This window comes from Streptomyces albofaciens JCM 4342 (genome assembly GCF_008634025.1).
In the GTDB taxonomy this organism is placed as follows: Bacteria; Actinomycetota; Actinomycetes; order Streptomycetales; family Streptomycetaceae; genus Streptomyces; species Streptomyces albofaciens.
Window position 1 is genome coordinate 1,210,376 of sequence record NZ_PDCM01000002.1, and the last position, 228,438, is coordinate 1,438,813.

Here is a 228,438-nt window from a genome sequence, read left to right on the forward strand (position 1 = left end):
GTGGCGATCAGGCGCGGGACGAAGCCCCGGTCGCCCTCGTCGTGCACGGACGGCGCGAGCCGTACGACCGAGGTGCGCACGCCGCGCCGCGCCAGCGACCTGGCGGCGTTCTCCGACGCCATCCGCGGTCCGTCCGCGCCGGGTCCGGGCACGTCCTCCTCGGTTGCGGTACGGCCCGGTGCGAGCGACGCGAGCATCAGCGTTCCCGAGGTGACCACGAGGGGCCGGCCGGTGCCTTCGAGCGCGGCTCCGAGCGCTTCGACGGCCCTGAGATCCAGTTCGGCGGCGCTGTGGAAGGCCGCCTGGTCCGAGAAGTCGTGGTGGTAGGCGAGGTGGATGACGCCGTCCGCCGCGGCCGCCCCGTCCCGCAGGCTGCCGGGGTCGTCGAGGGCGCCGCGGTGCGCCGCGGCGCCGGCGGCCGTCAGCGCCGCGGCGGCCCGGTCCGAGCGGGCCAGGCCGAGGACCGTGTGCCCGGCCCCGAGGAGTTCCCGTACCACCGCGGTTCCGATGAATCCGGTCGCTCCGGTGACGAATACGCGCATGCTGCGCTCCTTGCGTGAAATGGCGTGCGGATCCGGCCCGCGAGAGCCCGGCGTGGGGCTCCGGGCCGGTGGTCACATCGTCCGCGGGCGGCCCGGTCCCGGTCCAAGGCCTGTTGCGCATGGCGGCATGCGGATTGGGCATCGCGCCTGGTCAGGGGATACGCAGAGGAAAATCGCGGCGGGTGCGGGGTTACGCTTCGGGCATGTCCGGTCCCCCGCCCCCACCCGACCTCGACCTGCGTCTGGTGCGCTACTTCACGGCCGTCGCCGAGCACCGGCACTTCGGCCGCGCCGCCGAGGCCCTGCGCATCACCCAGCCGTCCCTGAGCCGCCAGATACGCAACCTCGAACGGCAGCTGGGCGCCCGGCTGCTGGACCGCACCCCGCAGGGCAACCGGCTGACCGAGGCCGGGGAGATCTTCCTGCCCCGCGCCGAGGCGCTGCTGCGCTCGGCCGCGCAGGCCGCGGCCGTCACACGCGCCGCCGCCGAGCCCACCCGTGTCACCGTCGGATACACGACCGGCGTCGTCGTCACCCCGGCGGTGCGCGAGCTGCGCCGCCGGCACCCGGACGCCGAGGTGCGCACCCTCCACGTGGGCCTCCAGGACGTACGCGCCGCGCTGCTGGAACACCGGGTGGACGCGCTGGTGAGCCGGCTGCCGTTCGCGACCGGCCGGCTGGATGTGACGGTCCTGTACGACGAGCCCCGGATGCTGCTGGTACCGCTCGACCACCGGCTCGCCGGCCGGGAATCCGTCACGTTCGACGACATCGCCGACGAGCCCGTGCCCCGCCTGCGCAGGGCCGATCCGCACTGGGAGGCCTTCTGGCGCATCGATCCCCGGCCCGACGGGCGCCCGGCGCCCGTCGGCCCGCTGATCGACGGCCTGGAGGACAAGTTCGAAGTCGTCGCCGCGGGCCAGGCGGTGGCCATTTCGGCCGGGCCGCTCGCCCACGGGCTGCGCCCCGACCTCGCCGCGATCCCCCTGCGCGACGCCGAGCCGAGCCATGTCGTCCTGGCCACCCGCGCCGGTGACCGCGGCCGCCTGGTGGCCGCCTTCCGTACGGCGGCCCGCCGCCGGCTGACCGGCCCGGCCGACAGCAGCCCCCGTACGGGTAGGTGAAGCACGTCCGCGAGCACCGCCCGCCGAAGGAGGCCGCACCATGTCCGGTCACGATCCGCTCTCCCCCGAAGAACGTGCCGTCGTCGACGTCGTCCGGGACTTCGTGGACCGCGATGTGCGGCCTGCGGCGCGGGAGTTGGAGCACGCCGACCGCTACCCGGAACAGCTCGTCGAGCGGATGAAGCAGCTCGGTGTCTTCGGGCTCGCGGTGCCCGCCCCGTACGGTCCCGCCGCCGTCTCCGCGCCGTGCTTCGCCCTGGTCACCGAGGAGCTGGCGCGCGGCTGGATGAGCCTGGCCGGCGCCATGGGCGGCCATACGGTGGTGTGCTCGCTGCTCGTCCGGTACGGCACGCCGGAGCAGCGCGAGCGCTGGCTGCCGCGGCTGGCCACCGGTGAGGTGCGGGCCGCGATGGCGCTCACCGAGCCGGGCGGCGGCTCGGACCTCCAGGCGCTGCGCACCACCGCGCGCCGCGCGGCCGACGGCACGTACGTCGTCCACGGCGCCAAGACCTGGATCACCAACGCCCGCCGCGCCGGACTGATCGCGCTGCTGGTGAAGACCGACCCGGCGGCCGATCCCGCGCACCGCGGCATGTCCGTCCTGCTGGCCGAGCACGGTCCGGGGATGACCGTCTCGCGCGATCTGCCGAAGCTGGGCTACAAGGGCGTGGAGAGCTGTGAGCTGGCGTTCGACGGCTTCCGGGTGCCCGGGGACGCGCTGCTCGGCGGGCAGGAGGGGCGGGGGTTCGGGCAGATGATGCGCGGGCTGGAGATCGGCCGTATCCAGGTCGCCGCGCGGGCGGTGGGTGTCGGGCGGGCCGCGTTCGAGGATTCCGTACGGTACGCGCGGGAGCGGGAGAGTTTCGGCAGGCCGATCTGGCGGCACCAGGCGGTCGGCAGCCTGCTGGCGGAGATGGCCACATCGCTGTCGGCGGCGCGCCAGCTGGTCCTGCACGCGGCGCGGACGTACGACTGCGGGCGGCGGGCCGACCTGGAGGCGGGCATGGCGAAGCTGTTCGCGTCCGAGACGGCGATGCGCATCGCGCTGGACGCGGTGCGGGTGCACGGCGGGTACGGCTATTCCACCGAGTTCGACGTGGAGCGGTACTTCCGCGACGCGCCGCTGATGATCGTCGGCGAGGGGACCAACGAGATCCAGAAGGAGGTGATCGTGCGGCAGCTGATGCGGCGCGGCGGGCTGTGAGCGGGCGCGCGGCCGGGCCGGTCAGATCGCGCGGTCGCGCCCGGCCCAGTACGGCTCGCGCAGCCGCCGTTTGAACAGCTTGCCGGACTCGTCGCGCGGCAGGCTCTCCTCGAAGACCACCACCTTGGGCACCTTGTACGAGGCGAGCCGGTCGGCGACCTGGGCCCGTACGTCCTCGGCGGTGAGCCCGGCGCCCGGCTCCGGCTGGACGTGCGCGGCGAGCGCTTCGCCGTACTCCTCGTCGGGGATGCCGAAGACGGCCACGTCCCGCACCCCGTCGAGGCCGAGCAGGCAGCCCTCGATCTCGGCCGGGTAGATGTTGACGCCGCCGGATATGACCAGGTCGCTGCGGCGGTCGCTGAGGTAGAGGTAGCCGTCCGCGTCGAGGTGGCCGATGTCGCCGATCGTGACGAAGCCGGGCATCCGCTCGGCCTCCATCGCCGCGCGCCCGGCGGGGTCGCCGAGATAGGTGAACTGCGGCCAGGTGTCGGCCGGCTTGAGGTAGACCTCGCCGGTGCGGCCGGTGGGCAGCGGCGCCCCGTCGGGGCCCAGGACCGCCACCGCCGAGGTCTCCACGGCCCGGCCGACCGTACCGGGGTGCGCCAGCCACTCCCGGCTGTCGCACCAGGTCACGGCGCCGGTCTCGCTGCCGCCGTAGTACTCGCGCAGGATCGGCCCCAGCCAGTCGATCATGGCGTGCTTGACGTGCGGCGGACACGGCGCGGCGGCGTGCACCACGGAGGTGAGCGAGGACAGGTCGTAGCGCTCGCGGACCTCCTTGGGCAGCCGCAGCAGCCGTACGAACATGGTCGGCACCAGCTGCGTCTGCTCGATGCGGTGGCGCTCGACCAGCCGCAGGAACTCCTCGGCGTCGAAGCGCGGCATCAGGGTGATGTCCAGGCCGCCGGCCAGGGCGAGGACGGCGTGCTGGCTGGGTGAGGCGTGGTAGAGCGGCGCGGGGATCAGGGTGCGGCCGCCGGGGCGCACCGCGAAGTATTCGAGGAACTTTGCCACCGATTCGGCGAGTTGTTCCTCGCCGACCGGATCGCGCAGCACGCCCTTCGGGCGGCCGGTGGTCCCGGAGCTGTAGATGACGGTGGAGGGGCGGCGGGCGGCGGCCCCGGCGAGCGGCGGGTGCCCGGCGAGCCAGGTGTCCAGGAGCGGGTGGCCGCCGGTCACCGGCGGGCGCGGGAAGCCGCAGGCCGCGGCGACGCCGTCGGGCACCGGCACCTCGACGAGGCGGGCCCGGCCGGGCAGCGCGGCGGCGACGCCGGGCAGCAGGTCGGTGTGCGCGAAGACGACCTTGCTGCCGCTGTCGCCGAGCACATGGCGCAGCTCGTCGTGCCGGAAGTGCCAGTTGACGGGGACGGCCGAGGCGCCGAGCCGGGCCGCCCCGGCGGCGATCTCCAGGTGCGCGGGTTCGTTGCGCAGCACGATCGCGATGCGCTCCCCGGGTTCGACGCCCAGGGCGCGCAGGCCGGACGCGATGCGCGCGGCACGTTCCTGGAACGCGGGGTACGAGCGCTCCACCCCGGCGCAGCGGATGGCGGGGGGCGTGGCGGCGACGTCCATGTAGCCTCCAGACAGTTGCGGCTCGCGCCCATTGAACAGGTGCTTCCGCCTGCCCGCCAGGGTGCTGACAAGCCGTCAGCAGCGGAGGGGGCGGGGCGCCGGCGAGGCTCCTGGCCCTCGGGGAGCATCCGAACGGAAATCGGCGGTATGCGTCGCCCCCGATCACGGTCCCCGGCTGGGCGGCCCGCCGTCTTCGCCGGAACCAACCTCAACGAGGAATACGCGACACCTCACCATGCGAGCCCACCGGTCGAGGCCGGAGGAGGCGCGTGGCCCTCACCCACCCGCCCGGACCGCACGTGTGCTCACGTGTCGCCGGTGATCACCCGCCTGCGATCACGTGCGCATTCGCGAACGGTACTCGCCCGGGGACATGCCGCGGGCACGTCGGAAGGCCCGGCTGAAAGCGTGCGGAGAGGCGTAGCCGACCGCGCCGGAGACCGACTCGACCGGCTCGTCGGTGTCGCGGAGCCGGACGGACGCCAGGTCCATGCGCCACTGCGTCACGTAGGCGCCCGGCGTCTGTCCGAGCGCGGAGCGGAAGCGCCTGGACAGTGTCGTCCGGGAGACCGCCGTCGCGGCCGCCAGTGCCTCGGTGGTCCAGGGGTGTTCCGGTCGGGCGTGGACCCGTGCCAGGGCGTCGCGCACGACCGGATCGCGCATCGCGCCCAGCCATGAGCCGGGCCGCTCCTCCGGGTGGCGGGCCAGCCAGACGCGTATGAACTGGACGAGCAGCAGGTCGACGATGCTGTTGACGGCGGCGGTGGTACCGATCTGCGGCTGGGCGAGCTCCGCCGTGAGCAGCTCGACGGTGTTCTTGAGCTGTGCGTTCTCCCGGCTTGTGACGTGCATCGGCCGGACGAGGGAGGTGAGCACCGGCGTGCTCACCTCCGGGTCCTGCTCATAGCGCAGGACGAGCACTTCCGTCTGCGCCGGCGTGGAGCCCAGGTGCAGGGCGCTGCCGTCGGTGAGGGCCTGGTCCGCCGCCTTCCGGTCACAGGGACTCAGCGTCGTGCCCGCCCCGCCGGCTATCCCGTGGGCGGTGCCCGGCGCCAACAGGACGGCGTCCCCTGCCCGCACCTCCAGGGGGCTCCCGCCCGGGACGTGGAGCCACATGGCGCCACGGGAGACCACGTGCAGTGCCGCTGCCGGGGAGGACTCCAGCCTCAGGCCCCAGGTTCCTCCGGCCTTCAGTACGACCCCGAGCGCCCCTCGCGCACCCGATACGCGCAAGGCCTCCGCGAGTACGTCCATCGTTCCCTTCTCGTCGACGGGTGTCAGACCACGTCGAGAACTATCTTTCCGTGCACCTTCCGCGCGAACAGTGCCCGGACGGCGTCGTCCACGTCCTGCCAGTCGCCCCGCAGTCCGACCGGCGCCGAGAGCCTCCCGGCGGCCATGAGGCCCAGCAGGTCCGTCAGCTCCCCGCTGGTCGGCGTCATGTCGCCGTAGGTGGCGATGGTGCGGGGTTCGCCGAAGCCGAACAAGGTCCCGGACGGGAACGTGGTGTCCTGTCCCGAGGAGTAACCGACCAGGTGGATGGTGCCGCCCTCGGCGAGGGAACTCCACGCCTGGGCCACCAGCGGCCCGCCGACCGTGTCCAGGACGAGGTCGAACCGGCACTCGGTCCCGGCCAGGTCGGTCAGGACCTGTTCGGCCCCGAGTTCGCGGAGACCGGCGGCCCGGTCCGGCGAACCCACGAGTGCCGTCACCCGGGCGCCCGCCAGCGCCGCCAGCTGGACGGCGAAGTGCCCCACGCCCCCGCTGGCGCCGGTGACCAGGACGTCGCGCGCCAGCACGGAACGCTTGCGCAGCACCCGCAGTGCGGTGACTCCGGCGATCCCCAGCGCGGCGGCGTCGGCCAGCTCCACACTCTCGGGGACGGTGCCGAGCGAGGCGGTGCTGACCGCCGCCCGCTCCGCCCACGCGTGGGGGGACATCCCCAGCGCGACGCGCGTACCTTCGGGTGGCCCCGAGCCGTCGGATGCGGCGCGCACCACGACGCCGGCCGCGTCGTGACCGTGCACAGCGCCGGCCGGCCACTGGTCCACGTAATTCAGCTCTCCGAAGTTGAGACCGATGTGCCGTATGTCGACCAACGCCTCGTCGCCGGACGGCACGGGCTCATCGACATCGGCGAACCGGACGGGTCCGGCCTCGCCGTGATCGACCACCAGGGCGCGCATGGGGATGTTTCCTTCTCTCGTGGATGCGCCTGAACACTCGGCGCGGCAGTGGACGGAGTGCGCGAATGCCGCACGCCGCCGCCTTGAAAACCCTACGCAGGACCAGCTCAGCGACCAGTCCCAGGAGAGTCGATCAGTTGACGATCTGTGTCGGTGTTCCCGGCGCCGGAGCGGCGGCCGCGCCTGCTGTGTCCGTCGTGAACACGACCGTGCGTCGCGCCGCGGTCGCTGCCGTACCCGCTTCTATCCTCGGTGGACATGAGCCAACACGAAAAGGACACGAACGGTTCCGGAAAGGGCGGAACGGGTGACCACGCTGTGCTGCTGCGCCGGCACGGTGAGGCCATCGCCCTGTTCGGGAGCCGGGTCCACCGGGTGCGCGCCGGTCAGTGGGACGACCCGACGCCGTGCGCCGAGTGGACGGTGCGCGATCTGGTCGGCCACCTGACGGTGGAACAGCTGTGGGTGCCGCGCCTGGTACGGGACGGCGCCACGATCGAGGAGGTGGGGGACGACTACGACGGCGACCGGCTCGGCGACGACCCGGCCGGGGCGTGGGACCGCGCGGCGGTGGCCGCGGTGGCGGCGTTCTCCGAGCCGGGCGCGCTGGACCGGACGGTGCACCTGTCCTCGGGGGATAGCCCGGCCGCGGCCTACTGCTCGCAGATGACGATGGACGCGGTGGTCCACTCCTGGGACCTGTCGCGGGCCATCGGCACGGACGAGCGGCTGCCGCCGGAGCTGGCGAGCGCCGCGCTGCGCGAGGTCGAGCCGTACGCGGACGAACTCGCGGCCACGTCCATGTTCGCCGACCCCGTCACGCCGCCGCCCGGGGCGGACGACCTGACCCGGCTGCTGTGCCTGCTGGGCCGCCGACCGTGAACCTCCGGCGGCGCCGGGAGGACGGCGGCCGGCCGGTGTCCGCGGGCGCCCGGGCCCGCGGAGGCCGGTCGGCCGGTGCGCCGGGGCGGTCAGTCGATGCCGCGGAAGATGTGGGGCTCGGCCGGGTCGTCGTCGCAGCCGGCGACTCTGACCGGGACACAGCGGCCCCAGACCTCCAGATTGCGGACTTCCCTGATCCGGCCCGGTCGCTCGCTCCGCTTGGGCCGCGGCTCTTTGCGTTGCGCGTTTTCCAATGCCACCACGCACTCCTTCATCAAGGGGACACTTCCGACGCGGTGGCGCCTTCGTACGAACCGGGACATCTGCCAGGGTTCGTGGCGCTTCCCGCGACGGGCCAAGGGTGTTGGCATCTCCCAGACAGGTCGTCCGTCGTCCACCAGATTAACGACCGCGACGGATGCGCGCTCGACATTTACCGGTAATAGAGGCAAGTCGGGGGTAATGCCTAGATTCTGCCTGGGACCGCCCCGGGCAGAAGCCGGTGCCGCGTGCCTGCCCGGCGTCACCCGTTTGCCGTACGGGACGTGGCGCGGGGCCCGGGAACCGGCGGACGGCGGGTTCGCCTCCGGCCGCGGGCGCTATTTCAGCAGCCGGGACATCCGCCGGTCGGCCAGCGGCTTCCCGCCGGTCTGGCACGTGGGGCAGTACTGGAGCGAGGAATCGCTGAAGGAGACCTCGCGGATGGTGTCGCCGCAGACCGGGCACGGCTCGCCGGTCCGGCCGTGCACCCGCAGCCCGCTCTTCTTCTCCTTCTTGAGCTGCCCGGCGGCCACGCCCCGGGCCCGCTCCACCGCTGCCGTGAGCGTGTCCCGTACGGCGGTGTGGAGCCGGTCCGTGTCCTCGGCGTCGAGACGGGCCGCGGGCTTGAACGGCGACATGCGGGCCGCGTGCAGGATCTCGTCCGAATAGGCGTTGCCGATTCCGGCCAGCACGCTCTGGTCGCGCAGGAAACCCTTGATCTGGCGCCGTTCCCCTTCGAGCAGGCCCGCCAGGGCCTCCCGCGTGAAGTCCGGGGCGAGCGGGTCGGGGCCCAGACGGGCGATGCCGGGGACCTCGGCGGGATCGGTCACGCAGTAGACGGCCAGGCGTTTTTGCGTACCGGCCTCGGTGAGGTCGAAGCCGGGCGCCGGGCCGTCCCCGTCGGCACTCAGCCGTACGCGCAGCGCCAGCGGGCCTTTGCCGGGGCGCGGCGGGACCTGCGGCAGCGCGTCCTGCCAGCGCAGCCAGCCCGCGCGCGCCAGGTGGACGACGAGATGCAGGCCGCCGACGGTGAGGTCCAGGAACTTCCCGTGCCGCGCCACCGCCGTGACCGTGCCGCCTTCGAGGGCGGTCAGCGGCGGATCGTAGGTCTTGAGCACGTTGACGGCGGTCGGCTGGGCGCGTTCCAGGACGCGGCCGACGGCGTGGCCGTCGAGGAATTCCCGCAGGGCTTCGACTTCCGGCAGTTCGGGCATGCCTCCAGCCTGCACGGTGCGGCGGTCCGGTACATCTCGCGCGCGCCGCGTGCCGGACCGGCGGCAGGGCGCCCCGGCGGTGCTAGGGATAGGTCCTGTGGACTGGCTGACGGAGAGCGACGTGTGGCTGGGCCGGCTGGTGTTCCAGCGGCTGCTGGCCGTGCTGTACCTGGTGGCGTTCGTGGCGGCGGCGCGGCAGTTCCGCGCGCTGATGGGCGAGCGGGGCATGACGCCGGTGCCGGACTTCGTGCGCCGGGTGCCGTTCCGCAAGGCGCCGTCGGTGTTCCAGTGGCGTTACTCGGACCGGTTCTTCGCCCTGTGGTGCTGGGCCGGTGCCCTGCTGGCCCTGGCGGTGGCGGCCGGTGCGGCGGACGCCGTCCCGCTGGGGGCCGCGATGGCGATGTGGGCGGTGCTGTGGGCGATGTACCTGTCCGTCGTCAACGTCGGGCAGACGTGGTACGGCTTCGGCTGGGAGTCCCTGCTGCTGGAGACCGGCTTCCTGGCCGTCTTCCTCGGCAACGACGACATCGCGCCGCCCGTGCTCGTCATGTGGCTGCTGCGGTGGCTGCTGTTCCGCGTGGAGTTCGGGGCCGGGCTGATCAAGATGCGCGGCGACCACTGCTGGCGCGATCTGACCTGCCTGTACTACCACCACGAGACCCAGCCCATGCCGGGCCCGCTGAGCTGGTTCTTCCACCGGCTGCCCAAGCCGCTGCACCGGGTCGAGACGGCCGCCAACCACGTCGCGCAACTGGGCCTGCCGGTGCTGCTGTTCACCCCGCAGCCGGTGGCCGGCTGGGCGGCGCTGGGGATCGTCGTGACGCAGCTGTGGCTCGTGCTGTCCGGCAACTTCGCCTGGCTGAACTGGCTGACCATCGTCCTGGCCCTGTCCGCGGTGGACGGGTCCTGGATCGCCGAGCCGCCCGCGTTCGCCGCCACCCCGGCCTGGTTCGGCGTGCTGAGCGTGCTCCTCACCGCCTTCGTCGCCTACCGGAGCTACCGGCCCGTACGCAACCTGCTGTCCCGGCAGCAGGTGATGAACACCTCCTTCGACCCGCTGCACCTGGTCAACTCCTACGGGGCGTTCGGCAGCGTCACCCGGGTGCGCCGGGAGATCGTGGTGGAGGGCACGGACTCGCCGGTGGCCTCGCCGGACGCGGTGTGGCGGGAGTACGGGTTCCGGGGCAAGCCGGGCGACGTACGGCGCATGCCGCGCCAGTACGCGCCGTACCATCTCCGGCTCGACTGGCTGATGTGGTTCGCGGCGCTCTCCCCCGCCTACGCGCGCAGTTGGTTCGGGCCGTTCGTGGAGCGCCTGCTGGCGAACGACCCCGACACGCTGCGGCTGCTGCGCCACAACCCGTTCCCGGACGCGCCGCCCGCGCTGGTGCGCGCCCGGCTGTTCCAGTACCGCTTCACGACGTGGCGGGAACGGCGGCAGACCGGTGCGTGGTGGCACCGTACGGAGCTGCGGGACTTCCTGAAGCCGACGGGAGCAGTTCGGCGCGGAAGGCGATGACCATGTCGCGGGCGTGCCGCAGTCCGATCCGGCCGAACTCGCGCTCCAGCGCGTCCAGTTCGGCGAGCGTCTCGTCCTTCGAACCGCCCAGCCGGGAACGGGACTTGACCAGGCCGAGGCGGGACAGGGCGGTGCCGCGCGGCTCGCGCATCTCCTCGAACTCGCGCAGTGCCCCGGCGTAGACCTCGCACGCCTCGGCGTACCGCCCGGCCCGGAAGAGGACGTTGCCGCGCATCTTGTGGTTGTAGGCGAGGGCGCTCGCGAGGTCCATGGTGCGGCAGATCGTCTCGGCCTCGGTGAGCAGGGCCAGGGCCCGTTCCGTCGCGCCCTGTACGGACAGGACGTCGGCCACGCCGCGCAGCGACCAGGCGCGGCCCCGGGCGTCATCGCCGTCGTCGGCTGTCCGCGCGGCCTCCTCGAACAGCTCCAGGGCCTTGGCGTAGTCGCCGGTGTTGCGGTGGATCTGGGCGATGCCGGACATCGCCCACACCATGTGGCGGGTTTCGCCGTGCGCCCGTGCCTGGGCGAGCAACTGCTCGTGCAGGTCGGCGACGGCTTCGTAGTCGCCCTGTATGCGGCCGGTCTCGGCGAGCCCGGCGAGCGAGTAGCCGTGGGCCAGGCGGTCCCCGCCTTCGTCGGCGAGGGTGACGGCGTGGGCCAGCAGCCTGCGGGCCAGCGCGAGGGAGCCGCACTGCCGGGCGAGCGTGCCGCCGCTCCACAGGGCCCAGGACATCGCGCCCCGGTCGCCGGCGGCACGGGCGCTGCGGTAGCTCTCGTGCCAGGCCGTGCGCGCGTCGTCCACCCGTCCCAGGCGCCGGTTGGCCTCGGCGACGGCGAGCGAGGCCCGGGCGCGCTCCAGGTCGGTGCGGGCGTCTCGCCGCGCGCGGGCGGCCGTGGCGAGCACGTCCTCGTAGGACGAGTTCACGTTCAGGGCCGCACCCAGCTCGCCTTGGTACTCCGGGGCGAATGCCTTGCCGTACATGTGTTCCGTGGCCTCCTGATCAGCATGTGCTTGATCACGAAGCTACGAGGCGACGGGGGCCCGGCGAATCCCTCCGCGGATTGGTCATGCCGTATGCCTCGGGTCCTACGCGAGAGGGACCCGGTCATCATCGGGACGTACGGGGTACCCTTCCTTCCGGCCGACCGGCGCAGGCCGTCCGCGGCGCCACGGACGGCCTGCCGGAACCCACCGCTTCCCACGGCGGCCCGCCCGCCCCCAGCCGGGCCGCCGCTCCGGGGAATTCGTCACGGAGAATTCCCGGAAGGGTGGGAAGGAAATGCCTGCGGCCGGACTATCGGATTCAGCCGGCGCCGGGCCGCGGAACGGCCAGTCGCATTCCCGGGTAGATGATGTTCGGGTCCGCCCCGATCACCCGGCGGTTCAGGCGGTAGAATTCCTGCCATCCCCAGCCGTGGGCATACGCGATTCCGCTGACCGTGTCCCCCGGATTCACCACGACCTGGCCACCGGCTTTCCGCTGCGGCCGGGCCTTGTACTGCTTGTACCGCCCGTCCTGGCTGCCGTACCGGTGCTTGCGGTGCCGCAGCCGCTCGTGGGCCCGGCCGTTGCTCCCCGTACGGGCCGGGGATCCGGCGCGCGGCGCGGACCGCGGGACGCTCGCCTCCGGCGCGCTGTGCCGCGTCCCGGAGCGCAGTCCCAGGCGGGCCGAGCAGGCCGGCCAGGCCCCCCAGCCCTGGCGCGCCAGCACCCGTTCCGCCACCCTGATCTGCTGGGCCCGGGAGGCCCGCGACGCCCGGGAGGCGTACTTGCCGCCTCCGAAGGAGCGCCAGGTGGAGTGGGCGAACTGCAGCCCGCCCGAGAAGCCGTTGCCGGTGTCGGCCCGCCAGTTGCCCCCGCTCTCACACCCGGCCAGGCGGTCCCACGTGCCACCGCCGCGGGCTTCGGCCGGCCCTTCGGCCGCCACGTTCAACGCGCCGGCGGCGAGCAGGACCACTGCCGCCGTCGCCCCTCGGGCCCCGCGCCCCCGGACCTCACCGCGTCCGCTCGTTTCCGATCCCTGAGGATATTCCATCGATGTGCTCCCGTCCTTCACCGCGCGGTTTCCCGGCGGCCATGGGGATGCATGACATTCCGTCGGCACACGCCCTTTCCGGCTTTTCCGCGGAATGTTCTCCCGCGGTTTCACCGGTCCTCGCGCTGCGCTTTCCGGGCCGTCATGAATTCGACGAGTACGAGACAACCACGGGCACGGTCGGCATGGTCAGAGCGCGCGGGAGCGTCCGCACCGAGCGGGCTGCCACCACGCCGCCGGAGTGGAGGCCGACGGCTCCGCATGGCGCCCCCGTGTGCCGGGTAGGGGCGCACCTCCGAAGGCGGCGCGCATGGCCTGCCCGGGCGTATCGAGCGCTTGTCCGAGCCGGGGGTCTCCGTGGAGCGCACCGGGGAGCCCGGGCCGCGCGCGGCGGGGGTCCGCACACACCGCGCACGGACCCCGGCGCGGTGCACCCCCGCCATCCCGGGGGAGGGTTTCGGTTCACGGAGGGCGTGGCGCCGGGTCACACCGGTACGAGCGTGACCTCGGTCGCCTTCACACTCACCCAGACCTCGGTGTCCTCGGCCAGCCCCAGTTCCGCCGCGGCCTGCGGGGTGATCTCGCCGACCAGATCGGGCACCTGCGGCGAGGCGATCAGGACGCGCAGCCGGCTGCCGAGCGCGGTGATCTCCCGTACCCGGCCCGGCCAGACGTTGCGGGGGCTCCCGGAGGGGCGCTGCCGGTGTACGGAGACCGCTTCCGGGCCGATGATCGCCAGTGCGGCGGTGCCTTCCGGCAGCGGGTCGGCGGCCACCAGGCGACCGGCGCCGGCGAGCCGGAGGCCGTCGCCGGTGGCCGTGCCGGACCAGGCGTTGCGGCCCAGCATCCGCGCCACCCACGGCGAGCGCGGGTGCCGGGCGACCTCGGCGGGAGCCGCGTCCTGGAGGGCGCGCCCGTCCTCCAGGACCAGGACGCGGTCGGCGAGCGAGACCGCCTCGACCGGGTCGTGGGTCACCATCAGGCAGACGCCGCCGAATCCGGCCAGGTGCCGTCGCAGGGTGTGCCGTACGTGCGCGCGGGTGCTCTGGTCGAGGGCGGCCAGCGGCTCGTCGAGCAGCAGCAGCCGGGGGCGGGCGGCCAGCGCGCGGGCCAGCGCGACGCGTCCGGCCTGGCCGCCGGAGAGCTGGGCGGGGCGGCGGTGCGCGAGGTGGCCGACGCCGAGCCGGTCCAGCCAGCGCTGGGCCTCGCGGCGGGCCTCGGCCCGGGCGGTGCCGTGGGCGCGCAGCCCGTACGCCGTGTTGCCGAGGGCCGTCAGGTGCGGGAAGAGCGCCCCGTCCTGCGGGACCCAGGCGACGTCGCGGCGGTGCGGCGGCAGCGTGGTCACCTCGCGCCCGCCGAGTCTGAGCGCGGCGTGCGCCCGGGGCGTGAGGCCGAGCAGGGCGCGCAACAGCGTGGTCTTGCCCGCGCCGTTGGGGCCCACGACGGCGATGGTGGTTCCCGGGGCGGCGTCGAGGGTGAGCCGGTTGAAGCCCGTGACGTCCGCGTGCAGCGGCCACCGCCCGGTGCTGGCGCCGTCGCCGGGGCCGCCGGGAGCGGTGGGGCCCGCGTCGGCGGCCCCGGTGTGCGCGGTGGCGGCTGCGGACGGGGCCGGGGTGGCGGACGCGCCGGGCGCTGCGGATGCGCCGGTCATGTGGTCGGGCCACGTGCCGTCGGCATCCGGCACTCCGCCGCCCTCCGCGTCCGTACGCGTCACCGCGCCGCTCGTGCGCCCCCGCACCGGGCCGCCCCCGCCCGCCCACCGGCCGCGCAGGGCGACCAGAACGGCCATCGCGACGACGAGCAGCAGCAGGGAGACGGAGGTGGCGGCCTCGGGGCTGTCCTGGAGGAGCAGGTAGACCTGGAGGGGCAGGGTCTGGGTGACGCCCGGCAGGTTGCCCGCGAAGGTGATCGTCGCGCCGAACTCGCCGAGCGCCCGCGCCCAGGTCAGGGCGGCTCCGGCGGCGAGCCCGGGGGCGACCATGGGCAGCGTGACGGTGGCGAAGACGCGCAGCGGCCCGGCGCCGAGCGAGGCGGCGGTCTCCTCGTACCGCGCGTGCAGCCCGGCCAGCGCGCCTTCGAGGCTGATGACCAGGAACGGCATCGAGACGAAGGTGGCGGCGACCACCGCGCCCGCGGTGTGGAACGGCAGCTGCACCCCGAACCAGCTCTCCAGCCAGCCGCCCAGCAGGCCCCGCCGCCCGAAGCCGAGGAGCAGCGCCACACCGCCGACGGTCGGCGGCAGCACCATCGGCAGCAGTACCAGGGAGCGCACCAGCGCCTTGCCGGGGAAGTCGACGCGCGCCAGCAGCCAGGCGAGCGGCACGCCGAGCAGCAGGGACAGGCCGAGCGCCCAGCAGGAGACGACCAGTGAGATCCGCAGGGCTTCGACGACCCCGTCGGAGGTGAGGTGGGTGCCGATGTCGCCCCAGGAGGTGCGGGCCAGGATGCCGGCCATGGGCACCAGCAGGAACGCCACCGCCAGCACGGCGGGCACGGCCAGGGCCAGCGGGGCGCGCCGGCCGGGGGCGGCGCGGCGGGCGCGCCCGGGGAGGAGGGCACGCCCGGCGCCGGGTCCCCGGCCGGGCTCCGTGCCGGGGGTGCGGCCCCGGCCGTCGGCGGGCGCCCGGTCGTGTTCGGCGCCGGGCCTGCGGTCGCGTCTCATGGCATCGCGGAGCATGGCGTGGTCGCGGCTCGTGCTCCGTTACGGCCGCTGGAAGCCCGCGTCGCGCAGGATCTTCTGCGCCTGGGCGCCGCCGAGCCACTTCACGAACGCGTCCGCCTCCTCGGCGTGCCGGGAGACCTTGAGCGTGGCGGCCGGGTACTCGGCGATCGCGTTCTGCTCGTCCGGGATCTGCACGGCGTCCACCTTGTCGGGTGCGGTCATCGCGTCGGTGGCGTAGACGATGCCCGCGTCCGCCTCGCCCAGCTCGACCTTGCTCAGCACGCCGCGCACGTCCTGCTCCTGCGAGAGCGGCTGGACCTTGACGTGCTGCCGGTCCAGGACCTTCTTGCTGTAGCGGCCGACGGGCACGGCCGGCGCCGCGAGCACGACCTTGAGCTTCTTGGTGGCGGCCAGGTCGGCCAGCCCCTTGACGTGCTTGGGGTTGCCCTCCGGGGTGGCGATCACCAGCCGGTTCCTGGCGATGATCCGCGGCTCGGCGGTCTTGCCCTTGAGTCCGTCCATGGTCCGGGTGTCCGCGGTGACCAGGGCGTCGGCCGGGAAGTCCTGGTTGACCTGGGCGGCGAGCTGCTGCGAGCCGGCGAAGGAGAACTTCACCGTGATGTCCGGGTGTTCCTTGTGGTACGCGTCGGCGGCCTTGGCGAACACGTCGGTCAGGGACGCGGCGGCGAGCACCTTGATCGTGGTCTTGCCGCGGTCCGCGGCGGACGAGTCGTCACCGCCCCCGCAGGCGGCGGCGAGCGGGGCGAGCACGGCGACGGTCAGGGCGGCGGCGAGGGCACGGCGCCGGGTGACGCCGAGGGTGCGGGACATCGGGATCGGCTCCTTGGGGACGCGGGGCGGTGACGCGGGACGGCGGCGGGCGTCAGGCGCGGTCGATATGGACATTGGTCGACTTCACGCGGGCGGTGGCCCGCATACCGACCTCCAGTCCGAGTTCCTCCACCGCTTCCCGTGTCAGGAGGGAGACCAGCCGGTGCGGTCCGGCCTGGATCTCCACCTGTGCCGCGACGTCGCCCAGCTTGATCGCCGTGACGATGCCAGGGAAGGCGTTGCGGACCGAGGTGTGGGAGGTGTCGTCCTCCGTGGCGCCGTTCTTGGCGAGTTCGGTGGAGAACGCGGCCAGGTCGCGGCCGTCGATCAGCCGGCGGCCGGTTTCGTCCCGGTGGGTGGGAACGCGGCCGGCGTCGGCCCAGCGGCGGGCCGTGTCGGGGCTGACGCCGAGCAGGCGTGCGGCCTGGCCGATCGTGTAGGACTGCATATGCGGCACCGTATGGCAGAAGCTCTCTCATCTGCAATTACTCCGTGGGAATGTACCTGGCAGATGCGAGCCGGATTGGAGGATGCGCCAAGTACCGGCGTGGGGCGCCGCAGCGGCCGTGCGGTGGGCCGGAGCCCGTGGCGCGGGGGCGCGGACCGGACAGACCAGGGGGCGGAGCGTCGGACGTGCGGGCGAAGCCGTACTCTTTTGGGAGGGATCCGGGAGGGCGTGGCGTAACACGGAGGGAGCGCGATCCGATGGGTACTCCTACTTCAACTTCTTCAACCCGTTCCGCGGTCCGCGGCCGGTCGCTCATGAGGAGGCTGCGGCCGGAGGCCGCGCGCGACGCCGTACCGTCGGTGCACGAGCGCCCCGTCCTGCACACGGTCCCGCACCCCTCCCCGGACCGTCCCCTTCCGCTGCGGCTCGCCGATCTCGCAGTCGCCGCCTGCACCGCGCAGACGGTGCTCGCCCCCAAGCCGGACCCGCTCGCGCTGCACGCCGCCGAGCTGCTGCACGCCCCCTTCGCCTCCATGGCCGAGGCCGCCATGGGCAGGCCGCTGGACCGCCGGCTGCGCGAACAGCTCGGGCGGATCGGCCGGGCGGGCGAGCAGCGCGCGCTCCAGGCGGGCCCGGGCGCTCCCGGCAAGCGCGGCGCGCTGTGGTCCGTGGGCCTGCTGGTGGCCGGTGCCGCCGCCACCAACTGCCGCTCGGACGTGGAGACCTGCGAGGCGGCGGCCACACTGGCGCGCCTGCCGGACGGCGGCGCCCCCGCGGCCAGCCGGTCACCGGGCGGCCGGGCCCGGCAGTACTACGGCGTTCCCGGCGCCGTCGGCCAGGCCCGCTCCGGCTTCCCGAACGTCCTGGGCGTGGCGCTGCCCGCGCTGCGCCAGTCCCGCGCGGCCGGCGCCTCCGAGGTGACGGCCCGCATGGACGCGCTGCTGGCGCTGCTGTCCACCCTCGACGACACCACCCTGCTCCAGCGGGGCGGTTCGCAGGGCCTGCTGTCGGTGCAGATGGACGCGCGTGACGTGCTGTCGTCGGGCGGCTTCGGCACCCCGCGCGGGCGCAAGGCGTTCGTCCGGCTGGACTCGCGGATGACCCGCAACGGGCTCACCGCCGGGGGCAGCGCGGCGCTGCTGTCGGCGACGCTCTTCCTGGATTTCCTGTTCGAGGGCCACTGAGGCCTGCGTACGTCACGCCCGGCAGCGCTCAGGCGGCGCTGCCGGGCGTGACGTACTGCCGCAGCAGATCGCGCAGCTCCGCCTCGAAGGCGTCGTAACGGCTGCGCAGCTCGGTGCCCGGCCAGTCGGCGGGCAGCAGGGCGTCCGGCAGCAGCGGGTCGGTCAGGAGGTGGCGCAGTACGGCGGCGGAGACGGTGAAGCGTCCGGCCGGTGACGTGGCGTCGGACAGCGCCGCCAGCAGGGCGCGGGCCCGCTCTGCCCAGCCGTCCAGGTCCCACAGGCCACGTGCCAGCTCCGCCGGGTCGCCGTCCGGAGCGCCGGTGAGCCAGGTGCACTGCCGGGCGGCCACGTCCGGACGGCCGCGCTCCAGGTTGCCGGGGCGCAGCCAGGTTCCTTCGCGCAGTTCGGCGAGCCGCAGTACGGCCATGGCCTGGCGCAGCGCGGTCCGCTCCGCGGCCGGGCGCGCTTCGGCGGCGACCACGGCGATCTCCCAGGCCCCGGCCCAGCGCCGGGTGCGCGGCGTACGGCTCTCGTCCTGCCGCGTCTGGCGCTCCAGCAGCCGTTCGGTGAGTCCGTACGTCCCCTCCTTCTGCTGAAGGTCCCCCGCGGCCACCATCCGGGACAGCGCGACGCGGACGGTGCCCTCGGCGATGCCGAAGAGCTCACCGACCCGCACCAGGGCGCGCGCCGGCAGGCGGGGCGGATGGTGGCCGAGGAGGGTGCTGAGCACGATGGAGCGGGCGGTGAGCGGCCGCAGGCCGAGGCGCGCCGCGGCGTCGCGTACGGAGGTGTCGTGGTCCATCGGGCGGCATCCTAGGAGGTGCGCGGCGGGCCGGTGCGGGCCGCCCGCCCCGGCGGGGAGCCGCTCACCGGGCCGCGTCGCCGGGGACCGCCCCGTCCGGGGCCGCGGCACGTTCCTCCTTCGCCGCCTTTGCCCGGTTGTCCAGTTCCCACCCCAGGAAGGAGAACAGCACGATCAGGATGCCGCCGCAGACGATCGCGCAGTCGGCGAGGTTCATGATGCTGAAACCGCGTACGTGGATGAAGTCGACCACCGCGCCCCGGAAGTCGCCGGGGGTGCGGAAGAGACGGTCGGTGAGGTTGCCGAGTCCGCCGCCCAGCAGCAGGCCCAGCGCGATCGCCCAGGGGACGCTGTAGAGCTTGCGCGCCAGGCGGACGATCACCACCACCACGGCCACGGCGATGCCCGTGAACAGGATGGTGGTCGCCTCCCCGATGCCGAACGCCGCGCCGGGGTTGCGCTCCACCAGCAGTTCCAGCCAGTCGCCGAGCACCTTGACGGGGGCGCCGTTCTCCAACTCCTCGACCACGGCCACCTTGCTGCACAGATCGAGCAGATAGGCGGCGGCCGCCACTGCCAGGAGCAGCGGCACCCGCCGTCCGCTCCCGGCCCTCGCCTCGCGGCCCGCACCCCGCGCCGCTGTGCCCCGGTCCCGTCCCCGCACGTTCCAGCCCCCTCGAAGTCCGGCGGCCGGTCGGGCCGCCACGAATCCTGAACTCTATGCCAGCCCACCCCATTACAGTCTTCCCACGCCTGTCCTGCTTCTGTAACGTCCGCGGTATGACCCTCACCCATGAAGTCGTGAATCAGGCGCCGCCGCTGACCGGGTTCAGCGCGGCGGACGACCCGGCCCTGCTGGCGGCGCTGCGCCGCGCGGGCGCCGGGTGGGGCGAGCCGGAAGTGCGGGAGCTGGGCGCGCTCGCCGGGTCGCAAGCGGTGCAGGAGCAGGCCCGGATGGCCGAGGAGCAGCCGCCCCGGCTGCGCACCCACGACCGCTTCGGGCACCGGATCGACGAGGTGGAGTTCCACCCCGCCTGGCACCAGCTGATGACCGTGGCGGTGGAGCGGGGGCTGCACGCCGCGCCGTGGGCGGACCCCCGGCCCGGCGCCCATCTCGTGCGGGCGGCGAAGTTCTACGTCTGGTCCCAGGCCGAGCCGGGGCACGGCTGCCCCGTCTCCATGACGTACGCCGCCGTCCCGGCCCTGCGCGCCGAGCCGGACCTGGCGGCGCGGTACGAACCGCTGCTGGCGTCCCGCACGTACGACTACGGACTGCGGCCCCCGCTGGGCAAGTCGGGCCTGATCGCGGGCATGTCGATGACGGAGAAGCAGGGCGGCTCGGACGTCCGGGCCAACACGACGCGGGCGGTGCCGGCGGGCGACGGCACGTACCGCATCACCGGCCACAAGTGGTTCACGTCCGCGCCGATGAGCGATGTGTTCCTGGTGCTCGCGCAGACGGCGGAGGGGCTGAGCTGCTTCCTGCTGCCGCGCGTCCTGCCCGACGGCACCCGCAACGGGATGCGGCTGATGCGCCTGAAGGACAAGCTCGGCAACCGCTCCAACGCCTCCGCCGAGATCGAGTACGAGGACGCGGTGGCCTGGCCGGTCGGTGCGCCGGGGCGCGGTGTGCGCACCATCGTCGAGATGGTGAACATGACGCGGCTGGACTGTGTGATCGGCTCGGCGGCCGGGATGCGCGCCGGGCTGCGGCAGGCGCTGCACCACACCGCGCACCGGCACGCGTTCGGCCGCGCGCTGGCCGGACAGCCGCTGATGCGGGCGGTGCTGGCGGACCTGGCGATCGAGTCCGAGGCGGCGACGACGCTGGCGATGCGGCTGGCGACCGCCGTGGACAAGGCGCAGGCCGGGGACGCGGGCGAGGCCGCGCTGCGCCGGCTGGCGCTGGCCGTCGGCAAGTACTGGGTGTGCAAGCGGGGCAGCGCGCACGCGGCGGAGGCACTGGAGTGCCTGGGCGGCAACGGCTACGTGGAGGAGTCGGGCATGCCGCGCATCTACCGCGAGGCGCCGCTGCTGTCGATCTGGGAGGGCTCGGGCAACGTCGCCGCCCTGGACGTGCTGCGCGCGCTCGCCAAGGAACCGGCCTCGCTGGACGCGTACTTCGCGGAGGTGGACGCGGCGGCGGGCGCCGACCGGCGGCTGGACGCGGCCGTCGCGGGCGTCCGCAAGACGCTCGGCACACTCGGCGACCCGGACCGGGCGCAGCGCGCGGCCCGCTCACTGGCGGAGCGGATGGCGCTCGCGCTCCAGGGCGCGCTGCTCGTACAGCACAGCGACCCGGCGGTCGCGGACGCGTTCTGCGCCTCCCGGCTCGACGGGGAGTGGGGGCACGCCTTCGGGACGCTGCCCGCCACGGCCGATCTGACGGCCATTCTGGAGCGGGCGCGTACGGAGGCGGCCGGATGAGCGGCGACGGCCCGGCGGCGCGGCCCGTACGCGTCGAGCGCTCCGGCCCGGTGACCACCGTCATCCTGTCCCGGCCGCAGGCGCGCAACGCGGTGGACGGCGCGACGGCCGCCGCGCTGGCCGGCGCCTTCCGCGCCTTCGCGGCGGACGACACGGCGCACGTCGCCGTCCTGTGGGGCGAGGGCGGCACGTTCTGCGCGGGTGCCGACCTGAAGGCGATCGGCACCGGGCGCGGCAACCGGGTCGCGGCGGGCGGCGACGGGCCGATGGGCCCCACCCGGATGCGCCTGGACAAGCCGGTGATCGCGGCGGTCGCGGGGCACGCGGTGGCGGGCGGCCTGGAGCTGGCCCTGTGGTGTGATCTGCGGGTGGCGGAGGAGGACGCGGTCTTCGGGGTGTTCTGCCGCCGCTGGGGCGTGCCGCTGATCGACGGCGGTACGGTGCGCCTGCCCCGTATCGTCGGCACCGGCCGCGCCCTGGACATGGTGCTGACCGGGCGGCCGGTGGGCGCGGCCGAGGCGCTGGAGATGGGCCTGGCCAACCGGGTGGTCCCGCCCGGCCGGGCCCGCGCCGAGGCCGAGGAGCTGGCGGCCGCCATCGCCCGCTTCCCCCAGGCGTGCGTGCGCAGCGACCGCGCCTCCCTCCTGGCGCAGGAGGGCCTGTCCGAGGAGGCCGCCATGGCGCGGGAACTCCGTTACGGGCAGGGCGTCCTGGCCGAGGCGATGGCCGGCGCGGCGCGCTTCGCCGCGGGGGCGGGGCGGCACGGGGCCATGGAGACGTGAGGGGCGCCGGCCCCTGCCCGCGGCTCCCGCGCCTCACCCCGCGAGCGGCATGTCCGGTGCCGTACGGGGAAACGCCCGCCGGTAGTCGGACGGCGAGACCCCGACGCGCTTGAGGAAGTGGTGGCGCAGGTTGTTCGCCGTGCCCAGTCCGCTGAGTTCCCCGATCTTCTCGACCGGCAGGTCCGTCGATTCCAGCAGGCTCTGGGCGCGCGCCAGGCGCTGGTCGAGGAGCCATTGCAGCGGGGTCGTGCCGGTGGCGGCCTGGAGCCGCCGGTAGAACGTCCGGGGGCTGAGCGCGGCGCGCTCCGCCAGGTCCTCGACGGTCAGCGGCCGGTCCAGGTGGGCGCGGGCCCAGGCCAGGACCGGGGCCAGGCCCTGGTCGTCGGCGGCGGGTACGGACAGGTCGATGAACTGGGCCTGTCCGCCGGGCCGGTGGGCGGGTACGACCATGCGGCGGGCCAGCTGGTTGGCGACGTGCGCGCCCAGGTCGCGCCGCACCAGGTGGAGGCAGAGGTCGAGCCCCGCGGTGAGCCCGGCGCTGGTGAGCACGTCGCCGTCGTCCACGTACAGCACCGAGTCGTCGACCCGCACCTTCGGGTAGCGCTCGGCGAGCTGGGCGGTGTGCATCCAGTGGGCGGTGGCGCGGCGCCCGTCGAGGAGCCCGGCCTCGGCGAGCGCGAAGGCGCCGGTGCACAGGGACACCATGCGCGCACCGGCGTCGTGCGCGCGGCGCAGCGCCGCGACCAGCCCCGGCGGCAGCGGGGCGCCCTCCTCCACACAGGGGTCGGGCACCGACGGGACGATGACCGTGTCCGCGCCCGCCAGATCGTCGAGCCCGTACGGCGTGCGCAGCGCCAGCCCGGCCGCGCCCCCGGGCCCGTCCGTGCCTCCCCGCTCCCCCGTGCCGCACAGCCGCAGGTCGTACCAGGGGTCGGCCAGGTCGGGCTGCGGCTTGCCGAAGACGGTGCAGGGGATGCTCAGTTCGTACAGGTCCCACGAGGGGACCCCGATCTCCTCGGTCACGACGACCGCGACGGAACCAGCGCTCATCCCCGCAGGATAGGCACCTCGCGGAGGTGGCAGGAATTTGGTGCCGGCCGTCACCGCTGTCACTGGTCCGGGGCTTCCCGCGCTGCGAGCGTGGTCCGTACGTGATCAGCCGCCGGGTCCCGGACACCGGCGGACGTACGAGGAGACGCACATGGGAAGCGAACGGGCGGCCGTGACGGTGCTGGGGCTGGGCTCGATGGGGACGGCGCTGGCCGGCGCGCTGCTGAAGGGCGGCCACGCGACGACGGTGTGGAACCGTTCGGCGCACAAGGCCGGTCCGCTGGCGGAGCGCGGGGCCGCGGTGGCGGCGACGCCCGAGGAGGCGGTCGCGGCGAGCCCCCTCGTCATCGCCTGCGTGCTGGACCACGCGGCCCTGCACACCGTCCTCGACCCGGTGGCGGACTCGCTGGCGGGCAGGACCCTGGTCAACCTCACCTCCGGCTCCCCGGAACAGGCCGCGGAAGCCGCCGCGTGGGCGCGGTCGCACGGGGCGCACTACCTGGACGGGGCGATCATGACCACTCCTCCGGGCGTCGGCAGCCCGGACATGATGGTCCTCTACAGCGGTGAGCGCGCGGTCCTCGACACCCACCGTCCGGTCCTCGCGGCCCTGGGCGACCCGCTGTACCTGGGCACCGGCCCGGGGCTGGCGTCCCTGTACGACGCGGCCCTGCTCGGTCTGATGTGGGCCGCCATGACCGGCTGGCTGCACGGCACCGCGCTGGTCGGCGCGGAGGGCACCCCGGCCACCGCCTTCACCCCGGTGGCGATCCGCTGGCTGGGCGCGGTGACCGGCTTCCTCACCACGTACGCGCCCCAGGTGGACGCCGGCCACTACCCGGGCGACGACGCGACCGTGGACGTCCAGATCGCCGCGATCGACCACCTGATCCACGCCGCGGCGGCGCGCGGCGTCGACAACGCGCTGCCCGAACTGCTCAGGTCCACCATGGAGCGGACCCGCGCCGCGGGCCACGGCTCCAGCAGCTACGCGAGCGTCGTCGAGACCCTCAGGAAGGCGGCGGACGCCCGATGACGACCGCGCCCCACGCCGCACCCTCCGCCCCCGCACCACCCGCCGCCTCCTGGCCCGGCCTCCTGGCCGCCGCCACCGACGCCTGTCTGGACGCCCTCCTCGAAAGGGCGGGCCAGGACTGGTCGCGCCCCGCGCACGGCCTGGAATGGACCCGCCGGGAAACCCTCGACCACCTCGCCCTCGGGCTGACCGGGTACGCGGGACTGCTCATCGCCCGCCCCACCGACCGCTACATCACCCTCTTCGCCTCCCTCGACCCGCAGGCGCCGCTCCCCGCCTGCCTGGAGGGGCTGCGCATCGCGGCCTCCCTCCTCGGGTCCACGGTCCGCGACACGCCCTCCGACGTCCGGGCCTGGCACCCGTGGGGACATGCCGACGCCGCCGGTTTCGCGGCCATGGGCATCACGGAACTGCTCCTCCACACCTACGACATCACCCACGCGCCTGCCCAGGGCCCGGCCTGGGCACCGGACGACGACCTGAGTACCGCCGTCCTCACCCGGCTCTTCCCGGACGCCCCGGACGCGCCTGCCGGGCACGGTCCGTTCGACGTACTGCTGTGGTGCACGGGGCGGACCGCGCTTCCCGGCCTGCCCCGGCGTACGGCGTGGCAGTGGGACGGCCGGGTGCGCTGAGCACCCGCTGTCGTCCCCGGCCTCCCTGACACCCCGGACCCGGCATTGAACACGTTCAACCCGTCACGTACTGTCTGACGTGACGGGTTGAACGCGTTCAAACCCGCTTCCCGTGACGCATCTGGGGGCATCGTGACCGCACTGGTCGATCTCATCGTCATGCTGGGCATGTTCGTCGTGGTCCCGACGGGCCTAGCGCTGCTCGGCGAACCCGGTACGCGGTGGCTGCGGCGCCGCTGGCCCCTTGCCGCCGCGGCGGGGGCGGTCTCGCTCTGGCTGCCCCGCGGCGCCGCCGCCACCGTGCTCGCCGCCGGCTACGCGCTCGCCACCGTCGTCCTCGCCCTGTACGCGCCGCGCCGGCTGGCCCGCACCCGCAGCCTCGCCCCGGGCGAGATCGCCGTACTGACGGCGCTCGTCACCCCGGCCGTCGCAGGCACCGCCCTGGTCGCCGAGCGCTCCGGCCACCAGCTGTTCGGCTTCGACCTGGAGATCCTTTCGCTGACCGTGCCGCACTTCCACTTCGCCGGGTTCGCCGCCGCGCTGGTGGCCGGGCTGGTCTGCCGCGCCGCCCGCCCCGGCCGCGCCGGGCCGCTCGCCGCGCTCAGCGTGCCGGTGGGGACCCTGCTCGTCCTGGCGGGCTACTTCGTCGACGACTGGGCCGAGCTGGCCGGCGCGGTGGTCCTGACCGCCGGCATGTGGCTGGTCGCCCTGGTCACCTGGCGGGACGTCCGTACGACCGCGCCGGACCGGACCACCCGCGCGCTGCTCGGCGGCTCGGCCGCCGTGCTCGTCGCGACCATGCTGCTCGCCCTGAGCTGGGCGCTCGGCGAGGCAACCGGCGTCCCGCACCCCACACTGGCATGGATGGCGGCCACCCACGGACTCGGCAACGCGCTGGGCTTCGCCCTGTGCGCGCTGCTCGCCTGGCACCGCCTCCGGAACGAGCCCGCCGCGTCCCGCCCGGCCGCTCCCGCGCCCGTATGACCGCCTCGTACCCGTACGACCGCCCCCCGAAGGCCACCACACCCACCCGTACCAGAGGAAGCAGGCCCGGCATGACCACCCCCGCCCCCGCCCCCTTCAACTACCCCGAGGAAGGCGCCACCCGCCGTCACCCGCTGCCCGGCGGATACCGCCATCTGCACGAGGCGACCTACCTCGGCCACGGCCGCGCCGTCCTCGAAGCGGCGGGGCACGCGGTCACCAGCTTCCGGATGCACCGCGCCGCGGGCGTACGGGTGCGGGCCTCGGCCCCGGAGGCCGCGCCCGGCGTCCGGGTGGAATGCGCGCTGGGACTCGGCCCGCTGCGGCTGTGGGCGCCGTGCCGGGTGGTATGGAGCGAGTACGAGAGCGAGCGCATCGGCTTCGCGTACGGCACGCTGGCCGGACATCCGCAGCGGGGTGAGGAGTCGTTCGTGGTGGAGATGCGGGCCGACGGCGCGGTGTGGTTCACGATGACGGCCTTCAGCGTGCCGGGCCGCTGGTACACACGGCTGGCGGGACCGGTGGTCCCGCTGTTCCAGCGCCTGTACGCGCGGCACTGCGGCCGGACGCTGCGCCGGCTGGCCCGGCGGGGCCGCTGACCGGGATGCCGCACCCACACCCTGCCGACCGGCCGCGGAACCACGCCCCGCCCCCTCCCCCACCCCGTCCTCCCCATACGTCCACACGGCGTTCATCGCTCCGTCACCAGTTGCCCCGTCACCCGTGAGAGAAAGCCAGCCATGTGCGAGCTGATCCCGCCGCGGGCGGACCTGACCGAGGACCAGTGGCTGCGGACGGCGGGCCCCGGCCCGGCCGACGCCGCCGTACCGGACGCGACGCCGGACACGGCGGCCCCGGCACCCGGTGTGCACCGGCGGACGCTGCTGGGCGGCGCGATGGCCGGCGCCGCGCTGGCCGCGCTGCCGTTCGGGAGGGCGCAACCCGCCGTCGCGGCCGCGCGGACCGGCGCTCCGGACCGCTTCCCGCTGCCGTCCGCGCCGGGCCCGTCCGGCGCGTACGCCGTCCTGGTCACCGGCGACGCCGGAACCGGCAAGGCGGAGCAGTACGCGGTCGCCGCGGCGGCCAGGGAGATCTGCCGCGCCGAAGGCGTCGGCCTGGCGGTCGGCCTCGGCGACAACCTCTACGAGAACGGCCCGGAGTCCGACCACGACTCGGAGTTCGAGGAGAAGTTCGAGCGGCCCAACACCGGCATCGACGTGCCGTGGCTGATGGTGCTCGGCAACCACGACTGTTCCGGGCTGGTGCCCGGCAGCGGCGGCGACCCGTCGCGCGGCGACCGGGAAGTCGCCTACGCCGCCACGTCCCGCCGCTGGTACATGCCCGGCCGCTACTACAACGTCGCCCTTCCGGCGGGCGGCGCCCAGGACGGCCCGCTCGTCGAGTTCTTCGCCCTCGACACCAACCCGGTCGCCTCCTCCGTCGTACAGCTCGACCCGCACTACCGGTGGAACGGCCCCTACATGCGCGAGCAGCGGCGCTGGCTGGACGCCGCCCTGCGCGCCTCGCGCGCCCGCTGGAAGATCGTGCTCGGCCACCACCCGTACCTGAACAACGGCAAGCACGGCAGCGCCGGTTCCTACGACGGCTTCGTCGTCGGGCACTACACCAGCGGCGTCCACCTCAAGGAGCTGTACGAGGAGGTGGTGTGCGGACGCGCCGACGTGATCATGTCCGGCCACGACCACACCCTGCAGATCCTGGAACCCACCGACCGGACCCGCGGCACCCGTCAGCTCGTCTGCGGCGCCGCCTCCAAGACGAGCGACGGCAGGGCGCACTTCACCCACCCGGCCGCCTGGCAGGACTTCGCCCGGCACGGGTTCATGGTGCTGAAGGTGTCGGCCGGCGCGATGACGATCGACGCGTACACGGTCGACACCGCGACGAAGAAGGCACGACTCGCCCACCGGACACGGACCACACGGCCGGTGGCGGGGGTGCGCGCGGGGATGTCTGCGGGGGTGAGTTAGCCGGAGGGCGGGGGCGGCAGTGCGGGGGCGGCCGCCTGGGGGAGACCCGTTCAGCTGTCGAGGGATTCGACACGCAGGATCCGGACGTGCCGGGCGGGTGCAGGGAACGAGGTAACGGCACCCGCCCGCCCCTCGAAATGCGCAACCCCGCCCCCCGTCCTACTGTGAGCCCATGGCCGCTTCCCGGTTGCGATGGTCCCCCTCGGGCGGACCGCGAACGGAAGCGGCGGGCGTGGTGGCCCCGGCGTCGCCGGTCCCGGCCGTCCGGTGGGCGGCCGGGGCCGGCGCGCCTTCGGTGGCCGGTGGCCGGCCGACGACGGCACGGGGGCGGGGCGGACCATGACGGGACACAACGGCGCGCCGTATCCGCCGGGCCGGTACGAGCTGAGCCGGTACGACCCGCGCCGCGACGGCGGACCGTACCGGGCCGGCGGCCCGGGCGCCGGTGCCGACGGCACCGGTCCGCCGCCGCCCCTGGACCCCATCGCCCTCGCCGACCGCCTCGCCCTCAACCGGGCCGGCACCTTCGACTGGGACCTGGACCGCGGGACGCTGGAGCTGGACGCGTGCGGGCTGGAGGTCTTCGACCTGCGGGCGGACGAGTACGACGGGCGGCCCGGTTCGCTGGCCGCCCGCATTCCGCCCGAGGAGGGCTACCGGCTCGACGCGGCGGTCTCCCAGGCGATCCAGGACGGGGCGCCCTCGTACGGCGTGTACTTCCGCGTCCACTGCCGCGACGGCACACCCCGGTGGACGCACACCCAGGGGCACCTGCTGCGCGACGGGGACGGCCGGCCGTACCGGATCGTCGGGCTCGTCCGGGAGGCCGGGACGGAACTGGCCGACTCGGTGCTGCTGCGGTCCCTCCAGGAGAACCGGCAGCGGCAGACCGCCATGGTGCAGCAGACCACCGCCGCGCTCTCCCGAGCCCTGTCGGTCGCGGACGTGACCCGGGTGCTGACCGGGACCGGCGGGGCCCGGCGCTTCGGCGCGGACGCGCTGATCCTCGGCCTGGTCGACAACGACCGCTTCGAGGTCATCGCCATCACCGGCCTGCCCGGCACCACGCCCGAGGACATGATGGCCTCGCGGCTGGACGACACGCTGCCGCTGTCGGACGCCGCCCTCTCGCGCCGGGCCGCGTTCCTGTCGTCCCGGGGCGAACTGATCGCCCGCTATCCGCGGCTGCGCCCGTACCTGGACCGCATACCGACCGGCAGCGCCGTCTTCCTGCCCCTGGTGGCGCAGGACCGGGTCGTCGGGGCGCTCGGCCTGTTCAACGCCGAACCGAAGCAGCACACGGCGGAGGACCGGAACCTGGCGCTGGCGCTGGCCGGTGTCGTGGCCCAGTCGCTCCAGCGGGCCATGCTCTTCGACCAGGAGCGGGAGTTCGCGACCGGGTTGCAGGCCACGATGCTGCCGCGGCTGGTCCCGGACATCGCCGGGGGCGAGGTCGCCGTCCGCTACCACGCGGCGAGCACCGGCCGGGACATCGGCGGCGACTGGTACGACGTGATACCGCTGCCCCAGGGGCGGACCGGGCTGGTGGTCGGTGACGTCCAGGGGCACGACACGCACGCGGCGGCGGTGATGGGCCAGCTCCGGATCGCCCTGCGCGCCTACGCCACCGAGGGCCACACGCCGGAGACGGTGCTCGTACGGGCCTCCCGCTTCCTCGCCGAGCTGGAGACCGAGCGGTTCGCGACCTGCACGTACGTCCAGGCGGACCTGGAGTCCGGGGCGCTGCACGTGGCCCGGGCCGGCCACCTCGGCCCGCTGATCTGGGACGCGGCCGGGCACACCGACTGGCATCCGGTGCGCGGCGGGCTGCCGCTCGGGCTGGCGACCGCGTTCGGCCAGGACCACTTCCCCGAGACCCAGCTGTTCCTGGAGCCCGGCTCCCGGCTCCTGCTGTGCACGGACGGCCTGGTGGAGACGCCCGGCGAGGACATCACCGCCGGGATCGACGCGCTGGCCGCGGCCGTGCGGGACGGGCCGGCCGAACTGGAGGCGCTGGCCGACCGGCTCTCGGACCAGCTGTGGGCACGGTCCGGTTCCGCCGACGACATGGCCCTCGTCCTCCTGCACCGCCACCCCTGCGCCGGCGCCGCCCCCACCACCCCGCGCTTGCGGCTGCACGTCCACCAGGCGGACCCCTCGGGCGCCTCGGAGGTGCGGGCGATGCTGCGGCGCACGATGGACCAGTGGCGGGCGGGTTCCCTGGCGTACGACGTCGAGGTGGCGGCCACCGAACTCATCACCAACGCGCTGACGCACACGGACAGCGGAGCGCTGGTCACGGTGGAGCTCCTGCCCGCGCGCCCGGGTGTGCCGGGCGGCGCCCGCCGCCGTGTCCGCCTGGAGGTCGAGGACCGCTCCAGCCGCTGGCCCCGCCGCCGCACCCCCGGCGAAACCGCCACCTCCGGACGCGGCCTGATGATGGTCGAAGCGCTCGCGGACTCCTGGGGCGCGGAGCCGAGGGGCAGCGGCAAGGCGCTGTGGTGCGAGTTCGCGCTGCCGAAGGAGGAATGAGGGCGGGGCCGGGCGGCGACCGCGGCCCTCGGCGGCTCATTCGCGCTCGCGCAGGTACGCGTCCAGCTCGGCGGCTCCGGTCAGCATCGCCCGGCCGCGGGCGGACAGGCGGCCGCGCCAGTCGTGCAGGGCGGCCTCCAGGGGTTCGAGGCCGCCGGCCGCCCGGACCCGGTCCAGCAGGGGCGCGATCTGTTCCAGCAGGTAGCCGCCTCGTCGGAGCTGGTGGGCCAGGCGGGCGTCCCGTACGTCGGCCGCGTCGTAGACGCGGTAGCCGGTGAGGGGGTCGCGGCGCGGGCGTACGAGGCCGGCGCGCTCCCAGGTGCGCAGCGTCGCGGGGCGGAGGCCGAGCTGCTTCGCCAGCGGTCCGATGAACGTGCCGCTCGTCCTCGGACCCGCGGCCGGCTCGGGTGCCGGGGTGGCGGCCAGGTCGCGCAGGGCGGCTTCCACGGCCTGGAGGGTGCGGCGGTCTTCGAGGAGCTGGGCGTGGCTCTCGTCGACGAGGCGGAACGCCTCCTCGGCCGCGTCCTCGTTCACCGCCCGCATGACCGCCGTCGCCGTCCGGTGGCCGTGGCCCGGTACGAGGGCGAGGAAGGCGCGCAGGGCCCGCGCGTGCAGCGGGGTGTAGGTGCGGTAGCCGCTGGGCGTGCGTCCGGCGGCCGGGAGGATGCCGGCCTCCTCGTAATTCCGGACGGCCTGCGTGGACAGGCCGTGAGCGCGCGCCAGGTCAACCGGCCTGAGCCGATCGCCCGTTTGAAGGTTGCGTCCCATGCAACCGACCATATCGCGGGCGGGAGTTCGGGAAAGTTTACACAGAGCGTTCAACGATAGCGTTGAGGGCATGGACACCGACACCAAGGGCACCCCCCTCAAGGACACCGCCCGCCCGCTCGACGCCGCCGCCGTTCTGGCGCTGCTCCCGTCCCGGCCGCGGGTGCTCGCCCTGGGCGAGCCCACCCACGGCGAGGACACACTGCTAGAAGTGCGCAACGCGCTCTTCCGGCAGCTCGTCGAGCGGGAGGGCTACCGGACGATCGCCATCGAGAGCGACTGCCTGCTGGGCCTGGCCGTCGACGACCACGTCGTCTCCGGCACGGGCACCCTCGACGAGGTCATGGAGCGCGGGTTCAGCCACGGCTTCGGCGCGTCCGCCGCCAACCGCGAACTCGTGCGCTGGATGCGGGACTTCAACGACGGCCGCCCCCGGTCCGAACGGCTGCGCTTCGCCGGGTTCGACGGCCCGCTGGAGATCACCAACGCCGAGAGCCCCCGGCGGGCCCTCATCGCGCTGTACGGCTACCTCGCGGCCCATGTGGACGCGGACCTGCTCCCCTGCACCGCGCGTACGCTCGACCGTCTGCTCGGCCCCGACGAGCGGTGGACCGAGCCCGCCGCGATGACGGACCCGGCCCGGTCCGCGGGGCGGTCGGCCGAGGCCAGGGAGCTGCGGCTGCTGGCCGACGACCTGGTGGCGGTGCTGGACCAGCAGACACCGCACCTGATCCCGGCGACCTCACGCGACGGCTGGGACCGGGCGCGGCTGTACGGCCGCACCGCCACCGGCCTGCTGCGCTACCACTACTGGATGGCCGACACCAGCCCGGACCGTATGACACGGCTGCTGGGCATACGGGATGCGATGATGGCCGAGAACCTCCTCGCCCTCGCCGAGCGGGGCCCGGTCCTGGCCTTCGCCCACAACAGCCATTTGCAGCGGCCCAAGAGCACGATGCGCATGTGGGACCACCCGCTGCTGGAGTGGTGGAGCGCCGGCGCACTCGTGAACGCCCGCCTGGGCGAGGACTACGCGTTCGTGGCCACCGCCCTCGGCACGATCCGCCACCGGGGAGTGGGCACCCCGCCGCCGGACACCGTCGAGGGGCTGCTGTACGCGCTGCCGGAGGACCGGTACCTCGTCGACCCCGCCCGGCTGGCCGCCGCCCTCGGCGACACGCCGCCCGTCTCCCGTGAGTCGCCCTGGTTCGGTTACGCGTCGCTGAGTCCGGCGCATCTGACGGACATCGACGGCCTCGTGTTCGTCAAGGACGTGCCGGAGCGCTAGAGACGCGCGCCGTGGGCCCGGGGCCACGCCCCGGGCCCCTGTGTCCCGAAGGCCCTACGCCCCGTGCCACACCGTGGTCGCGTTGCAGAACTCGCGGATGCCGTGCCCGGCGAGTTCGCGGCCGTAGCCGGAGCGCTTGACGCCGCCGAAGGGGAGGGCGGGGTGGGAGGCGGTCATGCCGTTGAAGAAGAGGCCGCCGGCCTCGATGTCGCGGATGAGACGGTCCTGTTCGGCCTCGTCGCGGGTCCACGCGTTGGAGCTGAGGCCGAAGGACGTGTCGTTGGCGGTGGCGATCGCCTCGTCCAGGTCGTTGACGCGGTAGAGCGTGGCGACCGGGCCGAACGCCTCCTCCTGGTGGATGCGCATCTGCGGCGTGATGCCGGCCAGGACGGTCGGCTCGTAGAACCAGCCCGCGGTCGGCTTCTCCGGACGCCTGCCGCCGCACAGCACGGCCGCGCCCCGCCGTACCGCGTCGTCCACCAGTTCCTCCAGGTCGGAACGGCCCTGTTCGCTGGCGAGCGGGCCGATGTCGGTCGTCTCCTCCATCGGGTCGCCGACGGTCAGCCCGGCCATCCGCTCGGTGAAGCGCACCGCGAACTCGTCGTAGACGTCGGTGTGCACGATGAAGCGCTTGGCGGCGATGCAGGACTGGCCGTTGTTCTGCACGCGCGCGGTGACCGCCGTCCGCACGGCCGCGTCCAGGTCGGCGGACGGCAGCACGATGTACGGGTCGCTGCCGCCCAGTTCCAGCACCGTCTTCTTGATCTCGTCGCCGGCGATCGACGCCACGGAGCGGCCGGCCGGTTCGCTGCCGGTGAGCGTCGCGGCGGCGACCCGGGGGTCGCGCAGGATGTCCTCGATCGCGCCGGAGCCGACCAGCAGGGTCTGGAAGCAGCCCTCGGGGAAGCCCGCCCGGCGCAGCAGGTCCTCCGCGTACAGCGCGGTCTGCGGCACGTTCGAGGCGTGCTTGAGGAGACAGGTGTTGCCGGCCATCAGCGCGGGCGCGGCGAAGCGGACGACCTGCCAGAGGGGGAAGTTCCACGGCATCACGGCGAGGACGGTGCCCAGCGGCCGGTAGCGCACATAGGCGCGGGTGGCGCCCGCGTCCTTCACATCGCCGGGGTCGGGCACCTCGTCGGCGAGGAGTTCCTCGGCGTGCCCGGCGTACCAGCGCATCGCCTTCGCGCACTTGGCGGCCTCCGCGCGGGCCGCCGCCAGCGGCTTGCCCATCTCGGTGGTCATGGTGCGGGCGATGCCGTCCTGGCCCGCCTCCAGCAGGCCGGCGGCGTTGCGCAGCAGTTCACCGCGCTCGGCGTAGCTCGTCGTCCGGTAGCCGCGGAACGTCTCCGCGGCCCGGGCGAGCCGTTCCTCGATCCCGCCCGCGTCGAGCGCGTCGAAGGTCCGGAGCGTCTCGCCGGTGGCCGGGTTGACCGTGGCGATGGCCATGTGGAAGCACCTCCCATGGGGTGGCGGGTGGGCGTTGCGGGGGCGCGGGCTGCCGCGTCCTACGTGAGCGGGCCGGGCGCCGGGGACGGCTCCGGGACCGGGTCGGGTCCCGGCGGGCGCGGTACCGGGTCCGGGCTGGGTGTCGGCGGCTGCGGCGCGGGCGGCGGCGGTACGGGGTCGGGCGGCCCCGGCACCGGCGGCCCCGGCGTCGGTCCCGGTGCGGGGCCCGGGCCGGGACCCGGCTCGGGTCCGCCCGGCCCCGGGGTCGGTGTGGGCGTCGGCGGTACGGGCTCCCGCTCCTGTCCGGGCTCGTGCGTACGGTGCGGTATCGGTTGCCGCTCCACAGCAGACCTCCCAAGTCGGTCGACATGTGATTCTCCGGCCCCGGTACCCGGGTTTCGCCGGTCTATCTCCCCGGGGCCCGGTGGATTGCGCGGCGCTCGCCCGCACGGTCGCCTCCGGGCGGCCTGGCCGGTTCGTTCGGCTCCGCGCGCACCGCGGAGCCCTACATTGCGTTCATGACCTCCGCGAGGACCCTGGCGTCCGCGGCCTGCGCCGCCGCGCTCGCCCTGACCGTGCCCGCCTCCGCCCCGGCCGTGCCCCGCTCCCCCGCCTCCGCGCCGGCCGCCGTCGCCCCGGCAGGGCGTCCGCTGCCCGCCCGGATGGCCGACACCGGCGGCGGCAGCCAGCTGATCACGGCCCGCGCCCCGGGCCCGCGCTCCACGGCCGGCACGGTCAGCTGGTGGCAGCGGCACGGCAAGCGCTGGCACCGGGTCGGTACGGCACCCGCGCGGTTCGGGGCGAACGGGCTGGCCGAGGGCCGTACCCGCGAACAGGGGACCTCGACCACCCCCACCGGCCTGTACGACCTGCCGTTCGCCTTCGGCCTCGCGAAGGCCCCGGCCGGTACGACGGTCCCGTACCGTCCCGTGCGCGCCTCCTCGTGGTGGTGCCAGGACAACGCCTCGGCCGCGTACAACCGGTGGGTGGATCCCCGGCCGCCGGACTGCGCGGCGGACGAGGCCGAGCGGCTGGCCGGCTATCCGAGGCAGTACAGCCGGGCCCTGGTCGTCGGCTTCAACTACCACCGCCCGGTGCGCGGCCGCGGCGCGGGCATCTTCCTGCACGTCGACGGCCGTGGGGCGACGGCGGGCTGTGTGTCCGTACCGGCCCGTGCGATGGCCCGCATCGTGTCCTGGGTGCGGCCCGCCGCCCGGCCGCACATCGCGATCGGCACGGACTCCGGCCCCACGGCGATCACCCGCTACTGACCGGGCCGGGGCTCGCCACGAGGGGGAAGTGGCAGGCGACGCGGTGCCCCGGCCCGGCCGGCTCGGTGGGTGCCGGCTCGCTGTGCGCGCAGCGGGCGCGGGCCGCCGGACAGCGGGTACGGAAGCGGCAGCCGGAGGGCGGCGCGGCGGCCGAGGGTGTCTCGCCGGTCAGCGGCGCGCCCGCGGCGGGGGCCGACGGACCAGGCGCGTCGACCGTGTCGAGGAGCCCTCGGGTGTACGGGTGCAGGGGCCGCTCGAAGACCTCGCGGGCCGGGCCGGTCTCGACCAGTTTCCCCAGGTACATCACGCCGACGGTGTCCGCGAGGTGCCGGACCACCGCCAGGTCGTGGGAGATGAACAGATACGTCAGCCCGCGGTCGCGCTGGAGGTCGCGCATGAGGTTGAGGATCTGCGCCTGTACGGACACGTCGAGCGCGGAGACCGGTTCGTCGGCGACGACGAGGGACGGGGAGAGGGCGAGCGCGCGGGCCAGGCCGAGGCGCTGGCGCTGGCCGCCGGAGAATTCGTGCGGGTAGCGGTCCACGGCGCCGCGCGGCAGGCCCACGTCGTCGAGGAGGGCGGCGACCCGCCGCTGCTGCGCGGCACGGTCGCCGATGCCCTGGATGACCAGCGGCTCGCGCAGGATGGTGCCGACGCGCATCCTGGGGTCCATGGACGCGTAGGAGTCCTGGAACATCAGCTGGACTTCGCGGCGGTGGGCGCGCAGTTCGCGGCGGGACAGGGCGCCGATGTCGCGGCCCGCGAAGCGGACCGTGCCGTCCGTCGGCGGCTCCAGGCCGACGACCAGCCGCCCGAGGGTGGACTTGCCGCAGCCGGACTCGCCCACGATGCCGAAGGTCTCGCCGCGCGTGACGGTGAGGCTGACCCCGGCGACGGCACCGACTTCCCGGGCGCCCTTGCGGCGGGCGAAGGGCCCGGCGTGCAGGGCGTAGCGCTTGGTGACGTTGTCGAGGTCGAGGAGGATGCCGGGGTCGGCGGGGCGGCGGTCCGGCGAGGGTTCCACGACGGCTGCGGGCTCCGTTGCGGCCACGGGCTCGGCGGCGGCCGGGTGGAAACACGCGTACGCATGCCCCGGGTCCCCCGCCAGGGCGGGTTCCTCCGTACGGCACTCGGCTGTCGCATGGGCGCAGCGCGGTGCGAAGCGGCAGCCGACGGGGCGGGTGAGGAGGGCGGGCGGCAGGCCGGGGATGGTGGCGAGGGGGGTGTGTCCGGCCGTGGCGCGCTCGGGGAGGGCGGCGAACAGGGCCTCGGTGTACCGGTGGCGTGGCGCCGCGAACAGGCTCCGTACGCCCGCGCGCTCGGCGACCCTGCCGCCGTACAGCACCGCGACCCGGTCCACCCGCTTGGCGATGACGCCGAGGTCGTGGGTGACCAGGATCATCGCCATGCCGAGGCGGGCGCGCAGGTCGTCGACGAGTTCCAGGATCTGGTGCTGGGTGGTGACGTCGAGGGCGGTGGTCGGCTCGTCGGCGATCAGCAGCCGCGGCTCGCACACCAGGGCCATGGCGATCGCGACGCGCTGGCGCATACCGCCGCTGAGCTGGTGCGGGTAGTTCCGCATCCGCTCGGCGGGCCGGGGCATGCCGACCAGCCGCAGCGTCTCCTCGGCCTTCGCCCAGGCGTCCCGCCGGGTCGTCTCCCGGTGCAGCAGCAGCGGTTCGGCGACCTGGGCGCCGATGGTCGTGGTCGGGTTGAGGGAGGTGAGCGGGTCCTGGAAGACCATGCCGATGGTGTTGCCGCGCACGTCCCGCAGGACGGGTTCGGGGGCGGCGGCGAGGTCCGTCGGGCCGCCGGTGCCGTCCTGGAAGAGGATGCGGCCCCCGGTGATCCGGCCGCCGTTCGGCAGCAGGCCGAGGACGGACAGCGCCGTCATGGTCTTGCCGCAGCCGGACTCGCCCACGATGCCGAGGGCTTCGCCGGGGGCGAGGTCGAGGCTGACGCCGTCCAGGGCGTGCACGGTGCGGTCGCGGCCGGTGATCTCGACGTGCAGGTCCTCGACGGCCAGCAGCGGCGCGGCGGTGCCGGGCGCGGGGCGGGCGGTCGCGGGCAGGGGGTCGGCGGTCATGGGCCCTTCCTCAGCTCTTCCGGAGGCGCACGTCGAAGGCGTCCCGCAGGCCGTCCCCGATGAAGTTGAACGCGGCGACGACGAGGACGACGGCCAGGCCCGGCGGGAAGATCAGCCACCAGTGGCCGACCTGGGTGTAGGTGATGCCGGCGGAGAGCATGGAGCCCCAGTCGGCGGCGGGCGGCGGGACGGACAGGCCCAGGAAGGAGAGGTAGGCGACGTAGAGGATGGCGTCGGCGACCTGGAAGGTGGCGTTGACGGCGACGGTTCCCACGGCGCCGGGCAGGATGTGCCGGAAGACGGCCCGGGTCCCGCCGCCGCCCATCAGGCGCATGGCGTGGACGTAGTCGCGGCTGCGCAGGGCGAGCGCCTCGCCGCGGATGAGGCGGGCCGGGGACAGCCAGGCCACCGAGGCGATGATCAGGATGAGTACGGGCTTGCCGGGAGTGACGATGGCGGCGACCACGACCAGCAGGAACAGCGCGGGGATGGCGAGCGCCGCGTCGGTGACGCGCATCATGACCGCGTCCGCCCAGCCGCCGAAGTAGCCCGCGACCGCGCCGTAGACGGTCCCGAAGAGGGTGGCCAGCAGCCCGGCGGCGAGGCCGACTTCGAGGGAGGTCTGCCCGCCGTACATCAGCCGGCCGAGCATGTCGTAGCCGAGGTCGGTGGTGCCCAGGAGGTGGCCGGGGCTGCCGGGCGGCAGGCTGGCCTGCGAGAGGTCGGTGTGGGTCTGGTCGGTGGGGTGGAGGAGCGGGCCGAGGTAGCACAGGGCCAGCAGGCCGAGCAGGACGACGGCGCCGGTGAGGGCGAGTTTGTTGCGGGTGAAGACGGCGAGGGTGCGGCGCGGCGGTCCGGGGGCGGCGGGTGCCGCGCCGGGGTCGGCGGGGCCGGCTGCTGGTGCGGTCCCGTCGCTGCTGGGCGCGTCCATGAAGGGTGCGGTCACGACACGCTCCTGATGCGGGGGTCCAGTACGGCGTAGGCGATGTCGGTGATCAGTGAGCCGAGCACGGTGGCCACGCCGACGACCAGGGTGACGCCGAGCAGGACGGGGAAGTCCGAGCCCTGGGCGGCGTTCCAGAACAGCAGCCCCATGCCCGGGTAGTTGAACATCGACTCGACGACGAGGAGGCCGCTGAAGAGGGTGGGGAGGTAGAGCCCGAGGAGGGTGGCGAGCGGGATCAGCGCGTTGCGCAGCACGTGCCGGGCCATGACGCGGGCGTTCGACTGGCCCTTGGCGCGCGCGGTGCGCACGTAGTCCTCTTCGAGGTTGTCCAGGACGGCCGAGCGCATGTAGCGGCTGAACGCGGCGATGATGCCGAGCGCGGTGGTCACCACGGGCAGGACCAGCGCGGGAGCGTCGGCGAGCAGACCGCCGACGGTGTCGGCCTGCGGTGCCTCGGCCGGGAAGATCTGGAGCTGCTGGCTGAAGACGAGGATGAGGACGAGGCCGAGGAAGAAGACCGGGGTGGCGTAGGCGAGGAAGGCGGCGCCGGTGAGCAGGTGGTCGGCGGCCCCGCCGCGGCGTACGGCCTGGAGGACGCCGAGCGGTACGGCCAGCGCGGCGGCGAGCGCGATCGACAGTCCGGCCAGCAGCGCGGACTTGGGGAGGCGTTCGCCGAGCAGCGAGGTGACGGACTGGTTGAGCTTGTAGGATGCGCCCAGGTCGCCGGTGAGCAGCCGCCCGAGGTACATCACGTACTGCTGCGGCAGGGAACGGTCGTAGCCCTGCTGGTGGTTGAAGTGGGCGACGGCCTCCGGGGTGGCCTTGACGCCGAGGATGGCGCGGGCCGGGCCGCCGGGCAGCAGGTGCAGCAGCACGAAGACGATGACGGAGACCAGCAGCAGCACGACGGCGGCCTGGGCCAGGCGCTTGGCCAGGAAGCGGATCACCGGCCCGTACCGCCCTTCTTGACGAAGTACCAGTCCTGCGGCGCGAGGCTCAGGGTGGGGTTCTGGTCGATGCCGCGCAGGTCGTTGCGGATGACGGAGACCTGGTAGGCCGGGTTGGGTGTCCAGAGGACGGGCACCTGATCGGCGGTGTAGCGGGCGTAGTCGCGCATCGCGGACGGGTCGTCGGAGTACTCGGTCTTCCTGATCAGTTCGTCGGCCTTCGGATCGGACCAGTTGCCCATGTTGGAGGGCGCGCCGGTGGCGAAGAGGGATTCGCCGCTGGCCACGGTCGGGAAGTACCAGCTGCCCTGCGTCCCGAAGAAGCCCAGCTGCCAGGCCGAGCAGACCGGTTCGGTCGTCTTGCAGGGGACGGTGGTGCCCAGGACGGTGTTCAGCGGCTGCTGCCGGATGTCCAGGGTGATGCCGGCCTTTTCCAGGGCGGACTTGATCTCCTGCACGGTGTTGGACGTCTCGGTGGAGCCGGACTGGGAGAGGAGTTCCAGGCGCAGCGGCTGCCCGGCGGTGATGTCCTTGCCGCACCGGTCCGGTCCGGTGCCGGGGCGCGCGCAGCGCAGCCGTCCGTCGGTGCGCTGCCAGCCGTGCGCGGTGAGCAGCGCTTCCGCCTTCTTCGGGTCGTACGGGAAGGGGTCGCGGTCGAGCTGCCCGGCGGGTACCGGGCCGCGGGTGGGCTCGGCGCTGCCGTGCCAGACCACGTCCGAGATCGCCCGCTGGTCGATGAGGTGCTGGAGGGCGCGGCGCAGGTAGGTCTGGCGGAGCAGCGGGCCCGCGGTGGGGTGGTTGAAGTTCAGGACGATGTAGGTGATCGCCCAGCCTTCCCACGGGTCGACGCGGTAGCCCAGCTTCTCGAAGCTCGCGGAGCGGGCCGTCACGGACGGCGGGATGTAGCCGTAGTCCACACCGCCCGCGCGCAGCACGTTGAATTCGGAATCCGCGGTGGTGAACGGTTTGAGGACGACGCGGTCGAGATGGGGTGTGTCCGGGCCGCCGTACTGCTTGTTGGGAATCAGCGACACCTGTCCGGAGGTGGTCCACTTCTCGATGCGCCAGGGTCCGCTGACGGTTTTCCAGAGCGGGTCGGTGGCGAACTCGGAGAGCTTCCCGGCGTGTTCCAGCAGGCGCGCGAAAACCTTTTTCGGGTTCTCGTCGTGCGGGTTCCATGCGTGCTTGGGCAGCGGGGTGAAATCCTGGAGCTGGTTGCCGGTGAACCAGGCGGGGTTGTACGGGCGGTCCAGGCGCAGCCGGAAGGTGTGGTCGTCCAGCACCTCGAACTTCTTGACGTTGTCGGGCAGCAGACCCGGCGAGTAGCCCGCCCACTCCTCCTTGTCGTGCTTGATCAGGTCGTACCAGAACTCCACGTCGCGGCTGGTGACGGGCGTCCCGTCGGACCAGCGGTAGCCCTTCTTGAGCGCGATGGTGACGGTGGTGTTGCGGTCGCTGTAGCGGGGCTGTTCGGCGAGGTTGCGCGGGCTGTCCATGGTCAGGCCCGCGCCCTCCTTCTCGGCCGTGTAGAGGGGCGGGTAGAGCAGGTCCTGTACGGCGTTGTTGTACGAGGCCAGGTAGCCGGCCGTACCGATCGGGAAGATCCAGTTGGGGGTGGCGGCGGGCGGCAGCGCCATGGTGGCCGTACCGCCCTCGACGCGGGTGCCGCCGGTGGTTCCGAGGCTGGTGACGGCGCCGTCCTCGGGGCCGCATCCGGTGAGCGTGGCGGCGCCCAGCAGCAGTGCGGCCAGGGCGCCGAGCAGGGCGTGGACGGGGCCGCGTCGGCGGGTGCTGCGCGGGCCCATGCTGCCTCCGGAAGGTCGGCCGGTGGAAGAGTGCGAGAAAAGTACGGACGGCCGGGAAAAGAAGTCAAGGGTCTGGCAGAACATCGCCAATTGGTGTGGACTGAAAGCCACTTGCTCCCTGGTCTTTGTTCGGCTGCCGAAGAAAGACCAGGACCGTATTCCGACGTTCTCCGCGAAGGGCGCCGTAGATGACCGCCGCTGAGATCCCGCCATGACCACCACCGAACCCGGCTCCGCCGCGCACGTCCTCGAACTCGTCGCGACCGGCACCGCCCGCTCGCGCGCCGACCTCGTACGGGAACTGGGGCTCGCCGCCTCCACCGTCTCCGCCCGCGTCCAGGAACTGGTCGACGCCGGGCTGCTGACCGAGTCCGGGGAAGGCGCCTCGCGCGGCGGGCGCCGCCCGCGGCTGCTGCGCGTCCCGGACGGCGGCACCGTCGCGCTCGCCGCCGACCTGGGCAGCCACCACATCCGTACCGGCGCGGTCGGCCTGACCGGAACCGGCTACGACATCGACGAGTGCGCCTTCGACCTGACGGCCGGACCGGAACCGGCCGTCGGCCTGCTCGCCGAGCGGCTGACCGCGCTGGCCGCCCGGCAGCGCGCGGCGGGCCGCGCCGTGTGCGGGGTGGGCGTCGGCTTCCCCGGGCCCGTCGATCCCGCGTCCGGCCGGGTCATCGCCCCGTCCCGGATGCCGGGCTGGCATCTGTACGCGCTGCGCGACCGGCTCGCCGAGCGGACCGGCCTGCCGGTCCTGGTCGACAACGACGCCAACGTCCTGGCCCTGGGCGAGCACCGGGCCGCCCACCCGGACCTGCGGCACCTGGTCGTGGTCAAGGCGGGCCGCGGCATCGGCTCCGGGGTGATCAGCCACGGCCGGCTCTACCGGGGCGCCCGCGGCTGCGCCGGCGACATCAGCCACGTACGGGTGGACGCCGCCGCCGAACGCCCCTGCTCCTGCGGGAACATCGGCTGCCTGGAGACCGTGGCCAGCGGCGCGGCCATCGCCGCCGCCCTGCGCGAGCGGGGCACCGGCGCGGACTCCACCACCGACATCCTGCGGCTCGTCGAGAACGGCGAACCGCACGCCACCACCCTGGTGCGGCAGGCCGGGCGGCACATCGGCGCGGTGCTGGGCGTGGTGGTGAACTTCTTCAACCCGCAGGCCGTGGTGCTGGGCGGCGCGCTGTCCGCCGCGGAACCGCTGGTCGCGGCCGTGCGCGGGGTGCTGTACGAGCGCTGTCTGCCGATGGCCACGAGCGAGCTGTCCATCGTGGCCGCGAGCCGCGGCCCGGACGCGGGCCTGCTCGGTGCCGGACACGCCGCACTGCGCGAACTGGCCGCCGGCGGCGGGCTGCCGCTCGTACGGACCTGACGCCTCTCCGAGAAGACACCCCCACGAAGACTCTCCCCACGAAAGGTGCACCACCGACATGCGCATCGCGATCGGCGGCATGGCCATCGAGTCCAGCCAGTTCTGCCCGCACCGCTCGGCGTACGACGACTTCCGCGTCACCCGTGGCGCCGGCCTGCTGGCGCGCTACGCGTGGACCCGGCCGGACGGCGGCTTCGGGACGGAGGTGGAGTGGGTGCCGCTGGTGCACGCGGTGGCGCTGCCCGGCGGGCCCGTCGAGCGGGAGACGTACGACCGGATCAAGTCCGAACTGGTCACCCGCGTCCGGGAAGCCGGGCCGCTGGACGGCCTGGTGTACGACATCCACGGCGCCATGAGCGTCACCGGCCTGGACGACGCCGAGGCGGACCTCACCGAGGCCGTACGGGACGCGCTCGGCCCCGACGCGCTCATCTCGGCCGCCATGGACCTGCACGGCAACGTCTCGCGCCGCTTCGCCGGCCACCTCGACCTGCTCACCGCGCACCGGCTGGCCCCGCACGAGGACGCCTGGGAGACCCGCGAGCGGGCCGCCCGCAAGCTGGTCGAACGGCTGGCGTCCGGCAAGGGCCGCCCGTACCGCGCCTGGGTGCAGGTCCCGGTGCTGCTGCCCGGCGAGAAGACCAGCACCCGCCTGGAGCCGGCCAAGTCCCTCTACGGCAGGCTCGCCGCGGTCGAGGCGCTGGACGGCATCGTCGACGCGGCCGTGTGGGTGGGGTACGCCTGGGCCGACGAGGAGCGCTGCCGGGCCGCGGTGGTGGTGACCGGCGACGACCCGGACCTGGCGCTCGCCCAGGCCCGGAGCATCGCCCAGGAGTACTGGGACGTGCGCCGCGGCTTCGTCTTCGCCGGCCCGACCGGCGACGCCGACACCTGCATAGCGCGCGCCGTGGCGTCCTCCGCCCGCCCGTTCCTGATCAGCGACTCCGGCGACAACCCGACCGCGGGCGGCGCGGGCGACCTCGCGTACATGCTGGGCCGTCTGCTGGCGCACGAGGACCTGGCGAGCGGGCGGGTCACCGCGCTGCACCCCGGCATCACCGACCCGGCGGCCGTGGCCGCGTGCTTCGAGGCCGGGGCCGGCGCGCGGGTGACGCTGAAGGTCGGCGGCCACGTCAGCGCGGGCACCGGCCCGCACGCCGAGCCGTACGAGCTGACCGGCACCGTCACCGCCCTGCGGGAGCCCGCCGCGCCCGCGCCCGGGGCCCCGCGCGGCAACCCCGCGTACGACGGGGGCGGCCGCGGTGCCGTGGTGACCTGCGGCGGGGTGACCGCCGTCCTCACCGAGCGGCGCACGCCGTTCCACACCCGTGCCGACTTCGCCCCGCTGGACCCGGCCGCGTACGACATCGTCGTGGTGAAGATCGGCTATCTGGAGCCGGAGCTGCACGAGCTGGCCGCCGACTGGCTGCTCGCCCTCACCCCCGGCGGCGTGGACCAGGACCTGCTGCGGCTGGGGCACCACCGGGTGGCCCGCCCCCTCTACCCGTTCGACGACGCGGGCTTCGAGGACCCGGACCTGACGCCGGTGCTGCTCTGACCGGCACCGACGACCTCCGGACCGGCACCGGAACCCGGCGGACCGGCGCCAGAGCCCCCAGGCCCGGCGCCGGGGTCCTCCGGCGTACGAAAACGGCCGAACGGGCCAGTACGGCCGATATGTGCGGCGCCCGTGCATGACGGCCCGTACGGTGGAGAGGCGCTCCCTGATCACCTTTCCCCCGACGGAGGGCCCCGATGGAGTCGCCGACCCCGCTCACCGAAAGCGATCTGCTCGATCTCGACGCCCACTGGCGGGCGCTGAACTACCTCGCCGCCGGCCAGATCTACCTGACCGGCAACCCGCTGCTCACCGAGGACCTGCGGCCCGAGCACATCAAGCCGCGGCTGCTCGGGCACTGGGGCACCTGCCCCGGCCTGAACCTCGTCTACACCCACGTCAACCGGGTCATCAGCACCCACGGGCAGGACGCGGTGTGCGTGTGGGGCCCGGGGCACGGCGGGCCCTCGGTGTTCGCCGGGGCGTGGCTGGAGGGCACGTACGGGGAGCTGAACCCGGACGTCTCGCGGGACGCGGCCGGGATGGCGCGGCTGTTCCGGCAGTTCTCGTTCCCCGGCGGGGTGCCCAGCCACGCCGCGCCGAACGTGCCGGGCTCGTTCCACGAGGGCGGCGAGCTGGGCTACTCGCTCTCGCACGCGTACGGTGCCGCGCTGGACAACCCGGATCTGCTGGTGGCCTGTGTGATCGGCGACGGCGAGGCGGAGACCGGGCCGCTGGCCGCCTCCTGGCACGCGAACAAGTTCCTGGACCCGCGGCACGACGGCGCCGTGCTGCCGATCCTGCACCTGAACGGCTACAAGATCGCCAATCCCACGGTCCTCGCCCGGCTGGACGAGGACGAGCTGGACGCGCTGCTGCGCGGCTACGGCCACGAACCGCTGTTCGTCACCGGCTCCGATCCCGCGCAGGTGCACCGCGACATGGCCGCGGCCATGGACACCGCGCTGCACCGCATCCGCGCGGCGCAGCGCGCCGCCCGGGACGGCGACGAGCGGGAACGGCCCCGCTGGCCGGCGATCGTGCTGCGCACCCCCAAGGGCTGGACCGGCCCCGGCGAGGTGGACGGCACCCCCGTCGAGGGCACCTGGCGCGCCCATCAGGTGCCGCTGTCCGGGGTGCGCGACAACCCGGACCACCTGCGCCAGCTGGAGGGCTGGCTGCGCTCGTACGCGCCGGACGAACTCTTCGACGGCGACGGCCGCCCGGTGGACCGGGTGCTGGCCTGCGTACCGAGCGGTGACCGGCGGCTCGGCGCCTCCCCGCACGCCAACGGCGGCCGCCTCGTCCGTACGCTGCCGCTGCCCGACCCCGAGAAGTACGCCGTGCCCGTCGACAAGCCCGGCACCCAGATGCACGAGCCGACCCGCGTCCTCGGCGGCCTGCTGCGCGACCTGATGGAGCGGACCGCGGACCGGCGCGACTTCCGCCTGTTCGGCCCGGACGAGACGGCCTCCAACCGCCTCCAGGACGTGTACACCGCCACCGACAAGACGTGGCAGGCGCGGACCGAGCCCACCGACGAGCACCTGGGGCGGCACGGGCGCGTGATGGAGGTGCTCTCGGAGCACCTGTGCCAGGGCTGGCTGGAGGGCTATGTGCTCTCCGGGCGGCACGGGCTGTTCTCCTCGTACGAGGCGTTCGCGCACATCGTGTCGAGCATGGCCTCCCAGCACGTCAAGTGGCTCCAGGCGGCCCGCTCCATCCCCTGGCGGCGCCCGGTCGCGGGCCTGAACTACCTGCTGACCTCGCACGTCTGGCGCCAGGACCACAACGGCTTCTCGCACCAGGACCCCGGCTTCGTCGACCACATCCTCAACAAGGACCCGCACACCGTACGGGTCTACCTGCCGCCGGACGCCAACAGCCTGCTGTGCGTGGCCGACCATGTGCTGCGCACCCGGGACGTGCTCAACGTGGTGGTCGCGGGCAAGCAGCCGTGCTTCGACTGGCTGGACATCGAGCAGGCGCGGGCGCACTGCGCGCGCGGCGCGGGCATCTGGGAGTGGGCGGGCACCGAGCGGCCCGGCACCCGCCCCGACGTGGTGCTCGCCTGCGCCGGTGACGTGCCGACGCAGGAGACGCTGGCCGCCGCCTCGCTGCTGCGCGCCCACCTGCCGGAGCTGTCCGTACGGGTCGTCAACGTCGTCGACATGACCCGGCTGCAACCGAACGAGGAGCATCCGCACGGGCTGACGGAGCGGGAGTTCGAGGCGCTGCTGCCGCACGACGTGCCGGTGGTGTTCGCGTACCACGGCTACCCCTGGCTGGTGCACCGGCTCACCTACCGCCGGGCCGTCCACCCCCATCTGCACGTGCGCGGCTACAAGGAGATGGGCACCACGACCACGCCGTTCGACATGGTGGTCACCAACGACCTGGACCGCTACCGGCTGGTGATGGACGTCATCGACCGGGTGCCGGGGCTGGCCGTGCGGGCCGCCGGGGTGCGGCAGGCGATGGCCGACGTACGGCAGCGCCACCACGACTGGATCCGCGAGCACGGCACGGACCTGCCGGAGGTCGAGGAGTGGAGCTGGCCGGGCGGCGGGCGGTGACGGGGCGGTGACGGGGCGCGGCCCGCACGGGACGGGCCGCCGGCCGCTCCACGCTCCGGAGGCACGGCCCGGTCGCCGCGCCTACCAGGGCACGACCTGCCCCTGGTGGTCCACGAAGTGGAGGCCGGGCTTCCCCCGGTGGCTCTCCATCGTCTCCACCACCCCGGGGACGCTCTCCTCCACGCTGAGCTCCGCCTCGGCACCGCCCAGTTCGGTACGCACCCAGCCCGGGTCCATCAACAGCAGCGTCCGCGGGTCACCGGCGTAACGGGCGGCGTAGCAGCGCATCAGCTGGTTCAGCGCGGACTTGCCAGCCCGGTACAGGTCCTGCCCGCCGTCCGTGTTCAGGCTGACGCTCCCCTGGTCGGAGGACACGACGCCGATGGTCCCGGCCGGCGCCGCCAGCGGGCGCAGCCACTCCACGACGCGCATCGGGCCGAGCGCGTTGGTGAGCATGACCTCGGTGAACATCTCCGCCGGGACCTCGCCGATCGGGATGTCGCCCCGCGTGATGGCGGCGTTGACGAAGAGCAGGTCGAGGGAGCGCGGCGCCGGCCGGTCGCGCAGGGCCGAGATCTGTTCGGGAGCGGTCATCTCCAGCGACTCGACGGTCAGCCGCCCGCCGGCGGTGTCGGCGAGGTCGTGCAGTCCGGTGCGCCCGCCGCCGCGGACCGTGCCGATGACGTCCCAGCCACGGCGGAGGTACTCGGCGGCGAGCCCGAGGCCCAGGGTCCGGGAGGCCCCGACGATGAGGGCGGTCTTGCGGGTGCCGGTCATGGGGTTCCTGTTCGTGGGTCATCGGCGTCGTACGGCATGACGAGCGGGAACCCCAGTCTTCGGACGGCCCGTCCGGGCGTCCCATACCCTTGCGACCGCATTGATACCGTCACGGCATGGATCTGGACCTGCGCAAGCTCCGCTACTTCCGCGCGGTGGCCGAGCACCGGCACTTCGGCCGGGCGGCACAGGAGCTGTTCGTCGCCCAGCCGGTGCTCAGCCGGCAGATCCGCGCGTTCGAACAGGAGCTGGGCTGCGCGCTGTTCACGCGGAGCACGCGCAGCGTCGAACTGACCCCGGCGGGGCGGCGGTTGTACGACGAGGCGCCGCGGATCACCGCGGTGGTGGACACGGCGCTGCGGCGCGTCCACGAGGCCGGGCGGGGCGCACAGCGGCTCGTGGTCGCCTTCTCGCCCGGCCTCCACGTGGCGGACGCGATCCGGGCGTTCACGGCGCGCCACCCGGCGGTCGCGATCGATGTCTTCCCGCTGCGCTGGTGGGAGCGGGACGCGCCGCTGCGCGACGGCCGCGCGGACGTCGGGTACCTCCGGCACCCCTTCGACGACACGGGGCTGCGCACCGTCCCCATCGGCCACGAGACCAAGGTCGCGTGCCTGCCCGTGACGCATCCGCTCGCCGGCCGCCCCGCCCTCACCTCGGCCGATCTCGACGGCGAGCCGGTCCTCGACGTCCGGACGCGGCGGACGTCCTCCCTGGAGGAGAAGTTCGAGCTGATCGCCTCCGGCCAGGGCATCGCGCTCGTCCCCCTCAGCGTCGCGGGCTCGTACTCCCGGCCCGGCCTGGTCTACCTGCCCGTCACCGACGCCCCGCCCGTCGGCACCTGCCTGGCGGCACCCGAGGGCAACTGCACCGGCCTCGTACGGGACTTCCTGGACCTCGCCACCGCGATACTGCGCCGCCCGGCCAACGCACCGCAGCCCTCGTCAGGGCTTCGGGTCGCGGGCGTCGTAGCGGGCGAAGTCGCGCCGCCACAGGCCGAGGAGCAGCACCGCCACGACGCAGGCCAGGCCGCCGCCGACGACCGCCGCGGCAGGTGAGGCGAGGTCGGCCGCCGAGCCGGCCAGGAAGTCACCGAGCCGGGGCCCGCCGGCGACCACGACGATGAAGACGCCCTGGAGGCGGCCGCGCATCCGGTCCGGCGCGGCGGCCTGGAGCATGGTGCCGCGGAAGACCATCGAGATGGTGTCGGCGCACCCGGCGACGGCCAGGAAGAACAGGCCGAGCCACAGGTGACGGGTGAGGCCGAAGCAGGCGACGGCCGCTCCCCAGGCGACGACCGCGACCAGGATGGCCAGGCCGTGCCGGCGGACCGTACCGAGCCAGCCGGAGAACAGCGCGCCGAGCACCGCGCCGACCGCGGGCGCCGCGACGAGCAGCCCCACCGTCTTCGCGTCACCGCCGAACCAGAGCACGGCGACGGCGGGGAACAGCGCGCGGGGCTGTGCCAGCACCATGGCCGCGAGGTCGGCGAAGAAGGTCATGCGCAGATTCGGCCGGGTGGCCAGGAAGCGCAGCCCCTCCAGGACGGAGGGCCGGCGCGGCGTGCCCTCGTCACCGTGGTCGGGGCGCATGGCGGGCAGCCGCCACATCGCGTACAGGGCGGCGGTGAAGGTCACCACGTCGATCAGGTACGCGGCCTGGTAGCCCCACAGGCCGACGAAGACACCGCCCAGCATCGGCCCGCCCATCATCCCGAGGTTGCTGGTGAGCGAGTTGAGGGCGTTGGCGGCGGGCAGCTGCTCGGGCGGCAGCAGGCGCGGGATCATCGACGAGCGGGCGGGCGAGTTCATCGCGAAGCAGACGGCCTGGAGGGCGACGACCGTGTAGAGCACCCAGACCTGCCGCACGTCCAGCAGCGCGGCGGCGGCCAGCGCCACGGACAGCACGGTGGCGCCCACCGCGGTGTACATGCCCAGTTTGCGGCGGTCGACGGTGTCGGCGATGGCACCGCCGTACAGCCCGAAGACGATCAGCGGCACCAGCGAGCACAGGCCCACCGCGCCGACGGCGAAGGTGGAGCCGGTCAGGTCGTACACCTGGAGGGAGACCGCCAGCGCGGTCATCTGCTGGCCGACCCAGGAGACGGTGTTCCCGAACCACAGGCGGCGGTAGTGGACCGAGGTGCGCAGCGGCGTGATGTCGGCGAAGACGCGGGCGCGCAGCGGTGGACGGGACTTCGGTGTGGAGGGGGATATGGCAGGAGTCACGGGGCAGTAAAGCATGGTCGGTGGGTTTGCCACTTACCTGCGTGAGGTGTTCCACACCGCCCCGGACGGCCGCCGGGCCCCGCCTCACCCTCCCGAAAGCCCGTAGACCCGCCGCGCGTTGCCCGCCCCCACCAGCCCCGCGACCCGTGTCGCGTCCGCCGCCGACCAGGCGCCGGAGCGCACCCAGCCGCCGAGCACCTCCTCCAGTGCCGTGCGGAAGGCGGCGCTGCCGACCGTGTACAGCTCCGGGAGGCCGTAGGCGTCGGTGGAGAAGAGGAGTTTGCCGAAGGGGGTCAGTTCGAGGAAGGCGGCCAGGACGGCGGTCGCACCCGGGCCGGTGTGGCCGAGGGACAGGCCGACGTCGGCGTACACGTGCGGGAAGGCGTGGGCCAGGTAGCCGGCCTGGCGGTGGTACGGGTAGCAGTGCAGCAGGACCAGGTCCGTGCCGGTGCCCGCGGTGGCGTGGGCGAAGTCGGTGAGCAGGGCCGGGTCGCTGTGGTGCAGGCGCAGGTCGGGGTCGCCGAAGCCGGTGTGCAGCTGGAGGGGGCGGCCGGTGGCGATGGCGAGCCACAGCAGGTGGCGCAGGAGGACCGGGTCGGTGAGGCGGTGGGTGCCCGTCGCGAGCCAGGTGCGGGCGGCGGTCGCCACGTCGGCGGCGGTGGGCGGTTCGGGGGCCAGGGCCAGCCCGTGGCGGTAGGCGGCGACGGACTTGAAGCCGACGGCGGTGCGCGCCGCGTCCCGTACGGCGTCGGCGAGCCCGGCCGTGAACACCTCCGCGGACGCGTCCGCGGCCTCCTCCCCCGCCGCCCGTACGCCCGCCGCGACCCGTTCCGCGAGCGTCTCCAGGCGGACGATCTCGTGCCCGGTGCCGCCGCCCGCCTCGGCCGTCTCGTGGGCTCCGGTGAGGTCGCCGGGCAGGCCAGTGTCGACCAGGTACGTGCCGATGCCGGTGCCGCCCAGCAGCAGGCGCCGTGTCTCGGCCGCGCCCAGTTCGCGCCGCCGGGCGAGGTACTCGCCGGGTGTGCAGTGCGGTGCGAGGCCGAGCAGCGGCGGGCACCAGCGGCGTACGGCGAAGCCCGTCTGGGTGTCGAAGAAGGTGGTGCCCGCGGCCGCGGGCCGGTCGGACTCGGTGAGGTACGACTCGAAGTCGGCGGCCGACAGGGCGCCGCGCAGCACGCCGTGGCAGTGCTGGTCGACGAGCGGCGGCAGGTCGAAAGCGCCGGTGCCGCCCGGTCCGGCCGTGGTCATCGGTGCCTCCAGGTGGTCATCAGTACCTCCAGCGGGTCGCGGCGGCGATCTCCTCGGGCCCGATGTCGGCGAAGTGCGCCGCCTCGGCGCGGCGGACCGCGATCACCGCGCCGTGCAGCACCTCGCCCATGGCCTCGGCCAGCGTGCCGGAGCGGGCCAGCAGGTCGGTGGACTCGGTGAGCGAGGCGGGCAGGCGGACGATGCCGCGCCGGGCGCGTTCGCGGACGCCCAGGGCGCCCGGGTCGCCGCTGACCGGCGGCGGCAGTTCGGCGCCCGCGGACAGGCCGTGCAGCCCGGCGGCGATCACCGTGCCGACGGCGAGGTACGGGTTGGCGGCGGCGTCGAACGGCTTGACCTCGGCGTGCCCGCCGTCCGGGTCGCCGGGCGCGCCGATGACCAGCCGCAGCGCGGCCTCCCGGTTCTCCACGCCCCAGCACTGGTAGGCGCCCACCCACATGGAGGGAGCCAGCCGCAGGTAACTGGCGGGCGAGGGGCAGCCGACGGCGAGCAGGGCGGGCAGTGCCTCCAGGATGCCGCCGAGGAAGCGTACGGCGTCCGGGTCCAGGCTCCACCGGGCGTCCGGGTCCCGGTGCAGGCTGCGTTCACCGCGGCGCAGGCTGAGGTGGAGGTGGCAGCCGTTGCCGACCTGACCGGCGACGACCGAGGGCGCGAAACTGGCGCGCAGGCCGTGCCGCAGCGAGACGGCCCGTACGGTCTCGCGGACGAGCACCAGGTCGTCGGCGGCGCGCAGCGGGTCGGCCGGTGCGGTGGACACCTCGAACTGGCCCGGCGCGTACTCGGGGTGGAGCTGGAACACCTCCACGCCCTGGAGGGCCAGCGCCTCGGCCACATCGCGGAGGTAGTCGGAGAGTTCGACGACGCGCGTCATGCCGTAGGCGGGGCCGGCGCACGGGTACTCCAGGGGTTCGCCGGTGCCCACGGCCCCGTCGAGGCGCCCGCCGTCCGCCGCCCCGGCCGGCCACCGGTCGTGCACCGGCGCCCGGCTGACGACCCATTCGGTCTCGAACCCCATCCGCAGGGTCAGGCCCGCGTCGGCGGCGCGTTCCACCATGCGGCGGGCGAACTGCCGCTGGCAGCCGGGGTGGGGCGTGCCGAGCTGGTCGTAGCGGTCGACCGGTGCCCAGGCCCAGCCGGGCTGTGCGGCGAGGACGGTGAGCCGCTCCAGGTCGGGGAAGAGCCGCAGATCGCCGTCGGGGCCGCCGAGGTGGGCGGAGGTGGTGATGGCGTCGTCGGAGGTGAAGACGTCGAAGACCGGTGACATGCCGACACCGCGCTGGACGGCGGGTGCCAGCCGGGCGGTCGGCACGGTTTTCGTACGGGTGATGCCCGCGTTGTCCACCCAGGTCAGGGCGATGGCACGGACGTGTTCCGCGTCCAGGCGCGCCGCCGTCTGGCGGGCGTCGCCCCACTGTTGCGCCGGCACCGGTCCCATGGCGCGTGTCCCCTCGCTCGGCGGCCGGTCGGGCCGGACGGCTCCCCGTTTCCCGTACGGTCCGATCGGCCGGTCACGGACAGTCGAACTCGCACCATACGCACTTTCCGGTGCCGCGCGGCTCCACACCCCATACATCCGCCAGCCGGTCCACCAGGAGCAGCCCGCGGCCGGACATCGCGGCCTCGTCGGCGTCGCGGCGCCGGGGCAGCGCGCTGGAGCGGTCGGCCACCTCCAGCCGCAGTCGCCGGTCGGTGCCGTGCGGCATCCGTACGGTCACCAGCGCCGCGCCGTCGGTGTGCAGGAGCGCGTTGGTGATCAGTTCGTCGGCGGCCAGCTCGACCTCCTCGGCGCGCTCCCGGGCGCCCCAGGCCCGTACCGCGGAGCGGATCATGTGGCGGGCGGCGGACAGCCCCTGGGGGTCGTCGGGTGCGACGTGCTGCTGGAGCCGGCCGGCCGCCGGTGCGACGGGCTCGCCGCCGCGCCGCAGGATCAGCATCGCCATGTCGTCGTCGCCGGGCCGCTCGGCCGCCAGGTCGCACAGCCGGTCGGCCAGCCGCTGTACGTCCTGCGGGCCGTCGCGGACCACTCTGGCCAGGTGCCGCACGCCCTCCTCGATGTCGGCACCGGGCTGTTCCACCAGCCCGTCGGTGTACAGGACGAGGGTCTCGCCGACGGCCAGGTGGACGGTGGTGACGGGGTAGTCCAGGTCCCGGAAGCCGGTCGCGATGCCGAGCGGGAGGCCGCCGGTCACCTCCAGGCGGCGGCAGTGGCCCTCGGCGTGCCGCAGCAGCGGGTCCACGTGTCCGGCGCGCACCAGCCGCACCGTGCCGGCGGTCAGGTCGGCCTCCGCGTAGGTGCAGGTGGCGAAGCGGTCGGTGTCCAGTTCGCCGAGGAAGGCGGAGGCGCGGGCCATGACGGTGGCGGGGGCGTGGCCCTCGGCGGCGTAGGCGCGCAGCACGATGCGCAGCTGGCCCATGACGGTCGCGGCGTGGGTGTCGTGCCCCTGGACGTCCCCGATCACGGCGGCGACCCGGCCCTCGGGCAGCGGGATCACGTCGTACCAGTCGCCGCCGATGTCCCGGCCGATGCGGGCGGCGCGGTAGCGGACGGCGATCTGGGCGCCGGGGATGCCGGGGATGCGGCGCGGCAGCATGGCCTGCTGGAGGCCCTCGGCGAGGTCGTGCTCCTGGTCGTAGAGCATGGCGCGGGCCAGGCTCTGCGCGACGCTGGAGCCGAGCGCGAGCAGGAGATTGCGCTCCTGTACGCCGAACGGGTTCTCCGAGCGGTAGAACAGCCCCACCACGCCGATCGGCCGGGCCTGCGCGATGAGCGGCAGATACGCGGCGGAGCCGAAGTCCATCCGTTCGAGGTGCGGCCAGAGCGCGGGGTAGCGCTCGGCGAACTCGGCGCGGGAGCGGATGAAGCAGGGCGTGAGGGTGCGCACCACCTCGCTCATCGGGTACTCGTCCTCGACCCGCAGCACCTCCTGCTGCGGTACGAAGCTGCCCGCCTGCCCCTCGTGGACCACCCGGATGCGGCCCGCCTCGACCAGGCCGACGATGACGTTCCGCGCGCCCAGCCGGGTCAGCGCCTGGTCGTCGCCGAGCACGTCGATGACGTCCCGGACGGTGCGGGCGTGGGCCAGCGCGGCCGTGGTGCGCTCCACCAGGCCGGTGTTGCGCAGTCTGCGCGCGTGCGCCTGGGCGCGTTCCGCGGCCTGGGCGTACTCCTGGCTGGCGTCCCGGACGACGCCGATGACGCGGCGCGCCCGGCCGTCCTCGTCCCGGCGGATGCTGGCCTGGGTGTGGGTCCAGCGCACCGCGCCGTCCCGCAGCCGGACGCGGAAGTAGGCGCCGTAGGAGTCGCTGCCGTCCTTCAGGGACCGGGTGACGACGGCGTCCAGGCGGGCCGCCTCGTCCGGCGGCAGACGGCAGGCCAGGGTGGCCGGATCGGAGTCGTACTCCTCCGGCCGCAGGTCGAAGACCTCAAGAGCGGAGCCGTCCATGTGCATACGGCCGCTGTCGAGGTCCCAGTCGAAGCCGCCCATGCCGTTCAGGGCCAGGGTCAGGTCCGGGTGGGCCGGCCAGTCGTCCGGCACCGACACGGCCGACGGCTTCGCACCCCGGTCAGCCATGTCCGCCACTTTGCCACATTCCTCCGCTTTACGGGCGGTGGGGCAGCCGCGGCCCGGCCGGTCGGGCTCGCCCTGACTTGCGCATCAGTCAGTACGCAACATGACGCATAAACCGTTGAAAATCGCGGTCTCGCGCCGCCCCTCCTCCACCTCGTTGAGATTTCCTCAACGCACTGTTACGGTCCCGGACCATGACCGAAGACCCCGGCACCCGGATCGCCGACGACGGCGACGTGGCCGACCGCGTGAAGCAGGTGGTCGAGCGCCTCGGGTGCAGCCGCCGCGAGTTCGCCCGGCGGATCGTGATGGACCCCTCCAAGCTGTCCCGGTCGCTGGGCGGCACCCGGCGCTTCACCCTCGCCGAGATCGTGCGCGTCGCGGACATCGGCGGCGTGGACGTGGCGTGGCTGCTCGGCTCGCCCGCCGGGTCCCCGGCACCGGCGCGCGGCCGGGAGCCGGCCGCGGTGCCCGAGGGCGGCCGCCCGCTGCAGATCGTCCGGGAGACCGTCCGGCTGATCGCCGAGCACGGCTTCCACGCCGTACGGGTCGCCGACATCGCCGCCGCCTGCGGCACCAGCACGGCCGCCGTGCACTACCACTTCCCCGGCCGCGACGAACTGCTGGAAGCGGCCGTGCGCTGGTGCATGGACGAGGACACCGCGCGGCGTGCGGCGGGTCTGGCCGAAGCGCCCGACGCGCGCGCCGAACTGCTGCACCTGATCGCGCTCCAGACGCCGCGCACCGCACAGCAGCGGCGCCAGTGGCTGGTCTGGCTCGACCTGTGGGCGCAGGCCGCCCGCTCCACCGCCGTCGGACGACTGCACGAGCACTACTACCGGCAGTGGCGGACCACCGTCGCCGATGTGCTGCGCCGGGGCGTCGAGCAGGGCGTCTTCCGTCCCGTGGACCCCGAGTCCACCGCGCTGCGGCTGACCGCGCTCATCGACGGCCTGGCCACCCAGGTGCTCGCCACCGCGCCGGACAGCACCACCCCCGACAGCATGCACGCGGCACTGCTCGCCTTCGTCGAGGGCGAACTGACGCCCGTGGACCCGTAGTCGCCCCTCACTCACCCCAAGGAATCCGCCGTGAACAACGAGGTCATCATCACCTGCGCGCTGACCGGCGCCGGCGACACCGTGCGCCGCTCCCCGCACGTGCCCGTCACCCCCGAGCAGATAGCGCGATCCGCCGTCGAGGCGGCCTCGGCCGGGGCCGCCGTCGTGCACATCCACGTACGCGACCCGGAGACCGGCGCCCCGTCCCGCGACCCCCGTCTGTACGCCGAGGTGGTCGGGCGGATCAAGGAGACCGGCACCGACGTCGTCGTCAACCTGACCGCCGGGATGGGCGGCGACCTCGTCGTCGACCCGGACGAGCCGCTGCGGCACCTGCCCGGCACGGACCTGGTCGGCGGCCTGGAGCGGCTGCCGCACGTCGAGGAACTGCTGCCCGACATCTGCACCCTGGACTGCGGCTCCCTGAACTTCGGCGACGGCTCCAGCCTGTACGTGTCCACCCCGGACATGCTGCGCGCGGGCGCCCGGCGCATCCAGGAGCTGGGCGTCCGGCCGGAGCTGGAGATCTTCGACACCGGGCAGCTGTGGTTCGCCAAGCAGCTGCTCGCCGAGGGGCTGCTCGACGACCCGGCCGTCTTCCAGCTGTGCATGGGCATCCCGTGGGGCGCGCCGGCCGACCCGGGCGTGCTCCAGTCGATGGTCGCGATGCTCCCGGAGGGCGCGCAGTGGGCCAGCTTCGCGCTCGGCCGGATGCAGATGCCGTGGGTCGCGCAGTCCATCCTGCTCGGCGGCAACGTACGGGTGGGCCTGGAGGACAACCTGTATCTGAGCAAGGGCGTCCAGGCCACCAACGGGCAGCTGGTCGAACGCGCCGTGCAAATCACGGAGTTGCTGGGCGCGAGCGTCGCCACCCCGGACCAGGCCCGCGCGCGCCTCGGCCTGAGGCCGCGCGGCTGACGCCGGACCGTACCGCCGTACCCGCTTCCCCACCCCCAGGAGTTCCCGTGTCCCCCACCCCTCCCTCCTCCGTACGCCGCGTGGCGTGCATCGGCGCCGGCGTCATAGGCGGCGGCTGGGTCGCCCACTTCCTCGCGCGCGGTTACGACGTGACCGCCTGGGACCCGGCGCCGGACGCCGAGGACAAGCTGCGCCGCCTGGTCACGGCCGCCTGGCCCGCCCTGGAGCAGCTCGGCCCGGCCGAGGGCGCCTCCGCCGACCGTCTGACCATGGCGCCGACCCTCGCCGAGGCCGTCGCCGGCGCCGAGTTCGTCCAGGAGAGCGCCCCCGAGCAGCTGGAGCTCAAGCGCGACCTGCTCGCCCAACTGGACGCGGCCACCCCGCCCGGCGTGGTCATCGCCTCGTCCACCTCCGGCTATCCGATGACCGAGATGCAGACCACGGCCGCCACGCCGGGCCGCCTGGTGGTCGGGCACCCGTTCAACCCGCCGTATCTGATCCCGCTGGTCGAGGTCGTCGGCGGCGAGCGGACCGACCGCGCGGCGGTCGAGTGGGCGGCCGAGTTCTACGGCGCGGCGGGCAAGTCCGTGATCACCATGGACCGCGAGCTGCCCGGCTTCATCGCCAACCGGCTCCAGGAGGCCCTGTGGCGCGAGGCGCTGCACATGGTCGCCAACGGCGAGGCCACGGTCGAGGACATCGACGCCTCGATCACCGAGGGGCCGGGGCTGCGCTGGGCGTTCATGGGCCCGATGCTGACGTTCGCGCTGGCCGGCGGCGAGGGCGGGATGGCCCACATGCTCGACCACTTCGGCCCGTCGCTGAAGTCCCCCTGGACCCGGCTGGAAGCGCCGGAGCTGGACCGGGCACTGCGGGACGCGGTGGTCGACGGCTGCGAGCGGGCCGCGGGCGGCCGTACGTACGCGCAGCTGGTCGCCGAGCGCGACCAGGGCGTCATCGACGTGCTGCGCGCGACCGGCCGTCTGGACGGGCCCGCCCGGTGACGGCGCACCCGACGGCGGGCCGCCCGCCGCTGTTCCGGCAGACGGTCCGGGACGACTGGATCGACTACAACGGCCACCTCTCCGAGGCGTACTACGTCCTGGTCTTCGGCTTCGCCACGGACGCCCTCATGGACGCGGCCGGACTCGACGCGGCCTACCGGGACCGCACCGGCCACTCCCTCTACACGGTCGAGGCGCATGTGCGCTATCTGGCGGAGGTGCCGCGCGGCGCCGAAGTCGCCGTGCGGACGACGGTGCTGGGCGTGGGCACGAAGAAGGTGCGGTTCGCGCACGAGATGTACGTGGGCGACGCGTCCGGCGACCCGGTGGCCACCGAGGAGATCTTCGCCCTGCACGTCCACCGGGGCGAGGGCCGGGCCGCGCCGCTGCCCGGCGCCGCGCGGGAGCGGCTGGCGGCGCTGGCCGGGCCGGCGCCCGAGTGGGCGGGACGGGGAATCCGGGAGGTGTAGGCGGCGTTGCACGGCGTGTCCCCGGGTCGCCGGGGGCGCGCCGTCGCCGGGGTCGGCCGTCCGGCCGTCCCGTGGTGCGACCCTGAGGTACCGCACTCCCGTCCGGAGAGGAACCCGTCATGCCGTCCGTACCAGGCCACCGCATCACCGTCGAACAGGGCACCGACCACGTCCGCGTCGTCCACGACGGCCAGGTCGTCGCCGACAGCCGCCGCCCGCTGCTGCTCCACGAGACCGGCTATCCGGTGCGCTACTACCTGCCGCCGGAGGACGTCCGGACGGAGCTGCTGACGCCGTCCGGGACCCGTACGCACTGCCCGTTCAAGGGAGACGCCTCCTACTGGTCACTTTCCGGTGGCCCGGAGGACATCGCGTGGGCCTACCCTGCGCCGAAGTCCGCGGTCGCGCGGATCAAGGATCATTTCTGCTTCTACGAGGCGGAGTTGGCGGGCGGGGGCACGGACGGAAGTGAGTAGGAAAGTTTCCTAACTATTCTCTGCCGGATGCATTGACGCGTACATGCGCCGTCGTCAAGATTCCTCCGAACGGCACCCCCCCGCCGACCGAGGAGACGGACATGACGCCCACCCCCCGCGCCGCGAAGTCCCGCAGCACCCGCCCGGCCCGGCCCTTCCTGACCAACCCCCGCACCGGCATACCCACCGCCGCGGGCGCGGTCCTCGCGCTCGTCGGCGGCGCGCTGCTGTGGTCGCCGGCCGGCCGCGCGGACGCCGCGCCGGACCGGCCGGCGGCGCGGGCCGGCGGCTTCACGGTGGTGGCCGCCGGGGACATCGCCGAGCGGTGCACCGCGAGCAGCAGCAGCTGTGTGCACCCGAAGACGGCGGCCCAGGTCAAGAAGATCGACCCGGCCTTCGTGCTGACCATGGGCGACAACCAGTACGACGACGCCCGGCTGAAGGACTTCCAGAAGTACTACGACACGTCCTGGGGCGCCTTCAAGGCCAAGACCCACCCGGTGGCCGGCAACCACGAGACGTACGACCCGGCCGGCAAGCTGTCCGGCTACAAGTCCTACTTCGGCTCCGTCGCCTACCCGAAGGGCAAGAGCTACTACAGCTTCGACCACGGCAACTGGCACTTCGTCGCGCTGGACTCCAACAGCCTGGACTCCGCGCAGACCAAGTGGCTCAAGGACGACCTCGCCGGCAACTCCAAGAAGTGCGTGGCCGCCTACTGGCACCACCCGCTGTTCTCCTCCGGCGAGCACGGCAACCAGCCGGTCAGCCGCTCGGTGTGGAAGCTGCTGTACGACGCCAAGGCGGAGCTGGTCCTCAACGGGCACGACCACCACTACGAGCGCTTCGCGCCGCAGGACCCGGACGGCAAGGCCGACCCGGACGGGCTGGTCGAGCTGCTCGCCGGGATGGGCGGCGCCAACCCGTACAAGATCGAGGAGGTCCAGCCGAACAGCGAGAAGCGGCTGACGAAGACCTTCGGCGTGGTCAAGCTGAACTTCACCGACGACGGCTTCTCCTGGGACCTGGTCGGCACCGACGGGAAGACCAAGGACAGCAGCCCGTCCTACCGGTGCCACTGACCGGGCCGGAACCCACCCGCCATGTATCTCGCCACCACCGGCGCGGCCGCCGCCACCTCGCAGCTGACGCGCGGCCGCGTCGCCGGACCGGTGCTCGCGCTCGGCACGGTCAGCCTGGTCACCGACATCTCCTCCGAGATGGTCACCGCGGTGCTGCCGCTCTACTTCGTCCTCCAACTGGGCCTGTCCCCGCTCCAGTTCGGGTTCCTTGACGGGCTCTACAACGGTGTCACCGCGCTCGTACGGCTGCTGGGCGGGCACGCCGCCGACCGCGGCGGGCGGCACAAGCTCGTGGCCGGCACCGGGTACGCGCTGTCCGCGCTGTCCCGGCTCGGCCTGCTGCTCGCGGGCGGCGGCACGGCCGGGATCGGCGCGGCGCTGGCCGCCGACCGCATCGGCAAGGGCGTACGGACCGCCCCGCGCGACGCGCTGATCTCACTCAGCAGCCCGCCCGACGAGCTGGGCCGGGCGTTCGGCGTGCACCGCGCGATGGACACCGCGGGGGCGCTGCTCGGGCCGCTGGCCGCGTTCGCGCTGCTGTGGGCGACCGCGGACGCCTATGACGCGGTGTTCGTCGTCAGCTTCTGCGTCGGGCTGCTGGGCGTGCTGCTGCTGGTCGCGTTCGTACCGGGGCGCGGCGCCCTGGGCCCGGCGGCCGTACCCGCCGGGCCGCGGGTCCCGCTGCGCGCCAGGATCACCGAGCCGCTGCGGGACGCCGCCTTCCGGCGGATCATGCTGGCCGCCGCCCTGCTGGGCGCGGCCACCATCGGCGACTCGTTCGTCTACCTGCTGCTCCAGCGCCAGCTGGACTTCGCGGTGCGCTGGTTCCCGCTGCTGCCGCTCGGCACGGCAGCGGTCTACCTGCTGCTCGCCGTGCCCGCCGGACGGCTCGGCGACCGCATCGGGCGCCGGGTCCCCTTCCTCCTCGGCCACGCGGCCCTGCTCGCCGCCTACGTCCTGCTGCTGACCGTCGGCGACGGCATCGTCCTGCTGGCCGGCGTGCTGGGGCTGGTCGGTGTCTTCTACGCGGCCACCGACGGCGTGCTGATGGCCCTGGCCGGTCCCGCCCTCCCGGCGGCGCGCCGGGCGAGCGGCATGGCGCTGCTCCAGACGGGCCAGGCGCTGAGCCGGCTGCTCGCCGCCGCGGGGTTCGGCGCCGCCTGGACACTGTGGGGCAGCGGGCCCGCGCTGGTCGCCGCCGTCATCGTCCTCGCGGCGGCCCTGGCGGGCGCCGCCGCGCTGCTTCCTCGTACTACGGAAAGGCGGTCGTCGTGGTCGTGACGGACAGGGCGGGCGCCCCGGCGGAGGGCACGGCCCGCGGGAGAGGACCGGGCGGGCCGTCCCTGCGCGCCCGCGTCCTCGCCATCGCGGTGGCCACCGCCGTACTCGCCACGGTCGCCGTGGTCTACACGGTCTCGGCGGCCCGGCGCGCCGAACCCGCCGATCCGCCGTCGGCGTTCGGCCTGGACCGGGGGCAGCTGTACTTCCGCAGTACGCGGGAGGGGGACGGGGCGGGGCGGGTGGCGCGCGTGGCCGCCGCCCCGTCCGCCGACGGCGCCGCCGCGATGAACGCGGAAGCGGACCCGGCGCCGGACCGCCGCACCACCGGCGGCCCCGCCTGCGAGCGCTTCTACGCGGCCGGCGGCACCGCCCTGTGCCTCCGGCGCCGCCCCGGCATCCCGCCGGCCGCGTACGCCGTCGTCCTGGACGGGCGGCTGCGCGAGAAGCGCCGGATCGCCCTCACCGGCATCCCCAACCGGGCACGGGTCTCCGCCTCCGGCCGGATGCTGTCCTGGACGATGTTCGCCACCGGCGACTCCTACGCCACCACGTCCTTCTCCACCCGCACGTCCATCCTCGACACCCGCACCGGCTACCTGATCAAGAACATGGAGGACATCCCGCTCACCCTCGACGGCCGCCGCTACCACTCCCCCGACGTCAACTACTGGGGCGTCACCTTCGCCCGCGACGACAACCGCTTCTACGCCACGGTCTCCACCAAGGGCCGCACCTACCTGGTCGAGGGCGACCTGCGCCGCTGGGCGGCCCGCACCCTGCGCGAGAACCTGGAGTGCCCGTCCCTCTCCCCCGACAACACCCGCCTCGCCTTCAAGAAGCGGGTGCGGGAGGGGGCACGCGACCCCTGGCGGCTGTACGTGCTCGACCTGCGCACGATGCGGGAACACCCGGTCGCGGAGCAGCGCAGCGTGGACGACCAGGCGGCCTGGCTGGACGACCGCACGCTGGCCTACGCGCTGCCGGGGAACGGCGGCAAGGGCAGCGACATCTGGACCGTACCGGCGGACGGCAGCGGCGCTCCGGCGCTGCGGGTGGCCGGCGGCTCGTCCCCGGCGGTGGTGCGCTGACCGGGTGAGGCCGCCGGCTATTCCGCGGCCCGGACCTCCCCCGTACACAGGCGCGGCGCGTTCCCGGCCGCCGCGACCGGCTCGTCGCGCTCGCCGAGCCGGTCCGCCAGGCCCTGGGCCCAGGCCGTCAGGCCGGGGACGTCGATGTCGTACGGAACGGTGTCCGCGTACGGGGCGATGGCGCCCGCGCCCCGGAGCAGCAGCGCCGCGCCGCCCTTCGCGTTGCCGCGGGCGGCGTGGGTGAGGCCGACGGCGAGCTGGGCGAGGCCGCGCCACAGCTGCCGCTCCTGCTCGGCGGCCGCCTTCCAGGCGTCCTCCAGCACTTCGTGGGCGTGGAAGGGCAGACCGCGGTCCAGCAGGTCCTGGGCTTCGGCGAGCGCCTGACGGGGACTTCGCTCGACGCCCTCGGGCTGGCGGTCCACACCCGGGGCGCCGTACGGCAGCGGGCGGCCCAGACCGTCCCGCGGCCGGGCGTTGCGGGCCCGGCCCTCGGCATCCCTGTCGCGGCCGGCCCCGGCCCCGGGCCCGGTGGCCGTCGCGGCCTCGGCCTCCGTCCCCGTACCGCGGTGTTCGCAGCCGGGCTCCTCCGGGCGGTCCGAGATCCGGCCGCACTCCGGGCACACCTGGTCCAGCCAGCAGGCCGGGTCCCCGCCCTCATCGCGTCGCGTCACATTCACGCTTCGATTGTGCAGCGCGCGACGGTGCGGTGTCCGGGCGGGGCGGCGGCCGTACGGCCGGGAGCCGGGGCGGTGGCCGTACGGTCCCGCCCGGGCGGCGGCCGTGAGGCCGGACGCCGTCGCCGGTCAGGCGTCGTCACCGGGTGACCGCCGTCCGCGTACGTACATCCGCCAGCCGAAGACGGCGCCGACGGCGAGCGCGAAGGCGAAGCCGCAGGCGACCGCCCACAGCGTGGTGTCCGTCCGCCGTCCGGCCTCCCGGGAGACCTGGGCGGCGACCGGCCGCGCCGTGGCGGCGTGGCGTTCCGCCTCGCTCCGCGTGCCCTCGGTGACCCGGCTGCCGCCCGGCGCGGCCGCGGCGGCCTGGAGGGAGCCGACCGGGCGGACCTTGCCGACGGCCTTGAAGCCCCAGTCCAGCAGCGAACCCGCTTCGTTGTACACGGCGTTGGAGGCCCCGGACTGCGGGTTCATCACGGTGACCAGCAGGGTGCGGCCGCCCCGCCGCGCCGCGGCGACGAGGGTGTTGCCGGCGTTGCTGGTGTAGCCGTTCTTGACGCCGACGATGCCGGGGTAGCGCCGCATCCCGTTCGAGCCGGACAGCATCCGGTTGGTGTTCTGGATCTCGAACGAGGGACTGCCCTTGCTGGGGAACCGGGCCGTCGTGGTGGCGCAGTACCGGGCGAAGTCGGCGTTGGCCAGCCCCGCGCGGCCGAACACGCTCAGGTCGTACGCCGAGGACACCTGCCCCGGACTGTCGTACCCGTCCGGGGAGCGCACCGTGGTGTCGCGGGCGCCCAGCTGCCGCGCCTTGGCCTGCATCTCCTTCGCCGTGGCCGTCCAGCCGCCGTTCATCGAGGCGAGCACCCGCACCGCGTCGTTGCCGGAGCGCAGGAAGACACCGCGCCACAGGTCGGCGACCTGGTAACCGCGGCCCTCCTGGATGCCGACGAGGCTGCTGCCGGGCCCGATGCCCGCCAGTTCCTTCGCGGTGACCTTGTGGACGGCGCCCGCGCGGAACTTCGGCAGGACGGTGACCGCGAACAGGGTCTTGAGGGTGCTGGCGGGCGCGAGCCGCTGGTGCGCGTTCCGGGCGGCCAGCACATCGCCCGTACGGACGTCGGTCACCGCCCAGGAGCGGGCGGACAGCCCGACGGGCAGCGCGGGCGCCCCGGCCCCCACCGCTTCCTCGGCGTGGGCGGTCGCCGGTATGGAGGTGAGGGTCAGACCGGTGGCGGCGATGACGGCCAGCGCACCGGCATTCCGGGACAAAAGCGTGTCAAGTGCCATGTCTTCACGCTAGGAAGCCCGCACTTCGGCCGCAGACGGGCCTACGCCAGTCGGCCGAAGCGCGAAGAAGACCGGAGAGGGCCGGGGTGGGGCAGCGGCCGATCCGGAGGCGGAACCGAAGCGGGGCCGGGGTGGGGCCGGGAGCCAGGATTCAAGGCCAAAGACTCACGGGCGGCTACCGCATGCGCCCCGTACGCACGAGGACCCGCCCGGTGCGACGGGGGATGCACACCGGGCGGGCCTCACGACCTTTTCTACCGCATGCAGGAACGGTTATGCCTCAAAAACTTGTTCGTCCTGCAACTACCAGGCGACGGGGAGCGAGATCAGGCCACGTGCGCGCAAGGTGCGGCGATGCCGCAGTTCCGCCCGCGGCACGTCCAGCCGCAGACCGGGAAAACGGCTGATGAGAGCGGTCAGCGCGGTCTCGGTCTGCATGCGCGCCAGGGCCGCGCCGAGGCAGTGGTGGATGCCGTGCCCGAACATGAGCTGACCCGCCGCGTCGCGGCCCGGATCGAACGTCCCGGGGTCGGGGAAACGGTGCGGGTCGCGGTTGGCCGAGGCAAGGGAGAGCAGCACACTCTCGCCCGCGGGCACCCGTATGCCGCCGATTTCCACGTCCTCCAGGGGGAACCGGCGGATGGCCAGCGAGGCCGGTCCGTCGTAGCGCGCGAACTCTTCCACGGCCCCGGATAGTTCGGCTGGATTCGTACGCAACGCTATGAGGTGTTCGGGGTGATCGAGCAGGGCGAGGACAGAGTTACCAATGAGGTGAACGGTGTTCTCGTAACCGGCGAAAAGCAGCAGGAACGCCAACGAGGTGAGCTCGTCCTCACCGAGCCGGTCGCCCGGACCGCCCTCCGCCGCCGCGCCGTCCCGCACCAGGATCAGGTCGGAGAGCAGATCGTCCCCCGGCGCGGCCCGCTTGGCCGCGATCAGCCCCGTGTAGTAGCGCATCATCGCCCCCACGGCCTCCTTCGCCCGCTCCGGCCGGGCCGGGTCGGGCGTGATCAGCGCGTCCGTCCAGGCCCGGAAGTCCGGGCGGTCCCGTTCCGGTACGCCCAGGAGGTCGCAGATGACGATGATGGGCAGCGGACCGGCGTAACTCGCGATCAGGTCGGCCCGGCCGGCGTCCGCGACCGCGTCCAGCAGCCCGTCCGCGATCCGCCGCACGGGCTCCCGCAGCTTCTCGACCCGCGCGGGGCTGAACGCCCTGGCCACCAGGCGGCGCACCCGGGTGTGGTCCGGCGGATCCATGTTCAGCAGGTTCGCGTCCAGGGCGGGCGGCAGCGCGAACCCGCGATAGCCGCCCCGCGCGTTCCGCTTGTCCAGCGAAAGCCGCGGATCGGACAGACACCGGCGCACATCCTCGTACCGCGTCACCAGCCACGCGGGCTGTCCATCGGGCCCGGCGATGCGGTGAACGGGCCCGGCCTCCCGCAGGACCGCGTAACCGGCGTGCGGATCGTCCAGGAGTTGCGTCACGTCGATGAGGTCGTCGGGGCCGGTCTCGGCGGTGTTCTGCATGGTCCATGACTCTAGACAGGGGCCTTGAGTCCGGTGGACAGGGGCCTTGAGGCCGACCGCGGAAGGTGCCGCCCGCACCGGCTCAGTGCCGCTGCATGGCGCTCCGCTGGCGCAGTTCGGTGAGAACGGTGTCGGTCAGCGGCGAGTAGTAGACGTCCGCGACGCGCGCCAAGTGCTCGTATTCCGCGGCCAGTTCGGCTTCCGCAACCAGTTCTGCGGCCGTGCCGGGCGGCGGGCCGCTGGGCAGGGCGGTCGGGCGCCGCTCAGGGGAGGTACCGGACCGCTCCCCCGGCCGCTCGCCCTCCGCCGTTACCACCACGCTCTCCGCGCCGGGTACGGGAACGAGGCCGATCGCCCGGTTCTCCAGACCGCGGCGCAGCGCGGCGGCCTCCGCGACGGCCGCCAGCTGCCGTTCGTCCGCCACCACGGCACGCCCGCGTTCGCGGGCGATGTCGACGGTGTCCGCTTCCACGTACCGCCGGATGCCGCGCTGGACGTCCCGGATCTGCGCCATCTGCCGGTCGGCGCGCCGCTGGAGGCCAGCGAACGGCCACCGCCCGCCCCAGTACGGGCCGCCCGCGGCCATCTCGGGGGCCTGGGCGGTGACGTCCTTCCACAGAGGGTGCAGACGGCGCATGCGGCGCCAGGCGTACGCCCGCGAGCCCGCGGCCGGGAGCGCGAGCCCGGCCAGCACCAGGAGCGCGGCGACCGAAGCGCTCAGCGGCGCCACGCCGTTGGAGAGCCACGGCGCCGCGTACCCGGCCCAGGACAGGACGAGGCCGGCCAGCTTGCAGGCGCAGTACGCCAGACCGAGCCAGCAGCCGGCGGCCAGCACCCGCAGCCCCCGCGCGAGCCAGGAGGCGCCGAGCCGGCCGGCGTAGCGCGGGCAGAGGGCGCCGAGGCCCGCGAGGCTGGTGCCGAAGATGGCCAGATACAGCACCAGGAAGGTCATCACCCCCGGCGAGCCGGCGTAGGCCGTACCGAGGTCGCGGGGGTGTTCCACGTCGTCCGGCCGCCCGACGACGAAGGAGGTGACCGCCACCGCCCAGGCCACGGCCACGGCCGTCACGGCCGTACGGGACCGCGACCGGACCCGCGCGCGGCCCTCCGCGCCCGTACCGCCGCTCCAGCGCAGCAGCAGGACGAACGCGCCGGCCGCGAAGACCACGACCGAGGAGTAGAGGAAGACCATGGCCAGGTTCGACACACCGGTCAGCCGGTCGAACCACCGGTAGACGCCGGGGGCGGAGAAGACGAACACCGTCGCCGCGCCGGCGCCCATCACGCACGTCAGTCCCAGGTCGGCGTTGCCTCGGCCGCGGAGCCAGGCGCGCGTCTTCAAGACGACGACGGTCCAGGCCACTCCGCCGAAACACAGATACAGCACGTCAAACACTCGATCCCCCGTCCGAGTCACCAGGTACCGGCGCCACACGCGGCGCCGCCCTGCCCGCCGTTGCCGTCTGCCCCACGGTCCGCGGGGCCGTGCCGCCCGTCGCGCCGGTGCCGCAGCGCGGGCGCCGACGCGGCGGCGAGTCCGGCGGCCCGTCCCGTCGGCTCCGGCCCTCGGTACACCGGCGAGGGCGCCACCCGCGCCATGGGCAGCCCGCCCGGCACCTCCGCCGCCCGGGGCGCGGAGCCGTCACGGCCGGTCACGCCGGGCGCCGCGGGGTCGAGCAGCAGACGGCCGATTTCATGCAGCACGATGTGCGCCCGCTGCCAGGCGCTGGTCCGGAGTTCGCAGGAAATCCAGTACCCGTCGTCGGTACGGGCCGTCAGCCCGGACGCCGGGCCGTTCAGCCGTATCGGCACGATCCGCACCGGACACCCGGGATACGCCGCCACGGCGTCGCACACACCCGCCAGGTCGGTCCGGTCCGGCAGCACCGGTTCCCTGACCACCCGCTCACAGCGGTGCCGGACCCGCCGGGCCCGCGCGCCCGCGCACAGACGCCCCCGGCGCCGCCCACGCACGCTCCGCGCCCCGCTCCCGGCCCGCACGCCCCCCATAGCATCCGCCCCCCGGCTTCGCTCCCCCGGATCCCGGCCGCCCGCGCCCCGCACGCAGTTGGCACCGCCGAAACCGCAGCCCGCATCCTGTCACGCGAGGAATAACGCGCACCAGTCCACTTACGGACAGTGAAAACAGCGGAAACAGGGGGCTGTTTCCGAGGAATCGAAGATGGGGTGACCGGGGCCGGGGCGGGCGTCCGGCGGGCAGCCGTCGCCGGCACCGGAGCCGAACGCCGCGAAGGCCGCCCTCACATCTCTGCGAGAACGGCCTACGACCTGCGAAAACGCTGGTCGGGACGACAGGATTTGAACCTGCGACCCCTTGACCCCCAGTCAAGTGCGCTACCAAGCTGCGCCACGTCCCGATGCCCGTCCGGTCCGGGGTTTCGTCCCGGGCGGCCGTGCACGAGAACAATACCGCATGTCAGGGGGTGTCCACTGCCGGGTTCCGGCCGAGCCGCCGGCCGGGCGGACCGGGGCGGGCCGGTGGGCGGGGACGGAGCGGGCGCGGGCCCGGGCAGAGCCGGTGGCGGGCCCGGGCAGAGCCGGTGGCGGGCCGGGCGGACGGGGATGAGTACGCGTACTCATGTGTCCCCGCGCGGGCGGCGGCACGCTACGCGCATGACCACTCCTTCGATACAGCGGCCGACGACCACCGCCTTCTTCGTGCAGTCCGCGATCTCGTTCGGGCTCTCCCTGGTGGCTCTGATGGTGGGCATCGTCAAGCTGCCCGTGGGCGCCTGGGAGCGGGGCTTCCTCGGGCTGGGGCTGATCTTCGTGGTCTCGTCGGCGTTCACGCTGGCCAAGTGCGTACGGGACCGGCAGGAGGCCGAGGAGGTCACCAACCGGGTGGACAAGGCGCGGATCGACAAGCTGCTCGTGGAGCAGGACGTCTTCAAGCCCGGTCAGGTGTGACGCCGGGCGCGTCGACGCCGACCGTGTCCGGGCGCTCGCCCAGCAGATAGCGGGCGCCCGCCCCGCTCCCGGCCGCCGCGTCGCCGGGGTTGTAGAGAGCACACTTGCGCAGGCTCAGGCAGCCGCAGCCGATGCAGCCGGTCAACTTGCGGCGCAGTTCCTCCAGTTCGGCGATCTGCTGGTCGATGCGGCGGGTCCAGGTGCGGGCGACGCTGTTCCACTGGGCCGCGTTCGGGGCGCGGTCCTGCGGAAGCTTGGCCAGGGCGGCACTGGTCTCCTCCAAGGAGAGGCCGACCACCTGGGCCGCCCGGATGAAGGCGACGCGCCGCAGCGTGGCGCGGGTGAAGCGGCGCTGGCCGCCGCTGGTGCGTTCGGAGTGGATCAGTCCCCGTTCCTCGTAGTACCGCAGCGCGGAGGCGGCCAGTCCGCTGCGGCCGGCAAGCTCCCCGATCGGGAGGCGGTCGTGGGGTGAAGTCATGCCCGAAGATTACCGCTTGACTTCAAGCGCGCTTGAAGTTGCAAGCTTCCTGCCATGACGAACACGACCACGGACACGACCAGGGACGCGGCCGAGGACACCACCGCCGCGCCGCTCGACGACTTCGCCGCGCTCCCGCGGCTGATGAGCCACATGACCGGGGACGAGAAGCACGGCCCGGCCGCCACCTCCACCCTCGACGCCCTCTGGGTGCTCTACGACCGGGTGCTGCGGGTCTCCCCCGCCACCGCCGACGACCCGGACCGGGACCGCTTCCTGCTCTCCAAGGGGCACGGCCCGATGGCCTACTACGCGGTGCTCGCCGCCAAGGGCTTCTTCCCCACCGCGTGGCTGCCGGGCTTCGGCTCGTACGACTCGCCGCTCGGCCACCACCCGGACCGGCTGCTGGTGCCGGGCGCGGAGATCGGCAGCGGTTCGCTGGGACACGGGCTGCCGCTGGCCGTGGGCACGGCGCTGGGCCTGCGCGCCCAGGGGCGCACCGACCCGGCGGTCTGGGTGCTGATCGGCGACGCCGAGCTGGACGAGGGCAGCAACCACGAGGCCATCGCGTACGCGGGTGCCGTCGGCCTGTCCCGGCTGCACACGCTCGTCATCGACAACTCCTCGGCGACGCACGGCTGGAGCGGCGGCATCGCCTCGCGCTTCGAGGCCGCGGGCTGGTCCGCGACGACCGTGGACGGCCGCGACCACGAAGCGCTGTACGCGGCCTTCACCCTGCCCCACCCGGACCGGCCGCACGCGGTGGTCGCCCGGGTGGAGGCCAAGGAGTACGCGGGCGAGCCGAAGCCGAAGGCGAAAGCGGCCTGAGCCACGCCCGGCCCTGAGCCACGCCCGGCCCTGAACCCGCGCCCGGGATCTGATCCCGCCGCCCGGCACCCGTACCCACGCCCGGCCCCGCACCCTCCGCCCGGCACCCGAACCCGCGCCCCACATACTCTTACCTGCTTCTGAAAAGGACCCACCTCATGGACACCATGCGTGAACGTTTCGCCTCGGTCACCACCCAGCTGCTGGACGAGGACCCGCGGCTGGCGGTCGTGCTCGCCGACATCGGCGTGGACGGCTTCCGCACGGCCGCCGAGCGCCACCCCCGGCGGGTGGTCAACGTCGGCATCAGGGAGCAGCTGCTCGTCGGCGTGGGCGGCGGGCTGGCCCTGGCCGGGCTGCGGCCCGTCGTGCACACCTTCGCCAGCTTCCTGGTCGAGCGGCCCTTCGAGCAGGTGAAGCTGGACTTCGGGCACCAGGGCGTGGGCGGGGTGCTGGTGAGCGCCGCCGGGTCCTACGACTGGCCGGCCGGCGGCTTCACCCACATGGCGCCGGGCGACATCGCCCTGCTGGACAGCCTGGACGGCTGGACCGTGCACGTCCCCGGGCACCCGGACGAGGCGGAGACGCTGCTGCGGCACGCCGCCGCGGCCGGTGACGACAAGGTCTACGTACGGCTGTCCGCGCAGAGCAACGAGGCGGCGCGGCCGGTCGACGGGGCGCGGTTCCTGCCGGTGCGCGAAGGACGGAACGGTGTCGTTCTGGCGGTCGGTCCGATGCTGGACAACGTCCTCGCCGCCACCGAGGGCCTGGACGTGACCGTGCTCTACGCGACGACCGTGCGGCCCTTCGACGACGCGGCGCTGCGTACGGCGGTGGCCGGGGCCACGGCCGCGGACGTGGTGATCGTGGAGCCGTACCACGAGGGCACCTCGACCCGGCACGCGAACGACGCGCTGGAGCACGTGCCGCACCGCGTCCTCGGCCTGGGTGTCGGGCGCCGGGAGCTGCGCCGTTACGGGCAGATCGACGAGCACCTGGCGGGTCAGGGCCTGGACGCGCGGTCGCTGCGCGAGCGGATCACCGGTTTCCTCGGCCGGTGAGGCCGGGTCCTCCGTGACCGGTACGCCGCCCGGCGCCTACACGCGCTCGTCCAGCCACGCCAGCAGGTCCCGCTGCACCTCGTCGCGGTTGGTCTCGTTGAGGATCTCGTGGCGGGCCCCGGGGTAGGCCCGCCAGGACAGGTCGCGCAGGCCCGCGTAGCGGAAGTCCTCCAGGAGTTCGGCGACGTGCGTCAGCCGCTGGTTGCAGGGGTCCCGGTCGCCGACCGCGATGTGGACGGGCAGCCCGAGCGGCATCCGCGCCAGGTCGCGCGGGTCGTTGACCTTGCGGACCGCCCATACCCAGTCCAGCGCCAGCCCGGCGCCGAAGGGGAAGCCGCAGTGCTCGTCGGCCACGTAGCGGTCCACCTCGGCGGTGTCGCGGGAGAGCCATTCGAAGCCGGTGCGGGGCTCGTACGGGTCGTTGAAGGAACTGAAGAGGCGCGGGACGAAATCGGAGGGGGCGGCGCGGCCGCGTTCGGCGATCTCCGCCTCCAGGGCGGCGGCGCTGGTCTCGATCTCGGCTCCGGGCAGGCTGCGGAAGGCGCCGGTGAGGATCAGTCCGGCCAGGTCGGCGCCGTATTCCTGGGCGTAGTCGCGGGCCAGCATCGAGCCCATGCTGTGGCCCAGGAGGACCAGCGGCAGGCCGGGATGGGCGGCGGCGGCCCGGTCGCCGATGTGCTTGAGGTCGGTGACGATGGCGCGCCACCCGTCGTCCCCGGCGACGCCGAGGCCGCCGGTGGAGGCGGCGGTGGCGCCATGGCCCCGGTGATCGGAGGCGATCACCACATAGCCGTGTCCGGCGAGGAAGCGCGCGAACCGGCCATACCTCCGGGCGTGTTCGGCCGCTCCGTGGGCGATCTGCACCAGGGCGCGGGGCCGGCCCGACTCCGGCTGCCAGGTGTACGTGGCGACGCGGACCGCGTCCGCGGCCTGGTGGAAGTCCTGCTGTACGGGCTGCATGACGCGTTCTCCTGACTGCCGGGACGGCGTACGGAAGGCAGGCTGCGGTGGCGGACGCGGCGAGCACCCGGCGAAGACCGCCGCCGGGAGGCCGCCGTCAGTAGACCGCCACCAGTAGACCACCGCCGGACACCACCGCCGAGGGCTCCCCGCGACATTCTCTCCCCGGCCTTTCCTCCGGCTTCTTCCCGGGCTTCTTCCCCGGCCTCCCCTCCGGCCGCTCCCCCGCCCCGGCACCCGGCCACCTCTGGGACGCACCTCAGACACTCCCCGGTAAGTGTTGACCTCCGGCCGACCGCGCGTGACACGATCAGTCGTTCCATCGTCGGCGACCCACCCGCGCAACCCCCCACTGCTGGAGGACCGTTGGACACCACGGACAGATCCGAGGAAGTTTCCCCGGCCGCGCGCCCGCCGCGGCCCTTCTCGCGGCGCAGATTCCTGCAGGGGACGGCCTCGGCGGCGGCGGTCACCGGCCTGGCCGGACTGCCGGGCCCGCTCGCCCACGCGGCCCACGCGGCCGGCGCCACCGGCCTGCCCACCCTCTCCTTCACCGCCGCCACGAACGGCGCCGCCACCCTCTCCCCCGCCGGCGACCGGCTGATCGCCGAGATCCAGAACGTCCTGTGGTCCGTGCCGCGCGGGGGCGGCGAGGCCCGCGCGCTGACGCCGCCGGATCTGGAGCCCACCCGCCCGGTCTTCTCCCCGGACGGCGGCCGGGTCGCCGTCTGCGCGTACCGCGGCGGCGGCTTCCACATCTGGACACTGCGCCCCGACGGCACGGATCTGCGGCAGCTGACCGACGGGCCGTGGGACGACCGCGGCCCGGCCTGGTCGCCGGACGGCACCCGGCTCGCCTTCGCCTCCGAGCGGGGCGGTGATCCGGTGGCGGGCAGCCCGTACCGGATCTGGGTCCTGGACGTGCGCACGCACCAGCTGACCCAGGTCACGGGGCGGCCCGGACAGCGGGGCCCCCTTCAGGACGGCGCCTGGGAGGACTTCGACCCCACCTGGTCGCCGGACGGCGCACGGCTGTGGTTCGTGCGCGGCACGGCCTCGGAGACCGCCCTCGACAGCCGTACGGTCGCGTCCGTGCGGGCCGACGGCGGCGGCGAGGTCACGGCCGAGCACACCGACACCTCCGGCGGCCAGGTCATGGTCCCGGCGGTGGCGCCCGCCGCGAAGGGCGGCGCGGCCCGGCTCGCCTATCTGCGCACCACCGAGCGCCCCGGCGCCACCTGCGCGCTCGTCGTGGACGGCGCGGAGGTCGCGGTGGACGGGGACGTGGAGCCCGTACCGCCGCGCTGGATCTCGCGCGAGGAACTGCTGCTGACCGTCGGCGGCCGATTCACCGTCCTGCGGCCCGGGGCGCCGGACGCCGCGGAGACCATCGACTTCAAGGCCGAACTGCCGGTGCCCCGCCCCCGCTACGAGGTCAAGGACTACGGCTTCGAGCGCACGGGCGTCCGGCCGGTGCGCGCGGTGCACCTGCCCGCGCTCTCCCCCGACGGACGGCAGGTGGCCTTCGCCGCACTCAACTCGCTGTGGGTGGCGTCCACTTCGGGCGGCCGGCCGCGGCGTCTCGTACGGGCCGACCCCACCCGGTACGTCCTCGGGCCGAGCTGGGCCCGGGACGGCCGCTCCCTGCTGTACGCCGACGACCGCGACGGGCTGTTCGCGGTGCGCCGGCACGATCTGGCCACCGGCGCGGAGACGGTGCTGGCCGAAGGCGGCCGGGTACAGCCCGCGCTGTCCCCGGACGGCGGGCGGCTGGCCGCGATCGACATGTCCGGCAACATCGTCGTACGGGACCTGGCGGCCGGTACGGAGCGGGTGGCCGCCGAGCCGCTGGGCGGCGGCGGGGTGCCGGGCCGGCCCAGCTGGTCCCCGGACGGCCGCTACCTGGCGTTCTGCGACCGCAACCGCCTCAACCGCCGCTTCCGCGAGGGCTACAACCTCATCCGGATCGTCGACACCCGCACCGGGCGGGACCGGCTGCACACCCCGGGCCCCGGCACCACCCTGCTGTCCATCGCCGACCGCTACGACTCCGGTCCCGTGTGGTCCCCGGACGGCCGGTGGCTGGCGCTGATCGCCGAATCCGCGCTGTGGGTGCTGCCCGTACAGCCGGACGGCACGCCCGACGGCGCCCCGCGGCGGCTGACCGACGAGAGCGCCGACCACCCGTCCTGGTCCGGCGACTCCCGCACCCTCCTCTACCTCTCGGCCGGCCGGCTGCGGCTGACCGGGGTGGACGGCGGGCCCGCCCGTACCGTCAAGGTGGATCTGGACCACCGCGCCCCGCGCGCCCGGGACACGGTCGTGCACGCGGGCCGCTTCTGGGACGGCACCGGCGAGGAGGTGCGCGAGGACGTCGACGTGGTCGTCCGGGACGGCCGGATCACCGCCGTCGAACCGCACGCCCGGGCGGCGGGACGGCGCGCCGCGCGCCGCGTCGACGCCTCCGCGCGGACGGTGGTCCCCGGGCTGTGGGACTCGCACACCCACCCGTGGCAGACGACGTACGGCGGCCGGCAGACCGCGCTCCAGCTCGCCTACGGCATCACCACGGCCGTCTCGTTCGGCGGCTTCTCCTATGAACAGGCCCGCGTCCGCGAGGCGGCCGGCGCCGGTACGCTCGCCGGGCCGCGGCTGCTGGCCTGCGGCGAACTGCTGGACGGCAGCCGCGTCGCCTACAGTATGGGCCGCGCGCACACCACGCGCGAGGGCCTGCGCCGGTCGCTGGAGCGGGGCGCCGCGCTCGACTGGGACTTCGTCAAGACGTACGTACGGGCCCCCGGCTGGATCATGGCGGAGGCCGCGCGCTTCGCGCACCAGCGGCTGGGGGTGCGCTCCGGCAGCCACCTGCTGTCGCCCGGCGTACAGCTCGGCCAGGACCTGACCACCCACCTCCAGGCCACCCAGCGCCTGGAGTTCGGGCACGCGGTCTCCGTCACCGGGCACGCGTACGAGGACGTGGAGGAGATCTACACCGCCACGGACTTCCACCTCATCGCCACCCCGTTCTCCGCCTCCGTGCTGCTGGGCGCCGACCCCGGGCTCGCCGACGACGCCCGGGTCGGGACGCTCATGCCGCCGTGGGACGCCGCGCTGGTGCGGGAGAACGCGGGCCACCGGCCGACCCCGAAGCAGCTGGGCGACATCGAGACCGAAGTCGGCGTCTACCGGCGGGTACTGCGCGGCGGCGGGCTCGTCGCGCTGGGCACCGACCAGCCGCTGACGCCGGTCGGCCTGCACCTGCACCTGGCGCTGCGCGCCCTGCACCGCTACGGGTTCACCCCCGCGCAGGCCCTGCGCACCGCCACCGCGCTGCCGGCCCGCGTCTTCGGCGCGGACCGGGACCTGGGCACCCTGGAGGAGGGCAAGCTGGCCGACCTGACGATCGTGGACGGCGACCCGTTCACCGACTTCGACTCGCTGGTCCGCACGGCCGCGGTGCTGCGCGGCGGGCGGCTGTACGAACAGCGGGACCTGGTGGCGGCCTTCCCCGCGCCCACCGCCCGCGCGGCCCGGGCCGCGGCGCGGGAGGCGGACTGGCTGGCGGTGGGGCGGCGGCACCGGCGCGATTCCTGCTGCGGGGGCTGAGGCGCCCGGGGGCGGGCGTCCTCACTCCTCCTTGGTCTGGCCCCGCTCGAAGTAGTCCACCAGCACCGGGTCCAGCGGCGGCACCTCGCGCGGGGTGCCGCCGTCCCGGAGCGAGGCGGTGGCCAGGGCGCCCGCCGCCACCGCCATCCGGGCCGCGACCGGCGAGGTGTCGGTGCGCCCGCCGTGCCGGACGAACCGCAGGAACTCGTCCACCAGCAGCGGGTCGGCGCCGCCGTGCCCCGCCTCGTCGTCCGCCTCGCCGGCCGGCAGCTGGTACACCGCGTCGGCGTCGGCGCGGTAGCCGGACTGGCGGGAGTTCCACACCCGTACCGAACCGCCCGGCCCGTCCCCGAAGTTCTCCAGGCGGCCCGCGTCGCCGATGACGGTGTAGTTTCTCCAGTAGTCGGGACTGAAGTGGCACTGCTGGTAGGCGGCCAGCACCCCGTTGTCCAGGCGCATGTTGACCAGGGAGACGTCCTCGACGTCGATCCGCGGGCTCAGGCCGCGCTGGCTCCCGGGCGGCCAGTGCGCGTCGTGCTCCAGCCAGTCCTCCGGGCGGGGCTCGCCCGGTGCCCGCCGCATGTCCGGGTCGTCGTACACCATCAGGTCGCCCAGCGCCTGGACCTGGCGCGCGTAGCCGCCCGCGAGCCAGTGCAGCGCGTCCAGGTCGTGCGCGCCCTTCTGGAGGAGCAGTCCGTTGGTGTGGCGCCGCTCGGCGTGCCAGTCCTTGAAGTAGTAGTCGCCGCCGTGCCCGACGAAGTGGCGTACCCATACGGTCCGCACCCGGCCGATGTCGCCGCGGGTGATCAGTTCCCGCATCAGCCGGATGACCGGCATATGGCGCATGTTGTGGCCCACGTACAGGCGCGTGCCGGTGTCGTGGGCGGTCCGCAGGATCGTGTCGCAGTCCTCGACGGAGATGGCGAGGGGTTTCTCCACGAAGACGGGGCGGCCCGCGCGTAAGGCCTGGCACGCCAGGTCCGCGTGGGTGTGGTCGGGGGTCAGGACCAGCAGCGCGTCGAGGCCCGGATGGTCCAGGAGCGCGCGGTGATCGGCGAACGCCTCGGCACCGGGCAGGCGCCGGGTGGCGTACGCCAGCGCGTCCGGGTCGGTGTCGGCCACCGCGGCGACCCGGGCGCCGTACCCCGGCCGGTGGGCGGTGAGCGCGAGATCGCCGCGCAGGCCGAAGCCGATGACGCCCAGACACAGGTCGTCGGTCATGAGGTGCCTCCTCGGTCGGACGGACTCCATGGTCGGCGGGGTACGGGACCAAGGAACGGCGGGGTGGGAGGGGCCGCGGGCCCCGCCTTCGCGCCGACCTTCGCCACCCTCCGGGGAACACCGCCGGACGTGCTCCACGCACCGTAAACCACAGGGGTGGTGAATGTGGTCATCGCACTCCTATTGCTCGCATAAATGCACGGAGTTGATGTTTTATGCGCTGTGCAGCAGGTATGCCAACGGGTATTGCACGAGGTAAGCCACCGATGACGGCCCGGCAGGGCCAGGGAGACCGGCGGCGTACGCCCGGAGTGCGCCGTCCGGCGAAGCGAGCAGCAGCACAGCGCGGGGGCGTTCAGCCAAGGAGGCTCGTCTTGCATCGCTACTTCACCGACCAGCGGCACGAAGCGCTCCGGCGCCGGGTGCGGGACTTCGCCGAGAGCGAGGTCCGGCCCCGGATAGCCGGGATGGAGGCGGCCCGTACGGTATGCCGGGAGCTGCCGCGCCTGATCGCCCGCCAGGGGTGGATCGGCGCGACCATCCCCCGCGCCTACGGCGGAATGGGCGCCGGACACCTGGCCAAGACCCTCGTCATCGAGGAATTCTCGCGGGTCAGCGGTGCCATGGGCGCCATGGTGCAGGCGTCCCAGCTCGGCGCCGCGAAGATCATCCACTTCGGCAGCGAGGAGCAGAAGAAGACCTGGCTGCCGGCCATCGCCGCGGGTGAGTGCCTGCCGACCATCGCCGTCACCGAGCCGCAGTCGGGCGGCCATGTGCTCGGCATGACCGGCACGGCGGTCCGCGACGGCGACGACTACGTCCTCAACGGCCGCAAGATCTACGTCGGCAACAGCCACATCGGCGACCTGCACGGCGTCGTCCTGCGCACCGGCGAAGGCCCCTCGGGCCTGTCGGCGTTCCTGGTGGAGGCGGACCGGCCGGGCGTCCGGGCCGGCGCGCAGCGGCAGGCGATGGGGCTGCACGGCTTCGGCTTCGGCGAGCTGTTCTTCGACGACTGCCGGGTGCCGGCGGCCGGCCTCCTCGGCCGCGAGGGCGACGGGCTGGCCGTCGCGTACTCCTCCAGCGTGCTGTACGGCCGGCCGAACCTGACCGCGGTGTCGCTCGGCATCCACCAGGCCGTACTGGACGAGACCTCGCGGTTCTGCACCGAGCGGGAACGATACGGCAACCCGCTGGCGGACCTCGGCACCATCAAGATCAAGCTCGGCCGGATCCAGTCCCGGCTGCTGCTCGCCCGGCTGGCCGCCTACCACGCCGTCCACCTCCTCGACCAAGGACTGCCGTGCGACGCGGAGCTGATGAACGCCAAGCTGGTCAACGTCGAGACCGCGCTGGAGTCGGCACGCGACGCGATGGACATCCACGCCGCCTGCGGGCTGTTCACGGACCGGCCGGTGGAGCGCTACCTGCGCGACGCGCACCACATCTTCGCCCCGGCCGGGACCTCCGACATCCAGCTGCTGCGCCTGGGCGAGCTGGCGCTCGGCACCGCCAAGGGCGAATGGTCCAGCCGCCTGTCGGACGTGGTGCGCAGGGAGGCGGCGGAGGACACGGACGAGGGGGCGGCGGCGCCCGTCACCCGCCTGCGCGACCGGACGGCGTTGCAGCCGGCCGGTTAGCCCGCCGTGGCGCCGTACCGCACGCCGAAGCCCGTGCCGCTCCTCCCGGCGGCCGCGTCCGGGAGAAGCGGTACGGGCTTCGGTTCCGTGGTGCGTGGTGTCAGCCTTCCTCGGCCTGCTGCCGCTCCATGCGGTGGATCTGCTCGACCAGTTCGGCGGCCATCGACTTGATGGTCTCCAGGCCCTCGCGCCCCCACGGGCGGCGTTCGAGGTCCACCACGCAGACCGTGCCGAGCGCCATGTCCGTACGGTCGATGAGCGGGGCGCCCAGGTAGGAGCGGATGCCTATCTCGTCGACGACCGGGTTGCCCGCGAAGCGCGGGTAGTCGCAGACGTCCTCCAGCACCAGCGCCTTGCGGCGGACGATGACGTGCGGGCAGTAGCCGTGGTCGCGGGCCATCACGCGGCCGGGCTGGGCGCTCGGCGGGGCGGGGCCCAGTTCGACGGGCGCCCGGTCGCTGTCGGGCGTGTAGAGCCCGGCGAAGTACTGCCGGTGCTCGTCGATGAAGTTGACCATGGCGTACGGCGCCTGGGTCGTCCGGGCCAGCTTGCGCGCGAACTCGTCGAAGGCGGGCAGCGGCGCGTCGCCGATGCCCAGTTCGCGCAGCCGGGCGACGCGGGCCGGCGCCTCGTGGTCCTCCGGGGTGAGCAGCAGATGGCGCGTGGGGTCGTAGGAGGCGTACGACGCGCGCGGGACGGGTCGGGTCACGGGAGCTCCGGGGTGGCGGCGAGGACGGGGGACAGCAGGTGCCGGACGAGCGAGACCAGGACATGGGTGGACGAACTGCACTGGCGCGCGTCGCAGAGCACGACCGGGGTGCCGGGGTCGAGGTCCATGGCGGTGCGCACCTCGTCCGGTTCGTAGTGGTATCCGCCGTCGAACTCGTTGACGGCGACGACGAAGGCGATGCCGCGCCGCTCGAAGAAGTCGACGGCGGCGAAGCACTGGTCCAGGCGGCGGGTGTCGGCGAGGATGACGGCGCCGAGCGCCCCGTTGGACAGTTCGTCCCACATGAACCAGAAGCGGTGCTGCCCCGGGGTGCCGAAGAGGTAGAGGACGTGTTCCCGGTCGAGGGTGATCCGGCCGAAGTCCATGGCGACCGTGGTGGTGTTCTTGTCCTCGACGCCCGCCAGGTCGTCCGTGCCCACGCTGACCTGGGTGAGCAGCTCCTCCGTACTGAGCGGTTCGATCTCGCTGACCGCTCCGACGAAGGTCGTCTTGCCCACCCCGAAGCCCCCGGCGACGAGGATCTTCAGCGCCAGCGGGAAGGGGTCGTCGGCGGGGCCCGGGGCCGGGTCCGCGGACGACGGGTGGCCGGCGGACGGGAGCCGGGCATCGGCGGACAGGGCGTCAAAGCCGTTTGCGTAGTCCATGCAACACCGCCTCCAGCAGCGCTCGGTCGGTACGGTTCGGGGAGTCCGGCCCGCAGACGCCCACCGGGACGGGCGCGCGGGCGGCGAGCGCCCCGCAGTCGACGAGGTCGGCGAGCAGGACCTTGGTGACCACGGCGGGCAGGCGTATGTGCGCGGCGATCTCGGCGACCGACATCGGGCCGCCGCACAGCCCGAGCACCTGCGCGTAGTCGGGGCCCTGGCAGGTGACGGGCCGTTTGCCGGTGGCTATGACCATGGTCAGCAGGTCGAAGTGCGCGGTCGGCCGGGTCCGGCCGTTGCTGACCGTGTACGGGCGGACCAGGCGGCCGGCCTCGTCGTCCAGCCACGGGATCTCGCGGCCCGCTCTGCGGCGGCGCCGTACGCCCATCCTCAGCGACCGCCCGCGCGGGCCTGCTGCCGCACCGGCGTCGCGAGGTACGGCCGCACGCTCTTGACCAGCATCCCCATCTCGTAGCCGAGGACGGCGACATCGGCGTCCCGGCCGGCCAGCACGGCCAGGCACGCGCCGGACCCGGCCGTGGAGACGAACAGGAACGTGGTCTCCAGCTCGACGACGACCTGGAGCACGTCGTCCCCGTTGCCGAAGCGCACCCCGGCGCTGCGGGCGAGGGAGTACAGCCCGGAGGAGAGGGCGGCCAGGTGGTCGGCGCTGTCCGGGTCGAAGCCGTGCGCCGCCTTGACCAGGCCGTCGGAGGACAGCAGAAGCGCGCTGGTCGCATGCGGTACGCGGTTGACGAGTCCGGTCAGCAGCCAGGACAGGTCGGTGTGCTGGCCTCCCTGCAGGGCATGTGCCTGCGTGTGCACGTCACTCACCATGGTCGCGGTCGTCTCCTCGGCGGGGGTCGGTCCTGTCGTGGCCGGCTTCGGTACCGGCCCGGTAACGGTCGTAACCGTCGTGGTCGGCGGGACTGCCGTAGCTTTCGTCGGCGAGGCTGATGCCGCGGCGGAACGCGGCCATCAGACCGGGGTCGTGCTCGGGTTCGGGCTTGCCGTCGCGGCGTCCAGCGGACGGCAGGATCGGGTCGCCGCGCAGCTGGGGCACCAGGTGCTCCTGCTTGCGGCGGCGCGGCAGGCTGGGGCGGGCGCCGTCGTCCGCGGCGGGCGGGGCGGGCGGCATGAGGACCGGGCCCGGGTCGGCCGCGGTGTGCGGGGCGGGGTGGTGCGGGGCGGGGTGGTGCGGGTCCGGGTGCGGCTCGACGCCGGTGAGGGGGTGCGCGCCGGTGAGGGGGTCGGGGGCACGGTGCGCGCCGGTCGGGTGCGGCCCGTCGGCCGGTGCCGCGCCGGCGTGCACGGCGCGGGTGCCGGTGTGCGGGGTGTCGGTGGCGCTGGGCCACACTCCGTCGCCGTACACGATGTCCGGGTACGCGCCTTCGGCGGACGGGCCCACCGGCGCACCGTGCGCGGCACGGACGAGCCGCCGGCGCGGTCCGTGCGGGTCGTCGTCGGCGCCGTCGCCGTCGAACCCGCTCCGGTACCGGGACGCCGCGTCGGCGCCGGGGAGGGAGCGCGGCTCCGGGACCGTCAGGTCGATGTCCCCGGCGTCCGCGAACGGCTCGTCGCCCTGCCCCTGCGCGGTCTCCGGGCCGAGCAGGCCCTTCGGCACGACGAGAACGGCCTGCACGCCGCCGTAGATGTTGCCCTGCAAACGGACCACGATGCCGTGCCGCCGCGCGAGCGAGGAGACGACGAAGAGCCCGATGCGCCCGTCGCTCAGCAGCTCGGCCACGTCGACGTGGTCGGGGTCGGCGAGCAGTCCGTTCATCCGGGTCTGCTCGTCCAGGGACATGCCCAGGCCACGGTCCTCGACCTCGACGGCGAGGCCGGCGGTGACCAGCTGGGCGCGCAGCAGGACGCTCGTCTGGGGCGAGGAGTAGACGGTGGCGTTCTCGACGAGTTCGGCGAGCAGGTGGATGACGTCGGCGACGGCGTGGCCGCGCAGCGTGCCCTCGATGGGCGGCACCAGCTTGATCCGCGGGTACTGCTCGACCTCGGCGATCGAGGAGCGCAGCACCTCGGTCATGCTGACCGGGCGGCTCCACTGGCGGCGGGAGATGGCGCCGCCGAGGACGGCGAGGTTCTCGGCGTGCCGGCGGATGCGGGTGGCGAGGTGGTCGACGTGGAAGATGCCCTTGAGCAGGTCGGGGTCCTCGACCTGGTTCTCCAGCTCGTCCAGCAGCTCGATCTCGCGGTGGACCAGGGACTGCAGGCGCCGGGCGAGGTTCACGAAGACCTCGACCTTCTGCTCGTTGCCGCTGGCGTTGCCGCGGGCGATGGCCACCCCCTCCAGGACCGCCGCCTCGGCCGCCCGGCCCGCCTCGGCCACCTCGTGGGCGAGCAGGTCGAGGGCGTCACCGGCGGGCGGCGGCGCGGCGGCCGGTTCGCGCTCGCACCGCGGCAGCCACTCGCCCTGGCGGATCCGGTCCAGCAGGTCGTGGAGGTCGTGCTGTCCGCGGGCGCAGACCTCGCGCAGGCGCGCGTGGCGGGCGACGGCGGCGCGTGCCTCGTTGTTGGCCGCGGTGCCGGCGACCGTGACGACGGCGCACACCACGGCGCCGGCGCCGAGCAGGACGACCCAGTCGCGGCCGGCCAGCTCGGCACCGCCGACCCGTACGACGAAGGCCGTGGCGGCCGAACAGGTGGCGGCGACCAGGAGGCAGGGCACGGCGGCGAGCCGCACCAGGCGGGCCCGTATCGCCGAGTCGGCGGCCGTCTCCGGGAACGCGGCCCGGCCGTGCCGCCCGCCCTCCCGCTCCCGGCGCCGGGGGCCCGCCGGCACGGACTCCGCCCTCTGGGGGGAGCCCGGGGAACCCTGGGTCTCCTGGACGGCAGGAGTCCCCTGGGGGAATGCAGCAGGCATCGGCGCCCTCCGGATCGGCCCTCGGCAGTTCGCGGAGCACGCACGCTAGTTGTTACGGGGGTGGCACTTGGACGCACTTCGGCGTTTCGCTACCCCACGCCACCTCCCCCCGAGGGGCGCCCCCGCACGCCAGTGCGCATTCATCCGAACTGCCGTTCCACTGCCCGGGATTGCCGCCGCCGTCGCGGCGCCCGACCGACGGAGCGCGCACCGGCCGCGCACACTCCGGCCGAGTGTGCCCCGTGGCGACGAGTCACGGGACCGCCGGGCGGTCCGCCGTGACCAGCCACGACGTGCTGAGCAGCCGTACGGTGCCGTCCGCCGCCTCGTGGGCCCGCAGATGGTCCGTCAGGGTGCGGAGGGCCCGGGTGCGCGCGGACGGGCCGACCTGCTCCATCAGATGGCGGCCGGGCCCGGTGCCCAGCACGAAGTCCGCCGCGTCGGCGGCCCCGTGGCCCCACTCCCCGTACGCCTCCGCCTGCCGGACGGTGACGCCGGTGAATCCGGCCGCGGTGAGGACTTCGCGGATACGGTCCGGGGCGGCCAGGGAGAACATGCCGGGCAGCCCCGGCCGCCCGAAGTCACCGACCGGCACGATGTCGCGCAGCGCCGCCATGGCCGCCACCCATTCGTTGAGCGCGGCGTCGGCCGGGCAGACGAACGCCAGGCGGCCGCCGGGCCGCAGCGCCCGGCCGACGTTGCCGAAGGCCGCCACGGGATCGGCGTAGAACATCACCCCGTAGCGGCTGATCGCCGCGTCGAACGCGCCGGGCTCGAAGCCGTACGTCTGCGCGTCACCTTGCAGGAACGAAACGTTGGCGACGCCTTCCCGCCCGGCGCGGGCCCGCGCCTCGGCCAGCATCGGGCCGGACAGGTCGAGACCCGTCGCGTGCCCCCGCGGTGCCCTGAGCGCGGCGAGGCGCGTGGTCTGGCCGGAGCCGCAGCCGAGGTCCAGGACCCGGCTGTCCCCGGCGATCCGCGCGGCGTCGAGGAGCGGACCGTTGAAGCCTGCGTTCACGGCGTTCCAGCGGTCCTGGTTGCGGGCCCAGTGGACCCCTTCGGGACCGTTCCAGGCCTGCGCCTGCTCGGTGTTGACGATGTCCGGCACGGGTGCCTCCGGTACGGGACGACAGAAATGGGAGCGCACTCAAGCGGAATGGGCACGCGCCCAAACAGTATGGGCATACGCCCAAACCCGCAATCTCCCGTACCATCGACGCAGTTGACCGCCCCGGAGGCGGGACGACGGCCGGACGGCGGAAGCGAGGAACGAGGACCATGTCACCGCGCGGAGTGGCGACGCCGGACGTGAGCGAGCGGCTGTTCGCGGCCGCCGAGCGCATCGTGGAACGGGACGGCCCCGGCGCGCTCACCAGCCGGGCCGTCACCACGGAGGCGGGCTGCGCCAAAGGGCTGCTACACGCGCATTTCGCGGGGTTCGACGAGTTCGTGGCCGAACTGTGCCTCAACCGCTTCGCGCGTACGGCGGCGAAGGCGCGGGCCCTGTCGGGACTCGTCGGCGAGGGCACGGTGGCCCGGAACCTCGAAGCCGTCACGCTCGCGCTGTTCGCGTCCGGCGGCCCGTCCCTGTCCGGCCTCGCCATGGCCCGCCCCACCGCCACGCTGCGCATACGCGAGGCCCTGGAAGGCGGAGCCCCCGGATTCGACGCCATCCAGGAGGCCGTCACCGGCTACCTCAAGGCCGAACAGCGTCTCGGCCGCGTGGCGGGAACCGTCGATCCCGAAGCCGTGGCACTCGCCGTCGTCGGCGCTGCCCACCACCTCCTGATGACCGGCCGGCCGGGCGCGCCCGACCCGCGGCCCTCGATGTCACGGCTGGTGAAGGCGTTGGTCGGGGACTGAAACGTTGCCGCCGGACCGTCCCGTACTCCGTACACTGACGGCATGGCATGCCGCATCAGCGAGCTGGTCATCGACTGCGCCGGGCCCGAGCGGCTCGCCGCGTTCTGGAGCGGCGTCCTCGGCTACGTGGAACTGGGCCGGGAGGACGACGGCAGCATCGAGATCGGCCCGCCCGGCACCGGCTTCGGCGGCCCGCGCCCCACTCTCGTCCTCAGCCCCAGCAGCGACCCGAGGCCCGGGAAGCTCCGCCTGCGCATCGCCGTCACCGCCACCGACCGGGACCTGGACGCCGAGCTGAAGCGGCTGCTCGCGCTCGGCGCCAGGCCCGCCGACGACGGCCGGACCGGCACCGGGCGGCGCCCGCGTGTCCTGACCGACCCGGAGGGCAATGAATTCCGCTTTCTGCGTGCCCGGAGTCGGCCGACTCCGTAAGTCCCCGTGCGCAGCGAGGAATTACGTCCGGAATCATGGCGTACCCGTGTCACTGCCGGTCTCGCCGTCGGTGCAGCGGCGCTCTCCATTCCGCTGACGTCCAACACCGCTCCCGCCGGCGACTGGGAGGTCGCCGGCGGCGGGCGGTATTCCTCGGAGCAGTCCTGCGAAAGCGAAGAGCGCCAGGATTACGTCGACACCGGCATGTACCGCGAGGTCGACTGCGTGGAAAAGGGCGGCTCGTTCTACGAGATCCGGGGGCGTCGGTCGCCCGTCGACGCCGGTGAACCGCCCGCCGCGCCCGGTTCAGGCGCTGTCGGTCCGGAGGTCCGCCTTCTTCCGGGGGCGGGCGACGGTGGGCTCGCCCATGACGCGGCCCCCCGCCGCCACGTCGCCGAGCACCAGCGCGTGGGCGCCGATGAGGGCGTCGTCGCCGATGGACAGCGGGCCGAGGACGGTCGCGTTCACGCCGAGCGTGACCCGGTCGCCGACCCGGGGGTGGCGCCGGTCGCCGCTCGGCCGCAGCTTGTCCCGCCACCATCCCACCGCCCCCAGGGTCACCTGCTGGTAGATGGTGACGTCGTCCCCCAGGACCGCGGTTTCGCCGATCACCACGCCGGTGCCGTGGTCGATGAACAGCCGGCGGCCGATCCGCGCGCCCGGGTGGATCTCGATGCCGGTCAGCACCCGCGCGCAGCTGGTCAGTACGCGGGCGGCTATCCGGTGGCGCCGGCGGTACAGGCGGTGCGCGACGCGGTGGATCCACAGCGCGGGCAGCGTGGAGTGGAACACCGCTTCCGCCCGGGAGGTGATCGAGGGGTCGCGGGCCAGCGTCGTCTCGATGTCCTCAAGCATCCGGGACAGCGGACCGCCCCCGGTGCGCCGGCCGCCGAACGGGACGGCGGCCGCTTTCGGTGCACGGCCGGGCTGTTTCCGGTCGGACTGTCTGCGGTCGGACTGTTTGCGGTCCGGCTGTTTGCGGTCCGGCTGTGTCCCTTCGGCAGGTGTCCGGTCGACGGGCCGGTCGGGCTGCGACTGAAGCATGGCTCAGTTCCCCATGCTTTCTGCCCTCTCCCAGTCCTCCTTCGACCCGGCGTCCGCGAAAACCGTGACCACGGTCTCGTCGGGGCCGAGGTTCTTCGCCTTCTCGCGCGCGATCAGCCAGCTCGCACCGGCCGACGAACCGATCCTGGTACCGGTCTCCTTCCAGAAGTCGTACATCGCCGTGAGCGCTTCGCGGTGCGAGACCTGGGCACTCTCGAATTCCGGGATCAGTTTCTCCACGAACGGCTGGCGCATGCCGTACGTCAATCCGCCGGCCCCGGCGAATTTCGGTTCGGCGTTGGGCGGTCCGGGCGTCCCGTAAGGCAGTTCGGCCGGTGTCACGCCGATGACGGAAAGCCCGGGGGCGATACCCCGCAGCGCCCGCGCCACACCGGCGATCATGCCGCCGCTCCCCACCGCGCCGACCACGGCGGCGGGGCGTACACCGTCGAGCTGGCCCACGATCTCCCGGCCGGTGAAGAACTGGTGCGCGGCGACATTCGCCATGTTCCGGTGCTGGGCCAGCAGCGTCCAGCTCGGGTCCTCCGCGGCGATCTCCGAGGCCCGCTGCATGATGGCGAGCGGGAATTCGGACGCCGGCACCAGGTCGATGGCGGTTCCCCGCTCGGTCAGGTGGGTCAGCAGGCTCTGCGGTACGGAATCCGGCATCACGGCCCGTACGGGAATTCCGGTGACCGCGTTGAGCCCGGTCAGCGCGCGGGCCATGTTGCCGCCCGAGCAGTCCACGACCTTCAGCGGGCCGTCCTCGTCCGTGTGCGCGTTGATGGCGCGGCAGAGCATCGAATACGCGGGGCGGTCCTTGGCGGAGCCGGACGGGTTGCGGAATTCGTACTTGGCCATGATCTTCGCCCCGCCGGGCGGCCCGGGCACTTCGACGAGCGGGGTGCCGCCCAGGGTGGCCCGGAATTCCCGCAGTCCCGGATACCGGGCCAGCGCGGTGGTCTCGTCGACTGCCGCCTCCAGCGGCTCGGTTACGGAGAGGTCGATCTGCGGCGGTTGTGTCGCCATCGGGCTCACGATCCCTTCGCCAATTCGCGGCGTGCGCGGCCGGTTCCGCGCTGCCGTAGCACCGTGCGAGCGAACGCCCGGCCGGGTAGATGCTCTGGGAGGCCGGGGTGGGTGTCAACGGAACGCCGGTGTTCAAGCCGGTGAACGCGTAACGGCCTTACGGAGGAAGCGTTTTGGGCCCATCGGGACGTACGCCAGGTCCGGCTCACCCGGCGGGACGGCGGGGCTTTCCCGGTCAGCCTTCCGATGCCCGCCCGGCCATTTCCCGGGCGAACTCCTGCCATATGCGCGCGCACTGGCCTGCTATGTCGGCCACCGCCCTCGCGCGGTGCGGCGGAACACCGTCAACGAGGGCTTGCCAATGGGTCACCGGGATTTCATGGGAGCTGAGCAGACGCAGCAACGCGCGTCCCATATCGGTGGAGCGCAGCGCGGGGTCCTGTTTCAGCGGGCGCAGCCGCTCGGGCAACGACGGGTACGGCAGGTCCGGACCGGTACGGCGGTCACCGATGTCACCACCAGGACCGTCACCACCGGGCCCACATCTTCCGGGACCGTCACCACCGGGACCACAATTTCCGGGACCGTCACCACCGGGGCCACAATTTCCGGGACCGTCAGCACCAGACCCATGGCCACCGGTACAACCGGTGGCACCGACCCCGACCCCGTCCCCACCGGAACCGGCCACCCGCCGTACTCCGCCCCGCGGCGCCGGTACCGGGTCCTGCCCGTTTTCCAGGCGCTTGCGCACGTCCTGGGCGGTGCCCAGGGAGATCCCCGCTCGGCTGGCGATCTCCCGCAGCGGCGTGTGCGGCCGCTCGCCGATCAGCTTGCTGGCGTACAGCCGCCCTTCGGCGACGCTGGTGGGGTACGTACGGCCGTCCCGGCCCAGCCGGCCCCCGCCGTTCAGCCGAGGATCTTCCTCGGCTGAACGGCGCCGGACGGCGCCCACCGTCTTCGGGGACAGCCCCGTCACCCCGCCGACCGACCGGTCCGACCACTGCGGATAGGCGCGCAGGATGCGGGCGGCCGCCGCCTTGCGGTCGGCCAGGGACAGCGGGAGGCCGTGACCGACGTTCGAGCGGACCGCCAGGACGAAGCACTCCTCCTCCGTGCCCTCGATCAGCTCCACGCGGATGTGCGTACCGCCGCGCAGCAGCTCGGCCCGCACCCGGTGCGCCCCGTCGAGGACACGCATCGTCGGGTGGTGCACCAGGATGGGCGGCAGCAGTGCGGCGTCCAGCTCGGCGAGCGTCCTGACGTGTTCCGGATCCTGTCCGCCGCTGCGCAGCGGGCAGGAGAGGTCCAGCTCGCTGATCGGCACGGTGACGGCTCGGCCTTGTCGTACGGCACCGGGTCCGGGGGCGGCCAGTGACGCCCGTAAGGCTGACTCGGCGGTCATCGCACCGCTCACCTTCCCCCCCTGGCCGGCAGTCCGTGCCCCCATGAAAGCCGGACGCGCGGGACACCGACAGGACGGACGGCGGTCAGCTGGGTCAGGTGACGGTCAGAATGGTCAGGGTCGGTGCTGACCGGATCCCCGGCCTCGCCCCGGCGTCAGAGCTTCAATTCGTGATTCTCCAGCCAGCTGTTGAGCTGCACCACGAATTCCAGACCGATACGGTACGGCCAGCCGTCCCCGTCCTGCCGCCGTACGCCGCCGTGGTCGATGAGGGAATGGACCGGCGCGTTGGAGTCGGCGGCCAGCTTCTCGAACTCGGCGCGCAACGCGGCATCGTAGCGAGGGTCGTGACTGATCGGATACGCGCTCTTCTTGCGCTCCACGATGCTTCGCGGAAGGAGGTCGCGGGTGGCCGCCCGCAGCAGGCTCTTCTCCTTTCCGTCGAAGAACTTCATCGGCCACGGCACGTTGAAGGTGTAATCGACGAGCCGGTGGTCGCAGAACGGCACCCGCACTTCCAGGCCGACGGCCATGCTCATCCGGTCCTTCCGGTCGAGCAGCAGGGGCACGAAACGGGTGATGCTGAGATAGCTCACCTCCCGGATCCGCCGCTCCTCCGGGCTTTCGCCGGGCAGCACCGGTACCTCCGCCAGCGCTTCGGAATAGCGCTGGGCACGGTATCCCCCGATGTCCAGATCGGCGATCAGTCCCGGGTCGATCAGTCCGGCCAGCATGGGGACCAGGTCGTATCCGGCGGCCACCCAGGGGAACGTCTTCGCGTCGCGCAATTCGGGAGCGTGGAACCACCCGTAGCCCCCGAACAGTTCGTCGGACGCCTCGCCGGACAGGGCCACCGTCGACCGTTCGCGGATCGCCCGGAACAGCAGGTACAGCGAGGCGTAGCCGTCACCGAGCATCGCGGCGGGCGAATCGTATGCCTTCGGCACCAGGGCGCGGATGTGCGGATCGGTGAGTTCCTCCAGGGAAATCACCAGATTGGTGTGGTCGGCGGCCACGTGGCCGGCCATTTCCGCGGCGAAGGGAGCGTCCGGGGAACTGTGGACCACGTTCGCGGTGAAGTCCCGTTCGTTGTCGGCGAAGTCGACGGCGAACGAGCGGACCGGACCGGCGCCGCGGGCGGCGAGCGAACGGGCGGCGAGCGCGGTCACCACGCTGGAATCCAGCCCGCCGGAGAGCAGGGTGCACAGCGGGACGTCGGCGATGAGCTGGCGCTCGACGATGTCTTCGAGCAGTTCGCGCACCGTCCGTACGGTGGTGTCCAGGTCGTCGGTGTGTTCGCGCGCCTCAAGTGCCCAGTACCGCTGGGTACGCAGTCCCGTGCGGCCGAAGCGGAGCAGATGGCCGGGGCGCAGCTCGTACATGCCGTGGAAGATCGCGTGCTCCGGCGTTTTCACGCAGGCCACCAGTTCGCGCAGCCCGTCCTGGTCCACGACCGGGCGCACCTCGGGGTGGGCGAGTATCGCTTTGGCCTCCGAGCCGAACAGCAGCCCGCGCTCCGTCGGGAAGTAGTACAGCGGCTTGATGCCGATGCGGTCGCGGACGAGCACCAGTTCCTCGCTGCGCGCGTCCCAGAGACCGAAGGCGAACATGCCGTTCAGCTTGTCCACCATGCCCGCACCCCATTGCAGATAGGCGTGCAGGACGACTTCGGTATCGCTTTCGGTGCGGAACCGGTGCCCGAGCGCCCGCAGCTCCGCGCGCAGCTCGCGGTAGTTGTACACCTCTCCGCTGTACGTGACGGCCGCCAGCGTGCGGCCGTCGTGCTCGGCGGTCATCGGCTGGACACCGCCCTCGATGTCGATCACCGCAAGACGCCGGTGGCCCAGGCCCGCATGGGGGCCCGTCCAGTACCCCTGCGCGTCCGGGCCCCGACAGGCCATCGTGTCGGCCATGCCGCGCAGCACGTCCCGCGCGCCGCGCATATCACGCTCGAAATCCACCCAGCCCGTTATGCCGCACATGACATCCTCACTCTCTCTTCGGTTCGAGTCGGGCCCGCCGGCGTGCAGGGTTCAGCGCCGGTCACCAGGTGACCGGGAATTCGTGGATACCGTAGATGTCCGCGTCGTGCTTGAACGGCAGATCGCCGGTCGGTATCGCGGAGCGCAGGGTCGGTATACGCCGCAGCAGCGTCGAATAGACGATTTCCAGCTCCATCCTGGCGAGGTTCTGCCCCAGGCACTGGTGGGCCCCGAAGCCGAACGCCAGTTGGTGGCGGGCTCCGCGTCGCAGGTCCAGTGCGTCGCCGTCGGGGAACACCGAGGGGTCGCGGTTGGCCACGTTGCACAGCGCCACGAGGACATCGCCTGCTTTGATCAGGCTGCCGCCCAGCTCCACGTCCTCGGTCGCCACGCGTGTGGGAATGAACTCGGCGATGGTGAAGTACCGCAGGAGTTCTTCCACCGCGGCCGGAATCCTGCTCGGATCCGCGCGCAGGGCGTCCGCGTCCTCGGGGCGGTCGAGCAGGGCCATGGTGCCGAGCGAAATCATGTTCGCGGTGGTCTCGTGTCCGGCGACCAGCAGCAGGAAGGCCATGCGCGCCAGGTCTTCGTGCCGGTACGTCCCCGCCTCGCGCAGTTTCACGATCTGGCGCCCGAGGAGGTCGTCGGTCGGCTCGGCCTCCTTCTCGCTGATGAGGTCGCCGAGGAATGCGATGAGTTCGTCCAGCGCGCGCAGCCGTTCCGCCGCCGAAGCGCCGCGCAGCAACAGCATGTGGGACCGGGTCTGGAAGAACGCGTGGCCTTCGTAGGGCACGCCGAGCTGCTCGCAGATGACCAGCGAGGGTACGGGGAGCGCGAGCGCGCTGACCAGGTCGGCCGGTTTGGGACCGGCCAGCATCGTGTCGATGCAGTCGTCCACGATCTGCTGGATCCGTGGCTGGAGGGCCTTCATGCGTTTCAGGGTGAACTCACCGGTCACGGCACGGCGGGCTTCGCGGTGTTCCGTCCCGTCCATGGAAATCATCGTCCGGCGGAAGTTGCCCGGCTGCCCGTCGACCTGGAACGGAAAGCCCTGCTTCTGCCGGTCGGCGCTGAAGCGGGGGTCGTTGAGCATGGTGCGGATATCGGCGTGGTTGCTCACCGCCCAGACCGGCGCCCCCGGCGCCAAGGTCGCCAGGCTGACCTTGACGGGGCGGCCGTGCTGCTGGAACGCGATGTGCTGCGCATTCGGGGAGTAGGGGCAGGCGCGGGAAATCTCCAGTTCTTGCAGGGTTTCTTGCAAGGTTCCTTGCGGGGTTTCTTGTCGGGTTTCTCGCGAGGGTTCTCGCACAGTCGCTGTCGAGGCACGTTCCGTACTGGTCACGGGTTTCCCCTTCTCGGTTACGCCGAGGGACACGGTGCTGCGGATACGGTGCTGCGGACGTGGCGGCGCGGACTCAGGCCGTACCGGCCGGCTCGCCATGGCCCTGCCACGGGCGGGCGAGCGCGACCAGGGCCACCGCGGCGATGAGGACACAGCCCAGGACCACGACGGCCGTCGACATGGCGGTGGTGTTGCCCAGCACGCCGGGAAGCGGCGCGGCCGCGGCACCGAGTACGAACTGGGCGCCGCCGAGCAGACCGGAAGCCGCTCCCGGGGCGTCGCCGCCGACCGCGAGGATGATGGTGGTCGAGGCGGGCAGCAGCAGCCCGAACCCGGAGGTCAGCCCGAACAGGCAGGCCCAGGTGGTGGGGAACGTGCTGATGCCGAGGGAGAGCAGCCCCACCAGCACGACCAGGGAGACGACGGTGATGGCCACGCCGACGGCGAGCAGGCTGTTGAGACGTACGCGCCCGGCCAGCCGCCCGAAGACCGTACCGGCCGCCACGGTGCCGACGGCGTTCACGGCGAAGACGAGGCTGTAGCCGGTGGGCGACAGGCCGTAGATGTTCTGGAAGACGAAGGGCGAGCCGCTGATGTACGCGAACAGGGCGCCCAGTCCGCACCCCATGACGAGGAGGTAGCCGACCAGTTCGCGGCGGCGGAGCAAGCCGCCCATCGCGGCGAACACGGCCCGCAGGCCGCCGGTCCGGCGCCGCTCGACGGGCAGCGATTCGGGCACCCAGGACCGGACCGCCAGCAACAGCAGCAGCCCCGTCAGGGCCAGCGCCACGAACACCAGGCGCCACGAGCCGATATCGAGGATCAGGCCACCGACCACCGGCGCGAGCACCGGCGCGGTCGACCCGATCACGCTCAGCGTGGTGAGCTGGCGCGCCGCGTGGGTGCCGGTGAACCGGTCGCTGACCACGGCCCGTCCGATGACGATCCCCGCACCGCCCGCGACGCCTTGCAGCAGCCGGGCCAGGTCGAAGACGGCGATGGTCGGTGCGACCGCGCAGACCAGGGAGAAGACGGTGAACATGCCGGATCCGGCGAGGAGCAGGCGCCGGCGCCCCATCGCGTCGCTGACCGGTCCGAGGACGATCTGGCCGATGGCGAGTCCGATGAGGCAGGCCGTCAGCGACAGTTGGACGGCCGTCTTCGAGGTGCCGTACGAGCCGACGATCTCGGGGAAGCCGGGCGCGTACATGTCGATGGCGAACGGCGAAACCGCCGAGAGCCCGCCGAGGACGATGATGAGTCGCCCCGTTCCGGTCCGGGCGGGCGCGGAATCGATGCTGACAGTCATCGGTCTCCATCCGAAGGTGCCTGAGGGATAACTGAACAGTAAGATAAGCCTAACCTTACTTCCACCCCCGGCTGCCGATCCGGCCACGCGATGGAACCGACTCGGTGCCGCCTGCCGACCCGGCCAACACCACTTCGATAGCGGCGAGTTGGGCAGCACGGAGACGGCGGCCCGTCCGGTACCGCCGCGGCGCCGAGGGCACGGCACGGCGCGGCACCGCCGAGGCCGCCGCCGGTCACCACGTACGGCACGGGCCGCTCCACGCCCTATCTTCCGCACCGGGACATCGCCATGGTGTGGAGCGCGGAGCCCGGGAATGTGGAGCGCGGTCCCCACCCGCCGCGGAAGCCTCGACGCCTACGCCCGGGCCGTCAGGAGCGCATGCGTGCGCCAGTCGTCAGGAACGCACTCGCCCGCCAGGCGCCAGGAATGTGCCCGCCTCGCGCGCGTGCAAGCACGTGCCCGCCCGCGCGCGTCAGGAGTGCGCCCGCCTGAACTGAGCGGGCGTGGTGCCCCGGTCGCGCCGGAAGGCGTAGCCGAAATTGCTCGGTGAGGCGTAGCCGACCTCGTGGCCGATCCGGGCCACCGGCCAGTCGGTCTCCACGAGCAGCGCCGCGGCCCGGTCGAGACAGCGGCGCCGGTGGTAGTCCATCACCGACGTCCCGTACAGCGCGCGGAACCCGGTGGCCAGACGCCGGACCGACATCGACGACGCGCGGGCCAGCTCGGCCAGCGTCGGCGGTGCGTGACGTGCCCGCCACAGCAGGTCGGGGACGCGGCGCAGCGCGGCCACCTCGTGGTCGTCCAGGACGAGGGAGCCCTGGGCGTCCGCGGGCGGCGCGGTGACGGTGAGTCCGTCGACCAGCGCCGCCATCGCCGCCACGAGCCGCGACTCCATGAACAGCAGGCGCCCCGGGGACGAACGCCGGTGCAGGAAGATCTCCTCCAGCGGTCCGGCCGCCGGGCGCAGCGCGGCGGACCGGCCCAGATACCGCTCGCGCGCGATGTGGTCCGGCCCGACGGCCGGCAGGGCGCCCGCGCCGAGACCGCCCAGGTAGGACTCCAGCCCGGTCCAGGTCCCGGTGACCGACACGGCTCGGTACCGCTCGCCGTCGCCGTGCGCGATGATGCCGTCGGTGGCGCACCGGGGGCTCAGCGACACCGAGTTGGCCCGCAGGTCACCGGCGCCGGTGCTGGTCTCCCTGATGTGCATGCGCCCGTCGACGCAGTGCTCCAGCTCGAAGTGGTCGCCCGGGAAGGCGAACCGGACCTGGTGGCCTCCGGCGAACGCGACGTCGTACCGGAGGACGCGGAACCCGCTGCGCAGCGAGGTCACCTCGATCGTGCCGTCGCCCACCTCGGGGCGCAGCCGGTGCCGTACGGTGCCGTCGCGGCACGCGTCGGCCTGGGCGATCGACGCGAAGTACGCCGCGTACGCCGCGTCCAGGGCGGAACCGGCCGCGCCGGCGAGCTGGTGAACCGGAGTCACAAGATCAAGGTTAGCCTTCCCTCAGCGCCTTGCCCATGTTCAGCGAGCCGACGCGGCGCCCGGGCCCCGGAGGGCCCGGGCGTGCGACGGACCGTGCCCGGACCGGCCGGAAGTGCTCAAGGCACAGGTCAGAACAGAAGGTCGTAGGTGTCCCAGCCGCCACCGATCGGAATGGCCCTGTCGGGCACGACCTCGCCCTGGTAGCGCATCCCCAGGTAGACCGACAGTTGGCCGCCGAGGTCGCGGGCGGCCAGGTCGGGCAGCCCGTCCCCGTCCAGGTCCCGGATGCCGACGAAGTCGGCGTAGACGTTCCAGCCGCCGCCCACGCGGACCCGGGGCTCGAAGGGCCGGTGGGGGTCGCTGGAGCCGGTGGCCCGGTAGCGCCACAGCACGCCGTTCGTGTCCCGGGCCAGGAGGCCGTCGCCGAAGGTGGTCAGGTGGTCGTACACCTGCCAGCCGCCGCCCACCCGCACCGGCTTCGCGAACGGGGCGGAGGGGTTGCCCGTACCGGCGTAGAAGTAGAGACCGCCGTCGGCGTCTCGGGCCACCAGGTCGTTCTTGCCGTCGTTGTCGGCGTCCCCCGCGCCGGTGATGCTGATGTACCGGTCCCAGCCGTATCCGATGCCCTGGGGCACCTTGAACGGCGCGTACGGGATGCCGCTGCCCTCGTAGAAGAAGAGCTTCCCGTCCCGGTCGACGGCCGCCACGTCCCCCGTGCCGTCGGCCGACGTCCCCCCGAGCGAGGTGATCTTCACATACCGGTCCCAGCCACGGCCGATTCTCGTCCGCGACTGGAACGGCGGCTTCGCCCAGCCGGTGCCCGAGTACTGCCACAGCACACCGTCGTGGTCCCGGGCGTACATCGCCGTACGCTCCGAGGCGGCCGGCGCGGGCCGCGCGGCCGGCGCCGTGGCGGCCGCGCCGCCCGGGGCGGCGGAGGCCGGCTGGGTGGCGGCGAGCGGCAGGGCGAGCGAGGCCGCGACGGTGGCGGCGATCAGGGCCGGACGGAAACGACGGCGTGCGCGCTTCATACGTAACATCAAACCCCCTGGAGAGACGTGCCGTTACGTCCTTCCATGTCCGGAAGACGAACGGCATCGACCGTTTTCCGGGACCATACCGGCAAGTGACCGTTTTCTGAGCGGGACGTGAAGGTTGGTGACCGAATGGTCATATTGCGGGGCGTAGAGCGGCTTTGCGGGGGCACGCGCACAGGTGTCCGAGGGCGCATCACCAACCGGAAGGAGTCGTCGTGTCGTTCCTGTGGGCCGTCATCGCGGGGCTCGTCATCGGGCTGCTGGCCAAGCTGGTCGTGCCCGGGCGGCAGCCCGTCCCCCTGTGGCTGACGGTCATCCTGGGCATGGTCGGCGCGGTCGCCGGCAACGCGCTCGCCACCGCCTTCGGCGTGCGCGACACCGGCGGTATCGACTGGATCCGCCATATCTTCCAGATCGGTATCGCAGCCGTCCTGCTCGCCGTCATCACCCCCCTGTGGGTCCGGCGGCGCGCCTGACACGCCGTACGGACCGGCTCCGCCGGGCACCGCGCCGGCGGAGCCGGTCCGTGCGGCCAGCGCAGGCCGGGCCTCGCTCTCCTCGGATCCACGCCGTGCATGGGATGTTCATGGCGGACGGCCGGAAGCTGTCGTACCTGGATCTCGGGGGCCCGGGCCGGCCGCTGCTCACCCCGCCACTTCGAACACCTCCTCCGTGGCCGGTGTCCGGGCGGGCCAGGAGGGCCAGCCGTGGACCGGCGGGAGGGCCACCGTCCGCCACCACGGCTCCACCGCGGGCTCGTCGGCGGGCTCGAAGGGACGGCCGGGGTACGGGACGGCGCAGGGGAAGCCGGCGGTGCGGGCGGCGTACATGGTGCGTTCGGCGGGTTCGGCCCAAGGGTGGGGCGCGAGGTTGAAGGTGCCCCAGTGGATCGGCAGCATCAGGCCGGTCGGCCGGCCGCCCTGGAGGTCCAGATGGGCCCGCGCCCCCTCCTCCGGGGTCATGTGCACATCCGGCCAGAACTCGCTGTAGGCGCCGATCTGGATCATCGTCGCGTCGAACGGGCCGTGCTCGGCGCCGATCCCGGCGAAGCCCGGGAAGTAGCCGGTGTCGCCGCTGTGGAAGATCCGGTTCGTGGGGCCGGCCACCACCCAGGAAGCCCATAGGGTGTGCTGCGGGCCGCGCAGCCCGCGTCCGCAGAAGTGCTGCGCGGGCGTCGCGGTGAGGGTCAGGCCGCCGGCCTCGGCCGACTCGTGCCAGTCCAGTTCGGTGATCCGCTCCTCGGGGACGCCCCACAGTTCGAGGTCGGCGCCGATGCCGAGCGGTACGACGAAGCGCGTGCCCGTACGGATCAGGGCTTTGACCGTCGGCATGTCGAGGTGGTCGTAGTGGTCGTGCGAGATCACCACCGCGTCGACCGGGGGCAGCTCACCGAGCGGGAGCGGCACCGGGTGCAGCCGCTTCGGCCCCGCCCAGGTGAACGGTGAGCAGCGCTCGCCCCAGACCGGGTCGAACAGCACCCGGTGCCCGTCGATCTCGGCGAGCACGCTGGAATGCCCCATCCACGTCAGCCGCAGCCCGGAGGCGGGCGGCTCGCTCCAGTCCGCCGCGGTGGGCCGGTGCACCGGGATGCGGCCGACCGGCGCCCGGCGCAGCCGCCCCTCGCGGGCGAACTGGGTACGGGCCATGGGCAGCGCGGAGCCCGGGAGCAGCTGCCGGGTCGGCAGGGGGTTGCGGAACTGGCCGTCCACGAACTGCGGGGACCGGCGTATCCGTGCCAGCCGCTCCCCGGTGGGCCAGGCGCCGAAGACGGCGGGTCGGCGCAGTGGGTACCGCCCGGCGGCGGGCGGGTCGGACGGGGTCTGGCGGCGGGGTCGGTAGCCGGGCACGGCACCTCCATGGTTCGGGCGGTAGCGCTGTCAACGGGTCGCCGCGCAGTGAACGGACCGCCGCGGCGACGGGTTCCGGCACGCCGGCGTCCGGGCGCCGTGGCACCGGCCACGGGTCCCACGGCGCCCGGACACGACACGTGTTCCCCAACCGTCCCGAACCACGCGGCCGCCCGGCGCATTCCAGGACGGGCGGAGTGGTTTCCGACGGGCTCCGGCTCCGCGCCCCGGCTCCCGCCGCGCGGCGCGGCCGTACCGCTCCCCCTGTGCGCCCGGACCGTACGGCCCTGCCTTCATGTCAGGGCCCAGACCTCTCCGCCGGATCACGACGATTCCCCGGGCGGCGGAAAGCCTCCCCCGGCCGGGACACCCGGGAGTTTCTAACCCGCCGTACCGGCCCGGCCGGCCGACCCCGCCGAACTCCCCCGCCCGTCGCCCGCGCCGCCCCGCACCTGTTCCGGCCGGGGGTGCGGCTGGTGGCCTTCCTGCGCCTGGCCCTGTCACTGCCCGAAGTGCCGGCTCCGGCGCTCGGCATCCTGGCGCCGCCTGCCACCGGCACGGTCAGTCTGTTCCTGCCGAGCGGGGGCCATCGACGCGTCCGCGCGTGCAGTCGCCGGTACGGTCAGGCCGCCCGCCGCAGCGGCACCACGTCCGTCGGCGGGGCGCTGAGGCCGGGCCGGAGCGGCAGCAGGACGGTGCGCAGGACGGTGCGGGGTGCCATCAGGCGGGACGGCGGCGCGGTCAGGCACAGGACGTCGCGGTAAGCGGCGCCGAGGAGGGGGTCGGCGACGGCGCGCAGGAGGAGCCGCTGCACGTACCAGGAGGTCAGCCGCTCGACGAGGCCCGCGCGGGCGTCCGGGCCGCTCGCGTACGGCCGGTCGGCGCCGACCGCGGTGCTCCAGGCGGCGTCGGAGGCGCGCGCCACCGCCCGCTGTGCCTCCTTCGCGAGCCCCGGCCGCAGGCCGCCGCCGGAGTCCAGGATGCGGCGCAGCGCCAGGGCGCCGAGCGCGGCGACCGACATGCCCTGCCCGTAGACCGGGTTGAAGGTGCAGTTGGCGTCGCCGAGGACGACGAAGCCCTCGGGGACGCCGCCGGGCCGCTCGAAGTGCCGGCGGCGGTTGGCGGTGTCGCGGAAGCCGTAGACGGGCGAGACCGGCTCGACGTGCGGCAGCAGGCCGTGGATGTACGGGTCGCCGATCGTGGCGGTGAAGTCGGCGAAGCCCTGGTCGTCGGTGGGCGGGTGGTGGCCGCGTACGCCCGCGGCGGTGAGCAGCCAGATGCCGTCCTCGACGGGGACGTACACGGCGCCGCGCGGACACCCCGGCCGGCCGGGGATGTTGACGCCCATGTCCGGGGCGCCGGCCGGCCCGGTGGGGCGGAACATCCGGGTCGCGTAGGCGATCCCGGCGTCCACGGTCTCCTGGCGCGGGGCGGGGCGGCCGAGATCGGCGTACCACTGCGGGGCCTTGGAGGTGCGGCCGGAGGCGTCGACGACGAGCGCCGCGTGCAGGGTCCGTCCGGCCGGGCCGGCTCCGCCGTCGCGGCCGGCGTCTTCCCCGCGTGCCCGTACCCGTACGCCCGTCACCCGCCTCGCGTCGCCGGTCAGGCCGATCGCCTCGGTCGCCTCCAGCACCTCCAGGCGGGTCGCCGATTCGGCGGCCGTCCGCAGGACGCGGTCCCGTACGACGCCGTCGATCACCGGGCGGGTGACCGACAGGCATCCGTGGCGGCGTTCGTCGAAGCGGTGCTGCCAGCCCAGCACCGTACGGGTGACCAGGTCGCGCGGCGGGTAGAGGGTGCGCGCCCCGGCGTCGGTGAAGGCGCGGCCCGTGCCGGGCAGCAGCTCCTCCAGCGCGCGCAGACCGCCGCTGAGGAAGACGTGCAGGTGACGGGCCTGGGGGACGCCTTTGCGGAAGGCGTGGCCGGTCGGGTAGCGGTCGCGTTCGACGACGGTGACGGCGTCCACGTGCCCCAGCAGCGCGATGACGGCGAGCATCCCGGCGAGCCCGCCGCCGATGACGACCGCGTGCCGCTCCGCTCCCCCCGTGACCTCCGGCATCTGTCCCCCCCCGTCCCGCTCCCGGGCGGCCGCGCACGTCGGGCTGTCACCGGTACCGGTCGCGCGGCCACCACGCTTCCACCCGTCCGAGGTCTCTCACCTTCAGCGCACCGGGCGGCAGTGTCAACCACCGTTCGGAAGAGGAGGGTTGGGGTCCACCGCGGGGCCGCCGCGGCCGGCCCCGGGGCCCTTCCCCTCAGCCCCGCTTCCGGCCCACCCCGCCGTAGAAGATGATGTTGTTCAGCTCCTCCGGGCCGGGCGGCGGCCCGTCCGGGCGCCACAGCGGCACCCGCACGACCCCCGGTTCCAGCAGGTCGAACGGGCCGAAGAGCGGCTCGACCTCGGCCTTGGTGCGCAGGTTCAAGGTGGCCGTGGCGTTCTTGTAGACGTCCAGGACGCCGTCCCGCGCCTGCTCGTCCGTACGGCCCTGCTCGTACGCCTCGTACGGCTCGCCCGTGGCGTGCGACATCACCAGGACGCTGCCCGCGGGCAGTGCGCGCGCCAGCGCGGCGACGATCCCCGCCGGGTCCTCGTCGTCCCGGACGAAGTGCAGGACGGCCACCAGCAGCAGCGCCACCGGCTGGTCGAAGTCGATCAGCTCGCGCACGGTCGGGTGGGCGAGCAGCGCCTCCGGGTCGCGCACATCGGCCAGGACGACCCCGGTGCCCTCGGTGTTGGTCAGCCGCGCGCCCGCGTGGGTGGCGACGATGGGGTCGTTGTCCACGTAGACGACCCGGACGCCGGGTGCCGTTTCGCGGGCCACCTCGTGGGTGTTGGGCGAGGTCGGGATGCCGGTACCGATGTCGATGATCTGCCGGATGCCGCCGGCGACCACCTCGCGCACCGCGCGGTGCAGGAAGGCCCGGTTGGCGCGGGCGCTCAGCCGCACCTGCGGGTGCGCCTCGATGACGCGCTGCGCGGCCTGGCGGTCGACCTCGTAGTTGTCCCGGCCGTCCAGGTAGTAGTCGTACATCCGGGCGGGGTGCGGCCGGCTGGTGTCGATCTCCTCGGGCGCGAAGGCCGCCGCGTCCTGGAGCCCCCGCGAGCCGTCCTCGTCCCACGAGCCGACCACGGCCCGGGAGAATTCCGCTTCCTTCACGCCGTCCTCCGATCAGTGCCGCAGCCGCACCCGCAGGGCGCCGCGGTGAGCAGGAAGTCGGCCGCGCCCGCCTTCGCGCCCTCGATGAAGCTCTTGATCTCGCGGTGGGTGTAGATCAGGGCCGGGCCGCCCGGGTCGGTGGACTGGCGCAGCGCCACCCGGCCGTCCCCGAGCCGCAGCGCCTCCACGCACTCGCCGCCGTTGCCGCCGCTCCACGGCTTGTGCCAGCCGTCGCTGCCCAGGTCGGTGGCGGGCATGCCGTTGTAGATGCGTATGCGATCCATGGTTCAGATCTCCTTGCGAAAGCCGCCCAGAAGGGCCTCGGTGGTCTGTGCCGGCGCGGCTTGCGCGCACATCCGGTCCAGTGCCTCCAGGAAGGTCGAGACGTCGTCGCGCTGGTCGAAGTACACGGCGCCCACCAGGTTCTCCGCGTACGCGATGTCCGGCAGCTCCGGGATCGGGAAGCGGAAGATGCTGAACGGCCCGTACATCGAGGGGTGCGGTCCGGCCGCGAACGGGATGATCTGCAACCGGACGTTGGGCAGGGCCGCGGCCTCGGCCAGCCGTGCGATCTGGTCGCGCATCACCCGGGGACCGCCGATCGGGCGCCGGAAGACGGTCTCGTCCATGACCACCCAGAGCATGGGGGCGTCCGGGCGGGTGAGCAGCGACTGCCGCTCCATGCGCAGCGCGACCGAGCGCTCGATCTCCTCGCGCGGCGCGTGCGGCTGGCCCGCGTGCAGCACAGCGCGGGCGTACTCCTCGGTCTGCAGCAGCCCCGGTACGTAGTGGGGCTGGTAGCCGCGGATGAGGTTGGCCTCGCTCTCCAGGCTCACGTACGCGCTGAACCACTCGGGCAGCACGTCCCGGAAGTTGTGCCACCAGCCCGGCCGGTTGGCCTCGCGGGCCAGCTTCAGGAAGCCGTCGATCTCGTCCTGGTCGGTGACGCCGTAGGTCGCGAGCAGCTTCTCCACGTACGGGATCTTCAGGCCGACCTCGGCCTTCTCCATGCGCCGCACGGTGGCGTGCGTCACATCGAGGGCGGCGGCCGCCTGCTCGTAGGACAGCCCCGCCTTCTCGCGCAGGTCCTGCAGCCGCTTGCCGAGCACCACCCGCAGGACGGTCGGAGCGCCACCCGACCGTGCATCCGCCACTTCTGATCCCCTCCAACCAACATGAGTGATCAGCAGTGTGTCATGTCGTCAGCAGACCCGAACAGACTGTGCATGCGATTCTGCAAATTACACATTGATCCTTGCCATCGGTGAGCAACATCGCACATAGTTGCGGAGTGGCTTCCTCCGACAACGCTCCTTCGTTAGGGCGCTGTGGCGGCTTCATCGCCGAGCGTCTCCGGGACGCGTTCCACTTGCCGGCGCGCCGCACCTCCGTACCGGAGGCGCGCAGACGTGTTCTCGCTGTGCTGCACGAGTGGGGCGCGGCGGAACAGGTCCGTGACGACGCCGAGTTGGTGGTCTCGGAGCTGTTCACCAACGCGGTACGGCACACCGACAGCGAAAAGGTCGACTGCGAACTGACGGTGCTCGGCGCGTTCCTGCGCGTGGAGGTCACCGACCAGGGCCGCGGCGGCTCCACGCCCCACGCGCAGCCCGGCAGCGTGGACAAGGAGTGCGGCCGGGGCCTGTTCCTCGTGGGCGCCCTCTCCGAGAGCTGGGGCGTGCGCCCCGGCCCCGCCGGCCGCGGCCGCACCGTATGGGCCGACCTGCCGTACGGCTCCCCCACCGCACACTGAAACCGCCGCCCGCGCTGAGAAGCGGGCGGCGGCGGTGCGGTACGCGGGACAGGCGGGGATGCCCCGGCACCTCCTCCACAGGGGAAGCGGACCTTTACGGCGGCCCCTTACAGGGGAAGCAGGTCGGGCCGCTTCGGCTCGACGTGGTCACCGGAGGACTCGCCGCGCAGCCGGCGGCCGATCCACGGCACCAGATGCTCACGCGCCCACTGGATGTTGTCCCGGCGCGCCTCGGCGGGGGTGCGCTCCGCCTCCGGGGGCCAGGCCTGGTCCGGGTCGGCCGGCACATCGAGACCCAGCACCTGCGCGGCGCGCAGCGCGACCCGGGTGTGCCCGTCGGCCGACAGGTGCAGCCGGTCGTCGCTCCAGGCCCGCCGGTCCTGTACGGACTTCAGCGACCACAGGTCCAGCACCGGGCAGTCGTGCCGGTCGGCGATCGCCCGCACGTGGGCGGTGTACGTCGCGATCTTGCCGCGCAGATGCCGCAGCACCGGTACGCCGCGGGTGTCGAACCCCGTGCAGAGCAGCACGGTGCCGACCGTCTCCCGCAGATCGGCGACGGCCGCCTCGTACCGCTCGGCGACCGCGTCCGGGTCCGAGCCCGGACGCAGAATGTCGTTCCCGCCGGCACAGAACGTCACCAGGTCGGGCGCGAGCTCCTTGGCGCGCGGCACCTGCTCGGCGACGATCTGGTCCAGCAGGCGCCCGCGGACCGCGAGGTTGGCGTACCGGAATTCCCCCTCCGCACGCCGGTCCGACAGGAGAACCGCCAGCCGGTCCGCCCAGCCGATGTACGCCCCGTCACGGCCGGGGTCCCCGACCCCCTCGGTGAAACTGTCCCCGACGGCTGCGTACGACCCGATGGCGCCGTCCGCGCCACTGCTCATCTTCTTCGAATCGTCTGCCACGTCAGGACATACTTCACCCCCGGAAGTGACTTACGCCACCGTAACCAGGGGTTGACGTGGGGTGATTAATGCCACCTGGTCAAATTCTGCTCAAGTCGGAATAAGAAATGACCGGGATAAACGGCGTTTTCCGGTCGATCGGAGGGTGGGAGTGGTGACCGGAGGCGGGCGGAGACGGGGTGCGCTCCGGGTACGGAGAGGACGCCACGGAGTGCGGGCGGGGCAGGCCGGCGCGTGGCCGCCCCGGCACCCCGGACACCCCGCGACCGGCCCGGATGCCGACTGCACCCATGTCGTATCGTCGGAGTGGCCCGCCTCGTCGACGAGCAGCGTCGGCGACCGATCCCGAGGAGCGCCCGTGACGCAGCAGACCCCGGAGGTCCCGTCGACCGACTCCGAGCTCGCGGAGGTACGCAACTTCCGCGACGTGGGCGGCCTGCCGACCGTGGACGGGCGCCGGGTGCGCAAGGGGCGGCTGTTCCGCAGCGGCCACCTGGCGTCGGCGACCGAGGCGGACGCCGCCTTCCTCGCCGGGCTCGGGCTGCACACCGTCTTCGACTTCCGCAACGCCGCCGACATCAAGCTGGAGGGCCCGGACGTCACGCTGCCCGGCGTACGGAACGTGAACATCCCGCTCACCGACCCCGCCGACGGCGCCGAGTTCTGGGCGATGGTGCGCGACGGCGAGCTGGGCCACCTGCGGACGGCGCTGGGCGACGGCAAGGCGGCCGGCCGGATGGCCGAGACGTACCGTCACATCATCACCACCCGCACCGCCGACCACAGCCGTGTGCTGCACGCACTCGCCGAGGACAGCGTCCCCGCCCTCATGCACTGCGCGGCCGGCAAGGACCGCGCGGGCCTGTCCATCGCCGTCACCCTCCTCGCCGTCGGCGTCGAGCGCGCGGCCATCGAGGCCGACTACCTGGAGTCCAACGCCGCCCACCGCCGCTACAAGGTCCGCCGCTCCGACAACTCGCCGGCCGGCATGTCCCCCGAGGTCATGGAGCTCCTGGCCCCCCTCTTCGACGCCCGCGCCGAATACCTCGCCGCGGCCTTCGAGGCCATCGAGACGACGTGGGGCTCGACGGAGAACTACCTGAGCGAGGGCCTCAAGCTCTCCGCGGCGACGCGCGAGCGGCTGCGGTTCCAGTTGCTGGAGGACTGAGCGGCGCCAAAGGCGGGGACGGCGGAAGCGCGCCGTCCCCGCCTGCCCCTGTCGTTCTCCGCGCCTGGCAAAAGGCACAATGAATACCTCTATCGTCTGGACCCTCCTTTCCGCGCGGCGCATGATGAGAGCAGCGGCAAGGAGGCACAGCCATGAGCAATCATCGCCGCTTCATCACGGCACCACTCGTCGCGGCGACGGCAGCAGCCGGACTCGCCCTGACCGCCGCGTGCGGCACCGACAACAGCAGTACACCCGCGCCGACGGGCCCATCCGCTTCCGAAAAGACGCAGCAGGAGAAGAAAGCGGATTCCTCGTCGAACAACGAACGCGCGGATCTCACCCGCTTCCGGCTCGATGACCGCTCACAAGCCGGAATCACCGATATCTGGGTCGTGTGGACGGTCAAGAACACCAGCGGAAAGAAATCCAATTACCAGATCGACTGGGAGGCGGTCGACTCCAGCGGCACCCGCGTGGCCAACAGCACGGAGCTCGTGACCGACGTACAGCCCGGTCAGACGTCGACCGGCGAGGACATCACGACGCTCCACAGCACCCAGGGCATCAAGCTCAACATCACCCGCTTCGACCGCACCGCGGCGTACTGACGGGGAGGGGCCCATGGGCCTGATCAACAAGGCCAAGGCCGAATCGGCCGAGCAGGCGGCACGCAACGCGATCGACAAAGGCCGCCATGTCTTCGTGTTCAAGTTCATCGAAGCGATGACCAACAGCATGGTCACCGCGCCGATGACCGGGCTCAACGATCAGATCGAAGCCATCGAGAGTCTGGGGTGGCACATGGAACATCTGGCGGTCGGCGAGGGCAAGGCACTGTCCGGCGAGCGCTTGGCCGTCATCTGCCTGTTCCGGCGCTGACCGGACCGCCCACCCGTCCGGACGGGTGGGCGGCATCGTCCGCCCGACCGGCGAAAGGCCCGGCTCACCCGCCCTGCAAAGCCTGCTTCACCAGCGTCCTCCCGAAGTCCCACATCAGCCCCCCGCCCCGGTGCGCGTCATCCATCACTTCCGTGAACGCGTCCACGAAGCGGTTCACCTCCTTCTCCCCGATCGTCAGGGGCGGAATCAGCTTGATGACCTCCAGGTGGTCGCCGGAGACCTGGGTGAGGATGCGGTGGCGCTGGAGGAGGGGGACGACGACCATTTGGGCGAAGAGGCCTTTGCGGGCGGCCTGGAGCATGGTCCAGTGGCCGCGGAGTCTCAGGGAGCGGGGGCGGCCGAATTCGATGCCGATCATCAGGCCGCGGCCGCGGACGTCGTGGAGGAGTTCGTAGCGGTCGGTGAGGGCGGCGAGGCGGGTACGGAGCAGGTCGCCGGTGTGGCGGGCGTTGGCGACGATCTCCTCGTCCTCCATGACTGCCAGGACCGCCAGGCCCGCGGCCATCGCCTGGGCGTTGGAGCCGAAGCTGGCGGAGTGCACCAGGACGCGGTCCATGGAGGAGTAGACCTTCTTGAAGATCCAATCCTTGCCCAGCGTGGCGCCGACGGGGACGTAGCCGCCGGAGAGGGCCTTGGCCACACACACCAGGTCCGGTTCGACGCCCTCCTCGTGCTGGTAGGCGAAGAAGTCGCCGGTCCGGCCGAGGCCGGTCTGCACCTCGTCGGCGATGAGCAGCGCCTTGTGGCGGTGCAGCAGTTCCTGGGCGGCGCGCAGATAGCCGGGCGGCGTGGGGTGGACGCCCTTGCCCTGGATGGGCTCGATGATCAGGGCCGCCACGTCACCGCGGCGCAGCTCGTGTTCCAGCGCAGCGAGGTCGCCCAGTTCGACGGCGGTGTCCGGCAGGAGCGGCGCGAAACCGTCGCGGAAGCCGTTCTCGCCGTTGACCGAGAGGGAGCCGGTGGTCAGGCCGTGGAAGGCGTGGGCGCAGTACAGGACGCGGGGTCTGCCGGTGGCGTAGCGGGCGAACTTCAGGGCGGTCTCGACGGCTTCCGTACCGCTGTTGCCGAAGAAGACACGGTCCAGGTGCGGGGTGTGGGTGAGCAGTTTCTCGGCCAGCAGGCCGGGCAGCGGCTGGCAGTCGAAGCGGGTGAGGTCGGCGAGCCGGGCGTCGAGGACGTCGTGCAGGGCCTGCCGTACGACGGGGTGGTGCCGGCCGAGGCCCATGACGCCGAAGCCGGCGAGCATGTCGAGGTAGTCCTGCCCGTCGGCGTCCCAGAAGTAGGCGCCCTCGGCCCGCTCGTAGACCTTGTCGAAGCCGATCGTGTGCAGCATGCGCGGCAGTTGGTGGTTGATGTACTTGGCGTGCAGGTCGTAGCGCTCGGCGCCGCGTTCGGCGAGCAGCTTGGTCAGGTCGAATCCGGTCACGGGCCGTTCTCCGTCACGAGTCGTTCTGCTTACGGGCCAGAAAGGCGCTAGCCGTTCTGCTTGCGGGCCAGGAAGGCGCTGATCCGCCCGGCGATCTCGGCGGGGGTGAGTCCGATGTCGGCCAGCACCTCGCCGCGCTTGGCATGCGCCAGGAACTGTTCGGGGATGCCGAAGGTGCGCAGCGGTACGTCCACGTCCGCGTCGCGCAGCGCCTGCCCGACCGCGGCCCCCACTCCCCCGCTGCGGCAGTTGTCCTCCACGACCGCCACCGACGTGTGGTCCGCCGCCAGCCGGACGAGCGCGGGATCGACGGGCTTGACCCAGCGCGGGTCGACGACCGTGACGCCGATGCCGCGCTCGGCGAGCAGTTCCGCGGCCCCCAGGCAGACCGGTGCCAGCACGCCCACGGAGACCAGCAGGACGTCCGCCCGCTCGCCGCGGGCCAGGACGTCCACGCCGCCGGTCCGCTCCAGCGCCGGGACCGGCTCGCCCACCGACTCCTTCGGGAAGCGCAGGACGGTGGGCGCGTCGTCCACGTCGACGGCCTCGCGCAGCTGGGCACGCAGCTGCCCGGCGTCGCGCGGCGCGGCGATCCGCAGGCCCGGGACGACGCCGAGGACGGACAGGTCCCACATGCCGTTGTGGCTCGGCCCGTCGGTGCCGGTCACGCCCGCCCGGTCGAGGACGAAGGTGACGCCGCACCGGTGCAGCGCCACGTCCATCAGGACCTGGTCGAAGGCCCGGTTGAGGAAGGTGGCGTACACGGCCACGACCGGGTGGAGGCCGCCGGTGGCCAGCCCGGCCGCGGAGACCGCCGCGTGCTGCTCGGCGATGCCCACGTCCCACGTACGGTCGGGGAAGGCCGCGGCGAACTCGGCGAGGCCGACGGGCTGGAGCATCGCGGCGGTGATCGCGACCACGTCCGGGCGCTCCGCGCCGATCTTCACCATCTCGTCGCCGAAGACGGAGGTCCACGACGGCGGGCCGGGCGGCGCGACGGGCGCGCAGGTCAGCGGGTCCATGGCGCCGACCGTGTGGAACCGGTCGGCCTCGTCCTCCAGCGCGGGGCGGTAGCCGCGCCCCTTCTCGGTGAGGCAGTGGACGAGTACGGGCCCGCTGAAGCGGGCGGCGCGGCGCAGCGCGGACTCGACGGCGGCGATGTCGTGGCCGTCGATGGGGCCGACGTACTTCAGTCCCAGGTCCTCGAACATGCCCTGGGGGGCGAAGGCGTCCTTGAACCCCTTCTTGGCGCCGTGCAGCGACTCGTACAGCGGGCGGCCCACGAGGGGGGCCCGCTGCACGATCTCCTTGCCCCACGACAGGAAGCGCTCGTAGCCGTCGGTGGTGCGCAGAGTGGCAAGGTGGTTGGCGAGGCCGCCGATGGTGGGGGCGTAGGAGCGCTCGTTGTCGTTGACGACGATGATGAGGGGGCGGTCCTTGGCGGCGGCGATGTTGTTGAGCGCTTCCCAGGCCATGCCGCCGGTCAGCGCGCCGTCGCCGATGACGGCGACAACGTGGTCGCTGCGCCCGCGCACCTGGTTGGCCTTGGCGAGGCCGTCGGCCCAGCCCAGCACGGTCGAGGCGTGGGAGTTCTCGATGACGTCGTGCTCGGACTCCTCGCGGGACGGGTAGCCGGACAGTCCGCCCTTGCCGCGCAGCTTGGAGAAGTCCTGGCGCCCGGTCAGCAGTTTGTGGACGTACGACTGGTGGCCGGTGTCCCACAGGACGCGGTCGGCCGGCGAGTCGAAGACCCGGTGCAGGGCGATGGTCAGCTCCACCACGCCCAGGTTGGGTCCCAGGTGGCCGCCGGTCCGGGCCACCGCGTGCACCAGAAACTGCCTGATCTCCTCGGCGAGTGCGCCGAGGGCGTCCCCGGGAAGCGCCTTGAGGTCGCGCGGCTCGCGGATGTGTTCCAGCATCGACATGCTTCGTCCCCCTCTACGGGTACAGCCAGTACGGCCCTACGGGTTCAGCCGGTACGGTTCAGCCGACGACGACATCAGGGGTGCCGGGCACCACTCCCTCGGACTCCATGCCCGCCGCGATCTTCATGGCCTCTTCGATGAGGGTCTCCACGATCTTCGACTCCGGGACGGTCTTGATGACCTCGCCCTTCACGAAGATCTGCCCCTTGCCGTTGCCGGACGCCACACCGAGGTCGGCCTCACGCGCCTCGCCCGGGCCGTTGACGACACAGCCCATGACCGCGACACGCAGCGGCACCTCCATGCCCTCCAGACCCGCGGTCACCTCGTCGGCCAGCTTGTACACATCCACCTGGGCCCGGCCGCACGACGGACAGGAGACGATCTCCAGACGGCGCGGACGCAGGTTCAGCGACTCCAGGATCTGCAGCCCCACCTTGACCTCCTCGGCCGGCGGCGCCGACAGGGAGACCCGGATGGTGTCACCGATACCCTCCGACAGCAGCGCACCGAAGGCCACGGCCGACTTGATCGTCCCCTGGAAGGCCGGACCGGCCTCGGTCACGCCCAGGTGCAGCGGATAGTCGCACTGCGCGGCCAGCTGCCGGTACGCGTTGACCATGACGACCGGGTCGTTGTGCTTGACCGAGATCTTGATGTCCCGGAAACCGTGCTCCTCGAACAGCGAGCACTCCCACAAAGCCGACTCCACCAGCGCCTCCGGCGTGGCCTTGCCGTACTTCTGGAGCAGGCGGCGGTCGAGGGAGCCCGCGTTCACACCGATGCGGATGGGGGTGCCCGCGTCGGAGGCCGCCTTGGCGATCTCCTTCACCCGGTCGTCGAACTGCCGGATGTTGCCGGGGTTGACCCGGACGGCCGCACACCCCGCGTCGATCGCGGCGAACACGTACTTCGGCTGGAAGTGGATGTCCGCGATCACCGGGATCTGCGACTTCTTCGCGATGACCGGCAGCGCGTCCGCGTCGTCCTGCGAGGGGCAGGCGACCCGGACGATCTGGCAGCCGGAGGCCGTCAGCTCGGCGATCTGCTGAAGCGTCGCGCCGATGTCGGCCGTGTTGGTGGTGGTCATCGACTGCACCGAGATGGGCGCGCCGCCGCCCACCGGTACCGGCCCGACCTGGATGCGGCGCGAGACGCGCCGCTCGGCCAGCGGCCGGGCCGGTATCTCGGGCATGCCCAGCGCTACACCGGTGGCGGACGCACCGCCTCCGGGAGGTTCACCGGTCCGCATGACGTCACCCGCGGTTCGCCGCGACGGTTTCACGGGCGGCGCGCAGGGACTCCTTCAGGGAGCCCATCGTGGCGAGGACGGCGGTGGGCTCGTAGCCGCAGTGCGCCATGCAGTTGGCGCAGCGCGGGTCCTTGCCGCGTCCGTACTTGTCCCAGTCGGTCTCCTCGATCAGCTGCCGGTACGTGGGGACGTACCCGTCGCTCATCAGGTAGCAGGGGCGCTGCCAGCCGAAGAGCGAGTAGTTGGGGATCGCCCAGGCCGTGCAGGGGAAGTCCGCCTTGCCCTCCAGGAAGTCCAGGAACAGCGGGCTGTGGTTGAGCCGCCAGCGGCGCCGGTTGCCGCCCGCGAACGCCTTCCTGAACAGTTCCCTGGTCTGCTCGACGCCGAGGAAGTGCTCCTGGTCGGGGGCCTTCTCGTAGGCGTAGGCGGGCGAGAGCATCATCTCGTCGACCTTGAGGTCGTCGTTGAGGAAGTTGAGCACCTCGATGATGGTCTGCGGGGTGTCGGTGTTGAAGAAGGTGGAGTTGGTGGTGACCCGGAAGCCGCGCCGCTTGGCCTCCTTGATCGCCTCGACCGCCTCGTCGAAGACGCCTTCCTTGGCCACCGACTCGTCGTGCCGCTCGCGCATGCCGTCGATGTGCACCGCGAACGCGAAGTACCGCGAGGGGGTGAACTTGTCGATCTTCTTGCGGAGCAGCACGGCGTTGGTGCACAGGAAGACGTACTTCCGCTTGGCCACCAACTGCCGCACGATCTCGTCGATCTGCGGGTGCATCAGGGGCTCGCCGCCCGCGATGGAGACCATCGGCGCGCCGGACTCCAGGACCGCGCCGACCGCCTGGGCGACCGGCATGCGCTGTTTGAGCACACCGGCCGGATGCTGGATCTTGCCGCAGCCCTCGCACTTGAGGTTGCACGCGAAGAGCGGCTCCAGTTCCACGATCAGCGGGAACTTCTCCCGCTTGCGCACTTTCTGTTCAAAGAGATACGTACCGACCCGGATGGACTGACGGAGCGGCATGGCCATCTGGCTCACCTCCTGGGGAGCAGCAAAGAACGGTGCCATTCAAAGAAGACAGGAAGGATGGAGCGCAGCACACGGAAGGCTGACATTCCACCGCGCAAAGTGCCGATTCGGACAAGTTCATGTTCTGGAGCGTCCACGATCACCCGTACGGCCGCAACCGGACGCTCACCGTCGTGCGTCGCGGCCGCCAGCGTCGCGGCGGACTCCATGTCCACCGCGACGGCGCCCCCGGCGCGCAGCCCGGCCCGCTCCGCGCCGCGTACGACGTGGTCGGAGCCGCGCAGCAGACCGGTGTGCACGGTCATACCGCGCTCCTCAAGGGCCCGCAGCAGCGGACCGTTGCCGGAGCAGGGCACGTCCGGCCCGCCGGGCAGATGGCCCCTCGCCGCGTCGGCGACGACCACGTCCCCCGGCCGCATGCCGGGGACCAGGCCGGCGCAGAAGCCGGTGGCGACGACCGGGACCCGCGCGGCGGCGGAGCCGTCCCGCAGGACGTGCCGGACGGCGTCCGCCGCCGCGCGCGGCCCCATGCCCGTACGGAGCGTGACCACGGGCGCGGGCGCGCCGCTGTGGTCGCCGCCGCGCAGCGCGAACCGCTCGATGCCGAGCGCGCAGGCCAGCAGCAGCGGCGGCGGCCCGTCCGGCAGGGCCCGCAGCCCCTCCCGGGCGGCCTTCGCGCTGCGCGACACGGGCATCAGGCCTCCCGGGACGCGCCGGCCGGTCCGCCGTTGAGGTAACGGCCGAGGGCGGTCAGCGGGAAGACCTGCCGGTACAGGTGGTAGTTGATCGAGAAGTCCCAGGGGAAGCCCGTACCGGTGAAGTACGGCTCGTCCCAGGACCCGTCGGCGCGCTGCGTATCGGCCAGCCAGCGCACCCCGCGCGCGACCGCCGCGCTCTCCCGCTCGCCCGCCGCGAGCAGCGCCATCAGCGCCCACGCGGTCTGCGAGGCGGTCGACTCGCCGCGGCCCGCCCACGCCTTGTCCTGGTACGAGCGCTGGTCCTCGCCCCAGCCGCCGTCCTCGTTCTGTACGCGCTCCAGCCAGCGCACGGCGCGGCGCACCGCCGGGTGCGAGGCCGGGATGCCCGCGGCGGCCAGGGCCGGGAGGACGGAGCCGGTGCCGTAGATGTAGTTGGTGCCCCAGCGGCCGAACCACGAGCCGTCCGCTTCCTGTTCGGCGAGCAGCCAGCGGATGCCGCGCCGGACCCGCGGGTCGTGCGCCATCCCGAGGTCGGCGGCCATCTCCACCACGTGGGCCGTCACATCGGCCGACGGCGGGTCGATGACCTCGCCGAAGTCGCAGAACGGCAGCCGGTTGGGGAACGGGCTGGTGTTGTCGGCGTCGAAGGCGCCCCAGGCACCGTTCTTGGACTGCATGCCCAGGTTCCAGCGCGCGGCGCGCTGCACGGCGGCGTCGACGCGCTCCGGGTCCGGGTGCTGGATGCGGCGCAGCGCGAGGACGACCTCGGCGGTGTCGTCGATGTCCGGGTAGTTGTCGTTCTCGAACTCGAACGCCCAGCCCCCGGAGGGCAGTTGCGGCCTGCGTACGCTCCAGTCGCCGGGCCGGCGGATCTGCTCGGCGAGCATCCAGTCGGCCGCCTTGACCAGTTGCGGGTGGTCGGCGGGCAGTCCGGCGTCGGCGAGCGCGATGGCGGCCAGGCAGGTGTCCCACACCGGGGACTGGCAGGCCTCGATCATGCGGACGGGGGCCCCGTCCGCGTCCTCGCGCCATACGGCGAAACGGTCCAGCGACTCCAGGCCCTGCCGCAGCACCGGGTGCTTGAGGTCGTACCCCAGCAGGTGCAGCGCCATGATCGAGTAGACGGCCGGCGGCTGGATGCCGCCCCAGCAGCCGTCATTCTCCTGGCGCTCGATGATCCAGCTCGCCGCGGCCCGCAGGGCCGAGCGGCGCAGCTTGCGGACGGCGACCTTCCGGTACAGGTGCAGGCCCTTGTCCAGCCGCTGGAAGACGCCGTCCCAGGTGTGCGGCGGGGCGAGCGGCCGCGGCGGGTTCGGGCGGGCCGGGTCGGCGTGCAGCTCGTCCAGGGCGAACGGCGCGGGCCGCACCGGGCGGAAGGCGGAGACGATCGTCAGTGCCACGATCGTCTGCCGCGCCCAGCAGGCGAAGTCGTAGATGTTGAGCGGGAACCACTTCGGGAAGTAGATCAGCTCGGGCGGCAGTTCGGGCAGGTCCTCCCACTTCCACCAGCCGAACAGGGCCAGCCAGATGCGGGTGAAGACGCGGGCGGCGGCGATGCCGCCGTGCTCGCGGATCCAGGCGGCGGCCCTGGCCATGTGGGCGGCGTCCGGCTCGTCGCCGGCCAGCCGCAGGGCGACGTACGCCTCGATGGTGGCGGACAGTTCGCCGGGCCCGCCGTGGAAGGTGGCCCAGGTGCCGTCGGCGCGCTGCTCGCCGCGGATGTGCCGGGCGGCGGCCTCGGTGGTGCGCGGATCGCCGATTCCCAGGAACTGCCTGAGCAGCAGGTCCTCGGCGTCCATGGTGACGTTCGTTTCCAGGTCGCCCTTCCACCAGCCCGCGGTGTCCTGGACGGACAGCAGGTGATCGGTGGCGCGGGCCGCGGCGCGGCGGGCGGCGGCGGTCGTGCTCGTGGGGGCGGCCGGGTCGTTCTCGGTGGTCTCGGCGGTGGCGTCGCCGGCCGAAGGGGCCCGGGGCGGCAGCGCCCCGGTGCTTCCGTCGGTCGTCGCTGTCATGGCTTCCCCTTCTGCAGTGAACTCTGTGAAGCGTGCTCAGGGATTCCGTCGGCCGGCGCCCGTACCGAAGAGGTCGGCGAGGACACCGGCCGGCGACTGCGATCTAGGTCGGGTCGATAGGGATCATCTCTCTCGTACGACGACGAAGTCCGCGAGCGCGACGAGCTGCGCGCGGACCGGTGCGGGCATGTCCACCTCGTCCAGTGCGGCGATGGCGGTGGCGTGCTGGCGGCGGGCCTCCTGGGAGGTCCACTCGCGGCCGCCGGCCTCCTCGATGAGGGCCGCGCGCGAGGCGAACTCCTCCTCGGTGAAGTCGGCGATCTCGTCCTCGCTCTTCTTCGCGTCCGCCGCGAGGATGCCGGCGAGGCGTTCGGCGGCCGGGTTGTCGGCGGCCAGGGCGGCGACGACGGGCAGCGACTTCTTGCGCTGCCTCAGGTCGCTCCAGGTCTGCTTGCCGGTGGCCTCCGGGTCGCCCCAGATGCCGAGCAGGTCGTCGACGGCCTGGAAGGCGAGGCCGAGGTGGTAGCCGTAGCGCTCCAGGATGTCGGCGGTGCGGTCGTCGGCACCGCCGAGGACGGCGCCGATGGAGACGGCGCAGGCCAGCAGCGCGCCCGTCTTGTTGCCCTCCATCTCCAGGCACTCCTGGACGGTGACCCGCTCGCGGTGCTCGTAGGAGATGTCCTGGGCCTGGCCGTCGATGAGCTTGCGGGTGGCGACGGTCAGGCGGCGGGTGGCGCGGCCGGCCTCGACCGTGCCCAGCTCCAGCAGGATCTCGTTGGCGAGGGCGAACAGCGCGTCGCCGACGAGGATGGCCTGGGCCGGGCCGTGCACCTTCCACACCGTGTCGCGGTGGCGGCGCTGCTCGTCGCCGTCCATCAGGTCGTCGTGCAGCAGCGAGAAGTTGTGGACCAGCTCCACGGCGACCGCGCCGGGCACCCCCACCTCCGGGGGCTGTCCGGCGGCCTGCGCCGACAGCAGCGCGAGCGCGGGGCGCACGGCCTTGCCGCCGTCGCCGTCCGCGGGCCGTCCGGCGGCGTCGATCCAGCCGAAGTGGTACGCGGCGACGGTGTCCATGGGGGGCGCGAGCCGGTCCACGGCGGCACGCAGCACGGGAGTGGCGAGCCGCCGCCCGCGCTCCAGCAGCGCGGTGACGCTCTCGGTGTCGATAGCTGGGGAAGCCGGATGCACGGTTTCTCCTCTGTTTCCGGTGCTCGTGCTCGTGCGAGCGCGCGTACTCGTGCTCGTGGTCATGCCACCTCCTGGGGCGACTGGCCCTGGGGGAAGCCGAGTTCGGTGAGTGCCTCGCGAACGGCGCCGAGGCCGCTGCGAACAGCGCTTTCCATGGTCGCGGGCCACCCGGTGGCGGTCCACGCACCGGCCAGGTACAGGCCGGGGTTCTGTGTGCGGGCGGCGGGACGCAGGCGGCCGACGCCCGGGGCGGGCGCGAACGTCGCGGTGCGTTCGCGGGTGACGAAGAAGTCGCGGACAGCGGCGCCGCGCGCGGCGGGCAACAGCCGGGCCAGCTCCGGCAGATAGCGCTCGCGCAGCTCGGCCACCGGCCGGTCGATGTCGTCCTGCGCGGCGGACTGCGACACGGCCAGGTACTGGCTGCCGGCGCCGCCGGGCAGGGCGGCGAGCCCGGACGCTTCCGTACGGTCGAAGACCCACTGCACGGGCGAGCCGAGCGCCGCGAAAAAAGGCTTCCGCAGCACCGGCCGGTCGTAGACGACGTGCAGGTTCAGGATCGGCGCCGTGCCGATGTCCAGCAGCCGGTCCTGCCCGTCGAGGCTGCCGGCGGGCAGCAGGGCGTGCGTCTCGCGCTGCGGCAGGGCCAGGACGACGGTGCCGGCGGTCAGCCGCTCGCGGCCGTGCGGGCCGTTGTCGGCCGTCACGCGCCAGGACCCGTCCTCGGCGCGGTCCAGGGCGCTCGCGCGGGTGCGCAGTTCGACGCGGACGCCCGCCTTCTCCAGGGCCTCGCGGGCGAGCGCGTCGTGCACCTCGCCGAGCGGCACCCGGGCCCAGCCGATGTCGGCGGCGCCGTTGTCGGACAGCAGGCCGGTCTTGAAGACCTTGGCGGCCAGGCCGAGCGAGGCGTCGCCGGCCCGGGCGTTCAGCGTCGCGACGCCGACCAGGTCCCACAGGGCCTCGACGGCGCGCGGCGACTGGCCGTGGCGGCGCAGCCAGGAGGCGAAGTCCACGCCGTCCAGCCGCGGGTCCTCGGGGTCGAGCTTCTTCAGGGCCAGCGCCGCGCGGCCGACGTTCGCCCGCTCGGCGAGCGACAGGTGCGGGTACGTGGCCAGGCTCTTCGCCAGGTGCAGCGGTACGGGCAGGCCGGTGCGCCGCAGCCGCCCGAGCCGCAGGCCGTCGGCGTCCAGCACCGGGACGTCCATCCGGTCCTGGAGGGGCACCAGGCTCCGCGCGCCGACCCGGTCGAGGAACCAGCCGTACGCCGTGCAGCAGCGCAGATACACGTGCTGGCCGTTGTCGACGGTCAGCTCCCCCACCGCGGACTCGCGGCGGAAGGAGAAGACCAGGCCGCCGAGCCGGGGCCGGCCCTCGACGAGGGTGACGCGCAGCCCCGCGTCGGCCAGCGCCAGCGCTGCCGTGATACCGGCGAGACCGCCCCCAATGACCACCGCAGCCGCCCCATCGGGACGGCCTGCCTCATGTGCATCGTGCCGGTCGGGCCGCATCCGTTGCGATGTCATCCGCCCTCCCTGATTACTGTCGTCAGGGACGCAGCGGCCCGGCGGAGGGTTGCCCGCCGCTTGGCCCGTCGCAGTGGCCCTGAGCTGGGCTCGTCGGCCCCGTCCGGTTCCCGCCCCGTCATCCGCGCCTCCTCGCGGGCGGCCGGCCCGCCGCCCGCGCCGCCTGCCGGCGGCCGATCGCCCGCGCGTCGAAGCCCGAGAGCCCGCGCACGGCGACGAACGCCTTCTCCCGGCCGGGCAGCGAGACCCGGCCGCGCAGCACCGCTTCCGGGTCGGCCGCGATCCTCGTGAGCAGGCGGTGGTAGATCCCCGCCATGGCGGCCACGCAGGCGCCGCTGCGCCGGTCGAGCATGGGCAGCAGCCTGAACCCCTGGTCGAACAGGGCACGGGCGCGCCGCACTTCGAAGTGGACCAGTCCGGTGAAGTCGGCGCCGGGCGGCGGGACCGGACTGTGGAAGCCCGCCGAGCAGCCGAACTTGGCGAGGTCGTCGGAGGGGAGGTACGTACGGCCGTTTCCCGCGTCCTCGCGAACGTCTCTCAGGATATTGGTGAGTTGCAGGGCCAGCCCGAGCGTATCGGCGTACTCGGCGGCGCGTGCGGTGTCCGGCGCGCCGGGAACCGTGCCGAACACCCCCAGCGACAGGCGGCCGATCGCGCCCGCGACGCAGCGGCAGTAGACCTTCAGGTCCTCCCACGTCTCGTACGTCTCGCCGCGCACGTCCATCAGGACGCCGTCGATCAGCTCGTCGAGCCCGCCGAGCGGGATCGGGAACCGCCGGGACGCGTCGGCCAGCGCCACCGCCACCGGGTCGGTGTCGTCCTCGTCGACCGCGCCCTCCTGGATACGGCCGAGCAGGGCGCGGGTCTCCTCCAGCCGCCGCTCCTTGGCCTCGTCCGCCAGCGGGCCGTCGCCGATGTCGTCGACCCGGCGCGAGAAGGCGTAGAGCGCCGACATGGCCTGCCGCTTGTCGGTCGGCAACAGCCGGATGCCGTAGGCGAAGTTGCGTGCCTGCTGCCCGGTCACGGCCTCGCAGTAACGGTACGCAGCGAGCACCGGCGCGGACGCGTGTGCGATGTCCTCCACGGTCCGACTCACCCCTTTCTTCGCAATGTCGCCCGCACCTCGCGCAGCAGGCTGAGCTTGGTCGGCTTGGGCGGTCCAGGGAGCACGTCGTGGTCGGCGGCCGCGACCGCCCGGAGTGCGGCGCGTCCGCCGCCGACGAAACCGGCGAGCAGCAGTTTGAGCCTGCCGTGGACGCTACCCACCAGCGGGGTGCCCTCACTCAGCAGCGCGCGGGCGCGTTCCGCCTCGTACGCGATGAGCGCGCGCACCGGTGCGCCCCCGGTCGGCGCGGCGAGATCCCGCTCGGTGACGCCGAAGCGTTTCATGTCCTCGCCCGGCAGGTAGACGCGGTCCCGGCGCAGGTCCTCGGAGACGTCCTGGAGGTGCTCGACGATCTGCAGGCCCGTACAGACGGCGTCCGAGGCCCGGACGCGTTCGGGGCTGGCGGTGCCGGTGATGCCCAGGACGAGCCGGCCGACGGGGTTGGCGGACAGCTCGCAGTAGGCGAGCAGGTCGCCGTACGTCGGATAGCGGCCGACCCGCTGGTCCTGCCGGTTGGCCTCGATCAGGCCGAGGAAGGGCTCGGGCGTCAGGCCGCAGCGGCGCACGGTGGGGCCCAGGCGGCGCATCAGGGGGTGCAGCGGGCCGGGCGCCCGGTCGCTGAAGACGCGGTAGAGGTCCGCTTCCAGCGCGTCGAGGAGCGCGAGGCGGTCCTCCCCCTGCTCACGGTCCAGGCCGAGCCGGACGGCGTCGCCGCCGCCGGGTGCCAGGTCGCCGTCGCCGATGTCGTCCACGAGGCGGGCGAAGCCGTAGACCGCCATCAGGTCCCGCCGCCAGGCGCGGGGCAGGAAGAACGGCGCCACCGGGAAGTTCTCGTGCGCGGCCTGGTCCAGGACGGTGCGCGACTGCGCGTCGTCGTCGCGGGCGCCGTCCGGCATCCGCTGCCGGACGAGGACATCGCGTGCCCGTGCCATCCCTCGGCTCACCGGAGGCTGCCCGGCGCGCTTCGGGGCCGGAGAGTTCCAGTAGCCATTGCCGTCACGCCTCCCGTTCTACACCGCCAAGCCAAAACATCCCATTTCGGACACGCCGCATGCCGCGACCGGCCCCATCGGATCCCCGGCCGCCAGGACGGGTACGCATTGCCCGACTTGTGCCACTTGTGCTGTTCAGTACCCGTACAGCTTACGCCGTACATCTCTCCGGCGTCCGAGGGGGTGCCGAACCGCGAAGCAACGATCCGGTCAACATCCAACCGACCCGAACTGTTCCGGATTCCGGCCCAGTTGACCATCTGTTAACGATCACCAGACCAGCGGAAAACCTTCGCCGCCGCCTCGGTGACGATCAACGGCCCCCGCGAGCCGGACTCGCGGGGGCCGTACGGCGCGCTGCGGAGCGGGCTACTTGCCCGTCTCCTTCTCGTACGCCTTGATCACCTCGTCGGTCGGGCCGTCCATCAGCAGCTCGCCCTTCTCCAGCCACAGCACCCGGTCGCAGGTGTCCCTGATCGACTTGTTGTTGTGGCTGACCAGGAAGACCGTGCCGGCCTCCTTGCGCAGCTCGCGGATGCGGGCCTCGGAGCGCTTCTGGAACGCCCGGTCACCCGTCGCCAGCGCCTCGTCGATCATCAGGACGTCGTGGTCCTTGGCCGCCGCGATGGAGAACCGCAGCCGCGCCCCCATGCCGGAGGAGTACGTGCGCATCGGCAGCGAGATGAAGTCGCCCTTCTCGTTGATGCCGGAGAAGTCGACGATGCTCTGGTAGCGCTCGCGCACCTGCTCGCGGGACATGCCCATCGCCAGACCGCCGAGGATGACGTTCTTCTCGCCGGTCAGGTCGTTCATCAGGGCCGCGTTCACGCCCAGCAGCGACGGCTGGCCGTGCGAGTAGACCTTGCCGCGCTCCGCGGGCAGCAGGCCGGCGACGGCCTTGAGCAGCGTCGACTTGCCCGAGCCGTTCGAGCCGATCAGCCCGATCGACTCGCCGCGGTACGCGGTGAAGCTGACGCCCTTGACCGCGTGCACCTCGCGCACCCCGGTGGAGGGCTTGCGGCGGATGATGCGGTTCAGGGCCGCGGTGGCGCTGCCCTTGCCCGCTCCGGTGCCGTACACCCGGTACACGATGTGCAGGTCGTCCGCGATCACGGTGGGAACGCGGTTTCCGTCCGCCGTCTGCGCGGCGCCCTCTTGCTCAGCCACGGCCGTAGCGCTCCTCAGCCTTCCAGAAGTACACGAAGCCGGCGATGCCCATCACCAGCGCCCAGCCGACGGCCAGCGGCCACACGTGCGGCGGCAGCTTGTCGGAGGTGAAGCTGTCGATCAGCGCGAAGCGCATCAGGTCGATGAAGACCACGGCCGGGTTGCAGTCCAGCACGACGTGCACGAAGGCCGGGACCGCCTTCTCCTTGAGGATCACGTCGATGCTGAACATCACGCCGGACGCGTACATCCACGTCCGCATGATGAAGGGCATCAGCTGCGCCAGGTCGGGCGTCTTGCTGCCCAGACGGGCCATGACCATCGCGAGGCCGGTGTTGAAGACGAACTGCAGCACCAGGGCCGGGATCGCCAGCAGCCAGGACCAGGTGGGCACCTGCCCGTAGCCCAGCAGGATGAGGACCAGCACGCCCATCGAGAACAGCAGCTGCTGGAGCTGCATCAGGCAGAACGAGATGGGCAGGCAGGCGCGCGGGAAGTGCAGGGCACGCACCAGGCCCAGGTTCCCGGAGATCGCGCGGGTGCCGGCCATCACCGAGCTCTGCGTGAAGGTGAAGATGAAGACACCGGTGACCAGGAAGGGCACATAGTCCTCGACCCCGCGGCTGGTGCCGATCAGCAGGCCGAAGATGAGGTAGTAGACGAGCGCGTTCAGCAGGGGCGTCACCACCTGCCAGACCTGGCCCAGCTTCGCCTGGCTGTACTGCGCGGTCAGCTTCGCGCTGGCGAAGGCTGAGATGAAATGCCGCCGTTCCCACAGCTGCCGCACGTACTCCGGCAGGCTGGGCCGGGCCCCGCTCTGCGTGAGCCCGTACTTGCGGGCCAGCTCGGCGCGGGACAGCCCGTCGTCGGATGTTGGCGGGGCACTCATGGCGACCGCACTGTCGTGCGTAGTCTCGCTCACTGTTGACACTTTCGTCCTCAAGGTGCGCTGCCGGGGCCGTGCCCCGGCTCGCGCCTGATGCTCTCAGATACGAGCTTGTCAGATGACGGGAGGGCGGCCCAGCCGGGTCAGGCGCCACACGGTACGCCACTTCATCGGACGCCTGGGACCACAGGACGTGGACCAGCCCTCCTTGAAGCCGCCCAGCCAGGCACGCAGGGCGGGCCGCGAGGGCCGCCGGGCCAGGGTGAGCAGGAACCAGACACCGAGATAGACCGGAACCAGCGGGGCCGGAAGATTGCGGCGGGCCAGCCAGACCCGGTTGCGGGCCACCATGCGGTGGTAGACCGCGTGCCGGCTGGGGGCGTGGGTGGGGTGCAGCAGCACCATGTCCGACCGGTAGTCGATCATCCAGCCCGCGTCCAGGGCCCGCCACGCCAGGTCGGTCTCCTCATGGGCGTAGAAGAAGTCGTCGGGCAGCCCGCCGACCTCCTGGAAGACCTTCGTACGGACCGCGTTCGCGCCACCGAGGAAGGTGGTGACGCGGGAGGACCGCATCGGGTCGGAGGCCCGCAGCCGCGGCACGTGGCGGCGCTGGGTCTCCCCCGTCTCCGGGTCCGCGATGCGGAAGCTGATGATGCCCAGCTTCTTGTCGCGGGCGAACGCCTCGCGGCACAGCTCGGCCGTGTCCGCCCGGTCCAGCAGCCCGTCGTCGTCCAGGAACAGCAGCACGTCCACCTCGCTGCCGCCCGGCCCGAACGCCTCGATGCCGACGTTGCGCCCGGCCGGGATGCCGACGTTCTCCGGCAGCTCCACGGTCCGTACGCCCTCGGGCAGCGGCGGCAGCGGCGAGCCGTTGCCGACGACCACGACCTCGATGTGCTCGCCGTGCTGCTTGGCGACCGAGTCGAGCAGCGCGCGCAGCTCGTCGGGGCGGTTGCCCATGGTCAGGACGACGGCGCCGACCTTCATCTCTCGCGCCCCCGTCACTTGAGCCTGCTGGAGGCGAGGATGGACACCAGGTGCAGCACGGTCTGCAGGAGCGCGATGCCGGCCATCACCGCGACACCGAGCCGCGAGAAGAACAGGTCGCCCCGTACCGCGTCCACGACCGCCAGGAGCAGGATCACCAGCGACGCCTCGATGCCGAGGATCAGCCGGTGGAACTTCAGCGCGGCGGCCGCCTTGCGGGCCAGCGCCATACCGGACGAGCGCGGCTCGGACGCCGCTTCCTTGACCGGCGGCAGTCCGCCCTGGTGGCGGGCCACGCCGACCAGGTCGGTCTCCGCCTTGATCAGGATCGCGCCGAGGGCGGCGAGGGTGCCCAGGAAGGCCCACAGCCAGTCGATCCGCCCCGAGCCCCACAGGTCGGCGGCGCGCAGGCCGAAGCCGACCAGCACGGCGGCGTCGGTGAGGTAGGCGCCGACCCGGTCCAGGTAGACCCCGCCGAGCGAGAACTGCTTCTTCCAGCGGGCCACCTCGCCGTCGACACAGTCGAGCAGCAGGTAGAGCTGGACCATCACCACCCCGAGCACGGCCCCCCAGACGCCCGGCACCAGCAGGGCCGGGGCGGCGAGGACGCCGCAGAGGGTCATCACATAGGTCAGCTGGTTCGGCGTGACCCTGGTGTTCACCAGGTACCGGTCGCAGCGCAGCGAGATCTCCCGCATGTACAGGCGACCGGCCCAGTGCTCACCGCTGCGCCGGTCCTTGACACCCGCGGGGTGCACGACCGGGCGGAGTTCAGCTACTGACGGCTTGTGCATAGTCGGCGTAGGCGTCCCTGATCTGGTCGGTGGACAGGTCGAGGTGTTCGAGGATCGTGTAGCGGCCCGGGCGGGTCTGCGGCGCGTACTCGACGGCCCGGACGAACTCCTCGTCGCTGAAGCCGATCTCGCCGGGCGTCACCGGCAGGCCGTGCCGCCTGAGCACCTCGATCATCAGCCCGCAGGTCTCCTTGTCGCCGCGCAGGTGCGTGGCGAAGGCGGCGCCGAGGCCGCACTGCTCGCCGTGGCTCGCCGCCCGCTTCGGGTACAGGAGGTCGAAGGCGTGGTTGATCTCGTGGCAGGCGCCGGAGGCCGGGCGGCTGTCGCCGGCCACCGACATGGAGATGCCGGTCAGGACCAGGCCCTCGGCCAGCACCTGGAGGAAGCCGTCGTCGCCGACGCCGCCGGGGTGGCGCAGCACGGCCTCGCCGGCCTGGCGTGCCATGGCGGCAGCCAGCCCGTCGATGTCCTCGCCGGTCTCGCGGTGCGACAGTTCCCAGTCGGCGACCGCGGAGATGTTGGAGATGGCGTCGCCGATCCCGGACCGTACGAAGCGGACCGGGGCCTCGCGGATGATGTCGAGGTCGATCACCACGGCGATCGGGTTGGGCACGCCGTACGAACCGCGGCCCGCGTCGTTGTCGAGGGTGGCGACCGGCGAGCACAGGCCGTCGTGCGACAGGTTCGTCGCGACGGCGACCAGCGGCAGGCCGATCCGGGCCGCCGCGTACTTCGCGCAGTCGATGATCTTGCCGCCGCCCAGGCCCACGACCGCGTCGTAGTGGCCCTTCTTCATGGCGTCGCCGAGCTTGATCGCGTCGTCCAGCGTGCCGCCGCCGACCTCGTACCAGTCGGCGCCGGGCAGCATCGGGCACAGCCGCTCCCGCAGCCGGGCGCCGGAGCCGCCGCTGATGGCGACGGCCAGCTTCCCGGACGCGGAGATGCGCTGGTCGGCCAGCAGGCCCGCCAGGTCGTCCAGTGCGCCGGCGCTGATGTCGACGACGACCGGGGACGGAATCAGGCGGGTCAGTACCGGCATGCGATCTCACGGCCCTTCGCGAGGTCGTCGTGGTTGTCGATCTCGACCCACGCGACCTCGCCGATCGGCGCCACGTCGACCTTGAAGCCGCGGTTGACCAGCTCCTGGTAGCCGTCCTCGTAGTACAGGTCGGGGTCGCGCTCGAAGGTGGTCTTCAGCGCGTCCGCCAGCTCCTCGGCGGCCGAGCCCTCGATGAGGGTGACGCCGATGTACTCGCCGGTGGCCTCCGCCGGGTCCATCAGCTTGGTGATCTTCTGGACGCCCTTGTCGGGGTCCACGACGACCTTCATCTCCTCGTCGGCCAGCCGCTTGACCGTGTCCAGCGCGAGGATGATCTTTCGGCCGTCGCCGCGGGCGGCGAGCAGCGTCTTCTCGACGGAGACCGGGTGCACGGTGTCACCGTTGGCGAGGATCACATCGTGCTTGATCGCGTCCCGGCCGCACCACAGGGAGTAGGCGTTGTTCCACTCCTCGGCCTTGTCGTTGTCGATGAGGGTGAGCTTGAGGCCGTACTTCTCCTCCAGCGCTGCCTTGCGCTCGTACACGGCCTCCTTGCGGTAGCCGACGATGATCGCGACCTCGGTCAGGCCGATCTCGGCGAAGTTGCCGAGCGTCAGGTCCAGGATGGTGGTGTCACCATCGACCGGCACCAGCGCCTTGGGCAGGGTGTCGGTGTAGGGACGCAGACGCCGTCCGGCGCCGGCGGCCAGCACGAGGCCGATCATGCGGGTTCTCCTTCATCGTGTACGGCGGGTGCTCCGGAGGACACCCAGAAACGGATGCTCTCGGCGAGCACCAGCAGCGCCAGGACCACTGCCAGGGCCGTCAGCGCGATTGTGAAACCTGTCGAGTGCAGCAGGGCCGCGAGGAGGACAACGACCAGCGTGCGTCCCTCGTGCCCGCCGGTGGCCCGCACCAGCCACCGCGGCGGGGCCCCGGCACCCACGCGGATGCGGTAGACGGTGTCGTAGTGATGGTAGGCGACCGCCGCGACCAGCCCGAACGCCGCGGGCAGCGCCTGGTCGGCGCCGGAGCGCGCCGCCACGACCAGGATGGTGACGTACTCGGCCGCCCGGAAGAGCGGCGGGACGAGCCAGTCGAGCGGGCCCTTGAGGGGGCGGGCGACGGCCTGGCCGGAGAAGAGGGCGTAGATGACCGCGATGACCACGGTCGTCCACGTCACGGGCTCGTCCTGGAAGATCACCCAGGTCAGGAGACAGGCGGCGCCGAGGAAGGCCATGACGGGAGCGGTGAAAGCGCCGCCGCTGCCGCCCCGGGCGAACAGCGCGGCGAGCGGCCCGGAGTCCGCGAGGTCGGCGAGTGCGGCCGCCGCCCGGTCGGTGCGGCGGGCGCGCCGCGTGAGCGAGCGCAGCACCCGGCCCGCCGTGGTGTAGCAGGCGGCCAGGGCGCAGCCGACGAGCAGCGCGTAGAAGACGATGCGCGGGGTGGTGCAGGCGGTCAGTACGGCGATCATGGCCCAGCGCTCGCCGATGGGCAGCACGATCATCCGGCGCACCCAGACCGTCCAGCCGACGCTGTCGAGCCGGTCGGACAGGGCCGCGGTGGGGCTGGTGTTGCCGGTGGCGTCGTGGTTCGCCTCGTTGAAGGAGAAGTCGACGACATGTCGGCAGGTCTGGAGCACCATCGCCCCCAGGGCCAGTGCCCACACGTCGTCGCCCCCGCGCGCCGCGCCGAGCGCCAGGCCCGCGTAGTACGCGTACTCCTTCGCGCGGTCGAAGGTCGCGTCGAGCCAGGCGCCCATCGTCGAGTACTGGAGCGAGTAGCGGGCGAGCTGCCCGTCGGTGCAGTCCAGGACGAAGGAGAAGATCAGGAGCAGCCCCGCGGCGATGAAACCGCCGCGGCTGCCGGTGGCCGCGCAGCCCGCCGCGACCAGCGCGGTGAGCAGCGACGCGGTGGTGACCTGGTTGGGGGTCAGGCCGCGGCGCGCGCACCAGCGGGCGAGGTAGCGGGAGTACGGGCTGATGAAGAAGGTGGTGAAGAACCCGTCGCGGGCCTTGACGGCGGTACGCAGCCGTACGGCCTCGTCGTCGACGGCGGCGACGGCCTCCTCGGCCGTGGCGCGCTCGGCGGGCGTCAGCGGCACGGCCGCGACCAGGCTGCCCAGCTCGATCTGCTGGGGCGCGGCGTCCTCGGCCGCCATGCCCTCGGCGAGCGCGTCGGGGAGGACGTCCACGCGGTAGCGGGTGCCGGGACCGGCGGGGACCGCGGCGGCGGCGCGCCGGAGCGCGGCGCGCGCCTCGGGCTGCGCCGTGACGGCGCCCGGCACGGCGGCGGCCGGGAAACGCGGATCGGTCAGCGCCAGCCGGAGGCTGTGCAGGTGGCCGACGAAGCGCGGGTCGACGACGGCGACGCGTTCATCGGCCGGGACCTCGGCGAGCGCATCGGCCACGGCCGCGGCGCCGTCCGCCGTACGGACGTCGAAGCCCAGCGAGCGCAGGGCGGCTTCGAGCGGCGACCCGGCGACCGGCGGACCGGTGAGGATGGCGGTCGACAGACGAACTCACTCCTTGGAAGCTGGCGAGGCCGCGCCGGTCGGTCCGCATTCGATACGGGCTACCCGGGCAGCGGGCGTGGCACACCTCGCCCCGAGGGGGTGGGTGGGCACGTCGGCAGAGGCTATCGGATCGCCGGATGCGGCCGTTCACCGCGCATTCACCGCACGATCGAGTGACCGCCGGCGGCGCCTGCCGCGATCATCATGGTGGATCGGGGCGCCAAGGAACAACTGACACCCGGCCGAGCACCGGACATCGCGCCGGTTATGGGGGCTGTGGGTGGGTGTGGGGGGAATGGGCGTGGGACTGCGGGGCGGGTGAAGGGGGAGGGGTCAGCGCGGGGCGGGGCGGGTGCCGACGCCGGGCGGGGCGGGTGCCGACGCGGGGCGGGGCGGGTGCCGACGCGGGGCGGGGCGGGTTTCAACGCCGGGCGACGCTCCTACAGGCCCAGCCCCACATACCCCCACCGGGGGTCTACCCAGCGGAGACGCGCGGGAAGCGCGCGCCAGGCGGGGCGGGGCGGGCGGGGCGGGCCGTCAGGGGAGGGGCAGGGCGGGGCGTCCGCACCCTGCCCCTCCCCTGACGGCCCACCCACCCCACCCCGCATCGCCGCAGGTCAGCGCATGACAACGGTGTTCAGCGTCGCGTTGCCACATACCCCCCACCCGTAGTTCACTGCAAAGGTCGACGGCAGCCGCCGGCGGCACGGGCGTGGCTCTTCGGGAGGCGTACGGCATGGGCGCAGGACACGACCACGGGGCCGGCGGGCCGGCCGGGGGCGGCGCGGATTCCGGTACGGCGGCCGCCGCGTACCGCGGGCGGCTGCGCGGCGCGCTGGCGCTGACCTCGGGCGTCATGGTCGCCGAGATCGTCGGCAGCGCGGTCACCGGCTCGCTGGCGCTGCTGGCCGACGCGGGGCACATGGCCACCGACGTGGTGGGGTTGATCATGGCGCTGCTGGCGATCCGCCTGGCGAACCGGCCGCCGTCGCCGCAGCGCACCTTCGGGCTCGCCCGCGCCGAGATCCTCGCGGCGGTGGCCAACGCGCTGCTGCTGTTCGGGGTCGGCGGGTACGTGCTGGTCACCGCCGTTCCGCGGTTCTTCGAGCCGGTCGAGGTCGAGGGCGGTACGGCCATGGTCTTCGGCGTCGTCGGTCTGCTGGCGAACCTGGTCTCGCTGGCCCTGCTGATGCGCGGGCAGCGCGACAGCCTCAACGTGCGCGGCGCGTTCCTGGAGGTGATGGCGGACGCGCTCGGGTCGGTGGCCGTCATCGTGGCGGCGCTGCTGGTCACCCTGACGGGCTGGTCCGCGGCGGACCCGATCGCCTCCCTCGTGATCGGCCTGATGATCGTCCCGCGGACCTGGAAGCTGTTCCGGGAGGCCCTGGACGTCCTGCTGGAGACGGCGCCGAAGGGCGTGGACATGACGGAGGTACGGGCGCATCTGCTGGCGCTGCCGGGCGTGACGGGCGTCCACGACCTGCACGCCTGGACGATCACGTCCGGGATGCCGGTGCTCTCCGCCCACGTGGTCGTCGCCCCCGGGACGCTGGACCCGGCGGGCCACGAGAAACTGCTGCACGACCTGCGCGGCTGCCTGGCGGGCCACTTCGCCGTCGAACACTGCACCTTCCAGCTCGAACCTGGCGGCCATACGGCACATGAGGCGCAGCCGTGCCCATGATGCGGGTGCGCCTGGGGCAGACTTGAGCGGCGAGGAGACCTAGTGACAAGGATGGGCATGCCGATCACACCTGCCAACGGACAGACCGCCGGGAGCGCGGCGGTGAACCCGCCGGGCGGCGCCGCCGAACCGATCTTGCTGGAGCTGGTCGACGAGGACGGCACGACGATCGGCACCGAGGAGAAGCTCACCGCGCACCAGCCCCCGGGCCTGCTGCACCGGGCGTTCTCGGTCTTCCTGTTCGACGACCGGGGGCGGCTGCTGCTCCAGCGCCGGGCGCTGGGCAAGTACCACTCCCCCGGTGTCTGGTCCAACACCTGCTGCGGCCATCCGTACCCGGGCGAGACGCCGTTCGCCGCGGCGGCGCGGCGCACCGCCGAGGAACTGGGCGTGGCCCCGGCGCTGCTCGGCGAGGCCGGTACGGTCCGCTACAACCACCCGGACCCGGACTCCGGGCTGGTCGAGCAGGAGTACAACCACCTGTTCGTGGGCCTGGTGCGGGACGCCCCCCGGCCGGACCCGGAGGAGGTCGGCGAGATCGCGTTCGTGACCCCGCGGGAGCTGGCCGAGCGGCACGAGCGGGCGCCGTTCTCGGCGTGGTTCATGACCGTGCTGGACGCGGCGCGGCCGGCCGTACGGGAACTCACGGGGCCGGCGGCGGGCTGGTAGGCCCGTCCGCCGACGGGGCGAGCGGCAGTTCGGCCCAGACCGCCTTGCCGCCGCTCGCCGTGTGCTCGACGTCGCACTTGCCGCCCGCCTCGGCCGTGAGCATCTTGACCAGCCACAGGCCGCGCCCGCCGATGTCGTCCTCGTCCGCCTCGACGGCCTTGGGGCGGTACGGGTGGTCGTCCTCGACGGCGATCCGGACCCAGCCCGCGCCGACGGTGACCTCGACGGCGATCTCCGGGGAGAGCAGCGCCGCGTGCTGCACCGCGTTGGTGACCAGTTCGGAGGTGATCAGCAGCAGGGCGTCCACGACCTCCTCGGCGGCGGGTACGCGCTGCTGGGCGAGCAGGTCCCGGACCGCGTGCCGCGCCTGGGGCACCGAGGACTCCAGTGCCGGCGCGGTGAAGCGCCAGACACCTTCGTACGCGAGCGGTGCGGTCAGCTCCTCGGGGGGTTCGGCCGGGGGTCCGGAAGACATCCTCACGCATCGAGTGTTGGTTCTGGGTTGGTCCGGACCGACCCGCTGAACAGAAGTCAGCTTCTATCGACGCCTTCTGACCGATAACGCAATCGGCGATCGGCCCTACGACCGATCCTGACCTGTTTGTTTTCCGTTCAAGGATTGCCGGATGAGGCCGGTGGGTGGCCGGTGGCGTCCGGTGCGCCGCCCCGCGCGGCGCCGTCGCCGCCCGCCACCATGCCGACGATCCGCCGGCCGCCGACCCCCATCGCGATCAGGCCGAGCCCGTCGAAGAGCAGCGCGAGGGAGAAGAAGCAGCCGATCACGTACCGGCTGCTGTGCGGCCAGTCGCCGAGCACCAGCACGCCCAGCAGGATGCCGAAGGCCCCCTGCACCAGCGTCCAGCCGAACTGCGGCCCCCGGACGACCGCGCCGCCGACGAGCCGGAAGACGCCGCCGGTCAGGAAGAGCAGCGCGGCGAACATCGTCAGGCCCGCGGCGGCGACCTCCGGCTGGCGGATGACGACCACGCCCGCCGCGATGTTCAAAGCCGCCACGATCACCGCGAGCCAGAAGAAGCCGGCGCCGCGCGACTGGATCGCGTGCAGCAGCCCCACCACGCCGCCGATCAGCAGCAGCCAGCCGAACAGCAGCATCGAGGTGAGGGTCGCGAAGCCGACGTACACCAGACCCACCAGGCCCGCGAGCACCAGGATCGCGCCGAGCACCGACAGCCAGGCGAAGCCGCGGCGCAGCTCGCCCGCTTCCCGCGTGCCCGGGGACGTGCCGCGCGCCGAGCGCTTCGAGGATCTCTTCGTGCCGATCATCACCGTCCTCCTCACGGACGCCTTTGTCCCGGTATACCTCGTTCGGCACCGGACGGCAGCGCACGCACGTCAGCAGGCCCGGTGCTCGTGATGAGCACCGGGCCTGCTGCGGAAGTAGCGGGGACAGGATTTGAACCTGCGACCTCTGGGTTATGAGCCCAGCGAGCTACCGAGCTGCTCCACCCCGCGTCGGTTTCCACCACCTTACGGGGTGCCGGACCGTACGCCAAATCCCCGGGCGGTCACTTCCCGGTGAGGTGCGCGGTCAGGCGGGACAGCAGGATCACGCAGACCCGCAGCCGCCGCTCCTCGGGACCGCACGTGTCGCGGATGGCGGCGTCGAGGGTACGGGCGCGCTGTTCGCGTTCGCGTCGCAGGCGGGCGCGGCCGGCGTCGGTGATGTGCACCAGAAGTTTGCGGCCGTCACCGGGGTGCGGCTCGTGGTCGGCGGCTTCCTGGGCGAACGGGGCCCCGGTGTCCCCGCGCGCCACCAGCGCCTGGCCCCGGGCGCGACCGTCCGGATCGGCCTCAGCGTCCGGATCGGCCTCAGCGGAAGCGCTCGGTGCTGCGCCCGGCCCCGACCTCGATCCGGCGGGTGGTGTGCACCGCCTCCAGCATCCGCCGGTCGTGCGTGACCAGCAGCAGCGTCCCCTGGTAGGAGGCGAGCGCGGACTCCAGCTGTTCGATCGCCGGCAGGTCGAGGTGGTTGGTCGGCTCGTCCAGGACCAGGAGGTTGACGCCGCGGCCCTGGAGGAGGGCGAGCGCGGCGCGGGTCCGCTCGCCCGGGGAGAGCGTGGCGGCGGGCCGGAGCACGTGGGCCGCCTTGAGGCCGAACTTGGCGAGCAGCGTCCGTACGTCGGCCGGGGACATCTCCGGTACGGCGTTGCGGAACGCGTCCGCCAGCGGCTCGTCCCCGAGGAACGCGCCACGCGCCTGGTCCACCTCGCCGACGACGACGCCGGGCCCCAGCGCGGCGTGCCCGGCGTCCAGCGGCAGCCGTCCCAGCAGGGCGGCCAGCAGGGTGGACTTGCCCGAGCCGTTGGGGCCGGTGACGGCGACCCGGTCCGCCCAGTCGATCTGGAGGTCCACCGGGCCGAAGCGGAAGTCACCGCGCCGCACCTCGGCGCCGCGCAGGGTGGCCACCACCGCGCCCGCGCGCGGCGCGGCGGCGATCTCCATGCGCAGCTCCCACTCCTTGCGCGGCTCCTCGACGGCGTGGGCGTCCAGGCGCTCGATCATGCGCTGGGTCTGCTTGGCCTTGGCGGCTTGCTTCTCGGTGGACTCCGTGCGGAACTTGCGGCCGATCTTGTCGTTGTCGGCGGCCTTGCGCCGGGCGTTCTTGACGCCCTTCTCCATCCAGTTGCGCTGGAGGTGGGCGCGGGCCTGGAGGGCGGCCCGGGTCTCCGCGTACTCGTCGTACTCCTCACGGGCGTGCCGCCGGGCCCGCTCGCGCTCCTCCAGGTACGCCTCGTAGCCGCCGCCGTAGGTGTTGACCTGCTGCTGGGCGAGGTCCAGTTCGACGACTCGGGTGACCGTACGGGTCAGGAACTCGCGGTCGTGGCTGACCAGGACCGTGCCGGCGCGCAGGCCGGTGACGAACTCCTCCAGCCGGGCCAGGCCGTCCAGGTCGAGGTCGTTGGTGGGCTCGTCCAGCAGGAAGACGTCGTAGCGGGAGAGCAGCAGCGAGGCGAGGGAGGCGCGGGCGGCCTGGCCGCCGGACAGGGAGGTCATGGGCTGGTCGAGGCCGACGGCGAGGCCGAGCTGGGCGGCCGTCTCCTCGGCGCGCTCGTCGAGGTCGGCGGCGCCGAGCGAGAGCCAGCGCTCCAGGGTGGTGGCGTACGCGTCGTCGGCGCCGGGCGCCCCGTCGACCAGCGCCTGGGTGGCGGTGTCCAGGGCCGCCTGGGCCGCGGTGACGCCGGTGCGGCGGGCGAGGAAGGCGCGTACCGACTCTCCCCCGGACTCCGTACGGGAGGCGCCACCACGGTTCAGGTCGGGTTCCTGCGGGAGGTGGCCGACGGTCGCGGTGGGCGGGCTCAGGCTCAGCCGGCCCTCCTCCGGGGTGTCCAGCCCGGCCAGCAGGCGCAGCAGCGTGGACTTGCCGGCGCCGTTGGCGCCGACCAGGCCGATGACGTCCCCGGGGGCGACCACGAGGTCGAGGCCGGAGAACAGGACGCGTTCGCCGTGGCCGGCGGCGAGCGACTTGGCGACGAGGGTGGCGGCGGTGGCAGACATCAGACCGTCGATCGTATCCGGCCGCCTTCGAGTGGTCGCCCCAATATCTCCGCCCCCCGACAGGCACCGCGCCCTCCCGACGGGCACCGCGCCCCCCGACAGGCCCCGCGCCCCCGGCAAGCGCCTTACCATCCGGAGCATGGAACCGGGGATCATCACACGCGTCAGCGACGGCACGGCGACCGTCACCCTCAGCCATCCCGCCAAGCGCAACGCCATGACGACGGACATGTGGCGGGAGCTGCCGCCGCTGCTGGACCGGCTGGCGGCGGACCGTGCCGTACGGGTGCTGGTGCTGACCGGCGCGGGCGGTACGTTCTGCGCGGGGGCCGACATCGGGTCGCTGCGCGGGTCGGCGGGGGCGGAGAAGGGGCTGGCGACGGCCGCCGAGGAGGCGCTCGCGGCGTTCCCCAAGCCGACGCTGGCGGCGATACGCGGCTACTGCGTGGGCGGCGGCTGCCAGTTGGCGGTGGCGTGCGATCTGCGGTTCGCGGAGGAGGGCGCGCAGTTCGGGGTGCCGCCCGCGAAGCTGGGGATCGTCTACCCGGCCTCGTCCACCCGGCGGCTGGTCCGCCTGGTGGGCCCGTCGGCCGCCAAGTACCTGCTGTTCTCGGGCGAGTTGATCGACTGTGCGCGGGCGCTGCGGACCGGGCTGCTGGACGAGGTGCTGCCCGAGGGCGGGCTGGACAAGCGGGTGGCGCGGTTCACCGCCGTACTGGCGAGCCGGTCGCAGCTGACGCAGGCCGCGGCGAAGGAGTTCGCGGACGGCCCGGCGGACGCGGAGCGGGTCGCGCACTGGGAGGCGCAGGCGCACGGGAGCGGCGACACCGCGGAGGGTGTCGCCGCCTTCCTGGAACGCCGGGAGCCGCGTTTCACCTGGTCCGTGAGGTGAATCGAGCGGCTCCCGGCGGGTTGTGCGACGGGCGGGCCCCCGTGGGTCAGGTGACCTCGCCGTCCGTCTTGAGGGTCAGGCGTACCTGGGTGTCGGCGGTGCCGTTGTTGGTGGCGCAGGCGGTGTAGTCGCCCGCGCCGGGCCAGCCGGCCCAGGTGTCCCGCAGTTCCGCGGCGTGCGCGGTGACCAGGCCGGGCGAGCCGGTGCCGGGCACGGTCGCGCCCTGGTACTGGAGCTTGAACCCGGCGCCCCGGCCCGTCGCCCTGCCGTCCACGCGCACCGTGTGCTGCGCGGTCTGCTGCACGCAGCGCTGCTCCCCGGGGTGCAGGGTCCCGCCGTAGAACTGCGAGGCCGCGGCCGGTCCGGCGGCCGACAGGGCCAGTCCGGCGACCGAGGCGGCGGCGCACGCGACGCCGATGACGGTGGTGGTCCTGCGGTTCATCTTCCTTCGCCCCCTGAGTCGTCGGTGGTGCGGCACCCAGGAAGCTAGGCGCGGTGAACGCCCGGAAAGCAGACCGTTACGTGTCCGCTTCCCGTCCGATGAGGGTCCGTCGTGGCCGCCGCGGCGACATACTTGACGCGTGACCGACCGGTTGGGCGACCGGCTCGTGACGGCGCGCGAAGAGGGCTTCGTCGGCCGCCGCCGGGAGACCGCCGCCTTCCGCGCGCTGCTGGCCGCCGGGCGCGGCGCGGTGGTGTACGTCCACGGTCCGGGCGGCATCGGCAAGACCACGCTCCTGTACCACTTCGCGCAGCTCGCCCGGCGCGCCGGGCGGCCCGCCGTACGGCTGGAGGCGGCCGAGGTGCGCTCCTACGAGGAGGAGTTGGCGAGGCGCATTCCGGACCGGCCGGATCTGGTGCTGCTCATCGACGGCCTGGACGACCCGCGGGCGGCGCGCGACACCGTGCACCGCGAGCTGCTGCCCCGGCTGCCCGCCGACGCGCTGGTCGCGCTGGCCTGCCGGACGGCGCCGCCGCTGTCCTGGCGCCTGGACCCGGCGTGGCAGGGGCTGCTGCGCCTGCTTCCGCTCGGGCCGCTGGACGAGGCCGACAGCCGGGAGCTGCTCACCCGGCGCGGCGTGCCGCCCGCCGTCCAGGACCAGGGGCTGGCCTTCACCCGCGGGCACCCCCTCGCTCTCGCGCTGGTGGCGGACGTCGCCGCGCACGGCGGCGAGGCGGCCGGGGCCGATCCGTCGCCGCAGATCGTACGGGCGCTGCTGGCGAGCCTGCTGGAAGCGGTGCCCACGCCGTTGCACCGGACCGCGCTGGAGGCGTCCTCGCAGGTGCTCTCGACGACCGAGCCGCTGCTGGCCGCGCTGCTCCAGGTGGCCGACGCCCGGCCGTACTTCGACTGGCTGTGCGGGCTGTCCGCGGTGGAGAGCGGGCTGCGCGGGGTGCATCCGCACGATCTGGTACGGGACGCGCTGGACGCGGAGCTGCGCTGGCGCGACCCGGAGCGCCGGGCCGCGCTGCACCGGCGGGCGAGCGCGTACTACCAGCGGCTGTTCACCCAGGAGGACGACCGGGCGCGGCAGCGGGCGGTGCTCGCGGACTTCGCGTATCTGCACCGGGACAGTCCGGTCGTCGGGCCGCTGCTGGAGCCGGTGGCGCGCGGCGCGGCCGGTGCCGCGCGGCTGGACCGGCTGACCGTCTCGCCGGGCCCGGTCACCGGCGGTGAGCTGGTGGAGGCGTGCACGATCGCCGCGATCCACGAGGGCATCGAGGCGGCGCGGCTGGTGCACGACTGGTCGCGGCGCCCGGAGGCACAGACGTACACCGTGCGGGGCCCGGACGGGGTGGCGGCCGGGTTCTACACGCTGATCGAGCTGGGCGGCACCGCCCCGGCGGACGCGCCGGACGTGCCGGACCCGCCGGACGATCCGGCCGTACGGGCCGCCCGCGGCTGGCTCGCGGAGCACGGGGAGCTGCGCGGCGGCGAGACGGCGCTGCTGGTGCGGTTCTGGATGAGCCGCGACGAGTACCAGGCCGTCTCGCCCGTACAGACCCTGATCACCCTGCGGCTGACCCACCACTACCTGACGGACCACAAGCCCGCGGTGACGCTGCTGCCGTTCGCCGATCCGCGGTTCTGGGAGCCGGGCTGCGCGTACGTGGACTTCGCCCGGCTGCCCGCGGCGGACTTCACGGCCGCGGGGCGCCGCTTCGGGATGTTCGTGCACGACTGGCGGCGGGTGCCGGCGCTGGCGTGGCTGGCGATGCTGACCGAGCGGGAGCGGGCCGAGGACCCGTTCGCGGTGACCCCGCCGGCCGCGTCGGACCCGCTGCGGGTGCTGGACCGGGAGGAGTTCGCGGCGGCGGTGCGGGACGCGCTGCGCGGGCTCGTGCGGGCGGACGGTCTGCGGGACTCGCCGCTGCTGCGGACGCGCCTGGTCGCGGGGCGGTGCGCGGCGGGTGGGGCGGGCCCGAAGGAGCGGGCGGCGGCGCTGCGGGAGGCGGTGCGCGCGGCGGCCGCGGCGCTGGAGGCGTCGCCGCAGGACCGCCGGGCCTTCCGGGCGCTGCACCACACGTACCTGCGCCCGGCCGGCACCCAGGCACGCGCCGCGGAGCTGCTGCGCCTGCCGATGACGACGTACCGGCGCCATCTGGCGGCCGGGATCGGCCGCCTGACGGAGCTGCTGTGGCAGGAGGAGCTGGAGGGCGGGGGGCCGGAGGGCGGGGAGCGGGCCGGTGACGGGCCGGCCGGTGGCGGGCCGGAGGCCGGTGGGAGCGACGGTCCCGGCGGCCCGCCGGAGGTCAGCCGTCCAGGATGAACCGGCTCCGGTCCCGCATGGCCGCCGTGATCCCGGCGGGCGCCTTCTCGGGCGAGCCCGCGTCGTACGGCGGCTCCGGGTCGTACTCGATGCCGAGCTGGACGGTCTGCGCGTGGGTGTCCCCGGCGATCCGGCCCACCAGCGCGAGGCCCATGTCGATGCCGGAGGACACGCCCGCGGCGGTCACGTACTTGCCGTCGAAGACGACGCGCTCACCGGTCGGCTCCACGCCGTGGGCCGGGAGCCGGTCGAGCGCGAGCCAATGGGAGGTCGCGCGGCGGCCCTTGAGGAGGCCCGCGGCGGCGAGCAGCAGGGAGCCGGTGCAGACGGAGGTCGTCCAGGTGGTACGGGTGTCCACGGCGCGCAGCCAGTCGTGCAGCGGCCCGTCGTCCATGAGCGCGGCCTGGCCGGTGCCGCCGGGCACCACGAGCACGTCCGGGGCGGTGACCTCGGACAGTACGGCGTCGGCGGTCAGCGCCAGGTCGCCGCCGCCGGTGCGGTGCTCGCCGGTGCGCCCGGCGACGAAGACGGTCTCGGCGCCCGGGATGCGGCTGAGGGTCTCGTACGGGCCGACGGCGTCCAGGGCGGTGATGCCGTCGTAGAGGAGGATGGCGATCTGCATGGGGTGCCCTACTTTCTTGATCGTGGGTTCGAACTGGTCACTCGTAAGATCAGCGGGACCCAGGGGTTCTGGGTATGGCTGTCATGGGGACGCCGTGAGATGGCCGGAAAGGCTTGGCCGCCCGGAGCCCCGCGACGACTCGACCGCCAATTGGGAGATGCGACTCGATCGCTGTGTAGGGCAACGTCGGCGAGGTCGTCTGCTGGGCTGTGAACGCGCGACGAGCCGGCGGAGGTGACTGTGCCCCGGATAGGGGCCGGAGTGGACATCGGCAAGGACCACCACCACTGCGTGGTGATCGACGCGGACGGCGAACGGCTGCTGTCCCGCCGGGCCCTGAACGACGAGACGAGCCTGCTGGAACTGATCGGGGACGTCCTGGCCCTCGACGCCGATGCGCTGTGGGCCGTTGACCTCAACCACGGCGGCGCCGCCCTGCTGATCGGGCTCCTGCTCAGCCACGACCAGCCCATGGCATACATCACCGGCCTAGCCGTGCACCGTGCCTCGGCTTCCTATCGCGGCGAGAGCAAGACCGATGCCAAGGACGCCTTCGTCATCGCCGACCAGGCCCGCATGCGCCGCGACCTGGGACTGTTGCGGCCCGGCGACGAGATCGCCGTGGACCTGCGCATCCTGACCACTCGCCGCACCGATCTGATGTGTGACCGCACCCGGCAGATCAACCGTCTCCGCGCACGACTGCTGGAGATCTTCCCTGCGTTGGAGCGTGAGCTGGAGCTGACCAACAAAGGGCCCGTCATCCTGCTGACCGGCTACCAGACGCCGGCCGCGATCCGCCGGGCCGGAGCGAAGCGCATCGAGACGTGGTTGCGCAACCGCAAAGTCCGCAGTGCCGCCGCGCTCGCCAGGACGGCGGTGGAGGCCGCTGAGGCCCAGCACACCGCGCTGCCCGGCGAGAAGCTGGCCGCCGCCATGGGGGTCCGCCTCGCGAAGGGGGTGATGGCCCTCGATGAGGAAATCGCGGAAGTCGATGCCCTGATCGAGGCCCGGTTTCGCGAGCATCCTCATGCCGAGGTGATCCTCAGCCTGCCCGGTATGGGCAAGCAGATGGGCGCCGTCTTCATCGCCGCCACCGGCGGCGACATGGACGCCTTCGGCAGCGCCGACCGCTTGGCCGGCTACGCCGGCCTCGCCCCCGCCCCACGCGACTCCGGACGTGTCCGCGGCAACCTGCGCCGTCCCAGACGGTTCCACCGAGGGCTGCTCAACGCGATGTACTTGTCCGCGCTCTCCAGCCTGAAAAGCTGTCCGGCCTCGAAGTCCTACTACGCGCGCAAGCGTGCCGAGGGCAAGGGACACAAGCAGGCGCTGCTGGCGCTCGCCCGCCGTCGGCTCAATGTCCTGTGGGCCATGATCCGCGACGGAGCGTGTTACCAAGCCACACCACCTGTCACAGCAGCGGCTTGACATCAGCATTGGGAAGCCTTTCGGTGGTGGGCGTGGTGAAGGGGCCGCGGCGTGGTGAAGAGGAAGGGGCGGGCGGTCAGGGGAACGGCGGCGGGGCCACGGGCCGGAAGCGGCGGCGGTATTCGGCCGGTGCGGCGCCCAGCGCGCGCAGGAAGGCGCGGCGCATCGCCTCGGGAGTGCCGTAGCCGCAGCGGCGGGAGATGCCCTCGACGCCGTCGGCGGTGTCCTCCAGGAGGCGCCGGGCGGCCTCCAGGCGCACCCGGTCGACGTACCGTCCCGGGGTCATGCCGACCTCGTCCCGGAAGGCCCGGGCGAAGTGCCGGGGCGACAGGCCCGCACGGCCGGCGAGGGCTTCCACGGACAGGTCGGCCGCCGGGTGCTCGGTGATCCACTGCTGTACGTCGCGCAGCGGGCGCCGGTCCGCGGTCTGCGCGGCGAGCTGGGCGCTGAACTGGGTCTGGTTGCCGGGGCGGCGCAGGAAGACGACCAGGTGGCGGGCGACGGCCAGCGCGAGGTCGCGGCCGAGGTCCTCCTCCACCAGGGCCAGCGCGAGGTCGATGCCCGCCGTCACGCCCGCGGAGGTGGCCGTGTCGCCGTCGCGTACGTAGATGGGCTCCGGATCGACCCGTACGGCCGGGAACCCGGCGGCCAGCTCGGTGCACCGGGACCAGTGGGTGGTCGCCCGGCGGCCGTCGAGCAGCCCGGCGGCGGCGAGCAGGAACGCCCCGGTGCACACCGACACCTTGCGGCGGGCCCGCGGCGCGTGCAGCCGCAGCCAGTCGACCAGCCGGGCGTCGGGTTCGCGGGTGCCCCGCCCGCCGGGCACGAGCAGGGTGTGCGGCGGCGCGGCGTCGGGCAGCGCGAGGTCGGGGGTCAGGGTCAGCCCGCTGCCCGTACGGACCGGGGCGCCGTCGAGCGAGGCGGTACGGACCGGATAGGCGCCGGGCAGGCGCCGGGCCGCCTGGCTGAAGACCTCCAGCGGGCCGGTGACATCGAGGCTCTGCACGCCGTCGAAGAGGACGACCAGCACGTCGCGCTGTTCCATGGCGCCCATCCTGCGGGGGCGCCGACGATGGCGGCAATGACGAATAACCCACCTTTACTGCCATGGGCCGGTGTGTCCGGGCGGCAGTCGCCGAGGACTTCCCGGCCCCCCTCCCCTCCATACCAACGGGTCGGTAACCTGCGGTCATGACCACCAAGACCTCGCTCCCCGAGCGCGCCGGCCGGCGGTGCCACAACGTCGTCAACCCGCTGCACTCGACCGTCTACTTCTCCCCCGACTTCCCCGCGGAGTTCGCCGCCCTCGGCATCGAGGACCGCAGCGCCGCCTACTTCGCGAGCCGGTCCGCGGCCCTGGGCGCGGTCGGCGCCGGCACCGTCACGGCGACCTTCTACAACTTCAAGCACGACCTGGTCGCCCGGCACATACCGCAGGTGTGGAAGGTGGCCTCGCCCGAGGAGGTGCTGGCCGCGCGGCTGCGGGCCGCCGACCGCACCCTGCGGCGGCTGCTCGGCGACGCGGCGGTGGAGTCGCCGGAGATGGCCGAGGCGGCCCGGCTGGCGCTGCGCGCCGCCGAGGCCTGCACCCGGCACGCCCGCCCGCTGTACGCCGCGCACGCCGACCTGCCCGTCCCCGACGCGCCGCACCTCGCCCTCTGGCACGCGGCGACGCTGCTGCGCGAGCACCGCGGCGACGGCCACCTGGCGGCGCTGCTGGACGCCGGCCTGGACGGCCTGGAGGCGCTGGTCACCCACACCGCGAGCGACCACGGCGCGGCCCGCTCCTGGGTCCTGGAGTTCCGCGGCTGGTCGCTGGAGGAGTGGCAGGCCGCCGAGGAGCGGCTGCGCGGGCGCGGCTTCCTCGACGCGGCGGGCGAACTGACGGAGGCGGGCAAGCGCCTGCGCGCGGACCTGGAGGACACCACGGACCGGCTGGACCTGGCGCCGTACGAGCACCTGGGCGCGGCGGACGTGGCCCGGCTGACCGAACTGGCCAACGGCTTCACCCGGACCGCGGTGGCGGCGGGCGCGTTCCCGGAGGCGCTCCTCGGCAAGCGCTGACCCGGGGCCCGCAGCTCCCGGGCGCGCGACGGGGGGGGCGAACTCCCGGGCGCGCCATGGGAGTTCCCTCCTTCCCGTATGCCCGTCCCGCGCACGGGGAAATCAGGTGCGCGGGACGGGCCGCCGCTGCCACGCTGCGCCGATGGACCGTCAAGAGATCTCCCGGATCGCTCACACCGGGCACCCGATCGCGGCACCGCTCGACGACGACTCGGTGCGGCAGCTGCTGGACCACGGCCTGCCGCGCGGTGACGAGCGGGTGCTCGACCTCGGCTGCGGCGGCGGGGAGTGGCTGCTGCGCGCGCTGGCCCGGCATCCGCGGCTGCGGGCCGAGGGCGTCGACACCAGCGCGGCGGCCCTGGCACACGCCCGTACGGCCGCCGCCGGGCGGGGCGTCACAAACCGTCTCGTCCTCCATCACCGAGACGCCGCGGACTTCCGCTCCCCGCACCCGTTCGGCCTGGTGCTCAGCGTCGGGGCCGCGCACGCCTTCGGCGGCCTGCTGCCCACCCTGGCGGCGGCCCGCGCGCACCTGGCCCCCGGCGGGCGGGTCCTGGTCGGTGACGGGTTCTGGGACCGTACGCCGTCACGGGAGGCCGTCGAGACGCTCGGCGACTTCGCCGACCTGCCGACCACCCTGGAACGCGTCGCCGCCGACGGCTGGACCCCCGTCCACGGGCATGTCAGCACCCGCCGCGAACTGGACGCCTACGAGTGGTCCTGGACCGGATCACTGGCCGCGTGGGCCCTGGACCGCCCCGACGGCCCCGACCGCGCCGAAGCGCTCGCGGTGGCCGGGGCCCACCGTACGCAGTGGCTGCGCGGCTACCGGGACAGCTGGGGCTTCCTGAGTCTGGTGCTGCGCCGCACCGACGGCTGAGGACGCGCGCCGGGGCACGGCACCGGTGCGTGCGGCTTCTCACACCTGGCGACAGCGGCGCGGGGGGGGCGCGACAGTGCGGCCCGGCAACCTGCACAATGCAGGCTCAAGCAAACGCTGGAAGGCGGGGCAGGAAACAACGTGACGGCATCCACCGAGGCCAACGGGGCGTCCGGGACCATCGGATCCATCGAAGCGAGGATCGCCGACGAGCTCGGCGTCAAGGAGCGGCAGGTGAAGGCCGCGGTCGAACTGCTCGACGGCGGCTCGACCGTGCCCTTCATCGCCCGGTACCGTAAGGAAGCGACGGAGATGCTCGACGACGCGCAGCTGCGCGCGTTGGAGGAGCGGCTGCGCTACCTGCGGGAGCTGGAGGAGCGGCGGGCCGCGATCCTGGAGTCCGTACGGTCGCAGGGGAAGCTGGACGCCGCGCTGGAGGCGCAGATCCGGGGCGCCGAGTCCAAGGCCCGGCTGGAGGACATCTACCTGCCCTTCAAGCCCAAGCGGCGCACCAAGGCGCAGATCGCGCGCGAGGCGGGCCTGGAGCCGCTGGCCGACGGCCTGCTGAACGACCCGTCGGTGGAGCCCACGGCCGCCGCGGCGGCCTTCGTGGACGCGGACAAGGGCGTGGCCGACCCGGCCGCCGCCCTGGAGGGCGCGCGGGCGATCCTGACCGAGCGCTTCAGCGAGGACGCCGACCTGATCGGCGAGCTGCGCGAGCGCATGTGGACGCGCGGGCAGATCACCGCGAAGGTCCGCGAGGGCAAAGGCGACGGCAAAGAGGGGCCGGGCGCGAAGTTCGCCGACTACTTCGACTTCGCCGAGCCCTTCACCGCGCTCCCCTCGCACCGCGTCCTGGCGATGCTGCGCGGCGAGAAGGAGGAGATCCTCGACCTCACGCTGGAGCCGGAGACCGAGCCGGTCGAGGGCGCCACCTCCTACGAGCGGTCCATCGCCGCGAAGTTCGGCATCGCCGACCGCGGCCGGCCGGCCGACAAGTGGCTCCTGGACACCGTCCGCTGGGCCTGGCGCACCCGCGTCCTGGTCCACCTCGGCATCGACCTGCGGCTGCGGCTGCGGCAGGCCGCCGAGGACGAGGCCGTACGGGTCTTCGCGGCCAACCTGCGCGACCTGCTGCTGGCGGCGCCCGCCGGCACCCGCGCCACGATGGGCCTGGACCCCGGCTTCCGTACGGGTGTGAAGGTCGCCGTCGTGGACGCGACCGGCAAGGTGGCCGCGACGGAGACGATCTACCCGCACGTGCCGCAGCAGAAGTGGGACCAGTCGCTGGCCACGCTGGCGCGGCTGGCCCGGGAGCACGGCGTCGAGCTGATCGCGATCGGCAACGGCACCGCGTCCCGCGAGACGGACAAGCTGGCCGCCGACCTGATCGCGGCGCATCCGGAGCTGAAGCTGACGAAGGTGATGGTCTCCGAGGCGGGCGCCTCGGTGTACTCCGCCTCCGCGTTCGCCTCGCAGGAGCTGCCGGACCTGGACGTGTCGCTGCGCGGCGCCGTCTCGATCGCGCGCCGCCTCCAGGACCCGCTGGCCGAACTGGTCAAGATCGATCCAAAGTCGATCGGCGTCGGCCAGTACCAGCACGACCTGTCCGAGGTGAAGCTGTCGCGCTCGCTGGACGCGGTGGTCGAGGACTGTGTGAACGGCGTCGGCGTGGACGTCAACACGGCGTCCGCGCCGCTGCTGTCGCGCGTCTCCGGCATCGGCTCGGGCCTGGCCGAGAACATCGTCGCGCACCGCGACGCCAACGGTCCCTTCCGCACCCGCAAGGCGCTCAAGGACGTGGCGCGGCTCGGCCCGAAGGCGTACGAGCAGTGCGCGGGCTTCCTCCGCATCCGCGGCGGCGACGACCCGCTGGACGCCTCCAGCGTGCACCCGGAGGCGTACCCGGTGGTGCGCCGGATGGTGAAGACGGCGGGCGGCGAGGTGTCCTCGCTGATCGGCAACACGGCGGTGCTGCGCTCGCTGAAGCCGGCCGACTTCGTGGACGACTCCTTCGGTCTGCCGACCGTCACCGACATCCTCCAGGAGCTGGAGAAGCCGGGCCGCGACCCGCGTCCGGTCTTCAGGACGGCCACCTTCAAGGAGGGCGTGGAGAAGATCGGCGACCTGGCGCCCGGGATGCTCCTGGAGGGCGTGGTGACCAACGTCGCCGCCTTCGGGGCGTTCGTGGACGTCGGCGTCCACCAGGACGGTCTGGTCCATGTCTCCGCGATGTCCAAGACGTTCGTCAAGGACCCGCGCGACGTGGTCAAGCCGGGTGACATCGTGCGCGTGAAGGTGCTGGACGTGGACATCCCGCGCAAGCGGATCTCGCTGACGCTGCGCCTGGACGACGAGCCGGGCAAGGGCGGCGGCGCGGCCGACGGCGGGCAGCGCGCGGGCGGGCAGCGCGAGGGCCGCCGCGGCGACCGGCCGGACCGCGGCGACCAGCGGCGCGGCGGCGCGCCCCGGCAGCGCCAGGGCGGCGACCGCCGCGGCGGCTCCCGCGACGCGGCCCCCGCGAACGGCGCCATGGCCGACGCGCTGCGGCGGGCGGGCCTGCTGGGCAAGGAGAACGGGGGGCGCTGAGCCGGGGGCGGCCGGGGGCGGTGATGCCGGTCCCGGCCGTACGGGTTCGGCTCTGGGCCGGTACGGCTGCCGTACGGGTTCCCGGCCGTGCCCGGCTCAGGGCACGGCGGCCCGGCGACACGTATGGACCACTCCGTACGGATCACCGTGTAGAGGTCACTGCGCAGAGGTCACTGCGTACGGATCACCGCATACGGGTTCACCGCATACGGTTCACCGCTACGACCCTGAGTACGGCTCACCCCGGCGCGTCCTCGCGCGGCACCGGGCCGGGGCCCTTCCGGTGCCGTCCGGCGCCCGGCTTCGCCAGGTGGCTGACCCACCGGCCGTTCTCCTCGGAGACATAGCCCTCCCCCGCGGGAGCCTCCCCGGCACCGCGCTCCGGGGAGGCCGGGGCGTCCTCCCGCGCCGCGCGCTGTGCCCTGCGCTCCCGCTCGGGGCGGTTCTTCGACATGTCATCGCTCATGCTCATGTCACCCATGCCGGCTCCCTGCTCACGCTTCGGTCGATGGTCCGGTGGCGCCCGGCGGTGCCGCCCGGCTCCTCCAGTACCGCACCGGCCCGGCGCCGTCGGCATGCCCGGCGTGCCAAGCGGGTGGCGGCCGGGGACAGCCGCCCGGCACCCGTCGGCGGCACGCCTACCCGCCGTCGGCCGGTTCAGGCCGGGGCCGTCACCCCGTTACGCGGGCCGATTACGCCGCCCCGTTACGCGGCCCCCGCGAAGCCCCGCATGTGCTCCAGCTCGGCGGCCACGTCCGTGAGCGTGGCGCAGCCCGGTACGGGCGGGATCTGCGCGGCGAGCGCGGGCGGGCCCGGGCGCCCCGGGTCCTCCAGGGCGTCCGCCATCGCGGTCAGCGCCTCGCACAGCCGGCGCGCCTCCTGCGGGGTGGGTCGGCGGGCGCCGTGGTCGAGCCGTACCGCGCAGGCCGTCGCCGCGTCCACGATGCGCTCGGCGGCGGTGACGACGGTGAGCCAGTCGGGGTTGCGGCCGCGCGCCGCGACGAGTTCGGCGGCGGCGGTCTCGGCCGCCCCGCGGGCCTCCCCCAGCGCCCGGTAGGCCGCCCGGCGCCGCACCAGGCGCTCGCCCCGGTCGTGCCCCGGCTCGGTGCGCAGCACTTCGCCCAGATACGCCTCGGTGGCACGCAGCGCGGCCGTCACCCGGTGGCCGACGCGGCGGCGCGGGTCGGCGAGCCGCGGCAGATGGCCGACGACGAGGACCAGGGCGCAGGCGGCCGAGGTGTCCACGATCCGCTCCAGCGCGGCCTGCGGATCGCCGCTGACGTGCACGAACGACAGCACCATCAGCGTGATGGCGACGGTCTGCAGCGCGAAGTGGCGGGTGGCGAACGGCAGCAGCGCGCCGCCCGCGCCGGCCACCAGCGCGGGCCACCACCAGCCGTCCAGCAGCGCCCCCGCCGCCGCGAAGACCAGCACGCCCGCGACGGTCCCGGCGAAGCGGTTGACCGTACGGGAGAACAGCGGGCCGAGATCGGGCTTGACGAGGAAGGTGGCGGTGGCGGGCAGCCAGTACCAGTGCTCGGCGCGCAGCGCGAGGGCCACCGCCGCGCTCACCGCGATGCACAGGCCGACCCGCAGTCCGTAGTCGCGCCCGGCCGGTCCGGGCATGCCGCGGCCGCGCCGGACCCGCGGGGCCTCGGGCCCGGGTGCGCGTCCGGGCTCCCGCTCGTCCGGCCGTACGGCCCCCGAGATCACCGCGGGCCCTCCGTCGGCCCCGGCGGCGTCCGCCGGTTCCGTACGGGCGAAGACCACCGCCGCGTCCAGGAGCGCGCGGTCGAAGGCGCCGCGCGCCGGTGAGCCGGTGTCCGGCGCGGACAGCCGGCCCGGCGGGCGGCCGGTGCGCAGTGCTTCGGCGAAGCGGCGCGGCCCCTCGGCGACCCGGTCCGGCAGCGGCCGGGCCTCCCACAGCAGCGCGACGCTGGCCTCGCACAGGGCGGTGGCGGCGGCCAGCCGCTCGGCGAGCAGCCGCTCGCCCGGGCGGGGCCGGCGGCGCAGCAGACGGCGCAGCCGCAGGGCCTCGTCGGCGCGGTCGAGGGCGGCGGTGAGGCGGCGCCGGGCCGCCTCGGCGCCCGGCCCGCCGACGGCGGCGAGGGCGTCCGCGAGTGCGTCGAAGACGGTGGCGACGGCCGCCCGCTCGCCGCTGAGCGGCCCGCCGGCCGGGCGGGGCGGGTGGAACACCAGGCGCAGCAGGAGCAGCCACAGGCAGCCGGCCAGCAGGTAGAGGGCCTTCAGCCAGGGCGCGCCGGACAGCGGCATGCCCGCGCCGAGGACGGTGCTGGCCAGCATCTGCATGCCCGCGTTGGAGCGCACCGGCCCGGCGACGCTGCCGGCTCCCGAGACGAAGCCGACGGCGAACAGCGCGGGGACCACCCACCAGCCCGCGCCGACGGTCTGCAGTGTGGCGCCCATCAGCATGCCGAACGCCGACGCGAGGGCGGGCAGGCCGATGTGCACGATGCCGCGGCGCCGGGTGCCGGGCCGGTCGTTCACGCCCGCGAGCATGGAGCCCAGCCCGGCCAGCACACCGGCCGCCGGATGGCCGGTGGCCACGCCTGCGGCGAGCAGCGGGCCCGCGCACAGCGCGCCGCGGACCACGGCGGCCCAGGGAACGGGCAGCCGCTGCCAGCGCAGGGGGTGGGCGAGCCAGGTGGGCACGGCGCGCGGAGCGCGGGGCATGGGCCTCCTTGGTACGGCGGATGACGGTGTACGGGAAACGTAGGAGTACGTACCCGGATGGAACGGGACGTACTGCCCGGCGCAGGGCCGGGCGGGTCCCGGTACGCGGATCGGGGGCGGGTGTCCGAGGGGCGTCATCGGCCGACGGTGCTGACACCCAGCTTACGGTTCCGTTTGTACGGATCACGACGTACGGGTTACGGGGATGTCAAGATCACATCCAGCCGTACCGGACGGGCCGTCCGGTGCGCGGTCCACCCCGTCCGGCCCTATTCCCCCGCCACCCTCGCCACCAGCACACTCCCGCTCGTCCGGGCGACCACGAACGCCGTGCCCTTCGTCGCCCGCGCGTCCACCGCCAACCGGTGGGTGCCCGCTTCCACTTGTCCCGTGAACAGTTCGGCCGTCCGGGTGCGCGACAGCCGGTCCACGCGGTACGCGGTGAGGGTGACCCGGCACGGCACGGCGGTCTCGACGGTGACCTCGCCGCGCGCGGCGGCCAGCCGCAGCAGCCGGCGCTGGTCCTGCGGACAGCGGTCCAGGGCCTCTTCGATCCGCGCGACGAGCAGCGGGACGACCGGCACCGGCAGGTCCACGAAGACCGCCGAGGAGCCCGCCGCCGCGAACGCGGCGCGTACCGCGGCCCGCTCCGCCTCGTCCACCGCGCCGCCGAAGGCCACCGCCCCGTAGGACCGCAGTTCGTCCGGCGAGACGCCCGCCGCGTCGCGGCTGATCTCCGCGCCGATGCCGATGCCGCGCAGCGCGGCGGCCAGCCGGGCGGGCAGCGCGACCCGCTGCCCGACCAGCAGGACCCGCCGGGCGGTCGCCGCGCCGTGCGCCGGGCCGTCGTCGGACAGCAGGCGTTCCAGCGCGGCCCGGTACTGCGCGCCGTCGAAGCGGAACGGGCCGACGCCCGGATAGCCGTCGCGCCGCAGGTCCGCCCGCTCCCCGGTCTGCCAGGCGAAGTCCCGCCACACGACGTCCGCGCCGTCGCGCTCGATGACGGCGGTGACCGCGCCGCACTCCAGGCCCTCGCACTCCGGGCAGCCGTACAGGACGTAGCGCCCGTCGGCGAGCGGGGCGTCCTCCTCCAGGAGCAGCCGCCGGACGTGCGCGGTGAACAGGGAGGGGCCGAGGTCGGCGGCGAGCGGGGAGACCGCGTCGAGGTCCGCCAGGCGCAGCAGCAGCGGTCTGCCGTCCACGATGAAGTCCCAGAAGTCGCGGTGGACTTCGTACGCGCCGTTGGACAGCACGGCGCCGGCGCGCGTCGCGGGGGCCAGTCCGAAGGTCGCGTGGTGCGCAGGCATGTCCTGAGTATCCCCACGCAACGGGCGACAAGTGCCCGGGCTGCGGCAAATCCCTTGGAGGGGCCCGTTCCGTATCGTTCCGGCATTCTCCTCGCCGCGGTACGCACCGGCCGTTGCGGGCTTTCGTCCGCCCCGCCCCGCCGCACCCGTCGCCCCCGGCGGACACAGCGGATAGCGTCCTGGGCATGACGACGAGCGATGTGATCGTGATCGGCGGCGGGGTGCTCGGTCTGACGGCCGCCGTCGCGCTGGCGGAGGGCGGGCGCGGGGTACGGGTCGTCAGCCGCGATCCGGCCCGGGACACCACGTCCGCGGTCGCGGGCGGCCTGTGCTGGCCCTACCGGGTGCGGCCGGAGGAACGGGCGGTGGCCTGGTCCGTACGCTCCTTCCACGTGCTCGCGGAGCTGGCGGAGCGCCCGGCGGAGACCGGCGTGCGGATGGTCGCCGGCACCATGGCCGACGAGCCCGGCGCGGCACCGGAAGCGGGGCCGGACGGCTGGCACGCGGCCGTGCCGGGCCTGCGGCGGGCCGCGCCGGAGGAGCTGCCGCCGGGCTACGGCTCCGGGTGGCGCGCCCGCATGCCGCTGGTCGACATGCCGTCCCACCTGGAGTATCTGGAGCGGCGGTTGGCCGCGGCGGGCGGCACGGTGCAGCGGCGGCCGGTCACCTCGCTCGCGGAGGCGGCGCGGGAGGCCGGCACGGTCGTCAACTGCTCCGGGCTGGGCGCCCGCGAGCTGGTGCCGGACGTGGCGGTGCAGCCGGTGCAGGGACAGCTGGTGATCGTGGAGAACCCGGGCGTCCAGGAGTGGTTCGGCTCGGCCGGCGAGCACGCCGGGACCACGACGTACATCCTGCCGCAGCCGTACGGGGTGGTGCTCGGCGGTACGGCACGCGAGGGCGCCTGGTCCCGGGAGCCGGACCCGGCGACCGCCCACGCGATCGTGGAGCGCTGCGCGCGCGTCCACCCGAAGCTGGCGCACGCCCGCGTCCTGGCGCACCGGGTCGGCCTGCGCCCGGCGCGTGCGTCCGTACGGCTCGAAGCGGAGCGGCTGCCCGGCGGCGCGCTGTGCGTGCACAACTACGGGCACGGCGGGGCCGGGGTGACGGTGGCGTGGGGCTGCGCGGACGAGGTGGTGCGGCTGGCCGGGGGCGGTACGGCGTGAGAAGAGGGCCGGTGGTCCACCGGCCCTCCCCTTGGATCGCCTGCCCGGCCGTCGCTACGGTGTGCCCTCCTCGGCGGCGGAAGCCGTGCCGGCCGATCCCGTGCCGGCGCCGTTGCCCGGCCCGATGCGGATCTCGAAGTCACCGTCGTAGCGCTCGTGGCCCGCGATGACGGCCAGTTCGACGACCTCCTCGCCCTTCTGCCCGCGGACGATCAGCGGGTCGCGGCGCAGGTCCTTCATCAGCGCCCAGCACATCGCGATCATCACCAGGGTGAAGGGCGCGGCGACGAGGATCGTCAGGTCCCGCAGCCCGGTGAGCGCGTCGTCCGACCCGCCGCCGATCAGCAGCATGATCGCGGCGACCGCGCCGGTGACCACGCCCCAGAAGACCACCACGAGCCGGGTCGGTTCGAAGGAGCCCTTCTGCGACAGCGTGCCCATGACGATGGACGCGGCGTCCGCGCCGGAGACGAAGAAGATGCCGACCAGGATCATGACCAGGATGCTGGTGACGGTGGCGACCGGGTACTGGTGCAGCACGTCGAAGAGCTGCCCCTCCGGCGTGGACTCGCCGGAGAGCTTCTTGGTGTCCTGGAGGTGCATGGCCGAGCTGCCGAACACCGCGAACCACAGCAGGCTCACCACGCTCGGTACGAGGATCACCCCGCCGATGAACTGCCGGATGGTGCGCCCGCGGCTGATCCGGGCGATGAACATGCCGACGAACGGCGTCCAGGAGATCCACCACGCCCAGTAGAACACCGTCCAGCCGCGCAGCCAGTCGCCGACCTTGTCGCCGCTGGCGGCCTCCGTACGCCCGGCGAGCTGCGGCAGTTCACCGAGGAAGGTGCCGAGGGAGGTCGGCAGCATGTTCAGGATGAGGATGGTCGGCCCGACGACGAAGACGAACACGGCCAGGATCAGCGCCAGCACCATGTTGATGTTGGACAGCAGCTGGACGCCGCGGGCGATGCCGGAGACCGCCGACAGGACGAAGGCGACGGTCAGTACGGCGATGACGACGACCAGCAGGGTGGTGCTGACACGGTCCATCCAGCCCAGCACCTTGATCCCGCTGCCGATCTGGAGCGCGCCGAGGCCCAGGGAGGCGGCCGAGCCGAAGAGCGTGGCGAAGATGGCGAGGATGTCGATGACCTGCCCGCCCCAGCCGTTGGCCCGCCGCGCGCCGATCAGTGGCGTGAACACCGCGCTTATCGTCTGCCTTCTCCCCCGCCGGAAGCAGCTGTATGCGATGGCCAGCCCCACGACCGCGTAGATCGCCCACGGGTGGAGGGTCCAGTGGAAGAGCGTGGTGGCCATGGCCGTGTCCATGGCCTGCGCGGCGTCCTTGGGGTCGGTGCCCGGGGGCGGTGTGCCGAAGTGCCCCAGCGGCTCGCTGACGCCGTAGAACATCAGGCCGATGCCCATGCCCGCGCTGAACATCATCGCGACCCAGGACACCGTGCGGAACTCCGGCTGCTCCCCCTCCTTCCCCAGGGTGATCCGTCCGTACTTGCTGACGGCCAGCCAGATCGCGAAGACCACGAAGCCGGAGGCGGAGAGCACGAAGGCCCAGCCGCCGTTCTTGATGATCCAGTCCAGCATCGTCGCGGAGGCGCTCTTCAGCGACTCGGTGGAGGTGGCGCCCCAGGCGATGAAGGCGAGGGTCAGCAGCGCGGTGACGCCGAATACCACGCGGTCGGTCTGTGGAGGGCCGGTGCGGTGCGGCGCGCCGGGGAGGTCCGCCATGACCGGCGCGCCTCCCCCGCCGCCCGTGTCCTTGTCTGGTTCCGACACGTGTCGACCTTTCAATAGGCCAGATTTTCCCTACCCGTTACCCCCTACCACACGGTGGGAAGCGTTCAGCAGCCCTTGAGCGGAGTCGCGGCCGTAAGGTGATATTCGGCCCGGCCGTCCAGCAGCAGCGGAACGAGCGCGCGCAGCGGCTGGCGCAGCGGGACCACGGCGCCGCCCCGGCCGTCCCGCCGCAACGCCACGCCGTGCAGCGTCAGTTCGTCCTTGACCTGGGCGTACTGCCGGTTGTCGAGGCGGTAGGCGCACGGCGGGTCGCGCAGGATCCTGTCCGCCGCGGGCGGTTCGTTGTCCGCGCCGCCGAGGTACACCGGCCCCCGGTCGGCGTAACCGGCCAGCCGGGCGCGGGTGGTCGCGGACTCGATCCGGCCCCGGCGTTCGGTGGCGAAATCGAACAGCCCGCGCAGGGCGGCCCGTTGCGAGGTGACCCGGCGGCGGTTGTTCAGTGCCGGGTCGGCCTTCTCGGCGTCGGTCAGCGCGTCGACCCGGGTCTCCACGAGCAGCCCCACGGAGTTCTTCACCCCGGCGGTGTTGCGCAGGATGCGCTCCTGGCCGTCACCGGCCACCTGCTTGACCGGCTCGCCGGTCTCCGGGTCGGTCCAGATGCCGTAGATCCCGGTGCTGAATCCCGCCCCGGCGGCCGCGGGCCGCACGTACCGCTCGGAGAGGGCGGTGGACTCCCCGTGCACCGCACGCGCGGTGTTCAGGTTGCGCGGCCACAGGGACAGCAGGTCCTTGGTGTAGTAGGGCGCGACGGGCGTGTACTCGTGCAGGTCGTAGACGACGTCCGGGCGGTGGTCGCGCTGTACGGCGGCCATCGCCCGCGCCTCGGCGGTCCTCAGGGCGAGGTGGTCGCGGTTGATGTCCACCCCGGCGGAGTTGCCGCGGGTGTCCGCGGCCCGGCCGTCCGGGTTGGCGGTCGGCACGACCAGCACGCTGGTGCGCTCCAGGAAGCGGCGGGTGGCCCGGTCACCGGCGAAGGCGAGGTCGCGGACCGTGGACAGGCACGCCTCGCGCCCGGACGGCTCGTCGCCGTGCTGTGAGCAGATGAGCAGCACCGTGTTGCCGTGCCGTGCGGCTTCGGCGCTCCTCGGTGCCGGTGCGCCGATCCGTATGAGACGTATCGGGCGGCCCTGCGCGGTGGTGCCGATCCGGTCCGTGCGGACCCGGTCGCTCGCCCGGTCGACGGCGGCGAGGAAGTCCCGCTCCTCGGGCTGGGTGGTCCAGCGGGCGCCCCCGCTGGTCTCGAAGCCGGTACGGGGCAGGTCCGGGCCGGCCGCGCCGGCGGGTGCCGAGGCCAGCAGGGTCGTGGTGAGCGCGGCGGCCAGCGCCGAGAGGGCGAGGCCGCGGGGAAGGGACGTCACGAGGGGGTGCCTCCGGTGTCGGTGGTGGGGCGAACGGTGGAGGAAGTGCGGGTGCCGGAGCAGCGGTACGGCGCGGTGGGGCGCGGTACGGACACGGCGGGGCCGGAGCGCGTGCCCCGGCCCCGCCGTACCGTCAGCGCGTACCGGGGATGCGGCTCGGTACGGGCGGCTCGACGCCGGTGCGCGGCGCCGGGGCCACGCGGGCCGGTCCGCCGGTCCCCGCGGTGGCGGCGGCCAGCGCCTTGCCGCCGCCGACGACGGGCAGGCGGGCCGCGGTGCGGGCCAGGTCGAGGGTCAGGCGCGGGGTGGTGGACGGCGGGTCGATCAGACCGGCGTCCGTACCGGCGACGATGAGCGCGAGCCGGTGCCCGGCGGGGACGACGTGGTCGCTCGCGGCCAGGTCGAGGGTGATCGTGTAGCGCTTGCCGGGGATCAGCGGGCGGCCCTTCCCGGGATTCGCCCAGTTGCCCAGATCGGCCCAGCCACGGCTGAAGACGGTGTGGCCGACCTGGACCGTGTCGGCCTTGGTCTCCTTGTAGCAGGCACTGTCACCGGCGGTGCTCGCGCCCCAGCAGGTGCGGTCGGCGAGGGTGGTGATGCCCTCGCCCGCGGCACCGTAGTTGCGGATGGTGTCGGGCCCGAGGTCCACCAGGACGGCGGAGAGATGGGCGGTGGAGGTGCTGGGTGTGGCGGTGACGGTCACCTTGCCGGAGCCGGACAGCCGCAGCGGCTTGGTCAGCGGCTTGGTGGTGAACCCGGCCTTGGCGGGGGTGGACGTGTCGATCCGCGCGGCCCAGTCCTGCTCGTTCAGGCTGGGGTCGTCGGTGAAGGTCTCGGTGGCGCCGTGCGGCGCGCGCCGGGTGCCGAGTTCGCCGACGCCGGGCGCGGTTCCGTTGCGCGGCCGGACGGTGGTGGCCGAGGTGCCGGCGGCGGGCCAGACGCGGTCGGTGGTCCACCGGTCGGGCGCGCGCTCGATGTCGGCCATCGGCTCCTCGTCGATGCCGTTGTCGTAGCCCATCAGGTAGTGGTCGAACCAGCGGTGCAGGGTGGGCACCCAGGCGGACCGCCGGAAGTCGAACGGGTCGACGTGGCCGGTCTGGGAGAGCCAGACCTTGCGCTCGACGCCGTTGTCGGCGAGCGCGTCCCACCACTGGCCGAAGTGCTTGGTGCGGACGTTGAGGTCCTGCATCCCGTGGACGGCGAAGACGCTGGCGGTGACGTTCTCCGCGTCCTTGACGTAGTCGCGCTCGGTCCACAGCGGGGTCCAGTCGCCGGTGCGCGGCGCGCCGTCGGCGAGCTTCTTCTGCATGCCCGCGCAGCGCAGGCGCGCCTCGGGGCTCTCGACGCGGTCGGCCAGCCGGTCGGGGCCGGAGTCGTACAGCGGGGCGCCCTTGGCGAAGTAGTAGTCGTACCAGGAGGAGATGGCGGCGATCGGCACGATGGTCTTCAGGCCCTCGACGCCGGTGGCGGCGACGCCGTTGGCGATGGTGCCGTCCCAGCTCTTGCCGATCATGCCGGTGTCGCCGTTGGACCAGGCTGCGGTGACGCGTTTGCCGCCGGTGCGGGAGTCGTAGGCGCGGCCCCGGCCGTTGAGCCAGTCGACCACGGCGCGCGCCGACTGGACGTCGGAGCGCCCGCCCACGTCCACGCAGCCGTCCGAGCGGTTGGTGCCGGCCAGGTCGACCAGTACCGTCGCATAGCCGCGCGGGACGAAGTAGTTGTCGTAGAAGAGCGGGAACTGCACCGGCCGCCCGGCGCTGTCGTAGGTCTTCTTCTGGCTCTCGTTGCCCCGCCCGCAGCAGGAGTAGTACGGGCTGGCGTCCATGATCACGGGGATCCGGCGGCCCTGTTGCGCGGGCTCGCGCGGCCGCACGATGTCGACGGCGACCCGGTCGGTCCGCCCGTCCGAGTCGCCGTCGATCCGCGTGTCCACCCAGACCGATTCGCGTATCGCGCGGTCGTAGGAGTACACGGGTCTGGACTCGGCGGGGGCGGCCCGTGCGGCGGACACCGGGCCGACGAGCGAGGACAGCAGGGCGGCCACGACCGCCGTCACGAGCGCTTTCCAGGGGGTGCGGGTGATCCGCGCGCTATTGGTCACGGGCGGACGGTAGCGCGGGGGAACTCCTGTGCGTAAGAGTGCGCGAGGCGACGGGAGGGTCCGCGGGGGCGGTCGTGCCGGACGGGGCCGGCCGGCCTGTGACGTGCTGATGTCGGTCATGTGTCAGATGCGGCCATGGACATGACGGGCGGCTTCCGAGTACATAGAGTCTGAGCATCTGAAGAGATGACGGCCCGAACGGGCTCACCTCCCCTACACGCTGGAGGATTTCGTGCGTCACAGACTCATCGTTCCGGGTGCGGCCGCCCTCAGCCTGCTGCTGGCGATCCCGGCTTCCGCGGCCAGTTACACACCCGGCGCTCCGGGCGCGGGCGACTCCTACTACCCCGAGAGCGGTAACGGCGGGTATGACGTCTCCCACTACGACCTGCGCCTGAAGTACCAGCCGAAGACGGACCTGCTGGAAGGCACGGCGACGCTGCTCGCCACCACCACACAGGACCTCAGCCGCTTCAACCTGGACTTCGGCCTGAAGGTCAGCGAGATACGCGTCAACGGCAAGAAGGCCTCCTTCGCCACCTCCGGCAAGCACGAGCTGGAAGTCACCCCCGCCGCGCCGCTGCCCAAGGGCAAGCAGATCAGCGTCGTCGTGCGCTACGCGGGCAAGCCGTCCGAGCTGAAGATCGACGGCTTCTCCGCCTGGCACCGCACGCCGGACGGCGGGGTGATCGCGCAGGAGCCGGACGCCGCCGTGTGGTGGTTCCCGAGCAACGACCACCCCACCGACAAGGCGACGTACGACATCTCGGTCTCGGTGCCGGACGGCAACCAGGCCCTGAGCAACGGCGTCCTGCTGTCGCAGACCTCCAAGCTCGGCTGGACGCGCTACAACTGGCGCTCGGACAAGCCGCAGGCCACGTACCTGACCACGCTCGCGGTCGGCAAGTTCGACGTCACCAAGGACACCACGGCCAACGGCCTGCCGGTGATCACCGCCGTCAGCAAGGACCTCGGCTCCTACGAGGGTTCGGCCCGCGCGAGCATCGAGCGCACCACCGAGGTCACGGAGTGGCTGGAGTCGGTCTTCGGCCCCTACCCGTTCAACTCCGTCGGCGGCTACGTCCCGAACGTCAAGGCCGGGTACGCGCTGGAGACCCAGACCCGCCCGTTCTACGGCAAGGAGGCGTTCGCCAACGGCACCAACGTCTCCGTGGTGGTGCACGAGCTGGCGCACCAGTGGTACGGCGACAGCGTGTCCGTCAAGGACTGGAAGGACATCTGGGTCAACGAGGGCTTCGCCCGCTACAGCCAGTGGCTGTGGTCGGAGAAGGAGGGCGAGGGCACCGGTCAGGAACTGGCCGACTACGTGTACGCCCAGCACCCGGCCGACGACCCGTTCTGGAAGGTCAAGCCGGGCGACCCGGGCCCGGAGAACCAGTTCCACGGCGCGGTCTACGACCGGGGCGCGCTCGCCCTCCAGGCGCTGCGCAACGAGGTCGGCGACAAGGCGTTCTTCGGGCTCCTGAAGTCCTGGCCGACCGACAAGAAGTACGGCAACGCCTCGGTGCACGACTTCGTGACGTACGCCGAGCGCAAGACCGGCAAGCCGCTGGCGGGGCTGTTCGACACCTGGCTGTTCCAGCCGTCCAAGCCCGCGGCCGCGGCCGCGAAGAAGACCCTCGGCGCCCGGGCGGCCGCCCCGGCCAAGGCGGTGGCCCAGCCGAAGTCCTGGAAGTCGATCCAGGCGACGAACCACGTGCACGACCACGGGCACGGTCACGGGCACTGACGCCTGCGGCGGTGACGTGAACCGGGGCCCGGCGCGGTGCGCGCCGGGCCCCTTCCGCATGCGCTCGCACGCGTCATGCCGTGTCCATCTCGGCATCACCCGGAGGCCACTCGGAAGTAAGTGGGCTTGATTCACTGTGCGGCGGCCCCTCCGGCCCGCCCCCACCCGACCGGGAGAATCCATGCCGCACCGCAGCCCCCGCCGCTTCCACGGCGCCGTGTCCGCCACAGCGCTGGCCGCCGCACTGGCCGCGACCACGCTCGTCGCCACGGCCCCCGCGGCGTCGGCCGCCACGGCCCCGGCCGCCGTTCCCGCGCTGAAAGTGCTCTCGTACAACACCTTCCTCATGAGCAAGAGCCTCTACCCGAACTGGGGGCAGGACCACCGGGCCAAGGCGATCACCGAAGCGGAATTCTTCCGCGGTCAGGATGTCGTCGTGCTCCAGGAGGCCTTCGACAATTCCTCGTCGGACGCGCTCACATCAGCGGCCGCGGCGCGGTATCCGTATCAGACGCCGGTCGTCGGCCGCAGCAAGAGCGGCTGGGACGCCACCGGCGGCGCGTATTCCGCCACCACTCCGGAGGACGGCGGTGTCACCGTCCTCAGCGCGTGGCCGGTGATCCGCAAGGAGCAGTACGTCTTCAAGGACGCGTGCGGCTCCGACTACTGGTCCAACAAAGGCTTCGCCTATGCGGTGCTGAACGTGCGCGGCGCCAAGGTGCACGTGGTCGGCACGCACACCCAGTCCACCGACCCGGGCTGCAAGGCGGGGGAAGCGGCGGCGGTCCGCTCGAAGCAGTTCAAGGAGATCGACGCCTTTCTGGACGCCAAGCGCATTCCGGCGGACGAACAGGTGCTGGTCGCCGGTGACGTGAATGTGGACAGCCGCGGCCCCGAATTCTCCGCGATGCTCGCCGACGCCGGCCTCGTGGCGGCCGACGCGCGCACCGGCCACCCGTATTCCTTCGACACCCGGGACAACTCCCTGGCGAAATACCGCTACCCGGACGACCCGCGCGAGGACCTCGACCACGTGCTGCACCGCGCCGGACACGCCCGGCCCGCCACCTGGCGCAACGAGGTCGTCAAGGAGGAGAGCGCGCCGTGGACCGTGTCGAGCTGGGGCAAGGAGTACACGTACACCAACCTCTCCGACCACTATCCGCTGGTGGCGGGCTGAGCGACCGGCGCCCGCGCGGAGGCGGCGCACGGACGGCGGTCGGGTGCACCGCGCGGGATCACGCTTGTCTTCCTGGACACAACGGGTCCAGGATGCTGCCGTGACCGAGTTGACCGCTGACCCACGGGCCGCCGCCGCACGGCCCGCCCCGATACCACCGCACCCCGGTGCGCTGCTCACCGTTCTGCTGTCCGCGTGGTTCATGGCGCAGTTCGACTTCTTCGTCGTCAACGTCGCCGCTCCTTCACTGGAACACGACCTGCACACGGGGCCCGCCGCCCTGGAACTGATCGTCGGCGGCTATGCCTTCGCCTACGCCAGCGGCATGATCACCGGCGGCCGGCTCGGTGACCTCTTCGGTCACCGGCGCACGTTCGTCGCGGGGCTGCTCGCCTTCGCCGTCACCTCGCTGCTGTGCGGCATCGCGGTGAGCCCGGCCCAGCTGGTGGGCGCGCGGCTGCTGCAGGGCTTCGCCGGGGCGGTGATGGTGCCACAGGTGCTCGCGACGATCACCGCGTCGTTCCCGGCGCACGCCCGGGGCCGGGCGATGGCCTGGTACGGCGTGGCCGGCGGCTCGGCCTCGGTCGCCGGCCAGGTCCTCGGCGGGCTGCTGCTGGACGCCGACGTCCTCGGGCTGGGCTGGCGCGTCCTGTTCCTGGTCAACGTGCCGGTCGGCGTGGTCGCGGCGGCGCTGGCGGTGCGGTACCTGCCCGCGGTGCGCCCCGCCCGCCGGGCCCGGCTGGACCTGCCCGGCGCGGGCGGCGTGGCCCTGACGCTGGGCCTGGTGCTCGTCCCCCTCGCCATGGGGCGCACCGCCGGGTGGCCTGCCTGGACATGGCTGTGCCTGGGCGCCGCCGTGCCGGTGGGCGCGGCGACCGTGTACTGGCAGCGGGTCCTGGCCGCCCGCGGCGGCGCCCCGGTCCTCGACCTCTCGCTGTTCCGCGAGGGGTCCTATCTGGCCGGCGTGGTGGCCCAGGCCGCGTTCATGGCGTACTGGGCGAGCCTGATGTTCACCCTGACACTGCTGCTCCAGGGCGGTTACGGGCTCGGGCCCTTCGAGGCGGGGCTCGCCTTCGCGCCCACCGGCGTCTGCTTCGCGGGCAGTTCGCTGCTCTCCCGCCCGCTGGTGCAGCGTTACGGTCTGCGCGTCCTGCAACTGGGCAGCGTCGTCACGGTGACCGGCCTGTCGGCGCTCACCCTCGTACTCGCCCTCCGGCCGGACCGCGGGGCGCTGCTCTGGGTGGTCCTGACCATGGCGGTGGCCGGTGTGGGCAACGGGCTCACGTTCCCGCAGCTGATCGGCGCCTCCCTGGTACGGGTGCCGGCGCGGCGGGCCGGCACCGGCGCCGGGGTGCTCACCACGGCCCAGCAGTTCGGCGGCGCCGCCGGTGTGGCGATCCTCGGAACGGCCTTCTTCGCGCTGGCCGGGCCCGCGCCGGACACCGCCGGCCACGCCCGTGCCGCCATGTGGACCACGCTGGTCTCGGTCGTCCTGACCTGCGTGGTCACGGTGCTGACCGTGGTCCTGCGGCGCGCGGCCGACCGCGCGGCGCGGGAGGACAAGGCGGCGGACGGCTGAACCCCGGCCGTACGGCGAAGGGCGGCCGCGCGAGGTCCACGCGGCCGCCCTTTCGCGTACGTACGTCCCGCGGTCAGCCCTTGTCGAGCGTGCCCCGGCCCGCCGCGGCCTGCTCGCGCTCGGCCGCGATCCGGCTCACCCGGCCGCGGACCGCGAACCAGCCGACGACCAGCGCCGCGCCGATGACCGGCACCAGCATCACGGTCTGGCGTCCCACGCCCTCGCTGTCGAAGGCCATCAGGACGATGACACCGACCAGGAAGACGATGGTCGCGATGTCGGTGACGGGCGTGCCCGGCAGCTGGAATCGGGGGCGCTGCACCAGGCCCGCGCGGGAGCGGCGGACGAAGACCATGTGACAGATCATGATCGTGCACCAGGTGCTGATGATGCCGAGTGCCGCGATGTTGAGCACGATCTCGAACGCCTTGCCGGGCAGCCAGTAGTTGAGGCCGACGCCCAGCACGCACACCGCGGAGGTGAGCATGATGCCGCCGTAGGGCACCTGGTTGCGGTTCATCAGTCCGGCGAACTTCGGCGCCGAGCCGGCCATCGACATCGAGCGCAGGATGCGGCCGGTCGAGTACAGGCCCGAGTTGAGGCTGGACATGGCGGCGGTAAGCACCACGAGGTTCATCACGTCGCCCGCGGCGGGCACGCCGACGTTGGAGAGCACCGTCACGAAGGGGCTCTCGGAGCCGGTGTACTTGTTCCACGGCAGCAGCAGCGCGAGCAGGATGACCGAGCCGACGTAGAAGACGCCGACCCGCCACATGATCGAGTTCACGGCCTTGGGGACGACCTTCTCCGGCTCGCTGGTCTCACCGGCGGTGACGCCGACCAGTTCGACGGCGGAGTAGGCGAAGACCACGCCCTGCAGCACGATCACCACGGGCAGCAGACCGGTCGGGAAGAAGCCGCCGTGGTCGGTGATCAGGCTCAGGCCCGGGGTGCTGCCGCCGACCGGGTGCTGGGTGGCCAGCAGGAAGATCCCGATGAACATGAAGACGACCAGCGCCGCGACCTTGATGATCGCGAACCAGAACTCCAGCTCGCCGAAGATCTTTACCGAGATGAGGTTGATGCTCAGCACCACCGCGAGCGCGATCAGCGCCATCACCCACTGCGGGACGGCGGTGAACAGGCTCCAGTAGTGGGTGTAGAGCGCGATGGCGGTGATGTCGGCGATACCGGTCGTGGACCAGTTGACGACGTACATCCAGCCCGCGACGTAGGCGCCCTTCTCCCCCAGGAACTCGCGGGCGTACGAGACGAACGAGCCCGACGACGGGCGGTGCAGCACCAGTTCGCCCAGGGCCCGTACGACGAAGAACGCGAAGAGGCCGCAGACGGCGTACGCGACGGCCAGCGCGGGACCGGCGGAGGCGAGCCGGCCGCCCGCGCCCAGGAACAGGCCGGTGCCGATCGCGCCACCGATCGCGATCATGTTGATGTGCCGGCCCTTGAGGCCTTTGCTGTATCCGGCGTCGCCCGCGTCCTGCGCGGTCTCGGCCTTCCCCCCGTCCGGTGGCCTGTGGGCGTTCTCCTGGACGGTTTCCGTGCTCACAGCTGGTTCATCTCGCTTTCGGGCAGGCGATGGAGCCGACGGCGGCCCCACGGGTCACGCGGAGTCCAACCGACGGCACACCTTCCCCCAGAGCCGCCCCCTCGTCTGTGGGCTGGATCACAGCGTGTATAAGACATCAATAATTCACCCGCTTATGCCCGAAATGACGTATGGAAGCCCTCTCCACGAGCCCAGCAATTCGCCACGCTCCGGTCATCACCCCTCACCCAAGGGAGCGGCCCCGGGGGGGCGTGATCCGGTCGGGGGTGGCCGGAAAGTGCCGTTGGGGGTCGTACGGGTCCAGCACACCGTCGCGGGAGTGACCGCTGCCGCTGCCGCAGACGGACTGGCCGCGCCCGTACCCGCCGCGGCCGGGGGCGTCGGCGACTTCCTCTCACCAGCACCCGGCACCGCTTGCACCGGCCGGTACACCGCGCCCCGTCCCCCCCCGGAGGTTTCACAGGGGTGGTGAGACAGCAATACTGTTGAACACGGACCGCGCCACGGAACGCGGTGGACCGAGGGGGCGCGGGGACCCGCGCGGACGCAGCGAGGGAAGTGAGGCGCGGCCATGGCCACCGGGACCGGGGAAGAACCGACGCTGACCGTCGACGAGTTGGCCGCCCGCGCCGGGGTGACCGTGCGGACCGTCCGCTTCTACAGCACCCGCGGGCTGCTGCCCCCGCCCGCGATCGGCCCGCGCCGGGTCGGCCGGTACGGTGCCGCCCACCTGTCCCGGCTCGCGCTGATCGAGGAACTCCAGCACCACGGCATGACGCTGGCCGCCATCGAGCGCTACCTCGCCCGGCTGCCCGACGACCTGAGCGAACACGACCTGGCCATCCACCGCGCGCTGGTGGCCTCCTGGTCGCCGGACTCCGCCGAGGAGGCCACCCGGGCCCAGCTGGAGCGCCGCGCGGGCCGGGAGCTGAGCGAGGACGACATCGACCGGCTGGCGGCGATGGACGTCCTGGAGCGGACCGCGGAGCCCGACGCGTTCCGGGTCGACCCGGCCGTCCTGCACCTGGGCATCCGGCTGCTGGACGTCCCCGTATCGCTGGAGACGCTGCTCGCCGCCCGCACCGTCGTCCAGGACCACACCCGTTCGGCGGCGCGCGAGCTGACCCGGCTCTTCCACGACGAGGTGTGGGGCCCCTACCGGGAACGCGAGTCGGACCCGGAGCAGGTGGAGTCGATGAAGTCGCTCTCCGCGCACATGCAGCCGATGGTGGTGCAGGCGCTGGTGACGGCCTTCCAGCGGTCGATGCGCGAGGAACTGCGGGCGACGTACGCCGAGGAGTGAGCCCGCGCACGGCGGGCATAGCGTGGGTACCGGCCCGGCGCGCGGCCGGCCGGGCGGCACAGCCCCACGAGCGAGACGAGGCCGCGGGTGGAAGGGCGCACCGTTTCCCGGGCCGAGGCGGCGGACCTCCTCGGCCGGCAGGAAGACCACTTCTGGGAGTTCAAGAGCGCCCGCAGCGGCGGGGCGGTCGTGCAGGTCATCGCCGCCGCCCTGGCCAACGCCGAGGGCGGCGAGTTCATGGTGGGCATCGAGGACCCGCGCACCGGTCAGGGGCTGGCGCGGTGGCGCGGCTTCGCCTCGCTGGAGGACGCCAACTTCGTCCAGCAGGCCATGGTCGACCAGGTGGAGCCGCCGGTGCCGTACGACATCGAGTTCCTGCGGGTCGAGGGGCGGACGGACTTGGGCTGGGCCTGCCTGGTCACGGTCCACAAGAGCCCGGACGTGCACCGGACGGCGCGGGGCGAGGTGCCGCAGCGGCGCGGCGCCCAGTCGCGGCGGCTGAGGGGCACGCAGATCACCGACCTGTCGCTGTCCAAGGGCGCCCGCTCCTACGAGGACCAGCCGCTGCGCGACTACGGCCTGGAGGAGCTGCGCGACGAGGAGGAACTCCACGTCTTCCTCGGCCGCTACAGCCCCCGCACCTGCGCCGAACGGTTCCTGCGCCGGCAGCGCCTGGTGGGACGCGACGGCAGTCTGGCGACCGTCGCCGGCGCCGTCCTGTTCGCCGCCGAACCGCCCGCCGTCGTACCGAAGAAGTGCTCGGTCAAGATCGCCCGGTACGAGACCGCCGAGCAGTTGCCGGACCGCCGGCACCTGAAGGCGCCGCCGACGACGGTCGACGGGCCGGCGCGGCCGCTGATCGAGCGGACGCTGGCGGCGGTGACCCGGATCATCCAGTCGGTGCCGGTGCTCGGCCCGGACGGCTCGCTGTCGCCGATGGCCTACCCGCCGGAGGCACTGAAGGAGATCATCGTCAACGCGGTGATCCACCGGGACTACAACCTCTCCGACGACATCCTGATCTCGGTCTTCGACAACCGGGTGGAGGTGCGCAGTCCGGGCCGGCTGCCCGGCCACATGACGCCGGACAACCTGCTCACCGACCGCTTCGCCCGCAACCCCACGATCGTGCGGCTGCTGAACAAGTACCCGGACGCCCCCAACAAGGACATCGGGGAGGGACTGGACACGGTGCTGAGCACGATGAAGGCGGCCAGGCTCAAGGAGCCGCGGTTCTTCGTCGAGGCGAACGCTTTCGTGGTGGTGCTGGAACACACGCCCCTCGCCCGGCCGGAAGAACTGGTGCTCCGGTACCTGCGGTCGAACCCGGAGATCCCGAACCGGATCGCGCGCCGGATCACCGGCATCGCCTCCGAGAACCGCATGAAGCGGGTCTTCCACCGGCTGCGCGACGCCGGGCAGATCGAGCCGGTGCCGGGACGGTCGGGGTCGCGGGCCGCGTGGCGGCTCCGGCAGGACTGACCGGCGGCGTACGGCGGTGGGGGCCGGCCGGGACCGGCCCCCGCCTCGGGTGCCTCAGGCGTCGCTGAACTTCTCCCCCTTCTCCGCCTTCTCCACCAGCAGTGCGGGCGGCGCGAACCGGTCGCCGTACGCCGCCTGGAGTTCGCGGGCGCGGGCCACGAAGCCGGGCAGGCCGCCCTCGTAGCCGTTGATGTACTGGAGGACACCGCCGGTCCAGCCGGGGAAGCCGATGCCCAGGATGGATCCGATGTTGGCGTCCGCGACCGAGGTGAGCACACCTTCCTCGAAGCAGCGGACGGTGTCCAGCGCCTCGGCGAACAGCATCCGTTCCTGCATGTCGCGGAACGGGATGGCGGTGCCCTCCCGGGTGAAGTGCTCGCGCAGGCCGGGCCACAGCCCGGCCCGCGCGCCGTCCTCGCCGTACTCGTAGAAACCCCCGCCGCCGCTGCGGCCCGGCCGCCCGAACTCGTCCACCATGCGGTCGATGACCGTGTCGGCCGGGTGCTCCCGCCAGGTGCCGCCGGCCGCCTCGACCGCCCGCCGGGTCTCGTCGCGGATCTTGCGCGGCAGGGTGAGGGTCAGCTCGTCCATCAGGGAGAGCACCTTGGCCGGATAGCCGGCCTGGGCCGCCGCCTGCTCGACGGAGGCCGGCTCGATGCCTTCGCCGACCATCGCCACGCCCTCGTTGATGAAGTGGCCGATGACGCGCGAGGTGAAGAAGCCGCGCGAGTCGTTGACGACGATGGGGGTCTTGCGGATCTGGCGCACCAGGTCGAAGGCGCGGGCCAGCGCCTCGTCGCCGGTCCGCTCGCCCTTGATGATCTCGACCAGGGGCATTTTGTCGACGGGCGAGAAGAAGTGCAGCCCGATGAAGTCGGTGTCCCGCTCGACGCCCTGGGCGAGGGTGGTGATGGGCAGGGTGGAGGTGTTGGAGCACAGCAGCGCGTCGGGGGCGACGAGGTGCTGGATCTCCTGGAAGACCTTGTGTTTGAGGGCGGTGTCCTCGAAGACGGCCTCGATGACGGCGTCGCAGCCGGCCAGGTCCTGCGGGTCGGCGGTGGGGGTGATGCGGGCGAGGAGTTCGTCCCGCTTGGCCTCGGTCGTCCGGCCGCGGCTCAGCGCCTTGGCGAGCAGTCCTTCCGAATAGGCCTTGCCCTTCTCGGCCGCCTCCAGGGTGACGTCCTTCAGGACGACCTCGATCCCGGCCTTGGCGCAGGCGTACGCGATGCCGGCGCCCATCATGCCCGCGCCGAGCACCGCGACCTTCCCGACCGTGCGCGGCGCGATGTCCTTGGGGCGGCTGGCGCCGGAGTTGACGGCCTGGAGGTCGAAGAAGAACGCCTGGATCATGTTCTTGGAGGTCTGGCCGGTGACCAGCTCCACGAAGTAGCGCGCCTCGATGGCCTGCGCGGTCTCGAAGTCGACCTGGGAGCCCTCGACCGCCGCCGCGAGGATGTTGCGCGGGGCCGGGTACGGGGCGCCGTTCAGCTGCTTCTTCAGGTTGGCGGGGAAGGCGGGGAGGTTGGCGGCGAACTTCGGGTGCGCCGGGGTGCCGCCGGGGATCTTGTAGCCCTTGACGTCCCAGGGCTGGTGGGACTCGGGGTGCGCGTCGATGAACGCGCGCGCCTTCCCGATCAGTTCCTCCGGGGTGGCCGCCACGTCGTGGACCAGGCCGTTGTCCCGGGCCCGTACGGCGTTGTACTGGGTGCCCTGGAGCAGCACCTTCAGCAGCGCGTCGGCGATGCCGAGCAGCCGGACCGTACGGACCACGCCGCCGGCCGCCGGGAGCAGGCCGAGCGTGACCTCGGGCAGGCCGATCTTGGTGGCGCGGGTGTCCAGGGCGACGCGGTGGTGGCAGGCGAGGGCGATCTCGTAACCGCCGCCGAGGGCCGCGCCGTTGATGGCGGCGACGACCGGCTTGCCGAGGGTCTCGATACGGCGCAGGTCGCGCTTGATGCCCTGGCCGCTGTCGAACGCCCGCTGGGCGTCCTCGGGGGTGACGGCGATCAGGTCGCGCAGGTCGCCGCCGGCGAAGAAGGTCTTCTTGGCGGAGGTGACGATGACGCCGCGTACGGAGTCCCGCTCGGCCTCCAGGCGGTCGGCGACGGCCGTCAGGGAGGTCTTGAAGGCCTCGTTCATCGTGTTGGCCGACTGGTCCGGGTCGTCGAGGACGAGGGTGACGACGCCGGTTTCGTCCTGTTCCCAGCGGATGGTGGTGGACTCGGTCATGATGCGTGCTCCGTGGCTGGTTCGGACGGGGGTCAGACGCGCTCGATGACGGTGGCGATGCCCATGCCGCCGCCGACGCAGAGGGTGGCCAGGCCGTACCGCTTGTCCTGGCGTTCCAGTTCGTCGACGAGGGTGCCCAGGATCATCGCGCCGGTGGCGCCGAGGGGGTGGCCCATGGCGATGGCGCCGCCGTTGACGTTGACCTTGTCCAGGCTCAGGCCCATGTCCTTGACGAAGCGGAGCACGACCGCGGCGAACGCCTCGTTGATCTCGACCAGGTCGATGTCGTCGATGGTCAGCCCCGCCTTGGCCAGCGCCTTGCGGGTGGCGGGGGCCGGGCCGGTCAGCATGATCGTGGGCTCCGAGCCGGAGACCGCGGCGGAGATGATGCGGGCGCGCGGGGTGAGGCCGTAGCGCTCGCCGACCTCGCGGGAGCCGATGGCGACCAGTGCCGCGCCGTCCACGATGCCGGAGGCGTTGCCCGCGTGGTGGACGTGGTCGATCTTCTCGATCCAGTGGTACTTCTGCAGGGCCACCGCGTCGAAGCCGCCCATGTCGCCGATGGCGGCGAAGGACGGCTTCAGGCCGGCCAGCGAGTCGGCGGTGGTGCCGGGCCGCATGTGCTCGTCGTGGTCGAGGACGACCAGGCCGTTGCGGTCGGTGACGGGCACGACGGAGCGCGCGAAGCGGCCGTCCTTCCAGGCCGCGGCGGCGCGCTCCTGGGACAGCGCGGCGTACTCGTCCACGTCGCGGCGGGAGTAGCCCTCGATGGTGGCGATGAGGTCGGCGCCGATGCCCTGCGGGACGAAGCCGGTGTCGAAGTTGGTCATCGGGTCGGCGAACCAGGCGCCGCCGTCGGAGGCCATCGGGACCCGCGACATCGACTCGACGCCGCCCGCGAGGACCAGGTCCTCCCAGCCGGAGCGGACCTTGGCGGCGGCCATGTTGACCGCTTCGAGGCCGGAGGCACAGAAGCGGTTCTCCTGGACGCCCGCGACGGTGTCCGGCAGCCCGGCGGCGATCGCCGCGATCCGGGCGATGTCCGAGCCCTGGTCGCCGACCGGGCCGACGACGCCGAGCACGATGTCGTCGACGGCGGCCGGGTCGAGGCCGGGGAAGCGGGCGCGGATCTCGTGGATGAGGCCGACCACGAGGTCGATCGGTTTGGTGCCGTGCAGCGCGCCGTTGGCCTTGCCGCGCCCGCGCGGGGTGCGGATCGCGTCGTACACGTACGCTTCGGAAGTCACGGTGAGCAGCCTTTCGAGCTGTGGGTCGGGGCGGCGGGGTGTGGGGTACGGGGCGGGGACACGCGGGCGGCGGCGGGCCGGGCGGCCGGTCAGCCGAGGAGGGAGCGGCCGATGATCTCCTTCATGATCTCGGTGGTGCCCCCGTAGATGGTCTGGATACGGCCGTCGGTGAAGGCCCTGGCGACCGGGTACTCACTCATGTAGCCGTAGCCGCCGTGCAGTTGCAGGCAGCGGTCGGCGACGCGTTTTTGCAGCTCGGTGGCCCACCACTTGGCCATCGAGGCGTGCACGGCGGCGAGCTGCCCCGCGGAGTGGTCCACGATGCAGCGGTCCAGGAACTCGCGGGTGACGGCGCACTCGGTCGCCATCTCGGCGATCTCGAAGCGGATGTGCTGGAGCTTGGCGAGCGGCCGGCCGAACGCCTCGCGCTCCTTCACATACCGGGTGGTGATCTCCAGCAGGTGTTCGGCGGCGGCGATCCCGGCCACCGCGATGCCCATCCGCTCCTGCGCGAGATTGGTCATCAGGTGGACGAACGCGCCGTTCAGCTCGCCGAGCAGGTTCTCCTTGGGCACCCGTACGTCGGTGAAGAACAGCTCGGCGGTGTCCTGCGCCTTCTGGCCGATCTTGTCCAGGTTGCGGCCGCGCTCGAACCCCGGCATGTCCCGCTCCACGACCAGCAGGCTCAGGCCGTGCGCGCCGCCCTCGGGCGTGGTCTTGGCGACGACGATGACCAGGTCGGCGAGGATGCCGTTGGAGATGAAGGTCTTGGCGCCGTTCAGCAGCCAGTGGTCGCCGCGGTCCTCGGCGGTGGTGCGGATGGCCTGGAGGTCGGAGCCGGCGCCGGGCTCGGTCATGGCGATGGCGGTGATGGTCTCGCCGCTGCAGAAGCCGGGCAGCCAGCGGCGTTTCTGCTCCTCGGTGGCGAGCTGGGTCAGGTACGGGCCGACGATGTCGTTGTGCAGGCCGACGGCGAGCCCGGCGGCGCCGGCCCGGGTGAACTCCTCGGCCAGCACGGCGGCGTAGCGGAAGTCGGGGTTGCCGCCGCCTCCGTACTCCTCCGGGACGGCCAGGCCCAGCAGGCCCTGCTTGCCGGCCGCGCGCCAGGCGTCGCGGCTGACGATGCCGTCCTTCTCCCACCGGTCGTAGTGCGGCGTCACCTCCCGGTCGAGGAAGGTCCGTACGGTGCGGCGGAAGGCGTCGTGGTCCTCGGTGAAGATCTGGCGCCTGAGCTGCGCGGTCATCGCTGCGGGCCTCCTCGGGAGCGGCGGTGGGTCGGTGGGGCGGCCATCAGCCGGTCCCGCCCTCGGGCCGGGCGCGGCCGTCCGCGGCACGGGTGCCGTCGGGCCAGGCCGCGCGGTGGCCGGGGCCGGGGTCCGGATCCCGGCGGTCGGTGAGGGCCGGGACGCCCCAGTCGCGGGCCACCTCGACGGTGTCCGCGCCGGGCCGGGCCGGCGGGCGGCGGATGGCGCCGGGGGTGGCGGAGAAGCGCGGGGCCGGTGCGGGCTGGGTGATGCCGCCGTGGCCGGTGAAGGTGCCGCGGGCGGCGAGATGCGGGTGGCCGGGCGCCTCGCGCAGCGACAGGACGGGGGCCACGCAGGCGTCGGACGCCTCGAAGACGGCGGTCCACTCCTGGCGCGTACGGGTCTTGAAGCGGGCGGCGATGGCGGCGCGCAGCTCCCCCCAGGCGCCGGGGTCGTCGCGCGCGGGCACGTCGTCCGCGATGCCGAGCAGCCGGACGAACTCCGCGTAGAAGCGCGGCTCCAGCGCGCCGACCGCCATATGGCCGCCGTCGGCGGTTTCGTACGTGCCGTAGAAGGGCGCGCCGCCGTCCAGGAGGTTGGCGCCGCGCCGGTCCTGCCAGCCGCCGGCGGCCAGCATGCCGTGGATCATCGCGGTGAGGTGGGCCGTGCCGTCGACGATGGCCGCGTCCACGACCTGACCGCGGCCGCCTTCGGTCTGGGCGTGGCGCAGCGCGGCCAGGATGCCGACGACGAGGTACAGGGAGCCGCCCGCGTAGTCGCCGAGCAGGTTTGCCGGGGCGGCGGGCGGGCCGTCGGGCGGGCCGGTCATGCCGAGGGCGCCGGTGACGGCGATGTAGCCGATGTCGTGTCCGGCGGTCCCCGCCAGCGGGCCCTGCTGGCCCCAGCCGGTCATCCGGCCGTAGACCAGCCGCGGGTTGCGCTCCAGGCAGGTGTCCGGGCCGATGCCGAGCCGTTCGGCGACGCCGGGGCGGTAGCCCTCGATCAGCACGTCGGCGCGCTCGGCGAGGCCGAGCACCCGGCCGGGTCCTTCGGCGGACTTCAGGTCCACGAGCACGGAGCGTTTGTTGCGGTTGGTGATGTCGTACGCCGGGTCGATGCCGAGTCCGGGCCCGCCGGGGCGGTCGACGCGCACCACGTCGGCGCCGAGGTCGGCCAGCAGCATCGCGGCGAACGGGCCGGGACCGATGCCGGCCAGCTCCACCACGCGCACCCCGCTCAGCGGGCCGTTCCCTGTCCCTGTCATCGGGCCCCCTGAGCTCCGCAGGACTGTGCCATTACCGAGACTGTGACACTACTGATGTAACACTCGCGATGTTAAGAACGTGTTCCACTTTCCACAAGCCCCCGAGGGCGACCGGCGGGCACCGGAAAAGCCGTGGCGGCGGTGGTCAACTCCCACCGCCGCCACGGGCCTTCGCGCGCCGCTTCACCAGCGGCGCGCTCCCCCGACCGAACCGGCGATGGGGCCGCGCCCGGATATGGACCGCCGCGCCGACGCCGTACGCGCCATCGGACCCGCCCCCTTCCGCTCCCGCGCCCGACCGGCCGTCTGCCGGTCACCGTGAAAACCACGCTAGCGGGGAGCACTGACAACGGCCCGCGCGCCGGGCGCGGAGGGACAATGGCCGAATGCCTCACACGCACCTCGCATCACCGCTGTTCGACATCAGCCACGGTCAGGGCCTCCGCCAGTTCGCCGAACTGGCCCTGGCGCTGCTCCTGTCCTCCCTCATCGGGCTGGAGCGGCAGGTCCAGCAGAAGAGCGCGGGGCTGCGCACCCACACCCTCGTCGGCGTCGGCAGCGCGCTGTTCATGGAAGTCTCGGTCCACGGCTTCTACGCGCTGCTCGGCACGGACGGCGTCGCGCTCGACCCGTCCCGGGTGGCCGCGCAGATCGTCTCGGGCATCGGCTTCATCGGCGGTGGCCTGATCTTCGTCAAGAAGGACGCGGTGCGGGGCCTGACGACCGCCGCGACGATCTGGCTGACCTGCGCCATCGGCATGGCGTGCGGCGGCGGTCTGCCCCTGCTGGCCGTCGGTGCGACGCTGGTCCACTTCCTCGTCGTACGCGGCTTCCCGAAGCTGTTCTCGGGGCGCCGTCGTGCGCCGTACGTCGAGCGCTTCGAGCTGCGCCTGAGCTACCGTGCCCAGCACGGCCTGCTGGGCCGGATGCTGGAGATGTGCACCAGCAGCGGTTTCCAGGTGACCGATGTGCAGGTGGAGACGGCGTCGGACGACCGGGTGGCGGCCGAGGTGCTGCTGCGCCTGGAGGGCCGGGGCTCGGCGCACCCGCTCGTGGAGCGGCTGACGGAACTGGACGGGGTGCGCGGGGTGTCCATGGGACAGGAATCCGACCGCACGGAATGACAGGGGTGGGGACAGAGGTGGACACCGGTGAGCACGGCACGGGACCCGGTGAGCCCGGCACGGTGAAGGCGGCCTGGCCGGAGGACGGTCCGGGAGTGCTGCGGCTGCCCTCCGGGCGCACGGTACGGGGCCGCGGCCTGCGCCACCCGCTGCCGCCGGGCCCGGAGCCCGAATTCGCCGTGTACCTGCTCGGCGAGCGGCCGCCCGAGGTCCCCTGGGAGCACCGCTGGCTGCGCTGGCCGGACTTCCGGCTGCCGGCCGACCGGGCGGCGGCCCGTGACGTACTCGCCGAGGCGTGGGAGCGCGCGGGCACCGAGCGCGTCGAGCTGGCCTGCGGCGGCGGCCGCGGCCGTACCGGTACGGCGCTGGCCTGCCTCGCCGTCCTGGACGGGGTGCCGGCCGGCCGGGCGGTGGACTTCGTACGCCGCGGCTACGACCCCCGTGCCGTCGAGACGCCCTGGCAGCGGCGCTACGTACGTCGCTTCGGGGGCCGACCGCCGGGCCCGCCCGCCGCTTCCGGCCCGTCCCCGCCCGGCACCAGGTGATCGCCGACCACCTCCCGGTCCACCAGGCGGGCGAGCCGCACCGGTACGTCGCCGCCCACCAGGACGATGACGACCAGCGTCAGCCCGAAGGTGAGGACGGCCAGCGCCCGGCCCAGTGACATGCCCTCGGCGAGCCGGGCGCCGAGCACCGGGGCGACGGCCCCGCCGAGCGCGCCGACGTTGTAGACGAAGCCGAGGGAGGCCGCGCGGACCGGGGTCGGGAAGTGCCCGGCGATGTACTTCGGCAGGATGCCCGAGATGCCCTGGCCCAGGGCGAGCAGTCCGAAGAGCAGGACACCCAGGGCGGCCAGGCTGTCCTGTACGGCGAACACCGGGAAGACGAAGGCCAGGGAGGCCAGCAGCGTCCCGGCGTACGCGCGGCGGGTGCCGAACCGGTCGCCCGTGAAGCCGGCCAGCCAGCAGCCCGCCATCGTGCCGAACCCGGCGTAGAACATCACGTCGGCGACCTGCCCGGGCGCGTACCCCAGCTCGGTCTTGAGGTAGGTGGGCAGCAGCGCCTGGACGGGCCAGCTGTAGAGGAAGGCGCAGAAGACGGTGACCGTCAGGGCCACGTGGAGCAGCCAGCCGCGCCGGCCGCCGAGTTGGACGGCGAACGCGGTCAGGCAGAGCGCGGCGAGCGCCGCCAGCCAGGGCACCTGCCCGGTACCGGCCGGGGTGAAGACGCAGAAGAGGGCACCGGACGCGACGGCCGCGAGCACCGCGTTGAGCCATCGCCGGACGTGTCCGGCGAACAGCGGCCGGAACGGGTTGGGGCGGTCCCCGCGGGCCGCCACCTCGGCGCTCCAGTCGCCCGCCTCCGGCAGCGATCTGCGGACCCACAGCGCGACCAGCACCGGCAGCACCCCGATCCAGAACATCCAGCGCCAGCCCCAGTTCGGCACCACCCACCGGTAGAGCTGGGCGGCGAGGACCGTGCCCCCCGCGTACCCGGATATGAGGAAGCCGGAGGCGCGGTTGCGCAGGGCCGGTGGCCAGCTCTCCAGGACGTACGTGGCGCTGGCGCTGTACTCCCCGGCCATGCCCATGCCGATGATCAGCCGGGCGGTGAACAGGCTGGTGTGGTCCCAGGCGAAGCCGCAGGCGAAGGTGCCCAGCGAGTACAGGAGGATGCTGGCGATCATCGCGGCCTTGCGCCCGTACCGGTCGCCCAGCGCGCCCAGCAGCGCCCCGCCGAGCCAGCGGGTGATGAACGCGCCGGAGACGAGGGCGGCGGCATCCGCCGTACTCAGGCCGAACGTTTCGGCGATCTCGGTGAGGACGAGGGTGATCAGCACGAAGTCGAAGCCGTCCAGGAGGTAGCCCACCCAGGCGGCGAACAGGGACTTCCACTGGCGCGGCGTCACCTGCCGGTACCAGGGCGCCGTCCCGCCCCGCTTCGGGGAGCGCGCCCTCACAGCAGCCCGGCTTCCTCCAGACACCCCCGGACGCGGCCGACGGCGGCCTCGTCCAGCGGCACCTGCGGCGGCGCGGTGGCCGGGCAGGCGATGACGCCCTGGAGGTGCAGGGCCGCCTTGAAGGCGCCCAGCGCGGAGGAGTTGCGGCCCATCACCGCCGGGTCGCCCGCGTCGGTGAGCGCGAAGAGCGCGGCGAGCCGGTCCTGTTCGGCGGCGGCCTCGCGCCAGCGGCCCGCGGCCGCATGCTCGTAGAGGCGTACGTAGCCGTGCGGATCGACGTTGCCGAGGCCGGGCACGACGCCGTGGGCGCCCGCCAGCAGGGCGCCGTCCACGGTGAGCTCCGATCCGGTGAGCACGGCGAAGTCCGGTGCCTGCGCCCGCGCCCGCACCAGGAGGCGCCGCAGCGCGCCGTCCTCGCCACTGCTGTCCTTCAGGCCCGCCAGTACGCCGTCCCGTGCGAGCGTGACCACCGTGTCGGCCGGCAGTTTGGTGTGCACGGCCATCGGGATGTCGTACGCGAACAGCGGCAGCCCGGCGCCGTCGCGCACCCGCCGGAAGTGGTCGGCGATCTCCGCGGGGTGGGTCCGCGTGTAGTAGGGGGCGGTGGCCACGATCGCGTCGGCGCCCGAACTCCGGGCCTGCCGGGCGTGTTCCAGCACGCGCGGCGTGGTCATGTCGATGGCCCCGGCCAGGACGGGGAGCCGGCCCGCGGCCGCCTCGGCCACCGTCTCGACGACGGTGCGGCGCTGCGCGTCGGTCAGATAGGCGGCCTCCCCGCTGGAGCCGAGGACGAACAGCCCGCTCACCCCGGCCGCGGTGAGGCGGGTGGTGAGCGCGGTCAGCGAGCGGGTGTCGATCCGGCCGTCGGGGGTCAGCGGGGTGCACAGCGGCGGGACGACCCCGGTGAGGGGGGTGGGGAGCGCGGGGTCAGCCATCGGGGGGTTCTCCACATTCCGGACATCGGACGTCCCATGTTGGCGGATGTGCGGGTGAATGTGGTCCAGCCGCCCAGGCGTGTCAATACCGCACGGGCCGGACCGTTCGTTGACGGAAGGTCAGCCGCTGCCTAGCGTGGCGCCGACCGGCCCGCGGTACGCGACGGCCGGGCGAACCGAGGCGGAGGCAGGCGTGACAGGACCGCAGGAGACCGCAGCACGGCCGCACGACCTGGTGCTGTTCGGCGCCACCGGATTCGTCGGGCGGCTCACCGCCGCGTACCTGGCCCGGCACGCGCCCGCCGGCTGCCGCTGGGCACTGGCCGGCCGCGACCGCGCGAAGCTGGCGCGGCTGCGCGCGGACCTGGCCGCGACCGACCCGGCCTGCGCGGAACTGCCCCTGCTGTGCGCGGACGTGGACGACCCCGGCTCGCTGCGCGCGCTCGCCGCGGGTACCCGCGTGCTCGCCACGACCGTCGGCCCGTACCTCACGTACGGGGACGCGCTGGTCGCCGCCTGCGCGGAGGCCGGTACGGACTACGCCGACCTGACCGGCGAGGCCGAGTTCGTCGACCGGACGTATGTGCGTTACGACGCGGCGGCACGCGCGTCCGGCGCCCGCATCGTGCACGCCTGCGGCTTCGACTGCGTACCGGCGGACCTCGGCGTGCGCTTCACCGTGGGCCGGCTGCCGGCCGGTGTGCCGCTGCGCGTCGACGGGTTCGTCCGGAGCAACGGCACCGTCTCGGGCGGCACGCTGGCCTCCGCCCTGACGACCGTCGCGCGCCCGCTGGGCCTGCTGCGCGCCGCCCGCGACCGGCAGCGGCTGGAGCCGCGCCCCGCGGACCGCACGGTGCGGGCCCCGCTCGGCCGCCCGCACCGCAACGGCGCGGTACGGGCCTGGGGCCTGCCGCTGCCGACGCTCGACCCGCAGGTGGTGGCGCGCTCCGCGGCCGGACTGGAGCAGTACGGACCGGACTTCCGCTACCGCCACTTCGCCGCCGTCAAGTGGCTGCCGGTCGCCGTGGGCGCGGTGGGCGCGGCCTCCGCGGCCTGCACGCTCGCGCAGGTGCCGCCCGCGCGCCGGTGGCTGTCCGGCCGTCTGGCGCCGGGCACCGGGCCGAGCGCGGAGCGGCGGGCGCGCAGCACGTTCAGCCTGCGGTTCGTCGGCGAGGGCGGGGGCCGCCGCGTCCTGACGGAGGTCTCGGGCGGCGACCCGGGATACGACGAGACGGCGAAGATCCTCGCGGAGTCGGCGCTGAGCCTGGCCTTCGACGACCTGCCCGCCACGTGCGGGCAGGTGACGACGGCGGTCGCGATGGGCGACGCGCTCACCGGGCGGCTCCGGCGGGCGGGCATCACGTTCCGGGTGGTGGCCGAATCGACGTCGCGGGCGGAGCGTACCGCCCCGGTGGCCTGACCGGACGGGCCCGGGGGCCGTCGGTCGCGCCCGGGCCGTCAGCCGGCGCGCGCCTCCGCGAGGGCACGCCGGCACAGCGCGTCGGCGGCCCGGGTCGTCTCGGGAATGCGGTACTTGGGCGCGAGGTGGAGGGTGTGCGCGCAGGCCCGGTCGAGGTCGATGCGGTGGCCCACGGACACGAAGACCGGCTTGACGCCCTTCTGCGTACGCAGGGCCCGCCCGACCACCTCGTCCCCCTCGGCACCGGAGCCGTCCACCAGCGGCGAGGACTCGCCGCGCTCGGCGCCGGGGAGTTCGTAGCGCGAGGTGAACGGGTTCTTGGCGACGCCGATCGTGGGCAGGCCGGTGAGCACGCCGAGGTGGCTGGCGAGGCCGAAGCGGCGCGGGTGCGCGAGCCCGTAGCCGTCGCAGACCACCAGGTCCGGCGTGCGGCCGAGGCGGCCGAGCGCCTCCACCACGGTGGGGATCTCCCGGAAGGCGAGCAGACCCGGTACGTACGGGAAGGAGACCCGGCCGACGGCGGTGGCCTCCTCGACGACCGCGAGGGTGACGGCGTCCAGGGCGACGGCCGCCGCGGCCACCAGGTCGCGTCCGTCGTCGTAGGCGACGTCCACACCGACGACCGTCCCGGCGGAGCCCGGCTCGGGCCCGGACTGCTCCCGGCGCACGTGGGCGCGCAGCCGGTCCTGGACCGCGAGCGCCGTGGTCTCGTCGGTGGGCCAGTGGGCCAGCTCGTCTTCGAGGGAGATCGTGCCGTCGTTCGTCATGGTGCGGCTACGGTATCGAACACCTGGTGGGGGGCGTGGGGTGGACGTGGCTGCCGTGTGTGATGATGCGCGCGGTGCGCGTGCGGCGCACCACGGAGCCGCGCCCGTACCGGCGCGCAGAACAAGGGGGAACAGGGATGTTCGCGATCTCGCTGGGTGACGACGGTGCCGAGCTGCGGCCCCTGGAGCCGTACCACGCCGAGGAGTACCTGGCGCACATCGACCGCGGCCGGGAGTACATCGGCCGCTTCATCGGGCTGGCGGACCAGTGCGCCGACCTCGACTCCGCGCGGGCGTTCCTGCGGTCGTACGCGGAGAAGGCGGCGGACGACAGCGGGCGGCTGTACGGGATCTGGACGGCGGACGGCACACTCGTCGGCGGCGTCCTGTTCCGCACCTTCGACGCCGCGGCCGGGACCTGCGAGGTCGGCTGCTGGCTGGAGGAGGCGGCCGTCGGGCGCGGGCTGGTGACCCGGGCGGTCCAGGTGATCGTCGACTGGGCGGTCGAGGTACGCGGCATCCACCGCGTGGAGTGGGTCGTGGCCGCCGGCAACACCGCGAGCATCAAGGCGGCCCGGCGGCTCGGGATGGTGCGCGACGGCGTGCAGCGGGAGAAGTACGCGCGCGGCGGCGTACGCCACGATGTGGAGATCTGGTCGGTGCTGGGGCCGGAGTGGCGGGAGAAGCGGGCGGCCGGGCGCTGAGCGGGGGGCGCGGCTGCCGGGCGTACGACGCCGGCCTGCCGCCGCCGACCGGTGCGGCCGGGCCGGTCAGGACGTCGGCGGCGCCGAGCGCGGCAGATCCTCCAGGAGGGTGCCGAGCGCGCCGGTGACCAGCGCGCACACCTCGTCCGGATCGGCGTCGGCGAGCGGCTGCTTGCCGACGACCACCCGCATCAGGCCGATGCCGAGCATCCACGAGAGCGCGAGGTCGGCGCGCAGCCCGCGGTCGTCGGCGGTGCTGAGCGTGGCGAGCACCCGCGCGTAGTCGTCGCCCATCTCCCGTACGGCGGTGGTGATCTCGTCACTGTCGCCGATCGAGCGCAGGAACGTTTCCAGCGCCCGGTCCCCCGCCTCCTCCCCTCGGTGGCCGAGCATGCCGCGCAGGGCCGCCTCGAACAGCTCGGCGGGCGGGGTGCTGTGCAGCTGTTCCTGGCCGCCGCGCGCCACCACCTCGCCGAACAGCGCCTTCTTGGAGCCGAAGTAGCGGAAGAGCAGGGCCTGGTTGACCCCGGCCCGCTCCGCGATGTCGCGGACGGTCGCCCGCTCGTACCCCCGCTCGGCGAACAGCGCCGCCGCGGCCTCCAGGAGCAGCAGCCGGGTGCCCTGCGCCCCGCGGCGGCGCGCTCCACCACCCGCCTCCGGCCCGCCCGGGCCGTCCGGCCCCTCCGGTCCGCCCGTTACACATGCCGTACCGGCCCCCGGCCCCGCCCACGCTTCGTTCCCGGTCATCCGCGTACTCCTTCCGCTCTCCGTGTGCACGCCCTGCCTGTGCGCGCTCTCCCCGCGCGCACCCTCCCCGTACCGCGTCCGGCCGGTCCGACGTGCCGCCGACACGTGGATGACGCAAGGCCGTTGACCGTACCAAGAGCGGCGCTCTACGTTGTAAGCAACTGCTTACACGTGGGAGGCCCCGGTGACCACAGCCGACACGATGCCCCTTGCCTACCCGTTCAACGACGCCGACGGACTGGCCCTGTCCGAGACCTACGCACAGGTCCGCGACCGGCCCGGACTGCTGCGGGTACAGATGGCGTACGGCGAACCGGCCTGGCTCGCCACCCGTTACGCCGACGCCCGGCTGGTCCTCGGCGACCGGCGCTTCAGCCGCGCGGAAGGGCTCGAACGCGACGAGCCGCGGCAGTCGGAGGGCCAGCGGGACAGCGGGATACTCAGCATGGACCCGCCCGACCACACCCGGCTGCGCACCCTGGTCGCCAAGGCGTTCACCGTCCACCAGGTGGAGAAACTGCGGCCGTGGGTGCGCGAGTTGACGCACGGCCTGATCGACGAGCTGGAGGCCGCGGGCCCGCCCGTGGACCTCGTGGACCGCTACGCCCTGCCCATCCCGGTCGCGGTCATCTGCCGGATGCTCGGCGTACCCGAGGAGGACCGGCCCAAGTTCCGCACGTGGAGCGACGCCGCGCTGTCCACCAGCTCGCTGACGGCCGAGGAGTTCGAGGCCAACCGCGAGGAACTGCGCGCCTACATGGCGAAGTTGATCGAGGATCACCGGGTGACGCCGCGGGACGACCTGATGACGCGGCTGATCGAGGCCCGGGACGTCGGCGACCGGCTGTCCGAGCTGGAGCTGATCGACCTGTGCGTCGGCATCCTGGTCGCCGGGCACGAGACGACGGCCACCCAGATCCCCAACTTCGTCCTGTCGCTGCTGGACCACCCGGGTGAACTGGAGCGGCTGCGCGCCGAGCCCTCGCTGGTCAAGAGCGCCGTCGAGGAGCTGCTGCGCTTCGTGCCGCTCGGCAGCGGCGCGGGCTTCCCGCGCTACGCCACCGAGGACATCGAGGTGGGCGGCACACTCGTCCGTGCGGGTGAACCGGTGCTGGTCGCGGTCGGCGCGGCCAACCGGGACGCGCTGCGCTTCGACGAGCCGGGCACCCTGAACATCGCCCGCGACGGCAACCAGCACCTCGGCTTCGGGCACGGCGTGCACCACTGCCTCGGCGCGCCACTGGCCCGGCTGGAGCTCCAGGAGGCGCTGATCGCCCTGATCACCCGCTTCCCGAAGCTGCACGTGGCCGGGGACGTGGTGTGGAAGGACCAGATGCTGGTCCGCGGCCCGCGCGTGATGCCGGTGGGGTGGTGAGCCGGATGACGTGGAAGGCGTCGATCGACGGGCAGCAGTGCATGGCGTCCGGCATGTGCGCGGGCATCGCCCCGGACCTCTTCGTCCTGGACGGCCCGCACGCCCGGCCGCTCCGGGAGGAGATCCCCGAGGACGAGGCCGCACTGGACGCGGCGGACTCCTGCCCCGCCATGGCGATCCTGATCCGGGACGGGGAGAAGGTGGTCGGGCCGCGGCCCTGAGGAGGCGCTGCCCGGCCGGGTCCGGTGGCCGGGCAGCCCTCCTGTGAGGTACGGGTGCTCCGGTCCGCCGTACGGGAAGGCCGGACCCCGTCGCGTACGGCCGCGGCCGGGCAGGCCGCGGCCGCCACGAACGGCCTACACCGGTCCGACTGCCCCTCACCCGTCTGTCCCTGCCGGGGAAAGACAGGTCCCTGATCCGCCCTCAGCGCATTGACCTGCCACAACGCTTTCCGGCGGGGACGACACGCCGGGCGGGCGAACTGTACCTGACGGGTCATCACCGGGCGGGGACGGCGCGCCGACGCTTGTCTCGGATGCGTCAGCGCGGATCCATCCGACCCTGCCGCGGCGCACCCGCGCCGCCTCCGCGCTGCCGGAGGATCACCATGCGTTCCACTCGCGTCATCGCCGCATCCGGCCTGACCATCGCCGCACTGGGCCTGTCGACCGGCGCCGCGTTCGCCAAGCCGGTGGCCACCACCTCACCGAAGCTCTCGGGGCCGGGCGGCGCCGTCACGGTCACCGTCACCTGTGACACGGGCAAGGCCGGCCGTATCGCCGCCTCCTCGCAAGGGTTCCGCAGCGGCACCGTCTGGCTGTACCGCACCCACAAGCACGGCAAGACCTACCGCGGGACCGCCCGGGTGGCGTCCCAGCTCAGCGGCGGCCCCAACCACCTGGGCCGCTACTCCAACTGGGGCGTGAACGGCAACTGCCCCGACGGCAAGCAGTGGATGACCAGCTTCCGGACCGACGCCAAGCTGCCCAAGGGCAAGGTGCGCACGGGCGCCGGCGGGGCCGGCGAGGACTCCAACACCACGGAGATCGTCGCGGGCGCCGCGGTCCTGGCCACGGCCGCCATCGGCGGCACCTACTTCCTGCGCCGCCGCCAGAACAACCAGTCCTGACGCCCGAAGCCACACATACGGCGGCATTCCGGGCCGCTGTGCCCCGCCGGGTCCCACCTCCCGCCCGGCAGGGGCACAGCGGCCGCGTCACGGACCGCGGAGGCCCGGCGGCCTGATGATCAGCACCGCCTACGATGGCACTCATGTTCGTACTGGAGCTGACCTATACCGCGCCGCTGGAGCGCGTCGACGCCGCCCTGCCCGACCACGTGGAGTGGCTGAAGAGGAACTACGCGGCCGGGCACTTCCTCGCCGCGGGCCGCAAGGTGCCGCGCGACGGCGGCGTCATCCTCGCGTCCGTGCCGGACCGGGCGACGGCGGAGCGGATCGTCGCGGAGGACCCCTTCACGGTCGCGGGCGTCTGCGACTACCGGATCACCGAGTTCGTGGCGACCACGACCGCACCGGAACTGGAGCGGTTCAGGGAACAGCTGCCGTCCTGACGTTCTCAACGGAGCAGCCCCCCGATCTCCTCGTGCAGCCCGGCCGGCACCCGGATGTCCCACCGCTCCACCGCCTCGGCGGCCAGTTCCCGGCTCCACTGCCAGCTGGCCCGCGCCGCCGCGCGTACGGCCGGGAGCGCGGCGGGAGCCGTGGTCGCCGTGTAGCGGTCGCGGTCGGCGGCGGGCAGGTCCTGTTCCAGAGCGCGGCTGGGCGTCAGCCAGTGTGTGGTGGACCCGCGCAGCAGGCGGCACAGCTGGAGCTGCTGCGGGGCGACAACCGTATGCAGTAGGGCATGTGCGCGAGCGGTCTCGCCGCGGCCCAAGACGTGGGCGAGCATCAGCGTCCAGTTGGCGAGTTCGTCGGTGAGCTGCTGCGCGGTCGGGCCGGGCTCGGGCGGGCACGGGTCGGCCAGGTGACGGGCCGCGGCGGTCAGCCGGCCGCTGCGGTCCAGCAGTACGGCGGCGTCGTGATCCGGCAGGTGCACCATGCCGCGCCAGGTGGGCACCTCGTCGATCCCCGCCCCGGCGGCCACGACGTGGAACTCGCCGCGCATCAGGTCGTCGAAGACCACGGCCAGAATGCCGTACATATTGGTATACGCCAGCTTCAGCGGCGCCAGACGGCCGACGAACTCCGTCCCGTCGAAGGTGTCGGCATGCGCGTCACGGACGTACAGATACGCCTCGATGTCGGAGTACGCGTCGGCCTCCCCCAGGGTCCACGACCCGTAGAGCAGCACCCCCTCCAGCCGGGGCTCGGCCTCGGCCAGCTCGCGCAGGCGGGCGATGCGGCGGTCGAGGGCGGGACAGGACGAGGCGGGGTGGTGGCGCAGGTGTGCCATGGATCGAATCTCCTGAGCAGAAGGATGGGCATGCGGACAGACTGGACCCGCCCGGCGGCAGAATGCCGGGCGGCCAGGTCACGGAACGCGTCCGTCTGCTCAGATGAAGATGCCCATGGGGCCATGGTGCCAGGGATGATCGCCGGCGGGCCACCCGATTTCCGGTGTACGGGGCGGGACCGTGCCCTGGTCACGCCGCGGGGGTCGGCCAGCGCCCTCCGTTGATCCAGTACCCCTGGATCTCTTCGAGCTGGCGGCCCTTGGTCTCCGGGGCGGTGGCCGCGGCGAAGACGAGGGCGGCGAGGGCGAGGAGGCCGAGTCCGGCGAAGGTGGTGGCGGCGCCCGCCCAGGCCATCAGGGAGGGGAAGAACTGGGCGATGAGGAGGTTGGCGACCAGGTCGGCCGTGAGCATCGCCGACGCGCCGGTGGAGCGCAGCCGGGCGGGGAACGCCTCGCCCGCGTACACCCAGATCAGGGAGCCGAAGCCGAAGTTGAAGGCGGCGGTGAACAGCAGGATCGCGCCGAAGCCGATCCAGAGGGTGGTGCCCTCCGGGTGACCGAAGCCGAAGACGGCGGTCAGCACGGCGAGCATGGCCGTCATCGTGGCGATGCCGGAGAGCAGGACGACACGCCGGCCGAGCCGGTCGATGATGAGGATGGCCAGGACGGTCGCGGCCAGGGAGGCCAGCTGCACGAAGGACGGCAGCAGGAAGTTCTGCCCGTCGCCGGTGAAGCCCATCTCCTCGAAGATCTGCGGGCTGTAGTACGTCACGGCGTTGATGCCGGTGATCTGGCAGAAGAAGCCGAGGCCGATGACGAAGAGCGTGGCGCGCGCGTACGGCCTGCGCAGCAGTGAGCGCAGCGAACCGCCGCTCTCCTCGGCCAGCGCGGCACGCACCGCCTCGGTCTCCGCCCGCGGGTCCACGTCGGGGTCGGTCAGCGCCATGACCTCGACGGCCTTTTCGGTACGCCCCTTCAGGACGTACCAGCGCGGTGTGTCGGGCAGCCGGAACAGCGGGATCAGCACGAGAGCGGCCGGGATGGCGGACAGGCCGAGCATCAGCCGCCAGTGGCCGCCGCCGGACAGTCCCCAGTTCACGAAGTACGTCAGGGCGATGCCCGCGACCGTGGCGACCTGGTAGGCGGCCACCGACGCGCCGCGCGAGCGGGCCGGTGTGGACTCGGCGATGTACAGCGGGGCCGCCACGATCGAGATGCCGATGGCGATGCCGAGCAGGAAGCGCACCACGTCCAGGACCACGACGTTCGGCGCGAGGGCGGACAGGGCCACGAAGACGGTGTACGACCCGGCGACGATCAGCATGGCGGCCTTGCGGCCCAGCGCGTCCGCCAGTTTGCCGCCGAGCAGCGCGCCCACGATCGATCCGAACACCAGGATGCTGTTGACCAGGCCTTTTTGGGTGTCGGTGAGATGGAAGTCCTTGCTCAGGAACACCAGGGCGCCGGAGATGCTGCCCGTGTCGTAGCCGTAGATCACGCCGACGACGGCGCCGGTGAGGGCGAAGAGCCGGCCGGTGCGGCGGGGCGGCGGGCCGGGCGGCGGCGAGGACGGTGACTTCGTGGAGCGCGTTGCGACGGACATGGGAAGTCCTTTGTGACGACTGTCGGCGGAACGGCCTTGCTGCGTGGCGATCACTGCGACAGCCACCGGTGGGCGGCCGGGACCGGACGCACCGCCCGGTACCGGCACCGGCTGCACTGCCTGGCGGCCGCCGCCTCACTGCGGCTGCATGAGTGATCCTGCGAGTATTCGGCTCCTTTCATGCATGTGTCAACAGTCACCTCGGGCGACCAGATGTTCGCCACAGGTCCTGGAGACAACGCCAGTTCATGAACGATCCCTTCCCGCGCCAGCGGAAGTCCCACCCTTACGAGGGATGGATTAGGCCGCAGGGCGTGCGTAGAGTTGTTCGTAATCGAGCATGATGTTGCAAGTTCACGCAGACAGCAGCTGGAGGGTGTCGTGAGCGGGACCTCGTACATGGAGCAGGAGCTGCGCAGCCAGCCGGAGACGTGGCGGGAGGCCGCGAAGATCGGTGGCGCCGACGGCCCGCTGCCCGGGGCCGGCCGGCGCGTCGCCGTGGTGGGCTGCGGCACCTCGTGGTTCATGGCGCAGGCGTACGCGGCCCTGCGCGAGGGCGCCGGACTCGGCGTGACGGACGCGTTCGCCGCTTCCGAGGCGTTCCTCGGCGCCGACCGCGGATACGACACCGTCCTGGCGATCACGCGATCCGGGACCACCACGGAGGTGCTGCGCGTCCTGGAGGAGGTCAGGGGCCGCATCCCGACCGTGACGGTGCTCGGCGACCCCGACACCCCCGCCACCGGACTGTCGGACGCCACCGTCCCGCTGCCCTTCGCCGACGAGCGGTCCGTGGTGCAGACGCGGTTCGCGACGACCGCGCTCGCGCTGCTGCGGGCCCACCTCGGCGCGGACCTGTCCGGCGCGGTGCGCGACGCGGAGGAGGCGCTGACCGCACCCGTTGAGAAGGAGTGGCTGGACGCCGAGCAGTTCTCGTTCCTGGGCACGGGCTGGACGTACGGCCTGGCCAACGAGGCGGCGCTGAAGATGCGCGAGGCGTCGCAGAGCTGGACGGAGTCCTACCCCGCGATGGAGTACCGCCACGGCCCGATCTCCATAGCGGCCCCGGGCCGCGTCACCTGGGTGTTCGGTGACGTCCCGGAGGGCCTGGAGGCCGACGTCGCCCGCACCGGCGCCGGATTCGTGCACCACGACCGCGACCCGCTGGCCGACCTGGTCCTGGTCCAGCGCATCGCCCTGGAGCGGGCCCGGGCCCGCGGCCTGGACCCGGACAACCCGCGGAGCCTGACGCGGTCGGTGATGCTGACGGCCGGGAAGGGGGCGGCCGGCTAGGGGCCCGGCGGGCGGATGCGGGCGGCCGCTCTCCCCCGCCGCTTCCGGCCCGCCGCCACGCCAGTCCGCCTCTCCCCCACCCTCCTTCCCCAACCACCCCGCCCCGCAAGGGAGTCAGGTTTCATGTCCCTCGTTCCCACCTCTTCCATCGTCACCGTCGCGCGTGAGGCGCGGGCCGGGGCGGCGGCGTTCAACGTCATCCACCTGGAGACCGCCGAGGCGCTCGTCACGGCCGCCGAGCGCACCGGGCAGCCGGTCATCCTGGGGATCAGCGAGAACTGCATCCGCTACCACGGCAGCCTGCTGCCCATCGTCCGCGCCACGCTCGCGCTCGCCGAGGCGTCCAGCGCCCGGGTCGCCGTGCACCTGGACCACATCACCGAGGCGGACTTGGTGCGCGAAGGCATCGAGGCCGGGGTGCGGTCGGTGATGGTGGACGCCTCCGCGCTCCCGTACGAGCGGAACGTCGCCGCCACGGCGGAGCTGACCGCCTGGTGCCACGAGCGCGGCGCCTACGTCGAGGCCGAGCTGGGCGAGGTCGGCGGCAAGGACGGGGTGCACGCGCCCGGCGCCCGTACGGACCCCGACGAGGCGCTGGCGTTCGTCCGGGCGACCGGCGTGGACGCGCTGGCGGTCGCCGTCGGCTCGTCGCACGCGATGCACGAGCGCACCGCCGTCCTGGACAAGGAGCTGATCGCCGCCCTGGCCGCGAAGCTGCCGGTGCCGCTGGTGCTGCACGGCTCCTCGGGCGTGCCGGACGACGAGCTGCGCCGGGCCATCGCGGCCGGCATGACGAAGATCAACATCTCCACCCATCTGGTCTCCGTCTTCACCCGCAGCATCCGGGACACCCTCGACGCGGACCCGGCCCTCGTCGACTCGCGGAAGTACGTGAAGCCGGCCCGGGAGGCGGTCGCCCGGGAAGCCGCGCGGCTGCTGGGCGTGCTCGGCGCCCCGGCCGCGGTCCCGGGCCAGTCGACCGCGGCGGAGACGCCGGTGCAGGGGTGAGGGATGCGCAGGGGTGAGGGATGCGCGGAGAGGGACGACGAGCGAGGCGAGGGACCGCCATCGCGAAACGGCGCGAACCGTCCCGAACCGATGTGATCCGGCGCGAACCGGTGGGATGCATGGCGAACCGGTGCGGAGGAGCGCAACGGCGCGCAGGGGCGCGCGGGCGGTCGTGCGGGAGGGAGCAGGGGACGGCGGGCACGGCACCCCCCTCCGGCATATGACGCGAAAGCGTTTGCGTACTCTCGCCCGACGGGTGGGCGCGGCTCCTGCCCGCCCATCGCCCCCGGCCGGCCGGCGGGCTTCCCGATATCACGCAGGCCGCCGGAAAGGACCTAGGCTCGCGCCATGAACCGCCATGAACGGATGAACGCCCTCCTGGAGCTGCTCGGTGAACGCGGCCGGGTGGAGGTCGAGGAGGCCGCGGCCCAGCTGGAGGTGTCGGCCGCGACGATGCGCCGCGACATGGACGCGCTGGCCGACCAGCAGCTGCTGACCCGTACCCGGGGCGGCGCGGTGCTCAGCTCGGTGGCGTACGACCTGCCCATCCGTTACAAGCGGGCGCACCGCGCCGACGAGAAGGAAGCGGTGGCGCAGGCGGCGGCGAAGCTGGTCGAGCGCGGCGATGTGGTCGGCCTCAGCGGCGGCACCACGACCACGGAGATCGCCCGGGTGCTGGCCACCCGGCCGGACTTCGCCGAGGCCGGACCGCAGCCGCATCTGACCATCGTCACCAACTCGCTGAACATCGCCAACGAACTCGCCGTCCGCCCGCAGATCAAGATCGTGCTGACCGGCGGTGTGGCGCACTCCCGCTCGTTCGAACTGGTCGGGCCGTTCAGCGAGCTGGTCCTCCAGCAGATCTCCGTGGACATCGCCTTCATCGGCGCGAACGGGATAGACCCGGTGATGGGCGCGACCGTGCACGACGAGGCGGAGGCCCGGATCAACCGCCTGATGGCCGAACGGGCCCGGCGCGCCGTGGTCGTCGCGGACTCCTCGAAGATCGGCGCACGCTGCTTCGCCCGGGTCGGTGCCGCGGATGTCTTCGACACCCTGATCACGGACAGCGGCGCGAAGGAGTCCGTCCGGCGGGAGTTCGGCGAGCGGGGCCTGCGCGTGGTGGCCGCCCGTACCGCCGGGGACGGCTGAGCCCCCGTACCACCGGGGACGGCTGATTCCCCCGTACCACCGGGGACGGCTGAGCCCCCGCACCGCCGCCGACCCGGAACCGCCCGTACCGCCGTAAAGGGCTGAGCCCCCCGCCGACCGCTGCCACGATGGCGCGATGGACCCCAAGGACGCCAAGGCCCCCAGGGCCGCCAAGGACGCCAAGGACGCCAAGAGCGTCATCGACACCCCGCAGGCGGTGCGCCGGCTCGACCTCGGTTACTTCGTTCGTCCCGCGGCGGAGGCCGGGGGCCCGGAGCCACGGGTGGAGCCGGTACTCGCCTATCTGGTGCGGCACGATGCCGGGCTGCTGCTGTTCGATACGGGCATCGGCGCGGCCGATCCGGAAACCGAGGCCCACTACCGGCCGCGGCGCCGGCCCCTGGAAGCGGCGCTGGCCGCGGCCGGGCACCGGCTCGCGGACATCTCCCTGGTGGTCAACTGCCATCTGCACTTCGACCACTGCGGCGGCAACCCGCTGCTGGCCGGCACCCCCGTCCTCGTACAGGCGGCGGAGCTGGAACTGGCACGCCGGGGCGGGTACACGGTGGACGCGCTGATCGACTTCCCGGGTGCCGTCTACGAGGAGTTGCACGGTGCGGCCGAGGTGTGGCCCGGCGTGCACATCGTTCCGACGCCGGGTCACACTCCGGGGCACCAGTCGCTGGTGGTACGGCAGCCGGACGGCACCGTCGTCCTGGCGGGCCAGGCGCGCGACTTCGCCTCGGAGTTCGCGTCGGACCAGCTGGCCCGGCAGGCCGCCCTCGACGGTGCCGGCGCCCCGCTGCCCGGACACCCGCCGTGGCTGGAGCGGCTGAACGAGTTCGATCCGCGGCGGGTGCTGTTCGCCCACGACTGTTCGGTGTGGGAACCGGCTCGGTAGGCGGGGCGGGAACGGAATGCCGCGAAGCCTGTTTTCCGCGGGGACGGAGGGCACGAAAAGGCTTATGTCCGGCCGTTGTTGGGGAAACTGCTGGTGAGGTCGGCGAAATCCGGGGGATGGGCAGCGCGTCCGGGCCATGGGCCGGTCAATGCCGACGAGACCGTGTCCGGCGGATTCTCCGTGCGCCGCGTCCGCCACACATCGGTACATCGGTATGTCTCCGCGGACCCGCCCCCGCTTTTCGGCGGTGCGGAGCCGTCCCGCCTGCCCCTTTCCCGTTGCCGCGGGTGCCGACGCTGCCCCGACGGCAGTCCGGCCCTCCTCACCGGGCTCACCGGGCTCACAGACCTGACACGAAAAGGAACCCTCATGGCCAAGAAGGAACCGACCGCCGTCCCGATGTCCGCAGCGACCGTCGCCCGCGAAAAACTCCTCAGGGCGATCGCCGGCGAGGCCACCGCCCTCGGCAAGGGGAAGCGGAAAGGACGGTCCAGCAAGGCGCTGAAAACCCTCTCCCGCGCGTACGCTCTCGTCGCCGCCGAGGGAGTTCACCACGCCTCCGGCCTACCCGCCGCTCCCCGCAAGAGCCGCGGCAGGACGTTCCTCCCGTCGATGCGCCCCGTCTTTCTCGTGAAGCGGGCGGGCGGCAAGAAGGGCACACGGGACGGTGGGGCTGACGGGTGACGCCCCGTCCCCTCACCAGGTGCGGTCCCCGCGCAGCACCGCGTCCGCGCCGCCGTCGAGGAAGACGACCTGCCCGGTGACGTGCGTGTTCTCGGGTGAGGTCAGCCAGGTCAGGAGCGCCGCGGCCTGTTCCGGGCGGGCGTGGCCGTGCAGCGGCATCGGCACGGCGGCGTCCACCTGCCGGCGGGTGTCCGGGTCGGCGAGCATGGGCGCGGTCATCGGCGTGACGACGGTCCCGGGGGCCACGGCGTTGAGCGGGATGCCGGTGCCCGCCCACTCGCCGGTCGGCGCGGTACGGCGGATCCAGCGCGCGATGGCGGCCTTGGACGAACCGTAGACGAGATGGCCCTCGCCGCGGTCGACGGCCGCCTGTGCCGCGGCGACCGCCGCCGGCTCGTCACCGGCCAGCGCGGCGTCGACGATGGCGCTGTCGTACGGGTGCACCGAGGCGACCGAGGAGACCACGGCCGCGCGCGGGTCGGTGCCGGCGGCGAGCAGCGGGCGCAGCCCTTCCAGGGTGGCCACCGCGCCGAAGTGGTTGACCTTGACGGTCAGCGGGTCGAAGGCCGCGGTACCGGCGCAGGCGATCACGGCGTCCAGGCGTCCGCCGGTCAGTTCCCGGGCCCGTACGGCCAGTTCCGTACGGCCTTCGGCGGTGGCGAGGTCCGCGTCGATGTCGGCGTCCCCGAGGTCGGCTCCGATCACGGTGTGGCCCTGCGCGCGGAGGCGTGCGGTGGTGGCCTCGCCTATGCCGGAGGCCGATCCGGTCACGAGATAGGTACGGGACGGCATGCTGTGCTCCTCGGTCGGTGCTGGCCGCGCCAACATACCCGCGGGCTCCGTACGCCCCGCACGCCGCCTCGGCACACCCGCACCCCGTCCCCCCTGACCCGCCTCGGCACACCCGCACCCCGTCCTTCCTGACACCACCTCGGCGCGCCCGCACCCCGCCCCCTGACGCCCCCTCACCCCGAGCCGTAAACCCTCTCCGGCACCCCCGCATCAGCCAGCAGCTTCCGCGCCGTCTCCCCCGCCTCGGCCGGAGTCCGGCGCGCCCCCTTGTCGGCGGTGGGGCCGGGGCGCCAGCCCTCCATGACCGTGATCCGGCCGCCTTCGGCGGCGAAGACGCGGCCGGTGACGCCTTCGGAGGCGGCGGAGCCGAGCCAGACGACGAGCGGGGAGACGTTCTCGGGGGCCATCGCGTCGAAGGTGCCGTCCGTCGGCGCGGCCATCGTCCCGGCGAAGGTCCGCTCGGTCATCCGCGTACGGGCGGCCGGGGCGATGGCGTTGACCTGGACCCCGTACCGGGCCAGTTCGGCGGCGGCCACGAGGGTGAGGCCGAGGACGCCGGCCTTGGCGGCGGAGTAGTTCGCCTGGCCCACGCTGCCCGCGAGGCCCGCTCCGGAGCTGGTGTTGACCACCCGCCCCCGCGGCGGGCGGCCCGCCTTCGCCTCCGCGCGCCAGTGTGCGGCCGCGTGCCGGAGCGGCAGGAAGTGGCCCTTGAGGTGGACGCGCAGGACGGCGTCCCACTCGTCCTCGGTGAGGTTCACCAGCATCCGGTCGCGGACGAAGCCCGCGTTGTTGACCAGGGTGTCCAGGCGCCCGTACGTGCCGAGGGCGGTGGCGACGAGGGAGGCGGCGCCCTCGGGCGTGGCGACGTCCCCGCCGTGGGCGACCGCCTCGCCGCCCGCGGCACGGATCTCCTCGGCGACCTCCCCGGCGGGTCCGCCCGTCTCCGCCGCCGGGCTGCCGTCCGGCCGTACGCCCAGGTCGTTGACGACGACCCGCGCGCCCTCGGCCGCGAACGCCAGCGCGTGGGCGCGCCCGAGGCCCCGGCCGGCCCCGGTGACGACGACCACCCGCCCGGCGCACAGCCCCGCGCCGGCCGCTTCCTTCCGCGCGCTCTCAGTCATCTGCGTCCTCCTGGTCGGTGGTGGCGGGCCGGTCGGTGGTCACGGGCGTACGGGAGGTGGGCGGCGGCCCGCCCGGTGCGCCGGCCGCGGCCTCCAGGAACGCCGGACGCTCGCCCCCGCCGTGGACGGCGAGGCTGGCGCCGGTCACGTAGCCGCACCGGTCGCCCGCCAGGAAGGCGCAGACCTCGCCGACCTCGTCGGGGGTCGCGAGCCGGCCGAGCGGGACGGTGCGGCCGACGGCGGCGACGCCCGCCGCGTCGCCGTAGTGCAGGTGGGAGCGTTCGGTGTGCACCATGCCGACGACGAGCGTGTTGACGCGGATGTGCGGTGCCCATTCGACGGCCAGGGTGCGGGCGAGGTTTTCCAGGCCGGCCTTGGCGGCGCCGTAGGCGGCGGTGCCGGGTGAGGGGCGGGTGCCGCTGACGCTGCCGATCATGATGATGGAACCGCCGGTCCGCTGGTCCGCCATGACGGCGCGGGCGGCGAGGGACGTGGTCAGTGGCGCGATGAGGTTCAGCTCGACGACCCGGGCGGCCTGTTGCGGCGTGGAGTCGGCGAGGAGCCGGTAGGGGGTGCCGCCCGCGTTGTTGACGAGGATGTCGAGGCTGCCGTACCGGTCCCGTACGCGGGTGAAGCAGGCGGTGACCGCGTCCGGGTCGCGCACGTCCACCGGTTCGAAGGCGGCGGTGCGCCCGTCCGTCCCGGCGACCGGCCGTTCCGGCGGGCGGCGCGCGGCGGCGACCACCGTGGCGCCCGCCGCCAGCAGGGCTCTGCCGATGCCGGCGCCGACGCCCCGGGTGCCGCCGGTGACGACCGCGACGCGCCCCGACAGGTCGATGCCGATCGCCAAAAGGCCACCTCCGCCCTCCCGTTGCGGGCGCCGCGCTGCTACCTTCTCAGGCACCCGGCACCTAACAAACGTTTGGTGGAAAGGTAGCTGATCCGCCCATGGGTGTCTCCACCGCCGTCACGCTGTCCCGCCCCGAGGACGGCATCGCGCTCGTCACCGTCGACCGGCCGCCGGTCAACGCCCTGCCCGTACAGGGGTGGTTCGACCTCGCCGACGCGGTACGGGCGGCCGGCCGCGACCCCGGCACCCGCTGCGTGCTGCTCGCCGCCGCCGGGCGCGGGTTCAACGCGGGGGTGGACATCAAGGAGTTGCGGCGGACGCCGGGGTACGGCGCGCTGCTCGGCGTCAACCGCGGGTGCCACGCGGCGTTCGGCGCCGTGTACGACTGCGAGGTGCCGGTCGTCGCCGCCGTGCAGGGCCACTGCCTGGGCGGCGGGGTCGGGCTGGTCGGCAACGCGGACGCGATCGTGGCGAGCGAGGACGCGACGTTCGGCCTGCCGGAGCTGGACCGCGGCGCGCTCGGCGCGGCCACCCACCTCGCTCGGCTCGTCCCGCCGCACCTGATGCGCACCCTCTACTACACCTCGCGCACCGTGACCGCCGCCGAACTCCACCGGCACGGCGCAGTGTGGGAGGTGGTGCCGCGCGAAGCGCTGCTGGCGGCGGCGCTCGCGCTGGCCGGGGAGATCGCCGCCAAGGACGGGTACCTGCTGCGGCTGGCCAAGGCCGCCATCAACGGCATCGACCCCGTCGACGTGCACCGCAGTTACCGCTTCGAGCAGGGCTTCACCTTCGAGGCCAACCTCAGCGGAGTGGCCGACCGGCACCGGGACGCGTTCGGGAACGGGACGCCGCACCCGGCGGAACACACCGGCGCGCCGGGCGCCACCTCCCCTACAGAGGAGCCGAGTTGACCGACAAAACCATGACGGCCGACGATGTCGCGGCCCGCCTGGCGAGCGGTATGACGATCGGCATCGGCGGCTGGGGCTCGCGCCGGAAGCCGATGGCGCTCGTACGGGCCCTGCTGCGGTCCCCGCTGACGGACCTGACCATCGTCTCCTGCGGCGGCCCGGACGTGGGGCTGCTGGCCGCCGCCGGGAAGATCCGCCGGCTGGTCGTGCCCTTCGTCACCCTGGACTCGATCCCGCTGGAGCCGCACTTCCGCGCGGCACGCGAGCGTGGCGCCTTCGCGCTGACCGAGCTGGACGAGGCGATGTTCATGTGGGGGCTGACAGCGGCCGGCCAGCGGCTGCCCTTCCTGCCGGTACGGGCCGGGCCGGGGTCCGACGTGCTGCGGGTCAACCCCCACATCCGTACGGTGACCTCGCCGTACGCGGACGGTGAGGAGCTGGCCGCCGTCCCCGCGCTGCGGCTGGACGCGGCGCTGGTGCACCTCAACCGGGCGGACGCGCGGGGCAACGGGCAGTACCTGGGCCCCGATCCGTACTTCGACGACCTCTTCTGCGAGGCGGCGGACGCGGCATACGTCTCGTGCGAGCGGATCGTGTCCGGCGCGGAGCTGGGCCGGGCGGGGTGCCCGCGGACGCTGCTGGTCAGCCGGATGTTCGTCAGCGGTGTCGTCGAGGCGCCGCGCGGCGCGCACTTCACCTCGTGCGCGCCGGACTACGGGCGGGACGAGGCGTTCCAGCGGGCGTACGTACGGGCGGCGGCGGACCCGGACGCCTGGGCCGCGTTCGCCGGGCGCTTCCTGTCGGGCGACGAGGACGACTACCACGCCGCGGTCGCCGCCTTCAGCGAGGAGACCGCCGAGGAGACCACGGGGAAGCCCACCGGAGGGACCGTCGAGAAGACCGCCGGGGAGCGCCCATGACAGCCGAGGCCGGGCCCATGACCGTCACCCGCGCCGAGTACTGCGTGGCGGCCTGCGCCGACGTCTGGCGCGGCGCGGGCGAGGTACTCGCCTCCCCCATGGGCACCGTCCCCGCCCTCGGCGCCCGGCTCGCGAAGCTCACCTTCTCCCCCGGCCTGCTGCTGACGGACGGCGAGGCGCTGCTCGTCGGCGACGTGCCGGAGCCCGGGGACGGGGCGCCGGTGGCGGAGGGCTGGCTCCCCTACCGCCGTCACCTGGCGCTGGTCGCCACGGGCCGCCGGCACGTCATGATGGGCGCGAGCCAGATCGACCGGTACGGCAACCAGAACATCTCCTGCATCGGGGACTGGGCGCGCCCGTCGCGGCAGCTGCTCGGGGTGCGCGGCGCGCCCGTCAACACGCTCAACCACCCGACCAGCTACTGGGTACCCAGGCACTCGCCCCGAACCTTCGTCGAGCGCGTCGACATGGTGTGCGGCGTGGGGTACGACCGGGCCGCGGCGGCCGGGCCGTCCGCCACCCGCTACCACGATGTCCGGGAGGTCGTGAGCGACCTCGGGGTCTTCGACTTCGCCACGCCGGACCGCACGATGCGGATCCGGTCGCTGCACCCCGGCGTGCGGCTGGCGGACGTACGGGAGGCCACCGGGTTCGCGCTGCGCATGCCGGACGGGGCGATGCCGGACGCCAGGACGCCGGACGGCGGGGTGCCCGCAACCCGCGCGCCGGACGCCGCCGAGCTGCGGCTGATCCGCGAGGTGCTCGATCCCGGCGGAATGCGCGACCGGGAGGTGCCGCCGTGCGGACCCTGACCACCGCGCTCACCGAGCTGACCGGCGTCCGGCACCCGATCGTGCAGCCCGGCATGGGCTGGGTCGCCGGGCCGCGCCTGGTCTCCGCCACCGCCGAGGCCGGGGCGCTCGGCATCCTGGCCTCGGCCACCATGTCCGCGGAGCGGCTGCGGGCCGCGGTGCGCGAGGTGGCGGCCCGTACGGACCGGCCGTTCGGCGTCAATCTGCGGGCGGACGCCGGGGACGCCGCGGAGCGGGTGCGGATCATCATCGAGGAGGGCGTACGGGTGGCCTCGTTCGCCCTGGCGCCCTCGCGGGAGCTGATCGCCCGGCTGAAGGACGCGGGCGTGGTCGTCATCCCCACGGTGGGGGCGCGGCGGCACGCGGAGAAGGTCGCCGCGTGGGGCGCGGACGCGGTGGTCGTCCAGGGGGCCGAGGGTGGCGGGCACACCGGTGAGGTGGCCACCACCGTGCTGCTGCCGCAGGTCGTGGACGCGGTGGACATCCCGGTCGTGGCGGCCGGCGGCTTCCACGACGGGCGCGGGCTGGTGGCCGCCCTGGCCTTCGGCGCGGCGGGCGTGGCCATGGGCACGCGCTTCCTGCTCACCTCCGACAGCACCGTCCCGGCCGCGGTCAAGGCACGCTATCTGGCCGCCTCGGTCCGGGACGTGACGGTGACGCGGAAGGTGGACGGGCTGCCGCACCGGATGCTGCGCACGGACCTGGTCACCGCCCTCGAACGGTCCGGGCGTCCGGCGGCCCTGCTGCGCGCCGTGCGGCACGCGGCGGCGTTCCGGAAACAGGCGGGCACGGGCTGGGCCCGTATGGTGCGCGACGGGCTGGCCATGAAGCGCGGCGCGGAGCTGACCTGGAGCCAGGTGCTGCTGGCCGCGAACACGCCGATGATGCTGCGGGCGGGGCTGGTGGAGGGCCGTACGGACGCCGGGGTGCTGGCGTCCGGCCAGGTGGCGGGGCTCATCGACGACCTGCCGTCCTGTGCGGAACTGGTCGGCCGCGTCATGGCCGAGGCGGCGGCGACGCTGGACCGGCTGGAGGCGGGCCACCCGGCCTGAGCGGGCCGCCGCCGGAACCCGTACCGTACGGGCTCCCCGGAACCCGTACCGTACGGGCCCCCTGGGAGCCGCACGGTACGGACCGCCGCCGAGCCCGCACCGCACGGGCCGCCGCCCCGCCACCCGGCTCGAACACACGCCCCGAATATCGAACGGGACTCCGGCGGACTACGGTGGGGACCGACGAGAAAGGGTGCCCGTGGTGCCGCCGCGGGCGCAGGTTTCCATCGGGGGAGATCAGATGCGCAAGTTCCTCGCCACGGCCGTCGCGGTGACGGCGCTCAGCACGACGCTCGGCCTGGCCACGGCGTCGCAGGCCGCCGCGGCCCCACGGGCGCCGCAGTGCGCCAAGGTGATGAAGTACTTCACCAAGGACCACCAGCGGTTCGTCCGGCTGAAGAACCTCTGCAAGCAGCGCCCGGCCTGCTACACGATCGTCGTACCGGCCCGGCCCGCCGTGAACGGCCGTCTCGCCAAGGCCCGGACGAAGGACGTCCGGTACGGCACGGACCGGGGGCCGCGCGCCCTGTATGTGAAGAACCGAGCCTGCTGACGCGGAGACACCGCCGGACCGGGGCCCCGCCCCGGTCCGGGTTCACAGCCGTTCGAGCACCGTCACATTGGCCTGTCCGCCGCCCTCGCACATCGTCTGGAGGCCGTAGCGCCCGCCGGTGCGCTCCAGCTCGTGCAGCAGCGTCGCCATGAGCCGGCACCCGGTCGCGCCGAGCGGGTGCCCGAGCGCGATGGCGCCGCCGTTGACGTTGACCCGGGCGGGGTCGGCGCCGGTCTCCTTGAGCCAGGCCAGCACGACCGGCGCGAACGCCTCGTTGATCTCCACGAGGTCGATGGCGTCGAGGCGCAGCCCGGTCTTCTTCAGGGCGTGCGCGGTGGCCGGGATCGGCGCGGTCAGCATCCGGATGGGGTCCTCGCCGCGCACGGACAGGTGGTGGACGCGGGCGCGCGGCGTCAGACCGTGGTCCCGTACGGCCCGTTCGCTCGCCAGCAGCAGGGCCGCCGCGCCGTCCGAGACCTGGGAGGAGACGGCGGCGGTGAGCCGCCCGCCGGGCACCACGGGCGGCAGGGCCGCCATCTTCGCTGCGGACGTGTCGCGCCGCGGCCCCTCGTCGGCCGCCACCTCTCCGTACGGGACCACCTCGCGGGTGAAACGCCCCTCGTCGAGGGCGCGCACGGCCCGCCGGTGCGAGCGCAGCGCGTACTCCTCCATGTCCGTGCGGGACAGGCCCCACTGCTCGGCGATCAGCTCGGCGCCGTGGAACTGGTCGACGGGCCGGTCGCCGTAGCGGGCGCGCCAGCCCGCGCTGCCCGCGTACGGGCCCTCGGTCAGGCCGAGCGGTTCGGCGGCCCGGCGGCTGGCGAACGCGATGGGGACCATCGACATGTTCTGGGTGCCGCCCGCGACCACCAGGTCCTGGGTGCCGGAGAGCACGCCCTGCGCCGCGAAGTGGACGGCCTGCTGGGAGGAGCCGCACTGCCGGTCCACGGTGACGCCCGGCACCTCCTCGGGCAGCCCGGCCGCCAGCCAGCTGGTCCGGGCGATGTCACCGGCCTGCGGGCCGACGGCGTCCAGGCAGCCGAAGACCACGTCGTCCACGGCGGCCGGGTCCACGCCCGTGCGCGCCATCAGCGCTTTGAGCACGTGGGCGCCGAGGTCGGCCGGGTGCGCGGCGGCGAGTGCGCCGCCGCGCTTGCCGACGGGGGTGCGCAGCGCGTCGATGATGTAGGCCTCGGCCATGCGGGCTCCTCGGTCGTCGGGGCGTGCGGAGCGTGCGCGGTGCCGCCCGGAGGCGCCGTTCGGTCAGTCCCGCACGGCGATGCCGTCCAGCACCATCGACAGGTACTGGCGGGCGATCTCCTCCGGGCCGTGGTGCCCGCCCGGCCGGTACCAGCTCGCGGCGACCCAGACGGTGTCGCGGACGAACCGGTAGGTCAGGCGGACGTCGAGGTCGGGGCGGAAGACACCGTCGGCGACGCCGCGTTCCAGGGTGCCGAGCCACGCCTTCTCGAACTTCTGCCGGGAGTCGGCGAGATAGCCGAAGCGCGGCTTCCCGGCGAGCTGCCGGGACTCCTTCTGGTAGATGGCGACGGCGGCGCGGTGCCGGTCGATCTCCCGGAACGACTCGGTGACCAGGGCCTCGATGGTCTCCCGGGGGCCGAGTCCGGCCGCGAGCACCGCGTCGTAGCCGGCCCACAGCTCGTCCAGGAAGCTGCTGAGGATCTCGTCCAGCATCGATTCCTTGGAGTCGAAGTGGTAGTAGAGGCTGCCCGCGAGCAGCCCGGCCTCGTCCGCGATGCGGCGTACGGTCGTCGCGTCGTAGCCGTGGGCGGCGAACACCTCGGCGGCGGTGGCGAGCAGTTCTCGCCGGCGGGCGGGCGACGGCGGGGTCGCGGCGGCCGGCTTCTCGTTCTTCTTCGCGGTGGGCACCGGCTCATTGTCCCTCCCCGGTCACGCGCGCTGGCTGCTGACCGCGACCGTCTCGCCGGTCATGTACGAGGCGTAGTCGCTGGCCAGGAAGACGATGACGTTGGCGACCTCCCACGGCTCGGCGGAGCGCCCGAACGCCTCCCGGGCGGTCAGCTCGCTCAGCAGTTCCTCGTCGGCGACCTTCGCCAGGTGCGGGTGGGTGGCCAGGCTGGGCGAGACGGCGTTGACCCGGACGCCGTGGGCGGCGGCCTCGACGGCGGCGCAGCGGGTCAGCGCCATCACCCCGGCCTTGGCGGCGGCGTAGTGCGCCTGGCCGCGCTGGGCCCGCCAGCCGACGACGGAGGCGTTGTTGACGATGACGCCGCCCCGGCCGCCCGCGCGCATCCGCCGCAGCGCGGCCCGGGTGCAGCGGAAGGTCCCGTTGAGGGTGACGTCGAGGACGGCGGTCCACTGCGCGTCGGTCATCTCCACCAGGTCGGCGTTGCCGCCGAGTCCGGCGTTGTTGACGACCACGTCCAGCCGTCCGTGCCGTCGCTCGACGCCGTCGAAGAGGGCGGTGACCTGGGCCTCGTCGGTGACGTCGCAGGGCAGCGCCGCGACCCGCGCGGCGCCGAACTCGGCGGCGAGCGCCGCCTCGGACTCCTTCAGACGCCGGGTGTGCGCGTCGGAGAGCACCACGTCCGCGCCCTCCTCCAGGAGCCGGCGGGCGGTGGCGCCGCCGATGCCGGTGCCCGCCGCGGCGGTGACGACCGCCGTCCGGCCGGCGAGCAGGCCGTGTCCGGGGACGTACGGGGGTGCCTGGGAAACCCGGGGAGCCGGGGGTGCCGGGTGCGCCGTCGGAGGCTTCTCGGGCGTCATGGCCGTACGCTAACCTACCAAACACTTGTTAGGGAACGGTCCCGGAAGAGCCCGCCGCCGCCCCAGGGAGGCCGCTCGATGGATCTCGGACTCACCGCGGCGGACGCGGAGTTCCGGCGGGAAGCGCGGGACTGGCTGGCCGCCCATGTGCCCGCCGAACCGCTGCCCTCCCTGGAGACGGCGGAGGGGTTCGCCGCCCACCGGGAGTGGGAGCGCGAGCTGTACACCGGACGCTGGTCGGCCGTGACCTGGCCGGAGGCGTACGGCGGGCGCGGCGCTTCGCTGCTCAGGTGGCTGCTGTTCGAGGAGGAGTACTACGCGGCGCGCGCTCCCGGCCGGGTCTCCCAGAACGGTGTCAGTCTGCTCGCCCCCACCCTCTTCGAGCACGGTACACAGGAGCAGTTGGCGCGCGTTCTGCCCGCGATGGCGAGCGGCGCGACCATCTGGGCGCAGGCCTGGTCCGAACCCGGCGCCGGTTCCGACCTCGCCGCACTGCGCTCGTCCGCCGTACGGACCGACGGCGGCTGGCTGCTGCGCGGGCACAAGACGTGGTCGTCCCGGGCCGCCTTCGCGGACCGCGCCTTCGGGCTGTTCCGCAGCCACCCCGGCGCGGACCGGCCGCACAACGGCCTGACGTATCTGATGTTCGACCTGGCGGCGCCGGGCGTGACCGTGCGGCCCATCGGGCGCCTGGACGGCAAGCCGGCCTTCGCCGAGCTGTTCCTGGAGGACGTGTTCGTGCCGGACGCGGACGTGATCGGCGAGCCGGGGCAGGGCTGGCGGGTCGCCATGAGCACGGCAGGCAACGAACGCGGGCTGACGCTGCGCAGCCCCGGACGCTTCACGGCCGCCGCCGGCCGGCTCGCCGCCCTGTGGCGGGCCACCGCCGACCCGGCGGACACGGCGCTGCGCGACCGGGTCGCCGACGCGCTCATAGGAGCACGCGCCTACCAGCTCGCCGCCTACGCAGGCGTCGCACGCCTCACCGAGGGCGGCACCCCGGGCGCCGCGGCGAGCCTCACCAAGGTCTTCTGGTCCGAACTCGACATCGCCCTGCACGAGACCGCGCTCGACCTCCTCGGGCCGCGCGGCGAGCTGGCCGCCACCGCCACCGAGGCGCCGGACCACGGCAGTTGGGCCGACGGCTGGATCTTCGCGCTGGCCGGCCCGGTCTACGCCGGCACGAACGAGATCCAGCGCGACATCATCGCCGAACGGCTGCTGGGCCTGCCGAAGGGACGGCGCTGAGCGGACCGCGCCGGTGAGAGGAGTGGGGATGCGGTTCCTGCTGGACGCGGAGCAGGCGGAGTTCGGCCGGACGCTCGGCCGCCTGCTGGCCGCGGCGGACGTCCCGGCCGCCGTACGGGCCTGGGGCACCGGCGACAGCGCCCCCGGGCACGCGGTGTGGCGGCGGCTCGCCGGGACCGGGGTGTTCGGGCTCGCCGTACCGGAGAAGCACGGCGGCGCGGGGTTCCTGCCGGTCGAACTGACTCTCTCCTTCGTGGAGCTGGGGCGGTACGCCGTACCCGGCCCGGCCGTGGAGACCGCCGCGGCGGCGGTGCTGCTGGAGCGGCTCGGCGACGCGGACGGCGGCCTGGCCGGCACATGGCTGCCCGCGATCGCGGCCGGGGACGCGATGGTGTCGTACGCGGACCTGGCCCACGGGCCGTACGCGCTGGACGCGGCGACCGCCGATGTGACGTTCCTCGTCGACGGCGACACCCTGCGGGCGTGCGACGGATGCGGGCCGGTCCAGCCCTCGGTCGACCCGGCGCGGCGGCTGACCCGGTGCGCCGGAGGGGCCGTCCTGGCGAGCGGACCGGCCGTGTGGGCCGCCGCCGCGCAGGCCGCGGACACCGCGCGGCTGCTCACCGCGGCCCAGGCGCTCGGCGTCGGCCGGCGACTGCTGGACGACACCGTGGCGTACGTGAAGCAGCGCACCCAGTTCGGCGTCGCCGTCGGATCGTTCCAGGCGGTGAAGCACCGGCTGGCGGACGTGCTGCTGGCGCTGGAGTTCGCCGAGCCGCTGGTGTACGGGGCGGCGGTGGAATGGGCGGGAGCATTACAGGCGGACACGGCGAACCACGGCTACGGGGCCACTGGAGCAGGCATCGGCGTCGCGATGGCGAAGGTGGCCGCGGGCGAGGCGGCGTACACCGCGGCGCGGGCCGCGCTTCAGCTGCACGGGGCGCTCGGCTACACCGATGAGCTGGGCCTTTCCCTGTGGATCCGCAGAGCGCGGGCGCTGCGGGGCGCCTGGGGCACACCCGCGGAGTGCCGGGCCCGCGTGCTCGCCGGTCCCGCACCGGCCGGACCGCAAATATTTCACGAGTAAAACACCTGCTAAGCTTTTGGTATGGGGAAGCATGCCAGGCCCACGGGAAAGCGCGCGGCGGCCACGTCCGGGAGCGGCGGAGCCGTCCGCGCCCGACCGCTGCCCATCAGGAGCACGGTGCTGCTGCGCCGCCCCGTGGACATCTGGCACAAGCCCGCGCTGAGTGCCGTCGTCGCGCTCGGCCTCCCCGAGTTCGCGCTGCTCGCGCTGGGGCGCCTGGATCTGGTGCTCTACACCTCGGCCGGCGCGATGTGCGCCCTGTACGCGCACGGCCTGCCGTACGCCGCGCGGGCCCGCACCCTGGTGTGGGTGGTGCTCGGCATGGTCGCGAGCCTCGGCGTCGCCCTGACGGCGGCCTCCCTGACCGCCTCGGTACCGCTGCTCGTCCTGCTCGCCTCGCTGGTCGCCGCCGTGCACAAGACGGTCTGCGACGCGACGCGCGTCGGCCCGCCCGGAAACCTCATCTTCACCTTCATCTCGGCGTCCGCCTTCTTCGTGCCGCAGCGGATCGGGCAGGTGCCCTTCCACCTGGCGCTGGCGCTCGGCGCGGGCGGGCTCGCCTGGCTGGTGTGCATGGCACCCGCGCTGGTCCGGCCGCGCGGCCCGGAGCGGATCGCGACGGCGCGGGCGCTGGAGGCCGCCGCCGGGCTGCTGCGCTCCGGCCCCGCCCCGGCGGACGCCCCCGGCGGCCCCGACCGCGCCCGGCACGCCACCGCGGCCGCCGTGAACGCAGCCTGGCAGACGCTGTTCCAGGTGCCGGGCCGCACACCGGCCGCGGCCGCCGCCCGCGCGGGGCTGGAGCGGCTGCTCGTACGGGCCGAGTCGGCCCTCGCGGCCCCGGCGGCCGATCCGGCGGAGGCCGAGCGGTACGCGGCGTGGGCCCGTGGCCTGCGCCGGGGCGGTTCGCTGCCGGAGATCACGCTCACCGGCGCGCAGGCCGGCGAGCTGGCGGGCATCACCGCGGAGCACGAACAGACAGCAGGCGCGTCCCGCCACCGCGCTCCCGGCGGCCCGCGCGGCTTCGCCGCCGTGCTGCGCCGCCTCGCGCCCGGCTCACCGCTGCTGCCCGTCGGCGCGCGGGTCGCCGCGGGCTGCGCGCTGGCCGGCTGGGCCTCGATGGCGGTCGGCGTCGGCCATCCGTACTGGGCCGTGGTCACCGCGGCCTCCATCTTCCAGGCCAACACCACCCTCTCGTGGCAGCGGGCCTTCCAGCGCACCCTCGGCAACCTGCTCGGCCTGCTGCTCTTCACCGCGCTGCTGCCGGTGATCCACACCGGCCATCTCGCGATGATCCTGCTGGCGCTCACCTTCCAGTTCTGCGCCGAGGCGAGCATCACCCGCAACTACTGGCTGGGCTCGGTCTGGGTCACCCCGATGGCGCTGCTGCTGACCGAGTTCGCGCGCCCGCTGCCCGCCCGGACGCTGGTCACCGACCGCTGGATCGACACCGTGGTGGGCGCCGCCGTGGGCCTGGCCTGCTGCGTCCTGGTCACCAACCGCCGCGCGGCGGACCGCGTCGAGGCCGCGCTCGACCGGGTGGCCGCGGCCGAGGCGGCGGCCACCCGGCTGCTGGACGGCGACGGCGGGCCGGCCGCGGAGGGCGTACCGGACGACGCGCGCGAGACCGGCCGGGCGCGGGACCGGCTCGCCGCGAGCCTGATGGAGCTGCGGGAGGCGGTGGAGGTGTCGGCCGGCGAGTGGTGGCAGCGCGCCGTCCCCGAGGAGCGCGTCGCCCTGGCCGAGCAGCGGGGACACCGCACGCTGGCCCGGCTCGTACACCGGCTGTCCGCCCCGGCCCTGGCCGCGTAACGCGTGCCCGCCGGACCTGGCGCGCCCCCGGCGGCCGCGTCCCGGGCCGCACCGGCGCCGCCCGTACCGCCCCGGCCCGCTCCCGCGCCCGGCGCCGGGCACAATGGCCGGGCGCGGTGCGGCGCGGGGCCCGGACGGCAGCCCGTGGCCCGCCGGGCGCGACACAGGATGCCGACGGGGGCCGGGAGAGCCCGGGAAGAAGGGGTGCGCGCGTGACCGAGGACATCGTCGCGGGGGTGCTGCGCCAGTGGCAGCAGGTCCATCCGGGACTGGACACCGGCCCGATGGCGGTGATCGGGCGGCTCAACCGCTGTTCCGCGCTGTTGCAGCAGGCGGCCGACGCGCCACTGCGGCGGGAGGGCCTGACCCGCCCGGAGTTCGACATCCTCGGGACGCTGCGGCGGATGGACCGCGAGCTGACACCGGGCAGGATCGCGCGCGAGACCTTCGCGTCCGGGGCGGCGGTCACCAAGCGGGTACGGCAGCTGGAGTCGCGCGGACTGCTCGCGCGGCGCCCCGACGAGCGGGACCGGCGGGTCTCGCACCTCTCGCTCACCGACGCGGGCCGCGCGGTCATCGACCGGCTGCTGCCCGAGCAACTGCGCTACGAGGCCGGCCTGCTGGAGGGCATCGACGCCCGGCGGCAGGCCGAACTGTCGCAGGGCCTGAGCGAGTTGCTGGTGCTCCTGGAGGGGCGGCTCGGCAGCCTGCTGGACTGACGGGCGGCGGGGGCGGGCCCGAGACTTGTTCTTCATCTCTCGTCCGTCACTGGCGGCAGTGGGGGCAAAGTCCAGCTGGCGTCGAGCCTGCTGATGACCTTTCGAAGTTCTCGGGCCCCGCGGTGGGGCAGGGCTCGCAGCGTGATGTCGAGGAGTTCTCGGGCTTCGAGCGGGTTCCCACAGCAGTACCAGTGAAGGTCGCACCACGTGTCGTCGTGCCAGAGCTGGTCGAAGTCGTGCCACAGCTCTCGCTTCGGGCGGTGGACGTAGTCCTTCCACAGGCGTACAGCCTTGCCGATGTCACCCGGTTCCAGATAGTTCCGGGTGCGCTCAAGGCGGCCTATCTCAGCCAGTGCTCGCGAGGAGAGGCCGGCTACGGCCGTGGTGGTGTCCTGTGACCGGCGCCGGCCCGGGAGGTCGGCCCGGATGCGTCCTGGCCGTTTACGCGGCATGGACCTTTCGGTTGATCGTCATGCCGTCCAGGGTGCCACCGCCTCGAACGGGTTCCGCACTTGGGGCAGGATTGCCGTGCTCCGCGGTGGCCGGGGTGGTTTTCGCGCGATCGTGTGCCGCGTGATGCGTGATTTCTTGTCCGGTCCCCGGCGGGAGGAATACGCGCTGGTGTCCCGGTTCCGGGGCGCCTGCCTTCTTCACGTGCCTGACCAGGCGGTGCGATGAGCTGTTCGTGCTCACCGACGGCGAGCGGCTGCGCAGACTGCCGGCCGGACTGCCGCTGCCCCGGTCCGACGGCGGACGCCGGGTGCTGGCGGTGGACGCGCCGCCGTACAGGTGAGGCTCACGGGCGGAGGCGGGTCGCGGTCAGGCGGAGCGACCGATGCGGCCCCATGGCTGCGCCTCGCGTCTGCGGGGTGGCGCGGAGCGGGTCAGGGCAGGACAACCCGACGCTCCGGAGCACTGCGGCGAGGATCATCCGCATTTCCATCAGCGCCAGGTCCGCGCCCGGACAGCGGCGGGTGCCGCCGCCGAACGGCAGATAGACACTGCCGGGCCGGCGGCGGCCGAGGAACCTTTCCGGGACGAATTCCCGCGGCCGCCGATAGGTATCCGGATGACGGTGGGCGATATAGATGCAGGGCGTCAGCCGGGTGCCCGGTGGCCATGTGGCGCCGTCCAGCACCTGCGTCTGTGTGAGGACGCGGTTCTCCCCGATGAGTGTCGGCGGCGTGAGACGCAGGGTTTCCAGGCAGGCCGCGTGGAGCAGCGGTGTGCGCTTGGCGTCGGAGCCGTCGGCATCCGTGGCCGCCAGTTCATCGAGGAGATCGCGCCGGAGCCGGTCGTGTACTGCCAGCCGGAACAGGGCCCAGGCGACCGCGGAGGCCGTGGTCTCATGTCCGGGGAAGAGCAGGGAGACGAGTTGGTCGCGCAGCTCGGTGTCGTCCAGGGCGCCCAGGACCGGCTGTGCTTCGATGAGGGTCCGGGCGAGAGGCGGAGTTCCGGATTCTGCTGTGGCGGCACGGCCTGCGGCAACGAGTGCGGGGTCGAGAGCCGCGCGTTGCCGGAGGAAGTCGCGCCATGGGCCTCCTATTGGCGGCGGAAGGCGGAGATAGCGATAGGCAAACGTCCTGAAGGGGGCGCCCAGGGCTCCGTGAATCCATGCCGCGAAATCCGCCAGCAGGCTGTCGTCCGCCTTTCCCAGAACGATGTCACCGATGATGCGCAGGGTCAGCTGCCGGCTCCATGCCGATGGGTCGAAGCTGTGCCCGGGGACGAGGGCTGCTACGGCACGTTCGATAGGGGCGGACAGGACGGGCCGGCGAGCGACGAGTTTCCGGCCGCGCAATTGTTCCCCGATGACCGTGCGATAGGCGTGGTGGCGTGCTCCGGTGGTGAGCAAAAGGGAAGCGGTGCCGACGATGGGGTCGATGGTACTGCTGCCGGCAATGGCCATGTCACGGTCGGCACCGAAGAGCCCGGCAAGGTGCTCCGGGTGCCATACCAGCAGGTGAGGAGCCGCCCCTGACCGCAGCGCGAGAGGGCCGGGCCCCCGGGTGGTGTGGTCGTCGAGGAAGGGGATCGTCCGTGTGATGAACCGGTACCGGTTGGCGTTCATGCGCTCCTCCTGCCGTGTCTGTTTTCAGTCCTCGCCCGGGAAACCGCCGAGGAACGCGAGGTCTTCACGCGTGAGTTCCGCTTCGCGCCGGTCGAGGTACCACTGCGAGGCGAACACGGCCGCCCGGATTGCCCACCCGTACGGGTTCGCGATCGCCGGAGAGACGGTTCTCGCCTCGTCGAACAGGCGGCCCATTTCCCGGCGGAGGAGTTGTCGCAGCGCACGCCGAGCGAGTGAGGACGGGCAGGAGTACTTCTCCGCCATGAGCGGTACCGCGTTGACTTCATGCCCGCTGTGATCGCGCTCTTCGGAGCTGAGATCGTTCGCGATCCGTACGCAGTAACCGGCGCGTATCAGCAGGGAGACCAGCGCGGACGTGTCGGCATCGCTGATACCGGGCGGCGCGTGGGCCATGGCCGCCACCCAATGGATGGCGGGGAAACCGACGGTGTGACAGCCGGCATTCATGTACTGGTCGAAGCTGGGTTTCCGTTCCGCACCACGCTGCCAGGACGCCTCCCGCAGCATTCCGTCGCAGAGCTTCTCCCACAGTTCCAGCCATACTGCGTGGTACGGAAATGAGCCGGGCCCGCCCGAGATGCGGCGCGCGCTGTCGGCCAGTGCCGTAAACGCTTGCCGGGTGAAGGGGTCGGAAGTGTGCAGCGCGGGGACGGCGAGGTGGGGATCCCGGAGAAACAGCAACCATTCTTCGGTGAGCGACCGGAGTGCGTCCAAGCTGTTGCGTTCGGTTGCCTCTTCGTCCATGACATCGTCGTACGCGGCGTACGCGGCCGAATGCCGGGCGAATTCAAGGGCCGTCGCGTACGGGGCGCCGTCGTAGGAGACGGCGGCGGACAGCGGCATCCAGCGCATGATGCTGCCGCCCCGCCCGTGGGCGACCGCGGGGAAGTCTCTCGCCCATACGGTCAGGTCTCGGTGGACGGCCTGTGCGGTGCGCAGCACCGGCTGCGGTTGCCGCGCCGGTCGTGCCGACAACCGCGCCAGCCGCGCGACCTCCGGGAAGGGCACTGACGCGTCGGGATTGATCAGCATCCGTGTCAGCGCTCCCCGGTGTGCGCGAAGCGGCGCAGCGTGTGCCGGGCAGCGAGCAGAGCGGCCTCGACGACGACCGTCGGGGCGTACAGGTCCTTGTCGTGCCACAGCGGCGGGTGCTCGCCGTGGTGGGCGGGCTGAGCGAGGTACGTCTGTGCCCGGCGGACCGCTTCCCGATGGCCGGGGCCCTCCGCGTCCGGAAGCCCGGTGAGCACCAGCACCGCATAGGCGGTTTCCTCCTGGGTGCCGCCCCAGATTCCCCAGGAGCCGTCGCCGTGCTGGGTGTCCAGCAGCCACCGCATCGCCTTCGCCGCCGTCTTGCCGGTCCCGGGACCGCCGAAACGGTGCAGGGCGGTCGTGGCGCAGAAGGTGGCGTAGTAGGGGGAGGCATGCCAGCGGTCTTCCCAGCTACCGCAGGCTCGCTGCTGATCGCCCAGCCAGCTGGAGACTTTGCGGATCGCCGCCGCATGGCGCCGGGTCTCCGCGGGACGCGCGCGGACGTACAGGCCAAGGGCTTCGAGCACATGGGCATTGGTGGTGACGGACCGGCCCTGCTCGCCCGGCCAGGTACAGAAATGGGTGCTCAGCTCGTAAGGCAGCAGGGGAGCGGGGGCGCGGGGCTCTCCGAGCAGAGTGAGGGTGGCGAGGACCATGCTGGTGGTGTCGGCGTCGGCGGGGAGCCCGGGTGAGGTCGCGGCGCCCTCGCGCCCCAGCGCACTGCGCAGGCTGCGGCGCACGTCTTCGGTGACGGACACCGCGACGCCTGCCTGTAACAGCCAGTTGAGTGCCCAGGCGCGTTCGAGAACGGTGACGGGAAAGGCACAGGGCAGCGCGGCGCCGTTCTCCTGGACGATCCGGTCCAGGTAGTGGCGGGCGGCGGCCCCGCCGGAGCCGGAGCCGCCGGCGGCCAGCCAGGCTGCCGTGGCCGCGGGGGACGCCCCGATGCTGCCCTCCGCCGACGGCTGGACCCGGTCCGGTCGTAGCGCTTCACCCAGGGTCTCGGCGGCATGGAGCAGCTTGCCTTCCAACTGTGCACCGTTGGCCAGTTGGGCGGTCAGGGTGGCCAGCCTGTTCCCGCCGCGGTGGATCAGGTCGTGCAGATGGGCGGGAAGGCGGCGGAGTTCCGGCCCGACCGCGTCCTGATCGTCCAGCTGCCGCTCGATGCGCGGGACGAGTGCGCCGACGATGAGGTCGGCAGCCGGCAGATCGGGCAGTTCGCCGACGGTGAGACGGGCGAGCCGGCGGAGTGCCGCGCGCGCCGCCGCCATGATCCGGGTATCACCGGGGCGGTGTTGCCGGACGGTGAGCAGCGCTTCGGTCGCGCTGAGCGTCGGCACGAGTGCGTACCCGGCGTGGCGCGGACCCCAGTGCCCCTCTGGCTGCTGGGTCTCCAGCAGATAGGTGATCCGCTCGGCATGCCCCTCCAGCTCCGGCATCAGGGAGACGACGCGTGCGGTCTCGTAGACGGAGGCGGTGACCTGTCCGCTGCCGGTCAGCTGCGCCGGTATCTGCTGTGCACGGTTCGGAGCGGGCCCGGGGACGTCCGGCGCGTCTGTCCTGTCTGTCTTTCCAGGAGTGTTCATGCAGTCCTCGTGGTGACAGTGCGGGCGAGTTCGCGTAGGGCTTGGTGTGCCGTGGGGGAAAGGGCGGCGCGGTCCAGAGCACGGCCGGCCTGCGCACAGCGTTCACCGATCATCCGCTCGATCTCGTCCGGTGCGCCGGAGCAGGCGATCAGATGCCGGATGCGGCCGGCGTCCTCGGCTGTCAGGCACGGGTTGCCGATCAAGGAGCGCAGGGTGTGCCGATGGGCGGGCGCGGCACGGCGCAGGGCGAGGGCGAGAAGGGCGGTGTGCTTGCCCTCGCGCAGGTCGTCCACCGACGGTTTGCCGGTGACGGCGGGATCGCCGAAGACGCCGAGAAGGTCGTCGCGCAGCTGGAACGCCTCGCCGAGCGGGAGCGCGAACTCGCTGAGCCTGTCGCGCAGCACGGTACCGGCGCCGGCCAGCGAGGCACCGATGTGCAGGGGCCGCTCGACGGTGTACTTCGCGGTCTTGTAGCGGACGATGGCCAGTGCCAGGGCCATGTCGTCGGTGGGGCGACCGGTTGCGGTCAGGTCGAGGTACTGGCCGTACATCACCTCGGTGCGCATGGCGTCGATCAGCGGCAGGGCGGCGGTGAGCTGTCCGGCGGTCAGCCCGGCGGTGTGCAGCAGCTCATCGGACCAGGCCAGGGCGACGTCGCCGATCAGGATGCCGGCGCCCGTGCCGGTCCGGTCGGCGGCCTGCGGGGTGCGGCCCGGGGCGTGCCGGCGGGCCAGGGCACGGTGGACGGTGGGCCGGCCGCGGCGGGTGGCTGAGCTGTCCATGATGTCGTCGTGGATCAGGGCGAAGGCATGGAACATCTCCAGAGCGGCGGCGGTCCGGAGCACGGCCGAGGGGGTGGGGCGGCGGCCGGCCGCTGCGTGCCAGCCGGTGACGCACAGCAGCGGGCGCAGCCGCTTGCCGCCCGCGCGCAGGAAGTCGTGGAGCAGCTGGGTGACTTCGCCGGGCAAATGATGTGCGGCGGCGGTACGGGCCTTGGCCGTGAGGAACTCGTCCAGGACCGCCCCGACCTGTGAGCGGACGACGGCCAGGTCGAGCCGCTGGGCGACCGTCGAGGCGGCGTTCACCGAACCCCCTCGGCCGGCTCCGGACGACAAGGCGCCGGGGTACGGGTGAATGCCATCGGACCTCCTCTGCGGGCAGCCGGATTCCGCCGCGTCGCCGTCCGGGCGGGCTCCGGCAGGTGCGGTGACCGGGCAGCACCAGTGCATCGCTTCTCACCCGGTTGCGACAAGGGCGATCGGCAGTATGCGCGGTGCCTGTGCTGCGAGGTGGTGACGTGGCGGACGACGGGCCGGACCGCCAGCGGCTGACATCCGACCGCGCTTCCGGCACGGGCGAGTGCAGCTTCAACGAGCCGGTGCTCGGCACGGCGTAACCGGGCGGCTTCCAGCAGGTGTCCGACTCGCTGTACACCGCCTCAAGCGCCGGGGTCTTCTGCCCTCCGAGCGCCTGGTCGACGGCGGCTACACCTCCGTAGCCCTCCGGGACCAGGTCGCCCGCGGTCACGACGTCACCCTGGTCGGCCCGGTCCGGCGCAAACGCATCCGTCGGTCCCGCAAGGGCAACGCGTTCGACCGAGACGCCCTCGCCATCGGCTGGGAGCCCCAGCGTCACCTGCCCGCAGGGGAAGCTGAGCACGGAGTGGCCGACTCCGCCGTCCACCACGCCCCACGTCCGGGTCCGGTTCGCCAAGGGCGTTTGCAAGATCGCCGCCATACGCCGTACGGGCGACGCCGCGTTCCCGGTGGCCGGGTGCGGGGAGGTATACGGGGTGGCGGGCGGTCCGCCGGGGTGGCGCGGGGCCGTTCGCCCGGCGCCTGCCGGGCGAGGCGCTCGGGCTGCGGGATGATGCGTCGCGCGCACGGCTCCGCAGGTGACCGCGGCCCGGCGCACACCGGGGCGGCGCCGGTCGCGTACGGGTCGAGGGAGGAACGCCGCAGTGTCCGAGCGCACGCCGTGCCCCGCGGGAGAGCGTCAGCCGCGGCATCCGGGCCCGGCCAGGGGCCCGCCGGGGCGCGGCCCGCAGCGTCCGCCCACCGCCCGCCCCGTCGCCCACCGGCCCCCCTCGTCCGGCGACCCGCTCTCCGAGGCAGCGTATGACTTCCCAATTCGACGGTCTGGCCGCTCTGCACGAGCGCAGCATCGACGAACTGCCCGTCAGACGGCACATCGAGATGCCCTCCGTCCTCGCCGCGGCGGGCGGCGTCGAAGGGCTCCGGGTCCTGGACCTCGGCTGCGGTTCCGGGCTCTACGCCCGCTTCTTCGCCCGCAACGGCGCGGCCGGCGTGCTCGGCGTCGACCGCTCCCCCGGGCTGGTCGCGCACGCCCGGCACCGCGAGGAGGTGGAGCCCCTCGGCGTGCGCTACCTGGTGCACGACGCAGCGACGACGGACGCGCTGGCCGGGGCGTTCGACCTGACCGTGGCCGTCTACGCGCTGTCGTACGCGGCCACTCCGGCCGCGCTCACCCGGCTGTGCGCGGCCGCCCGCGCCACCCTGGCCCCGGGCGGCCGTTTCGTGGCCGCCACGCTCAACCCGGACTTCGCGACGGTCCCCCACTACTACCGGCCCTACGGCTTCGACCTCACCGTGGCGGACCCGCACCTGCGCGACGGCGACCCCGTCGGCCTGCACGCCCGTGCCGACGGGGAGAGCTTCCAGGTGACCGCCTACTACTGGTCCCGCGAGGCGCACGGACGGGCGCTGGCGGAGGCCGGCTTCACCGACATCGCCTGGCAGTCGCCGCGCACCGCCGCCGACGGCAGCGCGTCCCTGTTCGCGCGCTATCTGGCGGCGCCGCACGTCCTGGCCGTGTCCGCGCGGGCGGCCGGGGGCGCCTCCCGGCGGTAGCCGGGGTCACGGCTCCAGCCGCGCGATGCGCCCGTCCTCCCCCGCCGCCCAGCAGCCGGCGTCCGGCGCGCAGTCGACGGTGTCGTACGAGCCGTCGTCGAAGGCGTACCACCTGCGGCCGCCGTCGAACGTGACGTCGCTGCCCGTCGGACCGACCGCGAGGGCGGCCCGTGTGGAGCGGGGGAACCAGGTCACGCCGGACCGGTAGCGCTTCGGGGGCCGGACGGACGCCTGCCAGGACGCGCCGCCGTCCGCGCTCACCGCGGCGGCCATGGGCGAGGGCTTGCCGGTGCGGTGGTCGCCGCCGACCGCGAGGCCGTGCGTACGGTCGCGGAAGGCCAGCCCGAAGACCCCGCGCGCCGGGTCGCCGGCCGGGACCGGCGTCTGCGACACGGTCCAGCTGCGCCCGCGGTCGGGCGAGTACAGCACCCGGCTGCGGGCCGCGCCGCCGGTGGCGAACCACGCGTCGTGGTCCCCGGAGCTGACCAGGCACTGGCCACTGGCCGCGAACGACGCCTCGCCCGGCTGGGCCGGGGGCATGCCGCGGGTGGGCAGCACCCGCCAGTTCCGGCCGCCGTCGACGGTGGACAGGATGCGGTAGGCCCCGTCGACCGGGTCGGCGAGCGCGATGCCGTGGCTGCTGTCGAAGAACGTCATGCAGTCGTAGAAGGCGCGCGGATCGGTGTTGCGGAAGCTCTCGGTCCAGGTGGCGCCGCCGTCGTCGGTGCGGAAGACCCGGGAGGCCTCGCCCTCGCCGGCCGCCAGGACCACGGCGCGCCGCGCGTCGAACGCCTCGATGTCGCGGAAGTCCAGCTTCCCCGCGCCCGGCGGGGACACGTCACGCCAGTGGTCGCCGCCGTCGCGGGTGCGCAGCACGGTGCCGCCGGTGCCGGCGACCCAGGCGGTGTGGCGGCTGACGGCGGCCAGGCCCCGGAAGCGGGCGTCGCTGTCGCTGTCCTTCAGGTCCCAGCCGCCGCGCAGCGCCGCGACCGCGGCCGGTCGCGCGGCGGTCTGCGCGGCGGCCGCCGCGCGTGCCGCGGTGCGCTGCGGCTGTGCCGCCACGGGAGCGGTGCTCGCGGCACCGAGCGCCACGGCACAGGCCACCGCCCACAGCGTGCGCTTACGTCTCGTCCGTCCCGGCTGTCCTGGCAGTCCCGGCTTCCCCTTGGCCCTCATGAGGCTGGAAGCTAGCCCAGCCCGGACGCCCCGTCCAGAGACACCAGGCAACGGCTGCCCGAACTCTCGCCTCGCGCGCTCCGCCCGGCCCTCCTACTGTGCTGCACAGGGGGTGCGGAACGCTCGCGGGCGACGTACAGGAGGCCCTGATGGACCGGCAGGAAGTGCACCGATGAACGCGCCGGCCCCGGTGACGGTGACCGACGACCGCGCCGCCCACCGCTTCGAGGCCCGGCTCGGCGGCGAAGTGGCGGGGGTGGCCGCCTATCTGCGCGCCGAGGGGCTGCTCGCCCTCGTCCACACCGAGGTGGATCCGGTGTACGAGGGCAACGGCGTCGGTTCGGCGCTGACCCGGCACGCGCTGGACACCGCGCGGGCGGACGGACTGCGGGTGCTGGCCGTGTGCCCGTTCGTCGCGGGCTGGATGGAGCGGCATCCCGAGTACCGGGACCTGGTGTACGAGAACCGCAGCAAGGTCACGGACTGAGCCCAACGGCCCGGCGGCCGGACGGCCGCGGCCGGGATCAGGCGGCCCGGCAGACCCGGAACGGGATCCGGCCCCACCAGACCCAGTGGCAATGACCGGACGGGGACGGATCTGGTGTGGGTGTGGGTGTGGGAGTGGGAGTCGGGATACGGGTCGGGGTGGGTGTCGGCCGGTCCGTGGGGCGGGTGGTGGGTCCACCGGTCGGTCCGGTGGTCGGCTCCGCCGTGGGCCCTGTCGGCCCGGCGGTCGGCGCGGACGGCGTCGGCCGTGGGCCCGGTCCGGCGCCCGTGCCCGATCCGGTCGGTCCCGGAACCGGCCCCGACCGCCCGGTGGCGGTCGGTACGGGTTCCCCCGGGGCGGCCGGTGGCGCCTCCGCTGCGCGCGCCGTACCGCGTCCGGCCGGTACGGCGTCGGCGTCCGTGGACGGCGCGTGGCCCGGAACCGCGGGTACGGACGTCGCCGACCGGTCCGGCGTCGCCCCGGGCGCGGCCCGGCCGGGTCCGGCGCCCGGCCGCGCCGTGCCGACTCCGCCGGGCCGCGGCGTCGCCGCTGCCGCCCGCTCGGCCGGTGCTCCCGCGTCGCCGCCGGCCAGCACGCCGCCCGCGGCCACCGCCACTCCGGCGACCACCGCCACGCCGACCCCCGCCACGGCGGCGCCGACCGGCCCGGCCTGGCCGATCTGGCCGCGCAGCAGGTGCCGTAGGGAAGTACGCACGGAGGCGAGCGCGCCGCTGCCCGCCGCGTGTCCGCCACCGGCCGCGGCGGCCCCTGCCCCGGCCCCCGCCAGCGGCAGCAGGAACTTCGCCGAACCGCCCGCCAGCAGCACCAGCAGCGCCGGGCCGGTGAGCGCGGGCAGCCGGTCGTTGGCCCGGGTCAGCAGCGCCAGCCGGGACCGGCAGTCGGCGCAGTCGGCGAGGTGGCCGGCCACCGCGTCGGTCTGCTTGGCGGTGGCCTCGCCCCGTACGTACGCGGGCAGCCGCTCCCAGTACCGTTCACAGGCCGGGTCGTGCGGTGTGCCGGGCACCGTGCCCAGGAACGCCTGCCGCAGCCCCTCCCGGGCCCGGTGCAGCAGTACGGCCGTCGCGCCCTTGCCCGCGCCGATCGCCGCGCCGACCGCCTCCAGCGGCTGGTCCTCGGCCTCCGCCAGCCACAGCGCCGTCGCCCAGCGCCGGGGCAGCCGCTCCATGACGCGGGCGAGGAGGTCGACGTAGGCGACGTGCTGTGCCGGGTCGGCGGACTCGGCCGCCGGTCCGGCCGCGGGCCACGTCTGCCCGCCGTCCCCGGGGTCCCGCGGTATCTCACGGGCGGCCGCCGCGCCGACCGTGGTGGCGAGGTGCCGGATGGTGGTGCGCAGGTAGGCGGGCACGTTGTCGATGGGGTGTCCGGCGCGGATCCGGCGCCAGACCCGGAAGTGCGCCTCGGCGACCAGGTCCTCCGCGAGCCAGGCGCTCGTGGTCAGCGACCGTGCGTACCCGACCAGGCGCGGGTGCTCGCGCTCGTAGATCCGGGCGTAGTCGTCCGACGCCTCGGACACCGCGGATGTCTCGGACATGTACCAACAACCCCTGACGTGTCACCACCGGACCGGGCCGCGAACTCGGACGGGGACGCTCCGGTTCCGGCAGCCTCGCACGGGATCCGCCGGTGTGCGGACCGAATATCCGCTCGTCCGGCCGTTCGTGACGGACCTCACGCGGCCGTCCGGTCACCTCGCGTCATCTCCGGCGCGTCCTACCGGTCACAGAGGCAAGGACCTGTCCGCACCAGCATCGAGGAGCCGGCGATGCCCCATGTCATCGACCAAGCCGTGCACGCCCGTCTGATCGCGACCGCGCCCCGGTCGCGCCGGGTTCCCGCCCGGCTGCGCTACGACAGCGGCGACCCGTTCGCCGTGCGCGTCGTCTTCCCTCCGGCGGCGTCGCTGGACGGGACCGAGGTGGCGTGGACGTTCGCCCGCGACCTGCTGGCGGCGGGCCTGCGGGAGCCGTCCGGCCGGGGCGATGTGCGCATCTGGCCGTGCGGCCCGGAGTACACGATGCTGGAGTTCCACACCGCCGGCGGTCTGGCCATGGTCCAGTTCCAGGCCCGCGACCTGCGCGGGTTCCTGATGCGGTCGTACGGTGTCGTGCCCCTCGGCGGCGAGGGCCGGTACCTGGACGTCGAAGCCGACCTCGCCGCCCTGCTCCGCGAGGCGTAGCCCGCGCCGGGCGCGGCGGTCCTGCCTCCCCCCTCTCGGCCGCGCCCGGGGCAGGCTCTTCGGCGGGCTTGACTTCGAGTGCTCTCCAACAGGAAGAGTGAGTCCCGTTCCCGACCAGGCACTCTTCTCCAGGAGCAGCACCATGCGCACCACCACGCTCGGCAGCACCGGCCCCGAGGTAGGCGTCATCGGCCTCGGCTGCATGGGCATGACCCACGCCTACGACCCGGACGGCCGGGACGACGCCACCTCGGTCGAGGTGATCCGGCAGGCGATCGACCTCGGGGTGACGCTGATCGACACGGCCGACGTCTACGGCCCGTACACCAACGAGGAGTTGGTGGGCCGGGCGCTGGCGGGCGGGCACCGGGAGCGGGTGGTGCTCGCGACGAAGGTGGGGCTGGAGACCGGGGAGATCACGCCGGACAACACCAGCGGGCTGGTGCGCAACGGCCGCCCCGAGCACATCCGCCGCTCCATCGACGCCAGCCTGCGCCGTCTGGGCACCGACCACGTGGACCTCTACCAGCTGCACCGGGTGGACCCGGACGTGCCGGTCGAGGAGAGCTGGGGCGCGCTGGCCGAGGCCGTGCGGGCGGGCAAGGCCCGGCACATCGGCCTGTCGGAGCCGACCGTCGAGGAGATACGGCGGGCCCAGGCGGTGCACCCGGTCGCCTCCGTGCAGTCCGAACTGTCGCTGTGGACCCGGGACGTGCTCGGTGAGGTCCTGCCGTACTGCGAGGAGCAGGGCATCGCCTTCCTGCCGTTCTCGCCGCTCGGCCGCGGCTTCCTGACCGGCAGCATCACCTCGTTCGACGAGCTGGCGGAGGACGACTTCCGGCGCCGGCTGCCGCGCTTCCAGCAGGACGCGCTGAAAGCCAACCTGGAGCTGGTGGCCAAGGTCCGCGCCATCGCCGGGCAGTACGGCGCCTCCCCCGCGCAGGTGGCCCTCGCCTGGGTGCTCGCCCAGGGCCGGTTCGTCGTGCCGATCCCCGGCACCAAGACGCCCAAGTATCTGGTGGACAACGCGGGCGCGGCGGACGTGACCCTGCCGCCCGAGGCGCTGGCCGAACTCGACGCGCTCCCGGCTGCCGCGGGCACCCGGTACTGAGGTCCGGTGTCACCCGCCGGGGGCCTGTGTCACTCCCGCGCCGCGGTCAGCTCCAGCGCCGCGTCGCGCACGTCGGGCACCGGGTGGCGGCGCAGGGCCCGCAGGCGTTCGCGCCAGGGCGCCGACCACTCGGTGCGGGTGCCGCCGAAGGCGGTGAGGGCCACGGCGAACAGGCCCGCCGCGGGTCCGCCGTCCTCGGTCAGGGCGCGGGCGGCGGCCTCGGCCGCCGTGGTGCGGTCCGGTCCGTGGGCGCCGTTCAGGCGGTGGCGGAGCGTGTCGGCGGTGTGCCGGGCGAGTGCGGGCCGGTCCGTGTGGAGCCGGGCGAGGCGGGTGAGCTGGACGGTCATCTCCTCGGCGTCGGCGCCCAGGTCCAGCGCGCAGGACAGGACGCGGACGGCGTACGGGACGAAGTCCGGGTAATCGGCGAGGAGTTGGCCGACCACGAGGGCGCTGGTCCGCAGCGCGGGCTCCCGCAGGCGGCACGCGTCCAGCCGGGCGGTGAGGTGGCCGAGCCGCTGCCGCGCGGGGCGGTCGCGGCGGGTCTCCGCGTCGGGCGTTCCGGGCCGGGCGTCGGCGGCGGCCAGCAGCCGGGCGGCGCGCGCCAGCGGGTCTTCCGCCTCGGCGGCCCCGTGCGGTACGGGGCCGCCGGGGCCGTGGCCCGGCAGCGGGCCTTCCGCGGCGAGCACGAGGAGCGCGTCGGCGGCTTCCTGCCAGGTGGCCCGGTTGTCCAGATCGGTGAGGACCAGCACCAGCAGGCCCGCCGCGTCCGGCGCCCAGCGCGACCAGGCGCCCAGCGCCCGGTAGGCCTCGCCCGCCAGTTCGGCGTCGTCCGTCTCGCACACGGCGCGGACCAGCCCGGCGTAGCGCGCGCGGTGCTGCTCCGGCAGGTCCAAGGGGCGTACGCGCAGGACCGCCTGGCGGTCCCCGCGCGGGCCGCGCGCCGCTTCCGACAGCAGGCCCCAGGCCCTCTCGTCGGCGAGCAGTCCCGTCGCGGCCGTCGCGCAGGCGGCGCGCACGTCGCGGTGCTGTTCCGGCTGATGGTAGGCGCGTACCAGCAGTTCGGCGGCGTCCGGCACCGGCAGCCGGGCCGCGGCCAGCCGGGCGGCCTCCTTCCTGCTCGTCACCTTCGGCTGGGCCCCGGCGGCGCCCCGGCCGGGCGCGGCCCCGCCGGGGACGAGCACGGCGCGGAGCGCCGCCGCCAGGCGGGAAGGGGCCGCGTACCGCGCCGCGACGCCCGCCGCGTACACCGCGACCCGGGCCCGGTCGCCGCCCGCGTGCGCGAGGAGTTCCGGCAGGGCCTCGTCCGGCCGGCCGGTCCGCGCCAGGGCGGCGAGGGCCGCTTCCGCCAGCGGTACGTCCGGGTGCGTGACGCAGCGGCGTACGAGGGCGGCGCCCCGGCCGGGGAGGCGGGCGGCGTCGGTGATCGCGGCGGCCCGCTCGTCCGGACGCAGCCGCGGGTCGTCGGCGGCCCGCTCCAACAGCCGTGCGGCGGCGTCCTGCTGACGGGCCGTCCAGCGGTGGGCGCGGCCGGTCACCGGCGGTGTCCAGTGGGTGCCGGGGGTCAGGAAACGGCCGTACGGCGGGGCACCGAGGACCAGGTGCAGCAGGTCCGTGCGGTGGCGTGTGATGAGGTCGAGCACGGGCGGCAGCACGGCGGCCGAGGCGTCCAGGTCCAGGATCTCGGCGAGCCGTGCGTCGCGCGTGCCCGGCGGTTCCAGCCATGGGCCGACGGCCGCACGGACCGCCCGGTCGTCACCCGTGCGGACGGCGCGGCGCAGCAGTTCCTGGAGGCCGGGCACGCCGTGCGCGCGGCGGCCGAGCGAGGACGCGAGCGCGACCACGGGATCGTGGTCGGCGCGTTCGGCCCGCGCCTCCAGCCAGGGGCGGAGCGCCGCGAAGACCTGGTGTTCCTGGCCGGGGCGCAGGTCGCGGTCGAGGCGGCCGAGGCCGGTGTCGGCGCGCCCGGCGAGGCGGGCGAGGGTGCGCAGCGCCCAGCCGGTCAGCTCCCGCTGCCCGGTCGCCGCGTGCTCGCGCAGCAGTGAAACGGCGAGGCGGACCAGCGCGTCGCGGGAGGCCGGCGAGGTGTCGCGGGCCTCGCCGGTGTCCGTGGCGAGGCGTTCGAGGGCGTCGGCGGCGGCGTCGGTGAACAGCGCCGGGCGGACACCGGCGAGTGCGTCGAGCGCGGCCCGGCGCACCGGGTCCTGCTCGTTGCGCAGCCGCGTGAGCCCGTCGGCGAGCAGGGCGGTGACCGCGTCCGGGTCGCCGGACCGGGCCGCGTTGTGGATCAGCAGCGGGTAGGCGGCGGCCCGGTCCTCGGCGGCGGGGCGGCGGGTCGCGGCGAGCAGGTCCGCGCGGGCTTCCGCGACGGGCAGGTACGCGACGGCCTCCAGGACGGCGGACCGGTGGGCGCCGTCCTCACGCAGCAGCGCCACCGCCCGGCGGGCTTCCGCTTCGCGGCGCGCCCGGGGCAGTGCGTCGAGGACGGGCGCGCACGGCGGGACCCGCCCGGTGCCCAGACCGGCCGTCACCGAGTCGTGGAACGCGGCGCGCCGGGCGGGCGGCAGCGCCCGCAGCAGCCCGGCCAGCGCCGCCTCGTCGTTGCGCAACGCCCGCCCCATCCCGATGAGTTCGGGCGGGTCGGCCCGTACGAGACGGCGCAGCGTGGAGGGCCCGAACCGTACCGTCCGCGCGGCGTCGCGCCCGGGTTCGAGGAGCAGGCGGAGCGTACGTCCGGGGTCGGCGGCGACCAGTGCGTCCAGCCGCAGCAGCAGCGGACCGGCGAGCGGGCCGCGGCACATCCGCTCCAGGAGGCCGAGCACGCGGAGCGGTTCGCGGTCGGCGGCCACCGCGACACAGGCCCCGTACCGCTGCCACCAGACCGCGCGCGACGCCTGCGACATCGGCGTCAACTGCCGCTCCGCCTCGGCCAGTACGGCCGCCGGGTGCCGCTTGGCCAGGGCGCGGGAGGACGCCGCGGCGGCGTGGAACAGCTCGGGCAGCAGCCGCGCGACCGCCTCGGGGCCGCAGCCGGGGAGCAGCCCGGCGGCCTCGGCGTCGCCCCACCGTTCGCGCAGCGCTGCGATCAGCCGCTCGGCGAGGGCGGGGCGACCCCCGGCGACGACCGCCCGGGTCAGCCCCCGCCGCACGTCGGCGGGGGCGTCCGCGTACGCCGCCTCGACGGCCGCGTCCGGCAGCGCTCCGGTGCGCACGGCCCGCAGCGCGTGCGCGCGGACCAAGGGGTCGGGGTCGGTGAGGCGGGCGGCGAGATATCCGAAGCCGCCGGTCACCCGGGCGGCGAAGGCCGCCAGCCGGCGTTCGTACGGGCCGCGCGTGTCCCACTCGGCGAGGAGCCCGGCGAGCGTGCCGCGCCCGGCCGCTTCCCGGGCGCGGGCCGCCAGTTCGGCCATGCGCCGGGGGTACGGGAGCGGTTCGAGGGCGGCGAGCAGGGTGTCGGCGCAGGCGGCGGCCGGACGCGCGGCGGCAGCCGCCCGGTCGCGCGGGTCCGGGGCCATGGGCAGCCTCCTCCCTGGCCGTTCCACCCGTGGGAACCGGTTTTCCCGCGGGTGCCCGACCGGCCGCGCGCCGTGTCTCAGCGTGCGGCCGCTCCGTCGAACAGTCCGGACAGGTGCATGTCCAGGAGCTGGACGGCCTTCTCGGGAGTGTGCACGTCCAGCAGGATGTACGTCGAGAGCCCGTCGGCCAGGCAGATCAGCACCATCGCCTCGTCGTCGGCGTCCCGCTCCGCCCGCACCTCGCCCTGCTCCATCGCCTTCCGCAGCTGGTCGGCGAAGAGTTCGCGCAGCTTGGGGATGCCGTCCTGGGCGCCGGTGCGCAGCGACGGGTCGCGCACGGCCCGGTGGAAGTGGGCCACGCCGACCAGGAAGCCGGTCCGGCTCTGCTCGTCCAGGGGCAGCATCCCCATCAGGCAGGCGCGCAGGATGTCGTACGGCGTCGGCTCCCGGCCCAGGGACTCGATGCGCTCGCGGATGCGCTGCTGGGCGAGGGACTCGATGTAGCGCAGCGCGAAGAGCAGCATCTCGTCCTTGGTGCGGAAGTAGTGCTGGAGCCGCCCCAGGGACATGCCGGCCTCGGCGGCCACGTCCCGCAGGCTCGCGCCCTCCAGTCCCCGGGCGCTCGCGATCCGCCACAGCGCTTTGGAGATCTCCTGGCGCCGCGCCTCGTGGTCCACCTTCTTGGGCACCTGGCCCTCGCTTTCTTTTTTACAAGTCGCTCGTACCGTTATAACGTACCTCCAGTCAATACACCTGACTTGCCAAGATCGGGGGAGCCTCCATGTCCGCACCCGCAACGCCCCTGCTGCGGCCGCCCAGCAACCGGGTCGATCCGCGCGCCCGCCGCTGGTGGGCCGTCCAGGCGCTGCTGACGGTCAGCGGTCCGCTGCTGCTCACCGCGCTCGCCCTGGCCGTCTGCTCGGCGCTGTTCTTCCCGGGCGCCCTGCCCTGGCTCGGGCCGCTCCTGCTCGTCGCCCTGGTCCTGCCCGCGCTCGGCTACCAGCTGGTCATGCCCCGCTGGCGCTACGCGGTGCACGCCTGGGAGCTGGGCGGCCGCGCGGTGTACGCGGCGAACGGCTGGTTCTGGCAGAAGCGGCGGATCGCGCCGCTGTCGCGGGTGCAGACCGTGGACACCGTGCGCGGCCCGCTCCAGCAGCGCTTCGGGCTGGCGACGGTCACCGTCACCACCGCCTCCACCGCCGGCGACGTGAAGATAGCCGGGCTGTCCGACGCGGACGCCGAGGAACTGTCGCGCCGCATCGGCGAGGCCGCGCAGGCCGTGCCGGGTGATGCCGCGTGACCACCCTCGCACCGCACGCGCCCGGCGCACCGGGCCGGTGGCACCGGCTGGACCGCCGCACCCTCCTGGTGCACTGCGGCTGGATGGCCGCGCCGCTCGGCTCCTGGGCGCTGACCGCGCTGGCCACCGGCGGCCGGATCACACCCGGCGCCTGGATCACCCTGACCGCCGTCGCGGGCAGCTTCGCGGTCCTCACCGTGATCGGCCTGATCCGCTGGGCCCGTACGGACTACCGCGTCACCGACGACTCCTTCGAGGTCCGCAGCGGGGTGCTGACCCGGCGGCTGCGTTCCGTGCCGCTGCACCGCATCCGTACGGTCGACCTGACCGCCTCGCCGCTGCACCGCCTGTTCGGCGTCACCGTCCTGCGGGCCGGCACGGCGGGCTCCTCGGGCGGCGGCGCCGAGCTCTCCCTGGAAGCGCTGACGAAGGCCGACGCGGAGCGGCTGCGGGCCGCCCTGCTGGCCCGCGCCGACACCGCCGCGGCGGCCGAGGACCCGGTCGTCTCCCGCATCAACTGGCGCTGGCTGCGCTACGCGCCGCTCACCTTCTGGGTGATCGGCGGTGTCTTCGCCGCCGCCGGCGGCCTCTACCGCGTCCTGGACGGCGCCGGAATCGAGCCGTGGAAACTGGGCATCGTCCGCAGCGCGTTCGACGAGTTCGGCGCCAGGGCGCTCTGGATCACCATTCCGCTCGCACTGCTGGCCGTCCTCGCCCTCGGCACGGCCGGGGCGCTCGTCCTCTATGTCGAGGGCTGGTGGAACTTCCGCCTCGAATGGACCGACGCGCACACGCTGCGGGTACACCGCGGCCTGCTCACCACGCGGTCGGTGACCATCGAGCGGGGCCGGCTGCGCGGGGCGGTCCTGCGCGAGCCGCTGCTGCTGCGGGCGGGCGGCGGCGCGACCGTCGGCGCGGTCGCGGGCGGGCTGGGCAACAAGGACGAGAACCGCAAGCGCAGTGTCATCCTGCCGCCCGCGCCGCGCACGGAGGCGGTGCGCACGGCCTCCGGGACGCTCCGCACCGCGTTCCCCGACATCGAACTGCGCGCCCATCCGAAGGCGGCGCTGCGGCGGCGCCGTACGCGCGGGCTGCTGCTCGTCACGCTCCCGGGCACCCTGGTCCTCGCGTTCCTGGGCCTGCTGCTGACTCCCGTGCTGCTGCACTGCGCCTGGGCGTTCGCACTGGTGTCGGCGCCGGTGGTGCTGTGGCTGGCCCGAGACGCGTACCGCAGCCTGGGACACGGCCTCCAGGGGCGGTACCTCGTCGCACGCTCCGGCACGTTCAGCCGGGACACCGTCGCGCTCCAGCGCGAGGCCATCGCGGCCTGGACGTTCTCCACCACCCCGTTCAGCAGGCGGACGGGCCTGGTCACGCTCACCGCGGCGGTCGCCGCGGGCGAGGACGGTTACCACGTCCGCGATCTCGCGGCGGCCGACGCGCCGGCCCTGGCGGCGGCCGCGGCGCCCGGCATCCTGGAGGAGTTCCTGGACCACGGCGGCCACGGCCGCCCCGCCCCCGCGTACGGCCACGGGCATTCCGGCGGCCCGGGACGGCATCGCAAACCCTTGTCAACCCACGCGTTGCACCGGAACCGTGACGACCTGGACATGACATAAATCACACCCCTGTCACGTGCACGGCGGGAGCGGGCACACCGTCCTACTAGGCGCAAGCCTCGTCCCGTTCCGACAGCCGTAAGGGAGCAGCCGCGGTGCCCAGTGTCATCGACCAAGCCGTCCAGGTACGTCTCATCGCGACCGCCCCCGGCTCGCACACGGTGCCCGCGGTCCTCCACTACCACCGGGCCGATCCGCTCGCGGTACGGATCTCCTTCCCGCCGGAGATCTCGCTGGACGGCGCCGCGGTCGACTGGGCCTTCGCGCGCGAACTGCTCGCCGAGGGGCTGCGGTCCCCGGCCGGCACCGGTGACGTACGGGTGCGGCCGCTGGGCCGGGAGCGCACGGTGCTGGAGTTCCACGTCGAGGACGGCGTCGCGATGGTCCAGGTGCGCACCGACGACCTGCGCCGCTTCCTGGACCGTACGTACCGGTCCGTGCCCGCGGGCAGCGAGCAGCAGCACATGGACGTGGACAGCGGCCTGGCGGAACTGCTCGGCGAGGCGTGAAAGCGGTGCCGGACCCCGGTTGTCCCGGGGCCCGGCACCGCTTCCGCCGTCCGCTTCGGCGCCTTGGGAGTCGTCAGCGCTGCGGGAACCCGAACCCGTATCCCTGCTGCTTCATCCACGGCAGCAGCCGCTTGAGCGCCCCCACCGTCTGGCTGCGGTCGCCGCCGCCGTCATGGAAGAGGACGGTCGGGCCGTTGCGCAGCTCCCGCTTCACCGTGCGCACGATCGCGTCGGTGCCCGGCCGCTCGAAGTCCTTGCTGTCCACGTTCCAGCCCAGCGGCCGCATGCCCCGCTCCGCGGCCAGCTTTCTGCTGTACGGGGTGAACGCGCCGCCCGGCGCCCGGTAGTACTCCACCTCCGGGCCGCCCGCCGCCTGCTCGATCATCTGCTGCGCCGGCACGATCTGCTGCGACTGGTAGCTCTCGGGCCGGTGGTCCATGCCGGTGTTGTGGCTGACGGTGTGGTCGCACAGCTTGTGTCCGGCCGCCGCCACCTGCTTCACGAGGTCCGGATGCGCCTTCGCCGACGGGCCGATCATGCAGAAGGTGGCCTTGACGTCGTACTGCTTCAGCACGGCCAGCACCTTCGGGGTCCAGACCGGGTCGGGGCCGTCGTCGATGGTGATGTTCAGGCTCTTACCGGGGCGGTCGGAGGCGTGCACGATGCCGGGGTCGACCTTGGCGGCCGCGCGCGCCTGCCGGGTGGGTTCGGCGTGCGCCTCGGAGGTGGCGCCGGACTGCCCGAAGGTCAGGTAGCCCGCCACACCCAGCGACGCCGCCGCCACCGCGGCTCCCCCGATGATCCCGCTCCGCCTGACGTGCCGTGCCATTGCGTATCCCGTCCCTACTGCCGTGCGCGGGCCACCGCGGACATGAGTACGGGCGCCACGGTCGGCGCCGTACGATTCCCCCTGCGGTGCGCTCGCGCGCTTACTGCTTGCATCACGACAGATGCGAAGAAGTAAGGGCAGGATCCGCCTGTTACCGATCCATCATGAAACTTATTGATACTGGTCCCATGCCCCGAGTACTTCTGATCGAGGACGACGCCGCGGTGCGCGACGGCGTGAGCCTCGCGCTCCGCCGCCGCGGCCACGAGGTGGCGGCCGCGGCCAGCGGCGAGGACGGCCTCGACCTGCTTCCCGCCTTCCGCCCCGACATCGTGCTGCTGGACCTGATGCTCCCGGGCAAGGACGGCTTCGAGGTCTGCCGGCGCATCCGCGCCGACCGCCAGCTGCCGATCATCATGCTCACCGCCCGCGGCGACGACCTGGACGTGGTGCTCGGGCTGGAGGCCGGCGCCGACGACTACATCGTCAAGCCCGCGCGCGGCGAAGTGCTGGAGGCCCGGATCCGCGCGGTGCTGCGGCGTACCGCGCTGCCCGCCGACGGCGCCACCGGGCCCGCCGAGCCCGGTCCCGCCCCCGTGGAGACCTACGGCGAACTGGCCGTGGACCGCGCCGGACTGGTCGTCTCCAAGGGCGGCTCCGACCTGCCGCTGGCCCCCTCGGAGATGAAGCTGCTGCTGTTCCTGTCCGCGACGCCCGGACAGGTCTTCAGCCGCCAGCAGCTGCTGGAGCACGTGTGGGAGCACAGCTACCACGGCGACGCGCGCCTGGTGGACGCGTGCGTGATGCGGCTGCGCAACAAGATCGAGGACACCCCGCGCAGCCCCCGGTACGTACAGACCGTGCGCGGCTTCGGCTATCGCTTCGGCCCCCTGTGAAGCGCCCACGGCCCGCGGGCGGCGCGCGGCGCACCCTGCTGCCGCGTTCGCTGCCGCGCGGCCTGCGGGCCCGGCTCGTCGTCGCGTTCCTGCTGGTCGCCGCGGTCAGCGCGCTGACCACCGCGGCGCTGACCTACCGCGAGGCCCGCACCGCCATCCTCCAGCGCTCCCAGGACACCGCGATCCAGGACCTCAGGGGACAGGTCAACTCGCTCGCGCCGGACCTCGCGGTGCCGCCCACCCGGGAGGACCTGGAGGAGTTCGCCCGGCAGCTGGACCGCTCCGGCCGGGCCCGGGACTGGGACGTCGACGTCCGCTACGAAGGCGTCGCCGACCACGTGCGCAGCTGGCGCCGCCCGGTGGACGTCCCCGAGGAACTGCGGGAGTCGGTCGAGAAGCGGCATGTGACCGCGTTCCAGCGGGTGGCGGACCGCAACGGCGACCCGTGGCTGCTGATCGGCATGCCGGTGCTCCAGTCGCAGGACGGGAGCCGCACGGCGTCCCCGCTGTCCGTCTACGCCCAGCTCCCGCTGCGCGCCGAGGAGGCCAACGTCGAGGCGCTGGTGAGCGCGGCGCAGAACGGTGCCCTGCCGGTGCTCGGGCTGGCCGTGGTCCCGGCCCTGCTGGCGGCCCGCGGGGTGCTGCGGCCGGTGCGCGGGCTGCGGCAGGCCGCCGGGCGGATCGCCGAGGGCAAGCTGGAGACCCGGCTGGAGGTCAAGGGCTCCGACGAGCTGGCCGACCTGTCGAGGACGTTCAACGACATGGCGGCCAAGCTGGAGGAGAGCGTGGCGGACCTGCGGCGCATGGAGGCCAACGCCCGGCGGTTCGCCGCCGATGTCTCGCACGAGCTGCGCACCCCGCTGGCCGCGATGAGCGCCGTCACCGACGTCCTCGACGAGGACGCCGACGCGCTCGACCCGGACACCGCCTCGGCGGTCCGTCTGATCAGCCAGGAGACCGGCAAGCTGGCGCGGATGGTCGAGGACCTGATGGAGGTCTCCCGCTTCGACGCCGGGGCCGCGGCGCTGCACCTGGACGAGGTGGACGTCGCCGAGACGATCCGCAAGACGCTCCAGGCCCGCGCCTGGCAGGACCGGGTGGGCACCGAACTGCCGGACGGCGTACGGGCACGGCTGGACCCGCGGCGGCTGGACGTCGTGGTGGCCAACCTGGTCGGCAACGCGCTGCACCACGGCGGGGAGCCGGTACGGGTGCTGCTGCGGGCGCCGGAGCCGGGCGACGGGCGGCTGGTGATCCGGATCGCGGACAGCGGCCCCGGCATCGACCCCGAGGTGCTTCCGCACGTCTTCGACCGCTTCTACAAGGCGGACTCCGCGCGCGCCCGTTCCGAGGGCAGCGGGCTGGGCCTGGCCATCGCCATGGAGAACGTGCGGCTGCACGGCGGGACCATCCGGGCCGCCAACTGCCCCGAAGGCGGTGCGGTGTTCACCGTGGAACTGCCGCTGGCCGAGCCGGGGGCGGGCGGCGCGGAGCCGTCCGGGGCAGCCGGGACGCGCGGGGAACCGGCGGATGCGCCCGTGGACGGGCCCCGCGGACGAGGGCCGGCCGCGCCGGCCGGGAAGGCGGACCAGACGTGAACATGCCGAACTCCGCACAGGCCCGGCGGATCGCGCTGGGCGGGCTGCTGGTGGGCGTGCTGGGCGGGCTGGCGGCGAGCACCCTCACCGGCTGCGGCATCGCGCCGACCGGCGTGATCGACGCGGGCGAACCGGCGTACGGCGTCAAGGCACCCGGCAAGCCGGTGCCCGACGTACAGCTGTACTTCCTCGGCCCGGCCGGCCTGCGCGCCGCCAGCCGCCCCGCGAAGGCGGCGGTCGGCCCTGAGGAGGCGGTCCGGCTGCTGCTGGAGGGCCCCAACGAGGCCGAACGGCAGCGCGGGCTCACCAACGTCCTGCCGGTGCTCCCCGGCCGGATCACCGCGGACGTCCGGGACGGCGAGGTCACCCTCCGCCTGCCCATGAACGCCAAGCGCCTGGACACCCCGTCGGTGAGCCAGCTGGTGTGCACCGCCGCCAACGCCTCCGTGCCCGGCCGGGTGCATCCCGCGGACGTCCGGGTGACCCTGATCGGCGACGGCGTCAAGGTCGGCCCGATGGTGTGCGGCGGCACCAACGCCTTCCCGCTCATCCAGGCCGGCCCCTCGGCCTCGCCCTCGCGCGGACCGGCGGACTGACGCCGCGCCGGTCGCTTCCCCTACGATCACCCGCGGACACGGGGGCGTTGGCGGGCCGGGAACCTCGGGAGGCGGGCGCGGATGGCCGGTGCAGGGCGGTACGACCAGGTGTACGACTACGTCGTCGTCGGCGCCGGGTCCGCGGGCTGTGTGCTCGCGGCCCGGCTGTCCGAGGACCCGACGGTGCGCGTCGCGCTGGTGGAGGCGGGCGGGCCGGACCGCAAACAGGAGATCCGCGTCCCGGCGGCCTTCCCCAAGCTCTTCCGGACCCCGTACGACTGGAACTTCACCACCACGCCCCAGGCGGGCCTGCACAGGCGGGAGCTGTACTGGCCGCGCGGCCGGACCCTGGGCGGCTCCTCCTCGCTCAACGCGATGATGTGGGTGCGCGGCCACCGCGCCGACTACGACGGCTGGGCCGAGTCGGCCGGCGAGGAGTGGTCCTGGGACGGGGTGGCCCGCTACTTCCGGCGCGCCGAGCGCTGGGCCGGGCCGCCCGGCGGCAGGGTGCACGGCACGACAGGCCCGCTGTGGATCTCCCCGGCGCGCGACGCCCACCCGCTGACCGGCGCCTTCCTCGACGCGTGTACGGAGGCCGGGCTGCCGCGGCTCGCCGAACTGAACGGCCCCGACCACAGCGGCTGCGCGCCCACCCCGCTCAACCAGCGGCGCGGGCGCCGGTGGAGCGCCGCGGACGGCTATCTGCGACCGGCGCTGCGCCGCGCGAACCTGCGGGTGGTCACGGGTCAGGAGGTCCGCCGGGTGCTCTTCGAGGACGGCCGGGCGTACGGCGTCGAGCTGCCCGCCGGGCGGCTGCGGGCCCGCCGCGAAGTCGTCCTGTGCGCGGGCGCGATCGGCTCCCCGCAGCTGCTGCTGCGCTCCGGTGTGGGCGACGCCGACCAGCTGGCGGAGGCCGGTGTCGCACCGGTGGCCGAACTGCCCGCGGTGGGCCGCCACCTCCAGGACCACCTGTCCGTACCGGTCCTCATGCGCACCGCGCTGCCCCGCACGCTCACCGGCGCCGACACCCCCGCGAACATCGCGCGCTATCTGCTGGCCCGCCGGGGCCCGCTCACCTCCAACATCGGCGAGGCCGTCGCCTTCGTACGCAGCGCCGAGAGCCTGTCCGTACCGGACCTGGAACTGATCTTCGCGCCGGTCCCGTTCGTCCGGCACGGCCTCCGGCCGCCGTCCGAACACGGCGTCACCATCGGCGTGATCCTGCTGCGGCCGGAGAGCCGCGGCCGCATCACCCTGGGCGACGGCCCGGACGCGCCGCCGCGCATCGACCCGGGCTACCTCACCTCCGACGCGGACCTGCGGCGGCTGCTGGCCGGGGTCCGCTTCGCCGAGCGGCTGTACGCGACACCGGCGCTGGCCCCGCACGTGACGAAGCCGCTGGAACCGTGGCCGGGCGAACAGGACGACAAGGCGGCCGGGGAGACGGTCCGCGCCCTCGCCGAAACCCTCTACCACCCGGTGGGCACCTGCCGGATGGGCACCGGCGACGACACCGTCACCGACCCCCGCCTGCGGGTACGCGGCGTCACCGGCCTGCGCGTCGCGGACGCCTCGGTCATGCCGGCCATCACCCGCGGGCACACCCACGCCCCCACCGTGATGATCGCCGAACGGGCCGCCGACCTGCTGCGCGCCTGACCGCCCGCCGCCGCCCCGGCCCGTACATGCGCGATCTTCCGGAAAGCCGGACACTGGACCACCCGGGGCACATCCGGGGACGGCGACAGGGAGCGACACCCGCGTACCAGGCGTGACGATTTCCGGAGGCAAGCAACCGTTTCCGGAGGGAAGACGGAACGGACGACGGGAGGGCCCGATGACGCAATCCGTGCTGCGGGAGCGGACCCGGCGGGGGTTCGGCCGCCTCGTGGACCGGTACCTGGACATGCCCGAGCCGGTCACCTTCGACGTCGAGTGCGTCCGTGACCTGCGTGTTCCCATGCGGGACGGCACCGTGCTGCTCGCCGACCGCTACCGGCCGCGCGGCGCCGGACCTCTGCCGGTGGTACTACTGCGCACCCCGTACGGCAAGCACAAGCCGGACATCAAGCTGTTCGCGGGCGTGCTGGCCCGGCGGGGCTTCCAGGTCGTGGCGCAGAACGTGCGCGGCGTCTTCGGCTCCGGCGGTGAGTTCCGCGCCTTCGTCCACGAGAAGGAGGACGGGCTGGCCACCGCGGCGTGGCTGCGCGAGCGGGCGTGGTGCGACGGCCGGCTGGCCACCGCGGGCGCCAGCTACCTCGGGCACACCGAGTGGGCGATCGGCCCGTACCTGGACCCGCCGCTGGAGGCGATGTGCCTGGGCATCACCACCTCCGCCTTCCCCGCCGCCTTCTATCCCGGCGGGGTGCTGGCGCTGCACAACATGCTGGTGTGGTCCTCCGCCACGGGCACCCAGGAGGAGGCGCCGCTCGGCGGGCTGCTGCCCAACCCGCTGCACGACCGCCGGGTCCAGCGCGCCATGCGCACGCTGCCCGTGGGCGCATCGGACCTGGCCGCGATCGGGCGGCCGGAGCGCTTCCTGCGGGAAGTCAGCGCGCACGCGGAGCCGGGCGACACCTACTGGGCACCCATCGACCACAGCGCGGCGGCGCTGCGCATGACCACTCCGACGAGCATGGTCACCGGCTGGTGGGACGTCTTCCTGCCGTGGCAGCTGCGGGACTTCGCGGCGCTGACCGCCGCCGGGCACCGCTCGCGGATCACGATCGGTCCGTGGGCCCACGACCGCAACGCGCTCAAGGCCACGCTCACCGACCATGTGTCGTGGCTCAGCGCGCAGCTGGCCGGTGACGTGACGCAGCTGCACCAGTCCCCGGTCCGCCTGTACCTCCAACGGGCGGGCCGCTGGCTCGACTTCGACCGGTGGCCGCCGCCGCAGTCCGTGCCGACGCCGCTGCGCCTCCAGCCGTCCGGCGGGCTGGACTGGACGGAGCCGCCGGACGGCGCGCCCGACCGGTTCGTCTACCACGGCGCCGATCCGACCCCGTCGACCGGCGGTCCGCTGCTGCTGCCGGGCGAGGTCCGGCAGCAGGACAACACGGCCGTCGAACAGCGCCCCGACGTGCTGGTCTTCACCGGCCGGCCGCTCCCCCGCGACCTGGACCTGATCGGCCCGGTGTCGGCCGAGGTGCACGTCCGCACGGACTCCGGGCACGGCGATGTGTTCGTCCGGCTCTGTGACGTGGACCGGGCCGGGATCTCCCGCAACGTCACCGACGGGATCCTGCGCCTGCGCCCCGGCGCGCCGCCCGCGGACGCCGACGGCGTGGTGACGGCCCGGGTGGAGATGCACCCGACGGGCTACCGGTTCCTGCGCGGGCACAGCCTGCGGGTGCAGGTGGCGGGCGGCGCGTTCCCCCGGTACGCGCGCCACCACGGGACCGGGGCGCCGGTCGCGTCCGCCGTCGGCTGCCGCCCGATACGGTTCGAGGTCTTCCACGAGCCGGGCCGTCCCTCCGCGGTCGTGCTGCCGCTGATGACCGCTCCGGGGCCGGCCGGCGGGAGTGAACCGGCCTGAGCGCGGTACTCGTCGGGCCGGCCGCGCGGTGCGCGGCCGGCACCGTCAGACGGTGCCCCGCCGAGGGCCCTCGGGCCAAGGAGATGCCATGGGACTGGTCAAAGCGGCCGTCATCGTGCTCGACTGCGCCGAGCCGGAGAAGCTGGCGGACTTCTACGCCGAATTCCTGGAGGGTGAGGTCTGCACCGAGCACCTGCCCGACCGGGTGGAGGTCGTCGCCAACGGCACCCGGATGTCCTTCCGCCGCGATCTGAACATGACGCCGCCGACCTGGCCGCGCCCCGACAGCTCGCTCCAGGCCCACCTGGACCTGCTGGTGGACGAGGCGGACATGGACGCGGCGGAGCGCAAGGCGGTCAGCCTCGGCGCGCGCCCGCTGGACACCAAGGACGACACCGGCCCCCGCGAGGTACGGGTCTACTCCGACCCGGCCGGGCACCCGTTCTCGCTGCGCTGCTCGCTCCGGTCGGGCCCGAAGACCGACTGAGCGGCCCGCGCCGCACGCGTCCTGGGCCGCCGCTCAGCCGTCGCACTCCTCTCCGGGGGCGGGTGCGCCCTCCTCGCCGGGGACCGGGGTGTCCGGCAGGAGCCGGCCCATGGTGATCACCGCATACCCCTCGCCCGGGCCCGGCGGGCGGGTCCAGGAGCGGGTGGTGAAGGAGTGCAGCCGGCCGTGGCCGAGGGCGAACCGGGGCAGCGTGACACCGAACGCCGCGGCGACGGCGGCCAGGGCGTCGGCCTCGCCGTGCCGTTGCGCATACCGGCCGCCGTCCCGGACCTCGGGGAAGAGGCGTTCCGGCAGCAGCGCTTGCGGTATCTCCCCGGAGCGCTCGCACCGCTCGCCGAGGACCGTGAACGCGTACCGCTGCGCGCCGTGCTCCGCGACGGACAGATGGAACAGCGCTCCCCTGTCGAATCTGTCGGCCGCGGCCCAGACCACCACGGCACGGCCGTGCCGGGACGCGGCGACGGCCGGGGAGACGAACCGCGTCTCGTCGAACGGACGCGGATCGCCGTCGAACGCGAAGCTCCAGCCGTCCCCGGCCCGGCCGACCACGACCACCGCCTTGTCGTCGTACGAGGAGGACACCCCGCCCGGGTTCAGCGCCCGGCGCGCGTCCCACCGCGTCATCGGCGCTTCCAGCGTCGCGCCCTCCGCGGCGCCGACGAGGGCGGGCAGGGCCGCGGGCGTCACCCCCTCCACCAGCAGGAAGCGGTACTCCCGGTGGCCGCCGTCCGCCTCCGCGAGCCACGCGAGCCCTCCCGGGTCCTCGTCGACCGCCGCCGCGACGGCCCCGGTCGCCTCCTCGCCCCGGGGCGTGGCCAGCAGCGTCCGGCACCGCTCGGGCGTGAGCAGGGGGCCGAGCAGCGGGTCGGTGACGAGTCCGACCGGTGCGAGGTGGTCGGGCTCCAGCGGCTGCCACGCGGGCAGCGCGGCGAGCAGCGTCCGCCAGGCCGCGTCCGTATCGCCCCAGCGGGCCAGCTCCCGGGCCTGGCTAACGGCGTCGCCGAACGGC

The 228,438-nt window shown here is 73.6% G+C and carries 198 protein-coding genes and 2 tRNA genes (2 of these 200 only partly in view); 88 read left to right on the forward strand and 112 right to left on the reverse strand.

The window, feature by feature from the left end; all coding sequences use genetic code 11:
• Positions 1-542: the 5' portion of an SDR family oxidoreductase gene (locus tag CP973_RS25635; RefSeq protein WP_150245750.1), read on the reverse strand. 388 nt of this gene lie to the left of the window's left edge; 542 of the gene's 930 nt are visible here — the first part of the coding sequence; the start codon lies at positions 540-542; the stop codon falls past the left edge of the window.
• Positions 543-745: 203 nt separating this feature from the next.
• On the opposite strand from CP973_RS25635, the gene CP973_RS25640 reads away from it, so the two are divergent.
• The gene (locus tag CP973_RS25640; RefSeq protein WP_150245753.1) at positions 746-1,666 is read left to right on the forward strand and encodes a LysR family transcriptional regulator; all 921 of its coding nucleotides are present in this window, start codon (positions 746-748) and stop codon (positions 1,664-1,666) included.
• 40 nt (positions 1,667-1,706) lie between these two features.
• The gene (locus tag CP973_RS25645; RefSeq protein WP_150245755.1) at positions 1,707-2,870 is read left to right on the forward strand and encodes an acyl-CoA dehydrogenase family protein; all 1,164 of its coding nucleotides are present in this window, start codon (positions 1,707-1,709) and stop codon (positions 2,868-2,870) included.
• Between the two features lie 21 nt (positions 2,871-2,891).
• Here the strand turns inward: CP973_RS25645 and CP973_RS25650 are convergent, their stop codons facing one another.
• The 3 genes from CP973_RS25650 to CP973_RS25660 form a co-directional block, all read right to left on the reverse strand.
• Positions 2,892-4,442 carry an AMP-binding protein gene (locus CP973_RS25650; RefSeq protein ID WP_150245758.1) on the reverse strand — a complete coding sequence of 517 codons (1,551 nt, stop codon included), beginning with the start codon at positions 4,440-4,442 and terminating at the stop codon, positions 2,892-2,894.
• A gap of 336 nt (positions 4,443-4,778) precedes the next feature.
• On the reverse strand, positions 4,779-5,696 hold the full coding sequence (locus tag CP973_RS25655; protein ID WP_150245763.1) for an AraC family transcriptional regulator: 918 nt from the start codon (positions 5,694-5,696) through the stop codon (positions 4,779-4,781).
• A gap of 23 nt (positions 5,697-5,719) precedes the next feature.
• Positions 5,720-6,628 (reverse strand): zinc-binding dehydrogenase, encoded by a 909-nt coding sequence (locus CP973_RS25660; RefSeq protein ID WP_150245766.1) that lies wholly within the window; start codon positions 6,626-6,628, stop codon positions 5,720-5,722.
• Positions 6,629-6,886: 258 nt separating this feature from the next.
• Here CP973_RS25660 and CP973_RS25665 point away from each other — a divergent pair, with 258 nt between their 5' ends.
• Positions 6,887-7,510 carry a TIGR03086 family metal-binding protein gene (locus tag CP973_RS25665; protein WP_150245769.1) on the forward strand — a complete coding sequence of 208 codons (624 nt, stop codon included), beginning with the start codon at positions 6,887-6,889 and terminating at the stop codon, positions 7,508-7,510.
• Positions 7,511-7,599: 89 nt separating this feature from the next.
• On the opposite strand, the gene CP973_RS40185 is transcribed toward CP973_RS25665, so the two are convergent.
• Entirely contained in the window at positions 7,600-7,770 is a 171-nt protein-coding gene (locus tag CP973_RS40185) for a hypothetical protein (protein WP_167538466.1), read from the reverse strand.
• 339 nt (positions 7,771-8,109) lie between these two features.
• A complete protein-coding gene (locus CP973_RS25670) occupies positions 8,110-8,985 on the reverse strand; it encodes an Fpg/Nei family DNA glycosylase (protein WP_150245772.1) in 876 nt (291 codons plus the stop codon).
• A gap of 97 nt (positions 8,986-9,082) precedes the next feature.
• On the opposite strand from CP973_RS25670, the gene CP973_RS25675 reads away from it, so the two are divergent.
• Entirely contained in the window at positions 9,083-10,504 is a 1,422-nt protein-coding gene (locus CP973_RS25675) for a lipase maturation factor family protein (RefSeq protein ID WP_150245774.1), read from the forward strand.
• On the opposite strand, the gene CP973_RS25680 is transcribed toward CP973_RS25675, so the two are convergent.
• The 5 genes from CP973_RS25680 to CP973_RS25700 all read right to left on the reverse strand — a co-directional run bounded on the left by CP973_RS25680 (position 10,401) and on the right by CP973_RS25700 (position 16,481).
• A complete protein-coding gene (locus CP973_RS25680) occupies positions 10,401-11,486 on the reverse strand; it encodes a tetratricopeptide repeat protein (RefSeq protein WP_150245777.1) in 1,086 nt (361 codons plus the stop codon). The genes CP973_RS25675 and CP973_RS25680 overlap by 104 nt on opposite strands.
• A gap of 322 nt (positions 11,487-11,808) precedes the next feature.
• On the reverse strand, positions 11,809-12,462 hold the full coding sequence (locus CP973_RS25685) for a LysM peptidoglycan-binding domain-containing protein (RefSeq protein WP_244410013.1): 654 nt from the start codon (positions 12,460-12,462) through the stop codon (positions 11,809-11,811).
• 562 nt (positions 12,463-13,024) lie between these two features.
• Positions 13,025-15,202, reverse strand: a complete 2,178-nt coding sequence (locus tag CP973_RS25690) for an ABC transporter permease (protein ID WP_150245783.1) — start codon at positions 15,200-15,202, stop codon at positions 13,025-13,027.
• Between the two features lie 39 nt (positions 15,203-15,241).
• Positions 15,242-16,033 (reverse strand): molybdate ABC transporter substrate-binding protein, encoded by a 792-nt coding sequence (gene modA / locus CP973_RS25695; RefSeq protein ID WP_150245786.1) that lies wholly within the window; start codon positions 16,031-16,033, stop codon positions 15,242-15,244.
• Between the two features lie 52 nt (positions 16,034-16,085).
• Positions 16,086-16,481 carry a TOBE domain-containing protein gene (locus CP973_RS25700; protein WP_150245790.1) on the reverse strand — a complete coding sequence of 132 codons (396 nt, stop codon included), beginning with the start codon at positions 16,479-16,481 and terminating at the stop codon, positions 16,086-16,088.
• 314 nt (positions 16,482-16,795) lie between these two features.
• Between CP973_RS25700 and CP973_RS25705 the strand changes: the two genes are divergently transcribed.
• Entirely contained in the window at positions 16,796-17,665 is an 870-nt protein-coding gene (locus CP973_RS25705; RefSeq protein ID WP_167538514.1) for a triphosphoribosyl-dephospho-CoA synthase, read from the forward strand.
• 28 nt (positions 17,666-17,693) lie between these two features.
• On the opposite strand, the gene CP973_RS25710 is transcribed toward CP973_RS25705, so the two are convergent.
• Together CP973_RS25710 and lspA are read right to left on the reverse strand one after the other, a co-directional pair.
• Complete coding sequence (locus CP973_RS25710; RefSeq protein WP_150245796.1) at positions 17,694-18,467, reverse strand: PaaX family transcriptional regulator C-terminal domain-containing protein; 774 nt, start codon at positions 18,465-18,467, stop codon at positions 17,694-17,696.
• 64 nt (positions 18,468-18,531) lie between these two features.
• Positions 18,532-19,131, reverse strand: coding sequence for a signal peptidase II (gene lspA, locus CP973_RS25715; protein WP_150245798.1), 600 nt, complete (start codon positions 19,129-19,131; stop codon positions 18,532-18,534).
• Between the two features lie 116 nt (positions 19,132-19,247).
• Here lspA and CP973_RS25720 point away from each other — a divergent pair, with 116 nt between their 5' ends.
• Complete coding sequence (locus CP973_RS25720; RefSeq protein ID WP_150245801.1) at positions 19,248-20,894, forward strand: acyl-CoA dehydrogenase family protein; 1,647 nt, start codon at positions 19,248-19,250, stop codon at positions 20,892-20,894.
• Positions 20,891-21,676 carry a crotonase/enoyl-CoA hydratase family protein gene (locus tag CP973_RS25725; RefSeq protein WP_150245804.1) on the forward strand — a complete coding sequence of 262 codons (786 nt, stop codon included), beginning with the start codon at positions 20,891-20,893 and terminating at the stop codon, positions 21,674-21,676. The genes CP973_RS25720 and CP973_RS25725 overlap by 4 nt, the downstream gene beginning before the upstream one ends.
• Before the next feature lie 33 nt (positions 21,677-21,709).
• Here CP973_RS25725 and CP973_RS25730 read toward each other — a convergent pair whose 3' ends face one another.
• Positions 21,710-22,726, reverse strand: a complete 1,017-nt coding sequence (locus CP973_RS25730) for a GlxA family transcriptional regulator (protein ID WP_150245808.1) — start codon at positions 22,724-22,726, stop codon at positions 21,710-21,712.
• A 151-nt stretch (positions 22,727-22,877) separates the two neighbouring features.
• On the opposite strand from CP973_RS25730, the gene CP973_RS25735 reads away from it, so the two are divergent.
• The 6 genes from CP973_RS25735 to CP973_RS25760 all read left to right on the forward strand — a co-directional run bounded on the left by CP973_RS25735 (position 22,878) and on the right by CP973_RS25760 (position 29,904).
• Positions 22,878-23,762, forward strand: coding sequence for an NAD(P)-dependent oxidoreductase (locus tag CP973_RS25735; protein WP_150245811.1), 885 nt, complete (start codon positions 22,878-22,880; stop codon positions 23,760-23,762).
• Entirely contained in the window at positions 23,759-24,397 is a 639-nt protein-coding gene (locus tag CP973_RS25740) for a maleylpyruvate isomerase N-terminal domain-containing protein (RefSeq protein ID WP_150245814.1), read from the forward strand. Before CP973_RS25735 ends, CP973_RS25740 begins: the two co-directional genes overlap by 4 nt.
• A gap of 132 nt (positions 24,398-24,529) precedes the next feature.
• Entirely contained in the window at positions 24,530-25,381 is an 852-nt protein-coding gene (locus tag CP973_RS25745; protein WP_150245817.1) for a YndJ family protein, read from the forward strand.
• A gap of 71 nt (positions 25,382-25,452) precedes the next feature.
• Entirely contained in the window at positions 25,453-25,980 is a 528-nt protein-coding gene (locus tag CP973_RS25750; protein ID WP_150245820.1) for a DUF1990 family protein, read from the forward strand.
• Positions 25,981-26,121: 141 nt separating this feature from the next.
• Complete coding sequence (locus CP973_RS25755; protein WP_150245824.1) at positions 26,122-27,372, forward strand: metallophosphoesterase; 1,251 nt, start codon at positions 26,122-26,124, stop codon at positions 27,370-27,372.
• Positions 27,373-27,711: 339 nt separating this feature from the next.
• Positions 27,712-29,904, forward strand: coding sequence for a SpoIIE family protein phosphatase (locus tag CP973_RS25760; RefSeq protein WP_150245827.1), 2,193 nt, complete (start codon positions 27,712-27,714; stop codon positions 29,902-29,904).
• Between the two features lie 36 nt (positions 29,905-29,940).
• On the opposite strand, the gene CP973_RS25765 is transcribed toward CP973_RS25760, so the two are convergent.
• A complete protein-coding gene (locus CP973_RS25765; RefSeq protein WP_150245831.1) occupies positions 29,941-30,672 on the reverse strand; it encodes a TioE family transcriptional regulator in 732 nt (243 codons plus the stop codon).
• Between the two features lie 70 nt (positions 30,673-30,742).
• Between CP973_RS25765 and CP973_RS25770 the strand changes: the two genes are divergently transcribed.
• A complete protein-coding gene (locus tag CP973_RS25770) occupies positions 30,743-31,963 on the forward strand; it encodes an erythromycin esterase family protein (protein ID WP_150245834.1) in 1,221 nt (406 codons plus the stop codon).
• Positions 31,964-32,017: 54 nt separating this feature from the next.
• Here CP973_RS25770 and CP973_RS25775 read toward each other — a convergent pair whose 3' ends face one another.
• Positions 32,018-33,409, reverse strand: coding sequence for an NADP-dependent succinic semialdehyde dehydrogenase (locus tag CP973_RS25775; protein ID WP_150245836.1), 1,392 nt, complete (start codon positions 33,407-33,409; stop codon positions 32,018-32,020).
• A 518-nt stretch (positions 33,410-33,927) separates the two neighbouring features.
• Here CP973_RS25775 and CP973_RS25785 point away from each other — a divergent pair.
• Complete coding sequence (locus CP973_RS25785; RefSeq protein WP_150245838.1) at positions 33,928-34,680, forward strand: L,D-transpeptidase family protein; 753 nt, start codon at positions 33,928-33,930, stop codon at positions 34,678-34,680.
• On the opposite strand, the gene CP973_RS25790 is transcribed toward CP973_RS25785, so the two are convergent.
• From CP973_RS25790 to CP973_RS25805, 4 genes are read right to left on the reverse strand one after another with little or no spacing between them, the layout of a single operon-like run.
• Positions 34,667-36,766, reverse strand: coding sequence for an ABC transporter ATP-binding protein (locus CP973_RS25790; protein ID WP_150245841.1), 2,100 nt, complete (start codon positions 36,764-36,766; stop codon positions 34,667-34,669). The two genes, CP973_RS25785 and CP973_RS25790, sit on opposite strands and share 14 nt — an antisense overlap.
• A 10-nt stretch (positions 36,767-36,776) precedes the next feature.
• The gene (locus CP973_RS25795) at positions 36,777-37,697 is read right to left on the reverse strand and encodes an ABC transporter permease (RefSeq protein WP_167538622.1); all 921 of its coding nucleotides are present in this window, start codon (positions 37,695-37,697) and stop codon (positions 36,777-36,779) included.
• Positions 37,698-37,708: 11 nt separating this feature from the next.
• Complete coding sequence (locus tag CP973_RS25800; protein ID WP_150245847.1) at positions 37,709-38,659, reverse strand: ABC transporter permease; 951 nt, start codon at positions 38,657-38,659, stop codon at positions 37,709-37,711.
• Positions 38,656-40,464, reverse strand: a complete 1,809-nt coding sequence (locus CP973_RS25805; RefSeq protein ID WP_150245850.1) for a peptide ABC transporter substrate-binding protein — start codon at positions 40,462-40,464, stop codon at positions 38,656-38,658. The genes CP973_RS25800 and CP973_RS25805 overlap by 4 nt, the downstream gene beginning before the upstream one ends.
• A gap of 211 nt (positions 40,465-40,675) precedes the next feature.
• Here CP973_RS25805 and CP973_RS25810 point away from each other — a divergent pair, with 211 nt between their 5' ends.
• The 3 genes from CP973_RS25810 to CP973_RS25820 all read left to right on the forward strand — a co-directional run bounded on the left by CP973_RS25810 (position 40,676) and on the right by CP973_RS25820 (position 45,973).
• Entirely contained in the window at positions 40,676-41,839 is a 1,164-nt protein-coding gene (locus tag CP973_RS25810; RefSeq protein WP_150245853.1) for an ROK family transcriptional regulator, read from the forward strand.
• 58 nt (positions 41,840-41,897) lie between these two features.
• Positions 41,898-43,397, forward strand: coding sequence for a M81 family metallopeptidase (locus CP973_RS25815; RefSeq protein ID WP_150245856.1), 1,500 nt, complete (start codon positions 41,898-41,900; stop codon positions 43,395-43,397).
• Between the two features lie 197 nt (positions 43,398-43,594).
• Positions 43,595-45,973 carry a phosphoketolase family protein gene (locus tag CP973_RS25820; protein ID WP_150245858.1) on the forward strand — a complete coding sequence of 793 codons (2,379 nt, stop codon included), beginning with the start codon at positions 43,595-43,597 and terminating at the stop codon, positions 45,971-45,973.
• A gap of 81 nt (positions 45,974-46,054) precedes the next feature.
• Here the strand turns inward: CP973_RS25820 and CP973_RS25825 are convergent, their stop codons facing one another.
• The gene (locus tag CP973_RS25825) at positions 46,055-46,750 is read right to left on the reverse strand and encodes an SDR family NAD(P)-dependent oxidoreductase (protein ID WP_150245861.1); all 696 of its coding nucleotides are present in this window, start codon (positions 46,748-46,750) and stop codon (positions 46,055-46,057) included.
• Between the two features lie 116 nt (positions 46,751-46,866).
• Here CP973_RS25825 and CP973_RS25830 point away from each other — a divergent pair, with 116 nt between their 5' ends.
• Positions 46,867-47,808 (forward strand): LysR family transcriptional regulator, encoded by a 942-nt coding sequence (locus CP973_RS25830; RefSeq protein ID WP_150245866.1) that lies wholly within the window; start codon positions 46,867-46,869, stop codon positions 47,806-47,808.
• Here the strand turns inward: CP973_RS25830 and CP973_RS25835 are convergent.
• The 4 genes from CP973_RS25835 to CP973_RS25850 form a co-directional block, all read right to left on the reverse strand.
• A complete protein-coding gene (locus CP973_RS25835; protein WP_150245869.1) occupies positions 47,695-48,993 on the reverse strand; it encodes an MFS transporter in 1,299 nt (432 codons plus the stop codon). The two genes, CP973_RS25830 and CP973_RS25835, sit on opposite strands and share 114 nt — an antisense overlap.
• Positions 48,994-49,062: 69 nt before the next feature.
• On the reverse strand, positions 49,063-50,226 hold the full coding sequence (locus CP973_RS25840; RefSeq protein ID WP_150245872.1) for an amidohydrolase family protein: 1,164 nt from the start codon (positions 50,224-50,226) through the stop codon (positions 49,063-49,065).
• 19 nt (positions 50,227-50,245) lie between these two features.
• On the reverse strand, positions 50,246-51,679 hold the full coding sequence (locus CP973_RS25845) for a glutamine synthetase family protein (RefSeq protein WP_150245875.1): 1,434 nt from the start codon (positions 51,677-51,679) through the stop codon (positions 50,246-50,248).
• Positions 51,680-51,752: 73 nt separating this feature from the next.
• Positions 51,753-53,816 (reverse strand): SpoIIE family protein phosphatase, encoded by a 2,064-nt coding sequence (locus CP973_RS25850; RefSeq protein WP_150245878.1) that lies wholly within the window; start codon positions 53,814-53,816, stop codon positions 51,753-51,755.
• Between the two features lie 191 nt (positions 53,817-54,007).
• Between CP973_RS25850 and CP973_RS25855 the strand changes: the two genes are divergently transcribed.
• From CP973_RS25855 to CP973_RS25890, 8 genes are all read left to right on the forward strand, one after another.
• On the forward strand, positions 54,008-54,874 hold the full coding sequence (locus CP973_RS25855; protein WP_150245881.1) for a TetR/AcrR family transcriptional regulator: 867 nt from the start codon (positions 54,008-54,010) through the stop codon (positions 54,872-54,874).
• Positions 54,875-54,904: 30 nt separating this feature from the next.
• Complete coding sequence (locus tag CP973_RS25860; protein ID WP_150245883.1) at positions 54,905-55,792, forward strand: beta-keto acid cleavage family enzyme; 888 nt, start codon at positions 54,905-54,907, stop codon at positions 55,790-55,792.
• 47 nt (positions 55,793-55,839) lie between these two features.
• Positions 55,840-56,796 (forward strand): 3-hydroxyacyl-CoA dehydrogenase NAD-binding domain-containing protein, encoded by a 957-nt coding sequence (locus CP973_RS25865; protein ID WP_244410014.1) that lies wholly within the window; start codon positions 55,840-55,842, stop codon positions 56,794-56,796.
• Positions 56,793-57,266, forward strand: coding sequence for a thioesterase family protein (locus CP973_RS25870; protein WP_150245886.1), 474 nt, complete (start codon positions 56,793-56,795; stop codon positions 57,264-57,266). The genes CP973_RS25865 and CP973_RS25870 overlap by 4 nt, the downstream gene beginning before the upstream one ends.
• Before the next feature lie 119 nt (positions 57,267-57,385).
• A complete protein-coding gene (locus CP973_RS25875; protein ID WP_150245889.1) occupies positions 57,386-57,742 on the forward strand; it encodes a DUF427 domain-containing protein in 357 nt (118 codons plus the stop codon).
• Positions 57,743-57,843: 101 nt separating this feature from the next.
• Positions 57,844-58,824 carry a metallophosphoesterase family protein gene (locus CP973_RS25880; RefSeq protein WP_150245892.1) on the forward strand — a complete coding sequence of 327 codons (981 nt, stop codon included), beginning with the start codon at positions 57,844-57,846 and terminating at the stop codon, positions 58,822-58,824.
• Between the two features lie 21 nt (positions 58,825-58,845).
• On the forward strand, positions 58,846-60,105 hold the full coding sequence (locus CP973_RS25885; RefSeq protein WP_150245895.1) for an MFS transporter: 1,260 nt from the start codon (positions 58,846-58,848) through the stop codon (positions 60,103-60,105).
• Positions 60,096-61,193 carry a TolB family protein gene (locus CP973_RS25890; protein WP_150245898.1) on the forward strand — a complete coding sequence of 366 codons (1,098 nt, stop codon included), beginning with the start codon at positions 60,096-60,098 and terminating at the stop codon, positions 61,191-61,193. Before CP973_RS25885 ends, CP973_RS25890 begins: the two co-directional genes overlap by 10 nt.
• Positions 61,194-61,210: 17 nt before the next feature.
• On the opposite strand, the gene CP973_RS25895 is transcribed toward CP973_RS25890, so the two are convergent.
• The 6 genes from CP973_RS25895 to CP973_RS25920 all read right to left on the reverse strand — a co-directional run bounded on the left by CP973_RS25895 (position 61,211) and on the right by CP973_RS25920 (position 67,062).
• On the reverse strand, positions 61,211-61,864 hold the full coding sequence (locus CP973_RS25895; RefSeq protein ID WP_150250249.1) for a DUF309 domain-containing protein: 654 nt from the start codon (positions 61,862-61,864) through the stop codon (positions 61,211-61,213).
• Between the two features lie 132 nt (positions 61,865-61,996).
• A complete protein-coding gene (locus CP973_RS25900) occupies positions 61,997-63,157 on the reverse strand; it encodes a D-alanyl-D-alanine carboxypeptidase family protein (protein ID WP_150245901.1) in 1,161 nt (386 codons plus the stop codon).
• 303 nt (positions 63,158-63,460) lie between these two features.
• Positions 63,461-64,684, reverse strand: coding sequence for a cytochrome P450 family protein (locus CP973_RS25905; protein ID WP_150245904.1), 1,224 nt, complete (start codon positions 64,682-64,684; stop codon positions 63,461-63,463).
• Between the two features lie 82 nt (positions 64,685-64,766).
• Complete coding sequence (locus CP973_RS25910; RefSeq protein ID WP_150245907.1) at positions 64,767-66,080, reverse strand: MAB_1171c family putative transporter; 1,314 nt, start codon at positions 66,078-66,080, stop codon at positions 64,767-64,769.
• A 17-nt stretch (positions 66,081-66,097) separates the two neighbouring features.
• Entirely contained in the window at positions 66,098-66,586 is a 489-nt protein-coding gene (locus tag CP973_RS25915; protein ID WP_244410015.1) for a hypothetical protein, read from the reverse strand.
• 399 nt (positions 66,587-66,985) lie between these two features.
• A tRNA-Pro gene (locus CP973_RS25920) sits at positions 66,986-67,062 on the reverse strand.
• Positions 67,063-67,318: 256 nt separating this feature from the next.
• On the opposite strand from CP973_RS25920, the gene CP973_RS25925 reads away from it, so the two are divergent.
• Positions 67,319-67,612, forward strand: a complete 294-nt coding sequence (locus CP973_RS25925; RefSeq protein WP_003986124.1) for a YiaA/YiaB family inner membrane protein — start codon at positions 67,319-67,321, stop codon at positions 67,610-67,612.
• On the opposite strand, the gene soxR is transcribed toward CP973_RS25925, so the two are convergent.
• The gene (gene soxR, locus CP973_RS25930; RefSeq protein WP_150245913.1) at positions 67,593-68,090 is read right to left on the reverse strand and encodes a redox-sensitive transcriptional activator SoxR; all 498 of its coding nucleotides are present in this window, start codon (positions 68,088-68,090) and stop codon (positions 67,593-67,595) included. The two genes, CP973_RS25925 and soxR, sit on opposite strands and share 20 nt — an antisense overlap.
• A 54-nt stretch (positions 68,091-68,144) precedes the next feature.
• Here soxR and CP973_RS25935 point away from each other — a divergent pair, with 54 nt between their 5' ends.
• Positions 68,145-68,918 (forward strand): transketolase, encoded by a 774-nt coding sequence (locus CP973_RS25935; RefSeq protein WP_208853300.1) that lies wholly within the window; start codon positions 68,145-68,147, stop codon positions 68,916-68,918.
• 158 nt (positions 68,919-69,076) lie between these two features.
• Positions 69,077-69,979, forward strand: coding sequence for a transketolase family protein (locus CP973_RS25940; RefSeq protein WP_150245916.1), 903 nt, complete (start codon positions 69,077-69,079; stop codon positions 69,977-69,979).
• Positions 69,980-70,015: 36 nt separating this feature from the next.
• Here the strand turns inward: CP973_RS25940 and CP973_RS25945 are convergent, their stop codons facing one another.
• On the reverse strand, positions 70,016-70,939 hold the full coding sequence (locus tag CP973_RS25945; RefSeq protein ID WP_150245918.1) for an alpha/beta fold hydrolase: 924 nt from the start codon (positions 70,937-70,939) through the stop codon (positions 70,016-70,018).
• A gap of 366 nt (positions 70,940-71,305) precedes the next feature.
• Here CP973_RS25945 and CP973_RS25950 point away from each other — a divergent pair, with 366 nt between their 5' ends.
• The gene (locus tag CP973_RS25950; protein ID WP_150245921.1) at positions 71,306-74,545 is read left to right on the forward strand and encodes an amidohydrolase family protein; all 3,240 of its coding nucleotides are present in this window, start codon (positions 71,306-71,308) and stop codon (positions 74,543-74,545) included.
• Between the two features lie 21 nt (positions 74,546-74,566).
• Here the strand turns inward: CP973_RS25950 and CP973_RS25955 are convergent, their stop codons facing one another.
• Positions 74,567-75,766 (reverse strand): Gfo/Idh/MocA family protein, encoded by a 1,200-nt coding sequence (locus CP973_RS25955; protein WP_150245924.1) that lies wholly within the window; start codon positions 75,764-75,766, stop codon positions 74,567-74,569.
• A gap of 374 nt (positions 75,767-76,140) precedes the next feature.
• Here CP973_RS25955 and CP973_RS25960 point away from each other — a divergent pair, with 374 nt between their 5' ends.
• On the forward strand, positions 76,141-77,406 hold the full coding sequence (locus CP973_RS25960; RefSeq protein ID WP_150245927.1) for an acyl-CoA dehydrogenase family protein: 1,266 nt from the start codon (positions 76,141-76,143) through the stop codon (positions 77,404-77,406).
• Between the two features lie 100 nt (positions 77,407-77,506).
• On the opposite strand, the gene CP973_RS25965 is transcribed toward CP973_RS25960, so the two are convergent.
• The 6 genes from CP973_RS25965 to CP973_RS25990 form a co-directional block, all read right to left on the reverse strand.
• The gene (locus tag CP973_RS25965) at positions 77,507-78,115 is read right to left on the reverse strand and encodes a GAF domain-containing protein (RefSeq protein WP_150245929.1); all 609 of its coding nucleotides are present in this window, start codon (positions 78,113-78,115) and stop codon (positions 77,507-77,509) included.
• Positions 78,112-78,780 (reverse strand): GTP-binding protein, encoded by a 669-nt coding sequence (locus CP973_RS25970; protein WP_244410016.1) that lies wholly within the window; start codon positions 78,778-78,780, stop codon positions 78,112-78,114. Before CP973_RS25970 ends, CP973_RS25965 begins: the two co-directional genes overlap by 4 nt.
• Positions 78,758-79,168: a DUF742 domain-containing protein gene (locus CP973_RS25975; protein ID WP_150245932.1), complete on the reverse strand. Its 411-nt coding sequence runs from the start codon at positions 79,166-79,168 to the stop codon at positions 78,758-78,760. Before CP973_RS25975 ends, CP973_RS25970 begins: the two co-directional genes overlap by 23 nt.
• Before the next feature lie 2 nt (positions 79,169-79,170).
• On the reverse strand, positions 79,171-79,617 hold the full coding sequence (locus tag CP973_RS25980; protein ID WP_150245955.1) for a roadblock/LC7 domain-containing protein: 447 nt from the start codon (positions 79,615-79,617) through the stop codon (positions 79,171-79,173).
• Positions 79,607-81,658 carry a sensor histidine kinase gene (locus CP973_RS25985; RefSeq protein ID WP_425282020.1) on the reverse strand — a complete coding sequence of 684 codons (2,052 nt, stop codon included), beginning with the start codon at positions 81,656-81,658 and terminating at the stop codon, positions 79,607-79,609. The genes CP973_RS25980 and CP973_RS25985 overlap by 11 nt, the downstream gene beginning before the upstream one ends.
• Before the next feature lie 253 nt (positions 81,659-81,911).
• Positions 81,912-82,766 carry a class I SAM-dependent methyltransferase gene (locus CP973_RS25990; protein ID WP_150245958.1) on the reverse strand — a complete coding sequence of 285 codons (855 nt, stop codon included), beginning with the start codon at positions 82,764-82,766 and terminating at the stop codon, positions 81,912-81,914.
• A 170-nt stretch (positions 82,767-82,936) separates the two neighbouring features.
• Here CP973_RS25990 and CP973_RS25995 point away from each other — a divergent pair, with 170 nt between their 5' ends.
• Positions 82,937-83,521, forward strand: coding sequence for a TetR/AcrR family transcriptional regulator (locus CP973_RS25995; protein WP_167538515.1), 585 nt, complete (start codon positions 82,937-82,939; stop codon positions 83,519-83,521).
• A 42-nt stretch (positions 83,522-83,563) separates the two neighbouring features.
• Positions 83,564-83,953, forward strand: a complete 390-nt coding sequence (locus CP973_RS26000) for a VOC family protein (RefSeq protein WP_150245960.1) — start codon at positions 83,564-83,566, stop codon at positions 83,951-83,953.
• Between the two features lie 306 nt (positions 83,954-84,259).
• On the opposite strand, the gene epsC is transcribed toward CP973_RS26000, so the two are convergent.
• From epsC to CP973_RS26040, 8 genes are all read right to left on the reverse strand, one after another.
• Positions 84,260-84,808, reverse strand: coding sequence for a serine O-acetyltransferase EpsC (epsC, locus tag CP973_RS26005; protein WP_150250259.1), 549 nt, complete (start codon positions 84,806-84,808; stop codon positions 84,260-84,262).
• A 192-nt stretch (positions 84,809-85,000) separates the two neighbouring features.
• Positions 85,001-86,026, reverse strand: a complete 1,026-nt coding sequence (locus CP973_RS26010) for a PLP-dependent cysteine synthase family protein (RefSeq protein ID WP_150245962.1) — start codon at positions 86,024-86,026, stop codon at positions 85,001-85,003.
• Positions 86,027-86,261: 235 nt separating this feature from the next.
• Positions 86,262-87,431 (reverse strand): ParB/RepB/Spo0J family partition protein, encoded by a 1,170-nt coding sequence (locus CP973_RS26015; protein ID WP_167538516.1) that lies wholly within the window; start codon positions 87,429-87,431, stop codon positions 86,262-86,264.
• A 155-nt stretch (positions 87,432-87,586) separates the two neighbouring features.
• Positions 87,587-89,413, reverse strand: a complete 1,827-nt coding sequence (gene asnB, locus CP973_RS26020) for an asparagine synthase (glutamine-hydrolyzing) (protein ID WP_150245969.1) — start codon at positions 89,411-89,413, stop codon at positions 87,587-87,589.
• Positions 89,414-89,474: 61 nt separating this feature from the next.
• Positions 89,475-90,674 carry a cytochrome P450 gene (locus tag CP973_RS26025; RefSeq protein WP_150245972.1) on the reverse strand — a complete coding sequence of 400 codons (1,200 nt, stop codon included), beginning with the start codon at positions 90,672-90,674 and terminating at the stop codon, positions 89,475-89,477.
• A 154-nt stretch (positions 90,675-90,828) separates the two neighbouring features.
• Positions 90,829-92,064 (reverse strand): multidrug effflux MFS transporter, encoded by a 1,236-nt coding sequence (locus CP973_RS26030; RefSeq protein WP_150245977.1) that lies wholly within the window; start codon positions 92,062-92,064, stop codon positions 90,829-90,831.
• A gap of 475 nt (positions 92,065-92,539) precedes the next feature.
• Positions 92,540-93,553 carry a helix-turn-helix transcriptional regulator gene (locus tag CP973_RS26035; RefSeq protein ID WP_150245980.1) on the reverse strand — a complete coding sequence of 338 codons (1,014 nt, stop codon included), beginning with the start codon at positions 93,551-93,553 and terminating at the stop codon, positions 92,540-92,542.
• A 128-nt stretch (positions 93,554-93,681) separates the two neighbouring features.
• A complete protein-coding gene (locus tag CP973_RS26040) occupies positions 93,682-94,584 on the reverse strand; it encodes a tachylectin-related carbohydrate-binding protein (RefSeq protein ID WP_150245983.1) in 903 nt (300 codons plus the stop codon).
• A gap of 221 nt (positions 94,585-94,805) precedes the next feature.
• On the opposite strand from CP973_RS26040, the gene CP973_RS26045 reads away from it, so the two are divergent.
• Entirely contained in the window at positions 94,806-95,066 is a 261-nt protein-coding gene (locus CP973_RS26045) for a GlsB/YeaQ/YmgE family stress response membrane protein (protein WP_030600057.1), read from the forward strand.
• A 168-nt stretch (positions 95,067-95,234) separates the two neighbouring features.
• Here the strand turns inward: CP973_RS26045 and CP973_RS26050 are convergent, their stop codons facing one another.
• The 5 genes from CP973_RS26050 to CP973_RS26070 all read right to left on the reverse strand — a co-directional run bounded on the left by CP973_RS26050 (position 95,235) and on the right by CP973_RS26070 (position 100,749).
• Positions 95,235-96,437: an MBL fold metallo-hydrolase gene (locus CP973_RS26050; protein WP_244410018.1), complete on the reverse strand. Its 1,203-nt coding sequence runs from the start codon at positions 96,435-96,437 to the stop codon at positions 95,235-95,237.
• A 622-nt stretch (positions 96,438-97,059) separates the two neighbouring features.
• The gene (locus tag CP973_RS26055) at positions 97,060-98,496 is read right to left on the reverse strand and encodes an NAD(P)/FAD-dependent oxidoreductase (RefSeq protein WP_150245985.1); all 1,437 of its coding nucleotides are present in this window, start codon (positions 98,494-98,496) and stop codon (positions 97,060-97,062) included.
• 196 nt (positions 98,497-98,692) lie between these two features.
• The gene (locus tag CP973_RS26060; RefSeq protein ID WP_150250263.1) at positions 98,693-99,568 is read right to left on the reverse strand and encodes an SAM-dependent methyltransferase; all 876 of its coding nucleotides are present in this window, start codon (positions 99,566-99,568) and stop codon (positions 98,693-98,695) included.
• Between the two features lie 23 nt (positions 99,569-99,591).
• A complete protein-coding gene (locus CP973_RS26065) occupies positions 99,592-99,879 on the reverse strand; it encodes a DUF397 domain-containing protein (protein ID WP_003981506.1) in 288 nt (95 codons plus the stop codon).
• Between the two features lie 3 nt (positions 99,880-99,882).
• Positions 99,883-100,749, reverse strand: a complete 867-nt coding sequence (locus CP973_RS26070; RefSeq protein ID WP_150245989.1) for a helix-turn-helix domain-containing protein — start codon at positions 100,747-100,749, stop codon at positions 99,883-99,885.
• A 215-nt stretch (positions 100,750-100,964) separates the two neighbouring features.
• On the opposite strand from CP973_RS26070, the gene CP973_RS26075 reads away from it, so the two are divergent.
• Positions 100,965-101,348 (forward strand): ATP-binding protein, encoded by a 384-nt coding sequence (locus CP973_RS26075; protein ID WP_150245992.1) that lies wholly within the window; start codon positions 100,965-100,967, stop codon positions 101,346-101,348.
• A 107-nt stretch (positions 101,349-101,455) separates the two neighbouring features.
• On the opposite strand, the gene CP973_RS26080 is transcribed toward CP973_RS26075, so the two are convergent.
• On the reverse strand, positions 101,456-102,256 hold the full coding sequence (locus CP973_RS26080) for an SGNH/GDSL hydrolase family protein (RefSeq protein WP_150245995.1): 801 nt from the start codon (positions 102,254-102,256) through the stop codon (positions 101,456-101,458).
• Positions 102,257-102,614: 358 nt separating this feature from the next.
• On the opposite strand from CP973_RS26080, the gene CP973_RS26085 reads away from it, so the two are divergent.
• The 3 genes from CP973_RS26085 (at position 102,615) to CP973_RS26095 (ending at position 104,306) form a co-directional block, all read left to right on the forward strand.
• Complete coding sequence (locus CP973_RS26085) at positions 102,615-103,424, forward strand: tyrosine-protein phosphatase (RefSeq protein ID WP_150245998.1); 810 nt, start codon at positions 102,615-102,617, stop codon at positions 103,422-103,424.
• A 152-nt stretch (positions 103,425-103,576) separates the two neighbouring features.
• Complete coding sequence (locus tag CP973_RS26090; protein ID WP_150246000.1) at positions 103,577-104,035, forward strand: hypothetical protein; 459 nt, start codon at positions 103,577-103,579, stop codon at positions 104,033-104,035.
• A gap of 13 nt (positions 104,036-104,048) precedes the next feature.
• Positions 104,049-104,306, forward strand: coding sequence for a hypothetical protein (locus CP973_RS26095; protein ID WP_150246002.1), 258 nt, complete (start codon positions 104,049-104,051; stop codon positions 104,304-104,306).
• 64 nt (positions 104,307-104,370) lie between these two features.
• Here CP973_RS26095 and CP973_RS26100 read toward each other — a convergent pair whose 3' ends face one another.
• From CP973_RS26100 to CP973_RS26180, 17 genes are all read right to left on the reverse strand, one after another.
• Positions 104,371-105,753, reverse strand: a complete 1,383-nt coding sequence (locus CP973_RS26100; protein WP_150246005.1) for an aspartate aminotransferase family protein — start codon at positions 105,751-105,753, stop codon at positions 104,371-104,373.
• A gap of 47 nt (positions 105,754-105,800) precedes the next feature.
• On the reverse strand, positions 105,801-107,678 hold the full coding sequence (gene dxs / locus CP973_RS26105; protein ID WP_150246007.1) for a 1-deoxy-D-xylulose-5-phosphate synthase: 1,878 nt from the start codon (positions 107,676-107,678) through the stop codon (positions 105,801-105,803).
• A 58-nt stretch (positions 107,679-107,736) separates the two neighbouring features.
• Entirely contained in the window at positions 107,737-108,873 is a 1,137-nt protein-coding gene (ispG, locus tag CP973_RS26110) for a flavodoxin-dependent (E)-4-hydroxy-3-methylbut-2-enyl-diphosphate synthase (protein ID WP_208853301.1), read from the reverse strand.
• 61 nt (positions 108,874-108,934) lie between these two features.
• Complete coding sequence (hpnH, locus tag CP973_RS26115) at positions 108,935-109,957, reverse strand: adenosyl-hopene transferase HpnH (RefSeq protein WP_150246013.1); 1,023 nt, start codon at positions 109,955-109,957, stop codon at positions 108,935-108,937.
• A 5-nt stretch (positions 109,958-109,962) separates the two neighbouring features.
• Positions 109,963-110,652, reverse strand: a complete 690-nt coding sequence (locus tag CP973_RS26120) for a phosphorylase family protein (RefSeq protein WP_150246015.1) — start codon at positions 110,650-110,652, stop codon at positions 109,963-109,965.
• Complete coding sequence (shc, locus tag CP973_RS26125) at positions 110,652-112,667, reverse strand: squalene--hopene cyclase (protein WP_150246018.1); 2,016 nt, start codon at positions 112,665-112,667, stop codon at positions 110,652-110,654. Before shc ends, CP973_RS26120 begins: the two co-directional genes overlap by 1 nt.
• 123 nt (positions 112,668-112,790) lie before the next feature.
• Positions 112,791-113,855 carry a polyprenyl synthetase family protein gene (locus CP973_RS26130; RefSeq protein WP_150246022.1) on the reverse strand — a complete coding sequence of 355 codons (1,065 nt, stop codon included), beginning with the start codon at positions 113,853-113,855 and terminating at the stop codon, positions 112,791-112,793.
• A 59-nt stretch (positions 113,856-113,914) separates the two neighbouring features.
• Positions 113,915-115,360 (reverse strand): hydroxysqualene dehydroxylase HpnE, encoded by a 1,446-nt coding sequence (gene hpnE / locus CP973_RS26135; protein ID WP_150250265.1) that lies wholly within the window; start codon positions 115,358-115,360, stop codon positions 113,915-113,917.
• A 133-nt stretch (positions 115,361-115,493) separates the two neighbouring features.
• The gene (gene hpnD / locus CP973_RS26140; RefSeq protein WP_150246027.1) at positions 115,494-116,471 is read right to left on the reverse strand and encodes a presqualene diphosphate synthase HpnD; all 978 of its coding nucleotides are present in this window, start codon (positions 116,469-116,471) and stop codon (positions 115,494-115,496) included.
• Entirely contained in the window at positions 116,468-117,376 is a 909-nt protein-coding gene (gene hpnC, locus CP973_RS26145) for a squalene synthase HpnC (protein WP_150250268.1), read from the reverse strand. The genes hpnD and hpnC overlap by 4 nt, the downstream gene beginning before the upstream one ends.
• A 465-nt stretch (positions 117,377-117,841) precedes the next feature.
• Positions 117,842-118,639 (reverse strand): ABC transporter ATP-binding protein, encoded by a 798-nt coding sequence (locus CP973_RS26150; protein WP_150246031.1) that lies wholly within the window; start codon positions 118,637-118,639, stop codon positions 117,842-117,844.
• Complete coding sequence (locus CP973_RS26155; RefSeq protein ID WP_150246034.1) at positions 118,632-119,561, reverse strand: ABC transporter permease; 930 nt, start codon at positions 119,559-119,561, stop codon at positions 118,632-118,634. The genes CP973_RS26150 and CP973_RS26155 overlap by 8 nt, the downstream gene beginning before the upstream one ends.
• Positions 119,562-119,639: 78 nt before the next feature.
• Positions 119,640-120,512 carry a glycosyltransferase family 2 protein gene (locus CP973_RS26160; RefSeq protein ID WP_150250270.1) on the reverse strand — a complete coding sequence of 291 codons (873 nt, stop codon included), beginning with the start codon at positions 120,510-120,512 and terminating at the stop codon, positions 119,640-119,642.
• Positions 120,513-120,526: 14 nt separating this feature from the next.
• Positions 120,527-121,306, reverse strand: coding sequence for a CDP-alcohol phosphatidyltransferase family protein (locus tag CP973_RS26165; RefSeq protein ID WP_150246037.1), 780 nt, complete (start codon positions 121,304-121,306; stop codon positions 120,527-120,529).
• Positions 121,284-122,345: an iron-containing alcohol dehydrogenase family protein gene (locus tag CP973_RS26170; protein WP_150246041.1), complete on the reverse strand. Its 1,062-nt coding sequence runs from the start codon at positions 122,343-122,345 to the stop codon at positions 121,284-121,286. Before CP973_RS26170 ends, CP973_RS26165 begins: the two co-directional genes overlap by 23 nt.
• Positions 122,333-123,070 (reverse strand): phosphocholine cytidylyltransferase family protein, encoded by a 738-nt coding sequence (locus CP973_RS26175; RefSeq protein ID WP_150246046.1) that lies wholly within the window; start codon positions 123,068-123,070, stop codon positions 122,333-122,335. The genes CP973_RS26170 and CP973_RS26175 overlap by 13 nt, the downstream gene beginning before the upstream one ends.
• A complete protein-coding gene (locus CP973_RS26180; RefSeq protein ID WP_150246049.1) occupies positions 123,067-124,860 on the reverse strand; it encodes a DUF5941 domain-containing protein in 1,794 nt (597 codons plus the stop codon). Before CP973_RS26180 ends, CP973_RS26175 begins: the two co-directional genes overlap by 4 nt.
• A 736-nt stretch (positions 124,861-125,596) precedes the next feature.
• Here CP973_RS26180 and CP973_RS26185 point away from each other — a divergent pair.
• Entirely contained in the window at positions 125,597-126,544 is a 948-nt protein-coding gene (locus CP973_RS26185) for a cation diffusion facilitator family transporter (RefSeq protein WP_150246052.1), read from the forward strand.
• Between the two features lie 57 nt (positions 126,545-126,601).
• On the forward strand, positions 126,602-127,213 hold the full coding sequence (idi, locus tag CP973_RS26190; RefSeq protein ID WP_150246056.1) for an isopentenyl-diphosphate Delta-isomerase: 612 nt from the start codon (positions 126,602-126,604) through the stop codon (positions 127,211-127,213).
• On the opposite strand, the gene CP973_RS26195 is transcribed toward idi, so the two are convergent.
• The 5 genes from CP973_RS26195 to CP973_RS26220 form a co-directional block, all read right to left on the reverse strand.
• Positions 127,188-127,688: an ATP-binding protein gene (locus CP973_RS26195; protein ID WP_150250272.1), complete on the reverse strand. Its 501-nt coding sequence runs from the start codon at positions 127,686-127,688 to the stop codon at positions 127,188-127,190. The two genes, idi and CP973_RS26195, sit on opposite strands and share 26 nt — an antisense overlap.
• A 137-nt stretch (positions 127,689-127,825) precedes the next feature.
• Entirely contained in the window at positions 127,826-128,497 is a 672-nt protein-coding gene (locus CP973_RS26200; RefSeq protein ID WP_150246059.1) for an HdeD family acid-resistance protein, read from the reverse strand.
• A 115-nt stretch (positions 128,498-128,612) separates the two neighbouring features.
• Positions 128,613-128,686: transfer RNA gene (locus CP973_RS26205), tRNA-Met, on the reverse strand.
• Between the two features lie 53 nt (positions 128,687-128,739).
• The gene (locus tag CP973_RS26210) at positions 128,740-128,988 is read right to left on the reverse strand and encodes a helix-turn-helix domain-containing protein (RefSeq protein WP_244410021.1); all 249 of its coding nucleotides are present in this window, start codon (positions 128,986-128,988) and stop codon (positions 128,740-128,742) included.
• A gap of 55 nt (positions 128,989-129,043) precedes the next feature.
• Complete coding sequence (locus tag CP973_RS26220) at positions 129,044-130,729, reverse strand: ABC-F family ATP-binding cassette domain-containing protein (RefSeq protein ID WP_150246062.1); 1,686 nt, start codon at positions 130,727-130,729, stop codon at positions 129,044-129,046.
• A gap of 139 nt (positions 130,730-130,868) precedes the next feature.
• Here CP973_RS26220 and CP973_RS26225 point away from each other — a divergent pair, with 139 nt between their 5' ends.
• The gene (locus tag CP973_RS26225; protein WP_150246065.1) at positions 130,869-131,621 is read left to right on the forward strand and encodes an enoyl-CoA hydratase/isomerase family protein; all 753 of its coding nucleotides are present in this window, start codon (positions 130,869-130,871) and stop codon (positions 131,619-131,621) included.
• Between the two features lie 46 nt (positions 131,622-131,667).
• Here the strand turns inward: CP973_RS26225 and CP973_RS26230 are convergent, their stop codons facing one another.
• Positions 131,668-132,063, reverse strand: a complete 396-nt coding sequence (locus CP973_RS26230; protein WP_150246068.1) for a hypothetical protein — start codon at positions 132,061-132,063, stop codon at positions 131,668-131,670.
• Between the two features lie 139 nt (positions 132,064-132,202).
• Between CP973_RS26230 and CP973_RS26235 the strand changes: the two genes are divergently transcribed.
• Positions 132,203-134,392, forward strand: a complete 2,190-nt coding sequence (locus tag CP973_RS26235) for an ATP-binding protein (RefSeq protein WP_150246071.1) — start codon at positions 132,203-132,205, stop codon at positions 134,390-134,392.
• Here CP973_RS26235 and CP973_RS26240 read toward each other — a convergent pair.
• Positions 134,376-135,014 (reverse strand): DJ-1/PfpI family protein, encoded by a 639-nt coding sequence (locus tag CP973_RS26240; RefSeq protein ID WP_150246073.1) that lies wholly within the window; start codon positions 135,012-135,014, stop codon positions 134,376-134,378. The two genes, CP973_RS26235 and CP973_RS26240, sit on opposite strands and share 17 nt — an antisense overlap.
• A 240-nt stretch (positions 135,015-135,254) precedes the next feature.
• Between CP973_RS26240 and CP973_RS26245 the strand changes: the two genes are divergently transcribed.
• Positions 135,255-136,445, forward strand: a complete 1,191-nt coding sequence (locus CP973_RS26245) for an IS110 family RNA-guided transposase (RefSeq protein ID WP_150246076.1) — start codon at positions 135,255-135,257, stop codon at positions 136,443-136,445.
• Positions 136,446-136,521: 76 nt separating this feature from the next.
• Here the strand turns inward: CP973_RS26245 and CP973_RS26250 are convergent, their stop codons facing one another.
• The gene (locus CP973_RS26250) at positions 136,522-137,490 is read right to left on the reverse strand and encodes a GlxA family transcriptional regulator (protein ID WP_150246079.1); all 969 of its coding nucleotides are present in this window, start codon (positions 137,488-137,490) and stop codon (positions 136,522-136,524) included.
• A 146-nt stretch (positions 137,491-137,636) separates the two neighbouring features.
• Here CP973_RS26250 and CP973_RS26255 point away from each other — a divergent pair, with 146 nt between their 5' ends.
• The 3 genes from CP973_RS26255 (at position 137,637) to CP973_RS26265 (ending at position 141,978) form a co-directional block, all read left to right on the forward strand.
• Positions 137,637-138,509 (forward strand): SCO6745 family protein, encoded by an 873-nt coding sequence (locus CP973_RS26255; RefSeq protein ID WP_150246081.1) that lies wholly within the window; start codon positions 137,637-137,639, stop codon positions 138,507-138,509.
• Positions 138,510-138,651: 142 nt separating this feature from the next.
• Entirely contained in the window at positions 138,652-139,389 is a 738-nt protein-coding gene (locus tag CP973_RS26260; protein ID WP_150246084.1) for an SAM-dependent methyltransferase, read from the forward strand.
• 141 nt (positions 139,390-139,530) lie between these two features.
• On the forward strand, positions 139,531-141,978 hold the full coding sequence (locus tag CP973_RS26265) for a Tex family protein (RefSeq protein WP_150246087.1): 2,448 nt from the start codon (positions 139,531-139,533) through the stop codon (positions 141,976-141,978).
• Positions 141,979-142,216: 238 nt separating this feature from the next.
• Here the strand turns inward: CP973_RS26265 and CP973_RS26270 are convergent, their stop codons facing one another.
• The 3 genes from CP973_RS26270 to CP973_RS26280 form a co-directional block, all read right to left on the reverse strand.
• Positions 142,217-142,459: a hypothetical protein gene (locus CP973_RS26270; protein ID WP_150246090.1), complete on the reverse strand. Its 243-nt coding sequence runs from the start codon at positions 142,457-142,459 to the stop codon at positions 142,217-142,219.
• Positions 142,460-142,683: 224 nt separating this feature from the next.
• Positions 142,684-144,672 (reverse strand): FUSC family protein, encoded by a 1,989-nt coding sequence (locus CP973_RS26275; protein WP_150246094.1) that lies wholly within the window; start codon positions 144,670-144,672, stop codon positions 142,684-142,686.
• 269 nt (positions 144,673-144,941) lie between these two features.
• Entirely contained in the window at positions 144,942-145,979 is a 1,038-nt protein-coding gene (locus CP973_RS26280) for an oxidoreductase (RefSeq protein ID WP_150246097.1), read from the reverse strand.
• A gap of 185 nt (positions 145,980-146,164) precedes the next feature.
• On the opposite strand from CP973_RS26280, the gene CP973_RS26285 reads away from it, so the two are divergent.
• The gene (locus CP973_RS26285) at positions 146,165-147,142 is read left to right on the forward strand and encodes an FAD-dependent oxidoreductase (protein ID WP_150246100.1); all 978 of its coding nucleotides are present in this window, start codon (positions 146,165-146,167) and stop codon (positions 147,140-147,142) included.
• A gap of 54 nt (positions 147,143-147,196) precedes the next feature.
• On the opposite strand, the gene CP973_RS26290 is transcribed toward CP973_RS26285, so the two are convergent.
• The 3 genes from CP973_RS26290 to CP973_RS26300 all read right to left on the reverse strand — a co-directional run bounded on the left by CP973_RS26290 (position 147,197) and on the right by CP973_RS26300 (position 152,539).
• A complete protein-coding gene (locus CP973_RS26290; protein WP_150250275.1) occupies positions 147,197-148,891 on the reverse strand; it encodes a BCCT family transporter in 1,695 nt (564 codons plus the stop codon).
• A 113-nt stretch (positions 148,892-149,004) separates the two neighbouring features.
• The gene (locus tag CP973_RS26295; protein WP_150246102.1) at positions 149,005-150,318 is read right to left on the reverse strand and encodes a M14 family metallopeptidase; all 1,314 of its coding nucleotides are present in this window, start codon (positions 150,316-150,318) and stop codon (positions 149,005-149,007) included.
• Positions 150,319-150,451: 133 nt separating this feature from the next.
• The gene (locus CP973_RS26300) at positions 150,452-152,539 is read right to left on the reverse strand and encodes a Xaa-Pro dipeptidyl-peptidase (protein WP_150246105.1); all 2,088 of its coding nucleotides are present in this window, start codon (positions 152,537-152,539) and stop codon (positions 150,452-150,454) included.
• 112 nt (positions 152,540-152,651) lie between these two features.
• Here CP973_RS26300 and CP973_RS26305 point away from each other — a divergent pair, with 112 nt between their 5' ends.
• The 3 genes from CP973_RS26305 to CP973_RS26315 all read left to right on the forward strand — a co-directional run bounded on the left by CP973_RS26305 (position 152,652) and on the right by CP973_RS26315 (position 156,928).
• The gene (locus CP973_RS26305; RefSeq protein ID WP_150246110.1) at positions 152,652-154,169 is read left to right on the forward strand and encodes a M1 family metallopeptidase; all 1,518 of its coding nucleotides are present in this window, start codon (positions 152,652-152,654) and stop codon (positions 154,167-154,169) included.
• Positions 154,170-154,350: 181 nt separating this feature from the next.
• On the forward strand, positions 154,351-155,349 hold the full coding sequence (gene sph, locus CP973_RS26310; RefSeq protein ID WP_150246114.1) for a sphingomyelin phosphodiesterase: 999 nt from the start codon (positions 154,351-154,353) through the stop codon (positions 155,347-155,349).
• A 100-nt stretch (positions 155,350-155,449) separates the two neighbouring features.
• The gene (locus CP973_RS26315; RefSeq protein ID WP_244410023.1) at positions 155,450-156,928 is read left to right on the forward strand and encodes an MFS transporter; all 1,479 of its coding nucleotides are present in this window, start codon (positions 155,450-155,452) and stop codon (positions 156,926-156,928) included.
• A gap of 73 nt (positions 156,929-157,001) precedes the next feature.
• Here the strand turns inward: CP973_RS26315 and CP973_RS26320 are convergent, their stop codons facing one another.
• On the reverse strand, positions 157,002-158,495 hold the full coding sequence (locus CP973_RS26320) for an amino acid permease (protein ID WP_208853302.1): 1,494 nt from the start codon (positions 158,493-158,495) through the stop codon (positions 157,002-157,004).
• Positions 158,496-159,066: 571 nt separating this feature from the next.
• Between CP973_RS26320 and CP973_RS26325 the strand changes: the two genes are divergently transcribed.
• Together CP973_RS26325 and CP973_RS26330 are read left to right on the forward strand one after the other, a co-directional pair.
• Positions 159,067-159,798, forward strand: coding sequence for a MerR family transcriptional regulator (locus CP973_RS26325; protein WP_150246116.1), 732 nt, complete (start codon positions 159,067-159,069; stop codon positions 159,796-159,798).
• Positions 159,799-159,885: 87 nt separating this feature from the next.
• The gene (locus CP973_RS26330) at positions 159,886-161,280 is read left to right on the forward strand and encodes an ATP-binding protein (RefSeq protein ID WP_150246121.1); all 1,395 of its coding nucleotides are present in this window, start codon (positions 159,886-159,888) and stop codon (positions 161,278-161,280) included.
• Positions 161,281-161,334: 54 nt separating this feature from the next.
• On the opposite strand, the gene CP973_RS26335 is transcribed toward CP973_RS26330, so the two are convergent.
• The 4 genes from CP973_RS26335 to CP973_RS26350 all read right to left on the reverse strand — a co-directional run bounded on the left by CP973_RS26335 (position 161,335) and on the right by CP973_RS26350 (position 167,264).
• A complete protein-coding gene (locus CP973_RS26335; RefSeq protein WP_150246124.1) occupies positions 161,335-163,509 on the reverse strand; it encodes a 3-hydroxyacyl-CoA dehydrogenase NAD-binding domain-containing protein in 2,175 nt (724 codons plus the stop codon).
• 32 nt (positions 163,510-163,541) lie between these two features.
• Complete coding sequence (locus CP973_RS26340; RefSeq protein ID WP_150246127.1) at positions 163,542-164,756, reverse strand: acetyl-CoA C-acetyltransferase; 1,215 nt, start codon at positions 164,754-164,756, stop codon at positions 163,542-163,544.
• Between the two features lie 89 nt (positions 164,757-164,845).
• The gene (locus tag CP973_RS26345) at positions 164,846-166,000 is read right to left on the reverse strand and encodes an acyl-CoA dehydrogenase family protein (RefSeq protein ID WP_150246130.1); all 1,155 of its coding nucleotides are present in this window, start codon (positions 165,998-166,000) and stop codon (positions 164,846-164,848) included.
• A gap of 46 nt (positions 166,001-166,046) precedes the next feature.
• Entirely contained in the window at positions 166,047-167,264 is a 1,218-nt protein-coding gene (locus tag CP973_RS26350; protein WP_150246133.1) for a CaiB/BaiF CoA transferase family protein, read from the reverse strand.
• 386 nt (positions 167,265-167,650) lie between these two features.
• Here CP973_RS26350 and CP973_RS26355 point away from each other — a divergent pair, with 386 nt between their 5' ends.
• Both CP973_RS26355 and CP973_RS26360 read left to right on the forward strand, forming a co-directional pair.
• On the forward strand, positions 167,651-168,388 hold the full coding sequence (locus CP973_RS26355) for an MgtC/SapB family protein (protein ID WP_150246136.1): 738 nt from the start codon (positions 167,651-167,653) through the stop codon (positions 168,386-168,388).
• A 62-nt stretch (positions 168,389-168,450) separates the two neighbouring features.
• Complete coding sequence (locus CP973_RS26360; protein ID WP_150250281.1) at positions 168,451-168,933, forward strand: protein-tyrosine phosphatase family protein; 483 nt, start codon at positions 168,451-168,453, stop codon at positions 168,931-168,933.
• On the opposite strand, the gene CP973_RS26365 is transcribed toward CP973_RS26360, so the two are convergent.
• The gene (locus CP973_RS26365; protein WP_150246140.1) at positions 168,858-170,348 is read right to left on the reverse strand and encodes a sialate:H+ symport family MFS transporter; all 1,491 of its coding nucleotides are present in this window, start codon (positions 170,346-170,348) and stop codon (positions 168,858-168,860) included. The two genes, CP973_RS26360 and CP973_RS26365, sit on opposite strands and share 76 nt — an antisense overlap.
• A complete protein-coding gene (locus tag CP973_RS26370; RefSeq protein WP_150246143.1) occupies positions 170,345-171,283 on the reverse strand; it encodes a dihydrodipicolinate synthase family protein in 939 nt (312 codons plus the stop codon). Before CP973_RS26370 ends, CP973_RS26365 begins: the two co-directional genes overlap by 4 nt.
• A 193-nt stretch (positions 171,284-171,476) precedes the next feature.
• Between CP973_RS26370 and CP973_RS26375 the strand changes: the two genes are divergently transcribed.
• Positions 171,477-172,703 carry a saccharopine dehydrogenase family protein gene (locus CP973_RS26375; RefSeq protein ID WP_244410024.1) on the forward strand — a complete coding sequence of 409 codons (1,227 nt, stop codon included), beginning with the start codon at positions 171,477-171,479 and terminating at the stop codon, positions 172,701-172,703.
• 38 nt (positions 172,704-172,741) lie between these two features.
• Here the strand turns inward: CP973_RS26375 and CP973_RS26380 are convergent, their stop codons facing one another.
• The gene (locus CP973_RS26380; protein ID WP_150246149.1) at positions 172,742-173,470 is read right to left on the reverse strand and encodes an endonuclease V; all 729 of its coding nucleotides are present in this window, start codon (positions 173,468-173,470) and stop codon (positions 172,742-172,744) included.
• Positions 173,471-173,607: 137 nt separating this feature from the next.
• Here CP973_RS26380 and CP973_RS26385 point away from each other — a divergent pair, with 137 nt between their 5' ends.
• Complete coding sequence (locus CP973_RS26385; RefSeq protein ID WP_150246152.1) at positions 173,608-174,174, forward strand: GNAT family N-acetyltransferase; 567 nt, start codon at positions 173,608-173,610, stop codon at positions 174,172-174,174.
• Positions 174,175-174,240: 66 nt separating this feature from the next.
• Here the strand turns inward: CP973_RS26385 and CP973_RS26390 are convergent, their stop codons facing one another.
• Entirely contained in the window at positions 174,241-174,921 is a 681-nt protein-coding gene (locus CP973_RS26390) for a TetR/AcrR family transcriptional regulator (protein ID WP_150246157.1), read from the reverse strand.
• 184 nt (positions 174,922-175,105) lie between these two features.
• Between CP973_RS26390 and CP973_RS26395 the strand changes: the two genes are divergently transcribed.
• From CP973_RS26395 to CP973_RS26410, 4 genes are all read left to right on the forward strand, one after another.
• A complete protein-coding gene (locus CP973_RS26395) occupies positions 175,106-176,296 on the forward strand; it encodes a cytochrome P450 (RefSeq protein WP_150246160.1) in 1,191 nt (396 codons plus the stop codon).
• A gap of 5 nt (positions 176,297-176,301) precedes the next feature.
• On the forward strand, positions 176,302-176,517 hold the full coding sequence (locus CP973_RS26400; protein WP_150246163.1) for a ferredoxin: 216 nt from the start codon (positions 176,302-176,304) through the stop codon (positions 176,515-176,517).
• Between the two features lie 386 nt (positions 176,518-176,903).
• Positions 176,904-177,425, forward strand: coding sequence for a hypothetical protein (locus CP973_RS26405; protein WP_150246167.1), 522 nt, complete (start codon positions 176,904-176,906; stop codon positions 177,423-177,425).
• Between the two features lie 143 nt (positions 177,426-177,568).
• Positions 177,569-177,868: a YciI family protein gene (locus tag CP973_RS26410; RefSeq protein ID WP_150246169.1), complete on the forward strand. Its 300-nt coding sequence runs from the start codon at positions 177,569-177,571 to the stop codon at positions 177,866-177,868.
• 5 nt (positions 177,869-177,873) lie between these two features.
• On the opposite strand, the gene CP973_RS26415 is transcribed toward CP973_RS26410, so the two are convergent.
• Together CP973_RS26415 and CP973_RS26420 are read right to left on the reverse strand one after the other, a co-directional pair.
• The gene (locus CP973_RS26415; RefSeq protein WP_150246172.1) at positions 177,874-178,710 is read right to left on the reverse strand and encodes a nucleotidyltransferase domain-containing protein; all 837 of its coding nucleotides are present in this window, start codon (positions 178,708-178,710) and stop codon (positions 177,874-177,876) included.
• A 190-nt stretch (positions 178,711-178,900) separates the two neighbouring features.
• A complete protein-coding gene (locus CP973_RS26420) occupies positions 178,901-180,313 on the reverse strand; it encodes a sugar porter family MFS transporter (RefSeq protein ID WP_150246175.1) in 1,413 nt (470 codons plus the stop codon).
• Between the two features lie 381 nt (positions 180,314-180,694).
• On the opposite strand from CP973_RS26420, the gene CP973_RS26425 reads away from it, so the two are divergent.
• From CP973_RS26425 to CP973_RS26445, 5 genes are all read left to right on the forward strand, one after another.
• Positions 180,695-181,606: an SIS domain-containing protein gene (locus CP973_RS26425; protein WP_150246178.1), complete on the forward strand. Its 912-nt coding sequence runs from the start codon at positions 180,695-180,697 to the stop codon at positions 181,604-181,606.
• Between the two features lie 123 nt (positions 181,607-181,729).
• Entirely contained in the window at positions 181,730-182,614 is an 885-nt protein-coding gene (locus CP973_RS26430; RefSeq protein WP_150246181.1) for a class II fructose-bisphosphate aldolase, read from the forward strand.
• Positions 182,615-182,962: 348 nt separating this feature from the next.
• On the forward strand, positions 182,963-183,766 hold the full coding sequence (locus CP973_RS26435) for a DeoR/GlpR family DNA-binding transcription regulator (RefSeq protein ID WP_150246184.1): 804 nt from the start codon (positions 182,963-182,965) through the stop codon (positions 183,764-183,766).
• A 217-nt stretch (positions 183,767-183,983) separates the two neighbouring features.
• Positions 183,984-184,667: an N-acyl homoserine lactonase family protein gene (locus tag CP973_RS26440; RefSeq protein ID WP_425282073.1), complete on the forward strand. Its 684-nt coding sequence runs from the start codon at positions 183,984-183,986 to the stop codon at positions 184,665-184,667.
• 369 nt (positions 184,668-185,036) lie between these two features.
• The gene (locus CP973_RS26445) at positions 185,037-185,351 is read left to right on the forward strand and encodes a hypothetical protein (RefSeq protein ID WP_150246187.1); all 315 of its coding nucleotides are present in this window, start codon (positions 185,037-185,039) and stop codon (positions 185,349-185,351) included.
• A gap of 12 nt (positions 185,352-185,363) precedes the next feature.
• On the opposite strand, the gene CP973_RS26450 is transcribed toward CP973_RS26445, so the two are convergent.
• The 3 genes from CP973_RS26450 to CP973_RS26460 form a co-directional block, all read right to left on the reverse strand.
• On the reverse strand, positions 185,364-186,143 hold the full coding sequence (locus CP973_RS26450; RefSeq protein ID WP_150246190.1) for an SDR family oxidoreductase: 780 nt from the start codon (positions 186,141-186,143) through the stop codon (positions 185,364-185,366).
• A gap of 173 nt (positions 186,144-186,316) precedes the next feature.
• On the reverse strand, positions 186,317-187,264 hold the full coding sequence (locus CP973_RS26455) for an SDR family oxidoreductase (RefSeq protein ID WP_150246193.1): 948 nt from the start codon (positions 187,262-187,264) through the stop codon (positions 186,317-186,319).
• Positions 187,257-188,114, reverse strand: coding sequence for an SDR family oxidoreductase (locus tag CP973_RS26460; protein ID WP_150246195.1), 858 nt, complete (start codon positions 188,112-188,114; stop codon positions 187,257-187,259). Before CP973_RS26460 ends, CP973_RS26455 begins: the two co-directional genes overlap by 8 nt.
• Positions 188,115-188,212: 98 nt before the next feature.
• Between CP973_RS26460 and CP973_RS26465 the strand changes: the two genes are divergently transcribed.
• The 5 genes from CP973_RS26465 (at position 188,213) to CP973_RS26485 (ending at position 192,365) form a co-directional block, all read left to right on the forward strand.
• Positions 188,213-189,028, forward strand: a complete 816-nt coding sequence (locus tag CP973_RS26465) for an enoyl-CoA hydratase family protein (protein WP_150246198.1) — start codon at positions 188,213-188,215, stop codon at positions 189,026-189,028.
• A complete protein-coding gene (locus tag CP973_RS26470) occupies positions 189,025-189,948 on the forward strand; it encodes a CoA transferase subunit A (RefSeq protein ID WP_425282021.1) in 924 nt (307 codons plus the stop codon). The genes CP973_RS26465 and CP973_RS26470 overlap by 4 nt, the downstream gene beginning before the upstream one ends.
• Complete coding sequence (locus CP973_RS26475; RefSeq protein WP_150246201.1) at positions 189,945-190,760, forward strand: CoA-transferase subunit beta; 816 nt, start codon at positions 189,945-189,947, stop codon at positions 190,758-190,760. Before CP973_RS26470 ends, CP973_RS26475 begins: the two co-directional genes overlap by 4 nt.
• On the forward strand, positions 190,757-191,812 hold the full coding sequence (locus tag CP973_RS26480; protein WP_150250286.1) for an NAD(P)H-dependent flavin oxidoreductase: 1,056 nt from the start codon (positions 190,757-190,759) through the stop codon (positions 191,810-191,812). Before CP973_RS26475 ends, CP973_RS26480 begins: the two co-directional genes overlap by 4 nt.
• A gap of 241 nt (positions 191,813-192,053) precedes the next feature.
• Complete coding sequence (locus tag CP973_RS26485; RefSeq protein ID WP_150246204.1) at positions 192,054-192,365, forward strand: hypothetical protein; 312 nt, start codon at positions 192,054-192,056, stop codon at positions 192,363-192,365.
• Positions 192,366-192,407: 42 nt separating this feature from the next.
• On the opposite strand, the gene CP973_RS26490 is transcribed toward CP973_RS26485, so the two are convergent.
• From CP973_RS26490 to CP973_RS26500, 3 genes are all read right to left on the reverse strand, one after another.
• Positions 192,408-193,565: an acetyl-CoA C-acetyltransferase gene (locus tag CP973_RS26490; protein ID WP_150246206.1), complete on the reverse strand. Its 1,158-nt coding sequence runs from the start codon at positions 193,563-193,565 to the stop codon at positions 192,408-192,410.
• Between the two features lie 63 nt (positions 193,566-193,628).
• Complete coding sequence (locus CP973_RS26495) at positions 193,629-194,255, reverse strand: TetR/AcrR family transcriptional regulator (protein WP_150246210.1); 627 nt, start codon at positions 194,253-194,255, stop codon at positions 193,629-193,631.
• A gap of 21 nt (positions 194,256-194,276) precedes the next feature.
• Complete coding sequence (locus CP973_RS26500; RefSeq protein ID WP_150246213.1) at positions 194,277-195,113, reverse strand: SDR family oxidoreductase; 837 nt, start codon at positions 195,111-195,113, stop codon at positions 194,277-194,279.
• A gap of 78 nt (positions 195,114-195,191) precedes the next feature.
• On the opposite strand from CP973_RS26500, the gene CP973_RS26505 reads away from it, so the two are divergent.
• The 4 genes from CP973_RS26505 to CP973_RS26520 all read left to right on the forward strand — a co-directional run bounded on the left by CP973_RS26505 (position 195,192) and on the right by CP973_RS26520 (position 199,976).
• Positions 195,192-196,361, forward strand: coding sequence for an acyl-CoA dehydrogenase family protein (locus tag CP973_RS26505; protein ID WP_150246217.1), 1,170 nt, complete (start codon positions 195,192-195,194; stop codon positions 196,359-196,361).
• 28 nt (positions 196,362-196,389) lie between these two features.
• A complete protein-coding gene (locus tag CP973_RS26510) occupies positions 196,390-197,448 on the forward strand; it encodes an acyl-CoA dehydrogenase family protein (RefSeq protein ID WP_150246220.1) in 1,059 nt (352 codons plus the stop codon).
• Positions 197,449-197,469: 21 nt separating this feature from the next.
• Positions 197,470-199,257 carry an FUSC family protein gene (locus CP973_RS26515; RefSeq protein WP_150246223.1) on the forward strand — a complete coding sequence of 596 codons (1,788 nt, stop codon included), beginning with the start codon at positions 197,470-197,472 and terminating at the stop codon, positions 199,255-199,257.
• A 212-nt stretch (positions 199,258-199,469) separates the two neighbouring features.
• Complete coding sequence (locus CP973_RS26520) at positions 199,470-199,976, forward strand: MarR family winged helix-turn-helix transcriptional regulator (protein ID WP_030370280.1); 507 nt, start codon at positions 199,470-199,472, stop codon at positions 199,974-199,976.
• A 796-nt stretch (positions 199,977-200,772) separates the two neighbouring features.
• Here the strand turns inward: CP973_RS26520 and CP973_RS26535 are convergent.
• Genes CP973_RS26535 through CP973_RS26550 form a run of 4 tightly spaced genes read right to left on the reverse strand, consistent with a single transcriptional unit; the run spans position 200,773 to position 205,768 of the window.
• Entirely contained in the window at positions 200,773-202,047 is a 1,275-nt protein-coding gene (locus CP973_RS26535) for a cytochrome P450 (RefSeq protein ID WP_150246229.1), read from the reverse strand.
• Positions 202,048-202,071: 24 nt separating this feature from the next.
• Positions 202,072-203,100, reverse strand: a complete 1,029-nt coding sequence (locus tag CP973_RS26540) for a terpene synthase family protein (protein ID WP_150246232.1) — start codon at positions 203,098-203,100, stop codon at positions 202,072-202,074.
• Between the two features lie 5 nt (positions 203,101-203,105).
• A complete protein-coding gene (locus tag CP973_RS26545) occupies positions 203,106-204,683 on the reverse strand; it encodes a prenyltransferase/squalene oxidase repeat-containing protein (protein ID WP_150246236.1) in 1,578 nt (525 codons plus the stop codon).
• A complete protein-coding gene (locus CP973_RS26550; RefSeq protein ID WP_244410026.1) occupies positions 204,680-205,768 on the reverse strand; it encodes a polyprenyl synthetase family protein in 1,089 nt (362 codons plus the stop codon). The genes CP973_RS26545 and CP973_RS26550 overlap by 4 nt, the downstream gene beginning before the upstream one ends.
• A 1,032-nt stretch (positions 205,769-206,800) precedes the next feature.
• Between CP973_RS26550 and CP973_RS26560 the strand changes: the two genes are divergently transcribed.
• On the forward strand, positions 206,801-207,553 hold the full coding sequence (locus tag CP973_RS26560; RefSeq protein ID WP_150246242.1) for a class I SAM-dependent methyltransferase: 753 nt from the start codon (positions 206,801-206,803) through the stop codon (positions 207,551-207,553).
• A gap of 6 nt (positions 207,554-207,559) precedes the next feature.
• On the opposite strand, the gene CP973_RS26565 is transcribed toward CP973_RS26560, so the two are convergent.
• A complete protein-coding gene (locus CP973_RS26565; protein WP_425282022.1) occupies positions 207,560-208,729 on the reverse strand; it encodes an oxidoreductase in 1,170 nt (389 codons plus the stop codon).
• A gap of 172 nt (positions 208,730-208,901) precedes the next feature.
• Between CP973_RS26565 and CP973_RS26570 the strand changes: the two genes are divergently transcribed.
• Positions 208,902-209,216 carry a GNAT family N-acetyltransferase gene (locus tag CP973_RS26570; RefSeq protein WP_150246246.1) on the forward strand — a complete coding sequence of 105 codons (315 nt, stop codon included), beginning with the start codon at positions 208,902-208,904 and terminating at the stop codon, positions 209,214-209,216.
• A 37-nt stretch (positions 209,217-209,253) separates the two neighbouring features.
• Here CP973_RS26570 and CP973_RS41475 read toward each other — a convergent pair whose 3' ends face one another.
• Positions 209,254-210,768 carry a sigma factor gene (locus CP973_RS41475; protein WP_280119035.1) on the reverse strand — a complete coding sequence of 505 codons (1,515 nt, stop codon included), beginning with the start codon at positions 210,766-210,768 and terminating at the stop codon, positions 209,254-209,256.
• A 231-nt stretch (positions 210,769-210,999) separates the two neighbouring features.
• Here CP973_RS41475 and ssgD (CP973_RS26580) point away from each other — a divergent pair, with 231 nt between their 5' ends.
• Both ssgD (CP973_RS26580) and CP973_RS26585 read left to right on the forward strand, forming a co-directional pair.
• A complete protein-coding gene (gene ssgD, locus CP973_RS26580; RefSeq protein ID WP_150246249.1) occupies positions 211,000-211,413 on the forward strand; it encodes a spore wall synthesis regulator SsgD in 414 nt (137 codons plus the stop codon).
• Positions 211,414-211,555: 142 nt separating this feature from the next.
• Positions 211,556-212,524, forward strand: coding sequence for an aldo/keto reductase (locus CP973_RS26585; RefSeq protein ID WP_150246251.1), 969 nt, complete (start codon positions 211,556-211,558; stop codon positions 212,522-212,524).
• Positions 212,525-212,553: 29 nt separating this feature from the next.
• On the opposite strand, the gene CP973_RS26590 is transcribed toward CP973_RS26585, so the two are convergent.
• Both CP973_RS26590 and CP973_RS26595 read right to left on the reverse strand, forming a co-directional pair.
• Positions 212,554-216,036, reverse strand: coding sequence for a S46 family peptidase (locus tag CP973_RS26590; RefSeq protein WP_150246254.1), 3,483 nt, complete (start codon positions 216,034-216,036; stop codon positions 212,554-212,556).
• A gap of 77 nt (positions 216,037-216,113) precedes the next feature.
• Positions 216,114-216,725: a TetR/AcrR family transcriptional regulator gene (locus CP973_RS26595; RefSeq protein WP_150246257.1), complete on the reverse strand. Its 612-nt coding sequence runs from the start codon at positions 216,723-216,725 to the stop codon at positions 216,114-216,116.
• A gap of 92 nt (positions 216,726-216,817) precedes the next feature.
• On the opposite strand from CP973_RS26595, the gene CP973_RS26600 reads away from it, so the two are divergent.
• The 3 genes from CP973_RS26600 (at position 216,818) to ssgD (CP973_RS26610) (ending at position 219,464) form a co-directional block, all read left to right on the forward strand.
• Positions 216,818-217,336 (forward strand): PH domain-containing protein, encoded by a 519-nt coding sequence (locus CP973_RS26600; RefSeq protein ID WP_150246260.1) that lies wholly within the window; start codon positions 216,818-216,820, stop codon positions 217,334-217,336.
• On the forward strand, positions 217,333-218,955 hold the full coding sequence (locus CP973_RS26605; protein WP_150246263.1) for a PH domain-containing protein: 1,623 nt from the start codon (positions 217,333-217,335) through the stop codon (positions 218,953-218,955). Before CP973_RS26600 ends, CP973_RS26605 begins: the two co-directional genes overlap by 4 nt.
• A 95-nt stretch (positions 218,956-219,050) precedes the next feature.
• Positions 219,051-219,464 carry a spore wall synthesis regulator SsgD gene (gene ssgD / locus CP973_RS26610; protein WP_150246265.1) on the forward strand — a complete coding sequence of 138 codons (414 nt, stop codon included), beginning with the start codon at positions 219,051-219,053 and terminating at the stop codon, positions 219,462-219,464.
• Positions 219,465-219,537: 73 nt separating this feature from the next.
• Here ssgD (CP973_RS26610) and CP973_RS26615 read toward each other — a convergent pair whose 3' ends face one another.
• On the reverse strand, positions 219,538-220,293 hold the full coding sequence (locus CP973_RS26615) for a polysaccharide deacetylase family protein (RefSeq protein WP_150246268.1): 756 nt from the start codon (positions 220,291-220,293) through the stop codon (positions 219,538-219,540).
• Between the two features lie 188 nt (positions 220,294-220,481).
• On the opposite strand from CP973_RS26615, the gene CP973_RS26620 reads away from it, so the two are divergent.
• From CP973_RS26620 to CP973_RS26645, 6 genes are all read left to right on the forward strand, one after another.
• Positions 220,482-221,189, forward strand: a complete 708-nt coding sequence (locus CP973_RS26620; RefSeq protein WP_150246272.1) for a response regulator transcription factor — start codon at positions 220,482-220,484, stop codon at positions 221,187-221,189.
• Positions 221,186-222,787 carry an ATP-binding protein gene (locus CP973_RS26625; protein WP_150246275.1) on the forward strand — a complete coding sequence of 534 codons (1,602 nt, stop codon included), beginning with the start codon at positions 221,186-221,188 and terminating at the stop codon, positions 222,785-222,787. The genes CP973_RS26620 and CP973_RS26625 overlap by 4 nt, the downstream gene beginning before the upstream one ends.
• 2 nt (positions 222,788-222,789) lie before the next feature.
• Positions 222,790-223,383 carry a hypothetical protein gene (locus CP973_RS26630; RefSeq protein WP_244410264.1) on the forward strand — a complete coding sequence of 198 codons (594 nt, stop codon included), beginning with the start codon at positions 222,790-222,792 and terminating at the stop codon, positions 223,381-223,383.
• 81 nt (positions 223,384-223,464) lie between these two features.
• On the forward strand, positions 223,465-225,042 hold the full coding sequence (locus CP973_RS26635) for a GMC family oxidoreductase (protein ID WP_150246281.1): 1,578 nt from the start codon (positions 223,465-223,467) through the stop codon (positions 225,040-225,042).
• A 178-nt stretch (positions 225,043-225,220) separates the two neighbouring features.
• Positions 225,221-226,921, forward strand: a complete 1,701-nt coding sequence (locus tag CP973_RS26640; protein WP_150246284.1) for a CocE/NonD family hydrolase — start codon at positions 225,221-225,223, stop codon at positions 226,919-226,921.
• Positions 226,922-227,009: 88 nt separating this feature from the next.
• Entirely contained in the window at positions 227,010-227,408 is a 399-nt protein-coding gene (locus CP973_RS26645; RefSeq protein ID WP_150246287.1) for a VOC family protein, read from the forward strand.
• A gap of 33 nt (positions 227,409-227,441) precedes the next feature.
• Here the strand turns inward: CP973_RS26645 and CP973_RS26650 are convergent, their stop codons facing one another.
• Positions 227,442-228,438 carry the 3' portion of an SMI1/KNR4 family protein gene (locus CP973_RS26650; RefSeq protein WP_150246290.1) on the reverse strand. 806 nt of this gene lie beyond the right edge of the window, so 997 of the gene's 1,803 nt are visible here — the last part of the coding sequence; the start codon falls outside the window, past its right edge; the stop codon is at positions 227,442-227,444.

Bases quoted from the DNA above. Each gene is read 5' to 3' on its own strand.
- CP973_RS25640 (WP_150245753.1), top strand. From the start codon at position 746: ATGTCCGGTCCCCCGCCCCCACCCGACCTCGACCTGCGTCTGGTGCGC.
- CP973_RS25645 (WP_150245755.1), top strand. From the start codon at position 1,707: ATGTCCGGTCACGATCCGCTCTCCCCCGAAGAACGTGCCGTCGTCGAC.
- CP973_RS25650 (WP_150245758.1), bottom strand. From the start codon at position 4,442: ATGGACGTCGCCGCCACGCCCCCCGCCATCCGCTGCGCCGGGGTGGAG.
- CP973_RS25655 (WP_150245763.1), bottom strand. From the start codon at position 5,696: ATGGACGTACTCGCGGAGGCCTTGCGCGTATCGGGTGCGCGAGGGGCG.
- CP973_RS25660 (WP_150245766.1), bottom strand. From the start codon at position 6,628: ATGCGCGCCCTGGTGGTCGATCACGGCGAGGCCGGACCCGTCCGGTTC.
- CP973_RS25665 (WP_150245769.1), top strand. From the start codon at position 6,887: ATGAGCCAACACGAAAAGGACACGAACGGTTCCGGAAAGGGCGGAACG.
- CP973_RS25670 (WP_150245772.1), bottom strand. From the start codon at position 8,985: ATGCCCGAACTGCCGGAAGTCGAAGCCCTGCGGGAATTCCTCGACGGC.
- CP973_RS25680 (WP_150245777.1), bottom strand. From the start codon at position 11,486: ATGTACGGCAAGGCATTCGCCCCGGAGTACCAAGGCGAGCTGGGTGCG.
- CP973_RS25690 (WP_150245783.1), bottom strand. From the start codon at position 15,202: ATGAGACGCGACCGCAGGCCCGGCGCCGAACACGACCGGGCGCCCGCC.
- modA (WP_150245786.1), bottom strand. From the start codon at position 16,033: ATGTCCCGCACCCTCGGCGTCACCCGGCGCCGTGCCCTCGCCGCCGCC.
- CP973_RS25700 (WP_150245790.1), bottom strand. From the start codon at position 16,481: ATGCAGTCCTACACGATCGGCCAGGCCGCACGCCTGCTCGGCGTCAGC.
- CP973_RS25705 (WP_167538514.1), top strand. From the start codon at position 16,796: ATGAGGAGGCTGCGGCCGGAGGCCGCGCGCGACGCCGTACCGTCGGTG.
- CP973_RS25710 (WP_150245796.1), bottom strand. From the start codon at position 18,467: ATGGACCACGACACCTCCGTACGCGACGCCGCGGCGCGCCTCGGCCTG.
- CP973_RS25720 (WP_150245801.1), top strand. From the start codon at position 19,248: ATGACCCTCACCCATGAAGTCGTGAATCAGGCGCCGCCGCTGACCGGG.
- CP973_RS25725 (WP_150245804.1), top strand. From the start codon at position 20,891: ATGAGCGGCGACGGCCCGGCGGCGCGGCCCGTACGCGTCGAGCGCTCC.
- CP973_RS25730 (WP_150245808.1), bottom strand. From the start codon at position 22,726: ATGAGCGCTGGTTCCGTCGCGGTCGTCGTGACCGAGGAGATCGGGGTC.
- CP973_RS25735 (WP_150245811.1), top strand. From the start codon at position 22,878: ATGGGAAGCGAACGGGCGGCCGTGACGGTGCTGGGGCTGGGCTCGATG.
- CP973_RS25740 (WP_150245814.1), top strand. From the start codon at position 23,759: ATGACGACCGCGCCCCACGCCGCACCCTCCGCCCCCGCACCACCCGCC.
- CP973_RS25750 (WP_150245820.1), top strand. From the start codon at position 25,453: ATGACCACCCCCGCCCCCGCCCCCTTCAACTACCCCGAGGAAGGCGCC.
- CP973_RS25755 (WP_150245824.1), top strand. From the start codon at position 26,122: ATGTGCGAGCTGATCCCGCCGCGGGCGGACCTGACCGAGGACCAGTGG.
- CP973_RS25760 (WP_150245827.1), top strand. From the start codon at position 27,712: ATGACGGGACACAACGGCGCGCCGTATCCGCCGGGCCGGTACGAGCTG.
- CP973_RS25765 (WP_150245831.1), bottom strand. From the start codon at position 30,672: ATGGGACGCAACCTTCAAACGGGCGATCGGCTCAGGCCGGTTGACCTG.
- CP973_RS25770 (WP_150245834.1), top strand. From the start codon at position 30,743: ATGGACACCGACACCAAGGGCACCCCCCTCAAGGACACCGCCCGCCCG.
- CP973_RS25775 (WP_150245836.1), bottom strand. From the start codon at position 33,409: ATGGCCATCGCCACGGTCAACCCGGCCACCGGCGAGACGCTCCGGACC.
- CP973_RS25785 (WP_150245838.1), top strand. From the start codon at position 33,928: ATGACCTCCGCGAGGACCCTGGCGTCCGCGGCCTGCGCCGCCGCGCTC.
- CP973_RS25790 (WP_150245841.1), bottom strand. From the start codon at position 36,766: ATGACCGCCGACCCCCTGCCCGCGACCGCCCGCCCCGCGCCCGGCACC.
- CP973_RS25795 (WP_167538622.1), bottom strand. From the start codon at position 37,697: ATGGACGCGCCCAGCAGCGACGGGACCGCACCAGCAGCCGGCCCCGCC.
- CP973_RS25805 (WP_150245850.1), bottom strand. From the start codon at position 40,464: ATGGGCCCGCGCAGCACCCGCCGACGCGGCCCCGTCCACGCCCTGCTC.
- CP973_RS25810 (WP_150245853.1), top strand. From the start codon at position 40,676: ATGACCACCACCGAACCCGGCTCCGCCGCGCACGTCCTCGAACTCGTC.
- CP973_RS25815 (WP_150245856.1), top strand. From the start codon at position 41,898: ATGCGCATCGCGATCGGCGGCATGGCCATCGAGTCCAGCCAGTTCTGC.
- CP973_RS25820 (WP_150245858.1), top strand. From the start codon at position 43,595: ATGGAGTCGCCGACCCCGCTCACCGAAAGCGATCTGCTCGATCTCGAC.
- CP973_RS25825 (WP_150245861.1), bottom strand. From the start codon at position 46,750: ATGACCGGCACCCGCAAGACCGCCCTCATCGTCGGGGCCTCCCGGACC.
- CP973_RS25830 (WP_150245866.1), top strand. From the start codon at position 46,867: ATGGATCTGGACCTGCGCAAGCTCCGCTACTTCCGCGCGGTGGCCGAG.
- CP973_RS25835 (WP_150245869.1), bottom strand. From the start codon at position 48,993: ATGCTTTACTGCCCCGTGACTCCTGCCATATCCCCCTCCACACCGAAG.
- CP973_RS25840 (WP_150245872.1), bottom strand. From the start codon at position 50,226: ATGACCACGGCCGGACCGGGCGGCACCGGCGCTTTCGACCTGCCGCCG.
- CP973_RS25845 (WP_150245875.1), bottom strand. From the start codon at position 51,679: ATGGGACCGGTGCCGGCGCAACAGTGGGGCGACGCCCGCCAGACGGCG.
- CP973_RS25850 (WP_150245878.1), bottom strand. From the start codon at position 53,816: ATGGCTGACCGGGGTGCGAAGCCGTCGGCCGTGTCGGTGCCGGACGAC.
- CP973_RS25855 (WP_150245881.1), top strand. From the start codon at position 54,008: ATGACCGAAGACCCCGGCACCCGGATCGCCGACGACGGCGACGTGGCC.
- CP973_RS25875 (WP_150245889.1), top strand. From the start codon at position 57,386: ATGCCGTCCGTACCAGGCCACCGCATCACCGTCGAACAGGGCACCGAC.
- CP973_RS25880 (WP_150245892.1), top strand. From the start codon at position 57,844: ATGACGCCCACCCCCCGCGCCGCGAAGTCCCGCAGCACCCGCCCGGCC.
- CP973_RS25885 (WP_150245895.1), top strand. From the start codon at position 58,846: ATGTATCTCGCCACCACCGGCGCGGCCGCCGCCACCTCGCAGCTGACG.
- CP973_RS25900 (WP_150245901.1), bottom strand. From the start codon at position 63,157: ATGGCACTTGACACGCTTTTGTCCCGGAATGCCGGTGCGCTGGCCGTC.
- CP973_RS25905 (WP_150245904.1), bottom strand. From the start codon at position 64,684: ATGCAGAACACCGCCGAGACCGGCCCCGACGACCTCATCGACGTGACG.
- CP973_RS25925 (WP_003986124.1), top strand. From the start codon at position 67,319: ATGACCACTCCTTCGATACAGCGGCCGACGACCACCGCCTTCTTCGTG.
- soxR (WP_150245913.1), bottom strand. From the start codon at position 68,090: ATGACTTCACCCCACGACCGCCTCCCGATCGGGGAGCTTGCCGGCCGC.
- CP973_RS25935 (WP_208853300.1), top strand. From the start codon at position 68,145: ATGACGAACACGACCACGGACACGACCAGGGACGCGGCCGAGGACACC.
- CP973_RS25940 (WP_150245916.1), top strand. From the start codon at position 69,077: ATGGACACCATGCGTGAACGTTTCGCCTCGGTCACCACCCAGCTGCTG.
- CP973_RS25945 (WP_150245918.1), bottom strand. From the start codon at position 70,939: ATGCAGCCCGTACAGCAGGACTTCCACCAGGCCGCGGACGCGGTCCGC.
- CP973_RS25955 (WP_150245924.1), bottom strand. From the start codon at position 75,766: ATGACCGACGACCTGTGTCTGGGCGTCATCGGCTTCGGCCTGCGCGGC.
- CP973_RS25970 (WP_244410016.1), bottom strand. From the start codon at position 78,780: ATGGACTACGCAAACGGCTTTGACGCCCTGTCCGCCGATGCCCGGCTC.
- CP973_RS25975 (WP_150245932.1), bottom strand. From the start codon at position 79,168: ATGGGCGTACGGCGCCGCCGCAGAGCGGGCCGCGAGATCCCGTGGCTG.
- CP973_RS25980 (WP_150245955.1), bottom strand. From the start codon at position 79,617: ATGGTGAGTGACGTGCACACGCAGGCACATGCCCTGCAGGGAGGCCAG.
- CP973_RS25985 (WP_425282020.1), bottom strand. From the start codon at position 81,658: ATGCCTGCTGCATTCCCCCAGGGGACTCCTGCCGTCCAGGAGACCCAG.
- CP973_RS25995 (WP_167538515.1), top strand. From the start codon at position 82,937: ATGTCACCGCGCGGAGTGGCGACGCCGGACGTGAGCGAGCGGCTGTTC.
- CP973_RS26000 (WP_150245960.1), top strand. From the start codon at position 83,564: ATGGCATGCCGCATCAGCGAGCTGGTCATCGACTGCGCCGGGCCCGAG.
- epsC (WP_150250259.1), bottom strand. From the start codon at position 84,808: ATGCTTGAGGACATCGAGACGACGCTGGCCCGCGACCCCTCGATCACC.
- CP973_RS26010 (WP_150245962.1), bottom strand. From the start codon at position 86,026: ATGGCGACACAACCGCCGCAGATCGACCTCTCCGTAACCGAGCCGCTG.
- CP973_RS26015 (WP_167538516.1), bottom strand. From the start codon at position 87,431: ATGACCGCCGAGTCAGCCTTACGGGCGTCACTGGCCGCCCCCGGACCC.
- asnB (WP_150245969.1), bottom strand. From the start codon at position 89,413: ATGTGCGGCATAACGGGCTGGGTGGATTTCGAGCGTGATATGCGCGGC.
- CP973_RS26030 (WP_150245977.1), bottom strand. From the start codon at position 92,064: ATGACTGTCAGCATCGATTCCGCGCCCGCCCGGACCGGAACGGGGCGA.
- CP973_RS26040 (WP_150245983.1), bottom strand. From the start codon at position 94,584: ATGAAGCGCGCACGCCGTCGTTTCCGTCCGGCCCTGATCGCCGCCACC.
- CP973_RS26055 (WP_150245985.1), bottom strand. From the start codon at position 98,496: ATGCCGGAGGTCACGGGGGGAGCGGAGCGGCACGCGGTCGTCATCGGC.
- CP973_RS26065 (WP_003981506.1), bottom strand. From the start codon at position 99,879: ATGGATCGCATACGCATCTACAACGGCATGCCCGCCACCGACCTGGGC.
- CP973_RS26090 (WP_150246000.1), top strand. From the start codon at position 103,577: ATGAGCAATCATCGCCGCTTCATCACGGCACCACTCGTCGCGGCGACG.
- CP973_RS26095 (WP_150246002.1), top strand. From the start codon at position 104,049: ATGGGCCTGATCAACAAGGCCAAGGCCGAATCGGCCGAGCAGGCGGCA.
- dxs (WP_150246007.1), bottom strand. From the start codon at position 107,678: ATGTCGATGCTGGAACACATCCGCGAGCCGCGCGACCTCAAGGCGCTT.
- ispG (WP_208853301.1), bottom strand. From the start codon at position 108,873: ATGCCCGAGATACCGGCCCGGCCGCTGGCCGAGCGGCGCGTCTCGCGC.
- hpnH (WP_150246013.1), bottom strand. From the start codon at position 109,957: ATGGCCATGCCGCTCCGTCAGTCCATCCGGGTCGGTACGTATCTCTTT.
- CP973_RS26120 (WP_150246015.1), bottom strand. From the start codon at position 110,652: ATGCCCGTGTCGCGCAGCGCGAAGGCCGCCCGGGAGGGGCTGCGGGCC.
- shc (WP_150246018.1), bottom strand. From the start codon at position 112,667: ATGACAGCGACGACCGACGGAAGCACCGGGGCGCTGCCGCCCCGGGCC.
- hpnE (WP_150250265.1), bottom strand. From the start codon at position 115,360: ATGCGGCCCGACCGGCACGATGCACATGAGGCAGGCCGTCCCGATGGG.
- hpnC (WP_150250268.1), bottom strand. From the start codon at position 117,376: ATGCCGGACGGCGCCCGCGACGACGACGCGCAGTCGCGCACCGTCCTG.
- CP973_RS26160 (WP_150250270.1), bottom strand. From the start codon at position 120,512: ATGAAGGTCGGCGCCGTCGTCCTGACCATGGGCAACCGCCCCGACGAG.
- CP973_RS26165 (WP_150246037.1), bottom strand. From the start codon at position 121,306: ATGCACAAGCCGTCAGTAGCTGAACTCCGCCCGGTCGTGCACCCCGCG.
- CP973_RS26170 (WP_150246041.1), bottom strand. From the start codon at position 122,345: ATGCCGGTACTGACCCGCCTGATTCCGTCCCCGGTCGTCGTCGACATC.
- CP973_RS26175 (WP_150246046.1), bottom strand. From the start codon at position 123,070: ATGATCGGCCTCGTGCTGGCCGCCGGCGCCGGACGGCGTCTGCGTCCC.
- CP973_RS26185 (WP_150246052.1), top strand. From the start codon at position 125,597: ATGGGCGCAGGACACGACCACGGGGCCGGCGGGCCGGCCGGGGGCGGC.
- idi (WP_150246056.1), top strand. From the start codon at position 126,602: ATGCCGATCACACCTGCCAACGGACAGACCGCCGGGAGCGCGGCGGTG.
- CP973_RS26195 (WP_150250272.1), bottom strand. From the start codon at position 127,688: ATGTCTTCCGGACCCCCGGCCGAACCCCCCGAGGAGCTGACCGCACCG.
- CP973_RS26200 (WP_150246059.1), bottom strand. From the start codon at position 128,497: ATGATCGGCACGAAGAGATCCTCGAAGCGCTCGGCGCGCGGCACGTCC.
- CP973_RS26220 (WP_150246062.1), bottom strand. From the start codon at position 130,729: ATGTCTGCCACCGCCGCCACCCTCGTCGCCAAGTCGCTCGCCGCCGGC.
- CP973_RS26225 (WP_150246065.1), top strand. From the start codon at position 130,869: ATGGAACCGGGGATCATCACACGCGTCAGCGACGGCACGGCGACCGTC.
- CP973_RS26230 (WP_150246068.1), bottom strand. From the start codon at position 132,063: ATGAACCGCAGGACCACCACCGTCATCGGCGTCGCGTGCGCCGCCGCC.
- CP973_RS26240 (WP_150246073.1), bottom strand. From the start codon at position 135,014: ATGCAGATCGCCATCCTCCTCTACGACGGCATCACCGCCCTGGACGCC.
- CP973_RS26250 (WP_150246079.1), bottom strand. From the start codon at position 137,490: ATGGAACAGCGCGACGTGCTGGTCGTCCTCTTCGACGGCGTGCAGAGC.
- CP973_RS26255 (WP_150246081.1), top strand. From the start codon at position 137,637: ATGACCACCAAGACCTCGCTCCCCGAGCGCGCCGGCCGGCGGTGCCAC.
- CP973_RS26260 (WP_150246084.1), top strand. From the start codon at position 138,652: ATGGACCGTCAAGAGATCTCCCGGATCGCTCACACCGGGCACCCGATC.
- CP973_RS26270 (WP_150246090.1), bottom strand. From the start codon at position 142,459: ATGGGTGACATGAGCATGAGCGATGACATGTCGAAGAACCGCCCCGAG.
- CP973_RS26275 (WP_150246094.1), bottom strand. From the start codon at position 144,672: ATGCCCCGCGCTCCGCGCGCCGTGCCCACCTGGCTCGCCCACCCCCTG.
- CP973_RS26280 (WP_150246097.1), bottom strand. From the start codon at position 145,979: ATGCCTGCGCACCACGCGACCTTCGGACTGGCCCCCGCGACGCGCGCC.
- CP973_RS26285 (WP_150246100.1), top strand. From the start codon at position 146,165: ATGACGACGAGCGATGTGATCGTGATCGGCGGCGGGGTGCTCGGTCTG.
- CP973_RS26290 (WP_150250275.1), bottom strand. From the start codon at position 148,891: ATGGCGGACCTCCCCGGCGCGCCGCACCGCACCGGCCCTCCACAGACC.
- CP973_RS26300 (WP_150246105.1), bottom strand. From the start codon at position 152,539: ATGACCGACATCAGCACGTCACAGGCCGGCCGGCCCCGTCCGGCACGA.
- sph (WP_150246114.1), top strand. From the start codon at position 154,351: ATGCCGCACCGCAGCCCCCGCCGCTTCCACGGCGCCGTGTCCGCCACA.
- CP973_RS26325 (WP_150246116.1), top strand. From the start codon at position 159,067: ATGGCCACCGGGACCGGGGAAGAACCGACGCTGACCGTCGACGAGTTG.
- CP973_RS26335 (WP_150246124.1), bottom strand. From the start codon at position 163,509: ATGACCGAGTCCACCACCATCCGCTGGGAACAGGACGAAACCGGCGTC.
- CP973_RS26345 (WP_150246130.1), bottom strand. From the start codon at position 166,000: ATGACCGCGCAGCTCAGGCGCCAGATCTTCACCGAGGACCACGACGCC.
- CP973_RS26350 (WP_150246133.1), bottom strand. From the start codon at position 167,264: ATGACAGGGACAGGGAACGGCCCGCTGAGCGGGGTGCGCGTGGTGGAG.
- CP973_RS26355 (WP_150246136.1), top strand. From the start codon at position 167,651: ATGCCTCACACGCACCTCGCATCACCGCTGTTCGACATCAGCCACGGT.
- CP973_RS26370 (WP_150246143.1), bottom strand. From the start codon at position 171,283: ATGGCTGACCCCGCGCTCCCCACCCCCCTCACCGGGGTCGTCCCGCCG.
- CP973_RS26380 (WP_150246149.1), bottom strand. From the start codon at position 173,470: ATGACGAACGACGGCACGATCTCCCTCGAAGACGAGCTGGCCCACTGG.
- CP973_RS26385 (WP_150246152.1), top strand. From the start codon at position 173,608: ATGTTCGCGATCTCGCTGGGTGACGACGGTGCCGAGCTGCGGCCCCTG.
- CP973_RS26390 (WP_150246157.1), bottom strand. From the start codon at position 174,921: ATGACCGGGAACGAAGCGTGGGCGGGGCCGGGGGCCGGTACGGCATGT.
- CP973_RS26400 (WP_150246163.1), top strand. From the start codon at position 176,302: ATGACGTGGAAGGCGTCGATCGACGGGCAGCAGTGCATGGCGTCCGGC.
- CP973_RS26405 (WP_150246167.1), top strand. From the start codon at position 176,904: ATGCGTTCCACTCGCGTCATCGCCGCATCCGGCCTGACCATCGCCGCA.
- CP973_RS26410 (WP_150246169.1), top strand. From the start codon at position 177,569: ATGTTCGTACTGGAGCTGACCTATACCGCGCCGCTGGAGCGCGTCGAC.
- CP973_RS26415 (WP_150246172.1), bottom strand. From the start codon at position 178,710: ATGGCACACCTGCGCCACCACCCCGCCTCGTCCTGTCCCGCCCTCGAC.
- CP973_RS26420 (WP_150246175.1), bottom strand. From the start codon at position 180,313: ATGTCCGTCGCAACGCGCTCCACGAAGTCACCGTCCTCGCCGCCGCCC.
- CP973_RS26430 (WP_150246181.1), top strand. From the start codon at position 181,730: ATGTCCCTCGTTCCCACCTCTTCCATCGTCACCGTCGCGCGTGAGGCG.
- CP973_RS26435 (WP_150246184.1), top strand. From the start codon at position 182,963: ATGAACCGCCATGAACGGATGAACGCCCTCCTGGAGCTGCTCGGTGAA.
- CP973_RS26445 (WP_150246187.1), top strand. From the start codon at position 185,037: ATGGCCAAGAAGGAACCGACCGCCGTCCCGATGTCCGCAGCGACCGTC.
- CP973_RS26450 (WP_150246190.1), bottom strand. From the start codon at position 186,143: ATGCCGTCCCGTACCTATCTCGTGACCGGATCGGCCTCCGGCATAGGC.
- CP973_RS26455 (WP_150246193.1), bottom strand. From the start codon at position 187,264: ATGACTGAGAGCGCGCGGAAGGAAGCGGCCGGCGCGGGGCTGTGCGCC.
- CP973_RS26465 (WP_150246198.1), top strand. From the start codon at position 188,213: ATGGGTGTCTCCACCGCCGTCACGCTGTCCCGCCCCGAGGACGGCATC.
- CP973_RS26475 (WP_150246201.1), top strand. From the start codon at position 189,945: ATGACAGCCGAGGCCGGGCCCATGACCGTCACCCGCGCCGAGTACTGC.
- CP973_RS26485 (WP_150246204.1), top strand. From the start codon at position 192,054: ATGCGCAAGTTCCTCGCCACGGCCGTCGCGGTGACGGCGCTCAGCACG.
- CP973_RS26490 (WP_150246206.1), bottom strand. From the start codon at position 193,565: ATGGCCGAGGCCTACATCATCGACGCGCTGCGCACCCCCGTCGGCAAG.
- CP973_RS26500 (WP_150246213.1), bottom strand. From the start codon at position 195,113: ATGACGCCCGAGAAGCCTCCGACGGCGCACCCGGCACCCCCGGCTCCC.
- CP973_RS26505 (WP_150246217.1), top strand. From the start codon at position 195,192: ATGGATCTCGGACTCACCGCGGCGGACGCGGAGTTCCGGCGGGAAGCG.
- CP973_RS26510 (WP_150246220.1), top strand. From the start codon at position 196,390: ATGCGGTTCCTGCTGGACGCGGAGCAGGCGGAGTTCGGCCGGACGCTC.
- CP973_RS26515 (WP_150246223.1), top strand. From the start codon at position 197,470: ATGGGGAAGCATGCCAGGCCCACGGGAAAGCGCGCGGCGGCCACGTCC.
- CP973_RS26535 (WP_150246229.1), bottom strand. From the start codon at position 202,047: ATGAACGCCAACCGGTACCGGTTCATCACACGGACGATCCCCTTCCTC.
- CP973_RS26540 (WP_150246232.1), bottom strand. From the start codon at position 203,100: ATGCTGATCAATCCCGACGCGTCAGTGCCCTTCCCGGAGGTCGCGCGG.
- CP973_RS26545 (WP_150246236.1), bottom strand. From the start codon at position 204,683: ATGAACACTCCTGGAAAGACAGACAGGACAGACGCGCCGGACGTCCCC.
- CP973_RS26560 (WP_150246242.1), top strand. From the start codon at position 206,801: ATGACTTCCCAATTCGACGGTCTGGCCGCTCTGCACGAGCGCAGCATC.
- CP973_RS26565 (WP_425282022.1), bottom strand. From the start codon at position 208,729: ATGAGGGCCAAGGGGAAGCCGGGACTGCCAGGACAGCCGGGACGGACG.
- CP973_RS26570 (WP_150246246.1), top strand. From the start codon at position 208,902: ATGAACGCGCCGGCCCCGGTGACGGTGACCGACGACCGCGCCGCCCAC.
- CP973_RS41475 (WP_280119035.1), bottom strand. From the start codon at position 210,768: ATGTCCGAGACATCCGCGGTGTCCGAGGCGTCGGACGACTACGCCCGG.
- ssgD (WP_150246249.1), top strand. From the start codon at position 211,000: ATGCCCCATGTCATCGACCAAGCCGTGCACGCCCGTCTGATCGCGACC.
- CP973_RS26585 (WP_150246251.1), top strand. From the start codon at position 211,556: ATGCGCACCACCACGCTCGGCAGCACCGGCCCCGAGGTAGGCGTCATC.
- CP973_RS26590 (WP_150246254.1), bottom strand. From the start codon at position 216,036: ATGGCCCCGGACCCGCGCGACCGGGCGGCTGCCGCCGCGCGTCCGGCC.
- CP973_RS26600 (WP_150246260.1), top strand. From the start codon at position 216,818: ATGTCCGCACCCGCAACGCCCCTGCTGCGGCCGCCCAGCAACCGGGTC.
- CP973_RS26615 (WP_150246268.1), bottom strand. From the start codon at position 220,293: ATGGCACGGCACGTCAGGCGGAGCGGGATCATCGGGGGAGCCGCGGTG.
- CP973_RS26620 (WP_150246272.1), top strand. From the start codon at position 220,482: ATGCCCCGAGTACTTCTGATCGAGGACGACGCCGCGGTGCGCGACGGC.
- CP973_RS26630 (WP_244410264.1), top strand. From the start codon at position 222,790: ATGCCGAACTCCGCACAGGCCCGGCGGATCGCGCTGGGCGGGCTGCTG.
- CP973_RS26635 (WP_150246281.1), top strand. From the start codon at position 223,465: ATGGCCGGTGCAGGGCGGTACGACCAGGTGTACGACTACGTCGTCGTC.
- CP973_RS26640 (WP_150246284.1), top strand. From the start codon at position 225,221: ATGACGCAATCCGTGCTGCGGGAGCGGACCCGGCGGGGGTTCGGCCGC.
- CP973_RS26645 (WP_150246287.1), top strand. From the start codon at position 227,010: ATGGGACTGGTCAAAGCGGCCGTCATCGTGCTCGACTGCGCCGAGCCG.